General features: G+C 68.1%; 195 protein-coding genes, 2 tRNA genes and 6 pseudogenes (1 of these 203 cut by a window edge). 84 read left to right on the forward strand and 119 right to left on the reverse strand.

The features are described from left to right. A partial coding sequence (locus IPG50_20685; protein ID MBK6694602.1) for a hypothetical protein occupies positions 1-236 on the reverse strand: 236 nt, incomplete at its 3' end. A 122-nt stretch (positions 237-358) separates the two neighbouring features. On the opposite strand from IPG50_20685, the gene IPG50_20690 reads away from it, so the two are divergent. From IPG50_20690 to IPG50_20700, 3 genes are all read left to right on the forward strand, one after another. Continuing rightward, positions 359-835 carry a hypothetical protein gene (locus IPG50_20690; protein ID MBK6694603.1) on the forward strand — a complete coding sequence of 159 codons (477 nt, stop codon included), beginning with the start codon at positions 359-361 and terminating at the stop codon, positions 833-835. Further along, positions 832-993 carry an ATP-binding cassette domain-containing protein gene (locus tag IPG50_20695; GenBank protein MBK6694604.1) on the forward strand — a complete coding sequence of 54 codons (162 nt, stop codon included), beginning with the start codon at positions 832-834 and terminating at the stop codon, positions 991-993. The genes IPG50_20690 and IPG50_20695 overlap by 4 nt, the downstream gene beginning before the upstream one ends. Before the next feature lie 115 nt (positions 994-1,108). Next, on the forward strand, positions 1,109-2,422 hold the full coding sequence (locus IPG50_20700) for an ATP-binding cassette domain-containing protein (GenBank protein MBK6694605.1): 1,314 nt from the start codon (positions 1,109-1,111) through the stop codon (positions 2,420-2,422). 1,067 nt (positions 2,423-3,489) lie between these two features. Here the strand turns inward: IPG50_20700 and IPG50_20705 are convergent. Further along, entirely contained in the window at positions 3,490-3,687 is a 198-nt protein-coding gene (locus IPG50_20705; GenBank protein ID MBK6694606.1) for a hypothetical protein, read from the reverse strand. 152 nt (positions 3,688-3,839) lie between these two features. Here IPG50_20705 and IPG50_20710 point away from each other — a divergent pair. The 3 genes and pseudogenes from IPG50_20710 (at position 3,840) to IPG50_20720 (ending at position 5,821) form a co-directional block, all read left to right on the forward strand. After that, positions 3,840-4,058, forward strand: a pseudogene (locus IPG50_20710) (ABC transporter ATP-binding protein). Positions 4,059-4,517: 459 nt separating this feature from the next. Next, positions 4,518-5,051, forward strand: coding sequence for a hypothetical protein (locus IPG50_20715; GenBank protein ID MBK6694607.1), 534 nt, complete (start codon positions 4,518-4,520; stop codon positions 5,049-5,051). Then, on the forward strand, positions 4,988-5,821 hold the full coding sequence (locus IPG50_20720; protein MBK6694608.1) for a serine/threonine protein kinase: 834 nt from the start codon (positions 4,988-4,990) through the stop codon (positions 5,819-5,821). Before IPG50_20715 ends, IPG50_20720 begins: the two co-directional genes overlap by 64 nt. A 146-nt stretch (positions 5,822-5,967) precedes the next feature. Here IPG50_20720 and IPG50_20725 read toward each other — a convergent pair whose 3' ends face one another. The 3 genes from IPG50_20725 to proC form a co-directional block, all read right to left on the reverse strand. Beyond that, positions 5,968-6,324, reverse strand: coding sequence for a hypothetical protein (locus tag IPG50_20725; GenBank protein ID MBK6694609.1), 357 nt, complete (start codon positions 6,322-6,324; stop codon positions 5,968-5,970). Positions 6,325-6,582: 258 nt separating this feature from the next. Then, positions 6,583-8,355, reverse strand: a complete 1,773-nt coding sequence (locus IPG50_20730; protein MBK6694610.1) for an AMP-binding protein — start codon at positions 8,353-8,355, stop codon at positions 6,583-6,585. 101 nt (positions 8,356-8,456) lie between these two features. Continuing rightward, complete coding sequence (gene proC / locus IPG50_20735; protein MBK6694611.1) at positions 8,457-9,299, reverse strand: pyrroline-5-carboxylate reductase; 843 nt, start codon at positions 9,297-9,299, stop codon at positions 8,457-8,459. Positions 9,300-9,368: 69 nt separating this feature from the next. On the opposite strand from proC, the gene IPG50_20740 reads away from it, so the two are divergent. After that, a complete protein-coding gene (locus tag IPG50_20740) occupies positions 9,369-9,884 on the forward strand; it encodes a hypothetical protein (protein MBK6694612.1) in 516 nt (171 codons plus the stop codon). 48 nt (positions 9,885-9,932) lie between these two features. On the opposite strand, the gene IPG50_20745 is transcribed toward IPG50_20740, so the two are convergent. Both IPG50_20745 and IPG50_20750 read right to left on the reverse strand, forming a co-directional pair. Beyond that, the gene (locus tag IPG50_20745) at positions 9,933-13,172 is read right to left on the reverse strand and encodes a hypothetical protein (protein ID MBK6694613.1); all 3,240 of its coding nucleotides are present in this window, start codon (positions 13,170-13,172) and stop codon (positions 9,933-9,935) included. Positions 13,173-13,252: 80 nt separating this feature from the next. Then, a complete protein-coding gene (locus IPG50_20750; GenBank protein ID MBK6694614.1) occupies positions 13,253-14,098 on the reverse strand; it encodes a kinase/pyrophosphorylase in 846 nt (281 codons plus the stop codon). Between the two features lie 351 nt (positions 14,099-14,449). Here IPG50_20750 and IPG50_20755 point away from each other — a divergent pair, with 351 nt between their 5' ends. The 3 genes from IPG50_20755 to IPG50_20765 all read left to right on the forward strand — a co-directional run bounded on the left by IPG50_20755 (position 14,450) and on the right by IPG50_20765 (position 17,589). Then, the gene (locus IPG50_20755; GenBank protein MBK6694615.1) at positions 14,450-15,115 is read left to right on the forward strand and encodes a hypothetical protein; all 666 of its coding nucleotides are present in this window, start codon (positions 14,450-14,452) and stop codon (positions 15,113-15,115) included. A gap of 87 nt (positions 15,116-15,202) precedes the next feature. Then, on the forward strand, positions 15,203-16,729 hold the full coding sequence (locus IPG50_20760) for a protein kinase (GenBank protein ID MBK6694616.1): 1,527 nt from the start codon (positions 15,203-15,205) through the stop codon (positions 16,727-16,729). A gap of 41 nt (positions 16,730-16,770) precedes the next feature. After that, entirely contained in the window at positions 16,771-17,589 is an 819-nt protein-coding gene (locus tag IPG50_20765; protein MBK6694617.1) for a tetratricopeptide repeat protein, read from the forward strand. Between the two features lie 1,029 nt (positions 17,590-18,618). On the opposite strand, the gene IPG50_20770 is transcribed toward IPG50_20765, so the two are convergent. Further along, positions 18,619-19,899 carry a hypothetical protein gene (locus IPG50_20770; GenBank protein ID MBK6694618.1) on the reverse strand — a complete coding sequence of 427 codons (1,281 nt, stop codon included), beginning with the start codon at positions 19,897-19,899 and terminating at the stop codon, positions 18,619-18,621. A 98-nt stretch (positions 19,900-19,997) separates the two neighbouring features. Here IPG50_20770 and IPG50_20775 point away from each other — a divergent pair, with 98 nt between their 5' ends. Genes IPG50_20775 through IPG50_20785 form a run of 3 tightly spaced genes read left to right on the forward strand, consistent with a single transcriptional unit; the run spans position 19,998 to position 24,495 of the window. Further along, positions 19,998-23,009: a DEAD/DEAH box helicase family protein gene (locus IPG50_20775; protein ID MBK6694619.1), complete on the forward strand. Its 3,012-nt coding sequence runs from the start codon at positions 19,998-20,000 to the stop codon at positions 23,007-23,009. Continuing rightward, positions 23,006-23,554, forward strand: a complete 549-nt coding sequence (locus tag IPG50_20780; GenBank protein ID MBK6694620.1) for a DEAD/DEAH box helicase — start codon at positions 23,006-23,008, stop codon at positions 23,552-23,554. Before IPG50_20775 ends, IPG50_20780 begins: the two co-directional genes overlap by 4 nt. Then, on the forward strand, positions 23,551-24,495 hold the full coding sequence (locus tag IPG50_20785) for a hypothetical protein (protein MBK6694621.1): 945 nt from the start codon (positions 23,551-23,553) through the stop codon (positions 24,493-24,495). The genes IPG50_20780 and IPG50_20785 overlap by 4 nt, the downstream gene beginning before the upstream one ends. Here IPG50_20785 and IPG50_20790 read toward each other — a convergent pair. The 3 genes from IPG50_20790 to IPG50_20800 all read right to left on the reverse strand — a co-directional run bounded on the left by IPG50_20790 (position 24,473) and on the right by IPG50_20800 (position 28,512). After that, positions 24,473-25,975, reverse strand: a complete 1,503-nt coding sequence (locus IPG50_20790; GenBank protein MBK6694622.1) for a hypothetical protein — start codon at positions 25,973-25,975, stop codon at positions 24,473-24,475. The two genes, IPG50_20785 and IPG50_20790, sit on opposite strands and share 23 nt — an antisense overlap. After that, positions 25,972-27,936 (reverse strand): GAF domain-containing protein, encoded by a 1,965-nt coding sequence (locus tag IPG50_20795; GenBank protein MBK6694623.1) that lies wholly within the window; start codon positions 27,934-27,936, stop codon positions 25,972-25,974. The genes IPG50_20790 and IPG50_20795 overlap by 4 nt, the downstream gene beginning before the upstream one ends. An 84-nt stretch (positions 27,937-28,020) precedes the next feature. Continuing rightward, complete coding sequence (locus IPG50_20800) at positions 28,021-28,512, reverse strand: UTP--glucose-1-phosphate uridylyltransferase (GenBank protein ID MBK6694624.1); 492 nt, start codon at positions 28,510-28,512, stop codon at positions 28,021-28,023. A gap of 26 nt (positions 28,513-28,538) precedes the next feature. Here IPG50_20800 and IPG50_20805 point away from each other — a divergent pair, with 26 nt between their 5' ends. Genes IPG50_20805 through IPG50_20815 form a run of 3 tightly spaced genes read left to right on the forward strand, consistent with a single transcriptional unit; the run spans position 28,539 to position 32,409 of the window. Further along, on the forward strand, positions 28,539-29,582 hold the full coding sequence (locus IPG50_20805; GenBank protein ID MBK6694625.1) for a YXWGXW repeat-containing protein: 1,044 nt from the start codon (positions 28,539-28,541) through the stop codon (positions 29,580-29,582). Continuing rightward, positions 29,579-31,210 (forward strand): transglutaminase domain-containing protein, encoded by a 1,632-nt coding sequence (locus IPG50_20810; GenBank protein ID MBK6694626.1) that lies wholly within the window; start codon positions 29,579-29,581, stop codon positions 31,208-31,210. The genes IPG50_20805 and IPG50_20810 overlap by 4 nt, the downstream gene beginning before the upstream one ends. A gap of 5 nt (positions 31,211-31,215) precedes the next feature. After that, positions 31,216-32,409 carry a VWA domain-containing protein gene (locus tag IPG50_20815; protein MBK6694627.1) on the forward strand — a complete coding sequence of 398 codons (1,194 nt, stop codon included), beginning with the start codon at positions 31,216-31,218 and terminating at the stop codon, positions 32,407-32,409. A 28-nt stretch (positions 32,410-32,437) separates the two neighbouring features. Here the strand turns inward: IPG50_20815 and IPG50_20820 are convergent, their stop codons facing one another. Together IPG50_20820 and IPG50_20825 are read right to left on the reverse strand one after the other, a co-directional pair. Next, positions 32,438-32,872, reverse strand: a complete 435-nt coding sequence (locus IPG50_20820; protein MBK6694628.1) for a GatB/YqeY domain-containing protein — start codon at positions 32,870-32,872, stop codon at positions 32,438-32,440. A gap of 40 nt (positions 32,873-32,912) precedes the next feature. Continuing rightward, positions 32,913-33,449, reverse strand: a complete 537-nt coding sequence (locus IPG50_20825; protein ID MBK6694629.1) for a hypothetical protein — start codon at positions 33,447-33,449, stop codon at positions 32,913-32,915. A 441-nt stretch (positions 33,450-33,890) separates the two neighbouring features. Here IPG50_20825 and IPG50_20830 point away from each other — a divergent pair, with 441 nt between their 5' ends. Further along, a complete protein-coding gene (locus IPG50_20830) occupies positions 33,891-35,129 on the forward strand; it encodes a DUF4388 domain-containing protein (protein ID MBK6694630.1) in 1,239 nt (412 codons plus the stop codon). 48 nt (positions 35,130-35,177) lie between these two features. Here the strand turns inward: IPG50_20830 and IPG50_20835 are convergent, their stop codons facing one another. The 13 genes from IPG50_20835 to IPG50_20895 all read right to left on the reverse strand — a co-directional run bounded on the left by IPG50_20835 (position 35,178) and on the right by IPG50_20895 (position 47,621). Then, entirely contained in the window at positions 35,178-35,939 is a 762-nt protein-coding gene (locus tag IPG50_20835) for a 16S rRNA (uracil(1498)-N(3))-methyltransferase (GenBank protein ID MBK6694631.1), read from the reverse strand. A gap of 3 nt (positions 35,940-35,942) precedes the next feature. Beyond that, positions 35,943-36,503, reverse strand: coding sequence for an orotate phosphoribosyltransferase (gene pyrE, locus IPG50_20840; protein MBK6694632.1), 561 nt, complete (start codon positions 36,501-36,503; stop codon positions 35,943-35,945). Position 36,504: 1 nt separating this feature from the next. Continuing rightward, entirely contained in the window at positions 36,505-37,086 is a 582-nt protein-coding gene (locus tag IPG50_20845; protein ID MBK6694633.1) for a polymer-forming cytoskeletal protein, read from the reverse strand. Positions 37,087-37,131: 45 nt separating this feature from the next. Beyond that, complete coding sequence (locus tag IPG50_20850; GenBank protein MBK6694634.1) at positions 37,132-37,446, reverse strand: polymer-forming cytoskeletal protein; 315 nt, start codon at positions 37,444-37,446, stop codon at positions 37,132-37,134. An 8-nt stretch (positions 37,447-37,454) separates the two neighbouring features. Then, positions 37,455-37,859: a polymer-forming cytoskeletal protein gene (locus IPG50_20855; GenBank protein MBK6694635.1), complete on the reverse strand. Its 405-nt coding sequence runs from the start codon at positions 37,857-37,859 to the stop codon at positions 37,455-37,457. Positions 37,860-37,893: 34 nt separating this feature from the next. After that, positions 37,894-39,393, reverse strand: a complete 1,500-nt coding sequence (locus IPG50_20860) for a hypothetical protein (protein ID MBK6694636.1) — start codon at positions 39,391-39,393, stop codon at positions 37,894-37,896. Positions 39,394-39,465: 72 nt separating this feature from the next. After that, positions 39,466-41,382, reverse strand: coding sequence for a diguanylate cyclase (locus IPG50_20865; GenBank protein ID MBK6694637.1), 1,917 nt, complete (start codon positions 41,380-41,382; stop codon positions 39,466-39,468). An 80-nt stretch (positions 41,383-41,462) separates the two neighbouring features. Continuing rightward, complete coding sequence (locus IPG50_20870; protein ID MBK6694638.1) at positions 41,463-41,846, reverse strand: thioredoxin family protein; 384 nt, start codon at positions 41,844-41,846, stop codon at positions 41,463-41,465. 260 nt (positions 41,847-42,106) lie between these two features. Beyond that, entirely contained in the window at positions 42,107-43,348 is a 1,242-nt protein-coding gene (locus IPG50_20875; GenBank protein MBK6694639.1) for a c-type cytochrome, read from the reverse strand. Between the two features lie 9 nt (positions 43,349-43,357). Then, positions 43,358-44,062 (reverse strand): hypothetical protein, encoded by a 705-nt coding sequence (locus IPG50_20880; protein MBK6694640.1) that lies wholly within the window; start codon positions 44,060-44,062, stop codon positions 43,358-43,360. Positions 44,063-44,279: 217 nt separating this feature from the next. After that, positions 44,280-45,746, reverse strand: a complete 1,467-nt coding sequence (locus IPG50_20885; protein MBK6694641.1) for an ATP-binding protein — start codon at positions 45,744-45,746, stop codon at positions 44,280-44,282. A gap of 54 nt (positions 45,747-45,800) precedes the next feature. Beyond that, positions 45,801-46,562, reverse strand: a complete 762-nt coding sequence (locus IPG50_20890; GenBank protein ID MBK6694642.1) for an SGNH/GDSL hydrolase family protein — start codon at positions 46,560-46,562, stop codon at positions 45,801-45,803. Positions 46,563-46,754: 192 nt separating this feature from the next. Continuing rightward, the gene (locus tag IPG50_20895; GenBank protein ID MBK6694643.1) at positions 46,755-47,621 is read right to left on the reverse strand and encodes a LysR family transcriptional regulator; all 867 of its coding nucleotides are present in this window, start codon (positions 47,619-47,621) and stop codon (positions 46,755-46,757) included. Between the two features lie 83 nt (positions 47,622-47,704). Between IPG50_20895 and IPG50_20900 the strand changes: the two genes are divergently transcribed. Together IPG50_20900 and hppD are read left to right on the forward strand one after the other, a co-directional pair. Beyond that, positions 47,705-48,847, forward strand: coding sequence for a homogentisate 1,2-dioxygenase (locus IPG50_20900; protein ID MBK6694644.1), 1,143 nt, complete (start codon positions 47,705-47,707; stop codon positions 48,845-48,847). A gap of 11 nt (positions 48,848-48,858) precedes the next feature. Continuing rightward, positions 48,859-49,932 carry a 4-hydroxyphenylpyruvate dioxygenase gene (hppD, locus tag IPG50_20905; protein MBK6694645.1) on the forward strand — a complete coding sequence of 358 codons (1,074 nt, stop codon included), beginning with the start codon at positions 48,859-48,861 and terminating at the stop codon, positions 49,930-49,932. 69 nt (positions 49,933-50,001) lie between these two features. Here hppD and IPG50_20910 read toward each other — a convergent pair whose 3' ends face one another. From IPG50_20910 to IPG50_20925, 4 genes are all read right to left on the reverse strand, one after another. Then, the gene (locus IPG50_20910) at positions 50,002-50,526 is read right to left on the reverse strand and encodes a hypothetical protein (protein MBK6694646.1); all 525 of its coding nucleotides are present in this window, start codon (positions 50,524-50,526) and stop codon (positions 50,002-50,004) included. A 118-nt stretch (positions 50,527-50,644) separates the two neighbouring features. Next, positions 50,645-51,316, reverse strand: coding sequence for a hypothetical protein (locus tag IPG50_20915; protein ID MBK6694647.1), 672 nt, complete (start codon positions 51,314-51,316; stop codon positions 50,645-50,647). A 47-nt stretch (positions 51,317-51,363) separates the two neighbouring features. Further along, positions 51,364-53,184 carry an NAD(P)/FAD-dependent oxidoreductase gene (locus IPG50_20920; GenBank protein ID MBK6694648.1) on the reverse strand — a complete coding sequence of 607 codons (1,821 nt, stop codon included), beginning with the start codon at positions 53,182-53,184 and terminating at the stop codon, positions 51,364-51,366. Positions 53,185-53,256: 72 nt separating this feature from the next. Continuing rightward, on the reverse strand, positions 53,257-55,290 hold the full coding sequence (locus IPG50_20925; GenBank protein ID MBK6694649.1) for a response regulator: 2,034 nt from the start codon (positions 55,288-55,290) through the stop codon (positions 53,257-53,259). A gap of 86 nt (positions 55,291-55,376) precedes the next feature. Here IPG50_20925 and IPG50_20930 point away from each other — a divergent pair, with 86 nt between their 5' ends. From IPG50_20930 to IPG50_20955, 6 genes are all read left to right on the forward strand, one after another. After that, entirely contained in the window at positions 55,377-55,580 is a 204-nt protein-coding gene (locus IPG50_20930) for a TIGR04563 family protein (protein MBK6694650.1), read from the forward strand. Between the two features lie 95 nt (positions 55,581-55,675). After that, positions 55,676-57,412 (forward strand): sulfatase-like hydrolase/transferase, encoded by a 1,737-nt coding sequence (locus IPG50_20935; protein ID MBK6694651.1) that lies wholly within the window; start codon positions 55,676-55,678, stop codon positions 57,410-57,412. 81 nt (positions 57,413-57,493) lie between these two features. Then, positions 57,494-58,408, forward strand: a complete 915-nt coding sequence (locus tag IPG50_20940) for a hypothetical protein (protein MBK6694652.1) — start codon at positions 57,494-57,496, stop codon at positions 58,406-58,408. After that, complete coding sequence (locus tag IPG50_20945; protein ID MBK6694653.1) at positions 58,405-60,264, forward strand: glycosyltransferase family 39 protein; 1,860 nt, start codon at positions 58,405-58,407, stop codon at positions 60,262-60,264. Before IPG50_20940 ends, IPG50_20945 begins: the two co-directional genes overlap by 4 nt. Further along, positions 60,265-61,167: a class D beta-lactamase gene (locus IPG50_20950; GenBank protein ID MBK6694654.1), complete on the forward strand. Its 903-nt coding sequence runs from the start codon at positions 60,265-60,267 to the stop codon at positions 61,165-61,167. It abuts the gene before it with no gap. Positions 61,168-61,172: 5 nt separating this feature from the next. Beyond that, positions 61,173-61,979, forward strand: a complete 807-nt coding sequence (locus tag IPG50_20955; protein MBK6694655.1) for a hypothetical protein — start codon at positions 61,173-61,175, stop codon at positions 61,977-61,979. Between the two features lie 46 nt (positions 61,980-62,025). Here IPG50_20955 and pap read toward each other — a convergent pair whose 3' ends face one another. Together pap and IPG50_20965 are read right to left on the reverse strand one after the other, a co-directional pair. Then, positions 62,026-63,510 (reverse strand): polyphosphate:AMP phosphotransferase, encoded by a 1,485-nt coding sequence (gene pap, locus IPG50_20960; GenBank protein ID MBK6694656.1) that lies wholly within the window; start codon positions 63,508-63,510, stop codon positions 62,026-62,028. A 99-nt stretch (positions 63,511-63,609) separates the two neighbouring features. Beyond that, positions 63,610-64,521: a hypothetical protein gene (locus tag IPG50_20965; protein MBK6694657.1), complete on the reverse strand. Its 912-nt coding sequence runs from the start codon at positions 64,519-64,521 to the stop codon at positions 63,610-63,612. Positions 64,522-64,936: 415 nt separating this feature from the next. On the opposite strand from IPG50_20965, the gene IPG50_20970 reads away from it, so the two are divergent. The 7 genes and pseudogenes from IPG50_20970 (at position 64,937) to IPG50_21000 (ending at position 71,909) form a co-directional block, all read left to right on the forward strand. Continuing rightward, entirely contained in the window at positions 64,937-65,416 is a 480-nt protein-coding gene (locus IPG50_20970) for a roadblock/LC7 domain-containing protein (protein ID MBK6694658.1), read from the forward strand. 116 nt (positions 65,417-65,532) lie between these two features. After that, positions 65,533-66,126 (forward strand): gliding-motility protein MglA, encoded by a 594-nt coding sequence (locus tag IPG50_20975; GenBank protein ID MBK6694659.1) that lies wholly within the window; start codon positions 65,533-65,535, stop codon positions 66,124-66,126. Positions 66,127-66,505: 379 nt separating this feature from the next. Then, positions 66,506-66,868 carry a 6-carboxytetrahydropterin synthase QueD gene (gene queD, locus IPG50_20980; protein ID MBK6694660.1) on the forward strand — a complete coding sequence of 121 codons (363 nt, stop codon included), beginning with the start codon at positions 66,506-66,508 and terminating at the stop codon, positions 66,866-66,868. Between the two features lie 3 nt (positions 66,869-66,871). Continuing rightward, positions 66,872-67,168, forward strand: a complete 297-nt coding sequence (locus tag IPG50_20985) for a (2Fe-2S)-binding protein (protein ID MBK6694661.1) — start codon at positions 66,872-66,874, stop codon at positions 67,166-67,168. Between the two features lie 988 nt (positions 67,169-68,156). Continuing rightward, positions 68,157-69,962 (forward strand): annotated as a pseudogene (locus IPG50_20990) (response regulator). 652 nt (positions 69,963-70,614) lie between these two features. Beyond that, a complete protein-coding gene (locus IPG50_20995) occupies positions 70,615-70,968 on the forward strand; it encodes an Hpt domain-containing protein (GenBank protein ID MBK6694662.1) in 354 nt (117 codons plus the stop codon). Continuing rightward, entirely contained in the window at positions 70,965-71,909 is a 945-nt protein-coding gene (locus IPG50_21000; GenBank protein MBK6694663.1) for a diguanylate cyclase, read from the forward strand. Before IPG50_20995 ends, IPG50_21000 begins: the two co-directional genes overlap by 4 nt. Positions 71,910-71,965: 56 nt before the next feature. Here the strand turns inward: IPG50_21000 and IPG50_21005 are convergent, their stop codons facing one another. The 11 genes from IPG50_21005 to IPG50_21055 all read right to left on the reverse strand — a co-directional run bounded on the left by IPG50_21005 (position 71,966) and on the right by IPG50_21055 (position 88,802). Beyond that, entirely contained in the window at positions 71,966-73,210 is a 1,245-nt protein-coding gene (locus IPG50_21005) for a serine/threonine protein kinase (GenBank protein MBK6694664.1), read from the reverse strand. A 59-nt stretch (positions 73,211-73,269) separates the two neighbouring features. Continuing rightward, positions 73,270-74,760, reverse strand: a complete 1,491-nt coding sequence (locus IPG50_21010) for a response regulator (GenBank protein MBK6694665.1) — start codon at positions 74,758-74,760, stop codon at positions 73,270-73,272. A 7-nt stretch (positions 74,761-74,767) separates the two neighbouring features. After that, a complete protein-coding gene (locus tag IPG50_21015; protein MBK6694666.1) occupies positions 74,768-75,358 on the reverse strand; it encodes a hypothetical protein in 591 nt (196 codons plus the stop codon). After that, on the reverse strand, positions 75,355-80,367 hold the full coding sequence (locus tag IPG50_21020; protein ID MBK6694667.1) for an Hpt domain-containing protein: 5,013 nt from the start codon (positions 80,365-80,367) through the stop codon (positions 75,355-75,357). The genes IPG50_21015 and IPG50_21020 overlap by 4 nt, the downstream gene beginning before the upstream one ends. Before the next feature lie 70 nt (positions 80,368-80,437). Continuing rightward, positions 80,438-82,714, reverse strand: a complete 2,277-nt coding sequence (locus IPG50_21025; GenBank protein MBK6694668.1) for a hypothetical protein — start codon at positions 82,712-82,714, stop codon at positions 80,438-80,440. Positions 82,715-82,869: 155 nt separating this feature from the next. After that, entirely contained in the window at positions 82,870-83,487 is a 618-nt protein-coding gene (locus tag IPG50_21030; GenBank protein MBK6694669.1) for a chemotaxis protein CheW, read from the reverse strand. A 19-nt stretch (positions 83,488-83,506) separates the two neighbouring features. Further along, positions 83,507-83,869, reverse strand: coding sequence for a response regulator (locus IPG50_21035; GenBank protein MBK6694670.1), 363 nt, complete (start codon positions 83,867-83,869; stop codon positions 83,507-83,509). A gap of 28 nt (positions 83,870-83,897) precedes the next feature. Further along, positions 83,898-85,673 carry a response regulator gene (locus tag IPG50_21040; protein ID MBK6694671.1) on the reverse strand — a complete coding sequence of 592 codons (1,776 nt, stop codon included), beginning with the start codon at positions 85,671-85,673 and terminating at the stop codon, positions 83,898-83,900. Then, positions 85,673-86,725 (reverse strand): hypothetical protein, encoded by a 1,053-nt coding sequence (locus IPG50_21045; protein ID MBK6694672.1) that lies wholly within the window; start codon positions 86,723-86,725, stop codon positions 85,673-85,675. The genes IPG50_21040 and IPG50_21045 overlap by 1 nt, the downstream gene beginning before the upstream one ends. Position 86,726: 1 nt before the next feature. Continuing rightward, positions 86,727-87,194, reverse strand: a complete 468-nt coding sequence (locus IPG50_21050) for a chemotaxis protein CheW (protein ID MBK6694673.1) — start codon at positions 87,192-87,194, stop codon at positions 86,727-86,729. Between the two features lie 240 nt (positions 87,195-87,434). After that, positions 87,435-88,802 (reverse strand): ABC transporter substrate-binding protein, encoded by a 1,368-nt coding sequence (locus IPG50_21055; GenBank protein ID MBK6694674.1) that lies wholly within the window; start codon positions 88,800-88,802, stop codon positions 87,435-87,437. Between the two features lie 725 nt (positions 88,803-89,527). Between IPG50_21055 and IPG50_21060 the strand changes: the two genes are divergently transcribed. From IPG50_21060 to IPG50_21070, 3 genes are all read left to right on the forward strand, one after another. Then, positions 89,528-91,222: a hypothetical protein gene (locus IPG50_21060; protein MBK6694675.1), complete on the forward strand. Its 1,695-nt coding sequence runs from the start codon at positions 89,528-89,530 to the stop codon at positions 91,220-91,222. A 14-nt stretch (positions 91,223-91,236) separates the two neighbouring features. Further along, entirely contained in the window at positions 91,237-91,512 is a 276-nt protein-coding gene (locus tag IPG50_21065; GenBank protein ID MBK6694676.1) for a hypothetical protein, read from the forward strand. 171 nt (positions 91,513-91,683) lie between these two features. Further along, the gene (locus tag IPG50_21070; GenBank protein MBK6694677.1) at positions 91,684-92,586 is read left to right on the forward strand and encodes a GGDEF domain-containing protein; all 903 of its coding nucleotides are present in this window, start codon (positions 91,684-91,686) and stop codon (positions 92,584-92,586) included. Here IPG50_21070 and IPG50_21075 read toward each other — a convergent pair. The 3 genes from IPG50_21075 to IPG50_21085 form a co-directional block, all read right to left on the reverse strand. Continuing rightward, positions 92,570-93,547, reverse strand: coding sequence for a COX15/CtaA family protein (locus tag IPG50_21075; protein ID MBK6694678.1), 978 nt, complete (start codon positions 93,545-93,547; stop codon positions 92,570-92,572). The two genes, IPG50_21070 and IPG50_21075, sit on opposite strands and share 17 nt — an antisense overlap. 64 nt (positions 93,548-93,611) lie before the next feature. Continuing rightward, positions 93,612-93,836: a hypothetical protein gene (locus IPG50_21080; protein MBK6694679.1), complete on the reverse strand. Its 225-nt coding sequence runs from the start codon at positions 93,834-93,836 to the stop codon at positions 93,612-93,614. Next, a complete protein-coding gene (locus IPG50_21085) occupies positions 93,833-94,528 on the reverse strand; it encodes a NapC/NirT family cytochrome c (GenBank protein ID MBK6694680.1) in 696 nt (231 codons plus the stop codon). Before IPG50_21085 ends, IPG50_21080 begins: the two co-directional genes overlap by 4 nt. An 18-nt stretch (positions 94,529-94,546) precedes the next feature. Here IPG50_21085 and IPG50_21090 point away from each other — a divergent pair, with 18 nt between their 5' ends. Genes IPG50_21090 through IPG50_21100 form a run of 3 tightly spaced genes read left to right on the forward strand, consistent with a single transcriptional unit; the run spans position 94,547 to position 98,636 of the window. Beyond that, positions 94,547-95,809, forward strand: coding sequence for a hypothetical protein (locus tag IPG50_21090; GenBank protein MBK6694681.1), 1,263 nt, complete (start codon positions 94,547-94,549; stop codon positions 95,807-95,809). Continuing rightward, on the forward strand, positions 95,806-96,840 hold the full coding sequence (locus IPG50_21095) for a hypothetical protein (protein MBK6694682.1): 1,035 nt from the start codon (positions 95,806-95,808) through the stop codon (positions 96,838-96,840). The genes IPG50_21090 and IPG50_21095 overlap by 4 nt, the downstream gene beginning before the upstream one ends. Continuing rightward, entirely contained in the window at positions 96,837-98,636 is a 1,800-nt protein-coding gene (locus tag IPG50_21100; protein ID MBK6694683.1) for a cytochrome c3 family protein, read from the forward strand. The genes IPG50_21095 and IPG50_21100 overlap by 4 nt, the downstream gene beginning before the upstream one ends. On the opposite strand, the gene IPG50_21105 is transcribed toward IPG50_21100, so the two are convergent. Further along, a complete protein-coding gene (locus IPG50_21105) occupies positions 98,626-99,954 on the reverse strand; it encodes a CxxxxCH/CxxCH domain-containing protein (protein MBK6694684.1) in 1,329 nt (442 codons plus the stop codon). The genes IPG50_21100 and IPG50_21105 overlap by 11 nt on opposite strands. 277 nt (positions 99,955-100,231) lie before the next feature. Between IPG50_21105 and IPG50_21110 the strand changes: the two genes are divergently transcribed. Together IPG50_21110 and IPG50_21115 are read left to right on the forward strand one after the other, a co-directional pair. Beyond that, complete coding sequence (locus IPG50_21110; protein MBK6694685.1) at positions 100,232-101,557, forward strand: hypothetical protein; 1,326 nt, start codon at positions 100,232-100,234, stop codon at positions 101,555-101,557. A 123-nt stretch (positions 101,558-101,680) separates the two neighbouring features. After that, positions 101,681-103,453, forward strand: a complete 1,773-nt coding sequence (locus IPG50_21115; GenBank protein ID MBK6694686.1) for a hypothetical protein — start codon at positions 101,681-101,683, stop codon at positions 103,451-103,453. Positions 103,454-103,492: 39 nt separating this feature from the next. Here IPG50_21115 and IPG50_21120 read toward each other — a convergent pair whose 3' ends face one another. The 6 genes from IPG50_21120 to pstS form a co-directional block, all read right to left on the reverse strand. Then, entirely contained in the window at positions 103,493-104,458 is a 966-nt protein-coding gene (locus IPG50_21120) for a hypothetical protein (protein ID MBK6694687.1), read from the reverse strand. 112 nt (positions 104,459-104,570) lie between these two features. Next, positions 104,571-105,224 carry a phosphate signaling complex protein PhoU gene (phoU, locus tag IPG50_21125; protein MBK6694688.1) on the reverse strand — a complete coding sequence of 218 codons (654 nt, stop codon included), beginning with the start codon at positions 105,222-105,224 and terminating at the stop codon, positions 104,571-104,573. An 82-nt stretch (positions 105,225-105,306) separates the two neighbouring features. After that, positions 105,307-106,050, reverse strand: a complete 744-nt coding sequence (gene pstB, locus IPG50_21130; protein ID MBK6694689.1) for a phosphate ABC transporter ATP-binding protein — start codon at positions 106,048-106,050, stop codon at positions 105,307-105,309. A 107-nt stretch (positions 106,051-106,157) separates the two neighbouring features. Beyond that, the gene (pstA, locus tag IPG50_21135; protein MBK6694690.1) at positions 106,158-106,997 is read right to left on the reverse strand and encodes a phosphate ABC transporter permease PstA; all 840 of its coding nucleotides are present in this window, start codon (positions 106,995-106,997) and stop codon (positions 106,158-106,160) included. 1 nt (position 106,998) lies between these two features. Continuing rightward, on the reverse strand, positions 106,999-107,973 hold the full coding sequence (gene pstC, locus IPG50_21140; GenBank protein ID MBK6694691.1) for a phosphate ABC transporter permease subunit PstC: 975 nt from the start codon (positions 107,971-107,973) through the stop codon (positions 106,999-107,001). Positions 107,974-107,989: 16 nt separating this feature from the next. Then, on the reverse strand, positions 107,990-109,099 hold the full coding sequence (gene pstS, locus IPG50_21145; GenBank protein MBK6694692.1) for a phosphate ABC transporter substrate-binding protein PstS: 1,110 nt from the start codon (positions 109,097-109,099) through the stop codon (positions 107,990-107,992). Between the two features lie 173 nt (positions 109,100-109,272). Between pstS and IPG50_21150 the strand changes: the two genes are divergently transcribed. Further along, the gene (locus IPG50_21150; GenBank protein MBK6694693.1) at positions 109,273-109,566 is read left to right on the forward strand and encodes a hypothetical protein; all 294 of its coding nucleotides are present in this window, start codon (positions 109,273-109,275) and stop codon (positions 109,564-109,566) included. Between the two features lie 123 nt (positions 109,567-109,689). Here the strand turns inward: IPG50_21150 and IPG50_21155 are convergent, their stop codons facing one another. Next, the gene (locus IPG50_21155; GenBank protein ID MBK6694694.1) at positions 109,690-111,129 is read right to left on the reverse strand and encodes a hypothetical protein; all 1,440 of its coding nucleotides are present in this window, start codon (positions 111,127-111,129) and stop codon (positions 109,690-109,692) included. A 28-nt stretch (positions 111,130-111,157) separates the two neighbouring features. On the opposite strand from IPG50_21155, the gene IPG50_21160 reads away from it, so the two are divergent. Next, on the forward strand, positions 111,158-111,931 hold the full coding sequence (locus IPG50_21160) for a hypothetical protein (protein ID MBK6694695.1): 774 nt from the start codon (positions 111,158-111,160) through the stop codon (positions 111,929-111,931). A 583-nt stretch (positions 111,932-112,514) separates the two neighbouring features. On the opposite strand, the pseudogene IPG50_21165 reads toward IPG50_21160, so the two are convergent. Beyond that, positions 112,515-112,742, reverse strand: a pseudogene (locus tag IPG50_21165) (hypothetical protein). 419 nt (positions 112,743-113,161) lie between these two features. On the opposite strand from IPG50_21165, the gene IPG50_21170 reads away from it, so the two are divergent. Beyond that, the gene (locus IPG50_21170) at positions 113,162-114,463 is read left to right on the forward strand and encodes a sigma 54-dependent Fis family transcriptional regulator (protein ID MBK6694696.1); all 1,302 of its coding nucleotides are present in this window, start codon (positions 113,162-113,164) and stop codon (positions 114,461-114,463) included. A gap of 23 nt (positions 114,464-114,486) precedes the next feature. Here the strand turns inward: IPG50_21170 and IPG50_21175 are convergent, their stop codons facing one another. After that, positions 114,487-115,260: a PEGA domain-containing protein gene (locus tag IPG50_21175; GenBank protein MBK6694697.1), complete on the reverse strand. Its 774-nt coding sequence runs from the start codon at positions 115,258-115,260 to the stop codon at positions 114,487-114,489. Between the two features lie 137 nt (positions 115,261-115,397). On the opposite strand from IPG50_21175, the gene IPG50_21180 reads away from it, so the two are divergent. Then, positions 115,398-116,939, forward strand: coding sequence for a serine/threonine protein kinase (locus IPG50_21180; protein MBK6694698.1), 1,542 nt, complete (start codon positions 115,398-115,400; stop codon positions 116,937-116,939). Between the two features lie 58 nt (positions 116,940-116,997). Further along, a complete protein-coding gene (locus tag IPG50_21185) occupies positions 116,998-117,909 on the forward strand; it encodes a hypothetical protein (GenBank protein ID MBK6694699.1) in 912 nt (303 codons plus the stop codon). Positions 117,910-117,922: 13 nt separating this feature from the next. Here IPG50_21185 and IPG50_21190 read toward each other — a convergent pair whose 3' ends face one another. Together IPG50_21190 and IPG50_21195 are read right to left on the reverse strand one after the other, a co-directional pair. Continuing rightward, positions 117,923-118,291: a hypothetical protein gene (locus tag IPG50_21190; GenBank protein MBK6694700.1), complete on the reverse strand. Its 369-nt coding sequence runs from the start codon at positions 118,289-118,291 to the stop codon at positions 117,923-117,925. Positions 118,292-119,088: 797 nt separating this feature from the next. Then, on the reverse strand, positions 119,089-121,242 hold the full coding sequence (locus IPG50_21195; protein MBK6694701.1) for a response regulator: 2,154 nt from the start codon (positions 121,240-121,242) through the stop codon (positions 119,089-119,091). 152 nt (positions 121,243-121,394) lie between these two features. On the opposite strand from IPG50_21195, the gene IPG50_21200 reads away from it, so the two are divergent. From IPG50_21200 to IPG50_21215, 4 genes are all read left to right on the forward strand, one after another. Then, positions 121,395-121,481: transfer RNA gene (locus IPG50_21200), tRNA-Ser, on the forward strand. A gap of 184 nt (positions 121,482-121,665) precedes the next feature. Continuing rightward, positions 121,666-122,298, forward strand: coding sequence for a recombination-associated protein RdgC (rdgC, locus tag IPG50_21205; protein ID MBK6694702.1), 633 nt, complete (start codon positions 121,666-121,668; stop codon positions 122,296-122,298). Next, positions 122,299-122,964: a hypothetical protein gene (locus IPG50_21210; GenBank protein MBK6694703.1), complete on the forward strand. Its 666-nt coding sequence runs from the start codon at positions 122,299-122,301 to the stop codon at positions 122,962-122,964. A 49-nt stretch (positions 122,965-123,013) separates the two neighbouring features. Then, positions 123,014-125,173, forward strand: coding sequence for an RNA-binding transcriptional accessory protein (locus IPG50_21215; GenBank protein MBK6694704.1), 2,160 nt, complete (start codon positions 123,014-123,016; stop codon positions 125,171-125,173). 2 nt (positions 125,174-125,175) lie between these two features. On the opposite strand, the gene IPG50_21220 is transcribed toward IPG50_21215, so the two are convergent. Together IPG50_21220 and IPG50_21225 are read right to left on the reverse strand one after the other, a co-directional pair. Further along, positions 125,176-125,922, reverse strand: coding sequence for a hypothetical protein (locus tag IPG50_21220; GenBank protein ID MBK6694705.1), 747 nt, complete (start codon positions 125,920-125,922; stop codon positions 125,176-125,178). 209 nt (positions 125,923-126,131) lie between these two features. Next, the gene (locus IPG50_21225; protein MBK6694706.1) at positions 126,132-127,403 is read right to left on the reverse strand and encodes a PQQ-binding-like beta-propeller repeat protein; all 1,272 of its coding nucleotides are present in this window, start codon (positions 127,401-127,403) and stop codon (positions 126,132-126,134) included. A 457-nt stretch (positions 127,404-127,860) separates the two neighbouring features. Between IPG50_21225 and IPG50_21230 the strand changes: the two genes are divergently transcribed. Continuing rightward, positions 127,861-128,823, forward strand: a complete 963-nt coding sequence (locus IPG50_21230; GenBank protein ID MBK6694707.1) for a phosphotransferase — start codon at positions 127,861-127,863, stop codon at positions 128,821-128,823. Between the two features lie 9 nt (positions 128,824-128,832). Here IPG50_21230 and IPG50_21235 read toward each other — a convergent pair whose 3' ends face one another. After that, positions 128,833-130,629 carry an IgGFc-binding protein gene (locus IPG50_21235; protein ID MBK6694708.1) on the reverse strand — a complete coding sequence of 599 codons (1,797 nt, stop codon included), beginning with the start codon at positions 130,627-130,629 and terminating at the stop codon, positions 128,833-128,835. Positions 130,630-130,861: 232 nt separating this feature from the next. Here IPG50_21235 and IPG50_21240 point away from each other — a divergent pair, with 232 nt between their 5' ends. Continuing rightward, positions 130,862-133,510, forward strand: a complete 2,649-nt coding sequence (locus tag IPG50_21240; GenBank protein MBK6694709.1) for a hypothetical protein — start codon at positions 130,862-130,864, stop codon at positions 133,508-133,510. A 117-nt stretch (positions 133,511-133,627) separates the two neighbouring features. Here IPG50_21240 and IPG50_21245 read toward each other — a convergent pair whose 3' ends face one another. The 6 genes from IPG50_21245 to IPG50_21270 all read right to left on the reverse strand — a co-directional run bounded on the left by IPG50_21245 (position 133,628) and on the right by IPG50_21270 (position 138,698). After that, positions 133,628-134,038: a hypothetical protein gene (locus IPG50_21245; protein MBK6694710.1), complete on the reverse strand. Its 411-nt coding sequence runs from the start codon at positions 134,036-134,038 to the stop codon at positions 133,628-133,630. A 683-nt stretch (positions 134,039-134,721) separates the two neighbouring features. Further along, positions 134,722-136,284: a caspase family protein gene (locus tag IPG50_21250; protein ID MBK6694711.1), complete on the reverse strand. Its 1,563-nt coding sequence runs from the start codon at positions 136,282-136,284 to the stop codon at positions 134,722-134,724. Then, positions 136,281-137,039, reverse strand: a complete 759-nt coding sequence (locus tag IPG50_21255) for a hypothetical protein (GenBank protein MBK6694712.1) — start codon at positions 137,037-137,039, stop codon at positions 136,281-136,283. Before IPG50_21255 ends, IPG50_21250 begins: the two co-directional genes overlap by 4 nt. Continuing rightward, entirely contained in the window at positions 137,036-137,533 is a 498-nt protein-coding gene (locus IPG50_21260; protein MBK6694713.1) for a sigma-70 family RNA polymerase sigma factor, read from the reverse strand. Before IPG50_21260 ends, IPG50_21255 begins: the two co-directional genes overlap by 4 nt. 29 nt (positions 137,534-137,562) lie before the next feature. Further along, positions 137,563-138,471 (reverse strand): hypothetical protein, encoded by a 909-nt coding sequence (locus IPG50_21265; protein MBK6694714.1) that lies wholly within the window; start codon positions 138,469-138,471, stop codon positions 137,563-137,565. Beyond that, positions 138,432-138,698 (reverse strand): hypothetical protein, encoded by a 267-nt coding sequence (locus tag IPG50_21270; protein MBK6694715.1) that lies wholly within the window; start codon positions 138,696-138,698, stop codon positions 138,432-138,434. The genes IPG50_21265 and IPG50_21270 overlap by 40 nt, the downstream gene beginning before the upstream one ends. Before the next feature lie 294 nt (positions 138,699-138,992). On the opposite strand from IPG50_21270, the gene IPG50_21275 reads away from it, so the two are divergent. Together IPG50_21275 and IPG50_21280 are read left to right on the forward strand one after the other, a co-directional pair. Further along, positions 138,993-140,006 (forward strand): hypothetical protein, encoded by a 1,014-nt coding sequence (locus IPG50_21275; protein ID MBK6694716.1) that lies wholly within the window; start codon positions 138,993-138,995, stop codon positions 140,004-140,006. 44 nt (positions 140,007-140,050) lie between these two features. Further along, positions 140,051-141,211, forward strand: a complete 1,161-nt coding sequence (locus IPG50_21280) for an MBL fold metallo-hydrolase (protein ID MBK6694717.1) — start codon at positions 140,051-140,053, stop codon at positions 141,209-141,211. A gap of 17 nt (positions 141,212-141,228) precedes the next feature. On the opposite strand, the gene IPG50_21285 is transcribed toward IPG50_21280, so the two are convergent. Next, positions 141,229-142,587 carry a hypothetical protein gene (locus tag IPG50_21285; GenBank protein MBK6694718.1) on the reverse strand — a complete coding sequence of 453 codons (1,359 nt, stop codon included), beginning with the start codon at positions 142,585-142,587 and terminating at the stop codon, positions 141,229-141,231. 214 nt (positions 142,588-142,801) lie between these two features. Between IPG50_21285 and nhaA the strand changes: the two genes are divergently transcribed. Next, a complete protein-coding gene (gene nhaA / locus IPG50_21290; GenBank protein ID MBK6694719.1) occupies positions 142,802-144,214 on the forward strand; it encodes a Na+/H+ antiporter NhaA in 1,413 nt (470 codons plus the stop codon). A 45-nt stretch (positions 144,215-144,259) separates the two neighbouring features. Here nhaA and IPG50_21295 read toward each other — a convergent pair whose 3' ends face one another. From IPG50_21295 to dnaK, 3 genes are all read right to left on the reverse strand, one after another. After that, positions 144,260-144,880 carry a hypothetical protein gene (locus IPG50_21295; protein MBK6694720.1) on the reverse strand — a complete coding sequence of 207 codons (621 nt, stop codon included), beginning with the start codon at positions 144,878-144,880 and terminating at the stop codon, positions 144,260-144,262. A gap of 117 nt (positions 144,881-144,997) precedes the next feature. Continuing rightward, positions 144,998-146,443, reverse strand: coding sequence for an ABC transporter substrate-binding protein (locus tag IPG50_21300; protein MBK6694721.1), 1,446 nt, complete (start codon positions 146,441-146,443; stop codon positions 144,998-145,000). A 270-nt stretch (positions 146,444-146,713) separates the two neighbouring features. Further along, positions 146,714-148,630: a molecular chaperone DnaK gene (gene dnaK / locus IPG50_21305; protein MBK6694722.1), complete on the reverse strand. Its 1,917-nt coding sequence runs from the start codon at positions 148,628-148,630 to the stop codon at positions 146,714-146,716. Between the two features lie 376 nt (positions 148,631-149,006). On the opposite strand from dnaK, the gene pcnB reads away from it, so the two are divergent. After that, positions 149,007-150,338: a polynucleotide adenylyltransferase PcnB gene (gene pcnB / locus IPG50_21310; protein ID MBK6694723.1), complete on the forward strand. Its 1,332-nt coding sequence runs from the start codon at positions 149,007-149,009 to the stop codon at positions 150,336-150,338. A 103-nt stretch (positions 150,339-150,441) separates the two neighbouring features. Continuing rightward, positions 150,442-151,950 carry a neutral/alkaline non-lysosomal ceramidase N-terminal domain-containing protein gene (locus IPG50_21315; protein MBK6694724.1) on the forward strand — a complete coding sequence of 503 codons (1,509 nt, stop codon included), beginning with the start codon at positions 150,442-150,444 and terminating at the stop codon, positions 151,948-151,950. Positions 151,951-152,004: 54 nt separating this feature from the next. On the opposite strand, the gene IPG50_21320 is transcribed toward IPG50_21315, so the two are convergent. The 5 genes and pseudogenes from IPG50_21320 to lepB form a co-directional block, all read right to left on the reverse strand. After that, on the reverse strand, positions 152,005-152,691 hold the full coding sequence (locus IPG50_21320) for a hypothetical protein (protein MBK6694725.1): 687 nt from the start codon (positions 152,689-152,691) through the stop codon (positions 152,005-152,007). An 80-nt stretch (positions 152,692-152,771) separates the two neighbouring features. Then, complete coding sequence (locus IPG50_21325; protein MBK6694726.1) at positions 152,772-153,914, reverse strand: metallophosphoesterase; 1,143 nt, start codon at positions 153,912-153,914, stop codon at positions 152,772-152,774. Between the two features lie 124 nt (positions 153,915-154,038). Next, positions 154,039-156,182, reverse strand: a pseudogene (locus IPG50_21330) (thioredoxin domain-containing protein). A gap of 51 nt (positions 156,183-156,233) precedes the next feature. Then, complete coding sequence (locus IPG50_21335) at positions 156,234-157,562, reverse strand: FHA domain-containing protein (GenBank protein ID MBK6694727.1); 1,329 nt, start codon at positions 157,560-157,562, stop codon at positions 156,234-156,236. Positions 157,563-157,715: 153 nt separating this feature from the next. Further along, on the reverse strand, positions 157,716-158,351 hold the full coding sequence (gene lepB / locus IPG50_21340) for a signal peptidase I (protein ID MBK6694728.1): 636 nt from the start codon (positions 158,349-158,351) through the stop codon (positions 157,716-157,718). Positions 158,352-158,630: 279 nt separating this feature from the next. On the opposite strand from lepB, the gene IPG50_21345 reads away from it, so the two are divergent. Beyond that, a complete protein-coding gene (locus IPG50_21345) occupies positions 158,631-159,281 on the forward strand; it encodes a CAP domain-containing protein (GenBank protein ID MBK6694729.1) in 651 nt (216 codons plus the stop codon). Positions 159,282-159,331: 50 nt separating this feature from the next. On the opposite strand, the gene IPG50_21350 is transcribed toward IPG50_21345, so the two are convergent. Next, a complete protein-coding gene (locus IPG50_21350) occupies positions 159,332-160,306 on the reverse strand; it encodes a hypothetical protein (GenBank protein MBK6694730.1) in 975 nt (324 codons plus the stop codon). Between the two features lie 24 nt (positions 160,307-160,330). Here IPG50_21350 and IPG50_21355 point away from each other — a divergent pair, with 24 nt between their 5' ends. Beyond that, positions 160,331-160,639: a PilZ domain-containing protein gene (locus IPG50_21355; protein ID MBK6694731.1), complete on the forward strand. Its 309-nt coding sequence runs from the start codon at positions 160,331-160,333 to the stop codon at positions 160,637-160,639. A gap of 55 nt (positions 160,640-160,694) precedes the next feature. Here the strand turns inward: IPG50_21355 and IPG50_21360 are convergent, their stop codons facing one another. The 3 genes from IPG50_21360 to IPG50_21370 form a co-directional block, all read right to left on the reverse strand. Beyond that, positions 160,695-161,837, reverse strand: a complete 1,143-nt coding sequence (locus IPG50_21360; GenBank protein MBK6694732.1) for a FecR domain-containing protein — start codon at positions 161,835-161,837, stop codon at positions 160,695-160,697. Further along, on the reverse strand, positions 161,834-162,616 hold the full coding sequence (locus tag IPG50_21365) for an RNA polymerase sigma factor (GenBank protein ID MBK6694733.1): 783 nt from the start codon (positions 162,614-162,616) through the stop codon (positions 161,834-161,836). Before IPG50_21365 ends, IPG50_21360 begins: the two co-directional genes overlap by 4 nt. 188 nt (positions 162,617-162,804) lie before the next feature. Next, positions 162,805-163,137, reverse strand: coding sequence for a hypothetical protein (locus IPG50_21370; GenBank protein ID MBK6694734.1), 333 nt, complete (start codon positions 163,135-163,137; stop codon positions 162,805-162,807). Positions 163,138-163,392: 255 nt separating this feature from the next. Between IPG50_21370 and IPG50_21375 the strand changes: the two genes are divergently transcribed. The 3 genes from IPG50_21375 (at position 163,393) to IPG50_21385 (ending at position 166,725) form a co-directional block, all read left to right on the forward strand. Next, entirely contained in the window at positions 163,393-165,762 is a 2,370-nt protein-coding gene (locus IPG50_21375) for a DNA internalization-related competence protein ComEC/Rec2 (protein ID MBK6694735.1), read from the forward strand. Between the two features lie 124 nt (positions 165,763-165,886). Beyond that, complete coding sequence (hpt, locus tag IPG50_21380; protein ID MBK6694736.1) at positions 165,887-166,414, forward strand: hypoxanthine phosphoribosyltransferase; 528 nt, start codon at positions 165,887-165,889, stop codon at positions 166,412-166,414. Next, positions 166,414-166,725, forward strand: a complete 312-nt coding sequence (locus tag IPG50_21385) for a tetratricopeptide repeat protein (GenBank protein ID MBK6694737.1) — start codon at positions 166,414-166,416, stop codon at positions 166,723-166,725. The genes hpt and IPG50_21385 overlap by 1 nt, the downstream gene beginning before the upstream one ends. Positions 166,726-166,759: 34 nt before the next feature. Here the strand turns inward: IPG50_21385 and IPG50_21390 are convergent, their stop codons facing one another. The 7 genes from IPG50_21390 to IPG50_21420 all read right to left on the reverse strand — a co-directional run bounded on the left by IPG50_21390 (position 166,760) and on the right by IPG50_21420 (position 174,671). Further along, on the reverse strand, positions 166,760-167,614 hold the full coding sequence (locus tag IPG50_21390) for a TauD/TfdA family dioxygenase (protein ID MBK6694738.1): 855 nt from the start codon (positions 167,612-167,614) through the stop codon (positions 166,760-166,762). Between the two features lie 10 nt (positions 167,615-167,624). Beyond that, a complete protein-coding gene (locus IPG50_21395) occupies positions 167,625-169,058 on the reverse strand; it encodes a hypothetical protein (GenBank protein MBK6694739.1) in 1,434 nt (477 codons plus the stop codon). Then, positions 169,055-170,107, reverse strand: a complete 1,053-nt coding sequence (locus tag IPG50_21400; GenBank protein ID MBK6694740.1) for a hypothetical protein — start codon at positions 170,105-170,107, stop codon at positions 169,055-169,057. The genes IPG50_21395 and IPG50_21400 overlap by 4 nt, the downstream gene beginning before the upstream one ends. Continuing rightward, the gene (locus IPG50_21405; GenBank protein ID MBK6694741.1) at positions 170,104-170,835 is read right to left on the reverse strand and encodes a nucleotidyltransferase domain-containing protein; all 732 of its coding nucleotides are present in this window, start codon (positions 170,833-170,835) and stop codon (positions 170,104-170,106) included. Before IPG50_21405 ends, IPG50_21400 begins: the two co-directional genes overlap by 4 nt. Positions 170,836-170,853: 18 nt before the next feature. Beyond that, positions 170,854-172,266 (reverse strand): DUF692 domain-containing protein, encoded by a 1,413-nt coding sequence (locus IPG50_21410; GenBank protein MBK6694742.1) that lies wholly within the window; start codon positions 172,264-172,266, stop codon positions 170,854-170,856. Between the two features lie 33 nt (positions 172,267-172,299). Beyond that, positions 172,300-173,316: a ketoacyl-ACP synthase III gene (locus IPG50_21415; protein MBK6694743.1), complete on the reverse strand. Its 1,017-nt coding sequence runs from the start codon at positions 173,314-173,316 to the stop codon at positions 172,300-172,302. 98 nt (positions 173,317-173,414) lie between these two features. Beyond that, positions 173,415-174,671 carry a replication-associated recombination protein A gene (locus IPG50_21420; GenBank protein MBK6694744.1) on the reverse strand — a complete coding sequence of 419 codons (1,257 nt, stop codon included), beginning with the start codon at positions 174,669-174,671 and terminating at the stop codon, positions 173,415-173,417. A gap of 396 nt (positions 174,672-175,067) precedes the next feature. Here IPG50_21420 and IPG50_21425 point away from each other — a divergent pair, with 396 nt between their 5' ends. Next, positions 175,068-176,003 carry a hypothetical protein gene (locus IPG50_21425; protein ID MBK6694745.1) on the forward strand — a complete coding sequence of 312 codons (936 nt, stop codon included), beginning with the start codon at positions 175,068-175,070 and terminating at the stop codon, positions 176,001-176,003. A 13-nt stretch (positions 176,004-176,016) separates the two neighbouring features. After that, complete coding sequence (locus tag IPG50_21430) at positions 176,017-178,011, forward strand: hypothetical protein (protein MBK6694746.1); 1,995 nt, start codon at positions 176,017-176,019, stop codon at positions 178,009-178,011. A gap of 40 nt (positions 178,012-178,051) precedes the next feature. Here the strand turns inward: IPG50_21430 and IPG50_21435 are convergent, their stop codons facing one another. The 6 genes from IPG50_21435 to IPG50_21460 form a co-directional block, all read right to left on the reverse strand. Continuing rightward, the gene (locus tag IPG50_21435; protein MBK6694747.1) at positions 178,052-178,729 is read right to left on the reverse strand and encodes a YggS family pyridoxal phosphate-dependent enzyme; all 678 of its coding nucleotides are present in this window, start codon (positions 178,727-178,729) and stop codon (positions 178,052-178,054) included. Continuing rightward, entirely contained in the window at positions 178,726-179,520 is a 795-nt protein-coding gene (locus tag IPG50_21440) for a class I SAM-dependent methyltransferase (protein ID MBK6694748.1), read from the reverse strand. The genes IPG50_21435 and IPG50_21440 overlap by 4 nt, the downstream gene beginning before the upstream one ends. Positions 179,521-179,557: 37 nt before the next feature. After that, positions 179,558-179,800 carry a DNA-directed RNA polymerase subunit omega gene (locus IPG50_21445; protein MBK6694749.1) on the reverse strand — a complete coding sequence of 81 codons (243 nt, stop codon included), beginning with the start codon at positions 179,798-179,800 and terminating at the stop codon, positions 179,558-179,560. A 175-nt stretch (positions 179,801-179,975) separates the two neighbouring features. After that, positions 179,976-181,055 (reverse strand): hypothetical protein, encoded by a 1,080-nt coding sequence (locus IPG50_21450; protein ID MBK6694750.1) that lies wholly within the window; start codon positions 181,053-181,055, stop codon positions 179,976-179,978. Between the two features lie 91 nt (positions 181,056-181,146). Next, the gene (locus IPG50_21455) at positions 181,147-183,177 is read right to left on the reverse strand and encodes a CocE/NonD family hydrolase (GenBank protein ID MBK6694751.1); all 2,031 of its coding nucleotides are present in this window, start codon (positions 183,175-183,177) and stop codon (positions 181,147-181,149) included. 44 nt (positions 183,178-183,221) lie between these two features. Further along, the gene (locus IPG50_21460; GenBank protein ID MBK6694752.1) at positions 183,222-183,710 is read right to left on the reverse strand and encodes a GNAT family N-acetyltransferase; all 489 of its coding nucleotides are present in this window, start codon (positions 183,708-183,710) and stop codon (positions 183,222-183,224) included. Between the two features lie 48 nt (positions 183,711-183,758). Here IPG50_21460 and IPG50_21465 point away from each other — a divergent pair, with 48 nt between their 5' ends. Together IPG50_21465 and IPG50_21470 are read left to right on the forward strand one after the other, a co-directional pair. Then, positions 183,759-184,328: an SMI1/KNR4 family protein gene (locus IPG50_21465; GenBank protein ID MBK6694753.1), complete on the forward strand. Its 570-nt coding sequence runs from the start codon at positions 183,759-183,761 to the stop codon at positions 184,326-184,328. A gap of 29 nt (positions 184,329-184,357) precedes the next feature. Continuing rightward, the gene (locus tag IPG50_21470; GenBank protein ID MBK6694754.1) at positions 184,358-185,137 is read left to right on the forward strand and encodes a hypothetical protein; all 780 of its coding nucleotides are present in this window, start codon (positions 184,358-184,360) and stop codon (positions 185,135-185,137) included. Between the two features lie 14 nt (positions 185,138-185,151). Here the strand turns inward: IPG50_21470 and IPG50_21475 are convergent, their stop codons facing one another. Then, positions 185,152-186,435 (reverse strand): hypothetical protein, encoded by a 1,284-nt coding sequence (locus IPG50_21475; protein MBK6694755.1) that lies wholly within the window; start codon positions 186,433-186,435, stop codon positions 185,152-185,154. Between the two features lie 59 nt (positions 186,436-186,494). Between IPG50_21475 and IPG50_21480 the strand changes: the two genes are divergently transcribed. Then, on the forward strand, positions 186,495-187,640 hold the full coding sequence (locus tag IPG50_21480) for a YcaQ family DNA glycosylase (protein ID MBK6694756.1): 1,146 nt from the start codon (positions 186,495-186,497) through the stop codon (positions 187,638-187,640). Positions 187,641-187,647: 7 nt separating this feature from the next. On the opposite strand, the gene IPG50_21485 is transcribed toward IPG50_21480, so the two are convergent. Genes IPG50_21485 through IPG50_21495 form a run of 3 tightly spaced genes read right to left on the reverse strand, consistent with a single transcriptional unit; the run spans position 187,648 to position 191,547 of the window. Then, positions 187,648-188,586, reverse strand: a complete 939-nt coding sequence (locus IPG50_21485) for a hypothetical protein (protein MBK6694757.1) — start codon at positions 188,584-188,586, stop codon at positions 187,648-187,650. Further along, positions 188,583-190,457 carry a hypothetical protein gene (locus tag IPG50_21490; GenBank protein ID MBK6694758.1) on the reverse strand — a complete coding sequence of 625 codons (1,875 nt, stop codon included), beginning with the start codon at positions 190,455-190,457 and terminating at the stop codon, positions 188,583-188,585. Before IPG50_21490 ends, IPG50_21485 begins: the two co-directional genes overlap by 4 nt. 34 nt (positions 190,458-190,491) lie before the next feature. Then, the gene (locus tag IPG50_21495; GenBank protein ID MBK6694759.1) at positions 190,492-191,547 is read right to left on the reverse strand and encodes a hypothetical protein; all 1,056 of its coding nucleotides are present in this window, start codon (positions 191,545-191,547) and stop codon (positions 190,492-190,494) included. 234 nt (positions 191,548-191,781) lie between these two features. Here IPG50_21495 and IPG50_21500 point away from each other — a divergent pair, with 234 nt between their 5' ends. After that, the gene (locus IPG50_21500) at positions 191,782-192,501 is read left to right on the forward strand and encodes a methyltransferase domain-containing protein (GenBank protein MBK6694760.1); all 720 of its coding nucleotides are present in this window, start codon (positions 191,782-191,784) and stop codon (positions 192,499-192,501) included. Positions 192,502-192,545: 44 nt separating this feature from the next. Here IPG50_21500 and IPG50_21505 read toward each other — a convergent pair whose 3' ends face one another. Together IPG50_21505 and IPG50_21510 are read right to left on the reverse strand one after the other, a co-directional pair. After that, positions 192,546-193,592 (reverse strand): trypsin-like serine protease, encoded by a 1,047-nt coding sequence (locus IPG50_21505; GenBank protein MBK6694761.1) that lies wholly within the window; start codon positions 193,590-193,592, stop codon positions 192,546-192,548. Between the two features lie 149 nt (positions 193,593-193,741). Beyond that, positions 193,742-194,014, reverse strand: a complete 273-nt coding sequence (locus IPG50_21510; GenBank protein ID MBK6694762.1) for a hypothetical protein — start codon at positions 194,012-194,014, stop codon at positions 193,742-193,744. A gap of 141 nt (positions 194,015-194,155) precedes the next feature. Between IPG50_21510 and IPG50_21515 the strand changes: the two genes are divergently transcribed. Both IPG50_21515 and IPG50_21520 read left to right on the forward strand, forming a co-directional pair. Then, complete coding sequence (locus IPG50_21515) at positions 194,156-194,566, forward strand: hypothetical protein (protein ID MBK6694763.1); 411 nt, start codon at positions 194,156-194,158, stop codon at positions 194,564-194,566. Further along, entirely contained in the window at positions 194,554-195,360 is an 807-nt protein-coding gene (locus IPG50_21520; GenBank protein MBK6694764.1) for an HTTM domain-containing protein, read from the forward strand. The genes IPG50_21515 and IPG50_21520 overlap by 13 nt, the downstream gene beginning before the upstream one ends. Here IPG50_21520 and IPG50_21525 read toward each other — a convergent pair. The 3 genes from IPG50_21525 to IPG50_21535 form a co-directional block, all read right to left on the reverse strand. Next, a complete protein-coding gene (locus IPG50_21525; protein ID MBK6694765.1) occupies positions 195,353-195,913 on the reverse strand; it encodes a hypothetical protein in 561 nt (186 codons plus the stop codon). The two genes, IPG50_21520 and IPG50_21525, sit on opposite strands and share 8 nt — an antisense overlap. 4 nt (positions 195,914-195,917) lie before the next feature. Further along, a complete protein-coding gene (locus IPG50_21530; GenBank protein MBK6694766.1) occupies positions 195,918-196,508 on the reverse strand; it encodes a hypothetical protein in 591 nt (196 codons plus the stop codon). A gap of 174 nt (positions 196,509-196,682) precedes the next feature. Beyond that, positions 196,683-197,633, reverse strand: a complete 951-nt coding sequence (locus tag IPG50_21535; GenBank protein ID MBK6694767.1) for a hypothetical protein — start codon at positions 197,631-197,633, stop codon at positions 196,683-196,685. A gap of 192 nt (positions 197,634-197,825) precedes the next feature. Between IPG50_21535 and IPG50_21540 the strand changes: the two genes are divergently transcribed. Then, positions 197,826-198,299, forward strand: a complete 474-nt coding sequence (locus IPG50_21540; GenBank protein ID MBK6694768.1) for a hypothetical protein — start codon at positions 197,826-197,828, stop codon at positions 198,297-198,299. Positions 198,300-198,407: 108 nt separating this feature from the next. After that, positions 198,408-198,743, forward strand: coding sequence for a hypothetical protein (locus tag IPG50_21545; protein MBK6694769.1), 336 nt, complete (start codon positions 198,408-198,410; stop codon positions 198,741-198,743). Positions 198,744-198,892: 149 nt separating this feature from the next. Here IPG50_21545 and IPG50_21550 read toward each other — a convergent pair whose 3' ends face one another. Together IPG50_21550 and IPG50_21555 are read right to left on the reverse strand one after the other, a co-directional pair. After that, positions 198,893-199,249: a hypothetical protein gene (locus IPG50_21550; GenBank protein MBK6694770.1), complete on the reverse strand. Its 357-nt coding sequence runs from the start codon at positions 199,247-199,249 to the stop codon at positions 198,893-198,895. Between the two features lie 141 nt (positions 199,250-199,390). Next, positions 199,391-200,167, reverse strand: a complete 777-nt coding sequence (locus tag IPG50_21555) for a hypothetical protein (GenBank protein MBK6694771.1) — start codon at positions 200,165-200,167, stop codon at positions 199,391-199,393. A gap of 222 nt (positions 200,168-200,389) precedes the next feature. Between IPG50_21555 and IPG50_21560 the strand changes: the two genes are divergently transcribed. Further along, complete coding sequence (locus IPG50_21560; protein ID MBK6694772.1) at positions 200,390-200,995, forward strand: hypothetical protein; 606 nt, start codon at positions 200,390-200,392, stop codon at positions 200,993-200,995. A gap of 65 nt (positions 200,996-201,060) precedes the next feature. On the opposite strand, the gene IPG50_21565 is transcribed toward IPG50_21560, so the two are convergent. Then, the gene (locus tag IPG50_21565) at positions 201,061-201,507 is read right to left on the reverse strand and encodes a hypothetical protein (GenBank protein ID MBK6694773.1); all 447 of its coding nucleotides are present in this window, start codon (positions 201,505-201,507) and stop codon (positions 201,061-201,063) included. A 90-nt stretch (positions 201,508-201,597) separates the two neighbouring features. Here IPG50_21565 and IPG50_21570 point away from each other — a divergent pair, with 90 nt between their 5' ends. Then, on the forward strand, positions 201,598-202,752 hold the full coding sequence (locus IPG50_21570) for a hypothetical protein (protein ID MBK6694774.1): 1,155 nt from the start codon (positions 201,598-201,600) through the stop codon (positions 202,750-202,752). Between the two features lie 47 nt (positions 202,753-202,799). After that, on the forward strand, positions 202,800-203,258 hold the full coding sequence (locus IPG50_21575; GenBank protein MBK6694775.1) for a hypothetical protein: 459 nt from the start codon (positions 202,800-202,802) through the stop codon (positions 203,256-203,258). A gap of 14 nt (positions 203,259-203,272) precedes the next feature. Here IPG50_21575 and IPG50_21580 read toward each other — a convergent pair whose 3' ends face one another. Beyond that, positions 203,273-203,581 (reverse strand): hypothetical protein, encoded by a 309-nt coding sequence (locus IPG50_21580; GenBank protein ID MBK6694776.1) that lies wholly within the window; start codon positions 203,579-203,581, stop codon positions 203,273-203,275. Positions 203,582-204,147: 566 nt separating this feature from the next. After that, a complete protein-coding gene (locus IPG50_21585) occupies positions 204,148-204,471 on the reverse strand; it encodes a hypothetical protein (protein MBK6694777.1) in 324 nt (107 codons plus the stop codon). Positions 204,472-204,658: 187 nt separating this feature from the next. Here IPG50_21585 and IPG50_21590 point away from each other — a divergent pair, with 187 nt between their 5' ends. Next, complete coding sequence (locus IPG50_21590; protein MBK6694778.1) at positions 204,659-205,606, forward strand: hypothetical protein; 948 nt, start codon at positions 204,659-204,661, stop codon at positions 205,604-205,606. Between the two features lie 36 nt (positions 205,607-205,642). On the opposite strand, the gene IPG50_21595 is transcribed toward IPG50_21590, so the two are convergent. Genes IPG50_21595 through IPG50_21605 form a run of 3 tightly spaced genes read right to left on the reverse strand, consistent with a single transcriptional unit; the run spans position 205,643 to position 210,002 of the window. Continuing rightward, the gene (locus IPG50_21595) at positions 205,643-206,908 is read right to left on the reverse strand and encodes an HlyD family efflux transporter periplasmic adaptor subunit (protein MBK6694779.1); all 1,266 of its coding nucleotides are present in this window, start codon (positions 206,906-206,908) and stop codon (positions 205,643-205,645) included. Between the two features lie 2 nt (positions 206,909-206,910). Then, entirely contained in the window at positions 206,911-209,274 is a 2,364-nt protein-coding gene (locus tag IPG50_21600) for an FtsX-like permease family protein (GenBank protein ID MBK6694780.1), read from the reverse strand. Continuing rightward, positions 209,271-210,002, reverse strand: a complete 732-nt coding sequence (locus IPG50_21605; protein ID MBK6694781.1) for an ABC transporter ATP-binding protein — start codon at positions 210,000-210,002, stop codon at positions 209,271-209,273. Before IPG50_21605 ends, IPG50_21600 begins: the two co-directional genes overlap by 4 nt. Before the next feature lie 162 nt (positions 210,003-210,164). Here IPG50_21605 and IPG50_21610 point away from each other — a divergent pair, with 162 nt between their 5' ends. Further along, entirely contained in the window at positions 210,165-210,389 is a 225-nt protein-coding gene (locus IPG50_21610; GenBank protein ID MBK6694782.1) for a hypothetical protein, read from the forward strand. Positions 210,390-210,407: 18 nt separating this feature from the next. On the opposite strand, the gene IPG50_21615 is transcribed toward IPG50_21610, so the two are convergent. Continuing rightward, positions 210,408-212,465: a hypothetical protein gene (locus IPG50_21615; GenBank protein MBK6694783.1), complete on the reverse strand. Its 2,058-nt coding sequence runs from the start codon at positions 212,463-212,465 to the stop codon at positions 210,408-210,410. Further along, positions 212,462-213,451 carry a phosphoribosylaminoimidazolesuccinocarboxamide synthase gene (locus tag IPG50_21620; protein MBK6694784.1) on the reverse strand — a complete coding sequence of 330 codons (990 nt, stop codon included), beginning with the start codon at positions 213,449-213,451 and terminating at the stop codon, positions 212,462-212,464. Before IPG50_21620 ends, IPG50_21615 begins: the two co-directional genes overlap by 4 nt. 159 nt (positions 213,452-213,610) lie before the next feature. Between IPG50_21620 and IPG50_21625 the strand changes: the two genes are divergently transcribed. Together IPG50_21625 and IPG50_21630 are read left to right on the forward strand one after the other, a co-directional pair. Next, positions 213,611-214,819: a hypothetical protein gene (locus IPG50_21625; protein MBK6694785.1), complete on the forward strand. Its 1,209-nt coding sequence runs from the start codon at positions 213,611-213,613 to the stop codon at positions 214,817-214,819. Positions 214,820-214,888: 69 nt separating this feature from the next. Beyond that, positions 214,889-215,341 (forward strand): DUF2752 domain-containing protein, encoded by a 453-nt coding sequence (locus IPG50_21630; GenBank protein MBK6694786.1) that lies wholly within the window; start codon positions 214,889-214,891, stop codon positions 215,339-215,341. 19 nt (positions 215,342-215,360) lie between these two features. Here the strand turns inward: IPG50_21630 and IPG50_21635 are convergent, their stop codons facing one another. Both IPG50_21635 and IPG50_21640 read right to left on the reverse strand, forming a co-directional pair. Beyond that, positions 215,361-216,287 carry a hypothetical protein gene (locus IPG50_21635; GenBank protein MBK6694787.1) on the reverse strand — a complete coding sequence of 309 codons (927 nt, stop codon included), beginning with the start codon at positions 216,285-216,287 and terminating at the stop codon, positions 215,361-215,363. Beyond that, positions 216,250-216,609, reverse strand: a complete 360-nt coding sequence (locus IPG50_21640; GenBank protein ID MBK6694788.1) for a hypothetical protein — start codon at positions 216,607-216,609, stop codon at positions 216,250-216,252. The genes IPG50_21635 and IPG50_21640 overlap by 38 nt, the downstream gene beginning before the upstream one ends. 222 nt (positions 216,610-216,831) lie before the next feature. Between IPG50_21640 and IPG50_21645 the strand changes: the two genes are divergently transcribed. Further along, positions 216,832-216,990 (forward strand): hypothetical protein, encoded by a 159-nt coding sequence (locus IPG50_21645; GenBank protein MBK6694789.1) that lies wholly within the window; start codon positions 216,832-216,834, stop codon positions 216,988-216,990. A gap of 45 nt (positions 216,991-217,035) precedes the next feature. Then, positions 217,036-219,063 (forward strand): hypothetical protein, encoded by a 2,028-nt coding sequence (locus IPG50_21650; protein MBK6694790.1) that lies wholly within the window; start codon positions 217,036-217,038, stop codon positions 219,061-219,063. A 26-nt stretch (positions 219,064-219,089) separates the two neighbouring features. On the opposite strand, the gene IPG50_21655 is transcribed toward IPG50_21650, so the two are convergent. Further along, the gene (locus IPG50_21655) at positions 219,090-219,473 is read right to left on the reverse strand and encodes a DUF814 domain-containing protein (GenBank protein ID MBK6694791.1); all 384 of its coding nucleotides are present in this window, start codon (positions 219,471-219,473) and stop codon (positions 219,090-219,092) included. Positions 219,474-219,735: 262 nt separating this feature from the next. Between IPG50_21655 and IPG50_21660 the strand changes: the two genes are divergently transcribed. Beyond that, positions 219,736-220,338 (forward strand): hypothetical protein, encoded by a 603-nt coding sequence (locus tag IPG50_21660; protein MBK6694792.1) that lies wholly within the window; start codon positions 219,736-219,738, stop codon positions 220,336-220,338. Positions 220,339-220,416: 78 nt separating this feature from the next. Here the strand turns inward: IPG50_21660 and IPG50_21665 are convergent, their stop codons facing one another. Both IPG50_21665 and IPG50_21670 read right to left on the reverse strand, forming a co-directional pair. Then, positions 220,417-220,821 carry a hypothetical protein gene (locus IPG50_21665; GenBank protein MBK6694793.1) on the reverse strand — a complete coding sequence of 135 codons (405 nt, stop codon included), beginning with the start codon at positions 220,819-220,821 and terminating at the stop codon, positions 220,417-220,419. Between the two features lie 203 nt (positions 220,822-221,024). Then, positions 221,025-222,632 carry a hypothetical protein gene (locus IPG50_21670; GenBank protein ID MBK6694794.1) on the reverse strand — a complete coding sequence of 536 codons (1,608 nt, stop codon included), beginning with the start codon at positions 222,630-222,632 and terminating at the stop codon, positions 221,025-221,027. A 140-nt stretch (positions 222,633-222,772) separates the two neighbouring features. Here IPG50_21670 and tgt point away from each other — a divergent pair. Continuing rightward, positions 222,773-224,781, forward strand: a pseudogene (tgt, locus tag IPG50_21675) (tRNA guanosine(34) transglycosylase Tgt). Between the two features lie 64 nt (positions 224,782-224,845). Here tgt and IPG50_21680 read toward each other — a convergent pair. Beyond that, entirely contained in the window at positions 224,846-225,727 is an 882-nt protein-coding gene (locus tag IPG50_21680; GenBank protein MBK6694795.1) for an alpha/beta fold hydrolase, read from the reverse strand. Positions 225,728-225,992: 265 nt separating this feature from the next. Between IPG50_21680 and IPG50_21685 the strand changes: the two genes are divergently transcribed. Beyond that, positions 225,993-229,778 carry a hypothetical protein gene (locus tag IPG50_21685; protein MBK6694796.1) on the forward strand — a complete coding sequence of 1,262 codons (3,786 nt, stop codon included), beginning with the start codon at positions 225,993-225,995 and terminating at the stop codon, positions 229,776-229,778. A 129-nt stretch (positions 229,779-229,907) separates the two neighbouring features. Beyond that, positions 229,908-229,989: transfer RNA gene (locus IPG50_21690), tRNA-Leu, on the forward strand. Between the two features lie 141 nt (positions 229,990-230,130). On the opposite strand, the pseudogene IPG50_21695 reads toward IPG50_21690, so the two are convergent. Then, a pseudogene (locus tag IPG50_21695) lies at positions 230,131-230,686 on the reverse strand (tyrosine-type recombinase/integrase); it runs 371 nt beyond the window's last position.

Here is a 230,686-nt window from a genome sequence, read left to right on the forward strand (position 1 = left end):
ACGTTCTTGTTGCCGAAGAGCATGAGCCCCGCCACGAGCTGGCAGCCTCCGCCGAAGAGCAAGCTGAAGACGGCCGCCGTCTTGAGCGCCGCCGTGAAGTGTGCCGGCGCGACCCAACCAGCGAAGGCGATGGGCAGGAGCGCCTCCGCAAGCGATCGCGAGGCCGAGCAGACCGAGCGGAGTCGGGTTGCCAAAACGCCTTGAGTGGGCGGAACGATGTCGATGCGCTGGACCATGGCAAAAGGGGAATCGGCGAGGGGCGCGGCGTCAAGGCTCTCATGTTGCAGCGCAACAACTACCGCCCGTTTCGCGCCTTCCAGCTCGCGCAATCTCTGAGCGCCGCACTAAGGTGCGCGCCGTGCCGGTTCTTTCTGCCCGCGACGTCGAGAAGTTCTACGGCGCGCGAACCGTCCTCAAGTCCGTGACGTTCACGCTTCGGAGCGGCGAGCGCGTTGGGCTCTATTGGCAGAAACGGCACCGGCAAGTCGACGCTCATCGCATCCTCGCGGGCCTCGAGCCGCCCGATCGTGGCGAAATCGCCGTGCGTCGTGGCGCCAGCGTCGGCCTCTTGGAGCAAGTGCCGGAGCTTACCGCCGGCGACGCCGCGCCGGATCGTCGCCGAAGGCCTCGCCGCCTGGGCGAAGGTCCGCGCCGCTTACCGAGGTCACGCGCCAAGCTCGAGGGCGCCACCGGCGATCACGACGCTCCTCGCCGAGCAAGCGAAGTGGGCCACGAGATCGAAGGCCTCGGCGGCTGGGAGCGCGAGCACGAGGTCGAGGCGGTCTTGGGCAACCTCGGCGTCACCAAGACATCGACCGCGACATCGCGAGCATGAGCGGCGGTGAGCGGAGGCGCGTGGCCCTGGCGCGGCTCCTCGTGGCCTCACCGGATCTCGCCATCCTCGACGAGCCGACCAACCACCTCGACGTCGAGACCATCGACTGGCTCGAGGAGCACCTCGAGAAGCGCACCGAGGCGCGGTCTTGCTCGTGACCCACGATCGGTATCTCCTCGATCGCGTCTGCTCGCGAACGCTCGAAATCAACGACGGGACGGTCACCGCGTACGACGGCGGCTACGAGACCTTCCCACGCGAGGTGGTGAGCGCATGGCGCTCGAGGAGCGCACCGAGGCGAACCGGCAGAATTTCCTTCGTCGTGAGCTCGAGTGGCTCGCGCGGCAGCCCAAAGCGCGAACCACGAAGCAGAAGGCGCGCATCGAGCGGGCCGAGACGGCGAAGGCCGCGGTACTCGCAAGAAGGACGGAGAGCGTTCAGCTCGCCATCGAAGAGGCCCGCAGCGGCAAGACGGTCCTCGAACTCCACGGCTTCGGCCTCGACATCGGCGGCCAACGCCTCATCGAGTCGCTGGACCTCTTCCTCACGGAAGGCGAGCGCGTCGCCATCGTCGGGCGCAACGGCACGGGAAAGACGAGCCTCCTCCGCGCCGTCGTCGGCGAGCTCGCCGCCACGCGCGGCCGGTTGGTGCAGGGCGCCAACACCAAGGTCGCCTACTTCGACCAAGAGCGAACCGGCCTCGACCTCGACAAAACCGTCTTTGAAAACGTGAGCGAAGGCGGTGCCGTCGAGATCGGCGGCGTCAGGCTCGAGCCCCGCGCCTACCTCGAGCGTTTCCTCTTCGACGGCCACGCGCAGCGGCAAAAGGTCGCGTCGCTCTCCGGCGGCGAGCGCGCGAGCCGCTTTGGCGAAGACGCTGCAAGGCAAGACGAACCTGGTGCTCTTGGACGAGCCGACCAACGATCTCGACGTCGACACGCTGGCCGCGCTCGAGGAGATGCTCGTGAGCTTCGGCGGCTCGGCCATCGTCGTCACCCACGATCGCTTCTTCCTCGATCGCATCGCGACCTCGCTCCTCGTCTTCGAGGGCGATGGCAAGGTCACGCGGTACCCGGGCAACTACGAGACGTACCGGCGCCTCAAGAAGGAGCAGGCGGCCGAGGGCGAACGCGACGCAAAGGCGGAAGCCAAGGCGAGCGTGGCGCCGAAGGCCTCGGCCAAGGCCGACGCCCCGGAGGCGAAGGCCGCGAAGAGCAAGCTCTCTTACAAGGAGCGAAGCGAGCTCGAAACCCTTCCGGCGCGCATCGAGACCGAGGAGCGCGAGATGGGCGCTCTCGAAACGACGCTGTCCGATCCGAACCTCTACAAGGAAGGGCCCGAGCGCCTTCGCGAGCTCACGGCCTCGCTAGAGGCGAAGAAGAAGCTCGTGGCCGAGCTCTACGTGCGATGGGAAGCCCTCGAAGCGAAGGGCTGAGCAGGTTCCCCTCGAGGATCGGCCCCGTGCGTCAGGGCATCGCTGCAATGATGGGGCGCGCGTCGAGCTTCATCACGCCGTCTTCGCTAAACGATTGGTCGAGGGGAAAGACACTGCTCACGACTCCGCGCGAGTCCGACGGGTTGCTTTGATTCACAAAGACGTCGATGTAGTGCCACGTGTCGCCCATTCGTGTGAAGGCAACGGACACCGTTGCCGAGCCCGTCGGTTTCGTAAGGGACGAATCAACCGTCTGGTCCAGCTTCAGCGCAGAGATGAGCGCTGATGGGCGTGGGCCGAGGTCCTTCACCTGTTCACGCGACAGTTCGGTCAGCACGACGCCGCCGAAGGGCGCCACCACGTCACCCCAAGTACGGGGCTCCGCCGCAACACTCGCGACGACGGACTCGTCGACAGCGACGTCGACCTGACCGATGACGTAACGAGCAACGGTCTTCCCCTGCGCGGTGCGCCGGGGCTGCCCAATAGACTTGAGCACACCTCTGCCGCATCGGAACGTGAGTTGGGCGATGTGGCTTATGTCCGGACCGTCGAAGTTGATCGACTTGCTTTCGGCCGCGCAGGCGGGAGCCGGGCCGGTCGCGATTTGAATGGCGCCGAAGAGCTTCTTCAGCTTTCGGTCGAGTCCCACACCGACGGCATCGGAGCCGGGTGTCGATACGGTCGCCCCCGCAGCGGTGCCGAGCGCCTTCTGCAGTTCGGCGTTCGCCGCACTCACCTGCAGCTCGCCTTGATCGGTCTCCGAGGCATCCTCCGTCGGCCCTGAGGAACACGCCGCCAAGAGCCCGACACACACAACCATGAGCTTCTTCATGACCGACGCGTTCAGCAAGCGCGGTGCCGCAGGCCCACGTGCCTCGTCTCGCGGAGTTGCCTTCCCGCCTCGCAGCGCGATGCACACTCCGCGATCTCACGCTGAGGGTCGGCGCTCTATTCGCGCACCCTATCGTGCCGAATTCACGCAAGAAACTTCCCCTCTCGATGCAGCTGGTCGGCGGGCCGGGAACGATTTCGGCGAGCCGTGGCGCGCCTCGGCGGCGCACGCTGCCACGATGCTTGACGAGCGTTCCCCGAGCCCGTGCCGCCAAAGGGCGCGTCAAGCCTCGTCGTAAAATGCGCGGATCTCGGCCTCGTACTTCTTGTAGATGACCTTGCGCTTGATCTTCATCGTCGGCGTGAAGCTCGCCCGTCTCGACGCTCAGCTCTGCGGGAGGATCTTGATCTTCTTGATGGCCTGCACGCGCGCGAGGTCGCGATTCACCGCGTTGATCTCGCCCTGTAGCCAGCGGTGGAGCTTCTCGCACTTCGCCGCTTCGGGGAGCGTCTTGGCGTCGGAGCCGGCCCGCGAGCGAGCCTTTTTGAGCTTCGTAAGATCGATGGTGAGGAGCAAGGTCACGCGGTACCCGGGCAACTACGAGACGTACCGGCGCCTCAAGAAGGAGCAGGCGGCCGAGGGCGAACGCGACGCAAAGGCGGAAGCCAAGGCGAGCGTGGCGCCGAAGGCCTCGGCCAAGGCCGACGCCCCGGGAGGCGAAGGCCGCGAAGAGCAAGCTCTCTTACAAGGAGCGAAGCGAGCTCGAAACCGCTTCCGGCGCGCATCGAGACCGAGGAGCGCGAGATGGCGCTCTCGAAACGACGCTGTCCGATCCGAACCTCTACAAGGAAGGGCCCGAGCGCCTCCGCGAGCTCACGGCCTCGCTAGAGGCGAAGAAGAAGCTCGTGGCCGAACTCTACGTGCGCTGGGAAGCGCTCGAGGCGAAGGGCTGACGTGCCGGGGTTGACGTGCCGGGGTTGACGCGCCGGGGCTGACGCGACGATGCAGAAGGACTTGGCCCGGGAATTCGCTGGCGCTGGCGACTTCGCAGGTGGTGGCGGTGGCTGTGGCCCGCTCGACGACTGTATGGTAGTCGGGTGCTGATGTGACGGAGCGGTACTTCGCCGGGCAAGTGGAGCGCCGGGTCGACCGGCCTGCCGCTACCAACCGCGGAGCTCTACCTCTGTGCCGGCGCCATCGACGACCTCGCTCCAGCCCGATGTACCGTTGCTGCAACGGCGCCTTCGGACCCTGTTCTGGACCTTCGCGACCTTCTCGTGGATTGCCGTCCTCGCGCACGCCGTTGTCGGCATGGCAGCGCCGGAGGTGGCCATTCCATTCGCGCGAATGTTCTTCCTGTCGAGCGTCTGCGTAAGTACCGGCGCCGCCGTGCTCCTACGCCGGCCACGCCCGTGACGACGGTCAACGCGCTCGACCTGGGAGTGACGCTGGTCGTCAGCGGCTGGGTGGCGGCGATGATGCTCTACCCGTTCGCGCGCAACGATGAGCTCTATCTGGCCTTGGCAGCCAACGGATTCTTCGCCATCGCGCGTTCGTTCTTCTTGCCCGCCTCTCCGCGGCGCACCGCCGCCCTGGCGACGCTCGGCGCCGTACCGCCGTTGGTGGCAACCCTGTACATCGCGGCCAACGACGCCGGGCGCTTGACGTTGCCGCGGGCGCCTTTCGTGGTGAACGTCGCGTTTGCGCTCCTCGTACCGGTCGTCCTCGCTTGGGTCGGCGCCACCGTCATCGCGGGGCTGTTCGCCGAGGTCCGCGCCGCGCGCCGCCTGGGGCAATACACGCTCGATGGAGAAAAACAGGAGGGCGGCATGGGGGTCGTCCATCGGGCGCACCACGCGATGCGGCGGCCACGGCGGTCAAGTTGCTACCGGCGGAGAAGAGCAGCGAGGCCGCAGTGGCTGGCTTCGAGCGCGAAGTCCAGCTGACGGCGCAGCTGACGGGCCCTCACGTCGTCGCCATTTTCGACTACGGGCGCTCGGACGACGGCACGTTCTATTATGCGATGGAGTATCTCGATGGCCTCGACCTCGAGCGGCTGGTGGTCGGCTGGGGCCCGCAACCGCCGGCTCGCGTAGCTGGCATCTTGGCTCAAGTATGCGATGCCCTCGCGGAGGCGCACGCTCGCGGATTGGTCCATCGCGACATCAAGCCGGCGAACATCCTCTTGTGTGAGCGTGGAACGCGGTGCGATGTGGCGAAGGTTGTCGACTTCGGGCTCGTGCGGCACGTGGCCGCAGAGGATGGCGTCGTGGCCGGCACGCCGGGTTTTTTGGCGCCCGAGGCGCTTGCGGGGCCCAGCGAGCTCTCCGTCAGCGTCGATCTCTACGCCGTCGGCGCCGTGGCGTACTTTCTCCTCGCGGGGCGCTTGCCCTTCGAAGGCGACACAGCCGCCAAGCTCATCGAGGCTCAGCTACGCGAGCGTGCGCCGACGCTCTCGTCGCGTGGAATCTCCATCGATGCCGACCTCGAAGCGCTCGTGCTCCGATGCCTTGAGCGGGAGCCGGCGTTGCGCCCCGCGTCCGCGGCGGAGCTCGGAGCGCAGCTGTCCTCGCTGGTGGGCAAGCTCAGTCCGTGGGGGGAGCCGGATGCGCGCCAGTGGTGGAGCAGCTTCAGGCGCCAGCGCGCCGAGCGCCAAGAGTCCGACGTCGCCGACACGGCTCCCGTAGCCTCGACGCTGCTGATCGCACATCGATAGCCACGGGCCGCGCACAAGGCGTCCTCGCTCCGGAACAGCTTCACAGTGTCGTCCCGTAGGCCGACGGTTATGCGGTTGTGCGGCACGCGCGCGGTGACCAACGCGGCGCGCTCCGTGTCTTCGGCGAATCGTGGGGGCGAGCCGCCTCAGCCGGACCATTCACCGGCGCCATAAAAGACGAAGCCAGGGATGCCGCTCGCTTCTAGCGCATCCTTGACCTTCTCATGGACGACGATGGCGCTGGCGTTCTCCGCCAGACGAAACAGCAAGGCGCCGCCGGTCTTCGACTCGTCAATCACGAGCGATTCGAAGCCGAGATCGCCCGGTGACCCCGATCCGCCACCCAAGTACCGAGAGGCCACTAGGTCTGCGCAGGCCACGAGCCCGACGATGTTGTAGGCCTTGTAGTCGCGGTATTCGGCGCCCGTGTCCGGGTTCTTGAGCACGGCGTCGAGGTATTGAATGTTGTCGACTCCGACAACATTCCAGCGTTTTCGCCACATCGTCGCGCATCACCGGGATCGACTTCTCGTAGTACATGGGCTTGGGCTGGCCCTTGAACCGCGGGTTGAGCGTGTAGACGATGGGCGTTGGCACCGCCTCCGTGAGCGGGCGACCTTGGCGCCAGTTCCCCTCGATGCCGGGCCCGGTGGCGATCGGCATGATGGGGTGCCTGCCTTCGCCGACCATCACGTAATAGCTCACCGGGATCACCCACCGCTCTCAGCGCTGCCCCTTGCCACGTCCACCAAGAGGCAGCGTCAAGCCTCGTCGTAAAATGCGCGGATCTCGGCCTCGTACTTCTTGTAGATGACCTTGCGCTTGATCTTCATCGTCGGCGTGAGCTCACCCGTCTCGACGCTCAACTCGGCAGGAAGGATCTTAATCTTCTTGATGGCCTGCACGCGCGCGAGGTCGCGATTCACCGCGTCGACCTCGCCCTGCAGCCAGCGGTGGAGCTTCTCGCACTTCGCCGCTTCGGGGAGCGTCTTGGCGTCGGAGCCGGCCCGCGAGCGAGCCTCCTCGAGCTTCGTAAGATCGATGGTGAGGAGCGCCGCGAGGTGCTTCTCGCGATCGCCGACGACGACGGCATGACCGACCACCGAGATGTCGCGGAGCTTTCCTTCGAGCACCTGCGGCGCGATGTTCTCGCCTCCGGCGGTGATGAGCAGATCCTTCTTTCGATCGGTGATCCGAAGGAAGCCCTCCTTGTCGAACTCCCCGATGTCGCCCGAATGAAGCCAGCCGTCGGCGTCGAGCGCCTCGGCGGTGGCCTCCGGGTTCTTGTAGTAGCCCTTGAAGACGTGGCGACCGCGCATGCAGATTTCGCCGTCTTCGGCGATCTTGGTCTCCGTGCCGGGAATGACCGTCCCCACGGAGCCGGTCTTGTAGCGATTGGGGAGCGACACCGTCGCGGGGCCCGTGCACTCGCTCATGCCGTAGACCTCCATGAGCGGAATGCCGAGGCTCAGGAAGAACTCGAGGGTGCCCCGCGAGATGGGCGCCGCCGACGTGATGGCGAAGCGACACCGATCGAGGCCGAGCGCTACACGCACCTTCTTGAAGACGAGGGCGTTGGCCACCTCGTACAACATGGGGCGGGCCGTGCCGCCTTGATCGGCGTAACCGCCGGCCAAACCTTGCTTGCGCGCCCAGACCGCGATCTTCTTCTTGAGGCCCGTGTTCTTGGACCCCGCCTCGACCATCTTGGCCTGGATCTTCTCCCAGACGCGGGGCACGCCGAAGAAGATCGTGGGGTGCACCTCGCGGAGGTTTTCGCCGAGCTTTTCCATGCTCTCTGCGAAATACGTGCACCCTGCAGCCGCCATGGGCCCGTGGATGCTCACGACCTGCTCGGCGATGTGGCTGAGGGGCAAATACGAGAGGAACGTCTCCTCGGAGAAGTCGATGAGGGTCTTCACCGCCTCGGCCACGAAGGTGATGTTGTCGTGGCTGATCATCACCGCCTTCGGATCGCCCGTCGTGCCGGAGGTGTAGATGAGCGTGCAGACGTCATCGGGCTTTTGGCCGGCGATGCGCGCTTCGAGATCCGCTTCGGGTACGTCGCGGCCGAGCTCGAGCACCTGGTCGAAGGTGTAGACGCCCTCGCCTTCGACTTTGCCCTGCATGACGACGAACGCCTTGACCTTCGGCAGACGGTCTCTGACCGAGAGGAACTTGTTGAGCTGCGCCTGGTCCTCGACGACGACCACGGCCGAGTCGCTGTGGTCGGCGATGTATTGGCACTGATCGGGGGTGTTGGTCGTGTAGATGTTCGCCGGGAAGCCGCCGGCGTAGATCGCCGCCAGATCGGCCACGACCCACGCGACGCAGTTGAAACCGATGATAGAGACGCCCTGCTTCGGCTCGAGGCCGAGCTTCATGAAGCCGCGCGCGCAGAGCCGGACCTTGTCGCGGTAGTCCTTCCACGAGAGCGTTTGGTAGGTGCCGCCGACCTTGTGGCCGAGCGCTGGCCTCGAGGCGTGACGCGACGCCACAGACTCCATCACCTCCATCACCGTTCGCTTGTTCACGTTCGCCTCCACTCCCGTTCCCGTTCGATCGCGCCGCGAAGGCGGCAGCGGATTGTCTCTATTGCTGGCGGGAGCGCAAGGGGCGCGCCGCCGAGCCTTCGTCAGCCGCGCCGCATCTTCGCGGCCATCTGCTCGCCCAGCTGAGCCGCGCGGAGGCTGGCCGTTTCAACGGCGTCGATGAGCGTCTTGCGTAGCGCTCCCGATTCGAGCGTGTGAAGGCCTGCGATGGCCGTCCCGCCGGGGCTCGTCACTTGGTCCTTCAGCCGCCCGGGATGTTCGCCGGTCTCGAGCAAGAGCTTGGCCGAGCCGTAGACGGTCTGCGCCGCGAGCATGAGCGACGTGTCGCGGTGAAGGCCCATCTTGACGCCGCCGTCGGCGAGCGCCTCGATGATGAGCATGACGTAGGCGGGGCCCGAGCCCGAGAGACCGGTGACGGCGTCGAGAAGCACCTCGTCCAGGATCGCTGTCTTTCCCACCGCGGCGAAGAGCTGACTGGCCGTGGTCATGTCGGAATCGGTGGCGTGCGTCCCTGCCGAGAGGGCCGTGGCCCCCGCGAGGACGATGGCCGGCGTGTTAGGCATGGCGCGCACGACATGCACGCCGTCGGCGAGCCGCGACTCGAGCGACTCAATGGGAACGCCCGCTGCGACGGACACCACGAGGGTCTTGGTGGAGACGTCTTTGCCAATGGCGAGGAGCGCCTTGTCGACGACCTGCGGTTTGACGGCGATCACGAGCACGTCGACGGACTTCGCCAGCTCGTGGTTGTCGGTGGTGACGCCAACGCCGTGGGCGCTCGCGAGCGCATCGAGACGCTCGCGCTTCACGTCGCTGACGACGATGTGCTCAGGGCCGACGAGCTTCGATTGAAGGAGGCCCTTCACGAGCGCCGCGGCCATGTTGCCACCACCCAAAAACCCGATCGTCTTCGGCCAGCCCTGCATAACGCGCGAGTCTACTCCCCGGCGTGCCGAGAAGTTGGCCGAATCGGCCCGTTTTGCGAGGGGTAGAGGATGCGCAGCCTCGCACTTCTCTTGGGCCTCTTGGCCGGTTGCAGCGCCTTTCCGGGTCTCGGCTTGGGCACCGGCGGTGGCGATGCCGGCGGGGGCTCCAGCGCCGCGGGCACTTCGGCCGGCGACGGTGGCACCGGCACAAAGGGGGTCGACTGCATCGTGGAGCCGGAGAGCGGCGCCACGTTGTGCACGGCGGTCTCAACCTGCCCGTCTTTGGCCGTAGACCACGACATCTACCCGCATTGCGGCTTTCGACCTGGCAGCCCCCGACTCGAGCTCGCCTGCGCGTGCGCCGGCGCCGTGTGCCCGCTAGGCACCGCCGACACCTGCGAGCAGGCCAAGAAGCTCTTGAGCGCGCAGAGCGAGTCGCAAGTCTGCGCGCAGGTGGCCGAGGATCGCTGCACCACCAAGTCGGCGGCCCCCACCACGTCGCCGTCGGCGACCTCCACATGCGACAAAGCCTGCGCCGGCGAGTGTGGTGGCGCCCCCGGCTGCCTCAAGCTCTGCGGCTGCTGACGCGCATCCTTTGGCGCAGCGTGTTCGCGCGGGACAACCGTTCGCCTCTCAGCGAACGGTCTCGATGACGGAGACTTCACCCCCAACGCCGCCGCAGAAGAGCAGGCCTCGATCCGCAAACGCCATGGTCGACACGCCGTGCTCCAGGCGCACGCGTGCGCGCTCGTCGAGCTCCCGATCGAACACCGTGACGATCTGGCCGGCGGACACCGCTACGCGCTCCGCGACTTCGTCGAAGGAGAGCGCGAGGGCGCTGCCGGGCCCGCGCACGGCGCGCTCGACGGCAAGCGGCGTCCCGCCGAGGCGCGCGATGTCACCGTTCTTCAAGACCACGACGAGCGCCATGTCGACGCCGCCGGCGACGTGCGTCACCGGTGACGCCACGACGAGAGGCTTCGAAACGGATAGCGAGACTGCGTTGATGACCCAAATCTTGCGGCCGTGGACGCAAGCAAAGTGCGTGTCGTCGAGCGACGCGAGCAGGCTCCCCTTGGTCACGACCGCTCGAGGGAGCGAGATCCGGTTCGCGCGCCCCGCCGTCTCGACGACCGAGAAGAGCCCGTTGTCCGCGGCGACCCAGACGTGACTGCCGGCGCGGGCCATGCTGGAGACACCACGCAGCGGGAGCGCGCGCCCCACGGCCGTGCCGCTCACGAGGTCGATGCGCGTGACGCCGCTTTGCCACGCCGCGAGCAGCGTTCGCCCCGTCGCGCCGACGACGGCGCCCACGAGCCCGCCCTTTTCCGCCGTGGTCCTCCACCCGGCCACGATCTCCCGCGTCTCGGCGTCCCACTGCAGCACCATCGCGTCGGCACCGAAGGAGAACGCCCGCGCCCGCGCGGCGTCGGTCAACATCACGAGCACGCGTTCGGTGTGTTGTGCGATGGGCAGGGTGCTCGAGTGTCCCGTCTCCTCCCAAAGCTCGACGCGAACGCCGGCGCCCCCCGTCAGGGCGAGCGCCGACAAAGGATCGAGCACCAAGGCCGCGATGGGCCCTGACGCCCTCACCGTCTGAACGATGGCTTTGGCCGCGACGTCGACGCGCAGGAGTCCCGGGCTCTTGCCACCCACCGCCACGAGCAACGTGGCGCCGTCCTTGTGCCATGCGACGCGGACACCTCCCGCGACGGCGACGCTTCCACGCGACGCGAGCGTTACGCCGTCGAGCCACTCGACCGCACGCGGCCGCAGGATCGCCACGAGATTGGGCTCACGATGAAAGGCGAGGTCGAGGATCGGCGAGGGGCGCGCCGGCGCCTTGGCCTTGGCCTTGGGCCTGGATTTGGGCGACGCCGCGCAGACCGCACCGTCGCGCTCGTCGATCCAATAAACGCGCTCGCCGGCGAGGACGAGGATGAGCGGCCTGTCGGGATGGGCCACCATGCGGAGCACCGGACCCTCGAGCTTCCGCGAGAACACGACGTCGCGACTTCCCTTTTGCAGGAGCCCGGCCCTCGTGCCCACGACGACATCGCCATCGCTCGCCACGACGATCGACGAGACGGCCTTCGCGCCGATGAGGCGGATCGAGCCGGCGAGCTCTCCGCTGCGCGCATCAAAGAGCACGACGTAGCCATTTTCGCAGGCGACCGCCAGCCGATCGCCGGCGCGGTCGAACGTCATGGCCGACGCGTTCTCGAGATCATCGCGACCGCCGATGGCAGTGCCGTCGGCGTCAAAGAGCGTCACCTTCGTCTCGCCGAGGGCCGCGAAGCGCGAGCCCGCGCGGTTGCCGGCGAGCTCGCGAACGGGCGGCCCGAAGACCCAAGGCCCCCCGCCGAGTCGTGCCGCAGGAAGCGTCGGGCGCGCCGCGCCGGGCGCCACGACCCGCGAACGAAGCGCCTCGCGCACGCGCTCCGAGGCGCCGTAGACGTCGACCCGCGCGATGTCGACGGCGCTGGCGCGCACCATGGCGTTTTCGTGATCGAAGAGCGAGATGAGAAACGCGTCGGCGCCGGGCGTGTGGAAGCGCGCCAGCGCCTCGAGCGCGTCGAAGGTCGCCTCCGAGCGATCGGCCACCGTGACCTCGGAGTAGCTCGGGAACGCGACCATCGTGCGCACGGCGGCGAGGGCGGGCACCTCGAGCTCGGCGCCGCACTCGGCGTCAGCGCCCTTGCGAATGGCGTTGTGGCGAAAGATGGCGTCGGGATCGCGCAGGGCGCCGACGAGGCCCCGCACGCCTTCGCGCCGGAAGAGCGCGTCGACGCGGGGACGGTCCAAGAAGTTCGGCTTGACGACGATCCCGACGCTCCCCAAGACGTTCGCCGCGGCGGTGCGCACCCGCGAGTGCTCAGCGTCGACGAAACGTCGCGCCGTATGCAGGAGCTCGTCGGGCGGTGCGTGCACCGCCAAGAGGCGGAGCGCCGTCTCGTGGAGCTCCCGCGCCTCGAAGCGATTGGCCATGAAGACGCGGAGCGCGTGCCGCACGACGTCGAGATCGACGCTTCGTCCGAGCCGTGACCGCAACGCCTCGAGCATCAAGCGCGGATAGACGAGCTGGTCCTTCGTCCCGACGAGCCGCGCCGCGACGGCCTCGACGTGCGACGCGGACCCGCGATCGGCGATGCGAGCGAGCGCGTACATGGCCACGTTGCGATGACGCCCGTCGAGGAGGCGCAGGAGCGCGTGGGTCGCCTGCCCGTCGCCGAGCCAGCCGAGGCCGACGATGGCGCGCGCGATGACGCTGTCCATGTCGGGCGGCGGCTCGGTGACGAGCGAGAGGAGAACCGGCATGGCCCGCGGATCACCGATGCGCCCGAGGGCCAGGCACGCGTTGGCGACGATGCGACGATGTTCGGTTTGCTCGCGCTCCGCGGCGGGCATCGACGACGACGCGAGTTGGATCAACTCGGGAACCGCCGTGGCCGCTCCAAGGTGCCCCAAGGCGTCGATGACGGCGGCGAGCAGCTCGCCCGACGCCCCGAGCCGACTCGTGAGCGCGGGCACGGCGCGCGCGTCGCCGAGACGCCCGAGCGCCAGCGCGAAGGGCGCGAAGTCCGCGTGCGCGACGAAATACGCGGTGAATCGCGCGCCCGTGGCGCCGAGCGCCTCGACCGTCTCGTAGAGCTCCCGGCGAAAGACCTTTCCTTCGCGGCGGTACTGCTCCTCCTCGAGGAACTTCAGCCGACTGCTGTCGATGGCGAGCGACGGGTCGCTGCGGCGGTAGACCGCGTAGAGCTCGCGCACTGTGGCTGGCTCGTCTACGAAGTCCCAAGCCAACGACGGGATGTCCCGCCCGACGTGTTGCTCCAGGAGCTCCTGGACGCGAGCGGCGACCGCCACGCTCACGTCACGCCTCGCTGCACCGTGGCTCGCGCTCCGCGACGGCTGCGACAGGTCGCCGCTTCACGCTAGCCCGCGGCCTCAAGCTACACCAACGAAGCCAAACGAGCGCGTTGAGCGTCGCCGTGAGCCTTGAGCGACTCGAGAATGATGACGGCGGTCTCCTCGATGGCGCGCCCGGTCACGTCGATGACGGGCCATTCGGGGTGGGCCCGGAAGATCTCCCGCGCGTAGTCGAGCTCTTCTTTGACCTGATCGCGGAGGCCGTAGCTTGCGTCGACCGGCATGCCGAGCTGCTTGAGCCGGGCTTTTCGGATTTCGACGAGCTTGTCGAGCTCGATGGTCAGCCCAACGATCCGCGACTGCGGCGCTTCCTCGAGCTCCGGCGGCGTCGCGATGCCGAGCACCAGGGGCAGGTTGGCGACGCGCAGGCCGCGCTGCGCGAGGATGGTGGAGAGCGGCGTCTTCGACGTGCGGCTCACTCCCACGAGGACGATGTCCGCCTTCTTGAAGTTGCGCGGCTCCTTGCCGTCGTCGCTCTTGACGGTGAACTCCACGGCCTCGATGCGGCGGAAGTATTCCTCACTGAGCGGCATCATCCCGCTCGGCAGGTTGATGGGCTGCCGATCGAGGAACGTCGAGAGCTTGCCGATGAGCGAGCCGATGAGGTCGAGCGCCTCGACGCGGAGCTCCTTGCTCGACACGTAGATGAACTCACGCAGCTCGGGGCTCACCACGGTAAAGACCACGACGGCCCCGTCTTGTGCCGCTCGCTCAAGCAGCGGACGCGCCTGGTCGGGCGTGCGCACGCGGGTGTGCACGCGGAGCTGCGCACCCGAGTGGGGAAACTGGAGCATCGCGGCGCGAACGACCCGCTCGGCGGTTTCACCGGTCGAGTCGCTGAGAACGTCAATCCACCTGAGGTCCGACACGCGGGCGAGTCTACCTGGCCCTCGCAGAACGCGCCCAAGATCATGGACCTCGGTCGATCCACAACGGGCGATCCAAAGAACGACGCGGGCTTTTGCCCACATCGTCATTCGTCGGCGTTTCCCCCAAGAGACAACGGCACACATCCTGCTGCGGGAGTGCTGTCACCTCCGCCAGGTGAGCTTTGGGGGACTCCGCATCCCAGAAAGCGCTCGACCATGACTGCAGCACTCTGGAGCACATCATCTGAGACCCGCACCTTGCCCTTCACGCGGCAACCGGGGCCCAGATCCATCACGGCATCGTTTTCGGCGCGCGAAGTGGCTACCGTGGACGAAGGCGTACGAGGCCGAGTGGACCAAGACGACGTCAGGACCAAGGTCAGTGGCGAAGGCGCCCGCCGCGACGCAGCGCCGGTCGGAGCGCGGGACGCTGGGTCGGACACGATACCCGAGAGCAGTGTGGATAGCCGGAGCGCGCCAACGAGCGCGCAGCTCACGGCCGACGCGTCGGGCGCTCGCCTCATCATTCCGGCGTTGTCCCTGAGGGACGCCATCGCCAACGGCCCGCTCTTCGACGCCCCGCCGCTCGACGGACCGCCGCCGTCGCCCGAGGCGATCCGCGCCGCCAAGGCGGGCGTCGCCGAGCGGCTCGAGCCGACGGCGCCCGTGAAGCGACGCCGACGACGCCACGCGTCCCTCGGTCTTTGGCTGGCCGCGAGCGCTCTCGTGGGCCTCGGCCTTCTGGCGTCGACCACTGAGACGGCGGATCGCGTGGCGGCACGCATCCAGCTCGCTTTCCAGAACGACGCCATCCCCGCGGCAAGGGCCGACAGCACCGGCCCGGCGCCGGCGCTTGAGGCGCCGCCCACGCCAGTGGAGACGGCGGCCGTCGCCGCGGAGGTTTCGGCGGCGCCCGCCGCGCTGGCGCCCGAGGCGAAGGCTGCCGGCGGCGACAAGAACGCGAAGGCCTTGAAGGCCGCGCCGAAGGCAGCGCCGAAGGTTGCTCCCCGTCGCTGAGCGGCGCGGGAAGCGACCGATCGCCAGATCGGTGGCTGATGGGGCGACGCCTCGCCGCGCGCCCAAACGCGCTACACTTCGGTCCGCGTGACGGAGCCGAGAGGAAAAGGCAACGAGGGGTTCTCGACGACCGTGGAAGCCGGCGAGGGCGGCAGCCCGCCGGCGTCCGTGCGGAGCATCGGCACGATCATCGCGGGCAAGTACGTCGTCGAGCGGATCCTCGGACGGGGCGGCATGGGCATCGTGTTCGGCGCGCGTCACCAGACGCTAGGCGAACCGGTCGCCATCAAGTTCATGAGCTCGGAGGCGGCCAAAGACCCGACCTCCGCAGAGCGCTTCTTGCGGGAAGCTCGCGCGTCACTCCGCGTGAAAGGGGAGCACGTCGTTCGCGTGCTGGACGTCGGCCTCGAAGAGGGAATTCCGTACCTCGTCATGGAGTACCTCGAGGGCACGGACCTCGCCACCGAGCTCGCCGACCGGGGCCCGCTGGCGATCCATGATGTTGCACTCTACATCCTTCAGGCGTGCGAAGCGCTGGCGGAGGCCCACGGCCATGGCATCGTGCATCGCGACATCAAGCCCTCGAACCTGTTCTTGGCGACGCGGCCCGACGGCTCGCCGATGCTCAAGGTGCTCGACTTCGGGATCGCCAAGGCCCTCGTGGAGGTCGGCGAAGACACGCCGGCGCTGACCGATACGCGCGCCGTCTTTGGCTCGCCGGCGTACATGTCGCCAGAGCAAATCCGCAGCGCCAAACATGTCGACGCGCGCACCGACATCTGGGCCCTCGGCGTCGTGATGTACGAGCTCTTGACGGGCCAACATCCGTTCTCCGGTGAAAGCTCGGTGGCCATCCTCGCGAGCGTCTCGGCCGACACGCCGAAGCCCATCCGCTCGCTGAGGGCAGACATTCCGCGCGACTTTGCCCAGGCAGTTGAGCGCTGCCTGGAGAAAGATCCGAATCGCCGCACGGCGTCTGTGCTCGACCTCGCCATCGCGCTCGAGCCCTTCGCGCCGGCGGGTCAGGTGTCGACGGACCGCATCCGGCGCCTCTCGGGCCTCTCGGAAGGGCGCGTTCGCGCGAGGCGCGCGTTGCCTTCTAGCGGCGACGTGACGAAGGACGCGACGGGCGCGCCTTGGTCCACGACGCACCGGCCCCGGAGGCGACGCGGGCCGCTCTTGCTCGGCATCTTCGTGCTCGTCGCCGCGGGCGGCGCCTCCGCCGTGTTTCTGCGTGCGCGCGCGGTGAAGCCCCTCGCTCCGGCAGGCCCCGCGACCGTCGCGGTGACAACGAACCCCGAGCCGAAGAGTCCTGTGCCCAACGCGATAACCGCGCAAGCCCCCACGGCAACACCGACACCGGAACCGAGCGGAGGGGCGGCCCCGGTCGACGCGGGCGCGGGCTCGACAAGGGTCGCGGGGAAGCGGCAAAGCGCCACCACACCTCCGCCGAGTCGCCTAACGCTCGCGCCATCGGCTTCAGCGGCGGCGGCGCCTCCTCCGCAGGTCGCGGCGCCGTCCGTGCCCGCGCCACCCGTGCCTACACCTCCGGCCCCGCCGCCGCAGCCCGCCGCACCAGCAGGCATCGACGAGATCGAAGGCCAGCGAAGGTAGGCCGCGCTCGTGTCTCGGCATCGTTTTGCATAGACTCGCGGATGATGCTCTCCGCGAAGCCTTGGACTCCAGCGTTGGCGTTGCTCGTCCTCTTCTCGGCGCCGCTCGCACACGCCCAGGACGCCTCAGAAGCGCCGCCAGCGAAAGCGCCGCCGCCAACGTTGCTTGAAGGGCGAGGCGGTGACGCCGCGCAAGTGAACACGCTGGCGGAGCGATTCTTCGTCGAGGGGCGCGTACTCCTCGCGCGCGGCGACGCCGAGGGAGCTTGCGCCCGCTTCGAAGCGAGTCGCAAGCTCGACCCGGCCGCGGCAGGCACGCTGCTGAACCTCGGTCTCTGCAACGTGGCGCTCGAGCGTTATGCGACGGCCGCCGACTTCTTCAACCAAGTCGTCGAGTCGTCGCGCGGCACGCGCCAAGATCGCGTGGAGCGTGCCTCGCAGCACCTCAAGGACATCGAGGCCAAGATTTCCTATCTCCGCGTCGTCGTCCCCGAGGAGGCAAAGATCGCGGGCCTCGTTGTGCGCCTCGACGGCGTCGAGCTTCCGCCGAACAAGTGGGGAGTTGAGCTCCCCACGGACGGTGGCACCCGAACCTTGGAGGCCACGGCCCCTCAAAAGACGTCGTTTCGCCTCGAAGTTCCGCTTGAAAAGGTTCGTGGACGCGGCTTTGTCACCGTGCCGAAGCTCGCCGACGTGCCGGACACGACGCGGGCCGGGTACACCTTGGCAACCGTCGGCGGCGTGTTGTTCCTCGTGGGAGCCGGCCTCGGCATCTCCGTGGCCCGGAGTGCGGCGGCCTCTTCAAGGACACGTGCGCGGCGGCAAACAAGGGGACGCAAACGGAGCGCGACGACAAGCTGAACGAGCTCGACACGCGCGCGTGGGCCTCGAACATCGTGCTTGGCGCGGGGCTCGTGAGCGCCGCGGTGGGCGTGACGCTCGTGCTGACGTCGCCGTCGCGGCGGAGCGCACCGGCCAAGGTCGGCATGACGCCGCTAGTCTCGCCAAAGGCCGCTGGTTGGTCGCTGCAAACGTCGTTCTGAGGCGGGCCCCCTCGGCGCGCCAACCTCACGGCGGTCACTCGCAGGTCAATCGCCACCGCCATCGGGCGGAGCGCCGGCATCGAGCGCCAGGCAAAACGGACTGCCAAGCGCGACGGCGCGCTTTATGAAGTCTCCTACGCCTTGACACACCGCTGAGGGCCCCCCAGCCACTGGGCGCAGGCAGCGCTCGGCGCGATCGACGAACCGAACGCAGGTGCCACGACGCGCAGCCATCAGACACGCCTCGAGCGCCGGTGTCTCGGGTGCGTGCGGCGCGCCGTCGTAACTTGCCGCGGCATCGATTGCGCCGCAGCCGCGGCAGGCCTCAAAGGTGTAGTTTTGAGCGCCGCCACCCACCCTCCACAACCTGGATCATCGCGCCCCTGCCGCGTGAAGAGCGCGATGCACCCGGCAACGTTGAGACGAGCCACGAAGCCGTCCATGATCACCGGCCCGTGACGACCCGCGTCGGCGGTGGTGACGACGCAGTCTGCGCAAGTCACGCCGCGGGTGCGTTCGCGGACCTCTGCGCAGGCCTGGGGCGGCAACGAGGCCCTCGTTAGACAATCGGTGACCAGCGCAATCTCGTCCGGTGAGTCGCACGCTCCCGGCTGCGGGTCCGTCGGAGGCACAAAACTCGGTTGAAACGCGGACATGTCAGCGGGTTCACACGCGAGCGGTTCGCTCGGGAGCGCCAAGTCGAGCGAAGCGTCACCCGGGGGAGCGCTGGCCGCGGCCCGATCGGGGACGTCGACGGACGCTGTCAGGCGACCGCAAGCGACCACGGCGCATGCCGAACAGGCCATCCAGAGGAAGCCACGTTGCATGCGGAGGCGACGAGCGCGCTTCACCGTACACCCAGGCACGCGTATTCGAGGTTGGGGCAAGGGTTCATCTCGCCCGCCTGAAGGCCCGGACGCACCGGCCCAACCGTGGCGGGCACTGCGGTGAAGGTCATCCCCACCGAGAGATGGGTGCAATCACCACCCGGCGTGTCAGCGAGGTCGGCGAGCTCACAGGCCGTGTTCCGGACCAACGCCTGGATTGCCTCGTTTTTGCACAGGGGCTCGAAGGTACCGTCGATCATCATGGATTGCTTCGAGAGCTGCTCCACCAAGTTGCTGACGAGCACTCGCCCCGCGAGATTGCCCCGCTGGATGTGCCATTCATCACCGATCAGGCGAAGCTCGCCGGTGAGTTGAACGTGCTCGACCGCAATGGGCGCGAGGAGCGGGACGAGCACCGTGGAGGGGGTGCCGGCTTCGCGCGGCGCGGCAGCGACGATGAGCAGGCCACCGCGCACGTAGCCGTCGACGGAGTACTTGGGAACCATGAAGGTTGCCGACTCGACGCTGTTGGGATCCACGTACCAAGTACGGAGCGACTTGCCGTCCCAATACTCCCGAAGGTTAGACGGAATGAAGCCGCCGTCGGAGCGGAGCGGCTCCACCGGCGCCGTCGTCCCGGCGATGCCGGAGGCGACAAAAAAGGACACGGAGACATCATCGTCGTCTTCACGGCCGTTGTAGCCAGCCACGCGAAGGATGACGTTGCCCACGCCGTTCTTGAGCACCGAGTTGGGCTCGATCTGTCGTCGGTCGACGCCGGGAATGGAGCCCAAAAACTCGGGCCCAAACGCGCGCCCGAGCGCGTTGTCGACGCCGCCAGGGAAATCACACGGATTGTGCCGGCGCATCTTGTTGCTGCACGAAGGACCGAACACGCAGCCTTCGCCGGCGGGGCAAGCGGAGATGGCGATCTGTTGACCTTGCGAGTCGATGCAGGTCGTCCTCTTGTCCAAGTTGAAGCCGGGCACCGGGCACGTCGTCGCGCCGGCGTCGTTCCGTGCGTCCGCCACCAGCGAGCCAAAGACAAGATCGACGGAGATGTCACCTCCCCCAGGTAGCACCGTGTCGAGGGGCGGAGGCATCTCCGCCGAGCACGCCTGAGAGACGGGACGCGGCGCGCCCGCGTCGACGCTCGCGGTGGCAGCGACGCGAAACCCCTCGAGCGGTACGACGACCTGGCAAGCGGCGATGGCCGCCAAGAGGGCCCCGGCCCAAGACGCCAGCGCGAGCGCGCGCCGCAGCGGCACGATCCCCGCCCGCTGTCGTCGACGCGCCACCATCGACGCAGCGTAGCCCAACGTGCCCCTTCGGCGGAACGACCGCCCTCACGCCGGCCCCCTCCGCTCGGCTACCATGGTCGGCTCGCCCGACTGAAACCATGAGTCACGACGATCACTGGCTCGAGCGCCTCGACCTGCACGCGTTGCGGGCGCTCCTCGGAAAGCGCGAGCTCGAGCACGCGCTGTTGGGCCGGCTTGTCTACGTGGAGCCGCCGCGCATGACGAGCGATGGGCGCGTCTTTGCGACGATGGGCGACGCGTCGGGCGAGGGCCCCGCGGCCCTCGGAAAGAACGTCATGGGGCTCTCGCGCGTCACGCTCTTTCTCGCCGAACGCGAGGGCGCGCTGCGCGGTGACTGCTCTCGGTGCTTCACCCCCTTTGGGCCGTGCCTGCACATGGCGCAACTGGCCGTCGATCTCGCCGCCTCAAGGCCGCTCCGGGTGGCCCTGCAGACGGGCGCCGACGCGGCGCGCGCGTTTGGCGCCATGCCGAACCATCGCGAAGAGCGCCGGCTCGAGGCGATGGTGGACGCGACGCTAGAGAGCTGGCTCGGCCCCGGCGACGGAGCCGTGGTGACGCGCCTCGACATCGCAGCCACGGGCCATGGCGCCGACGAGACGGTGGGTGTGGCCTATGGCGACGCCGCCGCGCGCCGCACGCCGAGCCTCTCGCTCGCCGTGCGTGTTTATGGCGAAAAGAGGCTCGTGGGCGCGCGCGATCTCGCCCGCCTGCGCCTCTCGCCACGAGACCGCAACGTGGTGCGCTACGCCGAGGAGACCTCGGGAAAGAAGACCATCGCGGTGCGCGGTGCCTTCGCCTCGTTGACCCTCGAGGCCATGCGTCAACACGGCGGCGTCTTCGGCGCGGGCTTCAAGGCCCCGTTGGACTTTCGGTCGCCCGTCGTAAGGCCGTCGCTGGTGACGACGGCGACCTCCGTCGAAGGCGACGGCGCGCGCTCCGCCACCAAATTGCGAGCGCGCTGGGTGGCCGACGGCGGCCTCTCCATCGGCTTCGGCGACGCGCTCTTCTTTCCCGGGCCTTACCCCTTCATCTGGACGCGCGAAGGCGCCCTCTATCGCGTGGCGCGTGACGTCGACGTGGACGTCGCGAGTCGCTTGGAGGGGGCGCCGGAGCTGGTGATCCCCCATGGGCGCTTGGCCAACGTGGGCGGTCAGCTCCTTCGCTCGCTCCGTTCGGCCGGCGTTTCTCTTCCCGCGAGCGACACCTTTGGGCTGCCCCACGTGGAGCGGCCTCGCGTGATTCTCCGCCTCTCCGGTGAGCCTCTCGACTTCCAAGGCGAGCTCATCGCCGTCTACGCGCACGGCGAAGTCCCGCTTTTCGGACCAGCAGTGACGCGCGCAGCAGCGCCGCGCGACGAACAGGCCGAAGCCGACGCGCGCGCCCTGGCGGAGCGCGTGGGTCTCGTGGCACCAGCCGACGGCGAAGACACCCTCGACCCAAAGGCCGCAGTGGTCGGCGCCGCCGGCGAGCAGGCGGTGCAATTCTGGCAGAAGGGACTCCTCGAGCTTCGCGCGTGCGAAGAGCCACGCGTCGAGACGGCGCTGAGCGAGCGCCTCGCGCGCGTGCGCCTTGGCTCGGCCATTCAATCGCGCGTCCACGTCGCCCTCGAAGGCAACTGGCTCGGCACGCGCCTCGAGTTCACCGCCCACGACGTCCCCGTCGAACTCGCCGACATCCAGAGGGCGCTTCAGCGGAAGCACCGCTACGTGCCCCTCGACGACGGCACGCTGGCCAAGATCACCGAGTCTGTCGAGGCGCTCGTCGAAGAGGCCCGCGAGGTCATGGGGGCGAAGAGCGAAGCGCGCCTCGCAGCGCATCAGTTGGGCCGCGTCGAACGATGGCTCGAAGAGAACGACGGCCGCATGGACGCGTCGGTGGAAGGCCTACGGCAGCGGCTGCGCTCGCTCCGGATCGCCGAGCCGGACTTGCCTCAGTCTCTCACGGGGACCTTGCGTCCCTACCAAGAGCGAGGCCTCGCGTGGCTGCAATTTCTGAAGGCCCTCGGAGCGGGCGGCATCCTCGCCGACGACATGGGCCTCGGGAAGACCATCACGACGCTCGCGCTGCTGGCTCAATGGAAGGAGGCGGAAGGGCACGCGCCGTCGCTCGTTGTCGCGCCGACCTCCGTCGCGTCCAACTGGCTGCACGAGATCAAGCGATTCGCGCCGAGCTTGCGCGCCCACCTGCTCCATGGGCCCCGCAGCAGCCGCACGGCGGAACGCATCTCGGGTCACGACGTCGTCGTCACCACGTACGGCGTTTTGCGGCGCGACGTCGAATGGCTCTCGGCGATTCGATTTCGCGCGTTGGTGCTCGACGAGGCGCAACAAGTCAAGAACGCCGATGCGGCGACGAGGCGCGCCGCCGCGCGTATCGATGCCGACGTGCGACTCGCGCTCTCGGGCACGCCGGTAGAAAATCGCCTGCGCGAGCTCTGGTCGATCGCGAGCCTGGTAAACCCGGGCATGCTCGGGAGCGTCAAGTCCTTCGAGCGACGCTACGAGCGCCCCGTGGCCACGGACGTCACGAGTCCGAGGGCCCAAGAGCTGAAGGGCCTGATGCGGCCCTTCTTGCTGCGCCGAACGAAGAGCGACGTCTTGCCGGAGCTGCCGCCCAAGACGGAGATGAATCGCTTCGTGACGTTGACCAAGGAGAACCGTCGCCTCTACGACGCCCTCGCGCTCACGCTCCGCGACTCGGTGCGTCGCGCCTTCGAAGACAAGGGCGAGGTGGGCACGCTGACGGTCTTTACAGCGCTCTTGCGCCTCAGACAGATGGCTTGCGATCCGCGGCTCGTCGACCCAAGCAAGCCCGCGGCCATGAGCGCGAAGCGGGAGGCCTTTCTTGAGCTGGTGCACGAGCTCGCGCGCGAAGGGCGGCGGGCCCTCGTGTTCTCTCAGTTCGTGGAGCTGCTCACGCTTTGGCGACGCGACCTCGACCTCGCCGGGATCCGCTACGAATACCTCGACGGGCGAACGCGCAAGCGTGACGTCCCCATCGAGCGCTTTCAGAACGGTGACGCGACGCTCTTTCTCATCTCGCTGAAGGCCGGGGTGCCGGCCTCAACCTCACAGCCGCCGACACGGTGATTCACTGCGACCCCTGGTGGAACCCGGCGGTGGAGGATCAAGCCACGGACCGCGCCTATCGCATCGGGCAAGACAAGCCGGTGACCGTGGTGCGGCTCTTGGCCGCCGGCACCGTCGAAGAGAAGATCCTCTCGCTCAAGGCGAAGAAGCGCGCCATCGTGAACGCCGTCGTGGACGATCGCGCGCGCGCCCTCGAGGGCCTCGGCGAAGACGATGTCCTCGCGCTGCTGGGGGACGTGGAGCGAGTCGCCGCGTCGGACGACGAGACCGACGGACGAGCCGCACTCCCCACCGACACCATCGCAACCGACTCCGCCGTCGTGGATCCGCTCTTCGAGGACCTCGTCTTGGGCGCACGGCGTTGGCTCGAGACGACCGGCGGCTTCGAGTCTGAGCTGGCGACGATCCTCGAGCTGCCGGTCCCTTTTGCGTCGCGCCTCGCGCGCGGCGAGCCGTTCCCTTGCTCACGGAAGGTCGCGGACCGTGTTCATGAGCGGCTGGCGCTCTTTTGGCGCGGCCTTCCGACCCGAGAAGAGGCCGTTTGACGCTCCCCTTCCCGGTTCACGTCGCGTCGGGCAACCTTGCGGAGATGGCGCGCGCCTCGCACTGGGCCTTCGCCACGGCGAGCGACGGTCCGCGGCTCTTGCTCGTCACGCCAACGGAAGAAGGCGAGCTTGCGGGCGCCTTCTCGGCCGCCGCTCCCAGCGCGTTGTCGCGCGCTTCCGGCGGCCCGGCGGTGCTCGCGGGCCCCGCGTCGCTTCACGTCATGCTCTCGCTTCCGCGCGAAGACACGTGGCTCGCTTGCCCGCCGGACGCCATCCTGAACCGTCACGTGCGACCGCTCCTTCGCGCGCTGTCGCGGCTCGGCAGCCCGGCGAGCTACTTCGGCCGCGACTGGATCAGCGTTCGCCACCGTCCGGTGGCGCTCTTGGCCTTCGCACACGACGCGGCGTCACGGCGCACGCTCTTCGAGGCCTTCGTGGCCATCGCCGACCCTTTCGCGAGAGACGCCCGCTCGTCGTTCATGAACAAGAAGTCCGCGACGCTCGAGGAGGTCCTCGGCAAGAAGGTCGACAAGAAGGCGCTGACGGAGCACGTCGCCCGTGCCTACGGCGAGGCGGCCGGCGCGAGCGTGGAGCGGAGCGACGCGCCGCTGACCGATCTGTTGGGCGACTGGCAAGTAGCGCCGCCACGCGCGCGCGCATTAGCCTGGGCTGAGACCGTCGCGGCCCCCATCGGCGTTGTGGGCATGGCGGATTGCGACGGGGGCGTTCGCCTCGGCGGCGACTTCATGCTTTCGAGCGATGTCGCGGCCGCCATCGAGGGGAAGCTCGCGCCACAAGCAGGCGCCGCGGAGCTCGAGGCTCTCGTGCTCGACCTCTTAACGGTGACCGACGCGGCCCTCTACGGGTTCCGCTCCAAAGAGGAATTTGCCCAGCTCGTCGTGCAGCTTCACGCGAAGCTCAATAGGAAAACTGCCCCATGAGCGAGAGCACTTCACTCTGACGCGTGGATGCGGGCGCCGGCGAAGAAGGCGCGTGGGTGCGGTCGAGCACGTGATCGAACTCGAGCACGACGCGGGCGACGCGGCCCATGTTCCGAGCGAGCGCGACGGCGAAGGTGTGCCGTGAATCGTCGGGCTCCGACGCGTCGGGCGTGTACGTGTCGTAGCGGATGCCGAGGGTCAGGGCGCGGAGATCCTGCTCCAGTCGCAGCCATGCGCTACGGGGATCGAAGTTCGGCAGCCCCGGCCCGTCGGCGGGGAGCGCGAGCAGGAATGGATAGGCCACGCCTCGATCCATATTTCGACCGACGACGACCTCGCCGGAGATGCGCGTCTCGGGAAAGTTGCGCGATACGCGACCACGAAAGAGCGCGTCGATCACGAGCGCGGCGCGGGGCCGCTGCTGCACGCGAAACGTCTGCGCGTTGACGACCTGACCCTGGCCTCCATAGCCACCGACGCCCACCTCAAAACGCTTGAGGTCGAGGGCGACGCGAGCCGTGACGTCTTTGGTCTTGTTGAGGTCGGGCGTGCGACCGAAGGTCGGCTCGCCAACGGCTACGCCGTTGACGACGGCGAGATCAACCGTGAGGCCCACGGAGGGCACGCGCCGCCGGAAGCGGACGCCCATGTCGGCGTCTTCAGGGAACATGGCTCGCGTCCCCCACGCTCGCTCCACGAAGATGCGGGCGGCGTGTGGCTCCGCGAGATCGCGGCTGAAGGGCACAGGAAAGAGGCCGGCGCCGACCTCGTAGCGCGGAACCCGCTCGCGCGTGGAGGCCATCAACTCGATGCGACGAGCGATGGTGCCGCTCGCTGGATTTTCCCGGTCCGCGAGGTTGGGATCGATCTCAAAGACGGCGCCGAAGGGCGAGCTCGTGCGGAGCGTGAGGCCAAGCCGCGCGCGGCGCAGCCGAAACGTGGCGCGATTGGTGGTGCTGCCGTCGCCGCGCCCCAAAGTGGTGTTGGGCAAAACGCCTTCGGGGAGGGTGCCGTCGGGCCCGGCGTTCGGCGTTGAAGACGCGTCGAAGATCTCCCAGGCCAGCTGAGGCTGGAGAAGCATCGTCACGCGGACCTTGGCGTGGTGACCACCGATGCTGAGACCTTCGTCGTCTGCGTCGTCGTCGCCGGGCCTCGTGCAACCGCTCGGACGGCTCCACGGCGAAAGGTCGACGGCGGGGGGCGTGGGCAGCACGGTCGCTGGTGGCGCGCCCGCGTCGACAAAGGGATCGGGCCCCAGGGACGGGTCGACGGTTGTCGTTGGCGACGGGGCTGTTGGCGGCGGCGCTGTTGGCGAGGCGTCGACACCGGCGTCCGCGTCGGCGGCGATGGCGACGGGCGTGGCGCCGGCGTCGGCCGGCTCCGCCGACGCAACCCTCGAGACGAGAGCTGTCGCCGCGGCGAGCAGCGTCGCAAGGTGGAGCCTGCGAGCGGTGGAACGCGGGGCCGAGAGTGACCTCACGGAGTTCCCGCGGCGACGCGCTCCCAAACGCGTGCCTCGCGGAAGATGCGCACGAGGTCCACATCGAGGTGCCCGTCTTTGACGCCGAAGTCGAGGATGTCGAGCGCTCGATCGACGGGTATGGCGCGCTTGTAGGGCCGGTCGTTGGCCGTCAACGCGTCGTAGATGTCGGAGATGCTCATGAGCTTCGATTGCACGGGAATCTCTTCCGCGCGCAAGCGATTCGGATACCCGGTGCCGTTCAATCGCTCATGGTGCGCGCCGGCGATGATGGGCACGCGCCGGAAGGCTTTGCCCCACGGGATCTGCGAGAGAAACTTGAACGTGTGCGAGACGTGCGAGCGGATCTCGTCGAACTCTTCCGGCGTGAGCGAGCCTCGCTTCACGCTCAGCGAGCTCACCTCCGTCTCGTCGAGGAGCTGCTGCATCTCGCCGCGCAGGTCCGTGTAGGTCTCGCGCGCGAGGCGCTCGATGGTGGCGAAGTCGCCCTCCTGAAGCACCGTGGGCTCGTTGGCGTGAAGCACCGCGGTGTAAGCCGCCTCTATCTCGAGACGCCGCTCCACGAGCTCGCGCTCAAGCGCCTCCAACTCGGACTGCGCTCCGCCGCGCTCGAGCACGCGAAGCTTGCGGCCCACGATCTCCGCTTCCAGCGAGCGCACCACGAAGTCGAAGCGCCCGCGGATGAGCTCGAGCCGTTCGTCGAAGAGCTTCTTCGCCTTGACGAGGACCTTCTCGCGCACGCCGATCTTGCCGAAGTCGTGCAGGAGGCTCGCGTACTCGAGCTCGCGCAAGTCTTCGCGACTGAAGCGCGCGCTGGCGTAGGCGCCGTCGGGCACGCCGTCGACGATCTTCGCGAGCTCGACGGTGAGATCCGCCACGCGACGCGAGTGACCGCTCGTCGTCGGGTCGCGAGACTCGATGGCCTCGACGCTCGCCCGCACGAAGCCCTCGAAGAGCTTCTGGATCTCGTCGTAGAGCATCGTGTTCTCGAGCGAAACAGCGGCCTGCGCCGCGAGCATGCCGAGCAACTCTTCGCTGCGTTCGTCGAAGGCGATGACCTGGGCTTCGACGTCGGCGCGAGAACGGAGCTTCTCTTCCGGTTCGCGCTTCTTGTTGATGAGTTGGATAACGCCGATGACCTCGTCGCGCTGCGAGACGAGCGGCATGGCCAACATCGATCGGGTCGAATATCCGATCTTTTCGTCGAAGCTCTTGTCGAACGAGTAGGGCGAGCCGGGCGGCAGCTCGTAGACGTTGGCGACGTTGACGGGCTTCTTGGTTAGCGCCGCGGCGCCGGCGATGGACCGCATCGAGATGGGCATCACGAACTCGCGCGAGTCGAACGTGAGCGAGTCGTTTTGCGTCAACTTGAAGCGCAACATGGGGCGCTTTTCGTCGCCCTCGACGACGTAGATGCTGCCGGCGTCGGCGCCGGTGATGAAGCGACTCTTCTCGAGGATGATGCCGAGAAGCTTCGAGACGTCACGCTCGGTGCCCATCGAACGCGCGATGTTCAAGAGCTCACCGAGCTCGATGCGATAGCGGTCGAGGCTCTTGCCGCGGCTCTCGGCGCGGGCTCGCGCCTCGAGCAACTCGAAGGCGCGCGACACCGCGACCGACAGCTCTTCCGACGACGGCGTCGCCGAGATCAAGCTCGCGAGCCCCTTGCCGACGACCGTCGTGGCGTCGGTGGCGGGGTGCCCCAGGAGCACCATCATGGCGCTCCCGTCGGCGAAGCGCTCCATGAGCGGCTTCATGAGATCGCGGCCCTTGTCCCATACGATCGCGGGCACGAGCAGCACCGCCAAGTCTCCACGCGAGAGCAAGAGGAGAAGCGGGTGAGGTCGCGTGCAACCAGTGGCGCCGAGCGATCCGCCGCGAATCGTCTGCGCGAGCCCGTCGAGCAGCTGCGCCAGCTCGGTGGCGGCCAGCGGTACCTCGAACGATTCGGCCGAGTTCATCGCGCGTAGTGTAACTGGATCTCGGGCCGCAGAGCCGCCTTTGGAGGCGCCTTTGCGCCTTTGCGAGGGCGCCGGGCGGCGCTCTCAGAGCATGCCCCGCGAGGTCGCGACGGCTGAAAGCTCCGGTCCGCGGCGGGCCAGCTCCTCCGGGTCCTTCACCGGCAGGAAACGACTCGTGCCCCCGTCGCGGGGGACCCGCACGTAGGCCGCGGGAAGCGCCCGGGTGAGCTCTTGAACGAGCCGCTCGAACTGGATGGCCTTGCGGCCGTGGGCCGCTTTCTCAACGCGAAACCAGGTCCAATCGATGGCCGCTTCGTCGAGCGCCGCTGCGTCGACAAGGAACGTGTTGGTGTTGAAGACCTTGATGCGACTCGCATCAAAGCCCACCGGCAGACGGAACTCCTCGACCACTTGGAGTGTCCCTTCCGCGTGCACCGGCCCTCCCCCCTTGTCGAGCGGCGCCTTGTCGCACACTTCCACCATGACCTTCTTGCCGCGGTCACGCTGTTCCAAGAAGAGGCCCAGGATGACCGGGTCGACGGTCGCTCCCAGGTTGTCGAGGTTGGCGATCCACACGACGGTGCCGCCCGGGGAGAGGCGCGGTGCCGACGGAGCAATTCCGAGCGCCGAAGGGCGTCGGGAAGGTCGCCGTGGCCCGTGGCGTAGGTGCTGGGAGCCCCCGCATCGTCGCGGAAGAGCGCACCCTCGGGGGTCAAGCGCAAGGAGAGATCCTGAACGAACGGCTCGACATGCGCTCCGGCGCCGTACCGCTTGAGCGCGGCGGTGGTCGGTTCGTGGGTGGCATCGCTCGCCATCAACCAGAGGGGCACGGGTTTTCCGTAACGCCGGCCCACGGTCTCGTTCTCTCGAAGGCGCAGCTCCAGGAACGTGCGGCCACGGACCGCCGGCACGAGGGCCTTCACGACACCGCCCATGCGAGTGGCCATGCCGCCGGCGAGCACCACCATGGCGACCTCGCCACGGGAAAGGGCCTCCTCGCCCCGAGCCCGGAGGCGCGCCTCCTCTGCGCCCGTGTCGGGAATGCGGAGGAGCTCGTCGTCGGCGGGCGGCTCAACGGGGCCCTTCAGGCGGTTCTGGTCGGCGAACGACGGGTCGAGGCGGTCGGCGAGCGCCAGGAATCGGAGCTCGTCGAAGCCGTGCGCCGCGAGACGAGCGCGGAGCGCCTCGGGGAGACCGGCCAGCTCGAGCGAGAGTGCATTGCGGGACGACATGATCGGTCGATGGTACTCTTCGGAGGTCTCATGCATCAGCGGCTTCTCTCCCCGGCGCGTCTCTCCACGGCGCTCCTCGCCACAGCTCTCCAAGCGGCCCTCGCGGGATGCGTCGCTGGGGTAACGGCGACGCCGCCGCGAGGGCAAGTCGTGAACAGTCCCCCGCCGCCGACGCTCGTCGAGACCCGCTCACCACCACCAGGTCCGCAGGCGACGTGGGTGGCAGGCTACTGGCATTGGAACGGCGCCACGTACTCGTGGATCCCGGGACACTGGGAGCAAGCACCGCCAGGCATGGCCTGGTACGGCCCGACCTACGGCACCTCGCCCGACGGCAGCTACCTCTACGAACCCGGGGCTTTCCGTCCCGGCGCGCCGACGGCGGTGCCGCCGAAGGCCAACGCCCTTCGGTGAGCACCCTGCGAAAGAGCATGGGGCAGAAACACCTCGCCGCGCTCGGGCCCCTCGTCGCCTGGATGGCGTTCGCCCTGTCGGCGCACGCGGCGCCGGCCGTGCTCCACGAGCCCATTCCTGACGACGCCCGCGTCGACCTCGCGCTCGGCGCCGTGATGCCAGGCGACGTGCCCGCCGTCGTCGAGACACCGGGCGGCCTCATCGGCGCGCCCGACGTGCGGCGGCCCCTGTCGACCGGCGATAGCGCCTACAGCCAAGGCCCCGCGACGTCGGTGCCCGGTCTGCAGCCCGATGCGACCTTCGTGCCGGATCGCGACACGAGGCGCCCCGACAGCTTGCCCTACGACGATCCGTTCACGCCTTCGAACGCGCCTTTCAAGCGCCTCGTGGCCTTTGACGCGGTGACGCGCGACTTCGCGCTGACCGTGGTGCGCCCAGACCTTCGACCGTTGCCCCGCTCCACGCAGGTCGACGCGGCCGACGATCGCTTCTTCGCCGACATCGTCGTCGAGGGGAAGCCCGGTCAACGGGTGCGCATTCCGACGGTGGGCCCCGACACGCGCGTCATCCACGCGCACGCAGCCTTGGGGCAGAAGGATCTGAAGTTCCAGCTTCTCCGCGACGATGCCGACAACTGGTTCGTCGAGTTCCCACAAGAAGGCCGCGCGCGGCTCGTGCTGGACCTCGCGATTCGTCGCGCGAGCCTGGGTGGCGAGCTGCACGCAGCGAACTGGGGCGAGTTGCCCAAGGTGGCTGCCTTGCCGGCGAACGTCGCCGCGTCCGCGGCCGTGGTGCTCGGCAAGCTCGGGCTCTCGCGCGAGCAAGCGCCGCGAGACGTCACCCGGAAGCTCGTGGCCTACTTTCGCGCGTTCCGCGACTCGGAAGAGCCGGCCAAGGCGGAACGTGATGTCTACATCGATCTGGCGTTGGGCCAAAAGGGCGTCTGTCGACACCGGTCGTACGCGTTTCTCGTGACGGCGCTCGGCCTGGGCATTCCCACGCGAATGGTCCTCAACGAAGCGCACGCGTGGGTCGAGGTTCACGACGGCCAGCTGTGGCATCGCATCGACCTCGGCGGTGCGGGCCGCATGCTGACGCAGTCGATCGCCAACAAGCCCGTGCACCAGCCGCCACCCGACACCTTCGGCTGGCCGCCGGGCGCCACCCGCGGCGAGGACATCGCAGGCCTGCCGCGGCCCGGCGCGCAGCCGAGCGGCTCTCTCGCCGACGCCGGAAGCACCCCGCGCTCGCCCGCCTCGAGCCAGCGGAACGCGACGCAAACGAGCGGAGACGCTGGCGCCGCCATCGGACCTCGCAGCGCGCCGAAGGCGCCGGAAGATCTGCGGCCACCCTCCTCCATCCAGGTGACCGTCGAGAACGAAGTCGTGCGCCGCGGGGGTCCGCTCAAAGTGTCGGGCTCGGTCACGGCAGACCGCGCGCGGTGCGCCTTCGTGACCGTCGAGATCCTCTTCCGCTCCGCTGTGGTGGAGCGCCGCGTTGGAACGGTAGCGACGAACGCAAAGGGCGAATTTGCCGCCGCCGTGACCATCCCGCCGCAACTCGCCGTCGGCGACTACGATCTGGTGGCGCGGACCGAGGGCGACCTGCGCTGTGGAGCGGCGCGGTGAGCGCCATCCTGGTGCCCTTTCTCTACGAGCTGCGCGCCAAGAAGCTCAAGGTCGGCCCGCCGGAGGCTCTCGCGATGGCGAGGGCGCTCGCCCGCGGCTTGCACGAAAGCTCGCTCGACGGCTTCTATCACGTCGCCCGCGCGCTCTGCGTACACCGTGAGGCGGACCTCGACGCCTTCGATCAGGCGTTCTCTTCGCACTTCAAAGGCGTCACGCTCGAGGCCATCGCCATCGCCGACGAATTGTCCCAGTGGCTCAGCGATCCCATGGCGCGCCGCGAGCTCTCGCCAGAGGAGCGCGCGCTCCTCGAGAGCCTCGACGTCGACGAGCTAAGGCGGATGCTCGAGGAGCGGCTCCGCGAGCAGACCGAGCGGCACGACGGCGGCAACAAATGGATCGGCACCGGCGGCACGAGCCCTTTTGGCGCGCGCGGGACGCACCCTTCGGGCCTGCGCGTCGGCGCTATGGGTGGAGGCCGGAGCGCGCTTGGCGTCGCCGACGCGCGTCGCTACAAGCCCTACCGCTCGGACCTCGTCCTCGACGTGCGCCAGATCGAGGTGGCGCTAAGAAAGCTCCGCGCCCTCAAGCGAGAGGGCGACGTCCTCGAGCTCGACATCGAGGAGACCATCGAGGAGACGGCGAAGAGCGGCGGCGAGCTCGAGATCGTGCTCAAGCCGCCGCGCCGCTCCAACGTCCGCGTGCTCTTGCTGATGGACGTGGGCGGTTCGATGGATCCCTACGCGGAGCTGGTTTCGAGGCTGTTTTCCGCAGCGAAGCGCGCAAAGAACATCCGCGAGCTCAAGACCTTCTATTTCCACAACTGCATCTACGGTCGGCTCTACGGCACCGAGACGTTCACCGAGCCGATGCGCGTCCGTGATGTCATGGACGCCACGAGCGCCGATTGGAAGCTCGTCCTCGTCGGCGACGCGGCGATGCATCCGGCCGAATTGCTCGGCGGAGGCGACTGGGCCGAGCTCTCGTACCGACCGAGCGAAGAGCATCGGACCGGCATCGCGTGGATGCAGCTCCTCCACGATCACTACAAGAAGTGCGTGTGGCTCAACCCCGAGCCCGAGTCTTACTGGCGCGCGGGGACGGCGAAGTTGCTCTCGGACCTGTTCCCGACCTTCGAGCTGACGCTCGACGGCATCGCGCAGGCGGTGGCCGAGCTCACACGCGGCAAGTCGCGGCGGTGAGCGACGGAGGCCGCTTCGCGAAAGCGGCCTAGGCCCGGAGCAGCTTGACGGCCTGGGAGACGTCGCTCCCGGGCACCGTGAGACCGAGCCCCTTGAGGGCTTTGACGGCAACGCCGGTCGCTTGACCATCGCTCGGCGCGGCGCGAATGGCGTCGCGCGACGCGGAGAGCTTCTCCACGATCTCGTCGACGGACAGCCCCTTGGGCAGCAGGGACTGCAACGTCGTGAGCTCAAGGGCGAGCGTCGCCTTGGTAGCCTCGTCGACGGTGAGCGCCCGCGTCTCTTCGATCGACTTCACGAGCTTGCGAACCACTTGAGCCGCATCGTCATCGGAGATGTCACGACCGGCGCGCGCGCCCGCCGTCTGGATCTCACCGAGCGCGACGCGCAGCACTTCCTTCTCGACGTCGCGTCGCTCTTTCATGGCCAGCGTGATGCGCTTCTTGAGCTCCTCGAGGATCATGGGGGGAGCGTAGAGCGAATTTCACGTCGGCACGAGCCGCTCACTTGAAGTTGATGACCCAATACGCCGGCACGCCGGGCGTCTTCGACACGATCTCGGCCAAGTAGGGCCCCCCGGGCACCGGCTGCGTCAACGTGACGTTGACGGCTCCCGTCCAGGCGAGCCCGAAGGCCGCGCGTGAAATTTGGATGAGGTCCTTCGCGTCGGCGCCGGCGAGCACGCCGCAGCGGATGTTGTTGAGCTCGTTGGGCGTCACGTCGTTGGGCTCGACCTCGAGCTCGCCGCCGACGGGACACGGCACGGGGCCCGCGTCGACGATCGGAAGAGGCGCCGCGGCATCCAGCACCACCGTGGTTCCAGCGTCGGAACCAGGATCGAGGGGAGGAAGCGCCATGACGGCGGCGTCGCTCGACGACGAAAACGAGGGCGCCGCGTCGGCGGCGGTCGCAGCGGCGCTGTTCTCGGCGACGGGTGGGGCGTCGGCCGAGCTGCAGCCGAAGGCTGTCGCGCCGAGGACGACAGGCAGGGCGCGCACAAGGAGGGCTCGGACGAATTGGTAGCGAAGGGGGTTCTTCATGGCTCGCCCCATCTCTGCCGGTTCCGTGCCGGGAAAAATCCACGGCAATTGGCGAAGCGGGGCGCTGAAAAGTCGTCACCCGGGAAGGACGCGAGGATCGACCCACGTTCAGCTCGGGTGTGGGTGTCGACGGCGCCCGGCCCCCCGAGAACCACTTCGCCTTGCATGTAGCCGCGGCAAACTGCGGGCAGTTTCAGGAAGACCGGGGTGCAACGGCTTGCTGGATGCGGCAGGCCGTGCAAGGAGGCGACGCTTCGGACTTTCCTAGGAAAGTCATGCGGAAGGCCATTGCGCCTCGCAAGTGGATTGGCCGGTGACCGCGCACCGGTTCAGCGTGGGTGCTCGAAACACGGCGAAATCAGGACGTCGGTGGCGAGTGACCGCCGTTGGTATGTGGCGTGCTCCACCGAAAGGCACGCTGACACAGCGGATGGGGGATTGATGACGGCAACGAACTCGGGATTCCAAGCCAGTCGACGGACGCCAGCGGGACCTGCGACCGAGTTGCGCGGCGCGCTGCGCCGGCTGGTCCCCTCCGCTTGGTCGGAGCGCGATCTCCCGGTGCGTCTTGCGGGCGAGATTCACGTAGCGGGCGGCCTTTGCGACATCGTCGCGCTGCTCGCGCAATCGGGCCGCAGCGGAACCCTCGTGGTCGCGTCAAGCGAGACCATTCGAGCCGTCGTCTTCGAGACCGGCGAGCTCGTCGGGGCGGCCACCACGGCGGCTCACGAACGCATCGGCGACATGCTCTACCGCAGCGGTGAGGTGGCCCGCGACGACATCGAAGAAGCGACCATGCTCGCGGCGCTCGACGGTCGACGCATCGGCGAAGTCCTGGTCGCCTTGGGCCGCGTCGAGGTCGCCACCCTCGAGCAGCTCCTCGGGCGCCAAGCGGAAGAGATTTTCTACGCGGCGCTCCGCGTCGAGGACGGCGTCTTCTGTTTCGTCGAAGAGCGACTGGACATCGCGCTCATCGCGCCGGAACGCCCGTCGTTGCAGTCGCTCTTGATGGAAGGCGCTCGTCGCATGGACGAGATGCTGGTGTTCCGGCGGCGCGTGGGTTCGTCGAGGCACATTCCTCAGCGACTCAACGCCGTGACACTCGACGGCGGCGGCGCCAAGCTCGACGACCCCCTGCGGACGCTGCTCGACCTTTGCGACGGCGTGCGGTGCATCGCCGACATCGGCCGCGAGGTTGGCCTCCTCGAGTTCGAGGTGACGCAAGCGTTCTACCAACTGGGCACGCAAGGACATGTCGAGTTCATGGGCCCGCGGGCGAACTCGACGGCCGACATCATCACGACCTACAACGAGGTCCTCGTTGAGGTGCATCGCCTCTGCGATCGCGTGCGCCGCGGCGACGACGTAAGGCGCGCGCTGGAGCGGTACGTGTCGCGAAGCGCCGAGCTCAGCGCCCTGCTCGAGGACGTGCTCCCTCACGACGACGGCTCCGTCGACGTCGGCCGAATCCTTCGCAACCTAGGCGCTGGGCGGCGCGATTCGCTCGTGAAACGCGCGCTCGGTGGCTACGCCGATTTCGCGGTATTTCACGCCGGGTCGCTCTTGCCGCCGGCCCTGGCCGCCGAACTCCCGGGCATCGTGACTCGTCTCCTCGAGCCGCTGACGCTCGCGCCAACGTCGAGCCGAAGCTCGGCGAGCCTCGCCGCCGCCGCCGGCTGACACGCACGCAACGGCGGCCGACGGCGCAGGCGCGCGCGGGCCAACCGCTCAGATCCGGAGATCGCCAAGCCGGTGCTGAAGGACCGCGAGGCCGGCGAACACGGCGGTCTCGGCGCGCAAGACACGCGAGCCGAGCGCCAGCGTCACCACGTTCCGCGACGCCAAGAGCGCCCGCTCCGCGTCGCTGAAGCCACCCTCCGGCCCAACGACGAGAACGTAGTCGCCCGGCGCCGGCGTCGGTTCGAAGGTGGCGAGCGGCGCTTCGCCGAGCGGCCGGTCGTCGAGCACGTACCGGGTCTGCGCCTCCCGAAAGAAGGCCTCGTCGACGAGCCGCGCGAGGGGGGCCGCCTTCAGCACCTCGGGAACGCTCGAGCGTCGCGACTGTTTGGCCGCCTTCTTGGCCTGTCCCGGCCAGGCCCAGGGCTTCTCGTGATCGAGATCTGCCGGCTTGACGCTTCGCTCCGTGAAGGCCGGCGCGACGCGCACGCAACCGAGCTCGGTGGCCTTCTGCGTGACTTGGATCATTCGTTGGCGGCCCAAGATCGCGCAGACGAGCGTGATCCGGGCCGGCGACTCCGGCGACTGAGACATCCTCTCGTAGGCGAGGGCGCGGGCCGACTCGGGCCCCAGGTCTTTGAGGCTGGCGCGAAAGAAGGCCCCCTGGCCGTCCTTGCCGGTGAAGGCCTCCTTCACGTTCACCTCGCGGAACGAAAAGCCCCGCACGACGACCGCATCGAGGGAGAACTCTTGCTCCAGGGCGAGCGTCTCGTGCACCGCGATGGGCGCGAAGGGAGGCGGAAGCGAGGGCACGGCTCAGTCCTCGCGCACGTCGGCTTTCGTGTAGATCGCATGCACCTGCAAGCCGGCGGCGACGAGCGCCTCGCGCCCGCCTTCGAGCCGGTCGACGAGCACCACGACGTGTTCGACGACGAAGCCGGCTTCGCGCAAGGTGGCGAGGGCCTTCAAGGTCGAGCCCCCCGTGGTGATCACGTCTTCGAGGAGCGCCACGGACGCACCGGGCTTGAGGCGCGTTCCGCCCTCGATGAGGCGGCGACTGCCATGATCCTTGGCTTCCTTCCGCACGTAGAGCGCGTCGAGCGGGACGGATGCGAGGGCGCTCGTCACGGCGACGGCGCTGGCGAGCGGGCAGCCGCCGAGCTCGACGCCGGCCACGGCGGAGACGAGCGGCCTGCGCGACGCGCCCAGGAGCGGCTCGAGCATGAGCTCACCGACGAGGCGATGGCCCTCGGCGGTGAGGACCGTCTGCTTGCAGTCGATGAAAAAGTCGCTCTCCTTGCCCGACGCGAGGAGCACGCGGCCCTTTTTGTAGGAGAGCTCGCGGAGCAGAGCGAGGAGCCGCTCGCGGGGGCCCACGTCAGCCGCCTGCGCGCTTCTTGAGGGCGCCCTTCGCGCCCTTCTTCAGCACCGGCACGACGGGAGCCGGCGCTTTGCGCGGAGGCGGCGGTGCCTTGACGGGAGCCGGCGCTTGCCGCGCCACAGTCGCAGGCGGTGCGCCTCGCGCCGCCTTGTTCACGTCGCGGGTCGTTTCCCGGGCCGCTGGCGCACGCGGCGCTTCGACGCGACGGGGTTCGACCTTGGCGGCCGCTCGAGGGGCCGCGCGCGACGCCGAGGAGCGAGCGCCGGCCTCGGTAGCGACGTGCCCGCGGACGAGCGCGCCGGCGGCGATGGCCACACGCGGCGCGCGCAGATCACCAACAACCCGCGCGCCAGCCTCAAGGACGACGGCGTCGATGCCAACGAGATCGCCTTTGACGGCGCCGCGCACGACGAGGCGACGAGCGCGGACATTGGAGCCGACGAGCCCGCTCTCGCCGACGGTGACGTCACCATCGACCTCGACGTCGTCTTCGACGTGACCGTTGATCTCGAGGTCGCCCTCGCCCGTGACGCGACCAACAACCTTCGATCCCTGGCCGATGACGGTGACCGTTGCCATCTCGTATCCTTCCGGTGTTCGCGCGCGGTGTTCGAGCGGCAGCGCTCAGACGTCCATGTCGACGTTGCCCTTGAACTGGGCGCCGTCTGCGATGGTGATGCGAGTGGCCCTGACGTTGCCCACGACCTTGGCGCCCGATTGGAGGTCGACACGGTCGGTGGAGGAGACGTTGCCGGTCACGGCGCCTGCGATGCTCATGGCACCGCCCGCGATGTCGGCCTCGACGACCCCGCCCTGTTCGACGACCACGCCGTCTTTGGCCGTGAGCTTGCCGCGCACGGTCCCTTGAATCACCACGTCGTCGTCCGTGGTGAGGTCGCCGTCGATGGTGATGCCTGCGCCGATGACCGTGCTTGCCATGATCTACCTCACGAACGACGCCGGGGTCGCTCGGCTGAGCCGCCGCCCAATTCCGGCGGCAGGGTGAAGTCGTTGTCGATACGTCCGTCGAACTCTGCGCCTTCGTCGAGCACAAGGGCTCCGCCGGAGACGTCGCCGCGGGCCGCCGCTCCGGCCGCCACGTGCACACGGCCCGTGACGCGCATCTCGCCAGTCAGGGTGCCGGCGACGGCGATGGAGTCGGCCTCGATGACGTCGGCGGCCACGTTGCCGCCCCGCTCGATCGAAAGCTCACCGCGCAACGACACGTTGCCTTCGAGTTCACCGGCAACGACGAGGTTGCCCTCGCCGCTCACGCGGCCGCGGACCTTCGCCGTGGGGCCGATACGTCCCTCGGTCGCTGCACTCGTGCTACGGGTTTTTCCCTGCGCCATCGCTTCATGCTCGTACTACGGGTCGCGCCCGATGTCACGAGGCGTCCCGCTCCCAGACGACCCAGCGGTCACCGCGCCACTTGAGGTGGAACGTCCCCGCCGGCGGCCGGAACCCTTCACCGCGGGTGAGCACGTAGTCGTAATAGGGAAAGAGCTCACCGCGTGCGGGGACCATTTCAGGCGTCCACTCCCAGCGGCTTCGCGCAGGCCCGCCGGGCGGCGGATATTTGCCCGGCTTGTAGTCGAACGGCCAATGCAAGTAGCCCGCGTAGGAGAACTGCACGATGCCGCCCTTGTGCAGCTGGTAGTACGAGCCGAAGTGAAGGAACGGGGCCCAGTTGGTCACGTTCGAGCCGCGATCAAAGATCAGCGCAGCGACCCTCTTGCGCGGCTCCATGACGCCGATGGCCTGGTCGATGTCACCGACCTCCTCGAGCTGAAATTTCATGAAGTGGCGACACGTGTTCACCGTCGATGCGACGCCAAGCGCCGCCATCGCGAAGGTGGCCAAGTGCCCACGCAGGCCGATGGGCATCCGCAAGAGCGGTATCGCCGTGAGCAGGAAGAGGATGGGGAACCGCTGCGCGATGAGCCAGATGTAATCGTGGCCTTCGCCCATCGTGAAGTAGAGGACGACGCACGCGAGCGGCAGGAGCACGTAGGCCCGACTGCGGTCGCTCGAGCCGTCGCGATCGCCTTGGGCGAGCCCCACGACGAAGACCGCGACCATCGCCGTCGCGATGAGGATGGCCTCGTCGGTCGTGTCTTTGAAGACGTCGGTGAGCCACTGAAAGACGCCCGGCAACGCTTGGTTGAGCGGCGCGATGCCGTCTTCCGGGCCCGGCCGCAAGGCTCCGCGCGTCAACTTGCCGGCGTCGGTGAAGAGCGTCCACCGAGCGAGCGCGAGGAGAGCGGGCACCGTCGGCAGGCCGGCGCGAATCCACTCACGAGGCCTCGTCCAGGGAAAGAGCGCGGCGAAGCCGAGCCCGAAGATCCCGAAGGGAAAGACGTGGGAGTAGAAGAGCGCGAAGCTGATGGCGGCGAGCAAGAGGCCACGGCGAAGGGTCGGCGCTTCGAACCAGCGGACGGCGGTCGCGAGGCCCCAGAACATGAGCGGGATGCCGAGGAGGAACGGCAGGAGCCCGAACATGAACATCACGTTCACGAGGAGGGGCACCGCGAGGAGCGCCGCCCGGCCGTCTTTGCCGAAGGCGCGCATCAGCTCGCGAATGGCGAGCGGCGTGCCTCCCAAGTACGCGCTCATGAGCAGGACGTTGGCGGGCACAACGCCCACGAAGGTCGAGAGGACGCTCGCGAGCAGGTAGTAAAAGACGTATTGCGTCCGGCCGAGCGTCAGAACGAGGTCGCCGAAGCCGTAGACCGGGTTTCCGATGTCGTGGATGACGCGGATCGTCGCGAGGTGAAACGGGACGTCTTGGATCGGCGGATACTTAACGATCCACGCGGGGGCCGACGCGACGACGGCCACGAGCAAGAAGAAGAGCGTCTCGCGTTTCGGAAGAGTGAAGCGCATGGCGACGTTTGGCGGACCGCGCCGGCCCGCCGGGCACGCAACGTACACCATCCCCGAAACGCGGATATGCGTCTATCGCGTGCGGAGCCGCGTGCCCAACGACGAGGCGGTCCGCGGGTACCTCGAGCTGTGAGGTCCATGGCTTAGGCGGACCGTGCTCGGCGGTTGGCTGGGGTTCCCCGGAACGGCGGCGTCGGCGACCGCCGAGCGCACGCGTTCGATGACGTCGAAGAGCCGCTCGGGAGCGATGCCCAACGACTTGAGCGTGGCTTCGTCCGCGGCCGTCGGGCCATCCACCTGCTCGAGCACGGCAACGAGGACGTCGGCGCCCATGACGAGTCGCGAAGGAATCGTGGGAGGCACGGCGCCATGGTGGAACGAACAGGCCTCGATGATCTCCGGCGAAAGGCGCCACGCGCGAGCGACCTCCGCGCCGGCGCGCTGGTGATGGCGCGCCACGAGCTCGTGGGCGAGGTCCGGGTGTTCGACGGCGTAGGGCATCTGCGCGAGGAGCCGATAGATGCGCGACTCGCCGATGTCGTGGAGCAAGCCGCAGAGGTAGGCGCTGTCGCAAGCGACGCGCAGCTCGTGTGTCAGGAGTCGCGCGGCGATGGCGGCGCGAACGCTGCGCTCGAAGGAACGGGCAACTTCCGCCCGGAACACGGGGAAGTCTTGTGCGCTTCGTTCGTAGGCGACTTGCAGGAGGAGGTCGCGCGAGGTGGCGAGACCGATACGCACCAGCGCGACCTGCGTCGAGACGGGCTTCATGCCACGCGAATAGAGCGCCGAGCCGGCGACGGCGATGAACCGCGCCGCGAGGGCCGGGTCGCGCTCCACGAGCCGTGCGATGCGACCGATGTCGGTGCGAGGATCCTCAGCGAGCCGCAACGCCTCCTCGGCGGCCTCCGGCAAGACCGGCAGACCGGCGCGCCCCGTCGCGAGCTCGCGAAGGAGACTCGCTTCGAGCGCCACGCGCCCGTCGCTCGCGGGCCCAAGGGAGACGCTCGGCATCCGTAGCGACACGTGACCAGCGCGGCTGAAGAGGGGCCGCGCGCTCTGGACGCGATTCTTTCCTGCGCGTTTCGCCTCGTAGAGGGCAGCGTCGGCGCGCTGGCAGAGCGCTTCCACGCTCATGTCCGGGGCACGCGGATCGAAAGACGCTAGTCCGAAGCTGGCGGTCACGGGCCGCGCTCCCAGTTCGTGGAGCCGCACCGCCTCGACGCGCTTGCGGCATCGTTCGGCCACGGCCTCGGCTTCGCTGCTTCGCGCCGCGGGAAGCACCACAACAAACTCCTCGCCACCCCAGCGACCGACGAGGCCTTCGGCGTCACCACCGAGCGCCTCGGCGACGGCGCACAGCACGTGATCGCCGACGTCATGGCCGAAGCAGTCGTTGACCTGCTTGAAGTCATCGACGTCGACGAAGACCACGGAGAACGCGGCGCCGCGCGACCACGCCTCCTCAAGCGCCGCGTCGATGCTCCGGCGGTTGGGGAGGTTGGTTAGCGGATCGACCGACGCTTCACGCCGCAAGGTGTCGCGCTCGGCGCGGAGCCGACGCAAGCGATCGCGATCGCGCTTGTGGCGCAGTTGAACGCGCACGCGCGCCTGGAACTCGGCGACGCGCTCGCGCACCGAAACGAAGTCGTCAGCGCCGCAGAGCAAGCCTCGCGTGACCGTGTCTTCGTCGAAGGCACCCTCCGCGACGATCATGATGGGCAGTTCGCGAGCGGCTTCCGTTGCCCGTAGCTCGGCGCATAGCGCGAGGCCTCCGTGGGGCACGGCCACGTCGATGAGCACCAAGTCGGGCACAAACTCCGAGACCACCTCCGACAGTCGCGAGGTCGTCAAATGAACCCGAAGCTCGCACCCGCTGGCGGCCAACGCGGAGATCACGTCCCGGCTTAGACCCGAGGCACCTTCGAAGAAGAGCACCCGCGGGTTCTGCTCCTCCGCGGGGGCGAGACTCTGCGCAGGGAGCGAGGGCATGGCCACGTTCTGGTGAACGGCCAACGGAGCGCGATCTTGACCCCGGCGAGGATGCGCGGACCGATGAGGCCTCGCTGGCGTTATTTCCGGGCCGCCTCGACGAGCGGAGCCAAGACGCGGGCCAAGTCCCGGGAAGAGGCCGTCTTGGGCAGCTTCACGTCGACCTTCCACTCACTCGCGCGTCCGTCGCCGCGGGGCACCGAGAAGGCCGGGATGAACTTCGAGGTGTAGCCCAACGAGTCGAGGCGCTCGCCGTGCACGTCGGCGTCGAAGGCAACGAGGGTCACACCTGCGAGCACGTCGTCGAGCTCGCCGTTGGCAACGGCCGCCTTCAACGTCCGACATGGCGGGCACCACGAGGCGCCTACTTCCACGATGACGGCTCGTCCTTCGCGCTTGGCGCGCGCCGTTGCGGCGCGGAGAAACGTGGCCACCTCCGCATCCGCCGGCGCCTCGATCCTCACGGGGCGCGGATCGACCGCGGGCGTCGTCGTGGTCGTGGTCGAGGTCGGGGTCGGGGTCGGGGTGACTAGGGTCCTAGCGGACCCGTCGACATGCCTTTCCTCCGTCCCTTCGGGACTCCGTCCAGTCATGTTCGGGGTCGGGGTCGAGCCGCTCACGACCGGTGACGACGCGTTGGCGGTCGTGGGCGCCCCATCCCTCGCGCACGCCGCGCAGCACGCGCACGCGCATGCCAGACGCGCGAGCGTCCGAACGAGTCCGGTCATCGCGGTCGCCCCTGCGCCATCCAGCTCTCGACGAGCTGAATGTCTTCGGCGCCGAGCGGCGGAAGACCAAGGGGCATGCCTCGCACCTCGCCAGTGTTTTGCCCCGCTTCTTCGCCGTGACGAGCCACGAGCGATGCCACGAGGCGGGGCAAGCCATCTTTCGTGGCGACCGCGAGGCTCTTTCGCTTGCCGGGCTCCGTCTTGGTGGGCGGCACTTCGAAGAAGCCCGCCATCACGCCTTGGTAGCTCGAGAGGTCAACGCCGCGCGCGAGGAAGCCGAAGCCGCCGGAGTTGCCAGGGCCGCCGTCGCCGATGGCAAAGTCCGGCTCCGAGTGACAGTGCCAGCAGGTCCGGTGAAAGACCTTGGCGTTGACCTCATCGAACCGCACAGGCCGCGAGAGCACCGGCAGACGCGCGAACGCCGAGGCCGTCACCGGTGCGAGAGGAGCCGTGAGCAGGACCGTCGTGAGCGCCGCCACCTCGTCTTCCGTCAGAGGGATGTCCGGCATCGTCGTCACCTTCACCGCCGAAGGCTTGCGGAGCCACGCCGCCAACGTTGATGGCGCGAGTCGATCGCGCGCGTAGCGAAGGTCCGGCGCTAGCACCATGGCCGGAGCGAGCTTCTCGGGCGAAACGGTGACCGTGAGCGGGCCAACGGTCAAAGGCGGCCCGCCCGTGAAGCGGTGACACGTCATGCATCCCTTGCTCGTGAGCAGCTGCTTGCCCTTCTCGGCATCGCCTTTCGCCACGGGGGCCGCCGACGGGGCCGCGCCCTGCGCCTTGAGGTACGCCGTGAGATCCCTCGCCTCGTCGGGCGAGATGCCCAAGCGCGGCATCGTCATCACGAGTCCCGGGCGCACATCGTGCGGCTTCAGGAGAAACGCTTCCAGCCAGTCGCTTCGAAGACGGCTCGCTGCGGCGAGCGTCGGTGTGTAGCGGAGGTCTTTCACGATCGGCTGCCACTTCGCGATGGCCTCGGGCGCCGCCTCGATACGCCCTTGCATGATGTTCTCGTGGCAACCGACGCAGTCCTTCTCGGGCTTCACCGTCACGTGCGCGGCTTCCGCGAACGTGTGGCAGCGGGCGCACTCGAAGCGCACTGCGAGCTCGGCGCCGCGTGCGGCGTTGCCGGTCGGGGTGTCGGGGACGACGGGAAACGTCTCTCGCCGACAGCCCGCGACCAGCGCGGACAAGGCGACCCCCGCGGCGAGAGCGCCGCAGACGAGTTTCTCTCGCATCGGGCGCGACTAAGCGCGACCTTTGAGGTCCGCTGCGACTGGCGCGTCTTTCGCTTTGGCCGGAACGGCGAGCGGCGCCGCCGTCTTCGGCTGGCAGATGGCCGGCGTCGACGTCATGCCTTCGCAGCGCTTGACGGCGTCGGCGCTCTTCTGCGCTTCGCCGGCTTCCGACTGGAGGCGCGAGAGCGCCGCGTAAGCGTGGGGGCTGCCGATGAGATCGTCTTGCGCGAGCTTGGCGAGGAGCGTGAGGGCCTCTTTTTGTCCGCCCGGCAGCTTGCTGAGGGCCTCGCCGAGGTCCGCCTGCAGCGACGCGTCGCCGGGGCGGCTCACGTTCATCTTGCGAAGCACGGCGACGGACCACTCGAGGTTGGCCTTTTGTCGCTGCGCGGGCGCGCCCGTCGCGACACCGAAGGCGCCGTCGCTGCGCGTCGACGCAAGGGCGACGATGCGAAGCGCACGGTTCTCGAGCGGCGCCACCTCGGCCTTGTCGGACATGCCCTTCAACGCGGGAAACTTCTTGAGCATCGTGGCGGTGGCCACGGCGAACTTCCCAGCGTCAAGCGACTGCTCCGCCTGCGCGACGAGTCGCGGTGTGTCGTCCTTTTTCTCCGGCTCTTCCATGGCGCGCATGCAGGCGCTCGCGTCAGCGACCATGAACGTCATCGCGAGGGTCATCGAGAGCGCCGACGCAAACACAACCTTGCCGAGCTTCATGCCGCTTCCTCCACCTTCCACCAACGACCCACCAGACAAACGCCGCGCCCCGAGGTTCCCATTCCGGCGCGCGTCATCGTCAGACGCAGCTCGCGGAAGATCGATCCATGGAACCCCACTTTGGCCCGATTCGTGGGTCTTCCTTGCGTGGGGCCGTAACGGAAATACCCGTGCCAATCGCGGGGCGGGTCCCGGCGACACTCAAGCGCTTGCAACGCTACGGAATGTCGGAGGCTTCGGCCCGCTGCTCACGCGGGGTGTCGGCGCGCGCTGGCCACATCACCTCACCTCGAACGGGGACGCGAACCACGAAGGTGGCGCCGCCGCCGGGGGTGGGCTCGTAGTGGACGGTGCCATGATGCACCTCCGACACACGACGAACCACTGCGAGGCCAAGCCCCACGCCGGTGGGGCGGGTCGTAAAGAACGGGACGAAGAGCTGCTCGACGTCTTTGAGCGGCACGCCTTCGCCGTCGTCGGAGACGCTGAGCCGCAACGTTCGGTCCCCCTCGGCGAGCGCGTGCAACTGGACCCGCGTGCGCCGCCCGCGGGCTTGCAGCGCGTTGGCGACCAAGTTCACGACGGCTTGCCGCAAGAGATCGGCGTCGCAGCTCACGGTGTGCACCTCGGCGGCGACCTCGAGCTCGACCTCCGAGGGATCGCACTTCGCCTCGGTGCAGGCGGCCTGCACCGCCGAAAGAAGCAGCGGCTCAAGCGCCGTCTCGACGAAGGCCGCGGTGCGCGGGCGCGCGAAGTCCAAGAGCTCGGTCACGAGTCGATTGAGTCGCTGCGCCTCTTCCTCGACGATCCCAAAGAGCACCTGGGACGCGTCCGTGAGGCGCTCTTTTTTCTTGAGCGATGCGAGCGCGTTGAAAATGACGGCCAGCGGATTTCTGACCTCGTGGGCGACGACGGCTGAGAGCTCGCCGATGGCCGCGAGCCGCTCTCGTGCCACGAGCTCGCGCTGCGTTTCAGCGAGTCTGGCGGTGGACTCGTCCAGTGCTCGGGCGTTGGCAACGAACCGCGCCGTGACCGTCGAGCCGACGGCCATGACGACGATCATGAAGCCGAGCTCGAGGAGATTTGGCAGGCTCCAAGGGAAGGCCGTGGCGATCGCATCGTTGATGCCGAAGAGCGAGAGCACACCGAGGCCGAGCGCGTGGGCCGCCGCGTCCGCGTCACCCCGACGGAAGCGGCGCGCGTAGCCGAAGGACACGCCGGCCGACAGGGCGCAGAAATAGAGCAACAAGATGCCGCCGACGGGCGTAACGGCTGCGTCGCGGTAAACGACGCCAAGCCAGTGCACGGGTCGCTCGTGAACGATCGAATCGAGGGCAAGACCGGGCACCAGGCCAACCGCGGAGGCCACCATCGCGGCGTAAGAGAGGCCACGTTCCACGTTCGTCGGGCGCCGCTTGGCTCCGGCCACGAAGTAGCGGAGCCATGCGGCGACGAAGAGCCCTGCAAGGGCCAAGGTCGCGTGGCTGTACAGACGGATGACCGCGACGTTCGTCGTGAGGGTCGCTGGCAGTGAGACCAGCGAATAGAGCGCGCTTAGGAGTGCCGCGTAGGCGAAATAGCGGAGCTCTCGCCACGTGGAGCCGCGCGAGATGCGAGCGCCCAGGAGCGCGGCGACGAGCGCGAGCGCGGCGTTGGTGACAGAGAGGGTCGCCGGAATGGTCACAACAGCGGAATGCTACCCCCCACTGCGCGCGCGCGCACCGGCATCGGCCGGCCGTCATTCGCCAGCTTCGGCCATTCGCGCAACGAGGAACGCCATCACCGCATCGGCCCAGACCTCGCCCCCCTTGTTGGTCGGGTGAATGCGGTCGGCCATCCGTTCCAAGTCGAGTCCGCTCGAATCGAAGAACGCGCAGGGCGCCACGCTCTTTCGAAGGACGTCGATGAACCCCACCTTGTCGGGCTGCCAAAGCGGCGGCCCGATCCAGATGCAGCGCCGCCTAGGGTTGGTTGAGACGCCGACCTTCTTGACGACCCGCTTGATGGCCGGGATGAGGTACTCGGGCGCGGGGCTCGTGGCGTTGTTGGCGCCGAGCGTCAGAAGGACCAGGTCGGGGTGGGTCTTCTTGAGCCCAAGGTCGAGGTCGGTGCCCTTCTCGAAGCTCTGGATGCCGGCGCTCGTGACGGGAATCGAGAAGAACTTGGCGCCATCGGCTTCGAAGCGGCGTCCGAGGGCGCGCGTCAGGCCGAACTTGAAGCCCACCATCGAGTCCCCAATGTGCAAGACGCGCCGGTAGCTGTGAAGCACCGCGGCGCCATCGACCAAGCTCGCGGCGTCCGCGATTGCCGCATCTTCGGTCGCCGCGTCGAACGGCCCGCCGGGAGCCGCGGCTCGCGCGTCGCGCCCCGCGTCGGCGGCATCGCCCGACGCCGAGTCCGAAGGCGCCGAAGCCGCGTCGGTGCTTGGCCCAGCGCGCTGGGAGCAAGCCGGTCCGCACACGGTCAAGACGATGGGCAGGGCCCAAGCCGCACGAGCCATTCCGCCCATCACGGCTACCACGGCGCGGCGGGGAGACCTACTTCCCTGCAACACCTTTCCGCGGCTCTCGACTCGTCAACTCCCGCTAGTGTGGTGAATCAGAGATTCACCACACGTCGAACAAGGACAGGAACCGAGTGCACCTGTGACTTTGGCCGACGAATTCGGCGAGCGAACTTCTGACTCAGGACACTAGGCACGTAGCTCCTCCACGAACCTCGTCGCGGCCCGGCCAAGCTTACGTCCCTCGCGGAAGTAGAGCCGCGGCTTGAAGGTGTGGGCCTCGCGCCAGCGAATCTCGCGAAAGACCCCGCGCGAGAGCTCGGCCTTCACCATGTGCTCAGGCATCCAACCGAAGCCCACGCCCGTCATCAGGGCGACCTTCTTGGCGGCGAAGTCCGAGAGCCGAACGCGCGTCCGCTGTTCGAGGCCGGCCGTCGGCAAAGCGAGGCGCGGGTCGGAGCCACGCACCGTCAGGAGGACGTGCGCGGCGAGCTCCTCTGCCGTTGGACGCGCGCCCAATCGGACGAGCGCGTGGCCGCGGTGGGCCACGAGCCGCGCACGAATCGGCGGAAGCTCCACGCTCCGGAGCCCCGACGTGGTGGGCGGCAAGACGGCAATCATGAGGTCGGCGTTCGACTCGACGAAGACGCGTTCCACGCCAGAGAGGAAGTCGGCGTCTACGTCGACGCGCGTCGGCGCGCCGTCTTTGAGCAGCGACGCGACGACGCCGAGGAGCGGCTCGACCGAGCAGATGCCGTCGAAGACGACGTGCAGCGACGGCTCCCAGCCGGTCTTCATCTCGTGGCACGAGCGCATGAGTTCGTCTTCCAGTGCGAGGAGCCGTCGGCAGTGCTCGAGGACGCGCGCGCCTTGGCTCGTGGGCTTGGTGCGATAGCCGGTGCGGTCGAGCAGCTCGAGGCCCGTCTGCTCCTCGAGGAGGCGCATGGCGTACACGATGGCGGTGTGCCGTTTGCGTAGCGCCGCCGCCGCCTTCACGAAGGTGCCATGGGTCGCCAGGGCGTCGAAGGCGCGGGCCTGCTCCAGGGTGACGTGCATACCGTCACATTGTCTCTTTTTCTGACATTGTGTGACGTTTTTTGAACTTTCTACGGAGAGCTCGCCTCGCTACGAACGTCGTCATGGACGTCCCCTACGTACGCGGCAAGGTTGCGCTTCAGGCCCACGTCGGTCTCCCGGAAGGGAGCGTCGAGGAGGAGTACGCACGAAACGGCTTCTTCGGCCGCTACGCGCACCTCTATCGAAAACACGCGCCGGTGGGCTGGACGCGCATCGAAGGGCCGCTCAAGCCGCGCCTCTACGACCTCTCGGAAGGTCCGAACCGCGGCGAGCCGGCGGCGGTCGCTGCTTCGCAGAGCGGTGACCTCGTGGGCGCCCGTGTCACGATCCTGGAGAACGCCGACGTCCGCGTTCAGCTCGCGACGCTGGAGGCGCCGACGCCGTATTTCTTCCGCAACGCCGACGCCGACGATCTCTTCTTCGTCCACGCGGGCGCCGGCCGTCTCGAGACGGACTTCGGGCCCCTCACCTACCAGAAGGGCGACTACCTCCTCGTTCCGCGAGGCACCGCGTACCGCTTCGCGCCGACGAGCAAGACGGCGCTCTTGGCCGTGGAGTCGATGGGCGAGCTTGCCGTGCCGGATCGGGGCATGCTCGGTCAGCACGCGCTCTTCGACCCGGCCGTGCTCGTCGTGCCGACGCCCGGTGAAGGCACAGCGCTCGCCGCCGTAAACGGTGAATACGAGCTCCGCATCCAGCGCTGCGGCGAGCTCACGCGGGTCTTCTACCCCTTCTCACCCATCGAGACGGTCGGCTGGAAGGGCACGCTCGCGCCCATGAAGCTCGCCGTGAACGACATCCGGCCCGTCAGCTCCGATCGGTACCACCTGCCGCCGAGCGCGCACACGACGTTCCTCGCGCCGGCCGTCGTCGTTTGCACCTTCGCGCCGCGCCCGCTCGAGAACGGCGATCCAACGGCGCTGAAGGTCCCCTTCTTTCACTCGAACATCGACTTCGACGAGGTGCTCTTCTACCACGCAGGCGAGTTCTTCAGCCGCGCCGGCGTAGGCGCTGGGATGATGACCTTCCACCCGCAAGGCATTCATCACGGCCCGCAGGCGAAGGCCGAGGCGCGGTCGAAGACGGCCACGGCGACGAGCGAGATCGCGATCATGATCGACACGAAAAGGCCGCTCTTTCCGTCGAAGACGGCGGGCGCCTTCGAGGTCGAGAACTACTGGAAGAGCTGGCAGGAATCGAAATGAACTCCACGACCATGAACACGAAGAACCCCTGCGGCGTTCGCGGCATCGCGTACATCGAGTTCTGCTCGCCCGAGCCCGACGCGATCCACCGGTTGCTGCTGGACTTCGGCTTCTCGCGGACGATGCGGCACCAAGCGAAGGCCATCGACCTCTACGAGCAGCATGGCATCACGTTCCTCCTGAACCGCGAGCCTCGGAGCTTCGGCGCGGCCTTCGCGAGCCAACACGGCCCGTCGATCTGTTCGATGGGTTGGCTCGTCGACGATCCGGTGCGTGCCCTCGGCACCGCGAAGGAGCGGGGCGCTCGCCCCATGATGGAGAGCGATCTCAGCGAGACGCGGGGAGCCCACGCCGGCGCGGGGATTCCGTCGGTCTACGGCATCGGCGATAGCCTGATCACGTTCGTGGGGAGCACCACGAGCGCCCCCAAGGACATCGGCCGCACCCTCGGCTTCGTCGCGCTCGACAAGCCGGACCGCGTCGCCGACAAGGGATTTCTGACCATCGACCACCTGACGAACAACGTCGCGAAGGGCACGATGGGGCGCTGGGCCAGCTTCTACAAAGACGTCTTTGGCTTCACCGAGGTGAGGTACTTCGACATTCGCGGCGTCAAGACGGGGCTCACGTCGTATGCGCTCCGCTCCCCCTGCGGCACCTTCGCGATCCCCATCAACGAAGCCGACGAAGCGAAGAGCCAGATCAACGAATACCTGGAGGAGTACAAGGGCCCCGGGATCCAGCACGTGGCCTTCTTGACGTCCGACATCCTCGCGTCACTGCGAGGCCTCGACGGCACTGCGCTGGAGTTCCTCGATATCGACGACGAGTACTACCGGGGCGTCTTCGACCGCGTGCCTAACGTGAAGGAAGACCGCGCCGAGCTCCAGAAGCGCAACGTCCTCGTCGACGGCGACGCCGACGGCTACCTGCTCCAGATCTTCACCAAGAACATCGTGGGCCCCATCTTCGTGGAGCTGATCCAGCGGCAGAACCACCTGTCCTTCGGCGAGGGCAACTTCACCGCGCTCTTCCGATCGATCGAGCGGGATCAGGCGAAGCGCGGCGTCTTCGAAGGGGCGTAGGCACCGAAGACTAGGAGGGTTGGCGACTTCGGTGTGTCGTTGGTGCGAGCTTGCGCAATGTCGGCCTCGTCAATCCGGCGGCGGCGGCAGGCCGTAGAGCGCACCGACGCCACCCGAGTCCTTGACGAGGATCCCACCGTCGTCGATGCCACTGTCGAGCGCCGGCAGGCCATAGAGCGGCTGCACGTTGGCGTCGTGACCGCCGCCGTCGAGGGCGCCGGCGTCGGGCGGAGGTGGCAAGCCGTAGAGCGCGACCACACCACCGTCGTCTTTCGGACCGGAGTCCTTGAGAAGCCCCGCGTCGGATGCGCCACCCCCATCCGCGGTGCCGCCACCGCCACCGTCGGAGCTTCCGCCGTTGCCGGCGTCGCCTGTGCCACCGTCGCCGATCGTGCCGTCGCCGGACGTGCCGCCGCACGCGGCCACCGTGAGGGCCGCCGCGAACGTGAACGTCGCCCACCGGTCGAGTCGCTTGGTCGACCCCGGCACCGCACGGGCTCCGAAGCCTGCGGGGACGGCGTTTTGACAGAAGGGGCACGCGTCGTGATGCGTGCCGATGTGGCGCTGGCACTGGGGACAGGGGACGAGCGTCATGAACACCTCGGAGCCCTAGGATGATGCAGCAGCGGCCCGTCGTCCAAGGGGGTTCTTCGGGGCCCTGATTTTGGCCCTGAAGCCTGGCCACGAGCGGCCACGCGCCGCGCCTCGAGCGTCAGTTCAGCTTGGTGAGCTCGCAGCCGTAAAACGCGGCGCCTACATCGCCGGTCATCTGCACCGACTGGTTCACGCGGTCAGACTTGAACGTGTAGAGGTAGTGGCCGTCTTCGCCGCTCAGCGACTGCGTCGCCTCACCGCGCTTGACCTTGACCGTGAGCGGCCCGCCCCAAACCACCTGGAATCTACAATCAAGCAGGTAGAGCTTGTCCTTCTCGGAGGGAAACTCGACGGTCACTTGATACTTGCCGTTGGGAGGATTCGTCATCGAGTAGGCGCCGTCGGGCATGACGCTCGAAGGCGAGACGAACATGAGCGGACCGGCGTACCCGATCTTCATGCCACCGGTGTGCAGCGGAGCGGCGGGCGTCACCTTCATTTGCGGCGGCGGCGGGGGCGCCGCGAGGGCGGCGATGTTCATCACCTTGAGCGCCTTGTTGAGAAACTCCACCTTCTTGAGCGGCGCGAGCGGCGGGCTCGCCGGCTTCGGCGGGGGCATCTCGGCAGACACGTAGGGCGCGGCGCTCATGCTCGGAGACGACGGTCCAGCGGGGAGCGGCCCGCGCGCGTCGACGGGCTTCAGCACGGGACCGTCGGCTGAAACCGCGGCGGCGGCGAGGAACGTGGAGAGAGCGGCGGCGCAGGCGACGGAGACGGCGCGTTTCGGCATCGTCGTGGTTTAGCCACCTCGCGCGGGCGGGGCAAGGCTCGGCCGCCTCAGGCCTCGCGAACGCTCGCGAGCGACCCGCCCGGCGCACTCCAGAGGCGCGCCGCCTCCGCCTCAATGGCCTCTTGGAGCGCGGGGTCGACGCCCGCCGGAAAGAGAGCGTGGGGCGCGCGGCCCGACACGTCCTTGTCGAGGCGAATGCCCTCGAGCGGCGCGCCGGGGAACGTTCGCAGGAGGTCTTTGGTCATGCGCTGCTCGACGCGCGTGAGGAGCTTCGCGTACGTGGCGTCGTCGAGCGACTTCATGAGCGCGACGGTGGGAAAGTCGATGGCCTTGAGCACCGCGTCGCGGTCGGCGACGTCTTCGCCGGTGACGCGCGCCAAGATGCTCGCGAAGGTGCTCCCGTAACACTTCTGGACCTGCGCCTTGCGGAACTCCTTGTCCATGGGGCCGAACAAGTGCTTCTCGAACTGGCTCACGCCCCAGATGCCGTCGGCGAAATGGCCGCGATTTTGCCCGAAATATTCGCCCTTTTCGCGAAGGTGCTCGGCCATGGCCCGGAGCTGCGTGGCCATGTTGGCCTGCGCTTCGAGAACGCGATCGGCGAGCCTCAGGTCATCGGCCACCCAGTCGACGTCGCGGAGCTTGTCGCTCAGGAACGGCCAGACCATGACGTTGTAGTAGTTGTTGAAGTCGAGCAGGAACTTGAGCCGGAAGACCTCGTAGCAGCCGAAGATCGGGTAGAGCTTCGCGTAGAGGCTGAGCGTCAGCTCGTACTTGAACTTGTAGTAGGCGTTGTAGGTCTGGATCTTCTTCTCGAAGACTGCCGTGTCGCCGGCGAGCTCCGACTCGATCATCGAGACGATGAACTCGTTGGCCGTCGCGATGAAATCCGAGCCCGGGCTGTAGAACGGATCGACGAAGGCGCCGGCCTCGCCGGTCAGCGCCCAGCGATCCTTCGAGAAGTATTGCTCGGTGTAATACGGCAGGTGCGCGTAAGCCTGAAAGTCGACGAACTCGGCGCCTTGCATCAGGTCGCGTGACGACCGGTGCGAGTTCAAGAACGCCTCGAAGGCCTCCTTCTTCCGGATCGTGTCGCCGATGCGCTCCTTGTCATAGACCGCACCGACGCTCATCACGTCACCGGCCAGCGGGATGAACCAGATCCAGTAGCCGTCGTACATCATGTGGTTCGTCGACAGATGGCGCGACGTCCATCGCACGCGGCCACGCCACGCGGGGTCCGTTGATGCGGCGTCGAGGCCGGCCACGTTCTTGTATCGCCCCCAGGCGGCGGCCGTTTGCAGGCGCATCTCCTTGTGCACCTTCATGCCCAAGCTTCGCGGAATCACGTGGCGGCGCCCCGTGGCGTCGACGACCCAGCGAGCCGTGACTTCAAACTTCTCACCGCCCTGCTCAAAGACGACGGTGTGCGCGCTCGTCGCGTCGATGGTCACGCCTTGGACCTTGGCGCCGAGCCGAAAATCGACCCCGACGGCGCGGTTCAGCGGCACGAGATCGCGCTCGAGGGCGGCCCGATCGAGCTGGAAGCTCGGAACGTGTGGAAAGCGCGTGGAGCCGATTTCGCTCATCTCCGGAAGCGGCAGGTCCTTTGCTTCCGTGTCGAAGAAGAAGCGCAGCCCGTTTTTCGGCAGTTGATGCTGGTAGAGGTACGACGACAGCCCGAGGCGACGAATCATGTAATTCGCAGCCACCTCGACGGTGGACTCGCCGACCTTGAAGTCGTCGATGACCTCCTTGGCCTCGAGGCAAAGAACCGAGAGCTCAGGACGAACGAGCTTCAGGTGGCGCGCGAGAAACGCTCCGGCGATTCCACCGCCCAACACGACCACGTCGAATGACTGTGACATGCGGGCACCATAGCGCGCCGATGGCCTGTCGTCAGTCGTGCCCCGCGAGGTTTCGAAGGCGTGGGTCCCCCATCACCGGTCGAGGAGAAACCGCACCCTGCGCAGGAGCTCGTCGGCCCGGAAGGGCTTCGCTAGGAACGCCGCTCGATCGTCGACGAGCATGGTCTCGCGCTCGGCGCCCTCCGGGGCGTAGCCCGACACGAACAAGACGCGCAGCTCCGCTCGTGCCGCCATAAGCCGGCGCGCCAGCTCCACGCCGCCCATCTTGGGCATCACCAGGTCGGTCACGAGCAGCGACACGGTCCGCTTGCCGCTCTCCACGAGGTCGAGCGCTTCAAGCGGGTCGGCGGCCGCGATGACGCGATAGCCAGCGTCGGCGAGCACCTCCGCCACAGCGTTGCGAAGCTCGACCTCATCCTCCACGAGCAGGAGCGTCTCGGTGCCGTGCTCCGACTTCGCCGGCGAGAGCTCCTTCGTCGAGACAAGGTCGGCGTCGCCCGACTCGAGGGGAAAGTACACGCGAAACGAGGTGCCCGCGCCCGGTGCGCTGTCGACGACGATGCCTCCATCACATTGCTGCACGACCCCGTAAACGGTCGCCAGGCCGAGCCCCGTCCCTTTGCCCTCGGGCTTCGTCGTGAAGAACGGGTCGAACATCTTGCTCTGCGTCTCGTCGTCAATGCCGGAGCCGGTGTCGGCGACCGTCAAGAGCGCGTAGCTGCGGGGCCGCAAGTCGCCGGAGAGCGTGCGCATTGGCGCCTCGAGGCGGACCTGCCCCGTCGCCAGCGTCAAGGTGCCACCGCTTGGCATCGCGTCGCGCGCGTTGACGACGAGGTTCATGACCACCTGTTCGATCTGACCGCGATCGGCGCGAATGGTCGTCGCCTCGCCTCCGCTTGGCGCGACGAGCGACAGCTCCACGTCGGCACCGATGAGCGGCACGAGCGTCGCCGCCAGATCGCGGACGACCGCCGTGAGGTCGATGCGGTCGCGTCCCAAGACCTGCCCACGGCTAAAGGCGAGGAGCTGGGCCGTGAGGGCCGTAGCCCGTTCGCCGGCTTTGCGCATCTCCGCGAGGTCGACGAAGGCCGCGTCGCCCTTGGGCACGTGGGCCGCGAGGCGCCGCTCGAGCAGCGTCGCGCGCGTCATGAGGATCGCCAGGAGGTTGTTGAAGTCGTGGGCGATCCCGCCAGAGAGGCGTCCGAGGGCCTCGAGCTTGTGGGCCTGCCGCAGCTGCTTTGCGATCTTCTCCCTCTCGAGCATCTGCCGCCGCAGGAGCGAATTGGCGCGCACCAGCTCGGCGGTGCGCTCGTCGACGCGACGCTCGAGCTCGGCCTGCGAACGACGCAGCTCCTCCTCAACGCGCTTGCGAGAGAAGAAGTCCGGGATCTCGGGCGGCGCCGTGGCCGAAGGCGCGGGACGCGACGCCATGAAGCGGCGCGTGTGGTCCTCGATGCGATGGGGCGGGGCCATGATGAAGCGGCACGCCTCGTCGCCGCGGGCCCGGCAGAGGACCTCGACGGCAACGAGCACGCGATCGAACGCCGCCTCGCACCACCCCGACGAGTAGCCGGCGTTCATGATGCAGACGGGGAAGGTCTTGTGCCGTTGGGCCGGCGGCGACTCGGCGTCCCTCCGCGTCAGCCAGGCGTCCGCCTCGAACGAATAGGGATGGTCGTAGAGCAAGAAGAAGTCGTCGCCAGCGCTGGGATTCGAGTCGGGGTGGATGTCGACGAAGGCCCAACCGGCGTGCGCGAAATGCACGGGCCCGGCGCTCAAGCGCTCCAACGGATCGTCGACGCCCATTTTTCGCGCAAAGTCTGCCGCGTCGGACCGCCCGAGCGCGTGGGCTAAATCGAAGAGGATGTTGCGCGAAAACGAGCTGGCCTCGGCTTCGCGACCCGGGCCGTAAAGATCCTCGACGAGGCCGAAAAACTCGACGGAGAGCGACGACGCCCGAATCAAGACATAACGCTCGCCGGCGATCTCAAGCTTGCCTTGCGACGGGTCGAAGAGGCGCTGCCGAAAGTAGGCCGAAACGAGCGCTTCGGCCTTCTCGAACGCCCCCGTCATGGGGGTCGGCACGCGCACCGTCCGAAGCGTCATGGATGGCGATGATCGACCGCGTGAGGCCCTTGTGCAAGCGAACCCCCTTGAACTCTTGGCGGATTGTGCAACAAACTCCGTCAATCATGAGCGATGCGGCCCCCAAGACGACGGACAAGCGAAAGCAGAGCCTCTACTTCCCCGCCGAGATGCTCTCGGAGATGCAGGGTGAGGCGCACCGCCTGAGCCGCTCGCTCTCGTGGGTCGTCCAGCGAGCGTGGAAGGTCGCGCGCAAAGACATCCGCACGATGCCCGGCACCACGACGCCCGAACGCGCCGACGGCACCTGACGAATCACTCGGCCTCTCCCGAGCGGCGCACCGCCGCGCGCGCGCTGCGCCTTTGGCTGGCGCGCGTCGCTCTCGTCCTCTTCGTTCTGCAGTTCGTGGCCCTCGAGCTCGCCGTTCGCGGCGGCGGCGTCACGGGCGCGCGACGCTTCGTCGCGGCCCTCGCGAGCGTCCTCTTTTGCGGAGCCGTGCTGACGCTCGCCCGCGCCAAGTGGCGCGCCGCGGTCGGCGCCACCTTTGGACTCATCGCCGTCACGCAGGGAACGTTCGCCTACTTCTGGCACACGTTCCTCGACCGTCAGGTGGCCGAGAGCGCCGTCTACCACGGAGCCGACGTGCGAGCCGTCCTCGGCGCCATGGCCCTTCGGGTCGTGAGCCTGGGCGCCACCGGCGCGCTCCTAGGCGGCGCGCTCGCGGTGATCGCAGGGCCGCTCCCGCTGGCGGCGCGAGCGCCGGTCCGCGCTTCCGCGGCGTGCGCGCTCCTCTTGCTGCTCGCCGCGGGGCCACCGCTCCGCGCGGCGACGCCCGAGGTGGCGACGCTCGACGCGGTGGCGTTCGTGGCCACGCGCAGCGCGCGGAGCAGCGCGCGCGTCGAGAGCCGCGCGGCCGTTCCGGCGGTGGAGGTGCCCGCGGGGCGGGCCTTGCCGAACGTCGTGTTCGTGCTCACCGAGAGCGTGCGTGCCGATGATGGCTGCGCCGCGCCGAACGCGCCGTGTCCCACGATGCCGCGTGTTCATGGGCTCATGCGCGATCGAATTCCGCTCCTGGGCATGCGCGCCGTGAGCAGCTACACCGCCGTGTCGCTCTCGGCGCTCCTGACGGGACGCACGCAAGAGGGACCTCGCGAGAGCATTGCCACCGCGCCCACGCTGTTCGATTTGGTGCGCGCCACCACGCGGAGCGAGCAGCGGCCCTACGTGGCCTTCTGGTCTGCGCAGATGGCTTCGGTCTTCGAGCGCGCCGAGGTGGCGCGTTCGGTGGACTCCTTCGTGAGCGTCGAGACCCTCGTGGGGCGCGCCATCGAGGACGAGGACGAGGTCGTGGACCGCGGCGTCGACGCGCTCCTGGCGAACCACGTCGAGAAGGCCATCGCCGCCCTGCCCGAGCCGTTCTTCTTGTTCCTCCAATTGGCCGGCACGCACGCGCCCTACTACGTCGACGAGGCTCGCGCGCCGTTCGTTCCCTGGTCGCGCACCGTGTCGTGGTCGAAGCTCCCGGAGCTGCGAAGCGCGTACAAGAACGCCATCGTGGCGCAAGACGCGTCGGTGGCGCGAATGCTAGAGCGCATCTTCGACAGGAACGGCAAGGCGCCGCTCGTCGTCCTCTTCACGAGCGACCATGGCGAGGCCTTCGGCGAACACGGCGCCATCCACCACGGTCAAAACGTCTACGACGAGCAGCTCCACGTCCCCGCGTGGATCGCGTCGCGCAACGGCGCTCTCTCCGGCACCGCGCTCGGGCACCTTGCGGCGCGGCGCGACCGCACGGCGACGCACCTGGATCTCTTGCCAACGGTCCTCGACGTCTACGGCACGTGGCAGAGCTTTGGGCTTCGTGAATTTACGCGCCGGCTGCCGGGGCGTTCGCTCCTCGATGCGCCGGCGCCCTTCGCGCCGGTGCCGATCACGAACTGCACGACGATGTTTCCCTGTCCGCTTCACACGTGGGGCGTCCTCGGGGAGAGCGCGCTCTTGGGGGCGCAAGCGTGGGACGCCGACTGGCACTGCCTCCCGCTCGAAGGAGCCAACGAGCCGAAGGCGGCGGCGTGCGAGGCGTTGCGGCGCGCCTCGATGACGTTCTTTGCGAAAAAGCCCAACGGCGCGCCCAACTATTGAGCGACGGTCGGGCTAGAAGGCGTGAGAAGCTGGGGCAGCCCGCGGCGGGCGGTTCTGCGATAAGCTCCCGCGCAAATTCGCATGGTCTCGCCCAAGATATGGGTCCTCGCCCTCCTCCCGCTTGCCGGCCTCGTCGAGCTCGGCGCGCACCTCATCCAAACGCATTCGGTCGTCCCAACGTCAGACTGGGAAGGCGCGCGGGAGATCGTTAAGGGGTCGCTCAAGAAGGAGGACCTCCTCGCGTTCGCGCCGCGCTGGACGAGCCCCATCGGTCGCCAGGTCTTCGGTGACGAGCTGGCGACCATGGAGCGCATGGGCCGCGCCGACACGACGCGCTATGCGCGCGCCTTCGAAGTGTCGATCCGTGGCGGGCGCGATCGCGAGCTCGCGGGGTGGAAGGTGGCCGCCGAAGCGCGCTCGGGCGCCGTCACGGTTCGCACGCTCGAAAACCCAGCGTATGTCCCGATGCTCGATGACCTTCTGACGCACGTCTCTCCGGAGCTCATGACGGTGGTCCGTCGCGATGCGCGCGGCGAGGTGCCGTGTCCCTGGTCGCCCGGCCCCGCCAGCGCCGGAGGGCTCGGCGCCGGCCCCGCCACGCCTCGCGAGCGCTTCGCGTGCGCCGGCGGCATCGTCGGCATCTCGATCGTGGCGGACCCCAACTATGACGCGAGGCGCTGCCTCTACGCGCCACCGCCGGGCGGCCGAGCCGAAGTCGTCATCACCTTCAAGAACGTGAAGTTCGGCGACGTGCTCCACGGCCACCACGGGCTCTACGTCGAGGCGGAGCACACGCCCGACGGCGCTCCCGTCACGCTCAACTTCAAGGCCGGAGAGCGCCACGTCGGCAAGCTCATCCACCGTGACGGAGAAGGCTGGAAGGGCTTCGATCTGCCGACCAGCGAGCTGAAAGGTCAAGAGGGCGATCTGACCGCCGAAGTGAGCGCGCCGAACGGCAACCGACGGATGTACTGCTTTGAAGGGATCACGCGATGAGCGACGATCCGAAAGACGCGGCGTCTGTGGACGAGCCGAAGAGCGAACAGACGGAGGGCGCCGCACCCGAGGCTGCGACCTCGGGCTCCGAAGAAGCCCCAGTCACCGCGACCTCGACCTCGACCTCGACCTCGACCTCGACCTCGACCTCGACCTCGACCTCGACCTCCGCCTCCTCGTGGTGGGTTCTCCCGCCCGCCATCGGTTGGCGCGATCACGTCATCGGGGCGACTTTCGCCGTCGTGCTCGTGGCGTGGCTCTTGTCGACGGCGCGGGGTCTCGGGTTTGCGCGTGACGAGGGGTTCTACTTCTACTCGGCGTCGAGTTACGCGGGCTGGTTCGAGGAGCTCTTCAAGAACGGCAAGAGCGCCATGGAGCAGGGCGTCGTCGATCGGTATTGGTCGGCGAACCACGAACACCCGTCGCTCATGAAGAGCCTCTTCGCGCTCTCGTGGATGTTCCTCCACAAGAAGCACGCGATCTTCGCCGACGCGAGCACGGCCTTTCGCTTCCCGGGCATGGCCATGGCGGGCTTCGCTTTGTGGATCACCTACATCTTCGGCGCGCGGCTGTTCTCACGGCCCGCCGGTGCCGTCGCGGCGGCGCTCTTGGCGCTGATGCCCCACCTCTTCTACAACGCGCACCTCGCGTGTTTCGACGTGCCCATCGTCACGATGTGGCTGCTCTCCGTCTACGTGTTCTATCGGAGCAGCCAGACGGGAACGTTCGCCTGGGCCATCGCCGCCGGCGTCGTCTACGGGCTCACCCTCGAGACGAAGCACAACGCATGGATCTTGCCGGCGGTCTTCGTGCCGCACGTGCTCTTCACCTACGCGCGCGGCTTTATGGGCGGCCCAAAGCCCGCCGCGAAGGTGCCCTGGAACCTCATCGCGATGGCCACCGTGGGGCCGCTGGTCTTTCGCGCGCTCTGGCCGTGGATCTGGTTCGACACGGAGGCGCGCGTCACCGAGTACGTGAACTTCCACGTCAACCACGAGTATTACAACATCGAGTTTTTGGGCCGGAACTACTTCGGACCGCCGTCGCCGCCGCTCTACGCGCCGCTGCTCATCTTGGCGTCGGTGCCCACCGTCACGATCCTCCTCTTCCTCTTGGGCGCCGCCGACCGCACGAGAGACAGCATCACCGCGCTCAAGGCCTTCTTTGCGTCGAAGGAAGGCCGCAAGGACGCGGGACCGCACGACGCGGCCGCCGACCTCCTGCTCGCGCTCGCGTTCTCCGCGCCGCTCGCCGTGTTCTTCCTGCCCAAGACCCCGATCTTCGGCGGCACCAAGCACTGGATGCCGGCCTACCCATTCCTCGCGCTCTTCGCGGGCCGGGGCTTCGCCCTCGCTTGTGGCGCCGTCCGCCAGCTCATGGCCGAGAGGCCTCGGTGGGAGCCCCACGCCAAGGTCGCGCCGTGGGCGCTCGCCCTCGCGGCCATCTCGGGTCCATTCTTCATCACGCGCCACTCGCATCCCTTCGGCCTGTCGACGTACGTGCCCCTCGTCGGTGGCACGGCGGGCGGGGCTGACCTGGGCCTCAATCGCCAGTTTTGGGGCTACACGACGGAGAGCTTGGGGCCGTGGCTCCAAGCCAACGCGCCGAAACACGCCGCCATCTTCATCCACGACACGGCGTGGCAATCCTGGGAGCGCCTCCTCGCCGAGAAGCGCCTGAGGCCCGATCTGCGCGGCGTTGGCAGCCCCACCGAGGCGCTCTTCTCGATCGTTCACCATGAGCTCCACATGAACGAGGTCGACTACTCGATCTGGGCAGCGTACGAGACCGTGAGCCCGGTCTACATCCTCGCCCACGACGGGGTCCCCATCATCAGCCTCTATCGGCGCAAGTAGATGCGCCGCCGCACCGCCGCACGGCTCGTTCTCTTTGGCGCTCTGACGGTCGCGACCGGTTGCGTGGCCCTCGGGCGAACGCCGCCGCCGCACCGGGGCGAGTCTTGGGCACAGGAACGAACCGACGAAGGGGCGCGCGCGCTCTTCGCGGAGGCCGGTGTCGAAGGTGCGTTCGTCGTGCTCGACGAACGTCGCGCCGTGCGCACGGTCGTCAACGGCGAGGAGGCCGCAACGAGGCACGTGCCCGCGTCGACCTTCAAGATCGCCAGCACGCTCATCGGCCTCGAGACCGGCGTCATTGCCGGCGAACACTTTTCGCTGCCCTGGGACGGCCGCGAGCACGCCATCGCCGCGTGGAACGGAAACCACGATCTCAGAAGCGCCATCCGGCACTCGGTCGTGTGGTTCTATCAAGAGGTGGCTCGGCGCGTCGGCGCGGCGCGCATGAGGCACTGGCTCAACGCCTTTGACTACGGCGACAAGAACATGGGCGGCGCCGTCGATACGTTCTGGCTCGATGACACCCTTCACATCTCGCCGCGCGAACAGGTCGAGTTCCTACGCCGCCTCCACGCCCGCGAGCTTCCCGTCAAGGACGAGCACGCGGCCTTGACGGTGAAGCTCCTCGTCTCCGAAGAGTGGCCGACGCCCGACGGTCCGGCGAGCATTCGCGCAAAGACCGGCTGGTCCACCGAGGGCGACCGCGCCGTCCTTTGGCTCGTAGGCTTCGTCGAACGCGGCATGGATCGCTACACCTTCGCGACGCTGCTGCTCTGCCCGAAGGCCGCTGCCGACGAGAAGGCGGCGCTCAGGTGGTCTCTCTCGAAGCGCCTCTTGGTGCGCGCCGGCGCGCTCCCCGTCTTGCCGAAGCGTGACGGATGCGAACTTCCATGCGAGAAATAGCCACCGTGCGAATCATCCCGAGCCTCGCCGCCGCGTCTGCCCTCTCGCTGTCCGCAGGGCTTGCGTCCGCGGCGCCGCCGTTGGTCGAACGGCGGCAGACCGTTCCCGCCAAGGAGGTCGACGTCGACGCGGCCCTCGGCGTCGCGCGTTTCGACTTGGGCCCTGGCACGAGCGGCACCGGAGCCGGCGGCAACTTCGACATCGGCATCGGCCTGAAGCAACACCTCGAGCTCGGCGTGTCGCTCGGCATGCGCTTCGGCACCGATGGGAAATTTTCCTCCGCCGACAACTACGCGAAGCTCGCCGACTACCGCACGTTCGGCGCCGACGGCAACGCGACCTTCACGCCGGAGGTCCGCCTGAAGAGCCAGGTCGTCGACCTCTCCGCCTTTGAGTTCTCCCTCGAACTGCGCGGGGGCTTGTCGGTCGGCGACAGCCCGCCGCAAGCGCTCGGCGAGGGGACCACCCGTCCGTCACTTCGAGGCGGCGCGCCCATCGCCCTCCACGTCGGCTCCATCCTGCGCCTCGACTCGGGCGTCTTCGCGCGCGTCGTCTTCGCGAACCAAGTGCGCACCGGCGTCCTCTTGCCGGCCGAGCTTTGGATCCAACCGACGAGCAAGTTCTGGGTGGGGCCTCGCACCGGCCTCTTAATCTCGAGCCCCGGCGGCGGCACCGACGTGCAGGCGGGCCTCGGCGTGGGCTACCAGGTGACGAGCGCCATCGACCTCAAGGCGGGCTTCCTCTTGCCCGCCGTCGACAAAACGACCGAGAACTGGGGCGTCGGCGTCGGCGCTCAATTCCGCGTGGAGTGAGCGGGCCGCCGGGCGCCCCGTCGGTGATCGAGGTCGCGGTGCCCGTCTACCCCTCGAGGCGTTGCTCGAGCGCCTGAACGATGGTCTTCAAGATCTTGATTCGGGCGAAGTACTTGTCGTTCGCCTCCACCACGGTCCAGGGCGACGAAGCCGTGCTCGTTCGATCGATCATGTCGCAGACGGCGACCTCGTAGTCGTCCCAGCGCTTGCGGTTGCGCCAATCCTCCGCGGTAATCTTGTGCCGCTTGAAGGCCGTGCGTTCGCGGGCCTTGAAGCGCCTCTGTTGTTCGTCCTTGCCGATGGCGAGCCAAAATTTGGCGACCACCATGCCGTGGCGCACAAGATCTGACTCGAAATCGTTGATCTCCGAATAGGCTCGCATCCAATCGGCTTCGGCGCAGAAGCCTTCGACGCGCTCCACAAGGACGCGGCCGTACCAAGAGCGGTCGAAGATCACGAAACGCCGCCGGCGCGGCATGTGACGCCAGAAGCGCCACAAGTAGGGCTGCGCCCGCTCTTCCTCTGTGGGCGCCGCCACCGGCACCGTCGAGTAGAGGCGCGCGTCGAGGGCGCCCGTGACGCGACGAATGGCCCCGCCTTTCCCGGCTGCGTCGTTGCCTTCGAAGACGAGGACGACGCTCGTCTCCTTGAAGCGCTTGTGACGCGTCAAGAGCGCGAGCTTGCCTTGCCACTGGGAGAGCTCGTTTTCGTACTTCTTCTTGGAAACGGCTCGCGTGAGGTCGAGGGCGCGAATGACGTTCAGGTGATCGACCGGCGGCACCAGCGGAGGGTTGCGGTCGGGGAGGCGCTTGACGGGCTTCTCGTCGAGGCGCTCGCGAAGCGCGGCGAGCAACGTCTTGCCGACCATGAGCGAGCGGTAACGGGCGTCGGCGCCCGCGACCACGATCCACGGGCACTCGCCGGTGCTCGTGTGCCGCGTGAAGTTCTCGGCGACACGCGCGAAGCGATCGTAGCGACGGAAGTACTTCCAGTCGGTCTCCGTGACGCGCCAGCGCGTCTCGGGATCTTTCGCGAGCGTCGTCAGGCGTTTTCGTTGCTGCTCCTTGGTCAGATGAAACCAAAACTTGAGAAGCAGCGTGCCTTCGTCGCTGAGCATGCGCTCGAAGCGGAGGATCTCAGCGATGCGCTGGTCGATGTCGGCGCGGCCGATGCGTCCCATGACGCGATCGACGATGGGCGCCGAGTGCCACGCTCCGAAGTGGATGCCCACGCGTCCCTTCGGTGGCAACGTGCGCCAATAGCGCCACATGACGGGACGCTCCGCCTCTTCGTCGGAAGGCTCGGAGAAGGCCGTCGTCGAGAGCAGCCGCGGATCCATCCACTCGTTGAGCAAGTTCACCGTCTCGCTCTTGCCGGCGCCTTCGACGCCGCCGATGACGATGAGCAGAGGGAAGCGTGCTGCATCGGCGAGATCGTATTGAGCTTGGAGGAGCGCCGCGCGGAGCTTGGGCGCTTCCTTTTCAAAGGTCGCCTTGTCGACGGAGTGCTCGAGGTTGGCTGAGTTGAACATCAAGCCATGGTAGACCGTTCAGGCGGCGTGGCGTGGGCGCGCTCACGCCGCCCGCGATGAATCTTTTGCCGCAAACTGCGCGAAAAGTGCGCGGTAGCTTCACCAGCCGGTGCACACATGGCGCGACGCTGCGCTGGGCGCGTGGTTGTCGTCCATCAGCTGGTAGAGGGCGCCGCCTCGGTCGATGGCGATGGCCTCGTTCGTCACGTGACCGGGGACGTCGATGCGAGCGAGCTCGCCGCTCGCCTCGTCGACGACGTAGCTCTTCGAACCTCCGTGGACGTTCGTCGTGACGACGAGGGTCCGCTCGGCCGCTCCGCCAGCGGCGCCGAAGGCGCAGTCCGAGAGCGCCTTGTCGGGAAGCGCGAGGGCGAGCGCCGGCTTCAGCGGATCGATGCGCAGGTGGCCACCTTCCTCGACGACGCAGTGGAGCGCACCGTCTGTCTTGCTCGCCGCGTAGCCGGCGCAACGCGCGGTGATGGACTCGGCGCGGAGGCAGAGGCCTTCCCAATTCTTGCCGCAGTTCGCGTCGTTGAGTCGCGGGCACGAGTGGGGCGGTGGTCCGATCACGTACGGAGCCCCCGTCGCCACGAGCGCCTCGCCGTGGAAGGCGAAGCGGCGTACGACGCCGGACGACGTGAGCGTGTAGAGCGCGCCGCCACGCGCAGCCACGCCTTCAACGTCGTCGCTTCGAAGGTCCCCGAGGGGCAGCTTGCCCGCCTCGAGCTTCCGCTCGTCGGCGACTCCCGAGAGCGGCACACGCAGCAGAGCTCCGTCATTGCCCGAATCGGAGACGACGAAGAGCACCTCGGCGTCCCGAGCACCTGCAGGCAGCAGCGCCGCGCCCGAGGCTTCGGCGATGGGCAGCTCTCGCGGGAAGGCGCCGTCGGCCTGGCACCGCACCTTGGCAATGACCTCGGCGGCGACGGCTGGAAGGGGCACTGCGACCGAAGGCTGCCGACGCGAAGGCGCGCCGTCGCAGCAGCACCCGACGCCGACGAAGAGGAGCACCGGAAGAAGGAACGAGCACCGGGCGGACGGGCCTGTCTTCGGTACCATCGCGGGGTGCGCCAAAGTACGACAGGCCTCGCCGGTGGGCACGCGCGATCTTGCTTCGAGCCGCGGCGCTTCCGGCGGCCGGCGCGAGCCGCAGACCCCGCCGCCTTCTTCCTCCTTCGGTCGCCACCCTCGTTGCCGACAATTCGACCGTAGGCGTCGTGGAGCGCTCTTCGGCTCGAACCAATGCTTGTGCAGCTTGTGGTCCTCAGATAGAAACGAGGCTCCCGTCGGACCAAGTCGCTCGTCTCCTCCCCTCACGTGGAGAGCGGGCCACGCACGACGAGACGTTTGAAACGAACACTCGGCGGCGGGAGTCGCGCGAGGATAGGCCGGCGGGGCGAGGAGACCGCGCGGCGGAGGCTCGAAGATGGTCAACCCCCAGATGGTGATGTACGAGGAGGAGTTCAATCAGATCCAGGCGGTCGTCGACCGACTGGTTCGCGACGCGAACGCCAAGGTCGTCTTCATCGTCGACAAGAATGGGCAACTCATCGCTGCTGGCGGTGACATCGATCACGTGGACACCACGAGCCTCGCGTCACTGACGGCAGGCAACGTGGCGGCAACGGGAGGCATGGCGAAGCTCCTGAAGGAGAACGAGTTCGCCACCCAGTTCCACGAGGGCGAGAAGGCCAACATCCACATCCAGCTCGTCGGCAACCGGGTCATCCTCGTCGTCATCTTCGACTCCCGCTCGAGCTTGGGCCTGGTCCGGCTCCGCGTGAAGAAGTCCAGCGAGGAGCTCAACCGAATCTTCGAGGAGCTGCTCAAGAAGGCCCAAGAACCCGCCGATTCTCCCTTCGCGGAGATCAGCGACGAGGACATCGACAACCTCTTCAGCGACTGATCCAAGCCCGCCGGTTCGGCCTCCACCGCGAAAGCGAGGAGGCTTAGTGGGCCGGTGCGCTGGGCAAGCTTTTTGGAGGTCCAGGCGGGAGCCGGTTAGACTGGGGAACGAATGGAATGAGTTTCATCAACTACATGGCCAGGGAGATCAACTGCAAGTTGGTCTACTACGGGCCCGGTCTTTGCGGAAAGACCACCAATCTCCAGTACATCTACGAACGCACCAATCCGGATGCGAAGGGGAAGATGATCAGCCTCGCGACGGAAACGGAGCGAACGCTGTTCTTCGACTTCCTGCCGCTGTCGCTCGGTGAAATCCGCGGGTTCAAGACGCGCTTTCACCTCTACACGGTGCCCGGGCAAGTCTTCTACGACGCCTCGCGGAAGCTGATCCTGAAGGGCGTCGACGGCGTCGTCTTCGTCGCCGACTCCCAAGTCGAGCGCACCGAGGCAAACCTCGAGTCGGTCGAGAACTTGCGCACGAACCTCGCGGAGCAGGGCTACTCGCTCGACAAGATTCCGTACTGCGTGCAGTACAACAAGCGCGACCTCCCGAACGCCGTGACCGTCGAAGAGCTCCGCCAGATGCTGAACACGACCAACGTGCCCGACTTCGAGGCCGTTGCGCGCACCGGCGTAGGCGTCTTCGACACGCTCAAGGCCATCGCGAAGCTCGTCCTCACGGAGCTCAAAAAGGGCGGCGGCGGCTGAGGCTGCTTGCGATAGGGCTTCGAAGCCAAAACGACGAAGAGCCGGCTCCGCGAGGGACCGGCTCTTTTCGTTTGTCTGCTCGGCCCTCGACGTCGCGCGAGGAGCGCGGACTGGAGCGCTCTAGCTCTTCCAGGCGAACAGGCGCGCACGGCGAGCCTTGTTCTTCGCCTTCTCCTTGGCGCGGAAGCGCTTGGTCTTGGAGCGGTTCGTCTTCCGGGGCTTCTTCGAGAGCATGAGGAACATGGCGCGTCCTTCTGATTGCGGCTCCGAGGAGCGCGGTGCGTGGAGGTTACTCGAGCGGCCCCGGACGGGGCCCTAAAAAGCGGGGGCGAACTATTACCGGAGCCTCGCTTTTTGTGCAACTGTGGCCGCTCAATCGATGAACGTCAGGCTCGTCCACGAGTTCCGCTTCGAATCCGCCCACTACCTCCCCAAGGTTCCGCCGGGGCACAAGTGCATGCGGCTTCATGGCCATTCCTTCAAAGTTGAGCTGTCGGTCGACGGCCCCGTGAACCCGGAGACCGGCTGGTTTCTCGACTTTGGCGAGCTCTACAAGCTCTGGAGCCCGCTCCACGACGTGCTCGACCACAACTACTTGAACGACGTTCCCGGCCTGGAGAACCCGACGAGCGAGAACCTCGCCAAGTGGATTTGGGACAAGCTCTTGCCGAGTCTGCCGTCGCTCGCCCAGGTCACCGTCTTCGAGACGTGCGACGCGCGGTGCGAGTACCGCGGAGGCTGAGCCGTGGGAAAAACGCTGGTTTGTCGCTGCGAGGACGTGACGCTTCACGAGCTCGAAGAGGCCATCGCGCGCGGCCACGACGATCTCGAGTCCCTCAAGCGCTACACGGGTTTCGGGACCGGCTGGTGCCAGGGCAAGTCCTGCGTCGCTCTGTGCGCTGGGCTCCTCGCAGCGCGCGGTGGCTCCGCTGGCCTGCCCATCACGCCGAGGCCGCCGTTCCATCCGGTGTGCCTCGCGGATCTCGCAGGCCTCGCAGCCGTGGCCGACGACGACGCCACCAAGGGTCGCGAGCCGGTTTAGCCGCTCGCCCCCCCCCGGCTCGCTGGCCTGAACGGATCGTCAGCCCCGGGTACGTCAGTTCGTGGACGCGGGGTCCCAGATTTCCATACGCTACGGGTTCTGCGGCAGTGGGCGCCGCGACAACCGTTCGCCGGCGGCGAAGAGGAAGAACCTAGGGGCGATGGCACGCGGCATCGGAGCTCGTCCGGAACGACGCGAGAAGGTCTTGATCGTGGTGGGCAACGTGACCCACGCGATGGACCTTACGCTCGCCTTCGAGACCGCGGGCTTCGTGGTCACGAGCTGCGGCACCGTCGGCGCCGGGTGCGAAGCCGTCTCCGAGAATCGCTTCGATGTCCTCGTGATGGAGCACGAGCTCCCCGACGGCTACAGCGCGCTCTTGTTGCGCCTCGTGCGCGCGATGCCGGGAACGGCGAAGCTGCCCATCATCGCGCTCTGCCGCGAGGACGAGCTCAAGGGCAGCTCCGTCGGCGTATCGCTGTCGCCGATCGCATTTCTCGAGCCTTCGCTCTCGAGTGGTGACGTCGTCGAGGCCGCTGAGCGCTTGCTGCGACCGAGACCGGCGCAGCCGGTTATCGTCCCGAAGCGCGGCACGACAGCGCCGCAAGCCCGCCCCAGTCTGCCGCCCTTGGCGCGAAGTCCCGCGCCCGCACCGGTACCCTCGATGCCGCCGGCCTCGGCCGCGGGCCCTTCGTCGGTGCGCGCGCAGCAGCAAGTCGCATCGGAGCGACCGGCCAAGGGCGCCAACAAGGCCGCGCGGATCCTGTGCGTCGACGACAGCGCGACGTACCGGTACTCGCTGAAGAAGCTCCTCACGGCGGAAGGTTACGACGTGCTCATGGCGTCGTCCGGCGAGGACGCGCTCGAGCGCCTGGGCCGCGAGCTCGTCGATTGCGTCTTGCTCGACCGCATGATGCCCGGGCTCGGTGGTCTCGAGACCTGCAAGATCATCAAGCAGACACCCGAGTGGCGAAACGTCCCCGTCGTCATGCTGACGGCGACGGAGAAGCGGGAAGCCATCATCGAGGGCCTGAACGCGGGCGCCGACGACTACATCGCGAAGTCCAGCGACGCGGAGGTCCTTCGCGGTCGCGTGCGCGCGCAGGTGCGGCGTCGTCACTTCGAAGACGAGAACCGCGCGATTCGCGAGGAGCTGCACAAGAAGGACATCGAGACCGCGCGCGAGCAGGCCGCCAACCGGGCCAAGAGCGTCTTCCTCGCCGTCATGAGCCACGAGATCCGCACGCCGATGAACAGCATCATCGGCATGACAGAACTCGTCTTGAAGACCGACCTCTCGGACGAACAGCGAGACCTTCTGAGCTCGGTCATGACGTCGGCTGAGTCCTTGCTCTACCTGCTCAACGACATCCTCGATTTCTCGAAGATCGAGGCGGGCAAGCTCGAGCTCGATCCCATCGACTATCGCCTGCGCTACGCCCTCGGCGATGTCATGAACGCGCTGGCGATCCAGGCTTCGACGAAGGGCCTCGAGCTCGGCGCCCACGTGGCCCCCAACGTCCCCGACGGCCTCATCGGCGATCCGGGGCGCCTCCGGCAGATCATCGTCAACCTCATCGGCAACGCCATCAAGTTCACCGACAAGGGCGAAGTCGTTGTCTCGGTCGTCGTCGAGGAGCAGCGTCAAGATTCGGTGCTCCTCCATTTTGCCGTACGCGATACCGGCATCGGCATCGACCCGATGAAGCAGAAGGTCATCTTCCAGCCCTTCGAACAGGCCGACGGAACCACGACGCGGCGCTACGGCGGAACAGGCCTCGGTCTCGCCATTTCGGCGAAGCTCGTCGAGATGATGCAGGGCCGCATCTGGGTCGAGAGCACGCCCACCAAGGCGAGCACCTTCCACTTCACGGCGCACTTTGGCCTCCAGGCCAACACCGGCGTCGGTGATGCGCCATCCCTCGCGGAGCGGGTCCGCGGCACGCGCGTCCTCGTCGTCGACGACAGCGCCACGCAACGCACCATCCTCCAGGACATGTTGACGCAGTTTGCGTCGCGCGTCTTTGTCGTCGAAGACGGCGCCACGGCGCTCACGCACATGGAGCGTGCGTTGTCGGAGGGCGAGCCCTTCGAGATTGTGCTCATCGACAGCGACATGCCGGGCATGTCAGGCATCGAGCTCACCGAGCAGATCCGGATTCGGCCAGCCCACGCGCGCACATCGCTCATCCTCCTCAACCAGTCAGGCATGCGCGGTGACGCCTCGAAGTGGCGCGAGCTCGGCATCGCTTCGTCGCTGCGAAAGCCGGTGAAACACTCGGACCTGCTCGACGCGATCCTCCTCGCGCTCGACGCGAACGTACGAACAGCGCCGCGGGCGCACCCCACGGCAGCGCCCTCGACCTCGTCTCAGCCCCCGAGCTTGCCGGCCGCGGCGGCGGCCCCGAAGCCGTCGACGCCACCGCGGCTCACCCGATCGCTGCGGCTCCTCTTGGCCGAAGACAACGCCGTCAACCGCAAGTTCGCGACGCTGCTCCTCGAGAAGATGGGCCACCGGCTAACGGTCGCCGTCAACGGTCGCGAGGCCGTCGAGATGATGAAGGCCCAGAGCTTCGACGTCATCTTGATGGACGTGCAGATGCCCGAGATGGACGGCCTCGAGGCTACCGGCGCCATCCGTGCCCTGGAGAAGACGACGGGCGATCATATTCCCATCATCGCCATGACCGCAGAGGCGCTGAAGGGCGACCGCGAGCGTTGCCTCGACGCCGGCTGCGACGACTACCTCACCAAGCCCATTCGGTCCGAGGAGCTCGCCGGGGCCCTTGAGCGGTGGGGCAAGGGACGCGGCGAGTCGCTGGCGGACGGACCCGAGTCCGCCACGCCAGCCTCGGTGCCGACGAAGAGTCATGGCGGCGTGCCAGCGATCAAGGGCCTGCCGCCCCCGCGCCTCCCGTCACTCCGGCCGGCGAGCTTCACGCCGGCGCCGCCGCCGTCAGCGCCCTCCTTGGGGCATCAGGCACCGCCGTCGGTGCAGCCGCGCACCTCCCCCGTGAGCGCATCGGCGGCCCCGCGTCCGGCGACTCCGGCGCCGCCGCACGTGTCGCCACGCAGCGCTCCCCAACCCGTGCCTCCCGCGCCAGCGTCCTCGCAGTCGCTGCCCCCGGTTGTACGGACCTCCCACGACGAGCCTCGCTCCTCGAAGCCGCAGCCGCCGCGCCCCGGGCCGCCACCACCTCCGGTGCCCAGCGCGCCGAGGCTCGGTCCGCCGCCGCTACCGGCGGCGGCGCGCAAGGCCGAGCCGCCCAAGGTTTGCGGCCCCCAGACCGCCGGCGCCGCCGGCTCCGGCCCGACCGCAAGCGCCGCGGCCCGCAGCGCCCGAGCCGACCGTCGAGTCGACGCTTCACGACTACAAGATCGCCGACACACCCCCTCCCCCTCCCCAAACGCCGCCCGCGCCCGCGCCAGCGCCAGCGCCGGAGGTCGTGGACTACAGCAAGCCCGCGTTCATTCTCCACGAAGCGTTGACGCGCGCCGCCGGCGACGCTGACCTCTTGAAGGAGGCCATTGGCATTCTCCTCGAAGATGCGCCGCTACAGCTTCGCACGCTGCGCGACGCCTACGGCGCGCACGACCTGCAGACCGTGCAGCGCCTCGCCCACGGCCTCCAGGGCGCCGTGGCGAACCTCGGCGCCAGCTCCATGGCCGCTGGCCTTCGCGATCTCTCACACGCGGCCCGCGACAAGCGTGAGGACGCCATCGACCCGCTGCTCGATCGCGCACACCGCGACTGGACCGCTCTTGAACGAGAGCTTCGCACCTGGGTGGCGAGTCCATGAAGGTGCTTGTCGTCGAGGACGACGTCACCACACGCCTCCTGCTCAGCGGCACGCTGCGGAAGTGGGGCTACGAGGTGACGACGTGCGCCGACGGCGAAGACGCTTGGGAGGAGGTGAAGAAGCGAGAGACTCGCCTCGTCATCACCGACTGGGAGATGCCTCGCCTCGACGGCGCAGGACTCTGCAAACGGATTCGTACGCAGCTCGGCTCGACCTACGTCTACGTGCTTCTTTTGACGAACTACAAAGACGCCGATCACATCGTGCAAGGGCTGAGCGCCGGCGCCGACGATTTCATCTCCAAGCCCTTCAATCCGCTCGAACTGCAAGCGCGGATGGCGGTCGGTCAGCGCATCCTGCTCTTGCAGGATGACTTGGTGGAGAAGCACCGCGAGCTCGAACGCCTCAATCAACAACTGGCGCGCATCGCGGCGACCGACGCGCTCACGCAACTCGGCAACCGCCGAAGCTTCGATGAAGCGCTCGCGCGAGCCCACTCGCTCGCGCTTCGTCACGGCCGCGCCTACGGCGTCCTGATGGCCGACCTCGATCACTTCAAGAGCATCAACGATCGCTTCGGCCACGCCATCGGCGACAAGGTCCTCGCAGAAGTGTCGGCCGCCTTTCGCAACGCCACGCGGAGCGAAGACGAGCTCTTTCGCTACGGTGGCGAGGAGATCGTCATCCTCACGCGGGAGCAGACGACGGCGGGCCTCACCTCCTTATGCGATCGGCTGACGACGGCGGCCGCGGCCGTGAGGATCACGGCGGCGGACCACGTGCCGGTCGCGATCACGGTGAGCGTGGGCGCTGCGCTCTACGACGGCCGAGAGCGCGTAGAAGGCGTCGCGCTGGTGGGCCGCGCCGACGACGCGCTCTATCAAGCCAAACACGCGGGGCGAAACCGCTTCGTCCTCTGGGACGAGACGCCCGCGACTTAGATTGCCGTTTGGAATCCGCCTCCGGCCGGCGGCGCCCGCGCGAGGCGCGTTTCGCCTTAACTGCCGAGCTTCGCCTGGAGACTGCGGAGTCGGTCGATCAGGAGATCGTAGGTCGCGGGGCGCTTGCCGGCCTCTTGGTCGAGCATCCAGCGCACGACGTCGACGAACTCGTGCGCGTAGCCCGGGATCGTGTCGGGAATGGTGACCGGCTCGTAGCGCGCCTTGCGGCCCGTGGTGCGGTCGCGCTCCGTCGAGAAGGGAGGCTTGCCGGTGGCGCCGTGCAGCATCGTGACGCCCAACGCGTAGACGTCGACCCGGAAGTCGACCTTGTCAGGCTGGGAGACGGCTTCCGGCGCCATGTAGCCGCGCGTGCCGACGACGGTGCGGCGCACGCGATCGAGGGAGCTCGGATCGATCGTCGTCGGAGTGGCGAGACCGAGGTCGACGATCTTGGTCATGCCGTCTTTGGCGAGCATGATGTTCGCGGGCTTGATGTCCCGGTGGATGAGGCCTTGCGCCAGGCCCGCCTTGAGCCCCACGGCCACGTCGAGCGCGACGCGCAGGAGCGCTGCGGGAGGCAGCGGACCGTCGCTGGAGATCGCCTTCGAGAGCGTTCGGCCCTCGATGTATTCCATGACGACGTAGGTGATGTTCTTCGTGTGCGTGACATCGAAGACGCGAACGACGTTGGGGTGATTGATCTTCGCCGCGAAGCGAGCCTCTTCGCAGAGGCGGTCGGCCAGCTCGGGGTTCTTTCGCACGACCTTCGAGCGAAGAAGCTTCAAGGCCACAGGCATGTGCAAGAGCAGGTGGGTCGCGCGGAAGACTGCGGCGAAGCCCCCGGTCCCGAGGAGCTCTTCGATGCGGTACTTGTCGATGATCGCGCCGACGCCGGGGAGGTCCGTCTCGACGGGCGCGACCGCGGTCCGGGGGCGCGTCTTGTCGGTTGCCTTCTTCTTTCGACGCGCCAGCGATGCGATGCTCTTGGGCCGCATCTCCGGCGTAACCGGCGGCGCTGCCGTGAGCACCTCCGCCGGCGAGTAGGTCGACGCGGGCAGCACGAAGGCATCGGTCGGCAGGACAGGGTCGATGGGCAGGAGCGCCGCGAGCGTCACCTCACGCGGGCGGACAATGTCCGAACGAAAGAGACCGTGCAGGCTCCCCTCGATCCGTTGCGACTCGTCGACGGACTCGCCGAGCGACTCCACCGAGTCTTGGCCGCCGGACTCTTGCTCCGTGCCCAGCGGCTGCGAGACGCGTTCGATGGCTGCCCGGGCGCCGCCTTGAATGTTCGGATCCATGCCTCGCTCCTCCGGCCTGGCAGGCGGCACCCCGCCCGCGCCATTTCCGCCTTGCTGACTCACGTCTTCGCTCCGCTCGCGCCGCGACCCCAGAGCTTGATGCCGTCGACCAGCAGGTTGCGAAGCTCGGCGTGGCCGACGCCAAGCTCCCCTTGCACCACGCGCACGGCGGAGCCGCCGTCCTGGATGGCCGACAGCTCGCTCACGTTGCCCTCGAGCGCCGCATTGCCAACCCACAGCGTCGACGGCGGGATGAAGTGGCGGAGCCAGCCTTCAAGGTCGACGCGCGCCTTGGTGCCCACGGCGAGGAAGTCACCGTCGGGCGGCGCGATGAGCACGAACGAAGGGACGCGGTGGAGGTGCGCCCGAAACGCGTTGGGGTTGCGCACGTCGACGAGCACGATGTCGACGAGGCGTTCGTGACGCAGGAAGAAGGAGAGGCCGAAGGCCTTGCTCTTCTCGGACAAGCTCCCCAAGACCCACTTCTCCGTCGGCGGCGCTGCGATCGAGAGCATCGCGGAGACACCGGCGGCAAGATCGGCGAGAAAGAGCACGTGCAGTCGGTCGCGTCCGCCTTCGACGCGAGTCCACTTGGCGAGCTCTTCGTAGGTGAAGAGGCGCAGCTCACCGAGGGTGAAGCCATCGCCGACGCCGAGCTCGAACTGCGCCGCAACGAGGCGCGTTGGCGTGAGCGGTGACACGAGCTCGGCGTCGCCGCCAAGCGAGGGGCGCGGCGGTCGATGCGTCGTGCGCACGGGAGCGCCGGTGAGCTGTTGCGAGTGACGTTCCGTGTCGAGGAGGCGAGCGCCCTCCATGATGAGGCCCGTGACGGACTCCTCGATGGTGAAGGAGTCGACGGTCACTTCGCAGGGCCCGGGCAAGAACTCGAACTGTCCTTGGCCCTCGGCCATGAGCTTGAAGAACGCCTCGGAGCCCACGAGATTTCCGTAGACCGCGTGAACGACGCGGCCTTCGTTGAAGAAGACTTCGCCGACGGCGCGGCGGGTGCCAACGGCGAGCGTGCCGGTTCGTCGCCCCATCTCGAGGATAACGACGAGGTCAGGGAACGCGATGGCGGAGAAGTCGCCGGCGAGGTTGTAGGCGCGGCGTCGCCATGCGTCGCGGACGCGCCGCTGGCGCCCAATTTGCGCGTCGACGCGGGCCACGAGCTCCGCCTGATCGCAGGGCTTGACGAGGAAGTCGTCGGCGCCGGCACGCAGTGCGAGCACCTTCGTGGTCACGCGACTGTCGGCGGAGAGGAAGACGACAGGGATGTTCCGGAGGCGGCTCTCTTGCGCCAAGCGGCGCACGAGCTGAACCCCGTTCATATCGCGGAGGTCGGTCTCGGTGATGATGAGGTCGACGAGCTGATTGCGGAGGATATCGATGGCGCCGGCGGCGTCTTCGACAGTCTCAACGGCAAAATTTCCCGCCTTCGAAAGGGCGCCTTCGACGAAACGTCTTGAGACACCGTCAGGATCCACGACGAGGACGGTCGCCGGGCCATCCTCAGGCACCGGCGAATTGTCAGGGGCTGACGACCTCGTCATCGTTCAATTATCTCTCTTTTCCCTTCTGGCGTGCTCCGGAGAGAATCGCGGCCGAGGCGCTAAGCTCGCTCGTCGTCCAAAGACGACTGGGGTCGAGGACCAAGCCGACGGCAGACTGAGTTCCCGGCCCTGCTCGATCGCCGAGCTGGGAGGACGGGAAGCCGTGGCTTAGCGCTTGGGGCCGAATACGGAACACACCAGGGGGCAGCGGAATCGTCGCACCGAGCGGAGCTACGAACAAGCATTCTCCGGTGCCGACAGCCATGGGCACCTCTGAGCCGAGGTGGGGTACACGGAGGAGAACCCAGGCGATTTGCGGGATATCCAGCTCCAGCAGCGCGCCGAGCTGCCACGACGCGTAACGTTGACCAGCGACCTCAAGGAGGCCCGGAGACAGCTCTTCTGCATCAGCCTCGGCCGGAACGATGAGCGTCTGCGTTTGGATCGGCAAAACGAGGCGATCAATCCACTGGGCGGGCAGCGCGCCGACAAAGTCCCCACACTGGAGGAAGACGCACAGCTCAGCCTTATCCGCGTCGGGTTGGGCGCCGCCCCAAGTCGAGAGGCTTGCGCCACCGCTGGAGGTCGACGCCGTCATTGCGAGTCACCCGAGTCTTGCGAGTGCGACTGCGAGTCATCACCAGCGCCCTGAGCGCCGACGGGCTTCTTCTTCGGTCCGTACTTCTCGAGAGCGCCCTCGAGCTGTCGGGCGTTGAAGGGCTTGGTCAGGTAGTCGGTGCACCCGAGCGCGCGCGCCTGATCTTGGTGCTTCTGCCCCGAGCGGCTCGACACGACGATGATCGGGAGGTCTTGGTACGCCGGCAGGAACCGGAGCTCACGAATGAGATCGTAGCCGTGCATGCGCGGCATCTCGAGGTCCGTGAAGATGAGGTCGTAGTGACCTTCGCGAAGCTTCGACATGGCGTCGAGACCGTCGACGGCGGTGGTGACATCGGTGCCGAGGTTCGTGAGCTCCTTCTCGGCGATCTTGCGGACCGAGAGCGAGTCGTCGACGAAGAGGACGCGCACCTTGCGTTGGACCGCGGGCATCCGAAGCTGGGTGGCCTTCTTCGGGCGCTCGAGGCTCGTCGTCGTCGGCTGGAAGCGCGGACCGCCACCCGAGAGTGCGCGGCCTGCGTGGGCTTCGACGACGCCGGGGATGTCGAGGATGAGCGAGAGCTCGCCGGTACCGCGAATCGTGACGCCGGCGAGCACCGGGTGACCCGTGAGCAGGTCGCCGAGGCTCTTTACGACGATCTCCTCTTGGCCGATCACGGCATCGACCTGGAGCATCAATCGCTGGTCACCGACGCGAAGCACGATGACAGGCCCGCGCTTCTCGGCGCTGGAGCGATCCGTGACGCCGAAGAGCTCGTCCATCGTGAGCACCGAGACGTAGGTCTCGTCGAGCTTCACGCGACGAATGCCCGCCGACTCGACGATCACGCCTTCCTCCGCATCGAGGATGTGCTGCGCGAAGTAGAGCGGGATGGCGTACGAGCGACCGCGACTCGACACCAAGAGGGCCTTGGTGATGGCGAGCGTGAGCGGCAAGGTGACCAAGAACGCGGTGCCCTTACCCGGCATGGTGTCGACGCGAATCGAACCGTTGAGACGGTCGACGGCGCGACGAACCACGTTGCCGCCGACACCGCGGCCGGCGACGTTACCAACGGTCGCCTTGGTGCTGAGGCCCGCGGCGAACACGAGGTCCTTGACGACTTGGTCGTTGACCGAGGTCTCGGCGGGAATGACGCCCATCTGCACGCCCTTGGCATGCAGCGCGGCGAGGTCGAGGCCGTTGCCGTCGTCGCGAACTTCAAGGACGATCTGCCCCGACTCTTGCCGTGCGGCGAGGGTGAGCGTTCCCGTCTCCTTCTTGCCGGTGGCCTGACGCGCGTTGGGCGCTTCGATGCCGTGCACCACGGCGTTGCGCACCAGGTGCAGCATCGGACCGAAGAGCGCGTCGGCGATGGTCTTGTCGATGTTGACGTCTTCACCGGAGGTGACGACGCGAACCTCTTTGCCTTCGCGGGCCGCGGCGTCGCGGACCGGGAGGCGGAGGCGCTGGAAGAGGAACTCGAGGGGAACCATGCGAGCGCGGGTGACCTCGCTCTGGATGCCCGTCACGATGCTGCCGTGCGCTTCCGAGTCGGCCGCGAAGGCGGAGAGCTCGCGATAGAGCTGGCCGTACATTTCGTTGAAGTCGTTGCTCATCTCCGCGAGGCTTCGCGCGAGGACGTTGACGTCGTCGTAGCGGTCGAGCTCGGCGTCGCTGAAGGCGCCCATCTGATCTTCCGAGGTGAGCTTCGCGAGCGCTGTGGCAGCGCCCTCCGCAGGCCGGTTCGCCAGTTGGGCGACCGTCTGCTGGTAGGCCGCGTGCATCTCGCCGGGGCGGCGATAGGTGAACTCGTGTTCCTCTCGGAACGACTCGACCGTATCCATGAGGCGACGACGGCTGCGTCCGAGCTCGAGTTGCAGTTGCTTCAAGACGTCGATGCGGCTCATGAGCCGCGAACGGCTGACGACGAGCTCGCCGGCGAGGTTCATGAGGGCGTCGAGGCGCTCTGTTGAAACGCGGATGAAGCGACGATCGGCCGCGTCGGCTGGCGCGCCCGGCGCGAGCGACTCGGCGTCGCCGCTGCCCCCACCGGTGTCGACGTTGATGATGCTGACGCTGGAACCACCGGTGTGGCTGACGGGCTCGTAGGCCGCCTTGCTGCCGGCGAGGACGTTCCCGATGCGCGACTCGACGCGCGCGATGGAGGTCTCGACATAACCGTCGGCGGCCTGCCGGAGGTTGCGGCGAACGTCCTGCTGCACCTCCAAGAGGAAGGTCGCGACGGCCTTCATCGACGGAAGGATCGTCGCCTCGATGAGGCCTTCGAGGAAGGTCTCGACGCGGTGCAGGATCGCTCCCGTGGGACCGAGACCGATGGTGTTCACGGCGCCCTTGAGCGTGTGCGTAAGGCGCATCAAGGTCTCGATGGCGGCCTTAGGCTGGTTCGTCTCCTCGAGGGCGAGGATGGCGCGATCGAGCTGATCGAGCAGCTCCGAACACTCCTGGTTGAAGGCGTCGACGAGGTCCGGCTCGGCGGGTAGCTGAACGCGCTCGCGCACGACGGCTTCCTTCACGCGAGGCGCCTTGGCGGGCTTCTTCGCCGCGGCGCTGGAGAACGACGGCTCCTCGGCACGCTCCGACTGGAGCAGCTGGGTCACGCGAGCGAGGCCGCGCTGCAGAACGGCGGCCGAGGTCTTGTCGGCGCTCGCGAGCGACTGAAGGCGGGCCGCCTCCGTCGCGATGGCGTCCTCGGCGACGACGAGCGCCGAACCCTTGAGCCGGTGGAACAACTTGCCCAACTCACCGCGAACTTCGCGCGCGCGAGGGTCGGCGGCCTTGGCGAGCTCGTCCAAGTATTGGCCCGCTCGCTCGCAGAGCTCCTTGGCCTCTTCCATGAAGAACTTCTTCGCGTCACCGACTTCGCTCGGCGGCTCAGCGGCCGACGCGGGCTCCTTCGGGGACTTCGCGACGTCGAGCTCGGGGAGGTTGGCGAGCTTGAGCAAGCGACGCGTGTCGCCGAGGAGGTTCTTGAGGAATTGCTCGTCGACGTCGGTGCCCGATTCGAGGACCTCCTCCATGCGCTTCTGGAGGCTCTCGGCGATCTTGCTGACTTCCTTCAGGCCGACCGTCGCGGCCGCGCCCTTGAGCGTGTGATAGATGCGCTCGACGTGGTCGGCGCTGGCCACGTTGGTCGGGTCTGCGAGGAGCGCTTGCAAGTGCCCCTGGAGCGCGACGACGAGCTCGCGGGCTTCCTCTTGGAAGATCGCCTGAAGCTCCTTGTCGATCTCTGCCGACTCTTCGCCGCTCGGCGACTCCTCGGCGAAGGAGAACTCCGCGCCTTCCTCGCCGCTCGGGCTGTCACCTGACATCGGCGGCGGCGAAAGCGTGATGGGCTTGAGGTCGACCTTGCGAAGGAGGCTGTTGGACTCGAGGGCGAAGGCCGCCAGCGTGTCTTCCCCGGCATCGAGGCGCCCGTCGGCGACGTCCTTCATCATCTTCGAGCAATCGGCGGCGGCGCTCGCGTATTGCGGGAGGTCGTTCTTCTGCGCGAGGACGTTGAGCTCGCCAAACATGCGCTCCAGCTTGCGCGCCGCCGAAAGGTCCGTGGCATCGACCGAGAGCGCGCTCACGCACTCCTGCACGCCGTAGAGGATCCCTTTGGCTTGCTCCAAGAATTCGCGATGCTGCACGGCGTGAATCGGCTCCGGCCCCGTCGCGCGCGACGGCGGCGGCCCCGGCTCTTCTTCGGCGAACGAGAACTCTTCGCCGCGGCTCGTGGCGACGGCGATCTCCGGCAGGTTCACCTGACGCAAGATTCGGTTCGTGTCGCGGGCAACTTGCTCGAGGAACCCGTGTGTCACGGGCGTCGTGTGCTCGACGACCCCCATCATGCGCGCCTGGAGCTCGGAGGCGGCTTCGCTCACGTTGCTGAGACCGGCAAACGAGGCGCTCCCCTTGAGGGTGTGAAAAATGCGCTCGACGCTCTTCGACGACGACTCGTCCTTGGGGTTCTCGAGCAACTTCTGCAGGTAGCCCTGCAGCGGCACCAACAGGTCGCGAGCCTCGTCGTGGAACATCGTGTCGAGCTCGCCCTCCGGGACGACCTCGAGCTCTTCGCTCGGGAGGTCGGTCACTTCTTCGGCGGGCGCTGCCACGTACATGACGCCGAGGCGCGGCGCGCCGGCCATGTGGAGCATGCGCTCGAGGTCGCGGATCTGCTGTTCGATGAACGCCGGCGTGATGCTCGTCGAACCGATGATGACACCCTCGAAGTTGCGGCGAAGCTGCTCCGAGAGCTTGTGAACCTCAGGGAAGCCGGCGGCGCCAGCGCCACCCTTGATGCCGTGGAGGATGCGCTCGATGTGACCCGCGGCGACCATTTTGTCGGCATCATCGATGAACGCTTGCACGTGGCGAGCGAGCGCTTCGCCGGACTCGCGGACCTCTTCACGGAAGATGACCTGAAGCTCTTCGTCGAAGACGGGCGCCTGCGACGGCGGGGCGCTGACGTCGTTCGGGTCGACGGTCGAGGCGGGGGCCGACGCGGCGAGGCTCGCGCGAACCTCGGCGTCGTAGGCGGGCCCTTCGACCTTCTCGGCGAACGGTGCGCCGACGACGTCGGCGAGCTTGTCGCGAAACGCGAGGAGGAGCCACTCGGCCTCGTCGCTGTCGTGCTTCAGCTCGAGGTCGAGCATGGCGCGCATCTCGGTGGCGCCTTCCGCGCAATGTTGCGCGATGCGCCGCGCCTCCTTCGCGTGAGCCTCGATGGCGCGGACCTCTTCAAGGCCCTTGCCGGCCAGATGCTCGAGCATCCGGGCGCTCTCGGCCAGCGAGTTCGCCTGAACGAGGCTCGAGGTGCCGCTGACGGCATGCGCGAAGTCGCCGACCTTCTCAAAGAGCGGCGCGCCGTTGATGTCCTTCAGCGACGTCTGGTCGAGCGACGGGGAGGCGAGAAGCGCTCGTGCCGCTTCTTCGATTCGACCCAGGAAGTTCGTGATGTCCGTCGTGAACGTCTCGCGGACATCGTCGATTGAGAATCCTGACATACCAGCCCCTCACGCTCGGCCAGGCCGAGAAAAACCGGGAAGCAAAAAGTGTCGAAAACCGTGGGCGGCCTCAGGCCACCTTGAACTGACGGATGTTCTGCGTGATTTGCTCGGTGAGCGAGATGAGCTCGCCGACCGTGGCCACGGTTCCGTCAGCGCCCTTCTGCGTCTGCTGGGCGATGGCGGTGACCTCTTCCATCGTGCGCACCATGGTCTGCGTGCCCTCGACCTGCGCCTTCGCGACGGTAGCGATGTGAGCGACGAGGCCGGCCGACTCGGTGGACACCTGGCGAATCTTGCCAAGCGACACGCCGGCTTCGGCGACCAGCTGCGACTCCTGCTCAACGACCTGCGTCTGCCGCTCGATGGCTTCGGCGGTTTCCTTCGTCTCGGCGTGGATGGCCTTGACGAGCTTGTCGATTTCCTTGGTGGCGGCGGCCGTTCGTTCGGCGAGCTTGCGCACCTCTTCGGCAACGACGTGGAAGCCGCGGCCGTGTTCGCCGGCGAGCGCGGCTTCGATGGCGGCGTTCAGCGCGAGGAGGTTGGTCTTCTCGCTGATGCGGCTGATGGTGGCGACGATGCCCGTGATCTCGAGGGACCGATCGCCGAGAATCTTCATGCGCTTGGCACCGGCCTGAACGCTTGCGCGAAGCTCGTTCATCGTCGAGATGACGTTCTCGACGCGCTCGGCGCCTTCGATGGCTGACGCCTCGGTGCGCTGTGCGGCGGTCGCCGCCGTGAGGGCGTCCTGGCTGACGCGAGAGTTCTCTTCGCTCATCTGCATGACGAGCTGGCGAGCGGTGAGGATGTCCTTCGCTTGGTTGGTGGCGCCGTTGGCCATGCCCTTCGCGAGGCTCGAGATCTCGACGACGGCGCGGTTGGAACGCTCCAGCTGTTGCTGGATGCGACCGATAAGGTTCTGCATGCTCTCGAGGAGGTTGTTGAAGCCGTCGGCCACGTTACCGAGGGCTCCTTCCGTCACGCGGGCGCGGACCGTGAGGTTTCCGTCGGCGGCGTCCGAGACGACCTGCAGCAAGTCGAAGATGTTCTCTTGGAGCTGGCGGTTCTCGTCTTCAACGCGGTTCTTGAGCGTACGAGCTTCGACGAGGGCGTCGTTGATCTGGCCGTATTGCGTGCCGATCTGACCGAGCTCGTCTTGCGCGTCGAGGCGGAGTTGCTCTTCCATGGTGCCGGCGATCATGCGGCCCGTCGCGGAGCCGAGGACGGCGATGGAGCGCTGAACCGAGAGGAAGAAGCCTACGAACAAGTACGCGAGCGCGAGGGCCGCGAAGACGGCGATGCCGAGGGCGAGGTTTCGGTCGAAGGTATAGCCGTCGACGCGGTCTTCGATGAGGGCGTCGAGCTGGGGACCGATGCGGCGCCAGAGCTCAACGGTCTGCAGCGCGTTCTCAAGCGTCGCCGTGACGATGGGGCGGAGCGCGTCCTGGTTCGGCTTTTCTTTCGCCGTGAGGAACTTGGTGCGGACCATCTCGGCGTGCTGGTTGAGCTTGTCGAGGGACTTCTCGGCGAGCTTCAACGTCTGCGCGACGTTTTGACCGCGCTTCTTGGCGGCTTCGCGGAAGCCGGCAAAGTTGGTCTTGTCGAGCTCCGTCGTTTGATTGAGGAACTGCTTGTAGATACCGGCGAGTTCGACGTTTCGTTCCGCTTCGGCCTGCTCGTCGGGCTGCGGCCTCATGCCGAGCGTCGCCGAGCGCGCGATGCTGTCGACGAGCGACGGCATCTTGCGGAGGTAGGCGTCCATCAAGAAGTAGCTCTCGAGCTCTTGGTCGAGGACGAGGTTGGAGTTCGAGCCGGCTTGGTTGAGTACCAGGTCGATCATCAAAGAGGCGATGTCGGCGTGGTACTTGTCGGCCTCGTCGGCCGTGGCGAGCTTCTGCTTCTGGAGCCCCTCCCAGAGGGTCTTCGCCTGCTTCCACTTCTTCGTGGTGCGAAGCTCGTCGCCGACCTCGGCATCCTGCTCGTCGACCTTCTTGACGGCCTTGTTGGCCTCTTCCGTGGCCGCCGTGACGTCGCCGCTAAAGCCCGTCAAGCCCAACGCCACGCCGACCGAGGCCACGCGCCGTCGCTCGATTTGGTAGAGGAACTCGCGCGCCGGCTCGACCCAGCGAACGCCGCTTCGCTCCTTCTCGTTGAACTCGATGCGCTCTTGCGAGATGGCGTTCTGGAGGAAGAGGACGTAGCCGAGCGGGACCGCTACGAGCACGCCGATGATCAAGAATTTCCAGACGTATTTCAGTCTGTTCATCAAGGCCATGGAAGGCTGAAAGAGGAACGAGACCATCCCCCACACCTGTCCGAACCCGCTCGGCGTCCCGCCAGCATTCATGGTCGTCTTCTCCTAAAACTCGAAACTCTCAAATCGCACCGGCAGCGCGGGAAGCGCGTGGCTGAGTGGCCGCTCCGCCGGTGAAAAACTCTTTGTCGCCCCGCCAGAACCCCCGGAGGTCTCTGGCCCCATCCCCTAAGCCGCTATCTTCCTCGCTACTGATATTTCAGTTGCTCCAGTCGCTGCAAAAGAGCGGCTGTGTCGAGCACCGTGACGAAGAGGCCTCCACGGTTGTCGGCCTCCAAGAATCCCTGGACGAGCGGGTTGTCGCCGCCGGCTTTCGGCCGGCTGAGGACGCCCGGTCCGATCTCGAGGACGATCTCCATCCGGTCGATGAGGACGCCCGCCATGAGGTTGCTCGCTCGAATCACGAGGACCGGGTACGGCTTTCCGTCACCGACCGTGATTTCCGAGCGTTTGCTGGCAGGGATCTCGAGAATTTCAGCCAGGTCGATCAGCGCCAGCGGTGTTCCGCGGAAGTTGAACAGGCCGAGCATGGCCGACTTGGACAGCGGCACGGGAGCCAATTGGTCGACTGTCACCAGCTCGCCAACGAGGCCGATGTCGAGGGCGAAGCAGTCGCCGCAGAGCCAGAACGCGCACACGCGCTGGACCCCGCCGCCCTTGTTGGCAGCGCCTTGTGATCCCCCCGACCCGCCGGACCCCTTGCCGCTGCTCTGACCGCTGCCGGAACGGCCGGAGGAGCCCGAGCCGCTTCCGCCTTTCGAGGAGCCGCGCGAGCGGGAGGAACCTTTGGAAGACTCAGTTGCCATGGTTTCCCTTCAGCTGACTTCAGCCGACGTAACGCTTGATGATTGCTTGGAGCGTGTCGGGGGTGAACGGCTTCGCGACGTGGTCGTCGGCGCCTTGTTTCTGGCCCCAGAAGCGGTCGCTGTCGCCGCCCTTGGACGTCACGAGGACGACCGGAATCTTGGAGGTGTCGGGGTCGGTCTTGAGCTTGCGGCAGGCGTGAAAGCCGTTCATCGACGGCATCACGACGTCGAGGAAGATGAGCTGCGGCTTCACCTCTTTGGCCCGGGCGAGCGCCTCGCTGCCGTCGGTGGCGTATTCAGGCTTGTGACCGGACGACGTCACGACGCGGCCGATGAGCTCGCGGTCGGTCTGTACGTCGTCAACGATGAGAATGGTTCCCATGGAGTCCTCGGAATTGGGCAGGCGGCGTTCAGGCGACGAGCAAGCGCTCTAGGTCAACATACGTAATGGGCTTTGTCAGTACGGAATCAAAACCGGCGGCCGAGAGCTCGTCGACCTTCTCGCGAGAAGGCGTGTCGAGCACCGCGACGACCGCCAGATGGGAGAGATCGTCGGCCTTTCGGACCTGGGCCACGGCGCGTACCGCAGCGTCGCCGGCGGCGTCCGCGTTGAGGATGACCATCCGCGGCCTCTCCCTGAGGATCGCGGCGAAGATGTCTTTGTCGGAGTCGAAGGCCACGAGCGACAGGGGCTCGGCGCGGTTCTGAAGCAGCTTGGTGAGCGGCGCCTGGAACCCTTCGACGTCGGGCTCGAGGATCATGACGGCGCTGGGTCGCTTGGTCTCGGCGGCGACCGCTGCGACGTGCCGCTCGCGGATGAGCCCCACGTGGAGGAGCCTCGCGACGATGTGGGCGGCCTCGCGCGCCGGTAGGCCGCTGCGGTTCGTCAGCGTCTGAACGCTGTTGCCACCACCCACGAGGCTGAGAATGCGGCGCTCCTCGGCGGAGAGCTCGAAGTCGCGAAGGCGGCGGCTGAAGTTCTCGGCGCGCTCGAAGACCGCCTCGGTCTTGGGCAGACGCGCCTCGACGGTCGCGCGGCCAGAAGGCCGACGGAACAGCTCGAGCTCGAGCTGGTCGACCGAGATGCGAAGGCCGTAGGCGTCGACGTAAGAAGGGTGCGTCGGCCGCTCGCGCCAGAAAAAGCGCACCGAGCTCGCCTCGATGATGTCGAGGAGCGAGCGCTTTCCCTGCCTTTGAAGCAACGGCGCGAGATCGGTCGTCGGCAGGTAGCCGCGCTCGGCGAGGGTCACGAAGAACGGCTTGCCGCTCGAGCGCTGGTCGGCTTCTGCGCGCTCGCGCACGTCGGCGGCGAGGGCCGGCAGCGCGACCTTCGCGTCGCGGCAGTAGTCGATGGGATCGTGGCTCGTGGCGAGGAGGACTTCGCCGCGGCGAAGGTACGCGACGACCTTGCGGCTGCCGGCGGCGAGCCAAAGCTCGCCCGTTTGACCCGAGGCACGGATCATCTTCACGATGTCCGTGGGGGACCAGCCGGTGGCCTTGCCGGAGAGCGACCCCTCGCCCTCTTCGACCGGCTCCGCGGGGCCAGCGCCGCCGAGCACTTCTTTGAAGACCGGCACGAGGGCGTCGAGCACTTGTCCGACGAGCTCGGGCGTCAAAAACTTTCGCGCAAAGTAGGGCGCCGGTTGGTTGGCGCCGAGCTGCGCCATCCAGTCGGGGATGCGCGCAAACTGCGGCCGCAGCGACGCGAAGAGCGACTTCGCCGCCGTCTCCTTCTGGCGAAAGGAGAAGAGCGAGACGCTGGCCGGCGCCGGCGGACGCGACGGCCTCAGCGACGCCGTCGCCGCTTGCGCCTTCTTGTCGAGCACCGCTTGCACACGCGTGACGATGTCGTCGGGCGAAAACGGCTTCGAGACGTAGTCGACCTGCGCGCGCATCCCCTTGAAGAGCTCGCGGACGTTCTCGTCCTTCGCCGTCATCAAGATGATCGGTACGTTGGCCGTGCGCGCATCCTGACTAAGCCGCTGCGCGACATCGATGCCACGCATGTCGGGGAGGACGAAGTCGAGGAGAATGAGCTCGGGGATGCCGTGGTGATGCGTCGCCTTGAGCAGGCCCTCATGGCCCGTCGTGGCGTAGTCGATGGTGGCATCGATGTTCTTGAGCGCCAGGCCGACGGCCTTGCGAACGGTGAGGCTGTCGTCGATGACGAGGAGACGCGACGTCATCAGCGCACCTCCGCGACAATGCCAGAGACCTTGCGCGGGCCTTGGCGAAGGCGCCCGGTAAGCAAATCGAGGACCGCCGGCCCACCTTCGGCGACGGCCTTGGCGATATCGTCTTCCGCGCCCGACGCGCCCGTCAGCGCGACGACAACGTCGCCGCTCGCGGCTCCAAAACGCATCATGAGGGAACCCGTCTTTCCGAAAGCGTTGGAGAGGTTGTACGCGTTGGGCAGTCGCATCGGCGAAAGGATGCGAAGCGGCACTTCGGGCCCCGCCGGCCAATAGACGATCCAGTCTTCACCGTCGGGCGCGAGGTGCAGCGCGGCGTAGCTGCCGCCGAGCATGTCACGGAGCTTGCGCTCCTTCTCGTCGTCGGGCTCTTCGCGGCGCATGGCGTCGGCCACGCGGGCCGCTTCCGCGTCGACGAGCAACGGTGCGCCCGGGTCAACGCGAAGGAGAGCCGTGAGCCCCTCGGTCGTGCCTTGCACAACGAGCGGCAACGAATCGCTGGGGGTGTCACCGCCACACGTCATGGCGCCGACCCAACCGTTGGCGTGTTGACGCTCGCTCGTGCGGACGGGACCGTGGCGGGCGTCGGCGGGCCCGGCACCGAGGAGGCTCCCGGTGGCGCTCACAGTGTTGGCGGTGAGGGCTCGAATGCGCGCGGCGATGCGCCCCGCAGACAGCGGCGGAGAGAGCAGCGTCACGCGGCCGCTCTGAATCGTCACCGTCGGTCGCACGAGCGGCTCTTCGCAGAGGAGCAAGAGCGAGATCGTCGGCATGCTGCGCGTCATGAGCTCGACGATGTCGTCGGGCACGCGACGCTCACCAGCGGCGAGCCACGCGACGAGCAGCGCCGGCGGCGGAGCACCGGTGGCCGCGAGCCACGAGACGAGCTGCGTGGCCGGTGCAGCGGTTGCGTCGCCAGTCCAAAGGAAACGGCGGACGCCCGCTGCTTCACACGCGCCGACGATGTCGCCGAGCAACGACTCGGGCATGCGGTGCGATGCCACCACGACGGTGGACTTGCTCTCTTCGGGCGATTGATTGGTCACGTCAGACCCCCACGAAATCGCTTGAACCGACGAGGTCCTTGAGGAGCGTCGGAACGTCGAGCCAACCGATGGAACGGTTGTCGATGGTTCGAGCCGCCGAGATCCACGGCGGCAACTTGTCACTGCCCGGTTGGTCGCGCTTCGCGCGCACGGTCGCTTGAACCATTCCAACGACGCTCAAGACTTCGAGCGCCCATCCGATGTCGGACTCGTCGGCGCTGACGACGATGCCCTCTGTCTCCTTGCGACGTGGAGCGTCGGGAGCGCGATCACCGATGAGCGCAACGGAGATGATGATGCGCCCCTGATAGACGGCGAGACCACCGACCCAACGACGCGCCAACTGCAGCGGCGTCGTTTCGTACTGGATGATTTGATAGACGGAGTCGACGGGAACAGCGACGCGAGCTCTCCCGATGGAGAACTCGAGACCCGTCTGGATCGGCGCCTCGGTCGACGTGTCGCTCATAATGGCGGCACAACGTACTCCTTAGTTTCTTCCGCGATCAAGCCTGCGGCATGTGTTTCTTTGGAGCGCAAGCGCGAGCGATGAAGGCGCAAATGTGGGTGGAGGAAGGCGTGTCACGCGACACCCGCGCAGGACAAAACGCAAAGCGCCCCGACCGCGAGGTCGAGGCGCTTGCAGAATGCAGCGGTCCGAACGGCTTAGCTGGCAGAGCGGGACCGCGTGGGTGCCTCGCGCGCCGCGCTACCCCTTCTTCGGGGCCGCCGGCGCCGCCGCCGCGGGTTTGGCCTGCGCGCCCTGGAAGAACGCCTTCAGATCGTTGACGGGAACCCAGGAGCCGTCTTTGGCCCCCGTGATCCAGACCTTGTCGAGGCCCTGATTGTCGGCAGCGCCGAAGGTGACCGGCGCGCCGAGACCCGGGTCCCAGTCACGAATCGAGGCGAGCGAGGTCTGGAACTTCGCTCGCGTGAGATCTTTGCCCGAGCGCTTGAGGGCTTCGACCAAGACCTTCGCGTTCACGAAACCCTCAAGGGCCCCGAAGCTGTAGCGCAGCGAGCGATAGTTGGGGTCCTGGAGGTCCGCCGGCGGCGTCGGGTTGCGCTTGTCGACGAGGTTTCGGTACTCGGCGACGACGGGGACTTCAACGGCCTCCCACGACGGAACCACCTGGGTGTTGATGAGGTTGGTCGTGACCTTCTTGCCCGAGTCCTTCTCGTACTGGTTGAGCATGCGGATCAGCGTGTCGGCGCCGACGAAGCTCACGTTCGAGATGGGAGCCTGGTAGCCGGCGTTGCGAGCGTCACGAACGAAGCCGGCGCACGCCTGGTACGCGCCCACGGAGACAATCGCGTCGACGCCCTTGGCCTTGAGCTCTTCGACCTGCTTCGCGTTCGAGACGTCGAACTTCTGCCCACGCTCGTACCGCGTGACGACGACCTCCGGCAACTTGAGGGTGGGGTCCTTTTCGTTGAGCTGCCGAACCGCCAACTTCGTGCCCGAAAGGCCGGCCTCGCCGTAGGCGTCGTTTTGGATGAAGACGCCGATCTTTCGATGGCCGAGCTTGATGTAGTTCTCGACGCTCTCGCGGGTCTCCTGGTTGTACCCAGCGCGGACGTTGTAAACCTGCTCGAGGAAGGGCGCCTCGCGCTGCTTCTGACCGCCCGTGAAATTTCCGAGGAGCACGAGCTTCTGCTCCTTCGTCTTCTCGAGCTCCGGCAAGACTGCGTAGAGCGTCGGCGTGCCGACGGAGTTGAAGAGCGCGAAGACCTTGTCTTCGCCCATCAGCTTCTTGAAGGCCTCGACGGCGGGCTCGGGGTTGTAGGTGTCGTCGCGAGAGATGAGCTCGATCTTGCGGTCGTGAACGCCACCGTTTGCGTTGACCTCTGCGATGTACGCTGTCGCGCCGCGCCACACCTCGGTCCCGAGGCCTGCCGACGGGCCACGGAAGACGGCGAACTGGCCGATGATGACCTTGTCGTCGAAGACGCCGACGTCGGTTTGCTTCTTTTCTTGCGAGGGATCGGGATCCATCTCGACGGCACGCCTCTTCTTGCCGCAACCCGCCAAGAGAACGACCGTCGAGGCAACAAGGAGCCAGCCGAGTTTTCGCATGAGAATCCCTTTCCGGTGGTGCGCGCTCTTGGCTCAAAGCCGGGCGCGCGATTTCGCCTGCAACAGACAAAGCGGCGACCATGCAACTTTACACGGGCACCCAGGAAGGCCGTCAAGATTCGGGCGCGTGGGCCCGCACGATTTATCGCTCCTTGTGAAGCGTTCGGCGGCGCCGACCTACAGCGAAACCGACGAGCTCCTCGTCGACGGTCGGCCCTCTCCCCGTTGAACGTGAACGTGCCCGCTCCCGGTCCGATCTCGGCCAGCCGGCTCAACCGCAAGGGCGCGCAGACCTCTTGCACACTGCACCTTTTCAAACTGGGCACGAGGTCGCATGAAGTGCGTATGCACAATCGCTTCGCCGAAGCGTTGACACTTGGAAAGCTCCGTTGTTAGCGTCGCGGCTGCGCTGGTCAAAAGCCGGCGCAGTTGCGGCAGCGCCTTCGCAGGCCGCACACGCATCGACCGCGAGCGTTGTCCCGAGTCCCGCACTCGAACTCACGGTGAAGCGAGCAACGAGCTGCGAACCCCGGTTCGCTCCCCTGCGTAAGCTCTCACTCGATGCGCGAACGTTTCACAGAAGTTTGTCCATAAACATCGAACTGGGTTATCCGTTACGCCAGCCTGCTTTGGTGCTTTCGCCGAAAGCGGTCAGGCACTCTTCGGAACCAAAAGCGCAGCTGTAGGCCACAAAAGCTGCGTTTCACTGTGCGAAAGGTGGAGACATGTTTGAGCGCTTCGGATCGCCGTGTGTGATCGCCGCCGCTTCTGTCATTGTGCTGGCTGCGACCCCTGCCGCGGCGCAGGGAACGCCTCCTGCGCCTCCCGGCGGGGATGCGCCGCCTGCTGCTGCCCCGGCCCCTGCGCCGGCGGCGGGAGCTTCGGCGGGTGGGTCGCTTTCAACGGGGGGCTTGACGCTCGGCGGTAGCGCCGACGTTCCGCCGCCTCCACCGGCCGGCGGCAGCGCCGACGGGAAGCCAGAGGAAAAGTGGGAAGCCCCCACCGCCGGGTACAACGGCGCGTTCTACGTCAAGAGCAAGAACGACTGGTTTCATCTGTATTTCAACGGACGCCTGCAGTTCGACTTCACGGCGCCGTTCGCCGCGGGTGCCTACCAGGCGAACCTCTTCCCCGGGTTTCTCGTGCGCCGCATGCGCATCGAGAACAGCGGCTGCTTCGGCGACAACTTCTGTTACTCGATGCAGCCGGACTTCGGCCCGACCTCAGTGACGGGCACGAACCAAGCGGCCGCGCCGCGCACGTCGAGCATCATGGCGACGGCCTTCGTGAACTACAAGGCGCATGACCTCCTGCAGGTCATGATGGGTATCGTTCAGACGCCCTTCGGCCTCGAGGCTCGCACGACGTCGAAGTACAAGGATTTCCTCGAAGACGGCATCTCGACCAAGTTCGCCGTCCCGAACGCCACCGAGCAAGGCGTCACGCTCTGGGGCGCTACCGACAAGAACATGTTCAACTACGAAGTTGGCGTGTTCGGCGGCGATGGCGCTGCGCGCACCAACGCCGACGGTCGCTTCGACTTCATCGGTCGCGTCTTCGCGATCCCGATGGCCGGGTCGAAGGGCCCGGTGGAGAACCTTCAGATCGGCGTCTCCGGCAAGTACGGGTCGCGCGACACGAAGAAGGTCAACTACGACATGCACAGCATCACGACCGGCAACGGCGTGGCGCTCTGGAGCCCGACCTACGCGGCGGGCGCTGCTGGAACGACCCGCATTCTCCCCGCTGGCGGCCAGATGGCCTTCGGTGGTGAGCTCCGCGTTCCCGTCGAGAACTTCGACCTCACCGGTGAGTTCCACTACGTGAGCAACAAGACCCGCGAAGAGCTCGACAGCCGCCTCGGCTCGGGCAACTTCGAACGTTACGGCGAGCTCTCGGGCATCGCCTACTACGCGCAAGCCAGCTACTGGTTCGGCAAGCGCGACATCAACGGCCAGCCGGGCTACTTCCGCATCGCGAAGATGAAGTTCAAGAAGCCCGAGGCTCCGAAGGCTGGCGACAAGCCGAAGGGTCCCGACACGGCGTGGCGCGTCCGCGTTCGCTACGACCAGGTCATGGCGAAGTACGAAGGCGCGAAGGACAACGGCGCTGTCACGCAACGCGCCGTGAACGGCGTCCAGGTTCCCTTCTACGACGGCGACATCAACATCCGGTCGCTCCAGGCGGGCGTCGACTACTTCTTCACGAAGCACGTCGGCATGCGCCTGAACTACGGCCTCTACGTTACGCCGGACTCGGCACCGGCGACGCCGGAGCCGGGCTCCATCGCCCCGGTTGCCACGGAGAAGCAGCGCGCTGCCGTTCCCGGTAACCGTCTCGCTGCGGGCCTCAACGACGACGCTCGTCGCGGAGCCCACTCGATCCACGAGCTCATCCTGCGCGCCCAGGTTGCCTTCTGAGGAGAATGGCCAACATGACCACCAAGAAGACTCTGATTGCACTTACCGCGAGCTTGGGCCTCGGCGTTCTCAGCGTCGTCGCGCTCACCGCCTGCGGCGACAACCCGACGGACATCAATCCCTTCGACGCCGGCAGCGATGCGCGGCCCGACACCGGGACCGATGCCGGCTCCGATGCCGCCAAGACGGACGGCGGCGGTGACGGTGGCGGCGCCGGTGACGGCGGCGGCAAGTCCGACAGCGGCGGCGGCGGCTCCGATGCCTCCAGCGACGCGCCGACGGGCGGCTGACAAGTAGCTGACGCGACCACAAGTCCCGATTCGTCGGGACCGACCCGAAGAAGGGAGCCTCCGAAACGAGGCTCCCTTTTTCCATTTCGGCGCGTGGTGGAGGTTCGTTTTGGACAGCGATCCGTGCGAGACTTGGGAGGGTCGCTCTCGGCGCGAGCGCCCCCTTCATTCATGGCTCCCGACGACGACGAGGTTACAAAGGTCGGTGTTACCGCCGACATCATCCCGGGCGCGCGCAGCCGCGACAAGGCGTACCTCGTAGCGCTCTCCGGCGAGACCATCGGCCAGCTCTACCCCCTTCCCGCCGGCGAGACGGTCGTCGGGCGCGGCACGCAGGCGACCGTGAAGCTCAACGACGACGGCATCTCGCGCAAGCATGCGCGGCTCCTTCGGCGCGGCGGCGAGGTGCTCGTCGAAGACATGCAGAGCGCCAACGGAACCTACGTCAACGACGAAGAGGTCCGCGGCCAACGGCTCCTCCGCGATGGCGACAAGATTCGCCTCGGTGCGACGACGGTGCTCAAGTTCACCTACCACGACGAGGTCGAGGAGAACTACCGGCAGCGGATGTACGACGCGGCGCTCCGTGACGGCCTCACCAACGCCTTCAACAAGAAGTTCTTCCTCGACCGCTTGAACACCGAGCTGTCCTATGCGCGAAGGCACAACAGTCCGCTCTCGCTCGTGATGTTCGACGTCGACTTCTTCAAGCGACTGAACGACTCCTTCGGCCACCTCGCCGGCGACGACGTCCTCGTGAAGCTCGCGGCCATCGGACACCAGTCCGTCCGCACGGAGGACGTCTTCGCGCGCTACGGCGGCGAGGAGTTCGCCGTCCTCTGCCGCGCTTGCCCTCTGCACCACGCCGGCGCCTTCGCCGAACGGCTGCGCGCGCTCGTCGCCACCACGTCCTTCGAGTGGAACGGGACGCGGCTGCCGGTGACCATTAGCTGCGGCGTCGCCGGGTATCCCGAGTGCGGCGCCCAGGCGCCCGAGCAGCTCATCATGGCGGCCGACGCGGCGCTCTACGAAGCGAAGCGCGCCGGCCGCGACCGCGTCATCGTCCGCTCGTAGCGAGCTCGACGCCCGCGTCCGCCGACGCTCGAGCCGGAGCGCGAGGAGCTTGTGTGCGCGCTTCCGCCCAGAGGAAGACGAACGCGAGCCACAATCCGTCGGCGACGAAGAGATGCACGAGCTGGAGCCACACGGGGGCCAAGAGCGCGACATTCACGAGGCCGAGAGCGAACTGCACGACGACGAGGGCGGTGACGGCGCGCGACCAAAAGACAGCTACCGGCGAAGCGGAGCTGCCGCGCATGAGCGCCGCGAGCGCCAGCGCCGCGAGGCTCACCGCCGAGGCGAAGAGCGGATGGAGAATGCGCAAGCGGAGCAGGACGTGCGCGCTCGACTGGAGCTCGGCGGCGAGACCTTCAGAGAAGCTCGTGGCGGGAAACAAGGTGTCGCCGAGGGCAGCGATGCCGCCGCTCATACCGACGACCATGAGGCCCGCCGCAACAAGCGGGAGCAGCGCGCGTTGGAGCAGCGGCAACCGTGAAGGCGACACCTCGCGAGACGCATCCGGTGGGACGCGACCGCCATGAATCGCCAGCGCAATGGCCGCCAGCAAGAGGAACGTGTTGCCCAGGTGCAGCACCATCGAGAGGGCGCGCTTGAGCGACGCGTTTTGGGCTACCAGCTCGAAGAGCACCAGGAAGCGACCGATGAGCGCCTCCACGATCGTCAACAAGAGGACCGCTACCGACGCGATGCGAGGCAGCGCGCCGCGGGGAAACGAGCGAAAGGCCTGCACCATCAGCGCGAGCGCGAAGAAGAGAACCAGGCCACTGGTCACGCGATGCGACAACTCGATTACGGTCTTTTGGGCGGGCGCCACCGGCAAGGCGACGCCATTGCAGAGCGGCCAGTGTGCGCCGCAGCCCGCGCCGGAGCCGCTCGCGCGAACGTAGGCGCCCCAGACGATGACCAAGAGCGTGTACCCGAGGGTCGCCCACGCGAGCTTTTGGAAGCGGCTCATCGGGGCCTGCTCTACTACGCCTGCGCGGTGACGCAAGCCGGGCCCCGGGCCCCGAGCGAGCGTCTCACGGACGCAAGGAGCGCCGCTCCGCGCGCGCGAAGAGCGCTTCGCGGACGACCACGACGAGGAACATGAGAAACGACAGCGTTCCGAGCCCTTGCCCGAGCGAGAGCGCGAGCAAGATGGGCCACACGGTTGGATTGAAGACCGACCACACCATGAGCGGCAAGGCGACGATGGCCAACACGGCGGCGGCGCGAATGAGTCGCTCGTTCGAGGGTATTTTCACGGGTGGCCCCCATCGGCGGCGGGCGCCGGCATGGCATCGCGCGGAAGCCCGCCGTCTTCGAGGAGCTCTTTGCCGAGTTTGGTGACGGGATGGGCGAAGCCATGGCAGCCCGGGCTCGCGCAAGAGACCTGACCGCTTCGAAGGTCCGCTAGGGAGGACGCGTGGTCGGCCTTCTGAAGCCACCGGGGAGCTGTCATCGTGTGGCAACTGACGCAGTTGGCGTTGGGCAAGGGCCGAAGAATGCGGATCTCGTGCTTCGCCCGCTCAAGCGGCACGTTGCGAAAATCTTTCAGGTAGAGGGCCACGTGCCTCATGCCGCCGAGTTTCGTGACGACGAAGCCATACATGCCGTAGTCCTGGTGGCAGTTGTAGCAATTGCTCGCGCCGAAGGAGCGGCTTCTCGCGTGAATGCCCGCGAGCGATGTAGTGTTCGGGTCGCTTGAATCGTTGGCGTGGGGCTCCATCACGTGGCACGAGCCGCAGAACGCGCGGGACTGGGTCGCCTGAAAACCACTGACGTTGGCAAAGAGCGCGGTAGCGATGGGAAACACGAAGAGGCCGAAGAGCAGCCAGAGCTTCGTGGCCAGCGTAAACGCGGGCCGCCGCACGAGGTATGTGACCAAGATTGCGATGGCGATCGACGCGCAGGCGAGCGCCAGCCATTCGATCCATGTGGCGCCGTGGTGTTGCATCGTCGTCGGGGTGTGGCCATGAAAGCGGGCCCGCAGCGCCAATGCAAGGTGCGTGAGCGAAGTCGCGTGTCGCCCCGTGACGTCCTCGCCCTCTCTGCACTCGCCGCGTCCACCCTCGTCGCGGGCGTCGCCGGGGCCGATCCGCTCCGATTGCGCGGCGACGCGCTGGTGCAAACTCGCTCCCCCGCCCCGACGGGGCTCTTGGTCCTCCGCGGCGAAGACGGAAAGAGATTCGGCAAGACCATCGTCGACGCGGAGACCGTCGCGTGGCTCGGCGCCTTCAGTGGTGACGACGCCTCCGTAGGAGACGTCCTGACGCTCTCGGTGCGAGCGCGTCACGCGCCGACCGGTTCTGAGCTGCGCGCGGGCCGCATGGTCGTCACCATGGGAGCCATTCGCCCGACCCACGTGGACGGCGCGCGCGGGCTCGTGCGGGCCTTCGGCGGTACGACGCTCGAGGCCTTCGCCGGCGCCCCGGTGGCGCGGCGCTTCGACTACCGCACCTTCGATTTTGCGACCGGCGGTCGACTTGGTCAGTCGGTCGGTGACGCCGCGGCCGTCGGGGTGTCCTACGCGCAGCGGCACAATGGCGCGAGCCTCGCCGACGAGGAGGTTGGCGCGGACGTGGCGGTCGCGCCAGTTCCCTGGTTGTCGCTAGCGGGCCGCAGCGCCATGGATCTCGTGAGCCGCGGCGTAACCGACGCGCTTGGCTCGCTCTCGCTCACGGGCCAGCGAACGAAGGCGGAGCTCTTCGCCACGCACCGTTCGCCAGGACGGCTCCTGCCGGCCACGTCGCTCTTCTCCGTGCTGGGCGACTACGCCGCGACGAGTGCCGGCACCACGCTTCGCCTCCGCGCGTTCCCGCGCCTCGACTTGATCGCGAGCGGCGTGGTGCAAACGCAGGCAAAGGACGTCGGGGGGCAGGGCTCGGGGCGCGTGGTGCTCGCCCTCGACGACGATTGGAATGGTTCCATCTTGCTCGAAGGTCGGCGCGTCACGTTGGGACAGGCGCGTTGGAGCGGAGTCCGAACGGCGGCCGTCATTCCCCTCAGTCGCGCCTACCGACTCGGCACCGAGATCGAACTGGTGCGGCCCGACGATCCGCGCGGTCGTGGCTCGCTGTGGCCTTGGGCCTTCGTCAGCATGAGCCGTCGCTCCGCGTCGGGTCTCGAATTTGGCGTCGGCGTCGAGGCCTCAAGCGGCCCCGATCGCCGTGAAGAGGTCGTGGCGCTCGGGCGCGTATCGGTCGAGTGGGACTCGCTGCGGGGCGCGACGCGATGAGAACAGGGTGGCTCTTCGCGTGCCTCGGCCTCGCGTCTTGCGCGGGCCTTTTGGGCATCAAATCCAGCGACCGAGAGCGCAGCTTCGAGCACCGCGCTCACCTCGTGCGCGGCGTGTCTTGCACGAGCTGCCACCTCGGGATGGGCCAAGCTGGCGACACTGGGCCCCTCCATCTTCCGAGCAAGACGCGCTGCCTCGAGTGCCACACCGCTGCCCACGACCCTGGCGACTGCGCGAGCTGCCACGGGCGATCAAGCGCTCGGCAGGGGGCGGAGCTCGCCAAGCGGCATCTCGTCTTCGATCATCGCTCGCACATCGCGCGTCAGGACGGCCAGTGCGTGCGCTGCCACACGGAGGCCGGCAGCAAAGACGCGCCTTCGCTGCGGCCCGCCATGGCTGTTTGCTTGTCGTGCCACGCGCACAAGGATCAATGGAAGACTCGCGAGTGTGACGCGTGCCACGTTGATCTTCCGGCGGAGCTGGCGAAGCCGTCGAGCCACGTGGTGCACGAAGGAGACTTTCTTCGTGAGCACGGCGTGCGAGCTGCGAGCAGTCGCGATCTCTGCGCGACGTGCCACGCGGAGCCCTTCTGCGCCGCTTGCCACGGCACCACGGCGCCCACGCTGCCGCATCGCCTCGACTTCGGGAAGACCACGAGCCCGTCCTTGCATCGCGCCGGCTTCCGTCTCAGGCACGCCGACGAAGCGCGCGCGAACCCGGGCCTCTGCACGACCTGCCACAGCGACGAGCGCACGTGCAGCGACTGCCACGCAGCGAGGCGCGTGGGCGCAGCGCCCGGCATCCGAACACCACACCCGCCCGGGTGGGTCCGCGCTCGCGGTGGCGAACACGGGCGCGCCGCACGCATGGAGCCGGGCTCCTGCGCCGCGTGTCACGGCGGCGCCGGTGAAGCCCTGTGCGTTGGCTGTCACAAGGTCGGAGGCCCCGGTGGCAACCCGCACGGTCCGGGCTTCGGTAGTGCGCTCGACAAGGGGCGCGATCAACCGTGCCGGCAGTGTCACGCGCCATGAAGAAATGGCGCGTTCTTTTGCTCGTGATCCTGGTCGCGGCGCTCGCTCTGGCGTTCGCGTCTTTTCGCACCGTCGTGGAGCGTCCCGCGCCCGTCACGCCGACTCAGTTCATCCCGCCCACCTGGTCCGAGGCACGCAAGTCTCCGATGCACGAGGCTCACGTCGGCAAGCGAAAGATCGCCTGCGCCGAGTGCCACGGCGCGGGCTCCGAAGCGGGCTCTGAAGCGCGCTTCGACGCGCCACCCGACCTGGCCGCTTGCGCGCGCAGCGACTGCCACGCGGAGGCGAGCGCCCGGGCCCACGTGGGGAGCACGTCGCAGAAGACCACGTGCCTGACGTGCCACAGTTTTGCGGCGACGCCGACGACAACGCCGTGCGTCGGATGCCACGAGAAGAAGCCGCTCGATGGCGGCGCCGCCGGAGTGGCGGCAAACCTCGCGCATCATGCGACGCCGGACGCGAAGTGTGGCGCTTGCCACAAGGTGCATGCGGCCGCCGACGCCGGTCGACGAAAGAACGGCGACTGCTCGGGCTGCCACGCCGACGCCGGCGACGGCCATGGGGCCCAGGCGCGCAAAGAGCCTGACGCGTCGCTCGATCCGGCGACGTGCGCCAGTTGCCACGGACCCCACGAGGGGAAGGCCGCCGCAACGCAGCGCTGCGTCTCGTGCCACGCGCCGACCGAAGCGCGCGGTCCGGCGTCCGCGCGCCACGGGCTCGCGGGCCAGAACGCTCCCCGCGTGCTCGTCGCGAACATCGGGCCGCGGAGCCACGAAGCGTGCACGAGCTGCCATGCGCCGCACGACACGAAGCTCGAGCACATAAAGCCGTGCGCCGGCTGTCACGAGCGCCAACGCGGCGCGCTTCGCCCGGGCCACGACCAGTGCGTCGGCTGCCACAAACCCCACGAGAACGTCGATGCGGCGCGCGCGGCTTGCGCTTCCTGCCACACGGCGAAGGTCGCGCTCGCTGCGGCCCGCGTGCCCGAGCATGCACGCTGCGAGAGCTGCCACTCGCCCCACGCGGCGACGCCGGCGAAAGACGCGTGCCGCCGGTGCCACGAGCCCGTCTCCCATGGCGTCTCTCACGGCAAGGCAGGCGAGTGCGTCCAGTGTCACGTGCCTCACACGGCGCCGCCGAATCAAGGGGCGGCGCGCGCATCGGCCTGCGTCACTTGCCACAAGAACGTGCCGGCGGCGGCCCACGCCGCGAAGGCCACGTGCGTCGGATGCCACAAGCCGCATGGGTTTGGCGGTCTCCAGGCCTCCACCACGTTCTGCAGCAGCTGCCACCAAGAGGCGGCGAAGGCCGTGCGGACAGGCCATGGCGACTGCGCCAAGTGTCACGCGTCCGTTCACACACCGAAGCAGACGCAGCCGTGCGGCTCCTGCCACAAGGAGGAAGCGAAGACTTCACCCAAGGGCCATCAGCGTTGCGAAAGCTGCCATGCCCCGCACCAAGGGAGCTCGCCAAAGGTTGCGAGTTGCACCGGTTGCCATCAAAAAAATGGCACCGGTCCCCACAAGAACCTCGCCAAAGGGTGCGCCACGTGTCACCGGCCTCACGGTCCGAAGGGCGTCGCGACGCCTCCCGCGTGCAAGACATGTCACGTTCAATCGACGCTGCCCGGGCTTCACCAGAAGCCATCCCACGGCGCGTCATGCGAACGTTGCCACTCTTCGCACGAGGCGCCGCGAGCCGATCGAGCGTCGTGCACCGGCGGATGTCACACGGATCGTCGCGGGCACCAGCCCGATGCAAAGGTCTGCAACGGGTGCCACATCTTCAGCGATTGACGCGACCGTCGACGTGGTTCTTCGCGCCCGCCGGCGTCAGCGAGAGCGTTCCGACAAAACCGCTCGTGAGGCCGCTGTGGCAAATGCTCCCTCCGCACTGGGTCGCCGCGGCGTGAGGAGGAGGCGGCGGCGTGGCGTGGCACGCGCCGCAGGCCCGGGCCGCCGGCCCGCTGTTCCACGCCGGCGTCTGAAGCGAACCGCCGACGCCCGTATGGCAAGCGGTCTCGGAGCATGTCTTGGTCGCCGCGTCGTAGCGGGCGCGGGCGCCACCGGCGAGCGCCGGGCCTGCGAGGCGAACGACGGCACCGGCACCGACCGGATGTTTGCCGACGGGGATCACGTGGCACGTCGCGCACGCGACGGGCCGCGACGATGACGGCTTTGCGTGCGCGGTGTGAGCCCCCGTCGTGGGCCACGGATCGTCGCCGCTACCGTGGCAAGCGCCGCACTGCCCCGAGCCGTCGCCCAGGTCGATGCGGCCGTTCAAGTGTAGGCGAACAGGCTGCGTGAGCGAGGCGCCGTCGGCCGCCACTTCATGGTGACACTGTCGACAGGGTCCATCGTAGTGAGACGCGGGCGGCGAGCGATGGCAGTCGTTGCACCCCACGCTGGCCTCGCCCCATGCCGGCGTCTCGCGGTTGCCGCCCCGCGCGTGGCAACTTCCAGCGCAGCGCTTGGACGCTGGGTCGAAGGTGGCGCCACGGCCGGCGAGCGTCTCGTCGAGCCAAACTTCAACGTGACCGTCGCCGTGCGCGCCGGCCAACTCGAAGGTCGGCGGAACAGGATGACACGTCTTGCACGCGCGACCCTCCGCCTGCGTCGCCCCGGCATTGACATGCGCGCGATGCGAGTCGCGCGGCGTGCTCGGCGCCGCGCCGCATGAATTCTTCGGCGGGCTCGCGCGGTCGCCGTCGCCGTGGCACGTGCCGCAGGCGAGCGGTCCGCCCTCGCGCGAGTGGCATGAGGTGCACGCCGTCGCACCGGGCGCTGCGACGCGGCCCGGCGCCCCGCTCAGCGCTCCGCTGTTGGGGGCGCCTTGATGGCACTTGCCACACGCGTCGACATCCGCAGCGTCAAGCATCGGTCGGTAACGCGAGGCACGAAGGGTAGACGCATGCCCCTCCGGCAGCCTCGGATCGCCGTAGCGCGGCGAGTGCACGCCTCCCGCCGTCCCCGGTGCGCCTTCGTCGAGCCAGCGCGTGAGCAGCGCCCGCTCCTCGGCCGAGAGGAGCGCCGCGTGATCGGAGCGCGCGAGCGCATCGACGATGGCCGGCGGTTGGCCGGCGGTCGCCGATCGGCCCGCGGCAGTGCAGGACATAACGCTCACGTAAGAGTCAGCCTTCCATCCCGCCGCCGGTGCAGGGCCTGCGTGACACGGCGCGCATCGTGCGCCCAGAAGGGCGCCGACGCCGTCGCGATAGGAGACCACGGCCGGCCGTTCAACACGTTCGCTCGTGCACGCGGAACTGGCGCCCAGGGAAAACAAGAGCGATAAGGAGACCCTCTTGAGGCCCGGTCGAAACACACCGCGAGGGTGCTCGGTGGGAACGACAAATGCAAGGCCCGGGCGGCGATTGATGAAAGGGAGCGCGGTTATGATTCTGTCTCGATCAACGGGGATCCTCTTTGCAGTTTCACTCGTGGGTCTGAGCGGCCTGGTGGGCTTCGCGTGCAGCGGAAACGACGGCAAGGACGGAGCTGCTGGCGCCCTCGGCGCTGCCGGCGTCGCGGGCCCGCAAGGACCGTCTGGCGCCCCGGGCGCCGTGGGCCCCGCCGGCGACGGCGGCGCCGGCGCAGTCCTCTCCGGTGCCTGCACGACGCCGTGCCACACCTTCAACGGCGTGGTCGATCAGTGGCGCTTCAGCAATCACTCGCACCCGCAGGAGAACGAGATCGGCGGCGGGGTCTGCGGCAACTGCCACGGCGTCGATGGCATCGAGCAGCGCGTGGGGGGCAACTACGTGCTCAGCGCGGACGCCGGTGCGCTCCCCACCAACGTCGCGCAAGGTCACATCAACTACAAGACCGTGTCCGGGTCCTCGACGGAGATCACGTACGCGGGCGCATCGACCATCGGTCGCATCCACTGCGCGACGTGCCACGAGTTCAACTCAACGACCGATCCGCACGTGACGGGCAAATACACGGAGCGACAGGCGCCCATTCGTGTCGCCGGTGGCGCCAACGACGTGGCCTACATCGAAAAGACGCTCGCCGACGCGGGCGGCGCTGTCGTGGGTCAGTCGGTCGGATACAAGACCGCGAACGTCTGCATCTTCTGCCACAAGTCCCGCAAGGACATCTCGGTCTACATCACCGCCAACAACAACCTGTCGCGCAACTGGGGACCGCACGAAGGTCCGCAAGCCGACATCTTCACGGGCAAGGGCGGCTACGAGTTCGCGGGCAAGAGCTACGGCACGGCCGTCCACACCACCATCGCGAACGGCTGCGTCGACTGCCACATGCAGGCGGTGGCCGGCAACAGCAACGTGCCGGACCACACGATGAAGCCCAAGGTGGCCTACTGCAAGACGTGCCACACGACGTACACCGGCACGGACTTCAACATCGATTCGGGCCGGACCATCGTGAAGGGGCTTCTCACGGAGCTTCAGCAACTCCTCGACGAGCGCGGCTTGCTCACGCGCACGCCCGCAGCGCCGTACCAAAACCTCACGGACGAGGAGAAGGCCGACGGGCAGTTCCACCTCGACAAAGCGAGGAAGCCGGCCGGCACCGTCGACGCGGATTTGGCGGGTGCACTCTACAACTACCTGCTCGCGGCGCGCGGCAAGGACCTCGGTGTCCACAACCCGCGCTACACCAAGCAGTTGCTCTTCGACTCGATCGTGAAGCTCGGAACGCCGGGCGACGGCGGAACGTACACGCCGAAGACGCTCACCATCCGGCCGAACTGAGAGCGGCGTGACCGGCGGCCCGTGACCGGGACCGTGACCTCGCCGCGACGGCCGTTCGATCTGCGTGATTTCGAGGAGTTAGGGGCCGCTATGTGTCGGCGCAGCGCTTGCTGACTCGAGCGCATGCTCCGAACGTCAGCGGTCCCCTTCGTTCTCCTCGCGCATCTCGTTACCGCTTGCAGCACCGACATCCCGACTGACGCCGCCGCCGCGGGCGACGCGGACGAGGGTCCCGGCGGCGCCGTCGCGGTCGGCGACGTCGCGCCCCGGCCCATTGCGCCGCCGGAGGAATCGCCGGTGGCCTGCGGCGGTGTGGACTGCACGAAGCTGCCTCACGTCGACCCGTCACGGGTCACCTGCCAACAAGGCCAGTGTCAGGTGGCAAGGGCCTGCGCTCCAGGCTGGGGCCACTGTGGCAACGATCCGACAACCGGCTGCGAGACCGACCTCACGGCGACCGCCAGCTGCGGCGCTTGCTCAGTCCAGTGCGGTGGCCCGACCCCTCTGTGCGTGCCCGAGGAGGGCGGCGCGGCGCGCTGCGTCTCCTCCTGCGAGGGCACCCGAACGCCCACGGCCTGCGGCAACACGTGCGTGGACACCCAGAACGACCCCCTTCACTGCGGGGGGTGCGCGCCCTGCGGCGTTACCCTGAACGGTTCGGCCACTTGCAGTGGAGGCCTCTGTGGGCTTGCTTGCAATCCCGGGTTTCACCGCTGCGGGTCGACCTGTCGCGAAGACACGAGCGTCACCGCCTGTGGCCCTTCGTGCGCGACCTGCGCCGCGCCGCCACACAACGGTGTCGCCGCGTGTGTTGCGGGAGCGTGCACCGTCGCTTGCGACGCCGGCTTCTACGCCGATGGCGGCACGTGCAAGCCGACTTACACGGTGAGCGGCGCTGCCGCCAACGTCGTCGCCTTCGACGTCGACAGCGCGGGCGGTATGCTCGCCGTCGCGCGCGGCACGGGAGAGCTGCGCTTCCAATGCTTCAGCCCCAACGGCATCCCGATGGGACCCGACCAACAGCTGACCTCGTTCGATGCAGCAACGACGGCGCCCGGGCGGGTGATGGTGGCGCGCTCCCGGGTCACCAAGCAGTCGCTTGTGCTCTGGCACGTCAGCGGACCGTCGGCCCACGAGGCGCATTACGCGTACGTGAGTGCGTCATGTCAGATTCAGAAGTCCGCGCCCCTCGCCACGACCGGCGGCAACATCTACCTCCAAGGTGTGGCCATCGACGATCAAGGCTTAGGCGCCGCCCTCTTGAACCTCGCGGGGCCCAAGGTCCGAGAGTTGGTTCAGTTCGACAAGAGCGGTGCCCCCCTCTCGGTCAACGACTTCGAAGCGTTCGGCGCCTACGACAGCCACTTGGCCATGCGACGCACGACCGGCGAGACGATCATCGTAACGTCCACCTACGTGGCGCCGAAGTTTGAGCGTCACTACCGCCGCTTCAGCGGCGCCGGCGCCGCCATCGACCCGGAGTTCATCGCGATCAACGGCCTCCTCGGCTCCGGTAGCTACGTGCGCGTCGGCATGGACGACGACGGTGCCTTCGTCGTCCTCGGCGAGATGACACGAATCCCCAACGCATGGGGGGCGACGTTCCACAACGCGACGGGCGCCGTCGTCGCCACGCTACCGGCCGCTGGCATGGCGGGCTATGCCGACACATTCGTGCCCGTGACGAGCAGCGGCGACTTCGTTTGGCCCATTCGTACCGCCATCACTTCGGCGCGCGAGCGCCGTTCCCCGGCGGGAGTCTTGGCCGGCGCGTCACCGTGGGGGTCGCCCTACGCCAACACGCTCGAGCTGCGCCTCGATGCGAACGACTCGACGTACATGATCCTCAGCGGTGGCACTGGACGCACCGTCAAGAAGGACCCCTTCGCGCTCTGAGCACGCTGAAAGGCTCTCCGCCGCAGACCCCAGCTCTGCCTACTTCACCTTAAACTTCTTGCAAGCTGCATCGAACACGCCGAGCGCGTTTTCGAGCGGCTTGACGAGGTCGCCGAGGCAGATGTTCCCAAGGACAGCGTTCTGGCCTGTCTTCGCGACGAAGTCCTTGAGGCGCGTGGCCTCCCCGGCCTGCCCAAAGCCCGATGAACAGTTCGTCGGGCCGGCGATGACGGCCGCAGCCCAGCGCTCGCGGCCGCCCTTCACCGCGTCGAGGGCGCTCACGTAATCGTCGACCGCTGCGTAACCCGGCGTGCCGGGCGGGCACGTGTCGTCTTTGATCGTGAAGTCGTTGTCGGTTCGCGAGCAGTCATCTTCATCGGTCAGGATCATGACGCCGAGCAGCGCGTCGTCGCGCAAGAAGCCCGCGTTGGCGCTGTCTCCCATGCGCGTCGTTACAGCGAGCCGAAGCGACTCGAGGGGCATCTCGAGCGCCGGCCCGCCGGCCCCGACGTTGGCGACGCAAGAGAAGTTCGATGACAGATCGGGCTCCCCGCGCTCGAGCCACGTGTGGCTCATCGAACAAGCGCGACGGAAGCGGCCGTCGTCGCCTTTGTCGTTCACATCGAGCGTCGGCAAGGGAGGCATGCCGGGCAGCTCGGGGGTCATCTTGTAGCGCGCGCTCCGGCCCGTGGTGGTGACGGCGATGCGGTAGTCGAGCTGGGCGCCCGACGCCGTCGTGTATTGGTCGAGGCGTTGCGTCAGGACGGCGAAGTTGGCGGCGAGGTTCGCCTGCTCCTCCTTCATGGACCCGGAGTTGTCGACGACGAGGAGGATGTCCATCTTGGAGCACGCGTCGTCGGGTAAGACGGAAGCGCTCGGCGAAACGACGACGGGCGCCGCTCCTCCGGCGTCAGGGGAGGCCGGGAGTGCGTCGCGCTGGTCGGCGCCGCAGGCGAATGCGAAGGCCGCGAGGAGCGGAGCCGCGAGGGCAGGACTTCGAGACATGGTGGGCGCGGCGTAGCAAAGGCCCCGGCAGACGCCAACGGACCATTGGGTCTCACGCCGCGCTTGGGAGGAGACACGCCGCAAAGTGGCGTAAAACCCGCGCCAGTTGCCGCTAGCGCGGGGCCACCGGCGGCGGCTTGCTCGACGTCTGGCGTCGCTCCGCGCGCGAGCGCGGATGCCGGATGTCCTTGCCGCGCGCCATGAAGACCACGAGCTCGGCGAGGTTGGTCGTGTGGTCGGCGATCCGCTCCAGGTATTTGGCGATCGATTGGGCCCGCGTGCATCGGTAGATGTTGCGCGGGTTCTCCATCATGTAGGTCAATAGCTCGCGGAAAATCTGGGCGTAATAGGCATCGACCGTCGAGTCCCGTTCGATGACCTCTTGGGCCCGGTCGGCGTCGCCCTCCACGAACGCGTCGAGCGCCTCGCGAAGCATGGCCTGCGTGGCCTCCGCCATGTCGGAGAGGTTCGTGTACGGCTGGAGCGGCGGCTCTTCGTTGAGCTCGCGGACGCGTTCGCAGATGTTGACCGTCGAGTCGCCGATGCGTTCGATGTCGGTCGTGAGCTTGAGCGCCGTGGTGATGAAGCGGAGGTCTGACGCGACCGGCTGGCGACGCGCGAGGATGCGAAGGCATCGCTCGTCGATCTCCACCTCGAGCCGATTGATCTCTCGATCGCGCTCCATCGTTCGTTCGGCGAGCTCGCTGTCGCGATCAATGAGGGCCTTCATGGCCGAGACCAACATCTCTTCGACCTTGGAGCCCATGAGGATGAGGCGCTCTCGAAGGGTTCGGAGCTCGGCTTCGTATTGGAGGTCGGTATGGCTCTTCACGACGTGGTCCTCATCATCACCCAAATCGGCCGGTGATGTACTCCTCGGTTCGCTGATTCGACGGCTTGGTGAAGAGGGTGTCGGTCGTGTCGTATTCGACGAGCTCGCCCATGTAGAAGAACGCCGTGAAGTCGCTCACGCGAGCCGCCTGCTGCATGCTGTGGGTCACGATGACGATCGTGTAGGTCGCCTTGAGCTCGTAGATGAGCTCCTCGATCTTCGTTGTCGCGATGGGATCGAGCGCCGAACACGGCTCGTCCATCAAGAGGACCTCGGGCTCGAGGGCGAGGGCGCGAGCGATGCACAGGCGCTGCTGCTGGCCGCCGGAGAGGCTCGTCCCGGACCTGTCGAGGCGGTCTTTGACCTCGTCCCAGAGCGCCGCTTGCCGGAGCGCCTTTTCGACGCGCGGCTTGGCGTCTGTGACTTTCATGCCGTTCAGCCGGAGGCCCGCCAGCACGTTGTCGGCGATCGACATGGTCGGGAACGGGTTCGGCTTCTGAAACACCATGCCGACGCGGCGCCGCACCTGTACCGGATCGGTGCCGCGCTCGTAGATGTCCTTGCCGTCGAGCAAGACGCGCCCTTTGGTGTGCGCGCCGTCGGTGACCTCATGCATCCGATTCAAGCACCGCACGAAGGTCGACTTGCCGCAGCCTGAGGGACCGATGACCGCGGTGACGCGCCGTTCTCGAATGCTGAGGCTCACGCGCTTGAGAGCCTCCGTTGGCCCGAAGAACGCCGAGAGGTGCTCCGAGCTCATCTTCTCGGGGAACTCATCGGCGGCGGCCAGAGGCGGAATCGGCGTGAGGTAGGTCGCCACGCGCGACGACGACGGAACGGAGGACTCGGACGCTTCTTCTTGCATGATCAACGGCTCACACGGTGTCGAACGAGGAGGCGCGAGAGTATGTTCAAGCCAAGCACGAACGCGATGAGGACCAGGGCCGCGGCCCACGCTTGCTGGTGCCAGTCGTCGTAGGGCGCGACGGAATACTGGAATATTTGCACCGTGAGCGTCGACGTCGGCTGGTCGATGCCTTCGGGCCAGTTGCGGTTGTTCGCCGAGGTGAAGAGCAGCGGCGCCGTCTCGCCGGTGCCGCGCGCCACGGCCAACATGATGCCCGTCACAATGCCTGGTAGCGCCGTCCGCACGACGACACGCAAGACGGTGCGCCAACGCGGCACGCCCAGCGCTAGGGCCGCCTCTCGGAGCGCGTTGGGGACGAGCTTCATGAGCTCTTCCGTCGTTCGGGCGATGGTCGGCAACATCAAGATCGCGATGGCGATGGAGCCGGCGATGGCCGACTGCCGCTTCATGGGAATGACGACGACGGCGTAGACGAACATGCCGACGACGATGGACGGCACACCGGAGAGGACGTCGGCGGTGAAGCGAACGGCGTAGCCGAGGCGACTCTTGCCGTACTCCGCGAGGTAGACCCCCGCCAAGATCCCGGCGGGGATCGCCATCGCGCACGCCATGGCGACGATGGTGACGGTGCCGACGATGGCGTTTGCGACGCCGCCGCCGAGCTCGCCGACGGGCTTGGGCAAGTGCGTGAGGAAGTCGAGGCTGAGCCCCTTGATGCCTTCGCGGCCGACGAAGAGCAGGATGCTGATGAGCGGGATCATGGCGCACAGCGTCGCCACCAGGCACGCCCAGCGGAGCACGACGTCGAGCGTCTTGCGGGTGCGGTAGCTCGCCACGCTAGCTCCTCGCCCCTTCCGGCAAGCGCCCCACGCGCCAGACGAGGAGGCGAGCCACCACGTTGAGCACGAAGGTCACGGCAAAGAGCAAGAGCCCGATCGTCGTGAGCGCCGTGAGATGAGCCCCCGAGGCGGCTTCTGCGTACTCGTTCGCGATGACGCTCGCCATCGTGTAGCTGGGCGCAAAGAGCGACGCGGAGATGTCGGCGCGGTTGCCGATGATCATCGTGACGGCCATGGTCTCGCCGAGGGCTCGGCCGAGGCCGAGCATCGTGGCGCCGACCATGCCGGAGCGCGCAAACGGCAAGACGACCTGCGATATCGCCTCGACGCGTGTGGCGCCGAGGGCCAACGCGTTCTCTTTCAAGATCCCCGGCACCGCTACGAGGACTTCGCGCATGACCGACGAGATGGTCGGCAGGATCATGATGGCGAGGATGACGCCCGCCGTGAGCATGCCGTAGCCGAGGTGCGGGCCTTGAAAGAGCGGAAGGAAGCCCAGCGTGCTCTCGAGCTTCGGCTGCACCGTCTCACGCATCCACGGCGCGAGAATGAAGATGCCCCACAGGCCGTAGACGACGCTGGGAACGGCCGCGAGCAGCTCGACGACGAAGCCCAAGGGACGTCGGATGCGGGGCGGCGCGAGCTCCGTCAGGTAGACCGCGATGCCGAGCGCCACGGGAACGGCCAAGAGGAGCGCCAAGAACGACGAGACCAAGGTCCCGAAGACGAACGGCGCCGCGCCGAAGCTCTCGCGCACCGGGTCCCAGTCGGTGCGCCAGAGGAACGCGATGCCGAAGCGGCTGAAGCCGCTCCGTGCGTCCGACGCCAAGGAGAGGATGATCCACGCGATGAGTACGATGAGCAAAATGCCGAAGGCCGCGGTGACTCGTCGGAAGATCGAGTCGCCGCGGCTCGGGCGCGGGCCGCTCTCCGCAGGGGGAGCGGCCGCGTGAGCGGTGCTGGTCGTGTTCACGGTCGGGCTGCGCCGGTCACTTGCCGACGAGGAGCGCCTTTCCTTCGGCCTTAAGTAGCTTCACCTTGGCCTCGGCTTTGGCGACGACGGGAGCCGGGAGCTTGCCGTAGTGGAGCGCTTCGGCGTGCTCTTGCCCTTCGTGGAGACCCCACCAGAGGTAGTTGGCGAGCGCTTGGCCCTTCTGCGCGTTCGCGTTTTCTTCGTAGACGAGGACATAGGAAAACGCGGCGATGGGGTACGCCGCCTCGCCGGGTGCGTTGGTGATGGAGACGCGAAGGTCGTCCGGCATCTTGTCGGCGACGCTGGCAGCGGCGGCGGTGACCGATGCGAGGGCCGCGTCGGTGAACTTGCCTGCCTGGTTCTTGAGTGACGCCGTGGCGAGGTTATTTTGCTTGGCGTAGGCGAGCTCGACGTAGCCGATGGAGCCGGGCGTCGACTTCACGCTTCCCGTCACGCCTTCGTTGCCCTTGCTCGAGATTCCGGCGGGCCACTTGACGCTCTTGCCAGCGCCGACCTTGTCTTTCCACGCGGGGCTGACCTTCGCGAGGTAGTCGGTGAACACCGCCGTCGTGCCGCTTCCGTCGGAGCGGGCCACCACCGTGATGTTGGTGGCGGGAAGCTTCGCGTCGGGGTTGTCCGCCACGAGCTTCGGGTCGTTCCACTTCTTGATCTCCCCCATGAAGACGCCCGTGAGCGCCTCGGGCGTTAGCTTGATGGCGGCCTTGGCATCGGGGACGTTGTACGTCACGACGACGGCGCCGAGGGTCATCGGCACGTGGTGCAGCTTGCCCTTCGCCTTGGCGAGTTCTTCGTCGCTCATGGGCGCGTCGCTGGCGCCGAAGTCGACGGTCTGGTCGGTGATCTGCTTGATGCCGGCGCCGGAGCCCACCGACTGGTAGTTGACCTTCACCTGGGGGTTCGCCTTGCCGAACTCGGAGATCCACTTCGAGTAGAGCGGGAACGGGAAGGTGGCGCCTGCGCCGTTTAGGCTGACGGTGTCGCTCTTGGGGGCGACGGCGACGGTCGTCGACGCGCTGCTGGAGGGGGTCGCGGAGCTCGAGTCGCTGCCTTTGCAGCCCATCACGAGGAGGCCAGCAGCAACGAGGACGGTGGAGGCGTTTCGCATGCGCGCACAAGTACGCGGCGAATGTGACGATTGGGTGACAGCAGCGTGAAATGGCGGCGATTGAAGGGGTCGAGGGCTTCGTGAGTCGTCCCGCCTGGCAGGGCTGCCTCGGTCCCCTCTCCCCCGCGGCCTTCCCCAACCGATCTTTTTCCGCGTGCCTGGCTTTCGCTACATTGGCGCCGGTGTCCGGCCAGCTTCTCCACCACGGCGACGACGCGCCGGAGCGGTGCGCCTTTTGCGGAAAGGAGGCGGCGGGCCCGTGCGCCACGTGTCAGCGCTCTGTGTGCGGCGATTGCTGCACCTTGACCGAAGGGGGCGTTCGGACGTGGGCCATCTGCCTCGAGTGCGATCGCACGAAAGGGCGGTCCCTCAGCCGCGGATGGGCCGGACTCCTCCGGTTCATCGGCGCGATCTTGGCCGGGCTCTTCGCCGTCGTTGTCTTGCTCGCGTGGCTCTCGGGGCGCTGAAAGCCGCCGGCTGCACGGCGACGCCGCTTGTGGGCGCCCGCGCAACTCGCGAACCTGAGCGCGTGGCGAAATCGCGGGCCAGAAGGCGCTTGACGGAGCGAGTGAGACGCGAGGCGCCGGCACCTACGGCTCGACGCCCGCGATGACCCAGATGCCGTTGTTCCCCTTGCCGTTCCCTGCCGCGATGAAGAGATCGGCGGCGCTGGTTGGCGTGCGACGCGCGACGACGAGGTCTTGGGCCCCGGGCAGGTTGGCGAGCTTGGTGGCCACGCCGGTGCTTGGTATGACCTCGAAGACGTCCCCTTCGATGTTCGTCACGTAGTGATGCGTGGCGCCCAACGCGATGCCCACGAGGGGGGTCCCGGGAGGGATGTTGTAGAGGGGCACCGCGGAGACGGAAAGGGTGGCGGCGAAGGTGACCTTGTGAACTGTGGCTCCCTCGGAGAAGTAGGCGACGCCGCTGTGATCCGACTCGAGGTAGCTGTTGGCGTTCGGCGTGGGGAACGGCGAAGGGCTTGCGCTAACGGGAACGTTCAGCCCCTTGTCCAAAGGATTCGCCAGGAAGGCGTTCGCCGCGATCCCGACGAGCAATGGGACGCCCCCCGAACTATCCGCCACGTCGACCGAAAAGGCGCCACCACTTGCACAACCGCGAGTCCTGAGCGAGGCCCACGTGGGCGAGTAGACCGTCACGCAGGTCGGTCCATTCTGAACGTCCGCGACGAAAGTCTCGGCACCGAACACCGCGATGCCGCGAAAGGTGTCGGATGGCACCCGCCGCTGGAAGGACGACGCGGGACCGGCGGAGGCCAGCGCGCTCCACGACTCGCCAAAGGCCCCCTGGTCGGTCGTCCAATAGAGTCCGTCGCCGTCGGCGGCGACACCAAAGGCGGGCGAAGGCGTGGTGACGAGGTGCTGCGGCAACGCGTAACGCGGCGGTGGGGGAACCGACGTCCGGTCCGGGGCTGCGTCCGCTGACGCTTCGGCGCCCGCGTCGACACCGGTGAGCAAGCGCGCGTCGCACTCTTGGGTGGTGCTGCAAAACGCTGGGTCGTCGACATCGGCGGTGACGCATCGCCCGTCGACGCACGTTCGGTCCTCCGCGCACTTGATGCCGATGCACGCCGACGACAAGCGAACCCGCAGCTCGAGCGGCTCGTGAGGCACGAAGCGCAGGCGGCGGCGGGCCACGATGCACCCGGCGAAATCGGCTGCGGCGCACGCGTTGAGAGGCGAGGTCGCGCCGGCCACGACGGAGATCGAGACCACGTCGTCGCGTTTGCCGCTGGGCGCGATGACCAAAGAGCCGATCGTCCGAAGGGGGCCAGCGCCGCTGCAGTCGCGCGTGATCGTCACGGGGTCGTCGGTCGGCGCCCCTCCGATGATGGCGGTACCACCGTGGCCAACGAGCTTGTCGCAGTCGACGTCGGTGTCGACCTGGAGCGTGATCTGCGTGGGCTCGCGGCATGCGCTGGCGCCCGCGCCGAGCGCCGCCGCGATTAAGAGCAGGACCGGTGCGCGCACGAGCCAAGCGCGAGTTCCCTGCGAGCGGCGAGCCGGCACTTCGCGGATTGTACTGTATGCTGGAGCCGTGCGCCGCTCGCTCGTCGCCTTCGCAGTGGGTGCGCTCGCGGGCTGCGGCTTCCTCGTAGACACGGGCGGCCTCGCGGGCGAGGGCGCCGCGCAAGACGCAGGCGCCGAAGGGGCCCGGGTCGTCGAACCCGCGCTCGACGCATCCGCTCCGCTGGAGGCGTCGACACAGCGTTTTTGCGATCGGGCCCCACACGCCTTCTGCGCCGATTTCGAGGGCGCCGTGTTTCGCGACGGGTGGACCTCTGACAGCCAGGAACTCGGCGGCGCCCTGTCGCTCGTGAATCCGACCCCGGCACACCCCACCCAGGCCCTGCTCGCGAAGATGCCCCGACGCGAGACGGCCAAGGGGTCCGCTGCGCTGCGAAAAACGTTCGACATGCCGTGGCGACGCGTCGTCATGAACTTCGACGTCTACGTGGAGCGGCCTCTATTCCTGACTGGCGACCGCAACGCCGGGCTTGTTTGTTTCGCCTTCTACGCGGGGAGCCAGCTCGGCGGACTGTGCGTGTCCGTTGCAGGCGACTACGTCGCGTTCGGCGTCGACAAGCCGCCACTTCGGTACGACACCTGGCTGCACGCGACCTTCGACGTGGATCCCATCGGCAAGCTCGCGCGGGCCGAGATCGACGGCGTCGTCTTCCAGAGTCACTTTTCACCGCCCGCTACTGGCGAAGCTCAGCGAATGGAGATCGAACTGGGCGTGCTGGGCTACAACGTGCCGGCGCCGGCCTTCGCGGTCACCTACGACGACATCACCATCGACTTGCCGTAGGCGCTCGAGCGGCGCCCACGGCGGCCTTGCATGTGGCCGCCGCAACGTCTCAGTCGAACTGGCAAACCTGCTGCTTGCACACGAGACCGGCGGGGCAATCGCTCGGGTCGTCGCAAGGCCATTGGAACGCATTGGGGTAACAAGTGTTGCCCATGCAATGCGCACCCGCGCCGCAATCGACGTCGGCGCCGCACGCGGACCCGCAGAAGAGGATCACCAAGCCCGGTCGATCGGCCTCCCCTGCTGCGCGCGCCTGGCGCCGAGGCTCCCTGCGCGCGGCGATGTCGCCGTTCACGCTGGTCGACGTGCCACCGCTCAAGGCGCGCGCAAGGAACCCAGAGCCACCGCCTCCGCTCCCGCAGCCCGCGGCGCTGGCATAACTGGCACCGCCCCCGCCGCCGAACCAGCCGGCCCCGCCCCCGCCGCCGCCCGCGGGGTGCGCCGCTGCGCCGCCGCCCGGGCTCGGTCCGCCGCCACCAACCCCGCCGATGGATGGGCCGCCGGCGGACGCTGGCGTGCCGACGCCTTCACCGAGGCCCGGCGCGCCGCCGGCGCTCGGCCCCCCGGCCCCTCCCCCAGCGGCGCCGCTGTTGTTGCCGTCGCCGGCTCGTCCGCTCGAACCGCCGCCCGCGCCGCCTTGGGCCTTCGCGCACGCGCCGCCGCCACCGCCCGCGACGAACCACAGCCCCGCGTCGCCAAGACTCGCGATCGCGCTCATGCCTCCGCCCGCCGCACCGGCGATCGAGCCAACGCCGCCGGCCCCTCCACCTCCGGGAGCGCCGACCGTCACGCGAACCGTGCGCTCGCCCAGCGCGAGGGTCCCATAGGTGTATCCTGCAACGCCGCCACGCCGATTCTGATCCACGCTGCCGCCGCCGGCGCCCCAGAGCTTGGCCGTCGCGTGCACGCACGTGGGGTCGAAGTTGACGTCGTAGGTGCCCGGCTCGAAGAGCTCCAGTTCGAGCCCGTTGGCCTTCACCTCGATGCTCGCGTCAACGCCTCCGTCGCCGGCACCGTCGGGGGGAAGGACCACTTCCGCGACGTCCGCGAGCACGGCCTCGGGCCCCGCGTCAACGGGCTCCGTGCGAACGCCATCCGAGACGCCGTCCCACCCGAACACGAGCGAACACGCCGAAGCGCCCAAGAGTGACGCGGCAAGCGCGAGCCGCCTCATTGGGAAGCGCTCATGGCGGAATCGTCCCTCATCCGTGCATAATAGCCCGACCCGCCATGGCCGACTTCGACGCGATCACGGAGCAGATGCTCGTGGGAGCCGCGCACGCTCCCGTTCGAGGGCAAGGTGTGGAGCTCGCCTTCGTCGAGGGCCCCAACCGGGGGGCCGTCGTGCGCATCGCGGAGCTGGCGCATCGTCGCGCGCTCGTCGGCTCGAGCGCTGCCTGCGAGATTCGCCTCGACGATCGGACGGTGTCGCGCCGGCACGCCTCGCTGGAGCTCGAGGAAGGCGGTCTTCGCGTCCTTGACCTCGGCTCGAGAAACGGCGTCTACGTCGGAGGCGTACGGGTTCGCGACGCCCTGCTGATCTCGGGCAACGAGTTCGTCGTCGGCGCCACGCGGATTCGCGTCGCCATCGGCGGCGAAGAGCGCGACATCGCCGCGTGGCAAACGGGCAAGTTCGGCCGCGTGCTCGGCGCGAGCCCTGCCATGCGCCGGCTTTATCCGGTGCTCGAGCGCCTCGCCAGCCAGTCGACGCCCGCGCTCATCGAAGGCGAGGCGGGCACCGGCAAAGAGCTGCTCGCCGAGTCGATTCACGAGGCGAGCCCCACGCCCGACGCGCCCTTCGTCGTCTTCGAGCCCGCCAGCGTGGCGCCCGAAGCCATCGAGCAGGAGCTCTTCGGCCTTCGCGGCGACGTCCACGGCGCAGGCGGTCTCATCCAAGCGGCGCGCGGGGGAACCTTGTTCTTGGACGAGGTCTCCGATCTCCCGACGCCGAGCCAACTGAAGCTCCTGCGGGTCCTCGAGCACGACGCCCGCGGCTCGAACGCGGGCGGCACGCCGCGCGTTCGGATCATCGCCTCGACGCGCCGCGATCTCGACCGCGAGGTTCAAGATCGCCGCTTTCGCGAGGATCTGCTGACGGCGCTCGCCACCGTGCGCGTCGAGCTTCCTCCGTTGCGCAAGCGCACCGGCGACATCGCCTTGCTCACGCACCACTTCTGGGCCGCGCTCGGCGGCGCCCCCGGCGAGCTCCCCGCCAATCTCGTCCAGCGCTTCGAGCAACACGAGTGGCCCGGCAACGTCCGCGAGCTTCAAGCGGCCGTCGGACGCGCCATCGTCACGGGAGAGCGCGACGTGGGCGCCAAGAAACGCGGCGCCGGTGGTGGCGCCGACGCCATCGCCGAGCTCATCGACCGAGGCCTCCCGTTGCCGCGCGCGCGCCAAGAGATCGTGCTGGAGCTCGAGCGCCGCTACACGCAAGCGATGCTCGATCGCCACGGCGGGAGCGTCGGCAAGGCGGCGGCGGCGAGCGGCATCGGGCGGCGGTATTTCCAGGCGATCCGCGCCAAGAAGTGACGTACCGAGACGCGGGGCCCGCCTCACTCGCCGCGTCCCTGAGGTTGGTGGGCGGGCTGGGTCAGGTGAACGGCCAGCGCGCCGGCGAGGGCCAACGCGCCGACGACGAGCGAAACGTCGGCGACGATGAACTGCGTCCGAATCCTCGACTCTTCGCCGGGCGGACACGTCGGCGCGCAGCGTTCGCGCGCGTCGGCGCGGTCCACGAGGCCGTGGATACCGAAGCCGGCAAACGAGCCGAGCGCGAGGACGCCGACCCCTGCCAGCGGCCACGCCCACGAACGCGGCGACTGAAGCGACGTCGATGGCGCGGAGCTCGACTCCTCGAGCGTCAGGAGCACGGGCCGGTTTCGCTCTCCGACGCGGACGACGATGGACGTCGAGGCGGGCTGGTACCCGGGGCTCTCGATGTGGAGCTGGTGCACGCCGGGATCAAGCTCGAGCGCGGCGCCGGCGTTCGTCGCGACGGGCTTTCCGTCGATGCGAATCGAGAGGGCCACGATGTCACTCCCGTCGAGGCGGCGGGCGCCTGGGACGATGCTCGGAAGCTCGCGAAGGACGGCGGCCTCGCTCTCGGTGCAATCGGCGCGAACCAGCGCGGGGCATGTGGAGCGCGAGCAGACTACGAACTGGCCGCGCGCTTCACGGAGCGCGCCGCGGTCTCTTAGATCTTGCCCCCGATGGAACGCGTCGAGACACTGATCGGTCGTCTGCGCCGAGGCGGCGCGCGAGGCGAGGCCAACGGCCGACGCGACAACCGAAGCGACGACGATTCGCGCGGCGATTCGTTGGCGCATACCCGCCGCGAAGCGTACCAGAGGGCCGGGCGCGAGCGCGCCCGCTCTCCGTGGCCACATCGGCACCGACGTGGGTGTGGGCGGGCGGGTGCGGGCTGGTTGTCACGCGCCCAGAGGGCGATACTTCGCTTCTCCCCATGGACGCCGCTGGCACGCCCACCAAGTCTGAGCCGCCGTACCGGCGCCTTGGAAAGTACGAGGTGTTTGGAGCGTTCGCGCAGGGCGGCATGGCGTCGGTCCACGTCGCGCGCATACGAGGCCCCTCCGGCTTCGCGAAGCTCGTGGCCGTCAAGGAGGTGAACCGGGCCTTCGCCGCGAGCGCGCGGCACGCGAAGATGCTCCTCGCCGAAGCCCGCCTCGGCGCGCGGATTCGAAGCCCCTACGCGATTCCCATCCTCGACGTCGTGCAAGAGGGCGATCAGCTTTGCATCGTCATGGAGCTCGTGCGCGGCGTATCGCTGAACGAGCTCATCCTGGCGGCGTCGGCGCGCCGCACGCGGATCGCCCCGGCCATCGTGTCGGCGATGCTCTCGGACGCCCTCCGCGGCCTTCACGCGGCGCACGAAGCGACGGGCGAGAACGGCCGCCCGCTGCAGATCATCCACCGCGATGTATCGCCGCAGAACTTGCTCGTGGGCGCCGACGGCATGACGCGCGTGCTCGACTTCGGCGTGGCCAAGGGCCTCGGCTCCGAGGGTGTTTCTCAAGTCGGCGAGGTCAAAGGAAAGATCGGCTACATGCCGCCAGAGCAGCTCACCGGCCACGTGACGCGGCAGTCGGACATCTACGCGGCGGGCGTCGTCTTGTGGGAGGCGCTCGTGGCGGCTCGGCTGCGCAAGAAGGCTGAGAAGTCGGCCATCGCGGCGATCGTGCAGACGGAGGCGATCGCGCCGAGCGCTGCCGGCGCCGAGGTCTCTGTGGCCGTCGACGACGTCGTGATGACCGCGCTCTCGCAAGACCCGAAGCGGCGCTTCGGCACCGCCGAGGCGATGGCCATCGCGCTCGAAGAGGCGTGTCCCCCCGCGTCCCGCGACGAGGTCGCCCGACTCGTCGAAGATTATGGCTTTGAGTCGCTCCAGAAGCTCGACGAGCTCACCCGCGCGTGCGAGTCCGCGTCGGTCGGTGACGCGGTGCGCGAAGCGGTCGCGGCGCCCAGCGCCGAGGCCGACGCCGCGGCCACGACGGCGGTGGTGCGGCGCTCGCCACCGTGGCTTTGGCCCGCCGTCCCCGTCGTGGCCCTCGCGTTCATCGGCAGCGCGCTTGTCGCGAAGTCGCAACGGGCAGCGCCACCTCGCGCCACGGAGTCGCGGCCCACGGAATCGATGCCCGTCGTCACGGCGCTAGCTCTTCCGGTGGGCGACGCCGACGGTGCGGCCCCCGCCGCCCGCTCCTTCGTCACCGATGCGGGCACCGATGCCTTCGGCTTCCGCGACCACCCCTGCGAGCGCGTCGCCGCCAGCGACGCTCCCAACGGCGCCGCCCAGCAGGGGCGTCGTGCGCCCCGCTCCGGTGGTGAAGCCCAGCTGTTCGCCGCCCTTCGAGTACGACGCGAACGGACGCAAGCGGTACAAGCGCGAGTGCTTTCCGTAAGGCGCGGCCGCGCATGCGCGATTCCTGCCTCCGCAACGGCCGGTCGCGCGCCTGCGAACGAACCCTTCGCGAAGGGGCCAAGGCCTTGATTGCCTTGGCAAGGGCCCGTGGCACGCCCCCTGCTCTATCGCTTGGCGGAGGTTCCGCATGCCCCGCACTTCTCTCGCCGCGATCCGCAACACGCTCTCTCCCGCAACCCTCGACGCCGTGCACGGCGGGGACGAAGGCTTCGAATACGAAGACCCCAGCTACGGGTCCTACGCCGACTACCGCGACTACGGCCCGGTGGCCGAGCCGGTGATGGACGTCGCGCCGGCTGAGGTCCCCTACGAGTCCTACGAGCCTGTCGCTCTCGAGACGGCTTCCTTCGCCGAGGCAACGGAGCCCGCGCTCTCGCATGAGGTGCACGACGCGTTGCCGATGCCGGCGCACGACACGCCCCTTTCGGACGCGGGCCTCGACCCGGCCCACTGGCGCAGCGATGCGTCGCACGGCGTGGACCCGAGCCCGACGGAGGACGCGGTCCGCCGCGCCTACGAGCTGACCGGCGGGCACCTCCCGCAAAATGCGAGCGGCGAGCAAGTCGCGCAACTTCGCACGTACCTCAAGTCGCTGGACGCGGACACGCGCCAGGCCGTCACGCAAGCCTTCGACGCACGACGAGGCGCGGAGGTGGATCAAGCGCTGAGCGAGGCTGCGAAGGACGTCAGCATCAAGGGCAACGTCGACATTGGGCCCGTCCGGTTCGAAGGATCCTTGCAACCCGCCGAGGGAAAGTTTGGCTACGCAGTGAAGGCGGTGCCGGTCACCCTCGCGAGCGCCAGCGTTGGCGGGTTGAGATTCGACCTGCGGGTCGACGGCGGCGCAAGCAGCAGCACGGGAGCCACCTACAACGTGATCGGCGCCGCGCAGGCGGGCCCCATCAAGGCCGGAGGGCAGTTCACAGCAAGCGAAGCCGGCGCGAGCCTGAAGCCCTTCGTTCAAGCGAACGGCGACGTTCCCCTCGCATCGTTCGGTTGGGCCGGTTTCGCGGCGGGTGTGTCGGTCAAGTACAAGTGAGGCGGTGAAGTCGTCAGTCGAGCCCGACGGCGAGCTGACAGGCGCGCGTAACCGAGATGGTGATGCGACTCGGTGAGGTCGCCGGGTAGACGGATTGCCCCGGATAGTCGGGAAGTCCGGCGGGCGGCTCCGCGGATCCTGCCGTGGTGATCCGGTAGTCGCCGGCGTGACCCGTGAAGGGATAGACCGCGGGGATGTTGGCCGTCTGGTTCGCGACGAGACCGTACGGGAGCGAGATCGACGCGCCACCGCTCCCTTGAGGAGACGCCAACGTCATCTTCATGCTCACGCCGCGCGACGAGAAGTTCTTCACCTGAGAATTGGTGTTGAACGTGCCCGCGCAACCGTTGGCGGTGGCGACGCTGGCCGAGAGGATCTTCACGACCGCATCCCCAGGCATCCCGGGGACCGAGCCGGCTCCCGGCGGGCTCGGCATGTTGAGCCCTGGCGCGATACCACCAGAGGAGGAGTTGGACGGCGGGGGTGGCGGCGGCGGGTCAGCGGCGGCCGCGACCTCGTGTTTCGCGACGGCGCTAAAAGAGCAGGACGGCACCGTCTTCGCGGTCTTCGTGGGACCGTTGGCGATGTGGAGCGAGAACCGAGTGGGTGAACATCCATCGACGAGGCCGTGAGCGTCACCACGACGACCGTCCGCGTGCCGTTGGCCGGGAGGTCGACAGGAAACACACCGAGCGACTTCTCGCCGGAGGTACCCGGCATCCGCTTGACCGAGAGCTGAGTCGACACCTGCGTCGCCGACGGATTCGAGATGCGAACGGCGTAGTAGATGGGACCGGTGCTATAGGCTCCCGTTCCGTTCGTTCGCTCGAATGAGACGAACTGAAGGAGCACGCTCGGGTCGACCGTCGGCTTCGTGACCGAAACCGGCTTGGGCCTCGCGCCGGCCGCTTGAGGCGCCGTCCCCGTCGTCGGCGCAGCGGTGGGGGCCGCGAGCGCAGGAGAGGCGAGAACGCCGACAGTCAAAGAGAGGACACCGGCGACGCAAACACGAAAAGGGTCCAACGAAACCTCCGCAGTGCGAAGTCTTTGACGGACTTCAAGTCGGTTTGATTCAAAACAGGCAACACCAACGAGGATACGGCGCCGCCGAGGGCGCGCATCTTTCGCCCTCGCTCTCCTGTACCGCTTCGGGGCATCCCGTCGACCCGAAATCGGCGCTCACGACTTCTTCTGAGTCACGACGGCGTCGATCGCCTCTCGCAGCGCCAGCATCGTGAAGGGCTTGGGGATGAACACCATCGGCGCGCCCGTGCGCAACAGCGGAGGCGCGTCCACGTGGCCGCTGATCATGACCACCGGAAGCAGGAGGCCGCGCGCGTCCACGGCCCTGACCAGCTCAACGCCGCTGATCTCGGGCATGGCAACGTCGGTGACGAGCAATCCAAACGACTCTCTCGCGAGGAGGTCGAGCGCCTCCGCTCCGCTCGCCACGGCGACGACCTCGTGACCAAGACGCTCCAAGAGGCGGCTCACGGAAATACGCACCAGGTCGTGGTCGTCCGAGAGGAGCACGCGAAGCCGCTGCGCCTTGACGGTGACCGGCGAGGCCGTCGCCGGCTCCTTCGCCGAGGCCCCGTCGGAGATGGGCAACCGAACGGTGAGGGTCGTGCCGGCGCCTGGTGAGCTCTGGATCTCGGCTCGGCCTCCGAAGCGGTGCGCGATGTCCGAGACCGTCGCGAGGCCGAGTCCCGTTCCCTCGGGTTTGGTCGTGAAGAATGGATCGAAGACCTTGCGGCACGTGGCGTCATCCATGCCCACACCGGTGTCTTGAACGCTAAAGCGCGCCTCGTTGCCCTGACGAGCCACGACGAGCACGATGCGCCCTCCTTCGGGCATCGCCTCTTGAGCGTTGACGACGAGGTTGAGGACGATCTGCTCAAAGCTGCCCCGGGCGATATCGACAAAGAGGGGCTCCTTCGGCAGCTCCGTCTCGAGCATGATGGCGTCGCCTACGAGTCGACGGAGCGACGGCGCGAAGGCTGCGATCAGCTCGACGAGGTCGAGGCGCTCGGGCTGCGCCACCTGCTTGCGACTAAAGGCGAGGAGCTGGCGCGTCAGCAGCGTCGCGCGCTCGCACGCGTGGTCAAGACCATCGAGCAACTCACCGTCGACGTGCCCCGCGTGCCGGTGACGCAGCTCCTCCGACGTCGCCATCATGACGGAGAGCAGGTTGTTGAAGTCATGCGCAACACCCGTGGCGAGACGCCCCACGACCTCGAGCTTTTGCGCGCGCTCGGCGCGCTCGTTGGCGGAATCGCGCTCAAGGACGCTGCCGACGATGCCGGCCGCCGTGACGAGGAGCTGGAGGTCCGCCCCGGAGAAGACCCGCGGCGCGTCCGTCAAGATGCCGATGGCAGCGCGGAGCCCCGAGCGCCCCTGGACGCCAAGGACGCCGCCGCCACGGCTCGCCGAGCCGAGCGAATCGAGGATCGCGCGGCCGAGCTCGTCCTCGGAGCCGAGGAGGCGACCCGGCTCGGCCATGATCGCGACGGCCCGCGCCGGGACCTCTAGGTTCGTGGGCGGCACGAAGCCGACGGCCTCGATGACGCGAGCCGCCCCTCCTTCGCCGATGGCGAGCAGAAACGCCGTGTCGGCGCCGAGCGTGTCCTTCAGCAAGGTCAGCGTTTCGCGGAAGAACACGTCGGTCCCCGTCGCCGAGAGGGCACGCTCGGCGACCTCCGTCAACGCGCCGGCGAAGTGCGCGCGCGTCTCGTTGTCCTGTTGCGTCGCACGGAGCCGGTGGAGCGCCTCCGTCGAACGACGCGCCTCCGCGTCGATGCTGCGAACGGCCATGTGGTGCAGCAGCGCCGCGAGGATGAGCGTGACGGTGATGGCTATCCACGCGTTGGTGACGGTCACGGGCGCGAGGCTTGGCGGGAGGCGCCCCGAAACCTCGGCCCATCCAGCCATGCCACACACGGCCGCCGCGAGGCCTGCCACCCAGATGGCCACACGACCACCAAGGGACGTGCCCGCCACCATCACGACGAGAATGAAGGCAACGGCGTTGTTGCCCATGAGACCCCCGAACACGAACACGACGGTGCTCACGAGGACAAAGAGCGCCACGGTGAGGACCCACGCCGCGTGCCGCGCACGGCCCGAACGAATGAGGGCTTGGCAGACGCCGAGCGCCGCGAAGATCGGCAAGAAGGTGCCGAGCACCATCGAAGCCGGGTTCTCCGCTTGAGCGAAGGAGACCGCGCAGGCACCCGCGGCGCCAACGAACGTGACGCGCACAATGCGCGCCACGAGCGCGTCTCCGCCGCGCTGGTGCTCCGTGTCGACCACGCGAAACGCCTCCGTTGCCACGGCTAGAGCCCCCCTCGGTGATGAAACGGCCGTTCGGCGGCGCGAGCAAGACCTTCGACGCGCTCGCGGCCTTCGGACGCGCCGATCCTAACGGGCACCTTCGTAGAATTTCGTGAAGAAAGCGCGTACGCTCCGCGGTGCCAACATGGCACGGAGGGGTGTCCGAGTGGTCTAAGGAACCGGTTTTGAAAACCGGCGATGGGGTAACCCATCCAAGAGTTCGAATCTCTTCCCCTCCGCAAATCGCCTCCGCAAATCGCCGGTCGGCGGGGCCACCACACTTCGGTAGCGCCGCGACCGCAACCCCACACAACGCAAGCACGCCGGCGGCGCCGCTCGGTCGACGCGTGCCCTCGTGGGCGGCAGGGCCAGAAGTCGGTGCCAGTCGATGACGCACAAGGCCGCACCTGCTACGAGCGCTCCGTGGCACTCCTTCGCGGCTCGCTCACCTACGCTCGCTACTTCGTCGCCGGCGAACTGCCCGACGATTTTCGCGACCGCTTCATGCGCTCGATTCGCCATCGCGTCATGAAGCCGCTCGAGCCCGACGACCAAGATCTCGAACGCTCCGGCTGGTGCCAGGTCGGCGACGGCAACGGCCTCGAACTCGCCTACAGCGACGTCTTCTGGAACGAGTACATCAACCTCGGCATGCGCACCGATCGCTGGGCCATCCCCGGCGCGATGCTCCGCGCGAAGCTCAAGGAAGCGGAAGCCGCCTTGCTCGAGAAGCAGGGCCGCGAGCGGCTCTCGCGAAAAGAGAAGAGCGAGCTCAAAGAGTTCGTGGCGCGGCGCCTCCGCCACAAGCTCACGCCGCAGTCGCGCGTCGTCGACCTCTCGTGGGCGGTCAACGAGGGCGTCGTCCGCTTCTTCAGTCACTCGCCAAAAGCCGCCGCCAACCTCGCCGAGCTGTTCGGCCGCACCTTCAAGGCCTTCGGCCTGGAGCTAGTCCCCGAATCGCCACACACCCTTCGGGCACGCCTCGGCCTCACGAAGAGCGAAGAGAGCGCGTGGAAGTCGCTCGAGAGCTTGGTCTTGGCGCGAGAGGAGACCTGAGTGGATCTCGTCGATCAAATCGAGGGGCGACGGTTCGTCGGCCGCGAGTTTCTGTTGTGGCTGTGGTTCGAGACCGAGATCTTCGAAGCGACGCTCGAAACCAAAGAGCACGGCGCCTTCGGCCTTTGGGTCGGGTCACGCATCGGCCTCTCCGACCGCAAAGAGAGCACCGTCATCAAGGGCGCCGCGCCGGGCGCGCACCGCGAAGCAAAAGAGGCGCTCCTGCGCGGCAAGATGCCCGACACCATGGGTTTCACCTTGTCGCGTGAAGACGGCGACGCCCGCTTCGTCCTGAAGGGCGAGACGCTCGGCCTCGTGGGCCTCGTGCTCCCTACCGTGCTCGGTGACGGCGCCGAGGAGGAGGCCACCACCCTCGCGAAGCCGCCGCCCAAGAAGAAAGGGCGCGACCGTGATCGCGCCCGCGAAGAAGAGGCGGAGGCCGATGAGGCGGCGGAAGCGTTTTACGAGCGCATGCAACTGGCGAAGACCATCGAAGACATCCTCGAAGCGCTCTTCCGCGACTTCACGGCGCTGCGTTTGAGCGACGCGTGGTCACGGGGCGTTATGCCAAAGCTCGAGGCGTGGGCCGCCGGTGAAGACGTGGACGTCGACGGCTACCGAGCCGTGCGCGCCGCCCACGCGACGACCAAGAAGAAGTCGAAGTGAGACCGAGCGGCGCGCGCTCTCCCGGTCGAGCCGCGTTAGACTCGGGCCGATGACTGCCCCGATGGATCCGGCGCCGCGCATCGCCGAGGAGCTTCGGCTCCCGCCAGCCGGCGTACGCGCCGCGCTGCGGCTCCTCGGTGAGGGCGCGACCGTCGCGTTCATCGCGCGCTATCGCAAAGAGCAAACCGGCGGACTCGACGAGGTGGCCATTGGGGCCATCGTCGACAAGCGCGACTACGTCGTGTCGCTGGAGCAACGGCGCGCCGTGATCCTCGAGGCCATCGCGGCGCAGGGAAAGCTCACGGCCGACCTCGAGCGCGCCATTCGCAGGACGTGGCTCAAGGCGGAGCTCGAAGATCTGTACCTGCCCTACAAGACGAAGCGGCGAACGCGCGCGTCGCAGGCGCGGGAGCGCGGCCTTCTGCCGCTGGCGAATCGACTCCTCGCGCAGCCGCCACAAGGCGACCCGCGCCGCGAGGCGGCGGCGTTCGTCGACGCCGCGAAAGACGTCCCCGACGTCGACGCCGCGCTCGCCGGTGCGCGAGACATCGTCGCTGAATTGGTAGCCGAGCAGCCCAGCGTGCGAGCGTTAGCGCGCTCACGCTTCGACCGCGAGGCCGTCGTGGAGTCGGTGGCCATCGCCGCGAAGACGAAGGCGCCCACCAAGTTCGAGGCCTACTACGACTTCCAAGAGCGCGCGAAGACGATCCCGTCACATCGGTACTTGGCCATCGTTCGCGGCGAAGAAGAGGGCGTGCTCCGCGTCAAGGTTCGCATCGACGACGCGGCGTTGGCCGTCGAGATCGCCCCGGCGGCGGGCTTGCGGCGCGGCTCGCCCTTTGGCAAGGAACTCGAGGCTGCGCTGGCCGACGCAACGAAGCGCCTCCTCGTGCCGTCCATCGAATCGGACGTCCGGGCCGAGCTCAAGGAGCGGGCCGACCTGGGCGCCGTGGCCGTCTTCGCCGAGAACGTGTCGAAGCTACTCCTGGCGGCGCCGCTCGGGCGACGCGTGGTGCTCGGCATCGACCCGGGCCAGCGAACCGGCTGCAAGTGCGCCGTCGTCGATGACACGGGCAAGCTCGTCGCGCACACAAGGCTCCTGCTCGTGGGCGGCGCCGGTGCCCTCGAACAAGCGAAGCGCACCTTCGCCGAGCTCCTCGCGAGGCACCGGCCCCACGCCATCGCCGTTGGCAACGGGACCCACGGCCGCGAGACGGCCGACTTTTGCCGAGGCGAGCTCACCGCGGCGGGAAGGGCCGACGTCGTCGTGGTGCTCGTGAACGAGGCCGGCGCGAGCGTCTATTCGGCGAGCGAGGTCGCACGGGAGGAGTTCCCGGAGCTCGATCTCACGGTGCGCGGCGCCATCTCCATCGCGCGGCGCCTCCAAGATCCGCTCGCCGAGCTCGTGAAGATCGACCCGAAGGCCATCGGCGTGGGGCAGTACCAACACGACGTCGACCAGCCGACCCTCGCACGCAAGCTCGACGAGGTCGTCGAACGCTGCGTAAACGCCGTGGGGGTCGAAGTGAACACCGCCAGCGCGCCGCTCTTGGCACGCGTCGCCGGCGTAGGGCCGTCTTTGGCAAAGAAGATCGTCGCGCATCGAGACAAGAGCGGCGCCTTTCGGTCGCGCCGAGATCTGCTCAAGGTCTCCGGCCTCGGTCCTAAGGCCTTCGAGCAGGCCGCCGGCTTCGTTCGCATTCGCGAGGGCACGCATCCGCTCGACGCGAGCGGCGTTCACCCCGAGCGATACGCGCTCGTGGAGCGCATCGCGAAGGAGCGCGGCGTCGAGCTGGCTACCCTCGTTGGCAACGAAGAGCTTGCGCGCGGCATCCCGTGGGCGAGCTACGCCAACGATGAAGTGGGCCCGCCAACGCTCGAGGACATCCAGCGCGAGGTGAGCAAGCCGGGGCGCGATCCACGAGAAACGTTCACGGCGCCGACGTTCCGCGACGACGTTCGTAAGCTCGAAGATGTGTCATCGGGCATGGTGCTGGAGGGTGTCGTCACGAACGTCACGGCTTTTGGCGCGTTCGTCGACGTTGGCGTCCATCAAGATGGACTCGTGCACGTCTCGCAGCTCGCCGACCGGTTCGTCAAAGATCCGCACGCCGTCGTTAAGGTCGGCGAGCGCGTGAAGGTGCGCGTCCTCGAGGTCGATCTCGCGCGCAAGCGGCTCGCGCTGTCCATGAAGCAGGCGCCGAAGTAGGGTCAGTTTTGGACGGCGGTGAAGCGCCAGGCGAGAGGGAACGTGGCGCCAACAAGCGGCTTTATCTCCACAACATAGGGGAAAGCTGATTGCAGCGTCACGACCGGCGTCGCCACGCCGTTCACATAGAAGGTGGGCGCCACCGCACCGCTCCACTCCCAATTGAGGCCCGACGAGTTGCCCGGTATTTGGAAGCGGACGAAGTCGAGGTCGGCGGCGCTGGTCGCCGTGCCGCATATGGATCGCGTGCCGCCGATGGCCGTCGCAAGGGCCGCCGGCATCGGCGTGGCCGTGGCGAGGGTCCCGTTGGGTTCGACCTCAACGATGCCGTTGACGACCCCGACACCGCAGGGACCGATGCCCGAGTCAGCCGAAGCGTCGGCGCCATCGGCGCGCGCATCGCCGGGCGCATCCACGCGCGCGTCGCTCGGCGCGTCGAGTCGAGCATCACCGGCCGACGCGTCAGGGCCCGCCCCGTCAGACCCGAGGCCACCATCGCCGGTCGCGCTGTCGCTGACCACGGCGCCGTCATCGGACGCGCCATCGACGGCCGAGTCGTCATCAAGGCCACCGTCGCCGCCACCGCTCGCGCTGTCGCTGCCGTTGCCATCGGCCGACGCGCTGCCGTCGCCGCTGCTCGCCCCGTCGAGTGAACCCGCGTCGTGATCACTGGTCTGCCCCAACGTCCCCGCAGCGCCGCCGCACGCTGCGAGCGTCGCGAGCGCCGCCCAACCAAGCCAACGCCTCATCCGCAAAGGCTCGCACGACCCCGCGCCGAATGAAAACGCTGCCGCACGTTCGCGGCCTCGACGAGGAGGGCGCCCGCCCACCCTGGCCGGTGGTGTGTGCGCCCGCTTGGTATGCTGCCCGTGCATGGCGCTCGGACCCGACGATCTCGCCTTCGTGCCCGCGGTGAGCGCGGTCCACGAGGGCCACACGGGCGCCCGCTGCGTCCTTGTCAGTCGCCGCAGACGCATTCGCGACTGAGTATCAAGGCTACGGGCTCGTGTTCCCCTTCGTCGCCCCGAGCAGTGACGGGCGCGAAGCCGGACTCATAACGACCGCACCCTTTACTCGAGTCGCTTACTGGGGCGACTGCGTGCACGGTGATGGCGCCGCTGCCTTGCACCTTCATGTCAAACCGGCCCGCTGCATCCGTCACCGCCGTCGCGTCGAGCGCGCTGACCAGCGCGCCGGCACGAGGCGTTGGCGTTCGTGCCACATTAGGGCTCGGCGCGGCGGTGGTCATCACGACGCCGGTGACCCGCATCGTTCGCGAACTCGGTGCCCCACCGCGAAGCCGCACTGGCCCCTCATCGCCACGGCTGAACGACAACGTATGGACCCACCGCTGCCCACCGTGCTCACGCGCGAGCAGGGCGCTGCAGCGCCCCAACCCTATGGTCGCGCGCAGCGCGCCGCTCCGTGCGTCAAGCGTACGCAACACGCCTTCGTTGGTGCAGGCGAGCACGTCTTCGCCAAGGAGGGCGAGCGACTCCTGGGGCTCGCCCAAGGTGAGGTATGGCGCCGTTCGCCACATCACTTGCAGCGACGCCATATCGACAGCGAGCACACTCTCGAGAGCGCCAACGTTGAGCGCCGGGACGGCGGGCCCCGTCGTCACCTTGAGGTAGACGATGCCATCGCGGTGCGCGGCCCCGTGCGCCGAACCGACCTTGGTGCGGGCCCGCTCATGCCCGTTCGATGCATCGAGCGCGATGAGAGCGTCATCGGCTAGTACCGCGAGCGTGCCTCCGTGGGCGAAGAGCGCGGTAAGGTTCGGGAGGGCGGTTGACCACCGATCAATCCCGGTTCGCAAGTCGACCGCAACGAACCTGTCGTGATAACCGAGGTACGCCGCGTCTCCCGCGAGCCACGTACCGACCCCCAGGCCCGGCGCACTCTTGGTCCAAAGAGTCGCGCCTGTCTGTGCGTCAAGCGCCACCACCCGTGGCAATACGGTCGATCGGGCATCCCCACCCACGAGAACCACCTCGGAATTGCCGACGACCCGCGGATGCGGCCGAAACGTCAGTTCACGGGTCCACCGCAGGATGAGCGAAGGGAGCGCGAACGCGTCGATGCGTCCCCCGGTCACAAGAAACGTCGATGGTCCAGCCACGATCGTCCCTGCGACGAACCGTTGTTCATCCGGGACGTCCATCGCGGCCACGACGGTTTCTCCATCGCCTTCGGTGAGCAGGAGCCGGTCGCCCTCAACGTGTAGCAAGCGATCTCCCGCGGGGTGATGCCAATTCGGCCTCGACTCGACGGTCCAGCCTCGCGACGGCCCCACGACACCGCGGACGTGAGACCCGTACCCATTGGAGGCGATCCGCGTCGACGACACCCGCACCTGGGCCTGTGCGTTTGGTGGTGATCCGTTGGCGCCACAGGCGGAGAGTGGTGCCGTGAGCACAAGTCCGAGCAGTCCAACCGCTCGTTGAGCTCCGTTCGGAACGCTGCGCCTTAGTCGGTCGACCATGTTGCCACGCCACTCGTCCTACCGCGCGCTGCCGGTCGAGCCAGGCGTTCGGCGCGGCGCGCGGAATACTTCTGACCCACCGCAACCGTGGGCGCTCACCAGGTGGTCAGATAACTTCCTCAGACGCGACCCTCGTTCACACCTCGCCGACGACAACGGCTCCCATCTCTTCTGGAACGCAGCGTTGGTATGCTGCCCGTGCATGGCGCTCGGACCCGACGATCTCGCCTTCGTGGCTCGCGTGACTGGTGCGGAGCGTACGAGCGGCCCGGGAGAGCGGATTCAATCCCTGTGGGGCGGCTACGGCGAACTTGTGCGCGTTCGCCTCGTGGGCGCGCCGATGAACTCGGCCATCGTGAAGCGCGTTCGGGCGCCCCGGAGCCACGACGCCGATGGCCGTTCGCACGTGCGAAAGAAGCGTTCGTACGAGGTCGAGACCACCTGGTACCAAACGCTGGCGACGCGTTGCGACGAAACCTGCCGCGTGGCGAGGCTCTACGGAGCGACCCGCGCATCGGACGGCCACCTGCTTGTGCTTGAAGATCTCGACGACGCCGGCTTCGCGGGGCGGCGCACCGACGCGTCGCCGAAGGAGCGACGGACCTGCCTCGCGTGGCTCGCGGCGTTCCACGCGCTCTTTCTCCGCGTCCCGCCCGGCGATCTCTGGCGCGAAGGCACCTATTGGCACCTCGCCACGAGGCCCGACGAACTTCGCGCGACGGAAGACTTGCCGCTCCGCCGCGCGGCCCCGCACCTCGACGAACGGCTACGAAGCGCGAAGCACCAGACGCTCGTCCACGGCGACGCCAAGGAGGCGAACTTTTGTTTCTCGCGCCAAGGTGACGCGGTGGCGGCCGTGGACTTTCAATACGTCGGCGGCGGCGTGGGAGTGAAAGACGTCGCGTACCTCTTGAGCGACCTCGCCGGCGACGCGGCCGAACTCGAGTTCGTCGATGTGTACTTTGCACACTTACAGAGAGAGCTCTCGCGACGCGGCCACGGGGCTTCGGCCGACCAGGTCGAAGGGGAGTGGCGCGCGCTCTATCCGGTCGCGCGGGCCGACTTTCACCGCTTCCTCGCCGGCTGGGCCAAAGACCATTGGCGCCGCGACGAAAAAGGGCGGCGCGTCACCGCAGCGTTCTTGCGCGCCGCGGGCCTCGACTGACACGACGATTCACTTGATCGGCGAGACAACGACGCCGTTGATGGGTGCGGCTCCAGCTCCTGCGGGATACGCGTAGCTCACGTACGTGCTCGAGAACGCGCCGCTCGCCGCCGAGCCCCATCCCCAGACGGTGACGCCGAAGGGGCTCTTGCTGTGCATCTCGCGGCGACCGTTGTCGCACTGTCCTTGGGGTACGAAGTTGTTTCGAACGAGATCGGTGCGTGTGTATTCGTAGCGACCCTTCGTCCCGACGGGCATCCAACCGGTCAGCGGGCCCGCGCAGTCGAGGATCACGTCGTCGAAGCCAACGGAGCCGCGGCGACGAACCACGACGAGGTTCGTCTCCGGGTAGGTCGGGTCCGCGAAGAAGACGTAGGAGTCGAGGTATTCGAGCGGCGGCACGACGTTCACGAACTCGGCGTCGCCGCGCCCGTCCTTGCCGCTCGGATCGTATTGCCCGGCGCCCGTCATGTGCGCCGAGAAGTAAAACGGATGGTCCGCGTCTTGGCTCTTCACGACGAAGGGCCCGGGCGAACGAAACTGCACGACTTGGCCCGGAGAGAGGCTGCTCGGCGCGCCCGCCGGCGGGCCCGGATCCCACTCGAGCGTGGTGCCAGGAACGGCCCCCATGAGCCGCCAAGGGGGCGCTTCTTCGTACTGATCGTAACGATTGCGATAGCGAACGCCGACGTACTCGCTGCCGAGCGCGCGAACGGGCGGGATCTGTTGATGCGAACTCTCACCGCAACAGGTGTCGATGGTCAGGCCCGTGTTGCCGCCCCAGACGCCGACGGGTTTGTTGGACGAAACGATGCTCCCCGCGAGCGACGCCGGCTGGACGAACTGCAACACCTGGCCGCGCTGGAGCGAATAGAGCGCCGGCGCGCCGGCCGGGGCTGCCGCGACGCCGGTGCCGCCGGCGATGGCGGCCTTGGGGTTCAACGTGATCTCGGTGCCGTCATCCTGTGCGGTGATGGCCACCACCGATTGCTCGACGGGGTTCGTTTGCCACGCGTCGATGGCCACGTAGTTCGTGTCCCAGGCGGACGTCGGCAAGAGCAGCGTGGCGCTCGTGAGGGCGCTCGAACCGCCTCCGTAGGGGAACATGTCGTAGGCGACGACCGGCACCGACGAGGTGATGCGAAAGGCGCGACCGATGCCGGTGCCGTGGAGCGCAGTGTCGCCGGCCACGGCCGCCGTGATGCTCGCGGGGCAGGCCGTGCCGGGGACCAGGCTCGGCGACTGCGACAGAAACAGGATGGCGACCTGCCCGGGCGGCACTTCGCCATTCGTGAGCGGTGCGTAGGTGATGTTCTTTCCTGAGCCCGAGGGCAGGTAGCCAAAGGTCGATGCATCGAGCGATTTGCCGTCGTGCTCCACCGTGAGCTTGGCGGGCGTCGTCCACGTGTTCGCCACGAACGTCGCGAAGCAACCGCCGGCAGCGGCAAAAATGACGTCGGGCTGAACCACGTAGTACTCGCAGCCCACGCTGCTCTTGGCGATGCGCGTGGCCTCGCAGGCAGGCGCACAGCCGGTCTCCGTGCAGCCTTCGTCGGCCGCGCAGGTGCGGATCACGTTCCCCGAACACTCGACGAACGTGTGCAGATCGCTCGAGCAGTGCGGCGCCGTGCAAAACGGATCGCCGAACTGCGCATCGGAGAACGCGGGCCCGGCGTCGACCGCCGGGGGTAACGATGCGTCGACCGCTCGCGACGACAGCTCGTCGCGCTGCGACGCGCCGCAACCAGCGGCCACCGCGGCCCAAGTCGTTAGCAACACAAGAGAGGCGCCGGCGAGCGTTCGCACGGAGGCTTCATGCCCCAATGGCCGGCGGGTGCCAATGCCAGACGACGTCTCGCGGCTTGCCGCGGGGCCCGCCACGCGAGCGTCTCCCGCGCGAGAACCTCGGATCCGCTTCGATCCAAACGTCCGGCGGCGGCGCTCCTTTCCTGCAGGATTTTTCGCGACTGAGCGGAGCTACGCGCGCTGGCATATGAGGTGCTGAGGTGTGGGCACAACCTCTTTCCGCGAGAGCCCCATGAACCTCACTCGAATCCTCTTCGGCGTCACGGCCTTCGGCCTCATCGCGTGCACCAACGGGTGCTCGTCGACGGGCGACGACAGCGAAGAGAGCGACGACGCGCTCACGACGAGCCAGCCAGGCCAATGGGTCGTGGACCTGAAGAAGGTCGCGCTGCCCACGGACCGCGGCGGCTACGGTCGCTCGTCGCAGCTGTTCTTCGGCCTCGGGCCTGCCGAGTACCTGTGCAAGCCGGGCGAGCCCGCCGAGCAGTGCGCGCAAAAGCCCGCCTTGTGGGACCAGACGTTCCGCTTCGGCCCGGTCGCTGATGAAGCCGGCGTGGCGTTTCGAAAGCCCTTCGCGAACGACAAGGAGAACCCCGTCGTCAAGACCGCCGACGGCAAGATCACCGGCCCGAAGGGCAAGGGGCTCAACATCATCCCGCTGCTCAAGAACACCGACCCGACCAAGCAGGTCTACCTGCGCCAGTGGCTAAAGAACGGCGACGTGCTCGCGTTCTTCCACCCCGAGCAGTCGAGCATGCGCAACCTGATGGACCGTCGCGTGAGCCACGTGGCCATGCACTACGACTACAAGAGTCCGCTCAACGGCAAAGAGTACGTCCACCACATCGACAACCCGAACAACTACGGCCCCCGCTACAACTACCCGCCGAGCCGGAACATGCCGTTCCACGTCTTCCGGTTCCAGCCCAAGGGCATGGACGCGAAGAAGGCCGAGGCCTACGCGCTCGCGGCCCGCAACTGGGCCTTCTTGAACGACGACCTCTCGCCCTTCGCGGACTTCTTCGACCTTCAACTTCAGACGCAGCGCGACCTCAAGACGAAGTTCGTCGACAAGCTCCTCGCGGGCAGTGAGTCGGCGGAGGTCTATTGCTCCGGTCTCGCCTTCACGAACCTCAACCTGGGGACGAATCACCCGCTTAAGCCGGGCCTTCTGACCAAGGAATACAAGCGCGGCGAGACGGGCGAAACGTTCGCGCCTGGCGATTGCCAGAGCGGCAACGAGGACAAGTGCGTGCTCGCTCCGGCCAAGCTCGGTGGCGTCGAGGTCGCGTCGCTCGAGAGCCGAAACAAGCTCGTGGTGAACCCTTACACGACGGGCGAGCTTGCCACCCAGTGGCTCGACAACACCTACGGCGAGTTGCCGCTCGAAAAGCGGGCCGAGATCGCCGCAAAGCCGGAGACCCAACAGCAGCTGGCCCAAGGCCTCTACAACGTTCAGTGGAGCGACGGCGACGGCAAGCCTGGCGACGCGGCGGCCACGGCGCCGCCGGCGGTGACCGCGACCGAGAACCTCAAGGCCTGGGGCGACGCCTACGGCGCAACGCTCGCGTGGAGCAAGGCCATGAAGGCCGGCGACCAAGCGGCCGCCGCTCTGGCGACGCAGGCCTTCGTCGACGCTCATCAATTGAAGGCGAAGAGCGGCGAAGTGCTCGGCCTCGCGCAGCTCATCGAGAAGCATAACGCGGCGGTGCCGACGGGCGACGACGCCGAGAAGTGGATCGCCGTCGACGCGGCGAAGATGTCCGCGGCGCAGATCCTGAGGGCACTTGAGATCGCCCACGTCACCAACCGCTACGTGCCGCCGCGTATGTGGCTCGATACGGCCGACGACCACACGTTCTTGCCCAGCGGCTTCGACCCGCGCACCGAGAGCAAGGGCGACATGGTCTACGTGGGCACGGTCATCAACTGCGAGCTCTTGGCCGCCACCGACGGCTCGTCGAAGGACGCGTGCGCGGTCGACGGCGCCGGCGTCGGCGCAGGCTCCGATCAGTTCAGCGAAGGCGGCGCCGACACGAGCACCTACGCGCACTACGCCGTGGCGAACGGCGCCGAGCGAACGCACCGACGCTTCGACGCTAGCACCGGACCCGAGCTCATGGGGAAGGGAACCAAGATCACCGTCCGCGCCACGAGCTTCGAGATGAAGGACGTGAAGTTCCTTCTGCACACGCCCGATCTCTACGCCGAGGGCTTTCCTCAACACGTCAACGAACTGTTCGGGGCCCTTCCGCCCGAGGCGCTCCCCGCCGACGCCCGGCAAGCGGGCCTCCCAGCCCTCAGCGTCCGCGACTACGACACCGCGTGCACGGCCATGAACAAGGTCGCGAGAGCCCAACAGCGCCGCGGCTCCTGCGCGCCAAAACGCGCCATCGTGCTCGACGTCTCGAAGTCCGCTGAGGTCGCTCGCCGCGACGCGCGCGCCACCGCATCGGGCCCGGTCCCCGACGCCGTGTACACCTTCGACCTCACGAAGGTGTGCCGCATCACGAGCCACACGGCGCGCACGATGAAGTGCCCCGTCGTCTCCCAGAAGGCCGACGGCTCAGGGTGGGACTTCGCCAACGTCAAGGACGTGGAGGTCAGCCGCTCGACCCACGGGCTGGTGTCGACGACGATGGTCGACGTTGGCGCCACGGCGACCGGCCAAGCGCCTCAAGTCGATGCGTCGAACGCAAACAGCGAGCGCGACCAGCGCTCCTACGGCCTCTGCGCGGCCTGCGACGCCGGCGGCGGGCACTTCAACCAGTGGACCATCTCGATCCAGAACGAGGCGATCGCGACGCCGGCGCCCAATCCGACGCCAACGCCGACGCCCCCGCCGCCGCCGCCGGTTAACCCGTCGACGCCGGGCAAGTAGATCGAAAAGCTCGCCGAGGTTCGTCCTCGGCGAGCTTCTTTTTCCTGGTGAAGTCAGCGTGGCGCGAACCAGCGCGCAACATGAGCCCCGCCATGCGCGAAGGCGCGCGACTTGCGATTACTGAAGGGCCACGAGCTCGTCGCGACTCTTGACGACCTCGTCGTGGATCTCGACGAGCACCGCGCGCACGGAAGCCGACCATTCGCCCGTGAGGGCCGTCGCGAAACGCGACTCGAGCCGGGCCTGCGAAGCTTTGCACGCGGTGAGCACGTCGCCGGCGTTGGGCCCGGCCGCGAACATCATGGCACTCACGCGAGCTGCCCGGACTTCGCCAAGAAACGACGCGCGAGCGCCCGGCACGCCACGAAGGGTGCGGCCCGCTTGCTGGAGCTCGGAGACGAAGTGGACGCGGCGTCGCGCGAGGCGCGCGAGCGGTGCGCGGCGCGATGGATCGAGTCGCTCGCCGCGGTCGAGCATGTGCTCGTCGTCGACACACGCCCGAAGGAGTGTGCGGAGTTGCCGGTTCATTGATTGCGCCATGCGAGTCGACCTTTCGTGGTGACTCGACGCGCGCGCTCTTGCGCGGGTTCATTGGAGCCGACCGCCGGCCCGCGCTCTCGCGCTCGACGGTCGGAAGGGAACATAGGCACGCTCCGCCGATCTCGCCTGAACATTCGCAGAAATCGTGACGCCGGGCTCCGCGCGAGGGCCGCCCATGCCCCGTCTCCGCGCGGAAAGCTTGCGGATCGAGGGCGATCCAAAGCCAGGCGCCGCCGGAGCTGTACCGCCGCGCTCCCACCGTGTGACACGACAGGCGACACGTCTGGCTGAGCCGGGCGCGAGTGGCGCTTTTTTCGTGTTTGCGCTCGTTTCGTCGGAGGTATTCCCGATCCATCCTCGGGCAGGCTCGGCCCGCTCCGGCGGCCGATTCTTCGGCAGATCCGGCGCCGCGTCGTTGGCACCGTCCCTGCTCAGACCAAAGACATCATGAGCAGAGAGCTCCCGGACCTTGCACTCCTACGGCGACTCCGCGCCGGTTTGAGTGCCCACGAGCCAACGGTAACGGTCAGACCCATTGTGGTCGGGCGTGGTTACAACGCGTCCCAAAAGATGCGTGAAGACCTCGAGCTCATGGCCTGGTCGCTCTCGCGCTCCGGGCTCTTGCCCTGGTAGGGAGTCGACGCGAGACCCGCGCGCGAGAACGCCGGGCGCTAAAACGCGACGCCGGCGCCGACCGCAGCCCCGATCGTAAAACGCGGCTCGGTCCCCGAAGTCGTCGGCACGAGCAGCGAAGCGCCATCGGCACCAACGCTCATGAAGAGCGGGCCTGCAACGCGCCAGGAAGCACGGAGCAGCGCGCCAAGCCCGGCGCCGACGGCGCTCTTCGACTCGGATGTGACGAGCCCCGCAGCGGAGGCGCGCTCCGCGTCGATGCGCTCGAGGCGCTGGCCAATCCACTCCAGGACAGGTCCACCACCGGCGCGAAGCGTGATCGGCCCGATGGCGCCGCGCCACTCGATGTTGAGCGAAGCGCCCGCGGTCTTCTCGTCGACGCGTCGGGCCGCCGTATCCATGCGGCCGACGGCGCCGTGTACGCCCACGCCCATGGCCCAACCGTCGAAGCGCCGGTGGTAACGCAAGAAGCCTCGCTGGACGAGCCCCAACTCGAGCTGCACCGCCGGTGCGTAGAGCGCTTCGAGCTCATTCGGAGAAACGATGACGGCCCCGCCCTTCTGCGCCAGCGTCTCGAGCGCGACATCTCGAAAGTCCGACGGTCCAAGGGTGCGCTCCTCGCCGCGACCGAGCGTGACCTCGGCCGCACCGCCGCGCCCCGCCGCGCGACGTTGGACCACGTAAGCACCGGGGGCGAGCGCGAGGGAGACGCGACGATCGGCGGCGCTCCAGGCCTCCGAGAGGACGCGGCGCGAGCGGGGCTCGTAGACCAGGTATTGCGCGTCGGCGACTTGTGGGAGCACGAGCCGCGCCGTCATCGGCGTTGGCGTGGTCAGCACGACGGGCCCCGTTTCGCGGAGGTCGAGCTGCGCTGTGGGCCTTTGGAGCACGCCCGAGGCGCGCGCCGACCGAAAGAGCGTCTGGTGGTACGCGTAGTCGTAAGCCTCGGCCAGCGTCACGCGCCGATCGGAGTCGGCGTCGGCGGCGCCGCGCAGGCCGCTCAACCAGTAGTGCGTAAAGACGCCTCCGCCCAGCTCGCGAGACTCTTGCGCCGGATCGCCCTCCGACGACGCGTGGATCCACACCGTGCCGACGGCCGCGCCGGTGCCGTCGGGCAGCGCGACGGCGAAGGGCGCGTCTTGGCTCATGCCCTTTTCGCGTGTGTCATCGTTGCGGCACGCGTCGAGGACCACGACGCGGAGGGCCGCCGGCACCTTGGCGACGCGGGCCGCTAGGTCCGACACGGCCATCGTCTCGGCAGCCAAATGCAGGCGTTCGCGATCGCCGTGACCGCTGAAATAGAAGACGAGGCTCACCTCGTCGGGGCGCCGCGCTTGAGCCATCACGCGGGCCCGCTCGAGCGCCGCCGCGAGCTGGGCGCCGGTGGGCTCGTCGAGAAAGATGGCCGCGTCGGGGCGAACGCCGCCGATCTGACGAAAGACCTCCGAGACGCGCATCGCGTCGTCGCGTGCATACTGCAAAGGACGCTCGCTGGGCGCGCCGTAGCGGTGCCCCGCCGCGACGAGAATGCGCAGCGGCTCACCGTGCGCTGGAGACGCGACGAAGAGCCCTGCGAGCAGGCCTGCCGCGACGCGCTTCATGGCCGCGCCGCGCCAAAGGGGATCACCCGCAGGCCGTCCGCCGCCGCCGGATTGCGAGAGAGGCGCACCCGCGCGACCGCTTCCGGAGCGCCGACCACGATGTGTCCCGAGGGGGGCGCGTCATCGAAGCGCAGGGAAAATTCCGAAAAGAACGTGCCGCCATCAAAGAGCGAGGCCTCGATGAGCGGCACCCAGGTACCGTCTTCGGCGAGGGCCCCGGCGGCGAGCGGCGTGGGCCCTTCAAGGGCAACCTCGAGGCGAAGCCGATCTTGCGGCACGACCTCGACGGGACCGACGACGCGTTGCTGCGCGCCGCCGCGCTCGCGGATGAGCGCGACGGCGAAGCCACCCTTGAAGGTCGTCTCGGGGATCACGCTCGAGGTTCCGCCGCCTGCTGAAGGAGAACTTGCTCGCTGTGAAGGAACGTCGAAGGCGCCGGGCACGCCGCTCTGCGGGCGAAAGACCAGCAGAAGGAGCGCCGCCGCCGCCAACGGAGCGAGCCCCCAATAGATGCGCGCGCGCAGCACGCGTTCAAACGGCACGACGGAGGGACGCTCGCGGGAGGCCTTCCGCAGGGTCGCGTCGATGAAGTCGTCGGCGCTCGCGGCTCGAAGGAAGTCCGCGCTCCCCTGTTTGAGCGACGCCACGAAGGCCGCGCACGCCTCGCAGGCAGCCACGTGCGCCTCGGTGGCCGCGTCAGGCTCTCCGGCAAAGTGCGCTTCGAGGGTGCGCGCCGACGGATGCTCCGCGCTCATGACGCCGCCGCGGCACGGGCCGCCCTCTCTTTGAGTGCCGAGAGGCGCTTGTGGATCGCGGGCTGACTCACGCCTAGCTCGGCCGCGAGTTCCGTCTGGGTGAGGCCATCGACGTAAGCGAGCACGGCGAGCTCCTGTTCGTGGTCGTCGAGGCGACTGAGCACGCGAAGCGCGAGGTTTCGGGCTTCGTGGTCGACCCCCGGCGGCGCCGGGACGTCAACGGCGTCGTCGTCGAGCGGTGCGCTCGCTCGTTCGCGCCGATTGCGTCGCATCTGATCGAAACACGTTCGATCGGTGACGCGTTTGAGCCAAGAGAGCGGCTTTGCCGCGTCGCGCACGCCGGCGCCGCTTCGGAGCAGTTTCACGAAGACCTCCTGCAGCGCGTCGTCGGCGCCGGCCTTGTCGCGCAAGAGCGTCGTGCATCGCCGGTGCAGCAGAAAGCCGTACCGGCGATACAGATCGGTGAGCTCGTCACGGGTGAGGCCTTCGTCCACGGTGGCGCGGCGAGCATACTCTCACCGGGTCAGGGGGAAACGCAGGGCCAGTTGGCGGGCACCGGCGAGGGGCGCGAAACGACGGTCGTGTCGCAAACGACGCGGTCGCCGCAGAGGTTCTGCGAGTTCTCGCACGGCGTGTAGCTGAAGCTCGAGCCGTCCGCCTTGCAGTAGAGGCGCGGACTCCCGGCCGGCGGGTAGTAAGTCGAACCGTTGCCGTTCACGCCACCCATGGCGACCGCCACGCCCATCGAGCCTCCCTGCCCCTGGCACATGAACTCCGTCAATTTCGGCGACGCCGTAAGGGGCAACGTGAAGAGCGCGTCGATGGCGTGAACCTGCGGCTCGCCGCTGGTGCACTCGCGCGTCGGCATCGGGACGGGCGCGCCGGCGCCCGCGTCAGTGCGCACATCGGTCGCTTCGCCGCCGACCTCACCGCGCGTGCAGACGTCGCTCGGCAGCGAGAGCTGACTGAAGCCCTTGGGGATCGAGAGCTGCGCGAAATCCGTGCCCGCGGGCGCCACACCTTCGGCGTAGACCACGTAGAGATCTTCGTTCACCCCCACGACGCGATCGACCGCCGTGGTGGCCTTGTCGTCGAGCAAGTCTAGGATGCCGTTGCCGTTCAAGTCCTCGTAGGCGACCAGTGTCCCGATGGCGATGCGGAAGGGATCGCCAGGGAGCGCCGGCCGGAGATCACTCTGCGGGCGCACGCCGCCGCCGCTCGGAGGCGCGGGCGTCGGCGAGGGGACGCCCCCCGCGCTGGGCGGTGCGTCGTCGCAAAGCGCCGAGGCCGGCGGCGCGGCCGCGCCGCTGCTGGGATCGTAGCCGGGACTGCACTCGCTGGGCTTGTTGACCTTGCCGGGAGCGCGCATCGCGTCGAGAGGAGGAAGGGCCCTTACGTCGAGCTTGAACTGCGACGGAAACACCGGCTGCACGGGAACGTCTTGCGAGACGCGAACGCCTCCGCCTCGCCGCCCCACACGATGGCGACGCGCATGTTGGCGCCAGCCGCATACCCCTCGGGGTTCGCCAACTGCCCACGGATCGTGGCGATGATCGGGGCCTGAGCCGGATCGCCATCGAGCTGGCCACAACCGGAGGCGAAGCCCGCGAGTGCGACGAGGGACGCGAGGGCCAACGAGGACGAGATGACATTGCGCATGAAAGCCTCAAGTGGCGCCGCCGACGTCCTTGAACGACGGGGCGCGAAGCATGGCCCAGTCCCGCGGTGGCGCAAGGCCAGGGCGAAAACGGGCGGTTATTTGCGGAGCGCCTTTGCGTGAAGTGCGGGCGGCGCCGACATCCACGAAGACGCCGGTGGTGGCGGCCGCGATAACCAAAATCGACACGTCCTCGAAAGAAACTACGACGCCGCGCGCGCCGCGGTGATTTCGTCGCGCCTTTGCTTGGGAGGCCCCGTTGTTTCGGGGCGAGGAAGGCCGTAAAGAGCGTGGCCATGACCATTTTCGACCTTCGTGTTTCCGCCCTCGCCGCCTTGGCCCTTGCTTCGCTCGCATGCGGTGCCGAACCGCCGACCCCCGCAGCTCCCCCGCCCCCGGCCGTGCCAAGTGCGCCCACCCCGCCGGCGCCGGTGGCCACGACGGCGCCCGCCGCGGCGACGCCCGCCGCGCCGCCCGCACCGGAAGCGCCGAAGGCTCCCACGCCGGCCCTCCGCTACACCGGCTTTGCGACCCCCGAGAGCGTCCTTCACGACGAGGCTCGCGATCGCTACTTGGTCACGAACATCAACGGCAAGCCCGTCGACGCCGACAACAACGGCTTCATCAGCGAGCTGTCGCCCGAGGGCAAGGTCACCACGCTGAAGTGGATCGAGGCGGGCAAGAACAAGGTCACGCTGAACGCGCCCAAGGGCATGGCGATCGTGAAGGACGTTCTCTACGTGGCGGACCTCGACACGGTGCGGATGTTCGACGCGAAGAGCGGCGCCCCGAAAGGCGAGGTCAAGATCGCCGGCGCGACGTTCCTGAACGACGTGGCGGCCGCGGACGACGGACGCATCTTCGTGTCCGACTCAGGCATCAAGATGGAAGGCTCGGAGTTCGTCGGCACCGGCACCGACGCTGTATGGATCATCGAGAAGGGCAAAGCCAAGGTCCTCGCCAAGGCCGCTGAGCTCTCGCGCCCCAACGGTCTCTTGGTCGACGGCAAGACGGTCATCGTCGTTCCCTTTGGCTCGAACGAGATTTACCGCCTCGACGAGAAGGGCAAGAAGGCCGACATGACGAAGCTGCCGAAGGGCGGCTTCGATGGCGTCGCCAAGCTCGGCGACGCGCTCCTCGTCTCAAGCTGGGAAGGTAGCGCCGTCTACAGGGGCAAGCTCGGCGGCACCTTCGAAGTCGCGCTCCCGGGACTCAAGGCGCCGGCGGATTTCGGCTACGACAAGAAGCGCGGCCGTGTGCTCGTGCCCCGCTTCATGGAAGACGCCGTCGAAGCCTACGACATGAAGTGAATGACAAGAGGGGCGGCGACGGACCTCCGCGAGCGAGTCGCGTCATGAACGGACGAAAGCTCCGCCGCGGGCTCGCGTGGTCGCTCCTCGCGGTCGTCGTCGGAGCGATTCTCTTTCACGTCGTCGCCGGCTGGACCGCCTTCGGCAAGCAGCCCTCGGGTGAGCGCCTCGTGCGCATGGCGCGCTCGCCCGAGCGCCGCGGCGAGGTCTTCGTGAACCGCGAGCCGCTCGAGAACGATCTGTGGCTCTCGCTCAAAGACGCCTTCGCGGCCAGCCCGCATACGAGCCCATCGGCGCCGATTCCCTTGACGCACGCGCCAGCGGGCCGGTTCGCGACGCCGCCGGCGTCGGGCCTGCGGCTCACATGGCTTGGCCATTCAACGACCCTCATCGAGATCGACGGGCGGCGAGTGCTCACCGATCCCATTTGGAGCAAGCGCGCCTCGCCGTTCTCATGGATCGGCCCTCAGCGCTTCTACGCTCCTCCCCTCGCCATGGAGGACGTTCCGCCGCTCGATGCGGTCGTCATCTCGCACGATCACTACGACCACCTCGACATGAAGACGGTGCAAGCCCTCACCTCGCGCACCAAGCGCTTCGTGGTACCCCTCGGCATCGGCTCGCATCTCGCGTATTGGGGCGTTCCCGAGGCGCAGATCGTCGAGCTCGATTGGTGGGAGCACGTGGACCTCGGCGGCGTCGAGCTGGTGGCGGCTCCAGCGCGCCACGCCTCGGGCCGCGTGCTCATCGACAACGACACGCGCCTCTGGGCCGGCTACGCCATGCTCGGTCCCAAACACCGCGCCTACTACTCGGGCGACACGGGCCTCTTCCCGGCCATGCGCGAGATCGGCGAGCGGCTCGGTCCCTTCGACGTGACGCTCCTCGAAGCGGGGCAATACGGCCGCTCGTGGCCCGACTGGCACCTCGGGCCAGAGCAGGCCGTCGTCGCCCACCAGTGGCTTCGCGGCCGGGTCATGGTGCCGGTCCATTGGGCAGGCTTCGCCCTCGCGTACCACGGGTGGACCGAGCCGGTGGAGCGCGTGCTCGCGGCCGCAAGCTTGGCCAACGTGACGGTCCTCGCACCGATGCCGGGCCAGAGCGTGGAGCCCGACGCGCCCTTGGGCGTGACGCGCTGGTGGCCCGAGGTGCCGTGGAAGACCGGGGCCGAAGACCCAATTCGCGCGACACACATGCCACCGTGATCGCCGCGGGGCGTGCCTCAGTCGGCTGACGCGTCCAAAGAAGGCGTGCCGGCATCGCAGCGGGAGGGGCCCGACCAGGCGCAGTCGTCGCACCATTGGGTCCCCGCATCGTCGGGGCACGGCACTCCGGAGCCGAGCGTCGAATCCTCGATGGCGAGGACCCGGCCGCCGTCAACGCGACTCAGTGCGGACTGCACCGACGAGAAAAAGAGGGCCGCTGACAATTCGCCACAGTTGAGGTTTTCGTCCGTTGAGCCAGGCATGGGAAGGTCCAGGCGTCCGCAGAGGGTGGTGCGAGCAAACGACTGGTAGTCACTGGCATTCCCAGGCTCGCAGAGCTGGCCGCTCTTCGTGCTCGAGGGGTTGCGGCTGTTGCCGACGACACTCAACAAGCTGGCACTTGGCATTCGCATCGCCAGGCGACCCCGCGACAGCGCAAGTTGAACGACACCGTCAGCGCCGACGGAGCGCTCGATTCCAGCGACGAGCACGCCGCTGCGATAGGAGGTGCCGCCTCCACCGGGAACGCTGATCGGCAGGAGCCCGGGGCCGGTCTCGGGCACCACAAGTACGCCCCCCGTCACGTAACCGTCGGCAAGGTAGCGCGAGGTGACAAGTTCCGAGCCAGCCTCGCCGAGGATAGATCGGCGGTCCACGACCCACGAGCTGGGCCCACCGCCGTCCCACACCACGGGCATAGAGGCTAGGTCCGCGATGCTCACAACCGGCGAGCCGCCATCGCGTGGCAGGCGCAGCCGCTCTTCGCGAGCCGCAACCCAGAAGCGGACGCGAACAGCTCGGTCGTCGGCCTCGCCATTGTAGTCGTCCAGCTCGAGAAGAAGGTTCGTAGCGCCGACCTCGATGACGCGGTTTGGGTCGAAGGTTCGCGCGCCGGGGTTCACGCCGGGAACCTGAAGGATGAGGTCCAGGACGCCAGGCAGCGCATTGTCCACCCCGTGCTCGTAGTCACAGGCCGTCGAGACGGTCGGCGTCGCGCAGGAGCGTTGCTCCGCGCACCCCGTCGCCGCGTCACCGCGCCATGTGTTCTTGCCGTCAAGGTTGAAGCCCGGGTCGTCGCAGAAGAGCGGGCTCTTGTCGGGCCCGTCGTTGCGAAAGGCCCATCGTCGGACAGCGAAAAAGAAGGGTGGCTGACTTGGTTTGTTGGCGCCCACGTCGGACGCAGGGGGCCCCGGCGGTACGGGGCCGCAGGGATCAGGCGCTGCGGGAATGTGCGCGTCGGGCGCTGTCGCACCGTCATCGCTCGCGTCAACGTCCGCGGTGACCTCGGCGCCACGCAGCGCCACGAGCCACTGGCACGCGGCCATGGACGCCACCAGCGGAGCCAAGAGCAGGAGGGAGGCATTGCGCGCTTTCATCTGCTGCTCGTCGGCATCGCCCCTCGAATCTACCGATGGAACACCACGTCGACCAGGGACCCAAGGCTGGCGACGTCTCATTCACACGAAGCGGCTCGTCGCCGACGTGCCTCGCGAGATGTGCTACCTCTGGACGCGAAAGGGTGCGGCGCGGGCCGCAGGACATCGGATGGTCGGGCCGCCATCCACGCCGGGATACCGGCGAGGTCCCACCATGTCCGAAGTGCCGCCGTCGAGTCACCGATTGCCTGCCGCCCCGCCGGAGGCGTGGGAGCCGCTGGTCCGCGTTGCGCGCCTCGCCGCAGCTCCGCTCGAGCGCTTCCTCCGAATCGAAGCGGCCAGCGGGATCCTGCTCCTTGCCTGCGCCGGCGTCGCGCTCGCCGCCGCCAACTCGCGGTGGGGCGACGCGTATCACCACCTCTGGACGCTCCCGATGGGCATCCGAATCGGCACCTTCGCCTTCGAGCGGAGCCTCGAGTGGTTCGTCAACGACGTCCTCATGGCCGTCTTCTTCTTCGTCGTGGGTCTGGAGATCCGTCGTGAGGTTCATCACGGCGAGCTCTCCGAATGGCGGCGCGCGGCGCTTCCGGCGGCGGCGGCGCTCGGAGGCATGCTCGCGCCCGCGTTGATCTATCTCGCCGTCGCCAGCGGGCGCGCCACCCACTCTGGCTGGGGCGTGCCCATGGCGACCGACATCGCCTTCGCACTAGGCATCCTCACGCTCCTTGGCAAGCGCGTCCCGCCGGCGCTTCGTGTGCTCTTGCTCGCGCTCGCGGTCATCGACGACCTGGGCGCCATCGTGGTCATCGCGTTCTTCTATTCGTCGGGCGTCGCCGCGTCAGGTCTCCTCGTGGCGGCCCTCGGCCTTGGCGGAATCCTCGCGCTCCAGGCGCTCGGCGTTCGCCGCAAGGTGGCTTACGTCGCGCCGGCGCTCATCGTGTGGGGCGGCACGTACGCGTCGGGCCTTCATCCGACCATCGCTGGCGTCGTCATCGGTCTCATCACCCCTGTGCGTGCGTGGCTCGGCGCCGACGGCTTTGTGCGCGGCGTGGAGCGCGAACTCGTCAAGCTCGATCGGCCAGGGGCGATGTCGTCGCACGAGCTCGCGGACCATCTGAAGCACGTGGACCAGGCGCGACGTGAGGCCATGTCGCCCGCCGAGAGCCTCATCGAGACGCTCCATCCGTGGGTCGCCTTCGCGATCATGCCCATCTTCGCATTGGCCAACGCAGGCGTGTCGGTCGCAGGTGTCGTCTGGGACGGCAGCGCGACTCGCCTCGGCCTCGGCGTTGTCATGGGCCTGGTCTTGGGCAAGCCGCTCGGCGTCCTCTTGGCTTCGTTCCTTGCGCTCCGGATAGGGTTTGCGACAGCGCCCGCGGGCATCGGCTCTAGGCAGGTCGTCGTGCTCGGTGTTGTGGCAGGCATCGGTTTCACGATGGCGCTCTTCATCGCCCAGCTCGCGTTTGCCGACGCTCGCCTCTTGGCAGCCGCGAAGCTGGGGGTTCTTGCGGCGAGCGGCGTGGCGGCGGCCCTCGCGCTAGTCCTGGGCCGGCTCCTTCTTCCGCCGGAGCTCGCTCCTGGCACGGCGCAAAGCGCCGACGAAGCCGAGTCGTCGACGGAAGCGTGAGGTCTGCACGCGAGCAGGTGGCGCCCGGGGCGCTGAGCGCGACGATCACCAGCCGGGGGGTACTCTCCCCTGCAAGCAGTGGATCGTGCACGGGAGGCCGGGGCTCGAGCCAGCCCCTAGCTCAGGCGCGCTCGCCGTGCCGCGCCGGATGCCTTCCTCGCGGGGCCACAACGCACGCTGCCCGGGCACGAGCGAGTGCAGGCCGCTTTGCCAAAACCCAATGACGTGCGTGTGGCCTCCAACGCGTACCCCAAGCGTGTCGGCGAGCGCTTCGGCGAACGCCTGACCGACGTCGCCGCCGAAGGCCTCGCACGTGCGGAGCCAGACGAGCGATCGCTCGCTTGTGACAAGGCGCTCTTTGAGCACTGCCACCACGCGACGTGCGCCGGCGTCGGCGCCGGGCGCTCCCACGAGGGCGCGAAGGTCGAGCGGGGCTCGGTCGACGAAGACGCGGCCGAAGCGACCGTGGCCCCAATACTGAAGCTCCGCCAGCGGGGCATCGAGCGCTTCGATGGCGCGAGCGGCGCCGGCCCAGTCGTCAATTCCCACCGACGCGTTGACGGCACCCGAAGCGCAGTAGAGCGCCGCACCGCCGCGCCAGACGGCGGAGAGTCCGCCCGCTGGGCGCGTGCACGTGCGGTCGTAGAGAACGAGTCGTTGCGCCACGGGGAGGCAATCGTGACGCGGCCGCGACAAAAAGGAAAACCCCCAAGAGGCTCGGGGTTGCGCCCACGTCCTCTTGGGGGTCGGTCGCGAAGGCCCGCGGGGGCGTTCGCCGGCGCGCTACTTCTTCCCCGGCGCCGTCTTCGCGTTCGCTGCGGCGGGCGGCGGCGTCGCCGTGCCCTTCTCGCCGGGCTTCGCGTCCTTGGCGTCCTTGTCGTCCTTCGCAAGGAGGACCGGCTCGGGCTTGTCGGTGAGGTACTTCTTCATGTCCGTCACGAGCACGAACTCATCGTTCTTGATGCCCGAGAGCCATACGCTGTCGAAGCCCTGGTTGTCACCCTGGCCCCAGGTGAGCTTCTGACCAACGCCCGGGTCCCACCCGACCATCGACTCGGCAGCCTTGCGAAGCGATTCTCGCGTCAGGTTCTTGCCGGCTCGCTCCATGGCTTCGACGAGGGCTCGCGCGCCGATGAAGCTCTCGAGCGCGTTGGTGCTGTAGCGGAGCGGGCGATAGTTGGGGTCTGCGATCTGGGCAGGCAGATCAGCCTTCCGCTTGTCGGTGAGGTCTCTGTACTCACGCACCGCGGGCAGGTCGGTGGCGCTGACGGGCGGCGAGTTCGTGCAGCCAATGAGCGCGTTGGTCATTCGCTTGCTGGTCTTCTTTTCGATGGCGATGAGCTGACGCAACATCGTGTCGGGCGTGCCCATGGTCGCGGCGGCCACGTTCCAGCCGGACTCGCGGGCGTCCCGCACGAAGACCGTCGACGGGTTGTAGGTCGCCGCAAGGACGACTGCTTCCGCGCCTGCAGCCTTCATCTTCGCCACGATGTCCTTTGCGTCGCTCGTCTCGGGCTTGGCCGACTTGGGGATCGGCAGCTCGAGGACCATCGTGAGGCCCTTGTCCTCGATGGCCTTCTTGGCCGCCGTGGCGGCGCTCTTCCCGAAGCCGTCGTCTTGCGCGACAACGCCGATCTTCTTGAAGCCCGCCGACGCGAACGCCTCGACGACATCCTTGCCGGAGCTCTTGAGTGAGCCGCGAATGTTGAAGGCGAAGGGCGCAAACTCGGGAGCGCGCAACACCTCGGCGCCGCTCGTCGAGCCCCACAAGACGAACTTCTTCGCCTCGTACTTCTTCAGGGTCTTCACGATGCCGCTCGAAGGCTCGGTGCCGCTGGCGCCGAAGAACACAAAGGGCCGATCGTCGTTGATCGCTTTCTCGGTCGCCGCCTCTCCGCCCTCCGACGTGTACTTGTCGTCGACGGGCACGATCTCGATCTTGCGTCCATGGACGCCACCGCGCGCATTCACCTCGGCGAAGTACGCCATGGCGCCGCGGTACGACTCGGTGCCCAAGCCGGCTTGGGCGCCGGTGAACGAGGCAACCTGCGACAGGCGAACGGTCTCATCGGTCACGCCGTCGGGCGCCTCCTTCGCAGCCTCCTTGGTGGCTTCCGTCGACTCCCCCTGATCGTCGCGGCGCGCTCGCGCCTTCTTGCAACCGATCACGGACGTTGCAAACACCAAGAGCCCGACGACACCCAACGCTTGTTTCGACCATGCGCGCATGTTCTTCCTCCGCGAAGCCCCCGCTTCAAAGCTCCTGCGCGGTGACGCAAAAGCCCGAGGTTCGAGAGTATGGGGCCCGTCGACGTGGGTGAAGCTTTTCGCCGGCGCCCTCGCCAAATGAGTGCGCGCTCGCCCCCCGTGTCGGGCCAGCGGCGGCGTGAAAAGTTTCGTCTAGTTGGATGGAGAATACACAAAAAAAGCCCGGCCTACAGCGGAGCCGTAGGCCGGGCTGGCGAGCACCACTTGGGCGCCGCTTGAAGCGTCGTCAGGTCACGGGGTCTCTTCGAACTCCGCGTCGATGACGCCGCCTTCCTTCTTGTTGCCCTTCGGCGCCGCTCCGCCTTCGGCGGCTTCCCCGTTCGGCCCAGCGCCGGGCGCGCCGGGCGGAGCGGCCGCGCCGTAGGCCGCCGTTCCGATTCGTTGGGCTTCGCGCTCAAGACGCGCCGAGACGTCTTGGATCTTGTCGTCGTCTTGCTTCTCGACGGCCTCTCGGCCTTCCTTGATGAGCCCTTCGAGGAGCGCCACGTCGGGGGCCGGGAGCTTCTCCTTGTTCTCAGCGATCATCTTCTCGAGCGAGTAGCAGAGGTTGTCGAGCTTGTTGCGACGCTCGATCTGATCGCGACGCACCTTGTCTTCGGCCTCGTGATCTTGCGCCTCCTTGACCATGTTCTTGATCTGGTCCTCGGAGAGGCCCGAGTTGGCGGTGATGGTGATCTTCTGATCCTTGCCGGTCGCCGTGTCCTTCGCGTTGACCGAGAGGATGCCGTTCGCGTCGATGTCGAAGGTGACCTCGACCTTCGGCACACCACGCGGCGCCGGCATGATGCCATCGAGGTGGAACTTGCCGAGGGCGCGGTTGTAGCGCGCCTCGGTGCGCTCGCCCTGAAGGACGTGGATCTCGACGCTCGGCTGGTTGTCGGTCGCCGTCGAGTAGACCTCCTTCTTCTGCGTCGGGATGGTCGTGTTGCGGGGGATCATGACGGTCATGACGCCACCGAGCGTCTCGACACCGAGCGAGAGCGGCGTGACGTCGAGGAGGACCATGTCCTTCACGTCGCCGGACAAGACGCCGGCCTGAACGGCGGCGCCGACGGCCACGACCTCGTCAGGGTTCACGCCCTTGTGCGGGTCTTTCCCGAAGAACTTCTTCACCGTCTCGAGGACCATGGGGATGCGCGTGGAGCCGCCGACGAGGACGATCTCGGCGATGTCCTTGGGCTGCTTCTTCGCGTCCTGGAGGGCCTTCTTGACAGGCTCCATGGTCCGCTCGATGAGCGGCGCCATCATCTGCTCGAGCTTCGAACGCGAGAGCCGCATGTCGAGGTGGACGGGACCGCCGGGGCCGACCGTGAGGAACGGCAGGTTGATGCTCGTCTCTTGGACGCTCGAGAGCTCGATCTTGGCCTTCTCACCGGCTTCCTTGAGGCGCTGGAGCGCCATCTTGTCTTTGCTCACGTCGATGCCCGAGCTCTTGCGGAACTCGGCCATGAGCCAGTCGATGATGAGGTTGTCGATGTCGTCGCCGCCGAGGTGCGTGTCGCCGTTGGTCGAGACGACCTGAACGACGTTGTCACCGACCTCGAGGATCGAGATGTCGAAGGTGCCGCCGCCGAAGTCGTAGACGGCGATGAGCTCGTCGCTCTTCTTGTCGAGGCCGTAGGCGAGGGCCGCCGCCGTGGGCTCGTTGACGATGCGCTTGACCTCGAGGCCGGCGATGCGGCCGGCGTCTTTGGTGGCTTGCCGCTGCGCGTCGTTGAAGTAAGCGGGCACCGTGATGACGGCTTCCGTGACCTTCTCGCCGAGGTAGTCCTCAGCGGCCTTCTTGAGCTTCTGGAGCACCTTGGCGCCGACTTCCGGCGGCGTCACGGTCTTACCGCGCAGCTCGAAGGCGCCGTCGCCGTTGGGGGCGCGGACAACCTTGTAAGGTACACGCTTCGTCTCTTCGCCGACCTCTTCGAAGCGGCGACCGATGAAGCGCTTGGTGCTGTAGACGGTGTGCTCGGGGTTGGTGACGGCCTGGCGCTTGGCGATCTGGCCGACGAGGATCTCGCCCTTCTCGTCCCAGGCGACCACGCTCGGAGTGATGCGCGAGCCCTCTTCGTTCACGATGACTTTGGGCTCGCGGCCCTCCATGATCGCGACGACGCTGTTGGTCGTTCCGAGGTCGATGCCGATAATCTTGCCCATGATTCCCTAGCCTCCAGCGATCTTCAGTCTTCCGGCGAGGCCCTTCGGCGTTCCGGGTTCCGGGGCGCCGCCGGCCTCCGCCGAAAAGGCAAGGCTAAACAGCGGACCGCGGCGGAATTTGCCGAATTCCTCGTCGTGTTCGGGGGCAAGCTAATCACCTCGGCCCGGACGTCAACCGTTGGCGGCATGGCAGGTGCACATGCGGGCCCGACGTGAACTTGAACCAAAGCTCTCGTTGCGGGAGACGCCAATGGACTGCTAGAGTCCCGAGGCATTTGACAGTTCCTCTACGATAAGAGCCGGCCCTCGGCGCCAGAGCGCGGCCGCCCGTGTACGACGGGCGAGACCGACCGCCAGACGCTCGGGTCCCTTCGCGATGCGACGACCCAAGGACGACCTCCCTCCCCCGCCCGAACTTCCCTCGTTCACCATCGAGGCCGACGCCGATGTCCCCGAGGACGTCTCGCTGCGGCATGACGGCACGTCGCTAACGCGCCACGACGTCGACATCGCCGAGGCCGATCTCGACCCTGACGCCGCCAAGGTTGTCCGGCGCCTTGAGCGAGCGGGACACCAGGCCTACCTCGTTGGCGGCTGCGTCCGGGACCTCCTTCTGGACCACAAGCCGAAAGACTGGGACATCGCCACGAGCGCGAGACCGGAAGACGTTCGCCAGCTCTTTCGCAACTGCCGCATCATCGGCCGGAGGTTCCGGCTCGCCCATGTCCTTTTTGGCCACGGCAAGGTCATCGAGGTCGCGACCTTCCGGAAGAACCCCGCGGAGCCCGTCGACGACGACGCCGTCAGCGACCTCTTGATTCGAAGCGACAACGTCTTCGGCGAAGCGCACGAGGACGCCATCCGACGCGACTTCACCATCAACGCGCTCTTCTACGACGTGGACCGCCGTCAGGTGCTCGATTGGTGCGGCGGCATGGAGCACATCGCCCACCGAACGATCCACACCATCGGCGATCCAAACGTTCGCTTCCGCGAGGATCCGGTGCGAATCCTCCGCGCCATCAAGTTCGCCGCCCGCCGCGATCTCGGGATTTCGCCCGCCGTCTACGACGCCATGGTGGCTCATCGCGAGTCGCTCGGTCACGCGGCCCGGCCCCGCATCTTCGAGGAGATCCTCCGGCTCCTACGCTATGGCGCGGCCCACCGGTCTCTTTGGCTCTTCTGGGAAACGGGCGCGATGGCGCAGCTCATTCCCGAGCTCGCCGCGTTCCTCGACGACGATGGCGGGGCGACCGGCGGCGGCGGCGTTGAACGCTTCTTCAAGAAAATGGACGCCATCGATCGCCGCATTCGCGCCGGCGGGCCGGTCCCCGACGACGTGACGCTCTTCACGGTCTTGCTCCGCGAGCCGCTCGAAGAGGCCTGCGATGGCGCCCGCGACAAGGTGGAAGCGGCCTACCAGTTCCTCGATCCGATCATGGAACGCATCGCGATCCCGCGGCGCATCTCCGACGCCATGCGTCGCATCGTCTCGATGCAGCCGCGCCTCGAGACGAAGCGCTTGGGACGCCTCGCCCGCGCCGAGCACGCGGGCCTCGCGCTCGACGTCCTCGAGATTGAGCTGGAATCAAAGGGCGCTGACACGTCGCACCTCGAGGCGATGCGAGCCGAGATCCCTGCCGTAACGGACCGCGAAGAAGACGGCCCCGGCATCCGGCGCCCAAAGCGGCGCCGCCGCCGCCACTAGAAAAGGGCGCGCGCGCGATTTGCTTCCACCGATCAAGACCGGTGGGGCTTTTTCACGCCTCGGAGACGCGACACCGGGGTGTTCCCAATGCTACGTGGTTCTCGTGACGGAAGGACTCTCTCGCCGGGCTTCTAGCCTATCCCCCAAGTGCGGCGCCCTGGCCGTGCCGGCGCTCGCCGTCCTTTTGGCCTCAGCCTTCGCCTGCTCGCAGGCAGGCGACAACGCCAAAGCGCCCGCGCCGGCCCTCGCCCCGAGCGCCGCGCCAACCACGCCGCCGATGCCGTCGGCGACGCCTACCGCGACGCCCGCCGCCGGCGACCTCCGCGCCGCAGTGGCTGTCGTCGACGCGACACCCAAGGTGGGTGTCCCGCTGGCCGGTTACACGAAGCGACGACGCCTCGTCCCCGACTTCGATCCGAACAACGACGTTCAATACTTCGCGCCGTCAACGGCGGTGCGCGATCCGATGCTCGCCAAGGCCCTCGTGCTCGAGAGCGGCGGCCAGCGCCTCTACATCCTGAGCATCGACGCCATCGCCACCATCGCGGAGGTCGTGGAACGGATCGTCGCGACGGCGCGCGCGAAGGGTTCGGCGGTGACGGCCGACCGCCTGCTCGCCGCGGCGTCGCACACGCACTCCGGTCCCGGCGCGCTGACGAGCCTCGGCTTCTGGGTCCAGGCGGCGACCGACTCGCTCGTGCCCCGCGTGCGCGACGCGTACGTGGATGCGCACGCCGAAGCCATCGTGCGCGCCGAGCGCTCGCTCGCGGCGGCGCGTTTTGGCATCGGCCGGAGCGAGCTCGAAGGCGCGACGACCAATCGACGTTCTGGCGTCTCGAAGGTCCTGAAGGCCGGCGACATCGATCCCGAGCTCTTCGTGATGCGCGTCGACCACGAGGATGGCACGCCGCTGGCGACGCTGACCAACTACGGCATTCACGGCACGGCATTGCCGGCCGCCAACGAAGCGCTCTCCGCCGACGTCATGGGAGTCATCAACCGCACCGTCGCGCAGAAGACCGGCGCGCCGGCCCTCTTCGCCAACAGTGCGGAGGCCGACATCGCGCCGTTGGCCGCGACCGACGCGGAGATGGAGTCGCTCGGGAGCGTCATTGGCGACAAGGTCGTCGCTGTCCGTAGCGGCATCGCCACGCGTGACCGCGTCGCGATAAGAGTTGCCACGACGACCGTCGACTTCGGCAAGGCCGAGCTCAAGCTCCGCGCCGACGGCCTATCGACGGGCGCGCTCGACTTGTCGTTGCTCGGCACGTTGCTCGGCGGCCCCTCTGGAATTTCGTCGATTCCCCTCGACGAGACCATGGTCGAGCACAAGTTCCGCATGACCGCCGTGGCCCTCGATGGCGACGTCATCAGCGCCGTACCGGGCGAGCCCGTTCATCGCCTCGGCCTCGACATCAAGGCGCGCGGCAAGGCCCTCGGCTTCGCGAACGTCCTCGTCTTCGGTCTCACCAACGGCTTCATGAGCTACGTCGTCGACAAGGACGAGTACGAAGCCGGAGGCTACGAAGCGGCGGCGACGTTCTTCGGACCGGACACGGGCTCACGCCTCACCGACGCGTGCGTCCAGCAGATCGCGGCCGTCGCGAAGTAGCGGGCGGGCGGGGCTGGCGGGGCCGGGGCTGACGGGGCCGGGGCCAGCGCGCCGTCAGACCGTCTGCGCGACGCGCATGAGCTCGCCGGCGACGTCGCCTTCAAGGGTCTCGTGGTGCGAGACGATGATGCGCTTGAGCGTCGGCGTCTTGGCGAGCTCTTCGAGATCGGCGCGGAAGGCCGCCTTGTCTTTGAGCATCATGGTGCGAAAGAGCCGAGTCACCTTGAAGCCACCCGAGGAGCCCATCACGTTCTTCACGATGAAGCCCTGAAAGCCCGGCGCGTGTGGCATGTTGAAGAGCGCGTCGTTGAAGGTGAGGGTCGTGCCGCCCTCCGTTGTGACGGTCATGACGCCCTCGGCGTCCTTCACGCCCTTCAGCGTTCGAAGGGCCACGCGAGCGTCTTTCGGAAATTCTTCGTAGACGAGGTCGACGGGGACGACCTTTTCGACCTTCGCCCTCGCGCCCTTCGGGCACACGAACTTCGCCTTCGGGTAGCGGTCCTTGTAGGCCGGCGCGTCCAAGCGATGAAAGGCGTTGGGCACGATGACGTAGGCCACGGTGCCGAGAGCGTCGAGCTCCTTCATGGCGGGGTCTGCGAGCATCATCGCGTTATGAACGACGAGGTCGCCGCTCGCGAGCTTCGCGACGGTCATGACGCGGTGGAGCGGCATGCCGCTGAGCGAGCCCTCGACGCGCCAGAGGCCGTCTTCGAGCTTCGTCAGCGGACCGTGCGGAAGGATCTTCTTTTCAGACACGCGCGGGAGCTTACGCTCGGATCGGACCCTTGGAAACGCGCGACGTCGCGCGCTGCTAGGCGCCCTCAGGGCTTGGTGACGGTGCGCGTGTATTCGACGTTGCCGGCGTCATCCAAGAACTCGCCGGTGAGCTTCTTGCCATCGATCACGACGTAGAGGAATCCGGTGGCCTCTTTCTGGAACTGCGTCGGGTTCTTGGTGTTGATGGCTGTCGTGGTTGCGCCGCCACCCGAGACGATGAGCTCGGTGCCGTTGCACTTGTCGGTGAGCCACTGGCGGCTGTGGTCGTGTCCCGATAGATAGAAGTCGACGCGACCGCAGACGGCGTCTTCGAGGAAGTTCTTCACACCGCCGCCGTTGAACGGCGCGGGCAAGATGCAGAGGCCGCCGGGCGGATCGTAACAACCGGCGTTTCCGTGCGTGCCGTTTGAAAGGTACGGGTGGTGGCCCATGGCAATCTTCCACGTCGCCGTCGAAGCCTTCATCCAGGCTTTGAGGTCGGTTCGCTGGAGCGCGTCTTGGGCCCCGAAGAGCTTGCCGTCGCCGACGAGCGCGCTGTTGCCGACCATCGCCGAGTTCGTGTCGCCAACGAACAACTCGAGCGTGCCGCCGCCAAAGACCTGGTGGTAGTGCTTGGCCGGCAGCTTCCACTTCTTCGAGTGCTGCGTGTAGTCGACCTCGTTTTGACCGACCGCGAACGTCGTGCCCGCGCCATCGTTGCCGTAGTCGTGGTTGCCGAGGGCGACGTAGAACGGGATATCCAGGTTCTTGTAGGGCTCTTCGAAGATCTTCTGGAAGATCGGATCGGTCGGACTCGTCGCACCCGACGGGTAGATGTTGTCGCCGAGGAGCAGGCCGAAGTCGCAGCCGTCCTTGGCGCACTTGGCCTCCATGGCCGCCGCCACCTTGCACTGACCGTCGGTGGGCGCCGCGTCCGTCGCCGTGCAACCCTTGCCTTGGTCACCGAGGGCGACGAAGCGGACCGGCGTCCGCGGGCCCGTGTCGGCGTCGACGCCTGTGTCGGGCACCGTCGCGTCGGGACCTGTCGGCGAGGTCGCCGTGACTGTGGCCGTAGGCTTGGTGCTCGCGGTCGTCGAGGCCGAGGGAGTCGTGTCAGGCGCCGCAGGCGCCGTGTCGCCGCAGGCAAAGGCGCTCACGGCCATCGCGCCCGAAACAGCGGCGAGAATCAGGACAGGGACTTTGAGCACGGTGGCCTTCAACGCGTGGAGGTTGCAGCAAAAAAAGCCTCCCCCGGAGGGCTTCTTCCGGGGGACCGTAGCGCGTTGGCCCCGAGAATCAACGTCTCTCCCTGGTCCAGGCCGCGTTGAATGCCTAGCCAGCGAGGATCGCGCGGAGGTCGGCCGGCGCCGAGACGGGAGCGGAGCACGCCCTGCCGCGGCACACGTAGGCAGCGGCCACGGGCCCTCCGCGCTTGCCGTCGGCGAGCGCGCGGCAGGCGGCGCGCGTCTCAGGATCGTCGGGGTCAAGCCAGGCCACAACGCGCGCCCCCGCGTCGCCGGGACTCCGAAACGCGGCGTCGGCGAGGGCTTGCGCCTCGGCGCTTGCCCGGCGCCCCACGATGACAACCTCCGTAAAGCCGGAGACCATGGCGGAAAGGACGTTCACCGTTTGACTCATGCCGAGCGGCTGCTTGAGGGCCATAGGGGCAAGCCGCTCAAGGGCGACGCGAGCCCGCGACGCGTCTTCGCCGGTGAGCGCCTCGAGGCGCAAGAGCGCCGAGGTGAGCATTGAGACGCCGCTGGGGATGGCGTGGTCGAACGGGTCCTTCGCACGCACGAGGAGCGCCGGCGCGTCGTCGGGCGTGAAGAAGAAGTCGCCGTGTTCGCCGTCGTGAAAGTGTGCGAGTCCCCGCGAACGATGCGCGTCGCGACGTCAACGTAACGCGGCGCCCCCGTTGCCCCGTAGAGATCGAGGGCGGCGCACGCGAGAAAGCCGACGTCGTCGAGGAAGCCTTGCCCTTTGCCCTGCCCTTCCATCGACAGTCGGCGAGGCCGCAATCGCTCGCCAACGGCGACGAGCAGCTCGCGCTCGACGAATGCAAACGCGCGCTCCGCCATCGCAAGGAGCTTTGGCGCCGCGAGCGTTCGCGAGGCGCCGGCGAGCGCGCCGATGAGGAGCGCGTTCCAGCTCGCGAGAATCTTGTCGTCGCGAAGCGGTCGCACGCGCGCGGCGCGCGCCCTTAGGAGCGCGACCTTGCCCCGCTCGAGCGCCGCGCGAGCCACCGAATCGTCGAGACCGAGCTCCTCGGCGACGGCCCCGATGGAGCGGGCCTCGTGGAGCACGCAGGTGCCGCTTTCTTCGAAGTTGCCCTCCTCGGTGAGGCCGAAGAATGCCTCGAGCACGCGAAAGGCGTCGGCGTCGCCGACGAGGAGCGCCGCCACCTCGCCGCGCGACCAAACGAAATAGCGCCCCTCCTCGCCTTCGCTGTCGGCGTCTTGGCTCGAGTAGAAGGCGCCGCCCGCGTCGGTCATCTCGCGCTCCAGGTAGGCTGCGATGTCGAGCGACGTTTGCCGGTAGCGCTCGTCGCCAAAGCTGCGAAACGCGTCCGCGTAGAGGCGCAAGAGGAGCGCGTTGTCGTAGAGCATCTTCTCGAAGTGCGGCACAAGCCACGCTTCGTCGGTCGAGTAGCGGTGGAAGCCGCCCCCGAGCTGATCCCAGATGCCGCCGGCCCGCATGCCGTCGAGGGCCAAGCGCACGCGCCGCTCGGCGCCGGCGTCGCGCTCGTGAACGGCCCTTCGGAGCAGGACGTCGAGGGCCATCGTGTTCGGGAACTTGGGACGATGACCGAAGCCGCCGTGCTCGTCGTCGAAATTCTTGGCGACGCGCGCGGCCGCGGCGCCGAGCGCCTCGCTCGTCAACGCGGCGCTCGCGCCCGCTTCGCCGCCGACGTCTCTTGTCACGCCTTGTGTCACGTCTTGCGTGACGTCTTGTGTCACGCGCGTGATGGCGCGCGTGAGCTCGTCGGCTTGACCGGTGATCTCGGAGCGGCGCTCGCGGTAGGCCTCGGCGAGGGCGGCGAGCACGCGTGGGAAGCCGGGACGCCCGTATTTGTCGGCCGGTGGGAAATACGTGCCGCCGTAGAAAGGGCGCTCGTCAGGCGTAAGGAAGACGGTGAGAGGCCAGCCGCCACCCTGCCCCATGAGCTGGACCACCACTTGATAGATCTGGTCGAGGTCGGGGCGCTCCTCGCGGTCAACCTTGATGCAAACGAAGTGCTCGTTCATGAGCGCCGCGATGGCGTCGTCTTCGAACGACTCGCGCTCCATCACGTGACACCAGTGGCACGCCGCGTAGCCGACGCTGAGGAGGATGGGCTTGTCGGCCTTGCGCGCGAGGGTCAGCGCTTCATCGCCCCAAGGAAACCAGTCGACGGGGTTCGCCCCGTGTTGCCTCAAGTACGGCGAGGCCTCGTGGGCCAGTCGATTGAGGCGCGGGGCGCTGACCTTGCCTTGCATCGCCCCGATGTAGCGTCACGGCCCCGCGATGGCTAGCGCGCGGGGCGCGGACTACGCCGCGGTGATCTCGACGCGAAGCAGCTTGCGACCGATGAAGATGTAGTCGCCGTGGGACAGCTCGCGCTCTTGCGTGAGGCGCACGTAGGTCCCGTTGCGGCTGTTTAGATCGGTGAGCGAGTACTTGCCGCTCTGGTCCTCGATGCGGCAGTGCGTCGCGCTCATGTAGAGGTCCGTGGGGAAGTTGAGATCGCCGCCCTCGCGGCCGATCTGGAGCGAGGCGCCCCGGGCGCACGCCGTCATGCCGAGGCCGCCGCCTTGAAGGAGCTGCGTCACGCGGAAGCCGCTCTGGTGTTTCGGCGACGCGTAGAAATACGTGCCGTCGGGTCCAGGCCCTTCGTTGGCCTGTGGGGCCGTGTCGAAGCGGAAGAGCTGTTCGCCGCAGAGGAACGAGTCGCCGGGGAGGAGATCCACGGTGCCGCGCACGCGCAGGTAGACGCCGTTGAGCGAGCCCTCGTCGCGCACGACGAGCTTGCCGTTGCGGTAGAAGAGGTTCGCGTGTTTCGGTGAGACGAAGGGATCGTCGGGGAAGACGAGTTGGCCCGTGCGACCGACGACGTGTTGCTCAGCGTTGAGCTGATAGCTGAGGCCTTCGACGCCTTCGCCGCGAATGAGGATCAGCTTGGCCTTGCCGGGCACCTGAAGCTGACCAAAAAACTGCGTGCGCGCGTTGACGATCTCCGGCGGAATCCCGGCCCCGCAGCGACCACAGAACTTGTGCCCCATGGGGACCGGCGTCGAGCATGAGCGGCAGACGAAGTGCTTGGCTTGTTCCATTTGCTCCTCCAAGGAGAGTGAAGACCAACCGAGCGAACCGCTCGATGATTGCGGCGTCGCATGACGCGGCGCTGGGGTAGAACGTCGCGGGGCGTGGCTCGGTGCGCGTAGCGGTTCGCCGCGCGGCGGTGTTTGGCGCCCCGGCGGGTTCCCGACCCCCGGTGAGTTCCCGTAGGGCGGCATCGCCGGGGTGACCGACGCCGAGACCGCCGCCACCTGATCGTCGGACGGAGAACGCCGAGGCTTCAGGCGCTGATCGAAGACCGACGACGGAGGGCCGTTGTCGATCCTCACGAGGTGCTCGGCGCGCGGCGTGATCTCCGTCTCGTCGAAGCTCGGCGGCTCGAACCTCGTGCGAGGCGCGTCGAGCTCGACGTCGGGAACTCGAGGTTTGCCCGGGCCTGCCGGCGCGTCGGCCATCACCGACGGGCCGATGCCCAGCCAGAGGCTCAGGTTCTGCCCGCAATCGGAGCACGAGCGGGCCCCCATCGGGCTCAGCCGATCGCATTTGCCGCAGGCGATGCCGATGTCGATCTCGTCCATCACAGGGGGCGGGGGCTCGTAGCGGCGCCTGCCTCGGCGCAGGAATGTACCGCAACCTCGCGGTCCGTTGCGCCCAAGAACGGCTCCCGGGACCGGGCTCAGGCGGGCGCGCGCAAGCGCCCGAACTCATGGCCCCTCTGCTCATGGTCGGCGTCCTCACCAGAGAAATGTGAAACGGCCCTTCGCGTCACCGATGCCGGCTGCGCTCCAGAGCCGGTAGACGATCTGAAGGCACGTATCGGGATTGACCGCGCCGAAGTCGCGCGAGTCGAGGTGGATGCGCCGGTTGTCGCTGGCGAGAAAGAGCTTCCCCGCCTCGACTTTGCCGCGGAACTCGGCGTCGTGATCGGTGATGCCGCGGATGATGCCTTGCCGCCGGCCGGCAAACTCCTCGAAGTGGCACGCCAGGTCGACCTCGAGGGAGTTCTGCGGGACCGTCAGCGTGAGCGTCGGCGGATCGCACGGGCTGCCGGTCGGCTCGCGCTTGCCGTTGATGCGCATCGTGTCGTCGTGAATGTGCACCTCTTCACCGGGGAGCCCCACGACGCGCCCGAGCACGAAGCGCCCCGGCGCGTCGGGATCGAGGCAGCGCACGAGCTCACCCTGATCGGCCTTGGAGCGGCGCCCTACGAGGAGGACGTCGCCGGCCATCATGTTGGGCTGGATGGACGCGGAGAGCAGCGGATCGTCGGTGGGCACGGTCCACACCTCCACGACGGTCAACATGAGGACCCCGACGAAGGCGGCGAGGATGAGCCCGGCCCAAACGACGAATTTGCCGAAACCTCGCATTCAATTCCCTCCCACGAGGGGAGCCTCATCCGGGTAGTGCTGGCGGGTAGTGCTGACGGGCAGTGCTGACGGGTAGTGTTGACGTCGACCGGGAAGGTTAGCCGTGCTGACGCTCGCCGGCCAAGCCAGCGACCGGTCGCGATGGAACCAAGTGAAGCCGGCGGGAGACAAGGAGCCGATCCAACCCGAACGGAACGGCCTCCGCGGGGCGCCCGAAACGGGGCCATTGCAGCTCCAGCAGATCGACGCCGCTGGCGAGGATCCTGCTTACGTGGGGGCATGCCTCGACTCCTTGCCCCGCAGATGCTGGCCCTCACGGTTTCCGCGCTGCTCGCCGTCACCGGCTGCAGCGGGACCGACGGGATCGTCATTCCCGACGGCGAGCCCGGCAACGCCAGCGCGCAGGTCACCATGGTGCAGAGCCCCTTGCCGGAGGCCCAAGGCGCGACCATCGACGCGGGGGTCGCCGAAGGCCCCGATGCAGGGGCCTGGGTGCCGCCGAGCGCTGATCCGCTCCCGCCCTCACTGCCCACACCGGGCATCGTGCCACCGGCGCCGGCCACGCTCGAAGCGCTCCACGCGGGGTGCGTGGCGCTCGTGAACGGATACCGCGCCAGCGTGGGCCGGCCCGCGCTCATTCGCGCGCAGGGAGCCGAAGCGTGCGCCGACGCGCAGGCGAGCTTCGACGCACACAACGGGACCGCGCACAGCGGCTACCGTCGGTGCGCCGAACAAGCGCAGAACGAGTGCCCCGATTGGCCGGGCGCGAACGTGTCGCAAGCGCTGGCGAGCTGCCTCCAGACGATGTGGAACGGCGGCCCGTCGGGCAGCCACTTTCGCAACATGGCGTCGACGCAGATCTCGTATGTCGCCTGCGGGTTCTACCAGGCGCCCAACGGCCGCTACTGGCTCGTTCAAAACTTCCGTTGAGCGGGCATTGCGCGAGGAAGCCCGCGATGCGCAGCGCGCGCTGAACGCAGCTACGGCGCTTCTTCCCTCGAAGCGGCCACGGCGGCGCGCTGAAAATTGCGAGCCTTGAGCGCGTAAGGCCCGGACGGTCGCTCGCGCAGGTGGTTCTCGAAGCTGTCGGCGGAGGCGAGAAACTTCCGCATCCGGAACTGGGCGACGCCCTTGGCGAAGGCGACCGGGTACGACGGATCGAGGTTTGCGAAGCGCTGAATGCGGTCGAGGCGCCAGTTCTCCGCCGAGAGCCGCTCGCCCGCGGCGATGGCGTCGCATGCGGCGCGGTCTTTGGCGCCCTTGCGCGCGGCGTCGAAGGCTCGAATTTGCGGCTCCGGCGCGTGCGGCAGGCGGAAGTAGAGCCCGTAAAGGACGCGCGTCTCGTCGAGCGTCACGGCGAAGTCGGCACGCTTCTCGACGCCCGCAATGCCGTTCCACGTGGACTTGTAGGCGACCCGCCGCTCTTCCTCCGTCAAGAGCACGTGGCGGCCCCGAATCCAACCGACGGCGCGCATGCGCTCGATGAAGGGACCGCCGAGCGCTTGGAGTTCCGCGGAGATCGCGCCAGTGGTCTCGAAGCGACGCACCTCCGCGAGGAACGCCTCGAGCTGCACTGCGCGTAGAGCGCGCAGCGGCTCTACGCCAGAAGCGAGGAGCGTGGGAAGGAGGCGGTCGAGGGCGCCCCGCGACTCCGAGATGCGCGACGCGTCGGCGCCGTCACTCTCGAGCTTGTTCCAATCGCGGATGAGCGAACCGAACTCGCGGACTTGGGACGGCAAAGGCGCTGACCGGGCCCCCGCGGCAAGGGCCAAGTCGCGCGTGATCTCGCGGCGAAGCGCGACGCCGTCCACCTCGGGCACCGGCACCACGTCAGGCGGCGCAGGGCGCGGCGCCAGAAACGCGGCGAAGGCCACGCACGCGAGCACGGGAACCGCCGCGAGCCAGCGCCCGTGCGCGCCGCGCGCCGCCCCAAGTTCGATGCTCCAGAGCCGCACGGGAGAGTGATATCATACGGCCCCGTGACAGAAGAGCATCGCCGTAGCCCTCGTGTGCCCCTCGACGCCGACGTCCTGCTTGAGCATGGCAACCGCTCGCTCGAAGGGCGATCCAAGGACATCTCGCTCGGTGGCATGTTCGTCCTCTTGAACGAGTCGTTGCCCTTCGGTGCAGCCATCACGGTTCGCTTTCGCCTCCCGTCGGGTGAAGGACCGATGGCCCTTCAAGGCATCGTGCGCTGGGAACGCACCGACGGCGTCGGGGTGCAGTTCGGCCCCGTCGGCGCAAAAGAGACCTTCGCGATCACCGAGTGGGTCCGCACGGCTGGTTAGGCCTCGCGTCTGCCGGACGCTGCCGGCCAGAGCTTGTCGCCTCGGCCGTCCCGCCTCAGTGCTCGGTGACGATGGTCATGCGCCGTGAGCTGGAGGGGCCGAAGCGTCCCTTGAAGACCGCCTCCGACGCGCACGACTGAACGACCGGCGCCAAAGGCGGATCGAAGCGAACGATCTTGGGCGTGCCCGCCGCGTCGGCGTCGACGATGAGCGTGGTTGACACGGTGACGCGCACGGCGCCCTTGACGATGCTTCGCTCGATGCAGCCACGCACGGCGAGCGCCACGTCTTCCGGCGTGAGCGGCGCCGGAGCGGCCACGTGACCTGCGTCGACGCGCGGAGTCGAGGGCGGCGCGGCGGGCGCGGGTGCGGGCGGCTTCTCGGGGGTCTTGGCGGAAACCTCCGGCGGCGCCGTGACGACCTCCGCCTTGATGACGCGAACATCGTCCGGGCGATCGAGGTCGAGATCGACGTGGGCCGGCGCCGTGATGCGCGTGCCCTCGGTCATGCCCGCCAGCGGCACCGGGCCGATGACGATGGTTCCCTCCGTGAGGTCGACGCTCGCCTTTTGTCCGCTGCGAACGACCCGCAAACGAGTTCCGCGAACGGCCACGCGGAGCGGGCCGACGTCGACCACGAAGGCCTCGCCGCTCGACACCGGATCAACTTCGGCGTCGACGGAGCCGGCGAGGAGCGCGAGGGCGAGCGGCATGCGTGCATGTTGCACACTAACCTTGGCGCCCGCCTCGAGTCGCCACGCGACGCCTTTGTTTGGTGACTCGGTCATGGAGTGGAGCGAGGCGCGACTCGTCGTCTCGATGCGATCGCCCACGACGACGCCGCCGGCGCGGGGCCGAACCTGTCCCGTGGCGGAGAGGATGTGGAGCCCCTCACCGGTCGTCACGGTTGCGACGGGCGTCGGCGGTGCCTCCCGGACGGGGGGTGCAGGACGAAAAAAGAGCGTCGCCGCGGCGGCCGCCGCGAGCAAAACGCCCGAGACGACGGCGACGACCGGCGGCCTACCTCGCGCGGCGAGGGCCGAGACGGGCATCGACCCGGGCGGGCCGTTGACACGATGCTCGAGCGCGTCGTCGATGCCCGACCAGTCGCCTGAAGCACCGCGACGGGGCGGCGTGAAGTGCTCGCGCGCCTCGCGAAGAAGCGCCGGCAATCCGTCGGGTCGCGCCTTGCGTGTCATGACTCTTCCTCGGTCGCGAGGGTCGCCTCGGGCGCCTCGGCGGTGGCGGCGAGCGGCGCGAGGCAAGGCTCGTCCCGCATCAACCGTTCGATCTCGCGACGCGCGTAGAAGAGGCGAGTGCGCACCGTGAGGACCGGCGCGCCGACCATCTTCGCAATGTCGCCGGGCGCGTGACCCTCGAGCTCGTGGAGCACGAACACGTCGCGCTTCTTCTCGGGGAGCTTGTCGAGGATCCGCGCGAAGGCGCGCATGCGCTCCCGACGGTCGGCGTCTTCGTCGGGCAAGAGCGCGCCGTCGACCCGCGTCTCGGGCATCGAGTCGTCGGCGAAGACGGGGCGGCTGCGGGCAGACCTCCGATGCATCAAGACCACGTTGACGGTGACGCGATGGAGCCACGTAGTGAACTTGGACTGGCCACGGAAGTCGCGAAGGCTCCGGTGCACTTGCACGAAGACCTCTTGAATGACGTCGTCGAGGTCAGCCGTGCGGCCCGCGAGCATCCGGTAGACGAGCCGCGCGACGTCGACGCGATGGCGTTCGTAGAGGGCGCGGAAGGCCGCGGCGTCTCCGGCTTGCGCCCGCGCGATGACGGGGTCGTCGCTCACAGCGAGCACCGCGGCGAACGGGGCGCGCCACAGCTGCCTCGAAGGGGCGCCGGGGAGCGGGCCGGCGGCCGCGCGAAACGGGCTGGCATGAGCGACGGAAACCACTGGAAAGCTTCGGTGCCCGGCGCCGCCCGCAAATTCAGGGAGCGCCCCGAGCCCTGCACATCCGTGCACGAGCCACCGGGCGCCGCTGTTGGACCTCGCTCACCGCTTGCGGTTGGCGAAATCGCGCACGTCGACGACGAAAAGCCCGAGACCCACGGCCAAAGCGACGAGGAGCATGTTCCACAGGGAGCATGCTCGGGCGATTTTGGCCCAATTTTCAGTGCGCCCGACCGACACATGGGACGGCGGGGCCGCGCTCAGAAGAGCGCGCGGAGGTCGACCGGGGCTTGCTTCTTCTGCACCAGGACGTGGTTCACGGCGCGAAGGATCCGCGACTTCGTGGGGCCTGAGAGCTTGCCGCCCTTCATGGCCGCATCGATGGCGCGCTGGGTGACGGGCCGGCCCGAGCGGGGCTTGCGCGTCTCCTTGGCGGCGCCTTCTTCGGCGGCGCCACCCTTGCCGCGACGCTTCGCGAGCTTGATCGCGCGGTCTTCGCGGGTGAGCGTCTCGAGCTCGTGCGACGCCACGAGAACGCGGCGCGGGTCGATCTTCTTGTCGGCGAGCAGTTTGGCGAGCTTCGAGTCGGCCATGATGTTCTCTCTTACGTTTGCGCGTCTCGGGCCTGGCGCAGGTGTCCGCGGGGCTCAACTCGAAACGGGGGCGGGACCCTAGCCCAGCTCCCTCCTCGGGCGCAAGGGGCGGATGGCAGGTGACCCGAGGACCCGCGGTCTGGGCGCCACCTGGCCGCGCGGACGGCCAGACGTGGCCGTGGCCACCGACGCCGGCGAGTGCTGCGCGCAAATCGCGGCGAGCGGGGCTGGCGAGGGATCTGCAGGGGTTGGCGCGTGGACCTGCCCCTCGTTCTCGCCGTCGCCTTCCTCGCGGGGCCGCTGCTCCTTGTCGCGCCCGTCGAAACGCTCGCGGCCCTTGCCGCGCTCTTTCTCATGGGCCGGGCGACCGCGCGCCACCCGCCGTGCTCCTTTCCGAAGCTCGCACTCCTGTTCTTAACGGCGCTCCTCAGCCTCGGCGCCTCCGCGTACCGGGCGTCCGCGCAATGGGACGCAGCGGCAGAGGCGCTCGAACGGCTCGGGCAGACGTTGCCGGGAACGAACCTGTGCGATCTCGAAGGCACCGTTGCCGCATCGCCCACGATCCGAACGAGCTCGGCCGCGCGCGTGGTGCGCCTCGTCGTCGACGCCAGCGTCCTGTCCTGCGACGGGCACGAAGCGCGCGACGTTCGCGTCGTCCTTTATGGGAGCGCCAACACGGGCCGCGGTGACGCGCTCCGTGGACTCGTGCAACTTGCGCCACCCGAGCTCTTTCACAACGCGGAGCTCGGAAGCCCGTGGCCAGCGCTCGCCCGTTCCCGGACGCTTCGCACCGGGAACGCCCTGTGGGTCGAGATCACCCGAGAGGGCCTCGGCCCCGCGCGGCTCGTTGACGCGGCGCGCGCCCACGTGCGCTCACGCATCGAGGCCACCTTCGCGCCTGCCGCGGCGCCGCTCGCGCGGGCCCTCGTGCTCGGGGAGACCGATCTCGACGCGGAGGACGGCGAGGCCTTCAAGGCGAGCGGTCTCTCTCACCTCTTGGCCGTGTCGGGCATGCACCTCGTGCTCGCAGCGCTCACGGCGCGGCGGCTCTTCGAAGCGCTCCTCGTGCGCATCACGGTCCTCTCTTCGCGGGGAGCCGCCTCGGCGTGGTCCGCCGCAGCCACGATCCCGCTCGTGTGGCTCTACGCCGATTTCGCCGGACGGAGCGGCTCGGCGGTCCGCGCGGCAGCGATGCTCACGGCGCTGCTCGTCACAGGCGCGTGCCTTCGTCGGCCCGCCGGAGCTCGCGCCATGGCGCTTTCGACGCTCGCCATTGCCCTCGTCGACCCGCTCGCGATCTTCGATGTGTCGCTCCTCTTGTCGCTCGGCGCGACGGCGGGCCTCTTCGCTTTCGCGCAGCCGATCACCGGCTTCTTGTCGGCCCACGCAGAGCAACCTTCACGGCTCGCGGCCTCTCTCGGCACGACGCTCGCCGCGATGCTCCCTTGCGCACCGCTCCTCGCGGCGCTCGGGCCCTCCCTTCCGATGGGAGGCCTGCTCGCCAACGTCGTCGCCGTTCCCATTGGCGAGCTCTTGGCGCTTCCCCTCTGCCTATTTCACGCCGTCTCTTCCGCCGTCCCGTGGCTCGAGCAGGGCTCGGCAGCGGCCGGCTCGGGTGCGCTTCTCTTGGTGCGCGCCGTGGCGCGCAGCACCGCGGCCATCCCCTGGCTCGCACTCCAAGTTCCCCCGCCATCAGCGCTTGAGCTCGCTGCGCTCGCCGTCCTGCTCGGTGCAGCGGCGATGCGCGTGGCCCGCTGGCGACTCGTGGCTTGCGGCATGATGCTCGTCATCGCCGCGGGCGAAGCGCACCTTCGGCGTCCAACACGCGGGCACTTGACGGTCACCATGCTCGACGTCGGTCAGGGCGACGCGCTCTTCGTCGAGCTGCCGAGCGGGGAGGCCATGCTCATCGACGCCGGCGGTCTCGTGGGGAGCCCCGTCGACGTCGGTGAACGGGTGGTGGCCTCGGTGCTTCGCGCGAGGCGCCGCAGCGAGCTTCGCGTCGTCGCCCTCTCTCACCCGCACCCCGATCATTACGGCGGGCTCGCCGCGGCGACGAAGAACGTGACGGTGCGCGAGTTCTGGGAGACCGGCGAGGGGCGGGCGAGGACCGGCGGCGCCGTCGCACGCTTGGCCCACGAGCTCGGTCGGCGCGGTGCGCGCGTTCGCGGCCCCGACTCGCTATGCGGCACGATGGAGCTCGGCGGCGCCAGCGTTGACGTGCTCGCCCCTTGCCCAAGCTTCGACCCCGACCGCGGGGCCAACGACAACTCCTTCGTGTTCCGCTTTCGATACGGTCGGCGTGCGTTTCTGTTCGTCGGCGACGCCGAGCACGACGAGGAACGGCTCTTGCTCCGCGACGACGGCGCCGCGCGGCTCAAGGCCGACGTCCTCAAGGTTGGCCACCACGGCAGCGCGACCTCGTCGACGCCCGCTTTTCTCGCGGCCGTCGGCCCGTCGGTGGCCCTCATCTCGACGGGGGTCCGGAACCGCTTCGGGCACCCGCGGCGCGAAACCCTTGAAGCGCTATCGGCGGTCGGCTCGAGGGTGTTTCGGACCGATCGCCAAGGGCAGATCGTCGTCGACACGGACGGCGATTCGCTTCGCATCCGCACGGCGCGGTGAGCGACGCGACGCGCCGAGGACCCGCCCTTGTTCGCCCCCTCAGCCCCGAGGCTCCCGCCTCACACCCCTGTCTTTACACCCCCGTCTTTACACCCGGAGCACGAGGAGCGAGCATGCGCGCCTCATGTCCGAACGTATCGTCAGCATGTTGTCGGAAGACGTCATTCGCGCCCGCGTGAAAGAGCTCGGCGCGCAGATCTCCAAGGACTACGCCGGCAAGCACTTGGTGCTCGTCTGCGTGCTCAAGGGCAGCTTCGTCTTCGCCGCCGACTTGGCCCGCGCCATCGAACTGACCACGCTGCGCATCGACTTCCTCGGCACCCGCTCCTACGGCGAGGGCACCGACTCGAGTGGGGTCGTGCAGATCACGCAGGATCTCTCGAGGCCCATCGCCGGCGAGGACGTCCTCATCGTCGAAGACATCGTCGACACGGGCCTCACCATTGCGCACTTGATGGACCTCTTCCGAACGCGGAATCCCGGGAGCGTGCGTGTGTGTTCGTTGCTCCACAAGCCGGCGCGCGCGCGCGTCGAAGTGAACGTCGACTACTTGGGCTTCACCATCGAAGACAAGTTCGTCGTTGGCTATGGCCTCGACTTCGCCGAGCGCTACCGCAACCTGCCGTTCATCGGCATCGTCGAGCGCACCTGATGAGCAAGCGCCTCCTCTTCCTAGAAAAGCTCACGAGCGACGGCTCAGCCGATCCCTTCGCTTGGTACGGACTCGCCCTCGAGTACCGGAACCTCGAGCGCCACGACGACGCCCTTCGCACCTTCGAGACGCTGAAGGCGAAGGCGCCGGACTACGTGCCCCTGTACCTCATGGCAGCGCAGATGCTCGAGAAGCTCGGTCGCGGCGCCGAGGCCCGCAGCTACGCCGAGGAAGGCATTGCGCAGGCGAAGAAGAAGGGCGACTCGCACGCGCTCTCCGAGCTCGAGACGCTCCTCTCGACACTCACGTAGCGCTCTCGCCGCCGCGCGCTCTCGCGATCGGTCGCTAACGCGTCAGCGCCGCACGCGCTGCCGTTAGGGCTTCGTCACGCCACGCGTAGAGTTCCTGCTCGCGCACGCCTTCGCGGGCGGCGACCTTGGCCGGCGAAAGACCAAGGGCGAGGTCTAGGATCGCCGCGAGCTTTCGGTCGACGGTGCCCGGCGCTGCCGGCGCCAAGGGCCTTTGAAGCGAGAGCGGCGTCCTCTGCCACGACAGGAGCCGCACGAGCTCGCGGTCGTCGCCCGAGAAAGCGCGGCGGCCATGGAGCATGCGAAAGTTGTCGACGAGGAGCAGCTCACCGGCGGCGAGCAGGAACTCGATGCGCGGCGCCTTCGCCACAAAGGCGGCAAAGCGAGCCCCGATGGAGTCGCTGGCATCGAGGGGCATGGGAGAGACCGTCAAGATGGGGGCCCCGGTCGCGTGGCGACGGGCCGTGGGGCCCACGAAGTCTCCAAAGTAGAACGGGATGCGGCGCGGGACGTCGAAGAGCGCGCGGTAGAGTTCGCTGTCTTCGCGCTCGACGGTCGCCAAGAGGCGCGCACCGTCGACGAGCTGGCATTCGCCGCCGGAAGGCGCGGGCCTTCGGCACCACATCACCTGGAGCGCGGGTGCGTTTCCCAGGTACGGCTGGCTGTCGGTGTGCATCGGCGTCACGACGTTCGTCGATGCGAAAGAGCGCCCGCCAGGGACACTACGAATCGTCTGCCGCTCGACCATCAAGGGCCGCTCGCCGACGAGCGCCTCCACGAAGGAGAAGGGCTCGCTGAGCAGCGACGCGTCGAAGGCTCCGCTCGGGAGCACGACGAAGCCGCGCTCCGCCAACGGCGCGCGAACGTCCTCGACGCTGCTCCGGACTGTCATGAGCGGGCTGTCATGAGAGCGCTCCGTCGAAGCCGCCTCGTTCGAACGAGAAGGTGCTCGTGAGGAGCCACGACGGCACCGCGAAAAGGTGCGCCAGCGGTTGGCCGCTGGGCACGTCGATGGCGCGATCGACGTGGGGAAGCTGGAAGACCGCCGGCGTGGCGTGAAAGCGGTCGGTCTCGATGACGCCGCGCATGACGTCGTAGCCTGCGCCGGGGATGCCTTCGATGAGCGTCGCGGTGCCCTTTGGCGTGTGCACGAGGGCGGCGGGCTTCACGAAGAAGTGGGCCTCGCCTCGCGGGTGAGGCGTCACGTATTTCGTCAGGTAGAGCAGCGCTCCTTCGTGCGGCGCATCGCCGGACGCCGCGCGGGCGGCCATGAGCGGCTGCCATCGGCTACGGACCTCGGCGGCGAAGCGCGCGAGCTCGTCTTTGTCGGGCTCCACGGACAAGTCGAGGCCATCAAAGCGCGCGCGGAATGAGACGGCGTTGTCGACGGCGAGGCGATCGGCTTCGCCTTGGTAGGGCGAGGGGCCATCCGGCCCATGAACGCTCTCGGCCTTCTCCTCACGAACGGAGCGCGGACCGCCGAGCGCGACGGAGAGCGCTGCCTCCGCCGGGTACGCTTCTCGCGGCGCGACGGCCGCCGACGAACGCTCGCGCCGGTACTTTCGCGAGACGTCGCCGCCGCGTTTCGTCGCAAAGTAGTTCGCGTCGTAGAACGCGAGGTGCGCGGCCGTCACGGAGGGCGTGTCCTCGATGGCGCCGACGGCGAGGCGCGTCGTCGCCAGAAGCGGTGCCAGCGTCGCGATCTCACCGGCGAGCGCGAAGGTGTCGGTGTTGGCCTCGAGCTCGAGCACGAGCGGCGTGAAGCGCTCCGTGTCCAAGATGAGCGCTTCTCGCGCTTGGTACGCGAAGGAGCGGCGGTTCTTGATCATCGACTGCCGGAGCCGAAGGCCCGGCGCGGGCCGCACGAAGAGCCCCGTAAAGAGGAAGAGCCGCGGCGCTTCTCGACGCACCGCTTGCCCGAAGCGAACGGCGAGCGGCGCGGGCGGTGGAGCGCCGACGATGTTCGCGGCAAAGAGCTCGCTCCAGTGAGCATCGGGAGACAAGAGCCCTCGCGCGTGAAGCATCGGGAGGTTCGCGCGGTGGAGCCGAGCGAGATCGCCCTCCCCGTCGAAGGAGACCGCGTAACCGCGCCCGCGGCGAGACACGTCGAGGCGCTTCGAGAGCGCCACTTGGAAGCCGTAGGCGTTCCCTTCAAGCAGAGGCGCACATGCCTGGGCCACGCGAAGGGGCACGCTTCCGCCGAGGGTGCCGTCGCGGCGCTCGAGGCGACAGAAGCCACCGAGGACGTCGATGACCTCGAACGCTGGCGCGTTGCCTTCCCCGGCGACGCGCTCGCTTTCGCCTCGACGGGGCGCGTCCAAAGGCACGGCGATCATCCGCAGCCGCCACCGCCGCCGCAGCCGCCGCCACCGCCACAACCGCCGCCGCCGCCGCAGCTCGAGGAGCTACAAGAGCTTCCTCCATCACCGCTGCCACCGCCGCTCGACGACGACGTGTGCATTTGTGGCGGCGGCGCGAAGGCCGCGGCCATGGCCGCGTAGGCGGGCATCGCCGCCAACATGGCGACGCCGCCGACGGCGACGCCGAGGCACACTTCGAGCGGATTCGTACGCCGACCGCCGCGCACATCAGACTGAAGCGACGACGTCGCGTCGTCGAGCCACGCGAGGTATTGCTTCGGCCGCGTGCTCTCTTCGAGGCCGCGCGTCATGAGGAACGTCGTGAGCGCCACGAGGACCATCGCGCCGAAGAGAACGAACGGGAACGGCGCGTCGCCTTGCGTTAGCTCGGCGCGCACGACGATGCGAATGACGCCAAGCGATAGGGCGATGGCGCCGCCCGCCAGGACGATGACCTTCAACGTCGAGATGACGCTCGCGGGACGCACGAAGCCGGCCGAAGCGAGATCGCCCTTGATGGCGTCTTCGATGCCATACGCCACGCTGCGGGCCGCGGCGCGCACTTCGGCGGGCGTCGGGCTTTGCTTTCCCTTGAGCGCATCGAAGAAGCGGCCCATGACCGGCTCGCCGGGGTGCACGCCTCCGAGGTTCTGGTAGGCCTTGCCGTCAGGCGACGCGACGAGCCAGCCCGCCGACAAGGCACCGCTGACGAGGGTCTCTTCGACGGCGTCGTTCTTCCCGCGCAGGTACGCGACGGGCCACAGCTCGTCGATGCGAGGGATGTACCCGACGGTCAGGCGCTCGTGGCGCGCGACGGGCGCGGCGGCGGGAATCCGGTAGCCCTCCGGGGTGACGGCAAGCACCTCCGGCTTCGCCTTGGTCGACGAAGCGTCGGCGCTTCGAGCGACGCCGTCGCGGAGCGCCTTCGTGACGAGGAGGATCGGCACGGCCATCATGAGGTAGATGAGGGCCCACGCTTCCGTGGGACCCATGTCGAAGGGGAAGAAGCCGAAGAGCTCGCTCACGCGCGGCTCTCCTGGCCCGAGTCCTGTCCGAAGCGATCGACGTCGACGAGAGCGCGATCAAGCAGCTTCGCGAGGGCGTCGTAAGCGGCCCGCGCGTCTTCGCGTGCCCGGCGAAGCGGGGCCGGGTCGACCTCGTAGGTCTTCGCCGCGGCGTCGATGACCGGGTCAAGGCGGTCTTCGACGGCGAGCCCCTTGAGGGCCAGGAGCGCCCAGAGGGGCCCGCGCACCTGCTTGATCTTGCGCTCGACGGCGCGACCAAAGGTCGGGTCGCCGCCCATGTCGGTCGCCACGCGCCGCATGCGAATGCGCGCTTCGCGAAGCTCTTGTTCGATGCGGAGGCGCTTGTGCTCGCTCTCGATGCGCATGCCCTCGAAGGGACTCTTGCCGCGTACGACGATGGAGTGGCGCGCCACGTCGTCGTAGAGGAGCGGGAAGCAATCGGCCGCGTTGGGCACCTCGTCGCGACGCAACATCAAGACCTCGATGCGCGCCGAGAAGCGAGCGAGCTGCAAGGCGGGCCCGAGCGCGGCGAGCTTGCCTGCGTCGTCGTTTTCGAGAACGAGGAGCACGTCGACGTCGCTCTCGCCCTCGCGGTAGTCGCCGCGGGCAGCGCTCCCGTAGACGAGCATCGCGACGAGGTCCGTATCGAGGGCCGCGGCGAGCGTGGCCTCGAGCTCGTCTAAGCGAGCTTTGATGTTCGTGGGAAGGCGATCGAGGGCGGTGGTCATGTCGGGTCTTTCTGGAGCTCAGGGCGGCGGCGCGACGAACGACGGAGCGGGGACCGGCTTGACGGGTGCGGCGCGGGAGCCTGACTCCCAAAGGCGCACTGGGGCGAAAGCGCCGATGCCCTTGTAGGCGCGCAGTCGCGAGCCATCGGGGCGCGTGACGCTCCCCACGAAGGGCCCTCTCCGGGGCGTCGAGCCGTCGCCGTCGAAGGCGAAGCGCGCCTCGAGGAGCAGCGCGTCGAAGGCCGCGTCATCGGCGAGCGCCTCGATGGCCAGCGCCGCGCGGGCGATGGCGCGGGCGTCTTTGGGGCCAGCGCCACGGCGAGCTCGCTCAGTCTCGTGCGTGACACGTTCTGCGAGGGCCCGAAGCTCACCGATGCGCGCACCCAAACGGCCGAGCAAGGGCAGCGCATCGTCGACGCGCTTGCGCTCAAGGACGCCGCGCGCGCGCGCGATCGCGGCCGCGCCGATGGCCTCCGCGAGGGGCGTGTTCCAATCGGGCGTCTTGCCGACGAGCAGGGCCGCCACCGCCGCCTGACGCTCCACCAAGCGACGCCGCGCGGCGCCGTCGACCGGCACCGAGGCCGGCGGCTCAGCCGCGCGAGGCGTCGCTCCTACCGCACCCCGCTTGTCCGGCCTCATGTTGCGGAGCCGCGAGAGCTCCCCGGCGATCTCAACGAAGGACTCGAAGCCAGCGTCCCGCTCCAGGAGGATGGGAACGTCCGGCGACACCTTGAGCACGGCGTCGATGAGTCGATACACGGCGTCGGGGACGGCGTGGGCGTGGGTGTCGAAGTAGAAGCCGTCTTCCCAGACGCCGCCGGCGACGTGGAGCATCGCAACCTGCTCGAGAGGAAACGCGCGGAGCGTCGCCAGCGGATCATGGCCGGAGTTCACGGCGTTGGCGTAGAGGTTTCCGACGTCCAGCAAGAGGTGGCAGCCGGTCCGACGGACCACCTCTTGGTAGAACGTCGGCTCGTCCATCTCGTGGTCCGGCGACGGAAACGTGAAGGCCACGTTCTCGAGCAGGAGCGGAATGTCAGGCAGGACGCGCCGCGCTTTGGCCACGTTGGCCGCGAGGACCTCGAGCGCCGCGCGGGTGCGCGGCAACTCGGTGAGGTGACCGATCTCGTGACGACCGCCGCGCGTGAACGCCACGTGCTCCGACACGAGCGGCGCGCGAAGCTCGCGGCACAGTGCCGCGAGGCGCTCGAGCCGCACCTCGTCGATGCCGTCGGCGCTGCCCAGAGAGAGCTTCACGCCGTGCGGCACGACGGGCCACACCGAGGCGAGGGCCGCCGCCTCGCGACGCGTGTCGCGCTGCGCGAAGCAGCTCTCGGCGACGACCTCGACGAAGTCGACGCGATCGCGAGCGAAGAGCAGCTCGGTCGCGATCTCCTTGCGGTGGCCGACGCCTGTCGCTCGGGAAAACACGCGCCGGAGGTTAGCCGACCGGCGCGACGAACGTCACGCCTTCGTGACGAGCTCGTCGGTGAGCCGAAGCGCGATGCCGGCCTGGTTGTAGCCGACGCCGGAGCCCACGAGCACCACGAGCTGGCCCGCCTTGGCCTTGCCGCTCACGATCGCGTCGTGGAGCGCCATGGGAATGCAGGCCGAGCCGGTGTAGCCCCACTTGCCCATGATCATGTGCGCCTTCTCCACGGGGACCTCGAGCCGCTGCATGACCTTCTCGATGGTGCGCTTTCGGACCTGCGTGAAGATGAAGTGATCCACGTCGCGGAGCGCGAAGCCGTTGCGCTCGGCGAGCATCCGGGCGACGGCGGGCCAGCCCTCGTCGTTGACCTCCGGCGGGTACTTCTCCGTCATGCGCACCTGCGTGCGGCCCGACATGAGCCCTGCAGCGCTCGCCGGCTCGGCGGTGCCGCCGCTCATGATGCCCCACATCTTGGCGAAGGAGCCGTCGGCGCGGTAGGCCGACTGCATGAGGCCCGGCTTCGCCGACGGCTGAAGGACCGCCGCGCCGGCGCCGTCGCCGTAGAAGAAGATGGCCGTGTCGTTCTCGTCGGCCAGCTTGTGCATCATGTAGGCGCCGATCACGAGGACGTTCTTCATCCACGGGTTCTGCGTCATGAGGCCGGCGGCGGTGCCCATGGCCGTGGGGAACGAAGCACAGGCGCATCCGACATCGAAGGTGCCGGCGCGACGCGCACCGAGCTTGTCCTGAACCACGACCGACGTGGCCGGCGTGATGTAGTCGGGCGAGTCGGTGCCGACGAGGATCATGTCGACGTCGTCGGGACCGATGCCGGCGCGCGTCATCGCCTGTTTTGCGGCGCGCACGCAGAGGTCGCTCGTGGCCCACGACGGCGGCGCGTAGAAGCGCGTCTTGATGCCCGTCGACGCCTCCATCTTGGGCACGAAGTCGGGGTTGTCCGCCGCGAAACGCTCATGGAGCTTCGCGTTGGTGATCTCGATCTCGGGCACGTAGAAGCCGGTGCTCTTGAGGGCCACGTGGGTCGTCATGCTGCGCTCTCCAGTTCATGCTGCACCGCAGCATTACCCTTCACGTAGCACCGCTTTTCGGTCGTGTCAGGTGTTTTGTGCAACGCAGCATTGCTGCGTCATCGCTTGCCGCGCAGGGCTTCGAGGCGCGCCTTGATGCGGCCTTCCTCGCCGCGCTCCGTCGGCTCGTAGAGCACCTCGCCCACGAGCGCCTCGGGGAGGTACGTCTCCCCTGGAACGACGCCGCCTTCGTAGTCGTGCGCGTAGGCGTAACCGGCGCCGTAGCCGTCGTCTTTCATGAGCTTCGTCGCCGCGTTGCGGAGCTTCTTGGGTACCGGCAAGGCGCCGTGCTCGGCGATGAGCGCCTTGGCGCGATGCCAAGCCAGGTTGGCAGCGTTGGACTTGGGCGCCGAAGCCAAATAGGTCACCGCTTGGGCCAAGGGGTAGAGTCCCTCCGGCATGCCCAGGCGGCGAAACGCCTGATCGGCCGTCATCGCCACGAGGAGCGCGCGCGGATCCGCGTTGCCGACGTCTTCGCTGGCAAAGATGATCATGCGACGAAGCACGAAGAGCGGATCGTCTCCCGCCTCGAGCATGCGCATCATCCAGTAGATCGCGGCGTCGGGATCGGAGCCGCGCATCGATTTGATGAACGCGCTGACGACGTTGTAGTGCTCCTCGCCGCTCTTGTCGTAGAGGAGCGGCTCGTGCTCTCGGTCGCCGGCCACAAGGTCGAGCGTGAGTCGCGGGGCGCCGAGGCTCGTCGCGTGTTCGGCCGCGACCTCGAGCGAGGTAAGCGCGCGGCGGGCGTCGCCTCGTGAGAGGCGCGCGAGCGCCACCAAAGCGTCGTCGTCGGCTTCGAGGGCCAGGGCTCCGAGGCCGTGCGTTCCATCGGACAGGGCGCGGCGAAGGAGGGCCACGACCTCGGTCTCCGAGAGCGCTTCGAGGCGGAAAACCTTGCAGCGCGACAAGAGCGCCGCGTTCACCGCGAACGAGGGGTTCTCCGTCGTGGCCCCCACGAGCGTGATGGTCCCGGCTTCGACGTGGGGCAGAAACGCATCCTGCTGCGACTTGTTGAAGCGGTGGATCTCGTCGACGAAGACGAGCGTCCGCTCGCCGCGAAAGTCGAGCGACTCCTTCGCCGCGCGGACGATCTCGCGCACGTCAGCCACGCTGCCGAGGACCGCGCTGAAGGGAACAAAGTGCGCGCGCGTGCGGTTCGCGATGACGCGACCGAGGGTCGTCTTGCCGACGCCCGGCGGTCCCCAGAGGATCATCGAGGGGATGCGGTCGCGCTCGAGGGCGCGCGCCAGCAGCTTCCCCGGTGCCACGAGGTGGGCCTGCCCCAAAACATCCTCGAGCGCGTCGGGCCGCATTCGCTCGGCCAGCGGAGCGGCCGCATCGCTGCCCGCCCCGGCGACGCGGCGGGCGGCCGAGAACAAGGTCTCGCCGCCGAGGTCCGATTTGGAGCGCGCCTTCACGAAGCGAGCTTGGCGGCGAGCTCCGGCGGCGGCAACGAAAAGGTGTGCGAATTCCCGATCGGCACCGCTCCAAAGGGCGCGGGAGCGCCGTATAGTGAACGGTCTATGGCAGATCGTCGGAGCTCGTCGGCACGACCTCGCGCGCGGGCCGCGCGGCGGGGCCGTCTGTCCTGGTGCGCGTCGCGCGCCGCAGCGTGGCTCTTGGCGGGCTCGGCACGGTTTGTCGGCACGGGGTTTGTCGGCACGGGGGTTGTCGGCACCGGGGTTGTCGGCGCGATCGGTGTTGGCGCGGTGGCCTTGGGGGCGAGCGCGTGCGCCGCCGGCGGTGCACCTTCGCAACCACCGTTCGTTCGCAGCGCGCGCCACGTCGACGTGGAGATCCCCCAGTTCGAGATTCACGCCGACAACGTCGACCGTTTCGCCACGTGTCCGCCGCAAGGCGGCATGACGCAGGGCTGGATTCCGCCGGTGCCGCCGTGGTCAGCCCCGAAGGGTGTGGTGGCCGCGCCGACGTCGACGCAAGCCGTCGACGCGGGTCCGTCTTTCTTCGGCGACGCGGCCCCGCCGCCGGAGGGCGAAATCAACCTCGGGCGCAGCTCCGCCGATCCGATGAACGCGCCGTCGCCGGCCGAGAAGGCGATCCGCGACACGTTGCAACCCTTCCGGGCGTGTCACCGCCGCGCGTTGCGCCACGACCAGACGCAGAGCGGGCACGTCGCCGTCGTGGTTCGCGTCGGCGCCGACGGAAAGGTCGTTCGCACCGAGAGCCATGGCGCCTGCGACCTGTCTCGCGAAGCCATTGCTTGCATGTTGCAGACGGCCGCGCGTTTGCGGTTTGATCCGCCAGCGGACGGCAACGCGACCATCATCATTCCCGCGGTGTTCGCCCCTCGCGGCGGCATCGTGCGGGCGGTACCGGGCCAACACGACGACTACGCGGCGGCCGTGGCCGTCACCGTCGAGACGGGCCGCGCCGAGCTGCACGCGTGCGATGAGCGCGAGCGCCGCGCCGTGCGGCCACGCTCCGGCTGGGGCAACTTCATCATCGATCTCGACGAGAATGGGCGCGCGGCGCGCCAGAACATCGAACCCTACGACGGGAACCAGGAGCTGCTCCGCTGCGCGAGCGACGTGGTGGGTCGGCTAAAGTTTCCCGCGCCGCCGGGGGGCACGGCCACGGTGCGCGTCCGCATCGAGTTCAACCCGAGCGCCAGCGTGAGCCAATAGTGCACCGACCTCGATGTTCCATCAACGTCCGCATGCGGGCGTCTCGCTGCGCGAGGCGCCGGTGACGGCGCTCACCGACGCAGCTCCCGCGGGGCCGCGCTTCGTCGTCGTTCCCTTTGGCGTTCCCGAAGACGGACGCGGGCTCGGGCTCGGGCTCGCGGCGCTCGTTCATCACTTCGGCCGCCTCGAGGGAGACAACGTGGCGCTCGCGCAGCTCCTGTCGAGGCCGCAGGCGCCGAGTGAGAAGCCAACGGCTGCTGAAGCGGCCATGAACCCCGCGGCGTGGAGCGAGCTCGAAAAGAGAGGCGATGCACCGCGCGGCGTCGAGGTCGTGATCTCGGGCAACTTCGAGCCGCCGGAAGGGGGGTCGGGACTCTTGGAGCTCGTAGCCTTCGACCCGAGCTCCGGGAAGGTTCTCGCGAGCGGCGAGACAACGGTGCTCTCGGCGCAGGCTGGCCGCGCTGTGGCCGAGACCTGCGACCGCGTGTTCCGCGAGATGGGCGGCGAGCTCGACCTCGCCTCGCGCGTGGGTGAGCTGGAATGGGAGGCCCTCGAGAGCATCCTCTACGCCGAGCGGGCCGCGATCTACGATCCGGTGCGCGGAGAGCCGCACGACCGCATGGCGGCGCTCATTCACCTGGGCCGCGCCGTCGAAGAGGCTCCGCGCTCGCGCTACGCCGCGAGCCGCCTCTCGCACTTGGCCCTCGAGGCCGCGATGCTGGGCGATCGGCGCCTCGCCGAAGCCGGCCATCGTGCCCTCGCGCGCGCGTCGGCCGACGCGCCGGCGAACATCGATCTCTTGGAGGCCCGCGCGGCGCTAGAGCTGCGCCTCGGGTCCACGGTGGAGGCCGAGGTCGCCGCCTTGTCGGCGCTCGCGCAGTCGCCGGGGCGCAGCCGGTTGCACGCGCTCGTTTCTGAGGCGCGCCGCACGCGCGGCGACTTCCCCGCGGCGAACGCCGCCATCGCCGAAGGCTTCACGAAAGCGGGCCGCGATCCGATCTTGCTCACGGAATACGGCACGCTCCAGGTCGAGAGCGGCGACGCGATCGGCGCGCGCCACGCGTGGCTCGAGGCGTTGTCCTTCTCGCCGCTCTTCCCGCCGGCCTTCCTCAACCTGGCGGCGCTCGCGCTCCGGGAGCGCGACGAGACCGGTGCCGCGTCGCTCGTCGATCGCGCGCTCACAACGGACGCTGCCCATCCCGAGGTGTTGCGACGAGCCGTGGTGCTAGCGTTGGCCTTCGAGCCCGAAGGCTTGGCGCGGGCGGCGCGAATCGTGAAGATCGGCAACCTGCTCCTGTCGCATGCGCCCAACGACGTCTGGGCTCTCCTCGCCACCGCGCATGCGCTTTCGCAGACGGGCCCCAAGGAAGAGGCCCTGCGTCGCTTCCAACAGGTCGAGCGCCTGGCAGCCGACACGGCGCTGGCAGCGGAAGCCGCGCGCGGCCTCTTTCACGTGGAGGCACCTGCGGCGGCCCGCGAGATCGACGAGACCATCACGAAGGCACTCTCGGCGGAGCGCGCCGAGCTTGAGCTCATCGCGGGCCGAGCGCGGGCGCTCGCCCTCGAACACGGGGTGTGGACGGCGAAGCTCGCGGTCGGCATCGCGGAGCGGCGGCTCGGCCTTTCTACGGAGGCGTACCAGGCCTTCGAAGAGACGCTCGAACGAGCGCCCGGCTGCGTCGAAGCGCATCTCGAGCTGGCTACGCTCGCCGCCGAGGTCGATCGACCGGTCGACGCCGTGGCGCACGCGGAGCGCGCCCTCGAATTGGCCGGCGAGTCGCGACAAACGCTCCTGGTGCTGGGGCAGGCGCTCGTGGCGGCGAGGCAACCTAACGACGCGCGCCTCGTGATCGATCGCCTTCTCGCCGCCGACGCCGACGATCCGGCCGCGCTGCGCCTCCTCGGCGACCTCGAGCGTTCGTCTTTGGCGCCGCCGCCGCCACCGGCCTCAACGCGGGGAAAGCTCGCGGAGCGCCTCGCGCGTTTCTCCGACCGATTCCGCAGGTAGCGGCGGGACGCGGGGCGCGCTTTGGCTTGCGTCGACGACGCTACGCCCGCTCGCCGAAGATGGCCGTGCCGACGCGCACCAAGGTGGCGCCAGAGGCGATCGCCACTTCGAGGTCGCTCGACATGCCCATCGACAGCTCGGGCAAGCGCGCGGGACCGCCGTGAAGGTTGCGAATCGAACGAAGCGTGTCGAAGACGCCGCGGCTCGTCTCGGGATCGCCGAAGGGCGGCATGGTCATGAGACCGCGCAGGCGCAGGCTGGGTTCGCGCTCGACGGCCGCGAGCACGCCCTCCAGGTCGGCCGGCACAACGCCGCTCTTCTGCGCTTCGCCAGCGACGCTCACTTCGACGAGGACGTCGATGGCCCGAGACGCGAGCGTCGCGCGGCGCGCGAGCTCTCGCGCCAAGTGCGTCGAGTCGACGGTCTCGACGGTGCTCACGACCGGCGCCACGAGCTTCACTTTGTTGGTCTGCAGGTGACCGGTGAAGTGCCACTCGATGTCAGCGAGATCAGCTAGCGCTTTCGCCTTCTCCCTCAGCTCTTGCGCGTAGTTCTCGCCGAAGGCGCGCTGCCCCGCCACGTAAGCCTCGCGAACGCTCGACGCCGGGTGAAGCTTCGAAATGGCCACGAGCCGCACTGTCGCCGCATCCCGTCCGGCGGCCTCCGCGGCGCGGGCCATGCGCTCTTTAACGGCGGCGAGGCGCGCGGCAACGCTCACCTTCGCCTCGCGTGCCAGATCATGACGTCGCTCTCACCGGTGAGCGGGCCACCGGCGAAGTCGCCGTGCACGTCGATGGCCTCGAGGCCGTTGTAGTGGAGGAGCGCTTCGAACTCGGCGGGAAAGAACTGCCGGTGCGCCAGCGGCGTGCTCCAAGGCTCGGCGCCGTCGTGCGGCGTGAACTCCATCGTCACGAAGAGGATCTGCCGAACGGCGTCGTAGTCGAAGCGTTCGCGGTAACGGACGCGGCCCGCGGAGGGATGGCGAAACGGCGGCGAGCCGTGCCACTGGTTGGGATCGCGGGCGAGGTCGTACGGTTGCGGCGTCGAGAGATCCACGACGAAGCGTCCGCCGGGCCGGAGGTGCGCGCGGGCGCATGCGAAGAAGCCCTCCAGATCACGGCGCGTGAAGAGATGAAGCGCCGTGTTGAAGGCCGCGATGACGAGGGGGAATTGGCGCGCGAGCTTCTTCTTTCGAATGTCGCCGCGACGAAGCGTGATGCGCGCCTTGACGTGCGGCGGCTCGCTCGCGAGGCGGCGCTGAAGGTCCTTCAGCATGGCCGCGGACGCGTCGATGCCCACCACGTCGAGCCCGTGACGCGCCAGCGGGAGCGCGATGCGCCCGTTGCCGACGCCGAGTTCGAGCACCGGTCCGCCGATGGCGCGCGCCAAGTCGACGTAATACGCGACGTCGGCGACGCGGTTTTTATAGGTCGAGCCGTAGTAGGCCGGATCTTCGTAGTGTGCTGAAGCGCCGGCGCGCAGCTCAAGATCGCGGACGGTGCCGCGCAGCTGCGCGAGCACGCGACGGCCGGCGGAGCGCGTCACGTCAGAGGATCGTGATCTTGTTCTGGCGGTCGATCCACTCGGAGACCACTTCGTGGCTGTTGCGGTCGTAGTGGACCTTGCCGGCGGCGATCTCGCGAAGCGCCGTAACGGCGGCCTTGTTCTTCGACGGAACGAGCGAGGTCGAGCCCTTCATCAGCTGACGGCAGCGCGTGGAGGCAAGCACGACCAGCGCGAAGCGGTTCTCTTCGCGCTCGAGGCAGTCTTCAACGGTAACGCGAGCCATACGTACTCCTGATTCCGAAGCGGGCGCGACGGCACAAGGCCGTCTTCCGAGTGGGGAACGGACCGTAGTCGCCCTTCTTCGGATGCGCAAGGGCGTGGCCTTTCGGTGGCCGCGGCGCCCTTCTGTTGGTGGCCTGAACGCATGCACCGTGCCTCGAGAGCGGCCCGCGCCGGCCTCAATGCAGCATCGCTTCGTCGTCGTCGGCGACGTCGACGCCGGGCGACTCGGCGCGGCGCAAGGCCACCGTTTCGCCGCGCGTGCACGCGCTCGTGACGGCTGGCGACGCGGTGCTGAGAATCCACTGGGCGCCGGGAATGGCCCGGCGCAAGAGGCCCGGGAGCGCTCGCAGCGTGGCCTGGTCCTGCCCCGCCTCGATGTCATCGACCAGCGCCACGCAGTCGCGCTCCCGGAGCGACCTGCCGAGGGCGCCGGGGCCAGCTCCGCCGATGGCGCGGAGGACCGAGGCGCCGATGGCCACCAGGTGGCGAGCGCCGCGGGGGAGCTCTTCGAAGCCGGTGGTGCGTCCCTCCGCGTCTCGGAAGATCGGCTCCAACGTGTCGAGCGCCACGCCTTCGAAGCGGCGACCGAAGGGCTCGAGCAACACGAGGAGCGTCTCCTCCAAGGCTTCTCGAAGCGCGATAAGGTGCGCGCCTTTCGCGTCGAGGGTAGCGCCCTTCTGCCGTTCTGCGGCGGCGAGCGTCGCGCCAATGACTGCGTACGAGAGGACCTGCTTGGTCTCCCTTGTCAGGTCGGCCCGCGTAGCATCCTCGACGACGGGGGGCGCCCTCACGTCGAATCGACCGACCGTCCGCTCTGGCTGCGTCAGGAGGTTCGGCGTCCTTGAGAACCAGCGAACGCCGGAGATCATCACGCAGGCGAAGCCCCCCTGCTCTTGCGCGCGCCGATCGAAGAGCGCCTGCTCCTTCCGACGAAAGGCCGTCTCGTCGGGCGACTCGCCTTCGAGAACCGCCGTCGGGCTGCTGACGCGGAGCAGGTGGGGCCGCTCCTCGTCTTCCTCACCAAGGACGTAGTCGCAAATCACCATCGGCGCCGCGTCACCGAACTTCCGACTCGGCGGCGGCGGCGCAGCGAAGCCGGGGCGCGTCGATGCGATGGTCGCGAGCAAGGTGGTCTTGCCGGTGCGATCGCCGCCGAAGAGAACGGTGAGGGGACGCGGCGTGCCGTCGTCGACGAAGGAGACGGTCACGTCGGCAAACGGCGAGAGCGCACGGATCCGGACGCGAGCGAGCTTCACAGCGCGAGCGTATCGCCTAGCGCACCGGGCGTGTCCTCATTTGCCCTGCGGCGTGGCCAGCCCACAGCTCGCTCCGGAGGAAAGGTGCGAGTCAGCGCCCCGTGTTCGCCGGGCCGGTGTTCGCAGGGAGGCGGCCCCGAAGGACGTTGACGCGAAGCGACGACGCGCGCTCCGGCGTGCGCAGGACCCGGTGGGTCTCCGTCTGAAAGTCGCTGTCCTTGGCCTGGTAGATGTCGAGGAAGCGCTGCGGGTTCCGATCCACGAGCGGGAACCATGTACTTTGCACGTGCACCATGATGCGGTGGCCCGCGCGAAACGTGTGAAGCACGTCGGGGAGTGAGAACCGCACCCGTGTCGGCTCCCCGGGCTTGAAGGGCTCCGGCTTCTCGAAGCTCGTTCGGAACTTGCCGCGCATCACGTTGGCGCGAACGAGCGCTTGGTAGCCGCCCATGCGGACGCCCTTGGGGTTCGGTTGAGGGTCTTCCGCGTTCTCCGGGAACACGTCGACGACCTTCACGACCCAGTCGGCGTCGGTCCCCGTGGTGGTGACCCACAGATCGGCTTCGATGGGGCCGGCAATGGTCACATCGCTCTCGAGTTCGCCGCTCTTGTACACGACGACGTCGGGCCTCCGCGACGCGAAGCGCTGGTCGGCGACCATGTGCTCACGGTCGATGCGCGACGATGGCGCCGCTTGGTAGGGCACGGGCTTGCCGGGATCGCTCATGAAGGAATCGGCGCCCGGACCTTCTTCGCCGAGCCGCGGCGAGGACTCATCGAGGCCGCCCTTGCCGTGAAAGAAGAGCGTCGCTTCGCGAACGCCGGCCGGTGGCCACGCGGGGAAGGCTTGCCATCGATTCGTTCCCGTCTCGAAGACCACCGCCTCGGCCTGCGGCGCCACGCGCGCACCCTTCAAGTGCCGCTTGAAGAACGGCAGCTCCACCTGCTCGCGGTAGGTGAGCGACGTCTTCGCCCCGAAGGTCAGATCGCCGAGGCGGTCGCCTTCGGAGCGCGCCGAGCGGCCGTGAAACCGGGGCCCCAGGACGAGCGTGTTCTCGCCGCGGCCCTGCCGCTCGATGCTGCGGTAGGTCTCGAGGGCCCCCCAAAGGTTCTCCGCGTCGAACCACCCGCCGACGGTCATCACGGCCGGCTTGGTGGCCTTGTAGTGCGGCCGCGGATCGCGAGCCTGCCAGAAGGCGTCGCGGGTGCCGTGCTGCACGATGTCGTTCCAAAAGGGAATCTTCCCTTCGAGGTAGCGAGCGTTCGCGTTGGCGACGGGACCGAGCCGCAAGTAGAAGTCGTAGATGTCGCCGGTCTCGGTGTCGAAGTCCCACGCCCACTTCGCCGTGGGCTTGGGTCGCACCTTGCCGAAGTTCGCGTAGAAGCCCATGGCGTCGGCGAGGCACAAGGCACCGTTTCTGTGGAAGTCATCGCCGATGAACCACTCGGTGACGGGCGCCTGCGGCGACACCGCCTTGAGCGCCGGATGGGCGTCGATGCTGGCCTGCGCCGCATAGAAGCCCGGGTAGGAAATGCCCCACGCGCCGACCTTGCCATTGTTAGCGGGGGCGTTCTTTATCAGCCAGTCGATGGTGTCCCAGGCGTCGGTCGCCTCGTCGATGTCCTTGGGCCCGACGCCTGCGCGGCGCGGCCGTACGTCGGCGAACGCGCCTTCCGACATCATGCGACCGCGAACGTCCTGCTGAACGAAGATGAAGCCATCGCGGACGAAGGCGGCCGACGGCGCCGCCACCTCGATGGACCGAGGGTTCTTGTCGGAAGGGGTGTTGTCGACGCCATAAGGCGCGATGCCGTAGGGCGTCCGCAGCAGCATGATGGGGTACTTGCGAGCCTGATCCTTCGGAACGTACATGGCCGTGTAGAGGCGCGTTCCGTCGCGCATAGGGATCATCTGCACGTATTTCGTGTAGTGCTCACGGAAGGCGCGCGCGACATCAGCGGGCTCCTTGAGCTCGTACGGCACGAGCGGCGCTTCGGACATCGCGGGCGACGGCGTCGCCACGGCAGGCGGCGGCGCCGCGGCCTTTGGCGCTTGGGCTCCGCATGAGGCGAGCGAACAGAGGAGCATCAGAGCGAAGTGGCGCGCGCGAGCCGTGACCATCGGTGGCCCTTACTCCGAGACTCGATGCGCGTCGATCGGCGGTCTCAGAGGCGTCGCTCGAAGTACCGAACGGTCTTGCCGCGGTCCGGCAAGAAGGCCTCGCCAACGGGCATAAAGCCCATGGCGAGATGGAACGCGTCGGACGCCGGGTTGGGCGGCTCGGCGTTCACTTCGCAACAGAGGAGCGGCACGCCGACCGCTTGGCCGTGTTCCATCAGAGCCTCGTAGAGCGCCCGCGCCAAACCCCGCTTCTGCGCGTGCGCGGCGACGCACACGCGGTCGACGTAGAGGAAGCGGAGGTGGCGCGCCAAGAACCACGAATGGTTCGGTCCCTGAGGCGGCGTTCGTTCGTCGAAGGCTATGAGGAAGGCGTCGGGAGCGCCCTCCGGTCCGAGGGCCAAGCGCGCCGCCGCAGCGGCGACGAGCCGTTCCAACTGCGCCGCGTCGAGGAGGCTCAGCTCGGCGGCGTGCGCGTTGTTGATGGCGAGCACCGTGGGCAGGTCGCTCGGGGCTATTTCGCGGACCGCGGGCACGTCGCGAGCCTACCGCAAAGCGCTGCAAGCTGATTTGATGGCTCGCCCGTGCCGGCTCCTCTTCACGAGCTCGATCAAAGGCTCGATCGCCTCCTCGCGAAGGCGCGCGCCCTCGCCGAGCTCGCCGTGATTGACGAAGTCGCGCTCTCGCCGGGCGCAACACCGGCCGAGCTTTCGGTGTTGGAGGCGCACCTCGGGTTCGCGCTTCCGCCGGAGCTTGCCTGGCTCCTGCGACGAACGAACGGCGCCAAAGGCTTGCTCCTCTTCTTCGATCTCTTGGCCGCATCGGACATGATGCCAGGCTCGAGCGGTCACGAGCGCAGCGAGGCCCTGAAGAAGAGCGCTGTCGACGGACGTCCGATCGTGCCACCTACGGCCCTCGTGTTCGCCGACAAGCGCGGCGATCAGCCCGACTGCGTCTGGTTCGAACCGACGCCGGATGGAGTCTGGCGCGTGGTGACGTTCGTTCCACCTTCCGGCGCCATCGTCGACGAGGACCTGCACGCCTTCCTCGCGCGCCTTGAGAAGCGCTGCGATTGGCTCCTCGAGGACGCGGGCGAAGCGCTCCGCGCCGACCTGGCGATCTTCGGTGATGCCGACGAAGAGGGCGCCGGGTAGCTCGGCGACGTGGCGTACCATCGCAGCTGATGAATCTGCATGGCGCCGCGGCGAGGAAGACGGCGATGGGCGCGGCGCTGGCGTGCGCAGTCGTTTGCGTAACCTCTCTCCTTCACGCGCAGGCTCACGCCCCGGCCGATGCGGGAGCACAAGGAGACGCGGGCTCGGTCGCCGCGTCGCTCGACGAGGCGGAAGCGCTCGCATCGAAAGGGCACGTCATCGAGGCGCTGAAGAAGACGCACGACGTCCTCGGCGCCCTCGCGTCTTCGGGTGCGCCGCCGGCCGAGGCGGAGCGCACGAGGGCGCTCGCACGCCGGCTGCTCGACATGGCGGCGCGCGTCACGTTCACCCTGAGTCCGAGCGACGTAACGGACGTCGCGATCGAGTTCGACAATCGAGCCATCGCGCCGGGGGCGCTTGGCAAGACCTACTCCGTCAACCCCGGTGAGCACGTGATTCGCGGCCACGCCGTTGGCAAAGACAAGCAACCCCTCGTCGCCAATCAGACGCTCTTCATTAGGCCCGGCGAGACGACGAACGTCACGGTCGCGTTCGGAACCGAATCGCCGTTTTGCACCGGAACGGTTTGCCTCACCCCCACGCAGCTCACCTGCATGAAGGCCGTGAAGACCGCGGAAGAAGAAGCTGCGTGCGCGTGCGGCGGCGGCGGCGGCAGCGAGGTCGCGCAGCGACCCGGTTGCCACGCGTGTGCCATCGGACAAGGCTCGCGCGCCAGTACGCCGGCCCTCGCGGCCCTCGCCATGGTCTTCGCGGCCATGAGCCTTCGTCGCCGCCGCGCCGCGCCGTGAGGGTCAGCCGTGAGTCATGGCGTGACGCGCAGGGCAGGGAAAAACGGTAGCTCGACGCTGCATCCGCCGATGGGCGTGAAGACGACGCGGGCCTCGTCAGGGCGCGCAACGTCGAGGTCGACGATGGCCGAGATGGAGACGTCGCCGGTCACGGCCTTCTCGACGGCACGCTCGAGCCCGAAGGCCGCCATCGCAGCGCCAAGGCCAGGCAGCGCGTCTTCGCGCGCGGAGCGGACCATGTTCAGGCAGGGCGTCTTCGCGGAGGCGAGCTCGAGATGCACCTTGGGGCTCGCGCCAAACGAGGCCGAGCCCGAGGCCGTGCCTTGCAACGGGCCAAAGGCGAACGTGCCATCGGCGAGGCGAGCCACTTTCTCGTCGCCTTCGTAGCGAAACGAGAGCTGCGCCTTCGCCGCCATCGCGGCACCTTTGAGGTTGAGTCGTGAGGTGGCCACGTGGACGCGGCCGCTCGTCTTTAGTCCGACCTTGTCGTGTGCGATGTCAACGTCGAGCGTCGCGTCACCGGGGAACGCGGCGAGGTCCACGAGGCCCATGGCGCTCGCCTTCTGCGACTTGACGCGCACCTCGATGTGAGCGCTCGCGCCGCGCGTCACGCGCTTGAGCGTCGCGGCCTCGGGCGCGCCGGGCGCGAGTCTCACGACTTGTTCATCGCCCTCCGGTGTGCGCCGCCACGCAAGCTGCCACGGTCCGCGAAAGGGCTTGCCGCCCTGAAGTACGGCCAGCTCGCCCTCCAAGAAGAACGTGGCCCCGGCGCCGTCGAGGGAGCCCCGCAAGCCGCGCGCGACAAGACCGAGCGCGCCCACGGGGACGTTGTCGACAACGACGCTGCCATCACTCACCGTCACGGTGGGAGCCTTTCCCTGACCGCCGGGAGCGCCCGACGTGGACGCCCCGCCACCGTGGCTCCTCAAGCGAGCCTCGATGGCGCGGGCGGCAGCGATGGACTTCTCGCCATCTGCCAACGTCACGATGGGCCTCTCCAAGACGATCTCCGACGGCGTCAGGCCCGAGAGCCGCACGCGCACGCGGTCGGCGTCGAAGGTCACCGAGGGCGCCGATGGATCGGTGCCGTGGAGGCGCGAGAAGCTCACCTCCGCCCACGAGACCGAGGCGCTTTCGACGGTAAGGTCGATGCCGCGCGACTTCGCCTCCGAGGCGAGCCGCGCCTTGAGGAGCGCCGGCAGCACGGCGACGAGGACCACGCCGCCCGCGAGCAGAAGGACGAGCAAGGCGACGGCCCAGCGCCGAGCACGACCGCGACCCCGCACCACAGACGCCATGCCTCTTCTTACCTCAACATCGCCCTCCGAGGGCCGACCTGGCCTACGATCGGGCGACCTTGCACCTCACGCGAAAGGCCCTCAGGCGGTACGCCATCGCACGCAGCTTGTTTTCTCCGGTCTCGCTGCGGCTGGCGGTCGCACGGCTTGGCTTCGTGCAGGCTGATCCGATTCGCGCACCGGCGCGCGCCCAAGATCTGACGTTGCGACCGCGCGTCGTAAACTATCGGGCTTTCGACCTCGATCGGGCCTATGGAGAGCTCGGCCTCGAAGAAGACTGCCTCGTCAACTACGGCTACTTGCCCCGCGAGCACCTCGCGCTCATGCACCCTCGGGTGCCACGTCGCGCGTGGGACGCGGCCACGGCGAAGCGAGCCAAGGCGCTCCTGCGATTCGCGCGCACGCGGCCCGAAGTGCACCCGCGCGACGTGGAGGCGCGCTTCGGCAGCGCGAAGGTCAAGAACTACTGGGGCGGCACCTCGAACGCGACGACGCACTTGCTCGATGCGCTGCACTACCGCGGCCATCTGCGCGTCGTACGCCGCGAAGCCGGCGTGCGCGTCTATGCTCCACGCGACCTCGCGCCCATCGAGACGAGCGACGCGGCGCCAGAAGACCGAGCCAACGCGCTCCTCTGGCTGGCGGCGAAGAAGTACGCACCGCTCCCCGCGAGGAGCCTAGGCCAGCTCGCGAGCATGCTCCGCTACGGCGCGCCGCAGCTCGCCGCCTCGCTCAAGGCCGCGGCGACGCGGGCGAAGGCGACGTGGCCGCGGGTCACGCTCGATGGAACCGAATGGCTCTGGCCGCCCGATGAGGAGCCCCTCGATGCCGGCGAGCCGGAGACGCTGCACCTGCTCGCGCCTTTCGATCCCGTCGTCTGGGATCGGCGCCGCTTCGAACTGTTTTGGGGATGGGCGTACCGCTTCGAGGCGTACACGCCGGCGAAGAAGCGCGTGCGCGGCTACTACGCGTTGCCGCTCTTGTGGCGCGACGACGTCGTGGGCTGGGCGAACCTCTCCGCCGGAGGCGGCCAACTCGACGTCGACCTCGGCTTCGTGAGCGGTGCGGCGCCGCGGGGGCCGGCCTTTCGCCGCGCCTTGGAGGAAGAGGTGGAGAACATGCGGACCTTCCTTGGCCTCGCGTCGCCGTCGTCGACGCCGTCACCAAGCGAGGCGACGCGGCGGCGGCCAGCGACGGCTCGATGACGACCGCTCAGTTGCCGCAGAGCTTGCCGTTGTATTTGGTGATGGCGTCGGACACGAAGACGTTGATGGCGTTCTCGCGCTCCGGCGTGAGCACGAACTTGGGGTGGGAGTAGTCGGGGCCGACGGCCACGGCTTGGGCCTTGATGCGCACGCCATACGACGGCACCGGCTGCGTGCCGCTCAAGCCGATGTAGCGCGTGATGAACGGCGTCTTCTTGGTTCCTTCAAAGGTCTTGATGTCCGGTTCGACACCCGAGGCCACCCCCATGTAGAAGCCATTGTCGCCGGCCGTGTGGCACGTCGCGCAGCGCGCGTCGTTGCAATCGGTGCATTGGTCGGGGTTCTCGTTCGTGCGCGCGACCGTCTTCAGCGCGCCCCACTGAATCGCTTCGAAGAGCCCTTGGCTGAAGCAAGAGCCGACCTTCTCGAGGATGTTCACGGGCGCCGCCTGCCCCACGCGCTCCTTGGCTTCGAGGGCGAGCCACTCCTGAATCGTGGCGGCCTGCGCGGGAGCGAGCGCCGGCGCCGCGCCGCCGGCGTGAGTGCCCTTTGAGAGGAGCGAGCTCGAGGTCACGATCATCCCGCGAGCGTCGAGGCTCTGGTAGGCGGTGTCGGCTGTGCCCTGGAGGAACATGGGCGCGCCCGCCGTGCCGGTCGCGTGGCACGCGCCACACGTGGTTTGGATCGCCGGGTAGACCTTCGCGACGAAGAACTGATGCGCGGAAGACGACGCGCTGCCCGGCCCGCTGCTCGGCGGCGCGCCGAAGGGTTGAGGCGCCGAGGTGGAGCCGCTCGGCGCGGCGGTCGGGGCGGGCGCGGTGCCGGTCGGCGCGGTGGCGCCGGGATTCAACGTGTTGCTCGCCGCGTCGCTACACGCGGCTGCATGCGCCACGAGCACGATGGCACCGAGCCCTCCGAGGTAGCAGCGCGAGACGCGGTCCATCATGACGATTGGGTCTCCCGACGGCGGAGGCGACGCGCGACGGTCGCCACCGCGAAGAGTAACCCGACGAGACCGGCGCGCCCATCGGCGGCATTGGCGGCAGTGGTGCGACACGAGCAGCCGTCGTTCGTGGCGCCCAGGTCGGCGCCAGCAATGCCCTGCAAATTCGCCGCGGGCGGGGTGCCGGGCGCCGCGGCGGCTCCAGAGGCGGCTGCGCTCGGAGAAGGCCCGGGCTTCACGTCGGCCGTCACGGGCCCGGGAACGGCGTCGATCTTCTCGTCCCACGTCGCCGGAACGAGCGAGATCCAAAGGCTCTCGCGGTTGGTGCCAGGAAACTGTCCCGGGTCTTTGGCGAAGCCCGGGAGCGTCGTCAGGAAGAACGTGCGCGCTTCGGGGATGAACCCGTTCGGCTTGCCGTAGCCGGGATTCTCGATGCCGCCGATGCCGTTCAGGAAGCCCGCGCCTTGGTTGTTGGGGTTTCGCTTTCCCCGCGCCGGCAGGTTGGCCACGTCGGAAAAGAGCGACACCTCGAGCCGCAGGTTCGGGTTCACGCTCGGCTTGCCGACGGCGTCGACCTCCACGATCTGGAGCTTGCCCTTGCCGATACCCGTCGACGACCCGCCCATGACGCCGATGGCCGGCTTGCCCATGCCTGCACCGAAGATCATCGGAAAGCTGAAGGCGTGCCGCTGGTAGGGCGCCACGTTGTCGACGGCCTCGAGCACTTGCAGATCGGCGAGGCGAACGGTGACGAGGGACGACAGGTTCACGCCGCCCGAGTGACCGTCTTGGTTGTTGTTGTTGTTCTTCGCGTTGGCGGACTTCTGAAAGCCCATGGCGCCGAGGCCGCCGCCCAAGTGAATCAGCCCCGAGTTCTGCACGGCGTGCATCTTCGTGCCGGTGTTGGTGCCGTTCGGATCCGACTCCACGATGTTCTTCGACTGGATCACGTTGCCGGTGCGCGCGTCGAACTTCACGAGCGCGATGGCGTCGGCGGGCTGGTTGTTGCCCTCGACGGTGGTCATGTAAGCCTCGTACGAACCGGGCAAGGGGCAGGTCACCTGCGGGCGGCAGTGTTTGGCGTCCTGCACGAGCTGCTTGAAGTACGGGACCGTGACCTTCGCGCCGCCGGGCGCCGCCTCCACGAGGATCTTCATGACCATCGCGTTGGCGTTGTTGCGCTGCATGCCGACGAGAAAGGCTTCGCCGGTGCCTTCGAGCCCCAGCGGACAGATGCTGTGCGGCCCGAAGGTCTGGTCGTTGTTGGCTTGGTCGGTGAGCGACACGAGGTTCGTGGGCTTCGTGAGCCGATCGCCGCCGCGGGTGCTGTTGACGATGGGCACCATGGCCCCCGCCGGCATGCCCGGTTGCTCCAACGTGGTCGTGACGAAGGCCGACGTCTGCGGGTTGTTGTTCGCGCCGTTGTCTTCCGTCGCGAAGACGGCGAGGGCAAAGTTGAGCTGCTGGCCTAGTCCGAGCAGCGGCCGCATGAAGGCGCGCTCGCCATTCAAGATGGGCATGTCAACGCGGCCGAGGTGCACGAGCCCCTTGTCGGCCGTGAGGTCCGAAAAGAAGATCGACCCTTGCATGTGGCTGCCGTCGTTGTTCGCCGTCGGCGACGAGATCGTGAAGATCGTTCCGATGCGGACCTTGAAGCTTCCGTCAGGGTTCACGATCTTGCGAAACGTCGGCTTCGCATCCATGACGCCGGCGCCCGTGTTCTTCGCCACCGCGGCCGCCCCGTTCGGCGCTTCGTAGGCAAGCGACGTCGCCGTGCGAAGCAGCACGGCGGGCTTGTTTTGTGCCGCCGCCGCCGAGGCCAAGAGGCCCGTCGTGAGAAGCGTGGTGAAGAAGGCGGTGCGGGTCATCGACATGGCAGGTTCCTCGCGAGCGTGAAGTGGCGATGAGTCAGTCGGCGGTGGCGAGCGTGAGCAGGTCGTCCGCCGACGCCAAGGACGACGCGTCCTCCACGGCGACGAGGGCGCGCTGGGTGGTGGCGCGAGCGGGCGCGGTGGTGACGGAGACGGCGGTGATGTCGACGTCGCGCTCTTCGGGTTTGCCGTGAGGCGCCTGAAAAGCGGCGGGGAGCCCGACGACGATGCGACCGTGCTGGTGGTTCGGGAGCCCGAAGCTAACCCGCGCCGAGAGCACCTCCGCACCGGTCGCGCGGGCGACGAGATCGTCGCCGGCCGTTAGCTCGACGGAGGCCGCGGCGCCGACCGCGACGCCGTGTTTCTGAAGGAGCTTGCCGAGGTCGTAGCGCGCTCCACCTTGCGACGTTTCGAAGGCGACGTCGGCGCCGATGCGGCGGCGCTTCACTTGCCCCACGAGGCGACCATCCAGGTAGAGGCGCGTCCCCTTTTCGAGGGTGCCCTCGAGGTAGGGAATGGCCTCGGAGCAGGTGCGATCGTCGGCGCCCGCGTAGCAGCTCCTCTTTGCATGGAGCGCCGGCACGGCGCGATCGACGTAGACGAGCAGTTGGCGAATCTCGTCGACGCGGAAGGTGTTCTTTAGGCCGCTGGTCCACCAGCCGGTGCGGGGAATGCCGGTCCGCTCGAGACGAAAGTCGAAGAGGAAGCGGTTCGGCTCGCGGCGAAGTTCGGTGCCTTCGATGCTCGCGAAGCGGTGGCCGTTGCCGCCGACGTGAACGGCGCGGACGCGGGCCACGTCGACACCGAGCGCGGCGAGGTATTCGCCGAGCCGGTAGTAGCGAGCCTTGGGCTTGCCATCGAGCGGCGACGTCGTCGGGGCGAGCGTGGCCGGCACCTCACCAAAGCGGAGGAACGCCATGAGCTTGCCGTCGACGACGACCGGCGCGTCAACTTGCGCGCGGCGCCGAACACCGTGAACGGCGGTACCGGACTCTTCGACAGCGCTCCCGACGGGCGCGCTGGACTTCGGCTCTGCCGTCGCTGGCTTGCATCCCGCCACGGCAGCGAGCAGCACGAGAGGGAAGCGCGTCATCGAACGAGAGCGTTGCACTCGTCGTGCCCACGGCGCCGTTCCGCCGACGGCAAAAAACGCCGCCGAAGATGGCCGATTTTTCAACGAGTTGGCGGCGAAGGCGAGCACCACCCAAAGCGCGAAAACGTTGCGCCGTCGAGGGGCCGCCTCGCTGGATCCGAAGCGCGGTCGAGTGTCGCCTCAGGGTGCGAGTAGGTGGCGAGCCGACACGCCGAAGCGCCTATGCTGCGGGCGATGCTTCGCCATTCGCTTCGGTGCGCCTTCACCCCCTCCGTTCTCGTGGTTGTCATCGCCACCGCCGCCGGCTGCGCGGCGCCGCCGCCGCCGCCGCCGCATGACCACCGGGAGCATCACGCGGAGGACCACCACCCCGGCACGGTCCACCATTCGTTCGCCGACGCCGAACGCTGGAGCCGCGAGTTCGACGCCGTCGATCGCGACGGCTGGCAGAAGCCCGACGAGGTCGTATCGCTGATGGCCATCACCGCGGGCCAGACGGTCGTCGATCTGGGCGCCGGCACCGGCTACTTCCTCGCGCGCTTGTCGAAGGCCGCGGGGCCCAGCGGCAAGGTCATCGGCCTCGACATCGAACCCAACATGGTCGATCACATGGCGAAGCGCGCATCCCGCGACGGACTGATGAACGTCGAGGCGCGCCGCGTCGCCCTCGACGGGTCCGACCTCCCGCAAGGCGTCGACCGATTCCTCATCGTCGACACGTGGCATCACATCGACGCCCGCGGCGCCTACGCGAAGAGGCTCGCGGCGGCGCTGAAGCCCGGCGGCGCCGTGATTGTTGTCGACTTCACGCGTGACGCCCCGAAAGGGCCGCCAGCGAAGCACCGGCTCTCACCGGAATCCGTGATGGCCGAGCTCGCAGCGGGCGGCTTCGAGAGCCGCCTCGCCGAGGAGTCGCTACCGCATCAATACGTCGTGGTCGCGAAGAAGCGGTGACGCTGACCGAGCGGCGGCTTCGCCCCGCCGCTCGACGGCGGGCGTTAGTTCTTCGTGCCGTCGGCGTCGGCGAGCCACCAGGGCTTCGTGACGAGGCCGTGCCACGCTGCCTCGATGGCGCCGTCGATGATGAAGTCGCGGTGCCGATCGACGCGAACGGCGCCGCCGGCGTTGCTCTTGCCATCGGGCCCGATGGTGCCCCACGCGTAGACGCCGAGGACGCGCGGGAACTTCTTGTCGAACTTCTTTTGGTCAAAGACCGCGGAGCCCGAGTCGCCGCTACCGCCGCCGGGGCCCACCAGGAATTGCCCCGTCGTCAGCGTGTAGGAGTGCGTCGTGAGGACCGAGTGATCGGCGACGGTGCACTTGCCGGCCTTGTTCGAGGCACACTTGAACGGCACGTGCTCTGCGACGCGGCGCTGCAAGTCGCCGCGGTCCACGTTCGCGGTGCCGGTCACGTCGAGCGTCACGGGATCAACGGAGAACTCCTCCGTCACGACGCCGCGCCCAACGAGGGCCACTTCCTTCGGCGGGTGCTTGGCGATGTCACGCGAGAAGTCGACGCCGGCATACCGCGCCTCGGCGTAGGGCACCGGCTTAGCGAGGATCAAGAGCGCGATGTCGTCGTCGCAGAACGAGTTCGTCGCCGGAAAGAGGATCTTGTCGACGTCGTACCACTTGGGGCTTCCGACGAACAAAGACGAGCTGGTGGTGACTCGCGTGCCGCCCTCGCGGAACGCCGTCTCGGTGAAGTGTTGCTCGCAGAACAGCGGCGGCGTCGCGGCGCCGACGTTCGGCTCCGCCGTGTGCACGCAATGGCGCGCGGTGAGCACGAGGTTCGGCCCAATGAGCGTGCCGGAGCACTTCACGGCGCCCGTCCGGCACGTGCCAACGGGACCCACGGTCGCGTCGGTCACGAGAGGCCCGGTGCAAACGCCGACGTCAAACGTGTTGTTCGTGTCGAGGGCGCCACCGAGGATCGCCTCCTCGGATTCACCGAGATCGCGCGCCTCGCTGCTGCAGCCGGCGAGGAGCGCGGCGGCGGTGAGGACGAGCTTCGAGACAGAGGCGGAGGTGTTCCGTACGTTCATGGCGCGACTTCTACTCGCCTCGTCTGTTGCGAGTAGGGACTAAGCCGGAACGCTGGCAAGAAGTCCCCGGTCAAAGCGGGGGGCGCAACCCTTGCGCATCTGTGTCCAGAGGAGCGAGCGCGAGCGGCTTGGCGCGTTCGGGCGCGCCGTCAGCCGCCGTCGATCTTCGTGAGCGAGGCGCGGATCAGGTCGACGCTGGTGGCGAAGCGCTTGGTGAACTGTGTCTTCAAGGCCTTCGACTCTTCGTCGAGGGTGTCGATGATTTCGGCATAGTCGGCGAACTTCCGTCGCGCGGCGGCGATGGCGATGGTGCGCTCATCGCCTTCGATGGTGTTGCCAGCGGCCGCCTCGGCACCCTCGGCGATGCTCACCAAGTCCTTGCCGAAACGCACGAGAAGCTCGGAATACGCGACGGTGTCCATGGCTGTGTCTCTCGCGAAGCGCGCGACGCGTCAAAGGGAACCGACGAAATTCGCACATCGCGGGGGGGTGGCGACGAGCTCGGCGGGATTCAAAGGCTGGAACGGGAGGCCGCCCAGCGCGATTCCCAGTAGTGTCACCCGATGAAGATCGCGCGCCTTCACGGCATCGTGCTCTTCTTCGTCGCGTTCGCAATCCCCGCTGCCTCGTACCTCGATGGCAGCGGCCGCTTGGCCTACTCGATGTTCGCCGACATCGCCGAGTCGAGGATTGAGATCCGCGGCGAGGACGCGGCGGAACGCGCGTTTCCCATTGCGGCGACCAAGGTCGCGACGGCCCTCACGGGCGCCGCGCGAACGGCGATGGTTGGCGCGGATCACTTCCACACGGGCCCCGTGCACCGGATGATGCGCATGCACCTGGATGATCTCGCGGGCGCCGCGTGCCTCGTCGAGCCGACCGCTCGCTTCGTCACTGTGAGGCTCGTCGAGCGCCACGACGTGTTGGCGACGACGCAAACCTTCGAGAGTCGAAGGCGCCCATGTTCGCGGTAACGGCCTTCGAGGCTCGACGCCTGGGCGCGATTCGCGCTGTCGTCGGCGCGTTCTTCGTGGTCCGAACGACACCACTGCTCGAGTGGGTCCCGGGTCTGCTTCGCCATCACGGCGGACCCCTCTACGGGTGGCCCGATGAGCAGGCGTACCGCATGGGCCTCTTTGGCGTGCTCTTGCCCATCGCGCTCGTGAAGGCCCTCTGTGTCGTCCGAACGGGGGCGGCACTGCTCTTCGCTTTGGGCGTGCACGCTCGGGTGGCGGGCGTCACGGCTGCGCTTGCCGGTTACCTCGTCTGGTCGCAAGAGCCGCTGTCGTTCATCTTCACGTACAACACGTTGCTGGTGGCCACGCTGCTCGTGGCCCTCGGTGACGGAGCGGAGGTGCACACGCTGCTGGGTCAGAGAGGCCAGGCTACCGCATCGCCCGTGTCGAGCGTTTGGCTCCTTCGAGGCTTCGTGGTCTCGATTTACGTGTGGGGCGGCATCGCGAAATTGAACGCCGCGTGGCTCGCCGGCGAGACCTTGAGGCGCCTCGCCACCCATCGCTTTATCGACGGAGCCTTTAGCCACCTCGTGCTCGCTTCATCAGGGGCACGTGTGGCGGCGGCGTGGGGCACCGTGGCCGCCGAGCTTGGGCTCGCCGTCCTGCTGCTCGTCCCTCGGACCCGCGTCGTCGCCGTCATTGGTGCGTGCGGTCTGCACGCGATCTTCGAGACGACGGCGCACCCGGACATTTTTGGCTGGCTGATGGTGACGCTCCTCGCGGCATTTTGGCCGCCGCGGAGGACTACTTGACGAGGACGCGACCGCTGCCCTGACACCCCTCTTCTGGGGAGCAGTACCCGCCGGTCGATTCGCAGTCGCTGACGAGCGCCGTGTACTGACAGGTGAACGGTGCACGACTCGTGTACCTGAGGCAAAACGGAGACTCGGCGAAGTACTCGACGAGCCACCCCCCGACGCACGTGGTGGGCCAGTGCGGGCATAGAACCTCGCGCCAGACGCCGGTCTCCTCGTCGACCACACTGGCGTCGCACAAGACGGTTTGAGGAGGGGCTCGGGGCGGCACCCTGGACGTGCCCTCTGGTGCCGCCCCTGCTTCTGAGGAGCTGTCCCTACCGACCGCGTCCATGTCCGCGTCACCCGCGTCGTCGGGGCCCTGCGTGGCGCCGCCGCAGCCTTCGCCGCCGACCGACAGCGCCACCAGCGCAAAGCCGAGCGACGCCAGCCAAACGACGGGTAGCGAGCGTCGAGGCCGCGCGATCGTCGAAGACCCCTCGCTCATGGGCGACATACTCTCCTCCGACGGCGCGATGGACAAGATGTCGCTGTCCCGCCATGCGCGCATCGCGTCACCGCGCGGGGAACGCCGGTGGCCAAGCGGCGGCGGCGTCCGGCCCCACCGGCGTGCCGGGCCCGAGCCGCGCGATTCGCTCGCCCACGCGCATTACGGCGCCACGAAGCTCGGACACCACGTGCCCGGGCGGCAACTTTCCCAGATCGGCCTCCCAGACCGTAACGCGTTGAAGCTTGCCGCCACTGTCGCGATAGTCGACGAGCACGCTCACTTCATCGGGGATCCCCATCCGCTCTGGCACCACGGCACCGGCGCTCGAGAGCCGCGTATGGATGGCCGCGAGGGTTGCGGCGTCGCTCGCCTCGAGCGTGACCTCCCACCGAAGCAAGCGGTCGGCCTTGAGCCGCTCGTAGAACACGCGGCCATCGCGCGCGAACGCGAGGCGTTCACCGTCGCCGTGAAAGAAGCTCAGGTTGTGCCACGCAAGGTCGGGGGCGGCGCTCATGGCTGGGGTGGGTTTGGCGACGCTCACGGTGGCCGCGGCGCTTGGCGCATCAACGCCCTTCGCTTCGCTCGGCGCCGTACGCTGGCACGCCGCGAGCACACAAGCGGTCGCCACTACGAAGGCCCGTCGAGCGCCGAGCATGGAGGAATGTTGGCTCGCTTCAAACCGAGGAGCAACACTCATGTCCCGCGGTAACTGAGCGTCGGCTGGAGCAGCACGGCCCGCAACGCAAGGGGCCTCGGGCAGCCCGACGCAAGACGAAAGCGCGCCGGCTCACGAGGAGCACGGCGCGCTTCGTTCAGCGTGACACTGCGCTCAGCCGCGCGGCATGTTCGCGAGGATTCCCGTCACCGTCTGGATGCCTTCGATGGCACCTTCGCAGGTCGTGAACGTTGTCGCACTCGAGGCCAGCTTCTTGGTGTCACCGGCTCCGGGAACGAGTTGCGCGATGTGGTAGCGATAGCCGGTCGTTTCGGCGGTCAAGACGAAGCTGTCGCTGATCCACGCCTCGACGCCGTTTTCGCCCATGGCGCGGCAGATCGTGCCCGCCGGAGAGCGCAGCGTCGCCGCCCGGTCGGCGGCGCCGATCTCGTGCGTGCCGAAGATCGCGTCGTTGAACGCGCCGTCGTCACCGTCCACGCGCGGGGATTGGAGAACGACCTTGCCGTTGCCGGCGACGAGCGAGAACGTCCGCGCCCTGTAGTCGGCGCGCCACGCACCGCGGTATTCGCTCATGAGGCCCGAGAGGTCTGCCGACGCGAGCGCCTTGCGAACCGAGTTGGTCACGCGCTTGACGTCGCCGTCTTTGACGTACGTCGTGCGGGCGAGGACGACGTTGTTGGCACCGGAGATGGTTAGGTACTGGCCGCCGGCCTCTTGGGCCCGCTTGAAGTTCTTGGCGTCAAGGCCAGCACGCAGCAGCGCGGCGGCGCCCTTCTGCGCGTCCTTCTCGGACGCGTACGGCTTGTCCGCGAACACGAAGACTTGCCTCGACCCGCGCACGTCGACGGTCACGCCAAAGGTGAACCCTTCACCGCTCTCGGTCGGCTCGATCACCACGAAGGAACGAGCCGTGTCGAGGTCGCTTGGCTCCACGCAGCGTGACTGCTCGCGCGCGCCCCTCGGCGCCGTGGGCGGTCCGCAGCGGGTCGCAACCTCGCCGCCAATGACGGCGCCTTGGTCGACGTCCTCTTCCGACTGCGCGCCGGAGCACCCAACGACCAACGAGACAACGAAACCCGCGACGAGATAAGAAAGACCTTTCATGACCAGCCTCCAATGCGGGCTGGAGGGTGCACGGCGCGTGCCGGCGCCAATCACGGGGATCTTTATCGGCGCGCGTCGTCGCCTGCGCGAGCTGAGATCGCCTCATGAGTCACGAGGGCGCGTGGGAGCCTCAAGGTTGTTTCGGGGGCGGAGCCTCTTTCCTGGCCCGCCCAACTGAGCCATGGTGCACGCATGGCCCTCGATGCGGAGTTCGTCGCCGACTGCCCCTATGCGCCCGACGGACTCCTGCTCGAGGAGATCGTGTCTGTCGAACGCGAGGCGGGCCGCGTTGTCGCGCGAATGCCCACTCACGACGAGCTTCCGCTGACGCGAACGCAACGCGCCGACCCGGTCTTTCATCCGCGCCACGTCTCCGGCGGATTGATGGTCCACATGACCGGCATGATGGGCTTCGTTCACGCGTACTACGTGCTCGACCTGCGCCACCGCGCCGGCTGGATCGGCTACGGCGGCCGCATCCACGGCGCGCGGTTCAAGGCCCTCGCGAAGCCCGGCGAGCCCATGCTCCTCGAGTGCACACACAAGCAACTCCGGCAAACGCCGGAGAACGTGCTGGCGCGATACGACTTCCGCTTCACGCAAAGCGGCACGCTCGTCTACGAAGGCGACCAGACGGCGATGTGGATGAAGATCCCGGGGCGGTGAAGTCGAGGGAGCGTTGGGCGGCGCCCTGTCTTGCCGCGTCCCGTGGCCGCGGGTAGACCCGGTTCTACCGCGCGACGACAGGCGTTGCGCGCTCCACAGGGGGATCCCATGAAGAAGTTTCTCGTTCTCTACAAAGCGCCGAACTCCGCCTTCGAGCAAATGAAGAACTCCACGCCGGAGCAGCAGAAGGCCGGCATGGACGCGTGGATGGCCTGGAGCAAGAAGGCTCAAACGAACCTCGTCGATATGGGCGCACCGCTCGGCAAGAGCCTGCGCGTTACCCCCGGCGGCAGCTCGCCGTCGACCAACGACCTGGGTGGCTACTCGGTGATGCAAGCCGAGTCGAAGGAAGCGCTTGCTGAGACCATGAAGGGCCACCCGCACTTCATGATGCCCGACGGCGCCATCGAGATCGTCGAGATCATGCCGCTCCCCGGCATGTGAGGCCCCGGCCTTTGCGCCGCGGCATGTGACGTGGGCGCCGAGCCACGTTCGCGAGACTTCTAGTCAACGCGAACGTGGCGGACGCGCCATCGACCGACGGGGGGGCCGGACTGCAATAACGCGGCCGCCCTCGACGCGCGACGTTGCGCTCAGATGTCGATGAAGGTGTCGCTCGCGACGTTCGAGCAGGTCTGGCTGCCGCCGAGCCCTACAGCGATGCAGAAGCAGTAGGAATCGCACCATCCGCGGCTCAGGTGGTCTTTCCTGCAGCTCGACATGCAAGCGTTGTAGACGCACATCCGGTCGCACTTGGGCTTCTCGGCCACGGTGCCGGTGGACGTGTCAGTGCTCCCAGCACCGTCCCCCGAGATCGCCTGTTCGTTGACCGTTGCCTCTTCCGTTGCCGGCACATCGCCCGCTTCGACGTTGGCCGAACATCCGGTGGCGGCGAGCAGAGCGAGCGTGGCGAAGGCGATGGCGCTGGTGAGACCGTTGCGGAGGGACATGACGGGATCCTTTCGAGGGTGTGACCCGCCAATGAGCAATGCGAGTGCCATCGCTGGCGCCGCCGCGGCCTGCGCCTCCGCCCGCCGCGTCAATGGCGCGAGCGCGGCTGGCGCGCGCGCGCGCTCACGCATGGAGTCCGCCTATGGAGTCAGCGTGTTCATGGTGAACCACGCGATGGGATCGGCGTTCGTCGGCGCCACGTTCCCGAGCATCAGGACGATGTGATAGACGGCTCCGACGCCGCTCGCGTGGACCTTGCCGAGGTAGGTGGCCTTCCCGCCAGAGGGCGGGAACTTGAGCGACTTGATCGCGTACTTGTTGTCCGTGGGGTGCTTGACGAGCTCCCACCCGCACGCCGCTTCCTGTCCGGGGTAAGGCGAAGGTGTCGGCAAGTCTTGGCCGCCAATGACGCCCAAAATGTAGCCCTTGTTCGTGCCCGTGTTCTCCACGGCGCAGAGCATGTTCACGGGCGAGTGCAGGCTCGTCCACCAGACGGGGTAACCGGTACCGTCGCCCGGCAGCGGCGTCTCGCTGCGACCCCAAAAAGTGTACTGGAGGGCCAGATTGGTGCGGTCGAGAGTGCCCATCTCCACAGCCGCCCGGTACTGACCTGATTGGATCCCACTCTCGAAGTCCTTGTCGATCCCATAGGGCTTCACCAGGGCCGTCGGAATCGCATCGAGTGGGAACTGGAGCCCCCCGAGGATGGGGCCGACGGGAGGTGGGGGCGGCGGCGCTGAGTCGGGCAAGACGTTGCTGGCGGTCCCGGCGTCGGACACGACCGCGCTGTCGAAGGTGCCGCTGTCCGTCGCGGGCTGACTCGTTTGGTTGTCGTCATCCTTGCACGCGACGAGGGCCAGAGACGTTAAGGCCGTCACGCACACCACCGCGCTCCGCAAACCCCTCGAACGATCCATGGCGCAGACTCTAGTCGGCAGCGTGGCTCGTGCCAATTCAACGAGAACCGTTGACGAGTCTGGGGCTCTTTGTGCGTGTTGCCCTCTCAGTTCCGTTTCGAAGCGCGTCAGCTCTACGAGCCGGACCTCGCACGTTCTCGACTCGCGGTGGAAGCAGGACTTGTTTGCCCGCCCACTCCAAGGCGTTTGCGCGAGCGCGATGCGCGTGCCACCCCAACCCGCGTGATTCGAACGACCCCAGCCGCGATTGCCTGTCTAGCGCTCGCCACGGGCTGTTCGTCCTTTTCACAGATCGCTGCGGGTCCGGTCATCGGCCGGGAGCGGAGCGACGGTTTCTCCGGGGGCGCCGTCTCGGTTCACCACGGGCTCGGCGGTCGCTTTCACCACGACGGCTCGCCCTCGGCCACTGCGCGCCACTTTCTCATGCCCCTTGGCCTCGAGATGATGGCTCGCGTCGCCGTCACAACGCGGCTCACCTCCGTGGCCATTGGCGAGGGGTATTACCTCACGGGCGACGTCGGCAAGCACGTGGCCTTCGGTCGCGTCACCGGGCTCCTCTTGTGCAACGCCTCGGAGGCGCTGTTGTGCGGCGGCGGCGTCCGCGCGGAGGCCGCGTTTGGCTTCTCGCTCGGCGAAGAACAGGCCTTCGTCCCCGGCTATCTCGTTCACGAGCAGCGTCGCTACCGGCGGTTCGTCACGGCGGGCGTCTTCGGTGAATACACCGGTGAGTTCACCCGACGCGCCGAGGTTCCCATGGCCGGCGTACTCGTGGGCTATGCCTTCGAATCGGTGCTGCTGGACTTCTCGCGAGGGCAGCTCCTTCGGTAGCGCCCTGCCCCGAAGCCCGTGCCCGACGCATCCCGCAACCAAGCCCGTGCGACGAGAGCGGGAAGTCACTTCGTCGCCTGGTGCTCGGGCTCGCGGAACGCCGTGATGGGGTGCTCGCGCAGGAGAGCCGTGACTTCGTCCTCTTGGGGCTCGAAGACGCTCGCGTAGGGTTGGGGCGGGCGCCCGCCGAGCGCGCGGTAGACGACGAGGAGCGTGTAGCCACCAGTGACGAACGGCAAGAGCGGCACGTAGCGTAGCGCGAGGCGGTCACTGAGCAGCGTTGGGTAAGTCACGTTGAGCCAGATGCCCATGGCGAACGACGACGCGGCGACGACCAGCGCCGCGAGCCAAGAGACGACGAGGGTGCGGCGCCGCGACCGCATCTTGCGGACGACGAGGGCCCATTCTTCTGCGATCTCGGGGTCGATGCGGGCGGCGAGACGGGGGCCACGGCGGGTGTCGAGGCCGGGGTCGATGCGCGGGTCACGGCGGGCGTGGACGGAGGGTGCCATGAAGTCCCTATCGGCGAAGGGACGGGAGAAGTTGCGTGGGGCCTGGCGGCGCGGCGATTGGGCAGCCGACGGTGCTAGCCTCGACGCGTCGTGCGCCCCCTTTGCCCCATCGACATCGAGCGTGTCCGCGTTCGCGCTGAACTGGACGCGTACGCCGTCCTCGAGCGCGAGGAGCGACAAACGAAGCTCACGTTCAAGCGGCAAGACAACGCCGAGCGGCGGCGGGGGCTGATGGCCGCCTCGCTCCTTCTGACCAAGTCCATGGCGTCCGAGGCGTACGAAGCGGCCGAGGAGGCTCTCCTCGCGCTTGGCATCGACGACGACATCGAGCTCTTTCAGACCTCAACGGGCGGCCACGACACCGCGCGCTTGGTGCTCTACGGCGACCCGCTCGGGGTGGAGTTTATCAACGGCTACCTCGGCCAACTGGATCGTGGTGCGCTGTTGGCGGTTCTCGGGCACGAGTTCGGGCACGCCGTAGCGCACGCCGGTCACGCGGAGCACGCGTGGACGGCCGCCGTTTCGTCGCATCGAAACGCTGCAAACAAGCGCGCCCACCAGCTCGCGAAGGAGTTCACGGCAGACCGCTTTGGACTGTTGGCGTGCCGCGACCTGGATGCCGCTTTGCGTCTCGAGATGCGGACCATGGCAGGGCGATCGGCGGGAAGTATCGTGTTCGACACCACGAGCTACCTCGAGCAGAGTCGCACCGTCGTGGAAGACCTCTTGGCTCGAGGCGAAACACTGAGCGGAAGTAGCCACCCCGAGCACTACGTGCGCGCCTACGCCGAGTGGCTATTCACGCAGAGCGACCTGTACGTAGACATCACGGGTCAAGGACCCGCGACGAGGAGCATGGAGGAGGTGGACTCCGTTCTTGGGGCACTCCTAGGCATTCGGCCGCGAGTGCCGGCCCCGTCGGTTGCGACTCAATCAACCATCACACCACTCGCGGGTCCGACGACGGCCACCGCGATGACCGGAGCCACCACCGAGCACGAACGCGCGGGTCTGCTTACCGACGGTGCGCGCCAGACACTCTCCGCCGCCGGGAGTGCCATCTCGCACGTGGCCCGCGCGGTCGCCCCATCGCTGCACCGAGCGGCTGAGAGACTTCGTGGTGGTCTGAGTCCGGAGAACCAACCTTCGCAGCCGGCCCCGAGAGAGGTAGACCCGCTCGAAGAAGACCGCCGGGCTCTCGAGGCTCGCTTCGAGCAACTCGAGCGTGAGTGGAAGGACAAGTAGCGGCGCTCGGATAGCGCGCGCTCCGCTTTCGGCTACGCTTTCTCGACGTGACCACGCCGCACTGGACCACGGGCCCCGTGCCTTTCCTGTCGGACCGCGCTCGCCAGCGCGCGCCTCAGATCCTCGCGTACGCGGCCGTCACCGGCGCGGCGATGCTCATCTCTCCTGCCGGTGAGGTCGTGCTCTTTCACGGGAGCGCCGTCGACGTCGACGCGACGGCCTTGGCGCGGCGCGTAGCCCGTGCCGCCGCTCGGGGAGACGGTGAGGTCGCCACGTTGGCCTACGAGGGCGCGTGCGTCCACGCCACGGCGCTCACCATGGGGTGGACTCTCTGCGTAGTCTCAAACCTCGGTTCGGCGCCGCCGACCGTGCTCGATCGATTGCAGCGCGCTGGCAAGGCGATGCGGCTGGCGCTGCTCGATGTACCTCCGCCGAGCGGAGGGGGCTCCGCGAGCGGCTCCGGCGGCGCACCAGCGGAGATGGTGCTCTTCAAGCGAAGGAACTAGCGGGGCACCGTGCGTCACGCGCCTCCCATCAAGTGCTTCCACATCCTCCGTGCGGCCTCGCGAGCGTGCACAACGGTCACGTCAGTGCCCGCCGGCAGGTCGACGCCAGCGCCCGCAGCTTCGCCACGCTTTCGTACGGAGAGCAGCAGGGTCGCGACGTAACGCCCAGGAGCCGCCTTGTGCGAAGGCCAGCCGGCTGGCCGCGTCTTCTCGAGCGTCGGCACCGCAAGGTACTCGAACGCGTGCCCATCGCACTCGAACGCGGTCCACTGGACTTGCGCGACGGCGGCGTCATCCGCGTTGATGAGTGGGCGCTCGCGCACGGCCCTAGGAACTGCATCGCGTCGCTGATCTCGGATGGCTCTTGCGATGCCCGCCAGGCACCCGGGCTTACGGGCAGCAGCCAGGAGCGCGACCCTCAGAGCGGTCGGGTGCACCCGCGGAGCTTCCGCGACGATCGTTGTCGCTGCGAGTCTGATCGCCTCGCCGTGGCACCGCATTTCTTCGAATGCCACGGCCAAGTCGCGACCCGCTTGCGGCTCGTCTCCTAAGGCCCCCATCAGCTTTCCGACGGTTGCGTCGATGGACGTTGGCTCTGTGGATCGTTCGCTTGCAGGCACGACGAACCACGAAGCCAACATCGCATCGGAAGATAGGACAAGCAGGCGAGCCACATCCACCGCACACGGCGGGCAAACGAACGCGTCGCCCGGCGCGATCGCAAGAAGGCCCTCGAGACCGCCGCAGACGAAGCAGGCGTCCCTTCGGATCGCCGGGTCGACCGCGAGAACCATGCGTCAGTGTGACACGAGCGAGGTCGAGCGAAAGTGGCGGCGCGGCTGGCGCACGCTCCTCCGTCGGCCACGTCTCTCCGCGCACCCGTGAGGGTTCACCGAGTACCAAACAGCCGGCGCTGGGCGTCATTGATGGCCGACGACACCACGGCCGCCTCGCGCTTCTCCGGGTACCACTCCTTGTAGCGCTGCAGCCCGTAGAGCAGCGTGCCGTGAATGCCCATCGCGTCGGCCTTCCGGATCGGACGCTCCCAGATCGCTTGAAGCACGCGCAGGATCTCGGGCGTCTCCGGAAGGTCTTCGGAGTACTCCATGTCCTGGCCATCGCCTGGAAAGAGCAGGGCGAACTCGGGCTCGGTCGCCTGGAAGATGCTGAACGTCGCGTTCTGGGCGCCGTCGATGACCTGGATGTTCTTCATCGCTCTCGGCGACCGATACCACGAGCTTCTGTTTCGGCGGCGGTTCCGGTGTTGCACTCAGAGGCGCCACGGACACCGCGGGAGCTGACGTACGCTGCGCCGAATGTTCCGCCACCTCGCGCTCGTACTTCCGCTACTCGGGTGCAATGCGTCGTCATCCTCCGTCGTGCGTATTGAGGCAGCATCGATGTCAGTTGACGGCGCGCGAGTGGACCTCGCAGAGCTCCAACGAGCGGTCCGAGAGAAGGCAGGCGCACCAATTCAGCTCTTCACGGCTCCTGGGGTCTCAAACTCGCGGGTCACGCACGCACTCTTTGCTGCGGCCTTCGCTGGCGTACGCGACGTGGATTTCGAGTTCGACGGCAGCAGGTTCTCCGGCCGGTTCGACGACACGGGCGCGTCGACCCGCAGCGCGGGCACAGCGCTCTATCTGACCCTGTCCGACAGCATTCGGCTCACCTGGCAGAGCCGCAGTGCCTGCAGCATCGTTCCGGAGTCCACGTCCGTCCCGCTCACCTCCACTCGACAAGAACTGCAGGACGCGCTTGCGGGGCGATGCGCAGGCGGCGCTGGCCGTTGCTTCGACTACATCGTCCTCGACGCGGCGCCAGATGTGCCCTTCGAACGAAGCGCCCGCGCTCTCGTAGCCGCAGCGCCGTTCGGGGCGGGAACGCGCTTGCCCTTTCGGCTTGGAACACCGGTCATGCGCGCGGTCGGTGTCCCGATGAAGCGGGAGCCCCCCGTGGTTCCTCCGCGGCTCGCCATCGACCGCCTCTGCGAGCAACCGATCGCATGGCTCGGCGTCGACGAGATCGTCAAGGCCCTCGAAGATCGACGCGCCGACCTAGGAGCTTGCTTCGCGGGCCGCCCTTCAGCGGAGGCCACCTACGTCAGCCTCGCGCTCACGGTGCGGACCGACGGGCGCTCCACGGACATCGTCACAGACACGCGGGAGCTGCTCACGCGTGCCGCGGACGGCGGCACGGCGCCGACCGCCCTAACGGACGCTGCGACCCTCTCCTGCGTCATCGACGTTCACCGGACGCTCACCTTCCCTAAACACGGCGGACCGCCCCTCCGAATCATGTACCCCCTCATCCGCGAGGCCTCCTACGGGAAGGCCGCCGCCCCGTGAGTCCGCTCCAGCGCCGCCTCCCCCTTCTCGCCAGCCTCACCGCACCGCGATGCGCGTTCCGTCGCTCACGCGCTCGCTCGGGTGGAGGACCACGCGCTCGTTGTCGGAGAGACCCTTCGTGATCTCCACCTCCGCCTCGCTGCGCGCGCCGAGCTCTACCGCCGCGAGCTTCGCCACGTCACCACGAATCACGTACGTCGCCCATCCGGCCTCATGACGAAACACGGCCCCGAGCGGCAGCGACAACACGTTCTTCTGCTCGGCCACCACGATGCGCACTTCAACCCGGTAGCCGTCGCCGAGCGCTGACCACTTCTCCTTCGGCTCGTCGAGGTCGAGGACCACCGTCGCGCGTTGCTCCTCGACGCCGAGCGCCGAGAGGCGCGTGACCGCCGACGGCTCGACGAGCTTCACGTGCGCCATCAGCGGCGCGCCGCCCCATCGCATCACCGCAGCTCGTGCCCCGGGCCGCAATCGCACGGCGTCGGCGGTCAGCAAGTCGCTCACGATCTCGAGCCGCGCCGGGTCGCCCAGCTCGAAGAGTGGCGTCGCCGGTTGCACGACGCCGGCGCTCTCCCGCACCACGCGAAGGACGCGTCCCGACACCGGCGCCGTGACGTCGAAGCGCTCCTCGGCCGCGCCACCGTCGAAACGCTTCAACGCGGCCGCCGCCATCTGAGCCTCGTGGGCCGCCATCTGCGTCGCAAAACGCGCCGACAGAACCTCCTGCGCGCGCATCTGCGCCTCCAGCTCCGCGTCGCGCAATCGATCGGGTGGGAGACTGCCGCTCTCGACGAGCTTCTTCGTGCGCGACAGCTCATCGGCCGCGTGGGACTCGGCCAATGTGACGCGTGCCACCGACGCGCGCGACTGCCTTTCGGCGGCCGCCGCACCAAGGGAGCGCGCTTGGGCTTCCGCCCGCGTTCGCGCGTCGAGCAGGGCCGCACTCATGGGCACGATGCTCGCGAGCACGCTGCCCTCCTTGACAACGTCGCCGGGCCGCAGCTCGATGCGGAGCAAGCTCCCCGCCGTGGGAGCCGAAACGACGTAGCGATCGCGAACGCGCGTCTTCGCCATCTCTTCGATGGTGACGACGAGATCGCCGCGACGAGCGGCCACGCCCTCTACTGACACGGGCGCTGTGCGGAGCGACAGAGCCGCGATGCTCACGACGCCGAGGACGGCCACGCCCCAGGCGACGCGCCGGATGAAGCGCGAACGCTTTTGGCGGCGCACGGCGACGTCGTGAGCAGTCGGGCCCGAAGTACCCGCGTGAGCGTTGGTGGAGGTGGCGGGCGTCATGATCATTCCCTCGTCTTGAGCACAGCGATGAGATCCAGTCGGTCGAGGCGACGACGCACGAGCAGCGCGCTCGTGACCCCGGCGAGGATCGTGATGAGCGCCGCGAACGCGTAGGTGCGCAGCGACATGTACGGCGGAAGCCGGTAGGTCTCGGGGTCGACGGAGCCCATGAGGAGCATGACGATGAGCTTCCCCAAGGCGAGGCCGAAGGGCAGACCCGCCAGCACGTAGAACGCCAGCTCCGAGAGGAGCATCGACGAGACCTCACGCCGCGTGAAGCCCAGGACCCGCAACGTCGCCAGATCACGGCCGCGCATGGAGAGGGCGATGCGCGCTTGGTTGTAGACCACACCGAATGCGATCACGGCACCAAACAGCGTGAGAACCGTCGTAGACACCCAAACGTGGGACGTCTGCTCCCAGAAGCGCCTCAGCATCTCTTTGCGTCGCGTGACGGCGAGCACGCGCGGCATCTTCTTGAAGCGCTCGACGACGAGCTCGTCTTGCGTGGGATCGGTTCGGACGAGCACCGACGAGACGTTGCCGTCTTCGCCGAGCAGGGGCGCCAGCGTGGTGATGGGCGCGTAGGCGAGGAGGCCGAAGACGTCAGGCAAGACGGCACTCACGTTCGCCGTGAGGTGTCGTCGGTCGCCCTCGAGAAGCTCGAGCTCGACGGCGCGACCGACGCCCGTGTGCAGCGCCCGTGCGAGCGCTTCGCTGAGCACGACGCCGGCGGGCGGGAACGGCAGCCGTTGCCGCGGCCAGGTGGCGACGCCGCGGAGCGGGTGAACCGCGTCGCTAAGTCCAATGATCGCGGTGTCTCGATAGCGTTGGTCGACTCGCATGCGAACGGGAACGACACGTTGCGGTTGCGCCTCCAACACGCCCGGCACGGCGGCGATCTCGCGCACGACGCCCTTGGTGAGGGGCCCCTGAAAGGTCACTTCGTAGTCCTCACGCTGCGCGCCTTCGAACTGCAGGTCGAGCATCAGGGGCATGGCGTCGTAGGTAAACCGCGAGCCACCAATGACCGACGCACCGAGCGCGATGCCGAGGCAAGAGAGCGCGGTGCGCCCGGGCCGCCGCATGAGCTCCCGGGCGACCATGCGCAGCGGTGCGCCGAGCGGCGAGAGGAGCCCGAGTCGCTCTAGCAGCGATGGTCGATACGACGGCGGCGCCTCGGGCATCATCGCCTCGGCCGCCGGCAGGCGCGCGGCGCGAAGGACGGTCGAGAGGGCACCTCCGACGCCCGCCGCGACGCTGACGAGGACGGCCGTAGCGACGATGCGCGGCGAGAGGGTGTGCTCCAGCGTGGCGAAGCGAAAGAACGGTCGATAGAGGGAGACCATGCCGCGGCCGAGGATGTCGCCGAGCAACGTGCCGAGGATCGCGCCGGCGGCCACCACGACGGCCACGAAGCTCACGTAGTGGAGGGCGATCTCGTGGCGAAAGTAGCCAACGGCCTTGAGCGTCGCGATCTGCGCGCGTTGAAGGTGGAGCATCCTCGCGAGCACGACGTTCACGAGGAAGGCCGCGACTCCGAGGAAGATCGCCGGCAGCACCACGGCGAAGCTCTGGAGTTGGCTGAGCTCGCTGCTCAAGACGTGGTTGGAGAGCTGCTTCTCGCGCCCCTCAACGGAGCGCACGCCGAAGGGCTCGAGAATGCGCCGCACGTCGGCAAGCACGGGCTCGACGGGCGCGCCGGGCTGCAGCGAAAAGGCCACGTCGTTGAAGCAGCCCTCCATGCGAAACGGCGCTGCGAGCGCCGCCCGCTCCATCCAGAGGATGCCGCTCCGGCGGTCGTCTTGGACGAAGCTGCCGGCCCCCACAGCGAAGACGAACTCGGGCGAGAGGCCGATGCCCACGACGCGCAGCGTGCGGAGCGTCCCGTTGATGACCGCGGGCAAGGCGTCGCCGGGCGCGAGCCGATGGGCCGCAGCGAAGGGCTCCGACACAACGACCTCGTCGCTGCGGCCTGGTTCGGGCGTTCGGCCGAGCCGCAAGTGAAGCGCGTTGAGGGGCGCTTCGCCCGAGGGTGGCAGGCTCACGAGCTGCGCCACCGCCGGCTCGGCCATATCGGCGAGGGGCAACATCACCGCCTCGACCACGCGCGTGTAGACGCGCGAGACGTGGGGCACCGCCTCGAGTCGTGACGCGAGCGAGTCAGGCGCGCGCTCGAGGTGCGCGAAGACGTCGGCGAAGCGGCGATCGGCGTAGTACGCGTCTCGCGCGACGAGGAGCGAGTCGTAGGCCGAGCGCATGGCGACGAACGACGCGATACCGCAAGCGACGACGAGCGCGATGGTCACGGCTTGGCCCCACATGAGGAGCAGATCCTTCGTGAGCTTTCGCGTGAGGGCCTTCACCAGACCACCTCGCTCGGAGGCACGCGCGCCGAGTTTGGCCGATCTTCGACGATACGACCGTTGCTCATGCGCACGATGCGATCGGCCATCTGCGCGATGGGAGCGTTGTGCGTAATGAGCGCCGTTGTGGTGCCGAGCGTTCGGTTGATGTTCTCGATGACCTCGAGAACGATGCGGCCTGTTTGGCAATCGAGCGCGCCGGTCGGCTCATCGCACAAAAGCAGGTCGGGCCGCTTGGCGATGGCCCGCGCGATGGCGACGCGCTGTTGCTCGCCGCCGGAGAGCTGCGACGGAAAGTGATCGACGCGATCGCCGAGGCCGACGAGCTCAAGGGCTTCCTTGGCGTCGAGCGGCGCGTCGGCGATGTCCGTCACGAGCGCGACGTTCTCACGGGCCGTGAGGCTCGGGATCAGGTTGTAGAACTGGAAGACGAAGCCGACGTGCTCGCGACGATAGGCCGTGAGGTTCGCTTCGTCGGTGGCGGTCAGGTCGTGATCACCGTAAGTGACGGCGCCGGCTGTGGGCGTATCGAGCCCGCCCAAGATGTTGAGCAAGGTTGACTTGCCGCTGCCCGAGGCGCCGAGGAGCGCCATGAGCTCGCCGGCGTGGAGGTCGAGGTCGACGCCCCTTAGTGCGATGACGTCGACCTCCCCCATGCGGTACACCTTCGTCAGCCCGCGGGCCGTGAGGACGACGCGCCGCTCGGGCACTTTGGCGGCGAAGACCATCGCGCCGTGTCCAGCAAGTGGTATGCCGTCTCGCGAGGCGGGTTATTCCTTGGGCAGCGTGACGCGCGCGCACCGTCTGCATCAGGCGGCAGCGCTTGCACGAAGGTGCCGTGAAGGATTTCTTCGTTTCTCGCCCCTCGGCCCCTTCGATATTCTCCGGCGATGAGCGCCGCTAAAAAGGGAACCATCGTCGGCTTTCAACGCGAGCAGGGCTTCGGCAAGGTGAACGTGGAGGGCGAAGGCGAGCTGCCGTTTGACGCCGTCGTCGCGGGCCCGCCGCCGGAGCAGCTCGTGGCCGGCGCCTCCGTCTGGGTCGAAACCGGACCGTCACGCATCCCCGGCCGCACGAAGGTGACGAAGCTCTGGATCGGCGACACGCCTCCCTGAGCCGGTCGCCTCGATGAGTTAGTCGAGCGAGAACCGCCCGACGGCGCGCTCGCCACACTTCTCGCCCGCGACGACTTCGCCACCGCGGAGGCACACGACCGCCTGTTCGGCGTCGCCGAAGATCTCTAGCGCTCCGTCTTCGAAGCGCGCCACCGCACCGAAGGACCACGCGTACAGACGCGCCGAGCGCTTGCCCGTGAGCACGTCGAAGAGGGTCGCCGAACGCGCGCCCAACGAATCGTCGAGGGCGACGGCGCGGCGGCCGCCGCCGATGACGTTGGCCACGCGCTCCGGCGCATCCACGCGCCGCACCGGCTCGAGCGTCTTCGCCGAGAGGAGCTCCAGGTAGGTCGCGCCTTTCGTGCGGAAGGGCCGACAGAGGACCGCGACGAGCTCGTGGGCCATGGCCGCGCTGTAGCAAGCGTCCGGCAGCTCACGCGACGGCGCGCGCGCGCCGTCGGGGCTCACCAAGCGGACCGTCGTCGTGCCGGAGCGCGACGCCATCTCGAGCACGCGCGCGCCGGCACCGTCGACGACAAGTCCGTAGTCCGCGGGCGGCGGAAGGCGGGCACACTTCGCTTGCGTACAAAGGCAGGCGCCCTCGGAGCTGAAGTAGAGGTCGTGCTCGTCGAGCGCTCGATGCTCCGTGAAGCGGGGCGAGCACGGCGCCCGGCGCGGAAAGGGCGAGCGAGCCGCGCCCGCGTCGTCACGCGTCAGGCGCCGCGGCGGCGCGTCTCTGTTGACGTAGTCGCGAACCTCGAAGACGCCGCGCTGAACGCCCAACGCGAGAGGCTGCGTGTCTCGCGTTTGCGGAACACCCAAGTTTGCGCGCGTCTCGCCGCTCGCGAGGTCGAGTACCGACAGGCCCCCGTCGACGCCGAAGGCCGCGGCGTAGCGGTCATCGGGCGACGGGACCGCACTGCACAGGGCCGACACGTCGCTCGTCTTCGGTCCGATGACACACGGCCGATCGTCACCGGAGTGTTGCGCGCTCACGCCGCTCCTTAGGACTGGTCGCTCCAACGCGGTCAAGCCACGGACCGCGTGCGTGGCGGGATCGAGGGCAACGTACGCGACCCTTCCCGCGCTCCGCCGAACGACGACGGTGTCGTCACCACGAACAAGGAGCGGCATCAGCGGTTCGAACCCCTCGGGCGGCTCGCCGGGCCCCGTGTGCACGCGATCGCGGTGCACGAAGGGCTCCGGCAGCGGGAACGAGCGACGCGCCGGAGGAGCGGCAAGCGTCACGACCGTCACCGACGTCCCACAATCCACAACGACGCGCCGGCCGATGGTGTCGAGCGTCTCGCGCACGGTGATGCCTCCCGACTTGCACGACGTGGGGACCTCCTCTGTGACCTCCGCGACCGGATCGAGGACCCGAACCATCTCGTGACGAACGCCGACCAACACGTCGCCCACCCAGACGCCGCCCGCGTGCTCGTGGGACCAGCCGGGCACGCGTCGCCCATCGCTCACGCGAAAGACACCGCTGTCGGTTGCGACGAATCGAGCCTTGCCATCGAAGCGCGCCCCCTTGCCCGGTAGCGTTCGAAGCGGAGCGCCCGTTGCGACGTCCACGAGGCTCGTCGCGTCGCCCGCGTCGCCACTGCCGGAGGTCGCAGCGATGGAGCCGTCGGCGCTGAGCGCGAGTTCGAACGACTGCGCCCCTTTCGTGGCAACCCATGAGCGCTTGCGGCGACCGCCCTCGACGACGTGAACGTCACCCGTGTTCGCGTAGACGACGGCAACGTCCGCGCCTTTGGCCGCCGCGAGCGCGACGAGACGGTCGCCCGGCGGCAGCGCGACGAGCGTCGTCTTTCCGCTTGGGAGCTCGAGGCGCCAGAGGTCCTCCTGGCTGTAAGCATAGAGACGCGATGAGCCGGCCCACGCCACGCCGACGATGGCGTGCTCGCCGCCCATCACGAGCGCCGCGAGCGGCGGCGGCACGACCGGACCGGCGTCGACGACCGGCCGCGGCGCTGTCTTTTGGGCTCGGCACGACGCGAGGCTGAGCGCGACCGCGATGAGGACCGCCGGCGCGCCGAGGCTTGACCTCGTTACGCCTTGCTTCAAGCGGAAGGCCGAGCGCTCGGCGCCGGCAGCTTGAGGTTCCGACGAATGCGAGCGATGGGGGCTTCAACGTCGGGCACGAAGGCCGTCCCCGTGATGCGCTCGAAGGCCTCGGCGTAACGGAGCGCCGCGCCAACGCGCACGTCGTCGGGCAAGGGCGGCGGTACGCCATCGCCCATGTACCCGAGCAAGGTGTAGTGACGACGCACGAAGTCCTTGTCGAGCGGCTCGGGATCTTGCCCGGCGGCGAAGCGCTCGTCGTAGCTCCCGGCGAGCCAGAACCGTGACGAGTCGGGCGTGTGGATCTCGTCGATGACGACGATGCGTCCATCTTTCGTGCGCCCGAACTCGTATTTGGTGTCGACGAGGATGAGCCCCTGCGCGGCGCAGTGTTTCTGCCCCTCCGCGAACAGCGTGAAGGCGAGCTCCGCCGCGGCGTCGAAGTCCGAAGGTGTCACGTTACCGGTCTTGAGCATGTCGTCACGCGATCCGCTCACGTCGTGCTGTCCCTTCGGCGCCTTCGTCGCGGGCGTGAGGATCGGTTCGGCGAGCTTCTGGTTCTTCTTCATGCCATCGGGCAGACGGTGACCGCAGAAGACGCGCTCGCCGCGCTCGTAGTGCGTCCAAATGCTCGTCGAGGTGGTGCCCGTCAGATACGACCGAACGACCATCTCGACCAAGAGCGGCTCGCACTCGATGCACTCGAGGACGTTCGGGTCCGGCACCGTCAAGAGATGGTTGGGCACCGCGCCCTTGGTCTTCTCGAACCAAAAGGCGGCGAGGCGGTTCAGGATCTGGCCTTTGAAGGGGATGGTCCCGAGCACGTGATCGAAGGCGCTAATGCGATCGGTCACGACGATGAAGCGCTTGCCCTCGGCAGAGGAGTAGTTGTCGCGCACCTTCCCTTCGTATTTGGCGCCGAGCTCCGGGAAGTCGGTCGCGTCGAGGGTCATGCGGAGCGCTTTTTGGGCCGCGTCTTCGGTCAACATGGCCCGAGGATATCGCGCGCGCGCCGATGCGGAACGTTCCATCGCGACGAAGCGCTGCAGGGGCGCAACGGAGGGGCAAGACGAGCGGCCGCCGGCCGTGTCATCCTGGCGCCGTGTTCCTGGAGACGTTTTTCTGGAGCCGTGCCGAACGGTGAGCCTGTGGTAGCGAAGGAAAGCGCCGCGGCGTCGCCGCCGATCCTTGAACGTTGGGGCGTTCGCTACTTTCGCAACCTCTCGCGCGACGTCAAAGTCGTCGACGTCGACGGCGTCAACTACCTGAACCCGGAGGAGCGCAAAGCCCTGGCGGCGGTGGCACGAGGCGCCATCGTCCGCGCCGGCGTGGCGGGCACCCTCTCGACGCTCGTCTCGGCGACCGCCGAGGTTCTCGCGAACCCGCTCATCGCCTCTTCCGGTGGCGCGCCCACGCCCTGGTCGATGACGCTCCGCTTCTGGCTCATCGTCCTCGGCGCCACGACGCTCGCATCGATCATCGAGATTGCTTACCTCTACTGGGACGGCCTTCGCGCCGTGCATCGCATGGCCGTCGTCGCGGGCCTCGACCTCTTCGGCGAGGTCTCGAGCGAAGCGGGCCCCACGGACGACGAGCGCGCCGCCGTCGCCGCGGGGCTGGCGCGCGCGGCTCTCGAGCTGCCGAACCCCGCCGGCCACGTCTTCGGCGTAAACCCCCACCGCCACGCGTCGCGGCTCCAGCTCGTGCTCGCCTCGCTCGTCTACAAGCTCAAGATCAGCGTCACGAGCTTTCTCGTGAAGGCCCTCGTGCGCCGCGCCCTGGGCCGCACGGCGCTGCGCGGATGGCTCGACGCCCTCGTGCCCTTCGCCGCCGTGCCCGTAACGGCCGCTTGGAACGCCATCGTGGCGTGGCTCGTCTTGCGAGAAGCGCGGATTCGCACCATGGGTCCGTCGGCCGCCGCCGAGCTCACCGGCATCGTGCTCGATGACGCGGCCGCGCTCACCGAACCATGCCGGCAGACGCTCTTTCGGGCCGTCGCCTCGTCGATGGTGCGCACCGAGGACTTGCATCCGAACCTGGTCGCCCTCCTGGCGCACGTCGCGAAACGCCTCGATCTCGTGGCCATCGTCGAGAGTGACCACCTCGATCTAGGCGATCCAGCGCGCTTCTTGAGCGCGCTCCGCGACCTCGACGACGAGGAGCGCAAGCTATGCCTTCGCATGCTTTGCGTTGCCGCCATTCTCGACGGACGCGTCACGCGCAAGGAGCGCGCGCTCATCGAACAAGCCTTCGCGATGAGCGGGCTCGCGCCGAAGCTGGGCGTCCTTTCGAGCCTTCGCCGGTCCTTCGTGCGTGGCGACAAGATCCCCAAAGAGCGCGTGTTGTCATTGGCCTAGCGCGGTCCGCGCGAGAGCGCGCCGGCAAAAGCGCGCCGTTTCTCGCCGCCGCGGTATACTCCGCGCGCGATGGGCGTTGAGGAAGAGCGCGGGTTTCGTTCGATGCGCGGCGGCGCGTTGGTGCTGGCTTCGGGGGCGACGCTCGCGGGCACGGCGATGCTTGAGCCTGACGCACGCGGCTACGGCACCATCGAGCAGCTCGGCCTCGTCGACGCGTGCCCCGCGTCGAAGGCCCCCGAGTGCCCAAGCTGCGGACTCCTGACGAGCGTGGTCCACGGCGTCCGCGGTGAGTTCGTCTCTTCGGTTCGCACGCACGGCGCCGGCCTTCCGCTCGTGTTGTGCTTCGTGTGGGCCTTCGTCTTCGGCGTGACTGAGCTCTTGCCGCGCCCGCTCTTCACGCGACGCCTTCGTCGACGGATCTCCTTCGGGCTCGCGCTCGCCGTCGGCCTCGGCGCGGTCGTCACCGCCGGCACGCGCACGTGGGAGCACACCCCCATGGGCGCGCTCCACCACGGACACTGACCCGCCTCGGTGAGGAGCGTCACATCGGTCGCGCCGGGCACGCTCCCGCCGGCTGAGCCAAGGACTTCGAGGCGCAGCCGCGGTTGTGCCTGAAGTAGAGCTGTCGGTCGCCCCATTTCGACGGCAAGAACGCCGACGTGGCCACGAGGCGGCCGATGACGGCGCCTCCCGCTTCGTGCAGCGACGCGACGCGAACGGTGTGCAGCACCACGGGCGCTGCTTCCGACGCGTCCTTCGTGAGCTCCGCGAGCACGATGCGGTAGTCGGTCTTGGGATCGGCAGCGAGGATGCTCGCCGCGCGGCTCTTGAGCTCCGGGTTGGGCTCGAAGGTCAGGTGTTTCGGCGTGTTCATGGAGAGCGACGAAGTGCCGCTGGCGACCATGCGATAGCCGAGGTGGTCGAGCGGCAAGAACCGCGGGCTCGGCTGCACGAAGCCCAAGAGCTCGACGCCAGCGCGGATCGCCGCGCCGCTGATGCCCGTGCCGTCGGTGAGAAACTCGTTGGAGAAGGGGCGCTCGAAGACGTTGTAGCTCGGCGCTCCGTCACGGGACTCTTGCGGGCGCATCCCGTTCATCACGTGCAGGTCAACGGACGCTCCTTGATCGGTGAACAGCTTGATGCCCATGCCCGGCACAAATCCGATCATCGCTTCCGCACCGCCCGACGAGACGCGCGCGAGGCCTCGCACGCGCGACTCGGAGAAACCTGGCGCCGGGGCCGATAGGACCCCCGTGTAAGGCGTGCCGGGGTCGATGCGAAGCTCGATCTTCGCCGTCGAACCGAACGGGTGAAAGAGCTTCTTGCGGCCCACCGGAAGCTCATCGCCACCTGTGTGATCGAAGGCCGGCGAGAGCAACTTCGAGTGCGACAGGATGCTCATCATCACTTGGTAGTCGGCGCGGCCGAGGCTACCAAGCAGGGTCGGCGATGCGAAGCCCCCCATCACCGGCGGGGCAACGCCTGAGCGCAGCGACGAGCGCCTCGCCTGAGATGGAGCCGCCGAGACCGCAGCGCAACTCACCGGGCGACGAGAGCCGATCCCACGCTGCCTTCTGCTTCTCATCGGCGGGCTTCGCGTCGAAGTTCGCGCCCAGGCTCGGCCCGCGGGACACCTCACCCACGATCGACTCGACGACTTCGTCGTCGCTCATGTTGAGCAGCGCGCCCTCGTCGGCGTCGGCCGGCTCTTCGGAGGCGGGGGCGGAGCAGGCGATGGACGCGGCGGCCAACGCGAGCGGAAGGAGGGTACGAAGGGGGCGCATTCTCATGTTGGCTTCTCCGATTGAGAAGCGATTGCACCGGCCGTGCCGTTCAACCTGCGCAAATGGCGCAAGGTCGTGGCGCGCCGATCCATCGAAACAAGCCCACCACGGCCAGGCCCGATGTTAAGAAACGGGCGTCATTTCGCAAAACGTCCGGTCGGCGCTGGACAACGCTGAACCCACCTCCGCACTCCTTCGCGTGGACGCGCGCGATCCAAGGCCCCGACCATGGGTCGACGGTCACTCGCCGTCGACGGCGACGTCGTGGTCGTGGTCGTGGTCGAAGGTCGAAGGTCGAAGGTCGGTCGTCAGCCAGACTGCGCGCGCGCTCCGCAACGACGCGAGGCCCGCTCGAATCTGGCGCAGCACGCGCCGCACGCGACGTGATCTCGCGAGCTTCGCCGCGGCACGCCCGGTGCGTACTCCCATCCCATGAGTGAACGAGAAATCCGTGAACGCGACATCCTCGTGGCCTCCAACGAGTACGCTTACGTCCAAGATCTAACGAAGGGCGACATCGTCCTCTACGTGGGCCCCACCAAGATCAGCCTCTCGAACACCGAACGCATCGTCGACTACCGCGACGGACGCTTCGTCCCCGTGCGTGGCGACGACGGCGGCGGCGTGTACCCCTTCATCCGAGCGTCGGCGTCCGAATACGTCATCCTCGAAAATCCGCCTCGCGATCCGACAGCGCGCGCCACCAAGGGTCCCACGAGCGCCGTCGAGCTGCTCACCGGTCGGCGCGTGGTCGTGCCGGGCCCGGCGACGTTCCCGCTGTGGCCGGGCCAGCGCGCGGCGGTCGTTGCAGGTCACGCGCTCAAGGAAGACGAATACCTCGTCGTCCGCGTCGTCGAGCCCGTGGAGGGAGAGGCGAGGGCCATCGGCACCGAGCTCATCGTGCGCGGCACCGACACGAGCTTCTACGTCCCGAAGACGGGCCTCGAGGTCGTGCCCTCGGCCTCCAGCGCAAGCTACGTACGCAAGGCGCATCGCCTCCGGCGGGGCACGGGCCTTCACTTGCGCGTGCTCAAGGCCTTCGACGCCAGCGCGAGCCGAGGGCCCTTGCCTTCGCGAGCCTACGCCGCCGGTGAGGAGCTCTTCCTCGAAGGCGGGGAAGGCTTCTTCTTCCCGACCGACGAGCTCGAGGTGCTCGCGCAGGTGACGGCGATCCCGTTGGCGGAGGGCGAAGGCCTTCACGTGCGCGATCTCGAGACAGGCCAAGTGCGCACCGTCATAGGGCCCGCGAGCTACCTGCCCGATCCGACGAAGAGCGAGGTGGTGTTCCGCGCGCTCGACGACGAGCTCGCGCGCCTCTACCGCGTGGGCGAGCGCGACGGGGCGCGGGCTATCACGGTCTACGTGCCCTCGGGCTTTGCGATCCTCGTGGTGTCGGCGGAGCGGCGCGAGGTCGTCCGCGGGCCCGCCACGCGTGTCCTCGCCTACGACGAAAACCTCGAGGTGCTCGAGCTGTCGACGGGCCGTCCCAAATCGCTGAAAGCCACGCTTCGCACGTGCTTTCTCCAGGTCGACGGCAACAAGGTCTCCGACTTGGTGCGGCTCCGCACGAAGGACCACGTGGAGATCGAAGCCGCTGTCTCGTATCGCGTCTCGTTCACGACCGAAGGGCCGTCGCCGGAGCGCTGGTTTCACGTCGTCGACTATGTCGGTCTGCTTTGCGACCACGTGGGGTCGCTGATGCGCGCCGCCGCGCGATGCTCAACGCTCGAACGCTTCCATGGGCAAAGCACGGAGCTCTTGCGAGGCGCCGTCTTGGGCGAAAAGACAGCGAGCGAACCGCGCCCTGGGCGCCTCTTCGACGAAAACGGCATGTGGGTCTACGACGTCGAGCTCCTCGAGGTTCACATCCTCGACGCAGAGGTCAAAGACCTCCTCGAGAGCGCCCAGCGGAGCACCATCGTGTCGGAGCTCGCGCGCCAGCGAGACACGCAACGACTCGAGAACGAGCGCATCGCCGAAGAGGTCAACCGCGGCGTCTTGGCGGCCAAACGCGCGACGCTCGACGCGGCCCGCGAACACGAAGGCGCCGAGCGCGCGCTGCTCTTGGCGAAGGCCGAGAGCGAGACGGCCGTGGGTCGCTTGAAGCGCCTTGGCTCGGCGACCGCGGAGGCGGAGGCGCTGACGATTCGCACGGAAGCCGAAGCGGCAGCCGCGACCCGAACGGCCGTCGTCGAGGAGCGGCGCATGAAGACCCAGGTCGACGGCTTCCGCGAGCAGATGAGCGCCCTCGCACCGGAGCTCATCACGACGCTCAAGACGCTGGGGCACCAGAAGCTCGCCGAGGAGCTGACGCGCCACGCCGCACCGTTGGCGATCCTCGGTGGAGAGAGCGTGGTCGAGGTTGTCGAGCGCTTGCTCGGGAGCTTGCCGGTGGGGGCGTCATCGAGCGTGAAGGCCGCGCTGAAGAGCGGCGACGGGCGACGCGCCGCTGGAGGCTGAGTTCGGGCTCGGTCGGCCGTTCGGGATCAGGCGCCGCCCTCCGGCGCGCGGGGCGCCACCTTGATGTCCTTGTAGTCCTCGATCTCGACCATGCCCGCCGGCGCCCCCCGCGGCTTGGTGACGCGCCCCGCGAGGCAGTAGTTCACGACGACTTTGCTAGCGCCGCGCGCCTTCGAGTACCAAGCCGCGAACGCGGCGGCGGCCTCCAGTACGGGCCGCGGCACTTCGGCCTTGCTTGGGTTTCGAATGACCACGTGGCTTCCCGGGGAGCCGCCGCTCACGTGGAGCCACACGTCATGCGGATCGGCCACGTTGAACGTGAGGTCGTCGTTCTCCTCGCTCCCCTTGCCCACCAGGATCTCGAAGCCTTCTACGACGACGGTTCGGTACGGTCTGCCTTTGCTGCCCACGAGCGCTCCTTTCAGCGCGTCATAGCCGAACCGGCGACGCGAGCGGAGGTAAACGCGAGCACGAGCCGTGCGATGTGACCCGCGAGACGGCGCCGCGGAAACGACATCGCCATCCATGGCGTCTTTCACGAACGCGGTAGCGACCTTTCAAATCTGGGTGAGCCGCGGAACGGCCGCAGACGCCCCGCCGCGTTTTCCATCGCTTCGGAGCGCCTCGCCGCCGGCACGCGTGTTGCGAGACCGGTGCGGAAGCGAGGTTCGCATGCAGCTCACGCCACTCCACAGCGTTCCCAAGGCGACGACTGAACAGCCCACGATGGCGCTCCTCGACGCCGTGGACGCGGCGGCGCTCGGCGACGCGGTGCGGGTGCGACACGCGGCGTGGTTACGGGACGCGCTCCTCGGGTTCAAGCGCGAGCGGCGCACCTTCGACGTGACCTCCCTCGTCGAGACGGCGCTGGACGTAGCCACCACCATGAGCAAGCGGTCGACGCGGATCGTGCGCTCGTATTTCCGGGGCCAGCCGGCGCTGGCGGAGGGCGATTGGTCCGAGCTTTCGCTCGGCGTCCTTCAGGTACTCGAAAACGCGATTGCCGCTGCCAACGAACGCGCCGCAGGGCACGTGTTGGTCTCGATCTTCCCGTCGATCACCGGCGGCGCCTACATCGAGATCAACGACAACGGGGCCGGAATGAGCCCCGAAGCGCGCGAGCAAGCCTTCACGCCGTTCTACACGACACGCGGGCCAGGCCACGCGGGCCTCGGGCTCTCGATTGCGCGGGCGATGATTCGTTCTTCGGGCGGCAGCCTAGCCCTCGACAGCTCGAAGGGTGTCGGCACAGTCGCGATGATTTCGCTCCGCTAAGACCACGACGAAGCCCTTCTTCGCTCTAGAGCGAAGGCGCGCGCATCGCGCGCCTGAAGGGCCCCGCGCGACGGCGACTCAGAGAACGAAGTAGAGCACGCTCATGATGATCTGACCGAAGCCGATGATGAGCTGGTACGGCGCAAGCTTGCCGATCTTCTCCGACACCATCGCCTGCTTCGCCGGATCCTTCCCGAGCGTCCACTTGAGGACAAGACCCGAGCCAAGCAGCAAACCAGCGCCAAGGTCGAACGTTCCCGCGAGGAGCCAGAAGAGCCAGGTCAGGAAGTTCGTCTTCATGAGCGCGATGCCGAGCACGGCGCCCAAGATTTCGCGAATGCCCCAGAAGAGAACGCAGACGCCGACCCAGCCGGTGTAGGGCGTCACCTTCGCAAGGTGGTCCTTCATGGAGGGGACCTTGCTGATGATGAAAGGCGCTGCGCAGATCACGCCGCTCAAGAGACCGATGATTAGCGACAACATGGATGCACTCTCCTCGTCCAGGCATCGTGACGGCTTACGAGCGAGGTGGGCAAGGTCCTCGCGAAGCGCGACCCGGAAAAACCCGCGCTTTCACTAGAAAGTTGCACTTTCCCAACATTCATCGGCGGGCTTTCTCCCACGTCGATGCAGCGCCGCGCGCTGTTAATTCTCAAAAGGCGCGCGCCGTGGGAGCCTCGCGAGCGTCAGGGGCAGAGGTTGCCGTCGACGAGCGGCGACTGCGTCGCACCCCAGAACTCGATGTTCTTGGTGGCGACAACCGTCGCGGCGCCGGTGGCCACGTCGATGCGGAGGATCTTGCCCGCCGTGGTGAAGCCGATGACGTGCCCGTTGGCGTAGGCCACGCCCCAAACGTTCGCGTGGCCCGTTGGCCCGACGGCAGTCGCGGCGCCAGTCTGCGCGTTCACTTGAATGAGGACGTTGTTGCTCGTGGCGTCGGCGCCGCCGGCCGCTGCCGCCGACGTCGCGTACATGGTGCCGTTCTTCACGGCGACGAGATCGCCCGCGGTCTTGAGACCGTTGCCGTAGTTGCCGATGGTGCTGAAGGCGCCTGTGGCAGGATCGATGAGCTTCACGTCACCGGCCGAGTCGCCGGCGATGAGCTTGCCGTTGGGCAAGAACGTCATACCGTCGTTGCCGGTGCCCGACAGCGTGATGATCGGCGTGGCTGCCGCCGTCGCCTTGTCCACCGTGTAGATCTTCGTGAACGAGACGGCGTACAGCACCCCCGACGGCGTCAGCGCCAAGTCGGTGATGGAGTCGGCGATGCCGAAGCTGCCGACCGTCGTCACGGCAAGCGTGTTCGGGTCGATGCGGTAGAGCGTCTTGGGCGAGTTGGCCCAGATCGTCGCGTCGGCCGGCGCCGGGTTGTTCACGCAACACGCCGGCTGCGTGGCGCACGCAGGATCGAGGCAGTCGACGAGTCCGTTGCAGTCGTTGTCGACGCCGTCGGCGCAGTGACCGGCCTCGCCGCTCGGCAAGACTTGCCCCACGCAGCCGCCGAAGCCGCTGCCGTCGGGTTTGCACGTGCGCGTTCCGCCGTGACACGTCGCCACACCTTCCGTGCCCACGGGGCCCTCGTAGCAGGGCTGCGTCGCGCCCGCGGTGCACCCGAGCAAGCAATGAAAGTCGAAGAGGCACGCGACGTCTTTGCAGTCGGCCGCGCCGTTGCAGTCGTTGTCGACGCCGTCGGCGCAGTGCCCCGCTTCGGCGCCGGGAAGCACTTGCCCCGTGCAGCTCTTCGTCCAGTGGCCGCCGATGCAGGACTGCTGGCCATCTTTGCATGCGCCCACGTTGCCGGTGCCAGGCTTGCCTTCGTAACAGGGGCGCGTGGCGCCGTCGGTGCAAGGCGTGTCGCAGATGGCGTCGGTCGCGCACGACGGATCCTCGCAGCCCACCGAGCCGTTGCAGTTGATGTCCACCTTGGAGGCGCACGCTTCTTTGCCGGGCCCGTTGGCCCCCTCGCAGGGGCTCCACGAGAGAAACTCGCCCTGCCGCTGGCACGTCTGCGTGCCATCCTTGCAAACGCCTTTGCCGCGCGTCTCCGGCGCCGCCGTGTAACAAGCGCGCGTTTGCCCGGCGGCGGGGCAGTTGCATCCTTCCTGATCGAGGCCATCGGCCGAGCACACGCGCGCGCCACCGTCGGCGCTCGTGGTGACGAAGCTCGCGTCGGTCTCGCCTTGCACCGAACCAGCGTCGCGGGCCGAGCTCCTGTCGGGGTCGGAGGAGCCGCACGCGAAGACGACGCCGAGGAGGCTCGCCGCCAAGAGGTGCCCAACGGCGCGTCGATTCATGCCCCTCGCAGTAGCACCGTCCAGTGCCATGGCTCGTCGATGTTGCGAGCGAAATGTGTCCCGCTGAAGAGACACACGGCGCGAGGGCGTGCCCCCTCGGCCCCACGCAAGGTCCTGGACTCGCGTAGACTCGCGCGCCCATGGCTTTGTCGTTCTCCGTGAGCGCTGTCGATCCCGGTTCGCGCGCCCGCCGCGGCTCCTTCACCACACCGCACGGGCGCGTCGAGACGCCCGTCTTCATGGATGTGGGAACGCGCGCCACGGTGACCGGTCTCGACCCCGACGATCTCGCGAGCGTCGGCACGGAGGTCGTGCTGGGCAACACGTACCACCTCATGCTGCGACCCGGCCCCGAGCTCTTCCGTCGCGTCGGAGGCATCCACAAGTTCATGGGTTGGTCGGGCCCCGTGCTCACCGACTCGGGCGGCTACCAAATCTTCTCGCTCGCGCGCGACCGCACGCTCAGCGAGCGGGGCGCTCGCTTCAAGAGCTACGTCGACGAGCGCATGCACACGCTCTCGCCAGAGAAGTCCATCGAGATGCAGACGGCGCTCGGCTCGGACATCATGATGGTGCTCGACGTCTGCATCAACTCCATGAGCGACGAGGCGACCACGCGAGCCGCCATGGAGCGCACGCACCGATGGGCGCTCCGCAGCCTCGCGGCGCGCACGAACATGGAGCAAGCGCTCTTCGCCATCGTGCAAGGCGGCGTCGTGCCCGAGCTACGCCGCGAGTCGGCCGCGTTCTTGACGGAACACCCCTTCGACGGTTTCGCCATCGGCGGTCTCGCCGTCGGCGATCAACGCTCCGAGCGCGAAGACGTCACGGCGCTCGCGGCGGAGCTCTTGCCGAAGGACCGACCGCGCTACCTCATGGGCGTCGGGACGCCGCCCGACTTGCTCCAGGCCATGCTCGCCGGTGTCGACATGTTCGACTGCATCATTCCGACGCACCTGGCCTGGCAAGGAACGGGCTTCACGTCCACGGGCCGCGTGCGGCTCACGCGCGCGACCAACGGCGGCGCCGATGTGGCGCTCGATGCGGCGTGCGACTGCCCGACGTGCAAGAACTTTAGCCGCTCGTACCTGCACCACCTCTTCAAGTGCTCCGAGCCGCTTGGTCCGCGCCTCCTCGCTCGACACAACCTGTTTCACTACCACTCGCTCATGCGCGAATCGCGGCGGGCCATCGAAGCGGGAACCTTCGCTGCATTCGCAAAGGCGAAGCTCGAGGCCATCGACCGCCACGAGCACTCCGGCAAGCGGATGGGCGAACGCGTCTCGGTCGCCGGCACCAGCAGCGGCGCCAGCGCCAGCGAGGCCGAGTGAAGGTCAGCGGCCCCTGCGAGATCGTCACGACGCGCGGCGGCATCCTCGCTGTGCGCGATCAGGCGAGCGGCGAGATCATGCACCCGGTGCCGGGTGAAGCCGAGGCGCTCTATGGAGCTCCGTCGCGACTCGCGGCTCGACTTCGCGATGCCGAGGAGCGCGACTTGGTGCTGCTCGACGTCGGGCTCGGCGCAGCCTCCAACGCGCTGACGGCGTGGCGCGTCTCCGAGGCACGGGAGTCGACGCTGAGGCGCCTTCGGCTCGTGAGCTTCGACTGGAGCGACGCCGCGCTCGCGATGGCGCTTCGGCCTGAGAATGCGCCGTCTTTCGGGCTCGATGGCGCGGCGGGCGAGGCGGCGCGGTCGCTCCTCGAGTCGGGGCACGTCGAGACGAGTCGAACGGTGTGGAACTTCGTGCGCGACCCTCTGCCCGGCGCCCTTTCGGCGTTGGCTCCAAACATGGCGGACATCGTCTTTTGGGATCCCTATTCGCCGAAGACGAACCCGGCGTTGTGGACCGTGGCGACGTTCGTGGCCCTGCGGCGCGTGTGCCGGAGCGGCGCCACCGTGCACACGTTCAGCGCGTCGACGAAGGTGCGCTCCGCGCTCCTCTTGGCCGGCTTCGCCGTCGGCGTGGGCCCGGGCACGGGCCTCAAGGAGGGGACGACGATGGCCGCCGTTGACGTGGCCGACCTCGCCGAGCCGCTCGACGCGCGGTGGCTGACGCGCCTCGAACGCTCCTCATCGCCCTGGCCGGAGGATGCGCCGCCGGACGCGATGGATCGGGTGCGGGCGGCCGCTCAGTTCACTGGCGCTTGATCCAGCGCTGCCGCTGACTTCACACGGGCGACCTGCAGAACGCGCGAACGCGTGCAGAGCGCACCTACTTCGCAAAACGCGCATCGCCTTCGAGGAGCCAATCGAGGCGCTGCGCGACCTGGGCGGCGACAAGACCGCCGTAGGTGTGCCCCTCGCCCGTCGACGGTGCGACGAAGACGGCAACGTTGGCGGCGGCCAGCAGGGCGCCAGCGCGCTTCGCGTCGCCCGTGCACGCGCTCTGGCCGCAGGCGAAGAGGACGCGCTTGCCGCCCTTGCGAGCGAAGCGCTTGGCGAGGTCGGCGCTCCACGAACTGTGGCCTCCTTCGATCAGCACCATGCGAGCGACGGGCGAGCTTTCGCGAAGCGCGTAGGTGACGCCGAAGAGCGCGCCCAGCGAGAAGCCCACGTAGGCCATTGGGCCCGGGTCGACGAGGGCACCGAAACGCTCGCGGAGCGCTAGGACCGCGGCGTCGACTTCGGCGGAGAAGCGCGACGCGTTGTCGTAGGTGAAGCGCACGTCGTCTTTCGACGGAGAATCGCTGCGCGCAACGCCGCGCGGGCAAAGCACGAAGGCGCGCGTTCCAAAGAGGTGGCCCCACTCACCGCATTGCCACTCGGGTCGATCGTAGTTGCCGTGGGCCGCCACGACGATCGGCGCTGGCGTCGTGCGCCCAAGCGGCACGTGGACAAAGGCGTGAGCAAACTTCGGGACCGCGAGCGAGATGGTCGGGTCTTGTCCGAAGTCGGCAACGACGCTGCCGCCGTCGGTTCGCGTCGCCTCGCGCCCATCGGCGCCTGATACCGCGAGGCCCGCGTCCGGCGTGGGCGGCAGAGACGAGGGCGCCGCCGGCGCTTGAACGACCGGTTCGTGCGACGCCGTGGAAACCGGCGCGCGGCACTGCGCGAGGCCCAAGAAGGCGAAGAGCGGCAGAGCGAAGCGCGACATCGACGGAGTATAGGGGCGCCGACGCGAGCCTGAATCGGTGCCTTCACGACGCCGGCGGCGTCCGACGCCAAGGGATGGCCTCGACGCCTCAGGTGTCGCAAGCAGGCCACACGGCCGTCACGCGGGCTGCCGCGCAACTGGCCTCGGCAGATCGGCGCGCGTTGGCGCCCGGGCGCTGTTCCTGCGGTCTCGTCTCACGGCCCGTGACCCGACGCGCGACGGCTCCGGCCGCCGCCCGTAGGTCCACCGATTGCACGCCGCGGGCATGCCCAAACGCATCGGTTGGCTCAGCGCGAGTACGTCTTTGGTTGGGCTCTTTCTGGGACTCGCGTCATGCAGCGCCACGCCCGAAGTGGACGCGCGCCGCGATTTTGCTCGCGGCGCCACGGCGGACCAGCCTTCGTCGGTCTTCGTGGAGACCTGCGAGGTGCTCGACGCCACGAGCGCCGTGCCCGACGAGGGCGCCGCGTACCTCCTCGCAGGCGGCTTGGCAGGCGCGTTGGGCTCCGGCGGCGATCGCGAGAGGCAGCCGTTGCAGTCGACGCTTCGGCTCTTCGAAGACGGCGTCGAGATCGGCCCGCCTCACAGCATCCACGCCGACATCCGCGTGTTGGGCGGCGGTCGATTCTCTCACTGGGGAACCACGCTCCGCTGGTCGTCCTCGGACAACAGCGATCCGCGCCTGAATGGCCGCGTCTACGCCGCGATGGTGTCTCACCCGATGGACGTCACCACCGCCGCGCACGACGAGGGCAAGAACTACATTCTGACGGCGGCCTTCGGTCTCCCAGGGGACAGCGTGCAAGGCCCGACGCAATCGTCGTTGCGCCTCTTCGAAGACGGCGTCGAGCTCGGCCCCGCCCACAGCCTCCACCAAGACATCCGCGAGCTCGGCGCCGGTCGCTTCTCTCACTGGGGCAACGCGCTCTACTTCTCGAGTCGTGACGGCAGCGATCCGCGCACCAACGGCCGAGCGTACTCCTTCGTGCGATCCGACACCTGCCTCGAGCCGACCCGCCGAGCACCCGAGGTCTGCACGCCGCTATCCCCGGGCGGGATGAGCCCCGAGGTCGGCCAGGCCTTCGTGACGAGGCAGGGACCGGAGGGCCCGAGCGATGGGGCCTCCGCGCCCACGCGGTCTACCACGCGCATCTACGAAGACGGCCGTCCGCTAGGACCGGCCCACAGTTCGCACGAGGCCATACGTCAGGTTGGGCGCGGCCGATTCTCACACTGGGGCGAGACGCTCTACTTCTCGTCCTCCGACGGCACCGACCCGCGCAGCAACGGCCGCGCGTACACGACGGCAGCGGCTCACGTGCTCCCCACCGTGAACGCCAACGTCGATGAAGGTCGCGCCTTCGCCCTTCCGTTGCTCGCGGCTCCGAGCGACACGGCGAGCCGGCCGACGCTGTCGCAAGTCGTTCTCTTTGAAGATGGGGTGCCGCTTGGGCCTGCGCACAGCACCCACGACGCGATCCGCACGCTCGGGGGCGGACGCTTCTCGCATTGGAACGGGAGGCTCTACTTCTCTAGTTCCGATGGCTCGGACGTGCGCACCAACGGCCGGGTCTACTCGTACCTCGCGTCCCCCGATTGCGACGACGGCTTTCCCGAAGCGCAGCTCGAGACCTGCGACGCCCTCGATCTGTCGGAGGCGGTCTCCGATGGCGGGGTCGCTTGGCGGCTCTCGAAGGCGTTCAGCGAACCGGGCGACACGGCGAACAAGCCGGGGCGCTCGCGGCTCATGGTCTTCGAAGATGGCAGACCCCTTGGGTTGGGCCATCGCGTCCACGACGAGATCCGCACGCTCGGCGCCGGGCGCTTCTCGCACTGGTACGACAGCCTGATCTTCTCCGCGTCGGACAACACCGATCCGCGGACCAACGGGCGACGCTACTCCGTGAAGGCGAGTCACTTGGTCAAGGTCTCGGCGGCGGCCTCCGCGGAAGGTCACGCCCTTCTCTTGGAGGACGCCTTTGGTGCACCCGGTGACTTGCCCGGCAGCCCGGCGGCTTCGTCGATGCGCCTCTTCGAGGATGGCGTCGAGCTAGGGCCCGCGCACAGCGCGCACGCAGAGATTCGCGAGCGTGGTCAGGGACGTTTCTCTCACTGGAACAACGCGCTGTATTTCTCGTCCAGCGACGGCACCGATCCGCGGACCAATGGGCGGACGTACACGTACGTATTGAGCAGCCGGTGCGAAGACCCGAGCGAGTCGTACTTCCGCGAGAACTTCCTCGACACCTACGCGGCGTCCGGCGCTCTCGGTCCCTCTTGGCAGACGAGCGGAGCGTGGCAGCGGAGCGCCTTGCGCGGGATCACGGGCGCGTCGGGTGATGCGTCAGGTGGCGCGTCGAATGAGAGCGCTGAAGCGCTCCTCGACGCGCAACACTTTACCGACGCGCGGATCTCGACTTGGGTCGACCTGAGCGACGCGCAGGTGGGCGATTCGCTGGCCCTCGTTGCGCGGCGTCAAGCGAGCGGTGCGCACTACGCTGCGCGCTTGGCGAAGGCGGCTGCGGGCTACCGCGCATCCATCGAGCGGTGCACCGCCACCGCTTGCGAGGAGTTGTCGGCCAACAGCTTCTCGCGCGGCTTGGGAGTCTTCACCTTCGACCTCCGCGCCGACAAGCTCACGCTCTCCATGGCCGGTGCGGCAGAAGCTTTTGCCCGCGACGCGACCCTGAACGGTGCGGGCCAGCTGGGCCTCCGGGCCAAGCTTCGCGGAGGGGCTGTCGCCCGCTTCGGCGTGCAGCAGCGAGGTCTCGAACCAACGAGCGCGATCCAGGTCTCGACGATCGCGAGGGCCGACACCGGCTACGCGACGTTCCAGAGCATCAACCAGCGCGTGGTCGAGACCCCTTATGGCTGGTTCACGACGTGGCTCGAAAGCTCCGCCGAGCGCCCCGACGGCTCGGCGCCGGGCGTGTGGAAGCTCGCCCGAAGCAGAAACGGCGGCCAAAGTTGGGACATCGTCGATCGAGCGACGATCCCCGTGAGCACCAAGCCACCGGTGTTCGACGTCGACGCGAAGGGAAACCTCTACCTCGTCTACGTCGACTGGATGACCGGTGCGGGCTTCTTCCGAAAGTACGGTCCCCAAAATGACTTCGCTGGCCCGGCGCTGTCGACGACGTTGAGCGGCGGATTGGGGACCGGAAAGTACGCGGTGATCTACGACGCAGCCCGCGACGCGCTTTGGTACATGAACGGCTACGGCGGTCGCCTGTGGCGCCTCCGAACCGATGGGACGCTCGACGCGGGTTGGCCGCAGGGCGGCCTCGCGATCGTGGGCCCTGGCTCCGTCGCGGGCCCTCAGTACATGCTTGTCGAACTGGCGAACGGCTCGCTCATCGCGGCGTGGACCTCGAATCAAAACGACGGCTGCGGGGGCTTTGGCGGCGTTTGCTACTACGACATCCGGTTCCTCCATTCCGCCGACGGAGTCACCTGGAGGAACGCCGCCGGGGAGGCCGTGAGCCTGCCCGTGGCCGCCGACGGCACCGGCACCGGACCGCAAGCAACGGTGGTCACTCGCGTCGACGAGCCCACGGCGTCGAGCCTCAACTGGTTGGCCAACATCCGCTACGCCGCGGGCAAGCTTCACTTCATGTACCGGTCCGCCGACGCGAACCCGAGTCTGAGCAAAAGCCGCATGGAGTACGTGCGGTGGGATTGGGGCCCCGGCGCGCGCGTCGAGGACAAGCGCGTGGCTCTCGAGCCGTGGGCCGGACGAGCGGTCTCGCTTCTGGGCTTGGACGGATTCTTCTCGGGGAGCGATCGGGCGACAGCACCGCTCGTCGCCGTCTCCCATGCGCCCAAGGGTGGCGACCGCGTCGGAGCCCTGATCAGTCGCGATGCAGGCAGCACGTGGAGCGACCTCGGCCTCGCCAACGCCGTGGGTCCAGAGCGTTGGGTCTACGCCGTCGGAGGCGCGCGTAAACCGACCGTCGATGGGTGGGTCTTGGGGACTTACACCGAGTTCCCGGTCAACGGCGCTGGCCCGGGGAGCTTCCTGGTGCGCTTTTTCAAGGTGCGCGCCCGGTAGGTCTCGCCGCCGAGAGCCGAGCGGAAACTTCGGGGTACCACTCCGAAGGCGCTTGCCATCGCCAGGCTATCTGAACAGACTTCCGAAGGTCCGAGTGGGTCGGCCCCAAAGTTGCCCCACGAAGTCACCGCACGGGTGGCGAAATTGGCAGACGCAGCGGATTTAGGTTCCGCCGCCGCAAGGCGTGGGGGTTCAAGTCCCTTCCCGTGCACTTCTCGAGAGATGAGGGCTCCGACATGCCGCCCTCTCCAGCGCTTGCAGCCGCGAATGCAGCCGCTTTGACGGCTGCAAACTCAGGAATTGCTGCGTCGAGGGGAGCGAGGTCGCCGAGCTCGGTCTCGAGTGCGGTGCGCGCGGCGCGGCGGTAGCGATTGATCATTTGCGAGGAGCGATGGCCCGTGCGGTCGGCGACCCATGTTTCGGAACGCCCGTTGGCCAGCGCGAGGGTGATGAACGTCGCGCGAAGATCGTGAATGCGGATTGGCTGGCGCGCGTCCGAGTCCTCGAAGAGCTCGGGACGGTCGACGCCCGCGGCTCGGAGATGCTCGCGGAGCTTGTCGGCCAAGTGGGTGCGGTCGACGAGGCCCTCGAAGACGAGGTCGCTCGAGGCTCGCATGTCGCGCCACGCGCTGAGAGCGTCGACGACGCCCGGGCTCATCTTCCACGCGCGAGCGTCGTCGGTCTTGTTCGTGTCGAGGCGAATCACGCCGCGCTCGAGGTCGACGTCGGCCCAGGTGAGGCGTTGTGCCTCGTCGCTCCGCATCCCCTCTCGCGCGAGGAACCCGTAGAAGACGCGGTGCGCGAGCGGCACGCTCGACGACGCGAGGAGCTTCGCGTCTTCGGCCGGATAGAGGTACGGCAACGCCTTCGCGCGTGGCGACTTGGGGAGAAAGCCGCGAGGGAGCGGC

This window comes from Myxococcales bacterium (assembly GCA_016703425.1).
In the GTDB taxonomy this organism is placed as follows: domain Bacteria; phylum Myxococcota_A; class Polyangia; order Polyangiales; family Polyangiaceae; genus JADJCA01.

Bases quoted from the DNA above. Each gene is read 5' to 3' on its own strand.
- IPG50_20695 (MBK6694604.1), top strand. From the start codon at position 832: ATGAGCGGCGGTGAGCGGAGGCGCGTGGCCCTGGCGCGGCTCCTCGTG.
- IPG50_20700 (MBK6694605.1), top strand. From the start codon at position 1,109: ATGGCGCTCGAGGAGCGCACCGAGGCGAACCGGCAGAATTTCCTTCGT.
- IPG50_20725 (MBK6694609.1), bottom strand. From the start codon at position 6,324: ATGTGGCGAAAACGCTGGAATGTTGTCGGAGTCGACAACATTCAATAC.
- proC (MBK6694611.1), bottom strand. From the start codon at position 9,299: ATGCAGGGCTGGCCGAAGACGATCGGGTTTTTGGGTGGTGGCAACATG.
- IPG50_20740 (MBK6694612.1), top strand. From the start codon at position 9,369: ATGCGCAGCCTCGCACTTCTCTTGGGCCTCTTGGCCGGTTGCAGCGCC.
- IPG50_20765 (MBK6694617.1), top strand. From the start codon at position 16,771: ATGATGCTCTCCGCGAAGCCTTGGACTCCAGCGTTGGCGTTGCTCGTC.
- IPG50_20770 (MBK6694618.1), bottom strand. From the start codon at position 19,899: ATGGTGGCGCGTCGACGACAGCGGGCGGGGATCGTGCCGCTGCGGCGC.
- IPG50_20775 (MBK6694619.1), top strand. From the start codon at position 19,998: ATGAGTCACGACGATCACTGGCTCGAGCGCCTCGACCTGCACGCGTTG.
- IPG50_20795 (MBK6694623.1), bottom strand. From the start codon at position 27,936: ATGAACTCGGCCGAATCGTTCGAGGTACCGCTGGCCGCCACCGAGCTG.
- IPG50_20820 (MBK6694628.1), bottom strand. From the start codon at position 32,872: ATGATCCTCGAGGAGCTCAAGAAGCGCATCACGCTGGCCATGAAAGAG.
- IPG50_20825 (MBK6694629.1), bottom strand. From the start codon at position 33,449: ATGAAGAACCCCCTTCGCTACCAATTCGTCCGAGCCCTCCTTGTGCGC.
- IPG50_20830 (MBK6694630.1), top strand. From the start codon at position 33,891: ATGACGGCAACGAACTCGGGATTCCAAGCCAGTCGACGGACGCCAGCG.
- IPG50_20845 (MBK6694633.1), bottom strand. From the start codon at position 37,086: ATGGCAACGGTCACCGTCATCGGCCAGGGATCGAAGGTTGTTGGTCGC.
- IPG50_20850 (MBK6694634.1), bottom strand. From the start codon at position 37,446: ATGGCAAGCACGGTCATCGGCGCAGGCATCACCATCGACGGCGACCTC.
- IPG50_20855 (MBK6694635.1), bottom strand. From the start codon at position 37,859: ATGGCGCAGGGAAAAACCCGTAGCACGAGTGCAGCGACCGAGGGACGT.
- IPG50_20860 (MBK6694636.1), bottom strand. From the start codon at position 39,393: ATGCGCTTCACTCTTCCGAAACGCGAGACGCTCTTCTTCTTGCTCGTG.
- IPG50_20865 (MBK6694637.1), bottom strand. From the start codon at position 41,382: ATGCCCTCGCTCCCTGCGCAGAGTCTCGCCCCCGCGGAGGAGCAGAAC.
- IPG50_20875 (MBK6694639.1), bottom strand. From the start codon at position 43,348: ATGCGAGAGAAACTCGTCTGCGGCGCTCTCGCCGCGGGGGTCGCCTTG.
- IPG50_20880 (MBK6694640.1), bottom strand. From the start codon at position 44,062: ATGAAGCTCGGCAAGGTTGTGTTTGCGTCGGCGCTCTCGATGACCCTC.
- IPG50_20890 (MBK6694642.1), bottom strand. From the start codon at position 46,562: ATGGCTCGTGCGGCTTGGGCCCTGCCCATCGTCTTGACCGTGTGCGGA.
- IPG50_20895 (MBK6694643.1), bottom strand. From the start codon at position 47,621: ATGCACGTCACCCTGGAGCAGGCCCGCGCCTTCGACGCCCTGGCGACC.
- IPG50_20900 (MBK6694644.1), top strand. From the start codon at position 47,705: ATGGACGTCCCCTACGTACGCGGCAAGGTTGCGCTTCAGGCCCACGTC.
- hppD (MBK6694645.1), top strand. From the start codon at position 48,859: ATGAACACGAAGAACCCCTGCGGCGTTCGCGGCATCGCGTACATCGAG.
- IPG50_20910 (MBK6694646.1), bottom strand. From the start codon at position 50,526: ATGACGCTCGTCCCCTGTCCCCAGTGCCAGCGCCACATCGGCACGCAT.
- IPG50_20915 (MBK6694647.1), bottom strand. From the start codon at position 51,316: ATGCCGAAACGCGCCGTCTCCGTCGCCTGCGCCGCCGCTCTCTCCACG.
- IPG50_20920 (MBK6694648.1), bottom strand. From the start codon at position 53,184: ATGTCACAGTCATTCGACGTGGTCGTGTTGGGCGGTGGAATCGCCGGA.
- IPG50_20925 (MBK6694649.1), bottom strand. From the start codon at position 55,290: ATGACGCTTCGGACGGTGCGCGTGCCGACCCCCATGACGGGGGCGTTC.
- IPG50_20930 (MBK6694650.1), top strand. From the start codon at position 55,377: ATGAGCGATGCGGCCCCCAAGACGACGGACAAGCGAAAGCAGAGCCTC.
- IPG50_20940 (MBK6694652.1), top strand. From the start codon at position 57,494: ATGGTCTCGCCCAAGATATGGGTCCTCGCCCTCCTCCCGCTTGCCGGC.
- IPG50_20945 (MBK6694653.1), top strand. From the start codon at position 58,405: ATGAGCGACGATCCGAAAGACGCGGCGTCTGTGGACGAGCCGAAGAGC.
- IPG50_20950 (MBK6694654.1), top strand. From the start codon at position 60,265: ATGCGCCGCCGCACCGCCGCACGGCTCGTTCTCTTTGGCGCTCTGACG.
- pap (MBK6694656.1), bottom strand. From the start codon at position 63,510: ATGTTCAACTCAGCCAACCTCGAGCACTCCGTCGACAAGGCGACCTTT.
- IPG50_20970 (MBK6694658.1), top strand. From the start codon at position 64,937: ATGGTCAACCCCCAGATGGTGATGTACGAGGAGGAGTTCAATCAGATC.
- IPG50_20975 (MBK6694659.1), top strand. From the start codon at position 65,533: ATGAGTTTCATCAACTACATGGCCAGGGAGATCAACTGCAAGTTGGTC.
- queD (MBK6694660.1), top strand. From the start codon at position 66,506: ATGAACGTCAGGCTCGTCCACGAGTTCCGCTTCGAATCCGCCCACTAC.
- IPG50_21000 (MBK6694663.1), top strand. From the start codon at position 70,965: ATGAAGGTGCTTGTCGTCGAGGACGACGTCACCACACGCCTCCTGCTC.
- IPG50_21005 (MBK6694664.1), bottom strand. From the start codon at position 73,210: ATGGATCCGAACATTCAAGGCGGCGCCCGGGCAGCCATCGAACGCGTC.
- IPG50_21010 (MBK6694665.1), bottom strand. From the start codon at position 74,760: ATGACGAGGTCGTCAGCCCCTGACAATTCGCCGGTGCCTGAGGATGGC.
- IPG50_21015 (MBK6694666.1), bottom strand. From the start codon at position 75,358: ATGACGGCGTCGACCTCCAGCGGTGGCGCAAGCCTCTCGACTTGGGGC.
- IPG50_21020 (MBK6694667.1), bottom strand. From the start codon at position 80,367: ATGTCAGGATTCTCAATCGACGATGTCCGCGAGACGTTCACGACGGAC.
- IPG50_21025 (MBK6694668.1), bottom strand. From the start codon at position 82,714: ATGAATGCTGGCGGGACGCCGAGCGGGTTCGGACAGGTGTGGGGGATG.
- IPG50_21030 (MBK6694669.1), bottom strand. From the start codon at position 83,487: ATGGCAACTGAGTCTTCCAAAGGTTCCTCCCGCTCGCGCGGCTCCTCG.
- IPG50_21035 (MBK6694670.1), bottom strand. From the start codon at position 83,869: ATGGGAACCATTCTCATCGTTGACGACGTACAGACCGACCGCGAGCTC.
- IPG50_21040 (MBK6694671.1), bottom strand. From the start codon at position 85,673: ATGACGTCGCGTCTCCTCGTCATCGACGACAGCCTCACCGTTCGCAAG.
- IPG50_21050 (MBK6694673.1), bottom strand. From the start codon at position 87,194: ATGAGCGACACGTCGACCGAGGCGCCGATCCAGACGGGTCTCGAGTTC.
- IPG50_21055 (MBK6694674.1), bottom strand. From the start codon at position 88,802: ATGCGAAAACTCGGCTGGCTCCTTGTTGCCTCGACGGTCGTTCTCTTG.
- IPG50_21060 (MBK6694675.1), top strand. From the start codon at position 89,528: ATGTTTGAGCGCTTCGGATCGCCGTGTGTGATCGCCGCCGCTTCTGTC.
- IPG50_21065 (MBK6694676.1), top strand. From the start codon at position 91,237: ATGACCACCAAGAAGACTCTGATTGCACTTACCGCGAGCTTGGGCCTC.
- IPG50_21070 (MBK6694677.1), top strand. From the start codon at position 91,684: ATGGCTCCCGACGACGACGAGGTTACAAAGGTCGGTGTTACCGCCGAC.
- IPG50_21075 (MBK6694678.1), bottom strand. From the start codon at position 93,547: ATGAGCCGCTTCCAAAAGCTCGCGTGGGCGACCCTCGGGTACACGCTC.
- IPG50_21085 (MBK6694680.1), bottom strand. From the start codon at position 94,528: ATGCAACACCACGGCGCCACATGGATCGAATGGCTGGCGCTCGCCTGC.
- IPG50_21090 (MBK6694681.1), top strand. From the start codon at position 94,547: ATGAAAGCGGGCCCGCAGCGCCAATGCAAGGTGCGTGAGCGAAGTCGC.
- IPG50_21095 (MBK6694682.1), top strand. From the start codon at position 95,806: ATGAGAACAGGGTGGCTCTTCGCGTGCCTCGGCCTCGCGTCTTGCGCG.
- IPG50_21100 (MBK6694683.1), top strand. From the start codon at position 96,837: ATGAAGAAATGGCGCGTTCTTTTGCTCGTGATCCTGGTCGCGGCGCTC.
- IPG50_21105 (MBK6694684.1), bottom strand. From the start codon at position 99,954: ATGTCCTGCACTGCCGCGGGCCGATCGGCGACCGCCGGCCAACCGCCG.
- IPG50_21110 (MBK6694685.1), top strand. From the start codon at position 100,232: ATGATTCTGTCTCGATCAACGGGGATCCTCTTTGCAGTTTCACTCGTG.
- IPG50_21115 (MBK6694686.1), top strand. From the start codon at position 101,681: ATGCTCCGAACGTCAGCGGTCCCCTTCGTTCTCCTCGCGCATCTCGTT.
- IPG50_21120 (MBK6694687.1), bottom strand. From the start codon at position 104,458: ATGTCTCGAAGTCCTGCCCTCGCGGCTCCGCTCCTCGCGGCCTTCGCA.
- phoU (MBK6694688.1), bottom strand. From the start codon at position 105,224: ATGGGCTCCAAGGTCGAAGAGATGTTGGTCTCGGCCATGAAGGCCCTC.
- pstB (MBK6694689.1), bottom strand. From the start codon at position 106,050: ATGAGCTCGGAGCACCTCTCGGCGTTCTTCGGGCCAACGGAGGCTCTC.
- pstS (MBK6694692.1), bottom strand. From the start codon at position 109,099: ATGCGAAACGCCTCCACCGTCCTCGTTGCTGCTGGCCTCCTCGTGATG.
- IPG50_21170 (MBK6694696.1), top strand. From the start codon at position 113,162: ATGGCCGACTTCGACGCGATCACGGAGCAGATGCTCGTGGGAGCCGCG.
- IPG50_21175 (MBK6694697.1), bottom strand. From the start codon at position 115,260: ATGCGCCAACGAATCGCCGCGCGAATCGTCGTCGCTTCGGTTGTCGCG.
- IPG50_21180 (MBK6694698.1), top strand. From the start codon at position 115,398: ATGGACGCCGCTGGCACGCCCACCAAGTCTGAGCCGCCGTACCGGCGC.
- IPG50_21185 (MBK6694699.1), top strand. From the start codon at position 116,998: ATGCCCCGCACTTCTCTCGCCGCGATCCGCAACACGCTCTCTCCCGCA.
- IPG50_21215 (MBK6694704.1), top strand. From the start codon at position 123,014: ATGACTGCCCCGATGGATCCGGCGCCGCGCATCGCCGAGGAGCTTCGG.
- IPG50_21220 (MBK6694705.1), bottom strand. From the start codon at position 125,922: ATGAGGCGTTGGCTTGGTTGGGCGGCGCTCGCGACGCTCGCAGCGTGC.
- IPG50_21230 (MBK6694707.1), top strand. From the start codon at position 127,861: ATGGCGCTCGGACCCGACGATCTCGCCTTCGTGGCTCGCGTGACTGGT.
- IPG50_21240 (MBK6694709.1), top strand. From the start codon at position 130,862: ATGAACCTCACTCGAATCCTCTTCGGCGTCACGGCCTTCGGCCTCATC.
- IPG50_21245 (MBK6694710.1), bottom strand. From the start codon at position 134,038: ATGAACCGGCAACTCCGCACACTCCTTCGGGCGTGTGTCGACGACGAG.
- IPG50_21250 (MBK6694711.1), bottom strand. From the start codon at position 136,284: ATGAAGCGCGTCGCGGCAGGCCTGCTCGCAGGGCTCTTCGTCGCGTCT.
- IPG50_21255 (MBK6694712.1), bottom strand. From the start codon at position 137,039: ATGAGCGCGGAGCATCCGTCGGCGCGCACCCTCGAAGCGCACTTTGCC.
- IPG50_21270 (MBK6694715.1), bottom strand. From the start codon at position 138,698: ATGCGCAATGTCATCTCGTCCTCGTTGGCCCTCGCGTCCCTCGTCGCA.
- IPG50_21275 (MBK6694716.1), top strand. From the start codon at position 138,993: ATGACCATTTTCGACCTTCGTGTTTCCGCCCTCGCCGCCTTGGCCCTT.
- IPG50_21280 (MBK6694717.1), top strand. From the start codon at position 140,051: ATGAACGGACGAAAGCTCCGCCGCGGGCTCGCGTGGTCGCTCCTCGCG.
- IPG50_21285 (MBK6694718.1), bottom strand. From the start codon at position 142,587: ATGAAAGCGCGCAATGCCTCCCTCCTGCTCTTGGCTCCGCTGGTGGCG.
- nhaA (MBK6694719.1), top strand. From the start codon at position 142,802: ATGTCCGAAGTGCCGCCGTCGAGTCACCGATTGCCTGCCGCCCCGCCG.
- IPG50_21300 (MBK6694721.1), bottom strand. From the start codon at position 146,443: ATGCGCGCATGGTCGAAACAAGCGTTGGGTGTCGTCGGGCTCTTGGTG.
- dnaK (MBK6694722.1), bottom strand. From the start codon at position 148,630: ATGGGCAAGATTATCGGCATCGACCTCGGAACGACCAACAGCGTCGTC.
- pcnB (MBK6694723.1), top strand. From the start codon at position 149,007: ATGCGACGACCCAAGGACGACCTCCCTCCCCCGCCCGAACTTCCCTCG.
- lepB (MBK6694728.1), bottom strand. From the start codon at position 158,351: ATGCGAGGTTTCGGCAAATTCGTCGTTTGGGCCGGGCTCATCCTCGCC.
- IPG50_21345 (MBK6694729.1), top strand. From the start codon at position 158,631: ATGCCTCGACTCCTTGCCCCGCAGATGCTGGCCCTCACGGTTTCCGCG.
- IPG50_21360 (MBK6694732.1), bottom strand. From the start codon at position 161,837: ATGACACGCAAGGCGCGACCCGACGGATTGCCGGCGCTTCTTCGCGAG.
- IPG50_21370 (MBK6694734.1), bottom strand. From the start codon at position 163,137: ATGGCCGACTCGAAGCTCGCCAAACTGCTCGCCGACAAGAAGATCGAC.
- hpt (MBK6694736.1), top strand. From the start codon at position 165,887: ATGTCCGAACGTATCGTCAGCATGTTGTCGGAAGACGTCATTCGCGCC.
- IPG50_21385 (MBK6694737.1), top strand. From the start codon at position 166,414: ATGAGCAAGCGCCTCCTCTTCCTAGAAAAGCTCACGAGCGACGGCTCA.
- IPG50_21390 (MBK6694738.1), bottom strand. From the start codon at position 167,614: ATGACAGTCCGGAGCAGCGTCGAGGACGTTCGCGCGCCGTTGGCGGAG.
- IPG50_21395 (MBK6694739.1), bottom strand. From the start codon at position 169,058: ATGATCGCCGTGCCTTTGGACGCGCCCCGTCGAGGCGAAAGCGAGCGC.
- IPG50_21405 (MBK6694741.1), bottom strand. From the start codon at position 170,835: ATGACCACCGCCCTCGATCGCCTTCCCACGAACATCAAAGCTCGCTTA.
- IPG50_21415 (MBK6694743.1), bottom strand. From the start codon at position 173,316: ATGACGACCCACGTGGCCCTCAAGAGCACCGGCTTCTACGTGCCCGAG.
- IPG50_21420 (MBK6694744.1), bottom strand. From the start codon at position 174,671: ATGCGGCCCGACGCGCTCGAGGATGTTTTGGGGCAGGCCCACCTCGTG.
- IPG50_21430 (MBK6694746.1), top strand. From the start codon at position 176,017: ATGTTCCATCAACGTCCGCATGCGGGCGTCTCGCTGCGCGAGGCGCCG.
- IPG50_21445 (MBK6694749.1), bottom strand. From the start codon at position 179,800: ATGGCTCGCGTTACCGTTGAAGACTGCCTCGAGCGCGAAGAGAACCGC.
- IPG50_21455 (MBK6694751.1), bottom strand. From the start codon at position 183,177: ATGGTCACGGCTCGCGCGCGCCACTTCGCTCTGATGCTCCTCTGTTCG.
- IPG50_21470 (MBK6694754.1), top strand. From the start codon at position 184,358: ATGAATCTGCATGGCGCCGCGGCGAGGAAGACGGCGATGGGCGCGGCG.
- IPG50_21475 (MBK6694755.1), bottom strand. From the start codon at position 186,435: ATGGCGTCTGTGGTGCGGGGTCGCGGTCGTGCTCGGCGCTGGGCCGTC.
- IPG50_21485 (MBK6694757.1), bottom strand. From the start codon at position 188,586: ATGATGGACCGCGTCTCGCGCTGCTACCTCGGAGGGCTCGGTGCCATC.
- IPG50_21490 (MBK6694758.1), bottom strand. From the start codon at position 190,457: ATGTCGATGACCCGCACCGCCTTCTTCACCACGCTTCTCACGACGGGC.
- IPG50_21495 (MBK6694759.1), bottom strand. From the start codon at position 191,547: ATGACGCGCTTCCCTCTCGTGCTGCTCGCTGCCGTGGCGGGATGCAAG.
- IPG50_21500 (MBK6694760.1), top strand. From the start codon at position 191,782: ATGCTTCGCCATTCGCTTCGGTGCGCCTTCACCCCCTCCGTTCTCGTG.
- IPG50_21505 (MBK6694761.1), bottom strand. From the start codon at position 193,592: ATGAACGTACGGAACACCTCCGCCTCTGTCTCGAAGCTCGTCCTCACC.
- IPG50_21510 (MBK6694762.1), bottom strand. From the start codon at position 194,014: ATGGACACCGTCGCGTATTCCGAGCTTCTCGTGCGTTTCGGCAAGGAC.
- IPG50_21515 (MBK6694763.1), top strand. From the start codon at position 194,156: ATGAAGATCGCGCGCCTTCACGGCATCGTGCTCTTCTTCGTCGCGTTC.
- IPG50_21520 (MBK6694764.1), top strand. From the start codon at position 194,554: ATGTTCGCGGTAACGGCCTTCGAGGCTCGACGCCTGGGCGCGATTCGC.
- IPG50_21525 (MBK6694765.1), bottom strand. From the start codon at position 195,913: ATGCGCGCATGGCGGGACAGCGACATCTTGTCCATCGCGCCGTCGGAG.
- IPG50_21530 (MBK6694766.1), bottom strand. From the start codon at position 196,508: ATGCTCGGCGCTCGACGGGCCTTCGTAGTGGCGACCGCTTGTGTGCTC.
- IPG50_21535 (MBK6694767.1), bottom strand. From the start codon at position 197,633: ATGAAAGGTCTTTCTTATCTCGTCGCGGGTTTCGTTGTCTCGTTGGTC.
- IPG50_21540 (MBK6694768.1), top strand. From the start codon at position 197,826: ATGGCCCTCGATGCGGAGTTCGTCGCCGACTGCCCCTATGCGCCCGAC.
- IPG50_21545 (MBK6694769.1), top strand. From the start codon at position 198,408: ATGAAGAAGTTTCTCGTTCTCTACAAAGCGCCGAACTCCGCCTTCGAG.
- IPG50_21550 (MBK6694770.1), bottom strand. From the start codon at position 199,249: ATGTCCCTCCGCAACGGTCTCACCAGCGCCATCGCCTTCGCCACGCTC.
- IPG50_21555 (MBK6694771.1), bottom strand. From the start codon at position 200,167: ATGGATCGTTCGAGGGGTTTGCGGAGCGCGGTGGTGTGCGTGACGGCC.
- IPG50_21565 (MBK6694773.1), bottom strand. From the start codon at position 201,507: ATGGCACCCTCCGTCCACGCCCGCCGTGACCCGCGCATCGACCCCGGC.
- IPG50_21585 (MBK6694777.1), bottom strand. From the start codon at position 204,471: ATGAAGAACATCCAGGTCATCGACGGCGCCCAGAACGCGACGTTCAGC.
- IPG50_21590 (MBK6694778.1), top strand. From the start codon at position 204,659: ATGTCAGTTGACGGCGCGCGAGTGGACCTCGCAGAGCTCCAACGAGCG.
- IPG50_21595 (MBK6694779.1), bottom strand. From the start codon at position 206,908: ATGACGCCCGCCACCTCCACCAACGCTCACGCGGGTACTTCGGGCCCG.
- IPG50_21605 (MBK6694781.1), bottom strand. From the start codon at position 210,002: ATGGTCTTCGCCGCCAAAGTGCCCGAGCGGCGCGTCGTCCTCACGGCC.
- IPG50_21610 (MBK6694782.1), top strand. From the start codon at position 210,165: ATGAGCGCCGCTAAAAAGGGAACCATCGTCGGCTTTCAACGCGAGCAG.
- IPG50_21620 (MBK6694784.1), bottom strand. From the start codon at position 213,451: ATGTTGACCGAAGACGCGGCCCAAAAAGCGCTCCGCATGACCCTCGAC.
- IPG50_21630 (MBK6694786.1), top strand. From the start codon at position 214,889: ATGGGCGTTGAGGAAGAGCGCGGGTTTCGTTCGATGCGCGGCGGCGCG.
- IPG50_21640 (MBK6694788.1), bottom strand. From the start codon at position 216,609: ATGAGAATGCGCCCCCTTCGTACCCTCCTTCCGCTCGCGTTGGCCGCC.
- IPG50_21645 (MBK6694789.1), top strand. From the start codon at position 216,832: ATGGGTCGACGGTCACTCGCCGTCGACGGCGACGTCGTGGTCGTGGTC.
- IPG50_21650 (MBK6694790.1), top strand. From the start codon at position 217,036: ATGAGTGAACGAGAAATCCGTGAACGCGACATCCTCGTGGCCTCCAAC.
- IPG50_21660 (MBK6694792.1), top strand. From the start codon at position 219,736: ATGCAGCTCACGCCACTCCACAGCGTTCCCAAGGCGACGACTGAACAG.
- IPG50_21665 (MBK6694793.1), bottom strand. From the start codon at position 220,821: ATGTTGTCGCTAATCATCGGTCTCTTGAGCGGCGTGATCTGCGCAGCG.
- IPG50_21670 (MBK6694794.1), bottom strand. From the start codon at position 222,632: ATGAATCGACGCGCCGTTGGGCACCTCTTGGCGGCGAGCCTCCTCGGC.
- IPG50_21680 (MBK6694795.1), bottom strand. From the start codon at position 225,727: ATGTCGCGCTTCGCTCTGCCGCTCTTCGCCTTCTTGGGCCTCGCGCAG.
- IPG50_21685 (MBK6694796.1), top strand. From the start codon at position 225,993: ATGCCCAAACGCATCGGTTGGCTCAGCGCGAGTACGTCTTTGGTTGGG.